We start from the raw sequence: 215,477 nt of genomic DNA on the forward strand, positions 1-215,477 counted from the left end.
TCGCTGCGGCGTTCCGGGACGAGTGGGGCCAGGTGGTTGCGACCCTGATCGGGATGACGGGAGATTGGGATCTGGCCGAGGACTGCGCGCAGGACGCGTTCGCCGCCGCGTTGACGAGCTGGGAACGCGATGGCGTTCCCCGGAGCCCCGGTGCGTGGCTCACCGCGACCGCCCGCAACCGTGCGATCGATCGGCTGCGCCGCGACGCCGTGGGTGCGGGCAAGGTGCGCCAGCTCGCCGTGCCGGCCCGCGACCGGGACGAGCTGCCGCACGACGAGATTCCTGACGAGCGGCTGCGGCTGATCTTCACCTGCTGCCATCCGGCGCTGCCGTTCCCGGCCCGGGTCGCCCTCACCCTGCGGACGCTGGCCGGTTTGAGCACCGCCGAGATCGCCCGGGCCTTCCTCACCGCCGAGGCCACGATGGCGCAGCGTCTCGTCCGCGCGAAGCGGAAGATCCGCGAGGCCGGGATCCCGTACCGGGTGCCGCCCGTCGAATTGCTGCCACCGCGACTGGCCGCCGTCCTCGCGGTGCTCTACCTGATCTTCAACCAGGGCTACGACGAGGAGAACGGAGAACGGGCCCTGACCGCCGAGGCGATCCGCCTGGCCCGGCTCCTCGTCCGGCTGATGCCCGGGGAACCCGAGCCGCGCGGCCTGCTCGCGCTGATGCTGCTGCACGAGTCCCGGCGCGCGACGCGCACCGACGCCGGCGTGCTCGTCACCCTGGAGAATCAGGACCGGTCTCGGTGGAACCGGACGCTGATCGCCGAAGGAGTGGCAACACTCGACCAGGCGCTGGCGATGCGACGAACCGGTGCCTACCAGGTGCAGGCCGCCATCGCCGCCTGCCACGTCACCGCACCCGACGCGGCGAACACGGACTGGCAGCAGATCGCGGCTCTGTACACCGAGTTGGCGCGGCTGGCGCCGTCCCCGGTCGTGGATCTCAACCACGCCGTCGCGGTCGCGATGGCCGACGGCATCCCGGCCGGTCTGGCCCTGGTCGACGAGATCGCGGCGTCCGGCCGGCTCGACCACTACCACCTCCTCCCGGCGACCCGCGCCGATCTGCTCCGCCGGGACGGCCGCGCCGCCGAGGCCAGGTCGGCGTACGAGCAGGCCCTGCAGCTGGCACCGACCGACGCCGAGCGTCGCTACCTGACCGGCCGCCTACGCGAACTCTGAGGATTCTCGAGATCTTCTCGCGATTGTTGTCGATCCCGGACGGCACCCTTCGTCGGTTGGTTGAAAGCCCACCTGGAGGAAAAGGAGACTGTCGTGAACACCGAAACGACCCCACCGGCGCCGTCCGTCGTCGACCACGCGACCTACCTGGCCGAACTGGACGCGTTGCGGGTGCGGGAGAAGGCGCACACCCATGAAGGCGACGCGATCGCGGCGGCCCGCCGGCGACTGCCGATGGTCGAGGTAGACCCCGCCATCACCCTCGTCGGCGCGAACGGCCCGGTCCCACTGCTGGACGTGTTCGAGGGCCGCAGCCAATTGATCGCGTACTTTCACATGTGGCACACCGACCAGCCTGTGGCCGACCAATGCGAGGGCTGCACGTTCTTCAACGGCCAGGTGCGGGAGCTGTCGTACCTGCATTCCCGCGACGTCACGTACGCCACGCTGTGCCAGGGCCCGTACGACGTGAGCATCCGCTACCGCGACTTCATGCGCTGGGACGTGCCCTGGTACTCCGCGCAGGACGCGGCGGACGCGCTGCTCGGCGACCGCCAACGGTCCCCGGCGCCGCTGGTCTGCTATCTGCGCCAGGACGACCGGGTGTTCGAGACGTTCTGGACCAGTGGCCGAGGCCTGGAACCGATGGCTCCGACGTACGGGCTCCTCGACATGACCACGTACGGCCGTCAGGAATCGTGGGAGGATTCGCCCGCCGGGTGGCCGCAGCGGTGGGAGCGTCGCACGAGGGACATCATGCGCACCGACGGACGGCCCACCGCGCAATGGTCCCGGTTGCGTAGCCACCCGTGAGTACTTGTTAACCGCCCGACGTTGATAAGTACTCACGGGGTGAAGGTTCTTGCACGCCATAGATGTTCATGTCGGTCCTGAGTTTCACCTCGCCCGCCGGGGCGGCGAGAGTATCGGGTGGCTCCCGGTTGGTCGGTGTATTCCAAGAGGTTGCCGACCTGGGCGGCGAAGACGTCGCGGACTTGGGCTGATGTCGCGAAGAAGAATTCGCGGCGCAGTTCATGGGTGCCGACCTCTTGGGTGACGCGGAACTTCGGCGCGGAATATGGTGGTGTGGCAGTAACTGAGTTGCCACCGCGCCCGACGGACGGAATGATCACGGCCGTCGGGACGCGTGGCGCCGGGTCAGTGCTGTGCGGGAACGTCGCCGCGGGCCTTGGCGATCTGCGCCATGACGGCGATCTCGTCGTACACCCGCCATTCGCGGATGATCCGACCACCTCGCAGCAGGAATTGGGACGATCCCATGATTTCGACGTGGGAGTGGGTGACTGGACCGTAGAGCGGTGCGCCCGAGTAGGTTCCGGTCAGGCGCCACAGGACTCCGATTCGGGTTCCCTGTTCGGGGGCGGTGCTGACTGCGATGTCGCGGGTTTCGATCACGGCGTCAGGGAACGGTGCGAGCATCTGGGTCAAGTCGATCTGATAGTTCACTGCCCGGGTGCGGATGCGTGCGCGGGTGGTCTCGAGAAACAGGTCCCGTTGGGTGAACTCGGGTACGCGCTCGAGACGGCGGTTGTTCCACACATCGGTGACGAATTCGCGGATGAACTCCGCCTCTGTGTGATGGGTGTCCGGCCTCGGGCCGGACTCGCCGGTCAGCACCGCGTCCGCGGGGGCCGCGGTCCCGAACAGGCCGGCAGCCTCGTCGGTGAATGCGACCTGCCGCGCGACGGCTTCGGGATCGAGTCCCAGCGTCGTCACCACACGGTATTCGTCGCGCACCACCCATTCCTCGACCACCAGGCCGTCTCGAACGAGGCAAATCGCCATGTTCCGCGATTCGGAGTTGTTCAGTGTCGCCGGACCGTACACGCCGAGACCGGCCTGCGGTCCGGAATGGAACACGCGGTGGTGGCTGATGAAGGCCCGGTCTCCACGGGGCTCGCAGATCACGTCCTCCGCGGTCCCGACACGGGTGGGGAAGGCGCTCTTCTTGACGAGGGAGCCGGCGATCACGTCGTCGACGCCACGGATCGGCCCGTACGCGCCGTGCACCACCACGTCCTTCGCGTAGTGCTCGGGCAGGCGGCCGAGGCCGAAATCGTCCCAGATCAGGTCCGTCCAGCCGAGGATGTAGTCCTCGGGAGTGTCGAACGGGGCGTAGACATCCGCTGCGAGTGGCATTGCGGGGTGTGTCCTTTCACTTGGGTTCACCCACCGGACGTTCCGGTGGGTCCTCAGATAGCTGCCGGTGCCGGCTGGGGCCGGCAGCGACGGAGGTGTGTATCGGTGACCGCCCGGGTCGCCTCGACGAGCCGGGCGGCGGGCGTGAGCAGATTCCAGCCGCGGACCTCGTCGGACGTGACGTTTCGGGCGGCGCGCAGGTACGCCTGACGCAGCTCGGTGTTGACGTTGACCTTTCGGATGCCGTTGGCGATGGCGCGGCGGACCTGATCGTCGGGAACCCCGGAGGTGCCGTGGAGTGTCAGGGGCACCGGCACGGCGGCATGCAGTTCCGCCAGCACGGCCATGTCGAGCTCCGGTGGGCTCGCGTAGGTGCCGTGCACGTTGCCGATGGCGACGGCCAACAGATCGGTGCCGGTGTCGCGAACGAACTCGACCGCCCGGGAAACGTCGGTAACTGTCTGCACGTCGACCGCGCCGGCGGCGTCCTCGTCGCCGGGAACGTGCGCGAGTTCCGCCTCGATCGAGGACCCGCAGGGCTCGGCGAGGGTGCGTGCGCGGACGACGAGATCGACGTTCGCGGCGTAGGGGAGTGCGGAACCGTCCGCCATGATCGCGGTGACACCGAGGTCGAGTGCGCGCGCCGCCAACTTCAGGTCCTGGGTGTGATCGAGCTGCACGGCAACGGGAATGGAAGCGTCGTCGGCTGCGGCGACCAGCAGGCGAGCCAATAGGGGTCCGCTGTCGCGACGCAGGGCCGCCTCTGCGAGAAGGAGACACACCGACTGCCGGGCGCTCTCCGCGGCGAGCATCACGCCGGTGAGCTGTTCGAGGTTGTAGCAGGTGAAGGCTGCGACACTTCCTCCTGTTCGGGATGCGTGGGCGACCAGATCGGTCAGGGGGGCGCGGGGCATGGCAGGTTCCTGGTCTTCTCTTCGTGTGGGGTGGGTGTGGTGATCAGTTCAGTTCGCGCAGGACCGTGACGACGTCACGCAGAGCTTCTGGGCCGCCGACGTTTCCGGGGAACACCACACACAGGGGGCCCGAGGAAGATTCGGGTACCCACACGGGTACGATGCCGTCGAGGATCGGTCCGAGTACCGTGGCCCGGCGCAGGCACAAGACTTTCGTGATCACGTCGGCGGAGGTGATGCCGCCCTTCGCGACGACCCAGCGCGGCGGGGCGGCTGCGACAACGGCCGACGCGGCCGTGCTCAACGCGTGTGCCACAGCGGCGGCGATGGACAGGCTGTCTTCTTCGTCGGAGCCGACGACCACGTCGCGGCTGGTGCGCAGCACCACATCCGACAGGGCGAGAGCGGACACACATTCCGTCACGGCCCGGTCGATCGCGGCCACGCGGGTGGCGCGGTCGACGACGTCGGTCGTCGAGAGTTCGACGGTTGACACACGGTCCAGTTGGTCGAGGTACCGGAGCTGGGTGGTCGTGAGATCGACATGGGATCCTGCGACGACGAGACCGTGTGGACCGGTGGTCGGATCGAGGGCGGCCCGAAGGTGCTCGGTTGAGATCCGGTCGCTGTGGGGCAGCCCGCCGCGGGCGCGGGCCAGGGACGGACCGCATCGCACGATGGTCCGAATGCCGTTGTCCTCGCACTGTTCGAGGGCTGCTGCGACGACGTCGAGGTCGGATTCGGTTTCCGCGTCGACGCATACCGGATTGGGGTCGAGCGCGGCGGTGGCGCCGATCAACCGGCTGACGTGGTCGGGGCCGAGACGAATGTCGGTCCCGGACACGACGGTGACGTCGGCGGCCGCCCACCGGCCGCGCGACCGCTCGTGTACCCAGTGGGGCAGCGTCGAGGCCGAGAAACCGAATGTCGCGTCGCGCGCATAGGCAGTTTCTCCCACGGGCACCCACTCCGGTCCGGATCGGACCAGATGCCGGCCCTCACGGGTGATGCGTCCGGCGGCGGGGTAGGCGGGGCACAGAACGAGGACGTGCGGTGTACCCGCGGCACTGACCTCGGTGAGCACATCCACGTCGACGGGAAAATGACCGCGCAGCGTCGAGTCGGAGCGGCTGACGATGGAAAGCGCCAGACCCAGCCGCTCGGCCACGGTTGTCGCCGTCCGCGCGATCGACCGGGTGAGTTCGCGCGTGGTGTTCTCGTCCAGCGCCCGCGCATTGGTCAGCACGAATGCCGTGGGGGCGGCTTCTCGCAGGGCCCATTCGATCGATTCCGCTGAGAAGTCCGTGGCGATGGGTACCCCGGCCGCGGTCTGCGACCCGGTGGGATCGTCGTCGAGGACCAGTATTCGGCGGTGGGACCGCATCATGCGATCGGTCAATGAAAGATGTTCCACCAATTGATGTCCCATGTCGTCCTGCCTCCTGGGCGCAGATCGGGATTCGTGGCTGCGGGCCACGGTGATGCGGACCACAATAACGCATTGGTCGAGCGGTTGACCAATTTGGGTTGTCCGCGATACTGTGTCGACCATCACAAGAGCATCTGGTTGGAACGGAGCATCATGATCGAGCTGAAGCCGTCGGCGTACGCGCCCTACAACGATCCCGAGGACTACATCCTCTCGTGGACGGATCGCATCTGGGAGCCGCGCGGGATGGGCCAGATCCGCGAGCACTACCTACCTGACATCAAGGTGCACGGCGCGTACGGCACCATCGTCGGAAACGAACCGATCATCAAGGCATGCCTGCAGAAGAACGCCGCCTATCCGCACCGGCTGTTCACCGGCGAGGACGTCATCTGGGAGGTACGCGACGAGAACACCTGGCTGAGCTCTCACCGGATAGTCAATTGCGGTAAGCAAGAGGGTTTCTGGCAGTACGGGCCACCGACGTTCAAGCACACCTCCTCCCGCAACATCGCCGTCTGCCTGGTGCGCGATGCGATGATCGCCGAGGAATGGGTGGTCCGCGACGAGTGGGCGGTGGTCGAGCAATCCGGCCACGACATCGACGCCATCGCCCGCCAGATCGCGTTCTCGCCGAGCGCCGGGCTGCTCGGCGAGAAGGGCGGAAAGCTCCTCGGTGACGCACCCGCCAATCCACTGCTGGAGGGGGTGTCCGGCAAGCGTCCGCAACACGGACGCGAGGAAGATCATCGCATCGTCGCGATGATCGACGAGGTGTGGAATCAGCACCTACGCAATCTGGTGCCCGCATACTTCAGCCGCGACATCGTCATCGAGACGACCCGGCACCGCACCCACGCCCGCGACGACGGCTACAAGAGCGAACTCGATCACCTCTTCGGTCCCTTCCCGGACGCTCAGATCGAGATCTACGACATCGCCTTCAACGAAGACTCCTTCCATGGCACCCGGGTGTCGATCCTGTGGGTGTTGAACGGCACCTACAGCGGCGTTCCGCAATACGGGCCGGTCACGGACAGTCCCGTCGAGATCTTCGGGGTCTCCCACTTCCAGTTCCGCGACGACAAGATCTACAGGGAATGGCGAATCTACGACGAACTCGCCGTTCTCGCCCAGATCAAGCGCGCCCGAGGCGACGAACCCAGTTCCCACTGAGAACTCGGAGTCGGTGCGCCGGTCGAGCGGACATCTACCGTTGGGCCGGCGCAGATGCTCTTGCTCGAATCAAGTGGTCGACCGGACGACCAATTCAATCCTTCAGGCGTGAACCACAGGAGGTCGTGATGCGCCCCAATCTACTTCGAGCAGCGATGACGGACGGAAACGTTGCCGCCAACGCCTGGATCTCGAGCGGCGGCGCCTACGCGGCCGAAGCTCTCTCCCATGCCGGGTTCGACAGCGTCACCATCGACCTGCAGCACGGCATGTTCGGGGTCGACACCGCCATCGCGCTGTTGCAGGCCGTGTCGTCGGGGCCGGCCGTCCCGATGGTGCGGTGCTCCCGCTCGGACCCGGCCGAGATCGGCAAGCTGCTCGACGCGGGTGCATATGGAATCATCTGCCCGTCCATCGACGACGCGGCGGCCTGCGCCGACTTCGTCGCCGCGTGCCGCTATCCCGGCACCGGTGTCCGCAGCTTCGGCCCGTCCCGCGGGTTGCTGTACGGCGGCGACGACTACGTCGCGCACGCGGACACCACCGTCCTGACCTGGGCGATGATCGAATCCGCCGCAGCGCTGACCCAACTAGACGAGATCGTCGCGGTCGGTGGCCTCGACGGGGTCTACATCGGACCAAACGACCTCGCACTGTCTCTCGGCGAGCGGCCGGGCGGTCCATTTTCCGAACCGGTGCTCGCGGCGATCGTCCGGGTGGTGAGCGCGGCCCGGCGCCGCGGAATCTACGTCGGCGCCTTCTGTGGCGGCGAGGACGCCGCCCGCCAACTCGTCGATCTCGGTCTGGACCTGGTCACGCCGGGCAACGACATCTCCCTGCTCCGCGACGCGGCCACCCGCCGGATCGCCGCGATTCGCGGCCACCGCGCACTCGCCACCGCGGACGCCGGTGGCTACTGAACTGCACTTTCCGACCAACGACATTCCTCGTTAGACTGCCCAGACCATTTTCGGAGGCCCGTATGTCCGTCCAGAGCGACACCACACCAGCACCCGCGACCGCCGATCCGCAACCGCCCGGCGGGAAGAAGGTATCGCTGCGCAAGCCCATTCTCGCAGGCACGGTCGGCAACTTCATCGAGCAGTTCGACTACGGAATCTACGGCTTCCTGGCTCCGTACATGGCGGCGACATTCTTCCCCGGGGAGAACCAGACCGCGGCGATGCTCGGCGTATACGCCGGGTTCGCGATCTCCTTCCTCGCCCGCCCCTTCGGTGGCATGATCTTCGGACGCTTCGGCGACAGACTGGGACGGCGCAACGCCCTCGCGGTGGCGATCATCTCGATGGGTGTGCTCACCACCATCATCGGTCTCCTGCCGTCCTATGCCGCCGTCGGCTTCGCCGCCACGATGTTCCTTCTGGTGGTCCGACTGTTGCAGGGACTCGTCCAGGGCGGCGAGTACGCCGGAGCGGTGGCATTCATCGTCGAATACGCGGACGAGAAGCGGCGCGGGTTCTACACCAGCTTCCTGTCGGTCAGTGTGTTCTTCGGTCTCCTCTGCGGCGCCGGACTGTCGGCACTGGTGGCGAGCCTGGTCAGCGACGGGCAGATGGAGACCTGGGGGTGGCGGATTCCGTTCCTGGTCGCCATGCCGTTGACCCTGTTCGGTCTGTTCCTCCGGCTGCGTATCCCCGAGACACCCGAGTTTCGCCGGCTCCAGGAGGACCAGCAACGTGCGATCGAGGAGGGGCGGCACGAGGACGTCATCACCAAGAGCCCGGTGCTCGACGCGCTGCGCACCCAGTGGAAGCCGATCCTGGTGTTCGCCGGTTTCGCCATCACCAACGCCGTCCTCTCCTACACCTGGGTGACCTTTCTGCCGGGATACCTGCAGGGCGACCCGGTGAACATGCCCAAAGAGCAGGCCCTGGCGTCGAACTTCATCGCCCTCGGCGTACTGATTCCTCTGCTGGTTCTGTCCGGACTGCTCGTGGACAAGATCGGGCGCAAACCGATGTTGATCGCTGCCTGCGTCTCCACCTTCGTCTGCATTCCGTTGGCCTTCAAGGTCGTTCTAGCCCACACCTTCGCCGCGGCATTGGTTGCCCAGCTGATCTACCTTGTGCCGATCATGTTGATCTCGGTCGCCCTGACGGTGAGCATGGCCGAGATGTTCCCGACGAAGGTTCGCTACAGCGCCAGCGCCATGGCCTACAACCTCGGCTTCGGCATCTTCGGTGGCACCGCCCCTCTCGTCGCCACCTTCCTGACCTCGGTAACCGGGACCATCTGGTCCGTTCCGATCTACGTCTGCGCGATCGCGCTCATCTCTCTGCTGTGCGTGACCCTCGGCTTCCGCGAGACCAAGGGCACCCGGCTCGTGGACAGCAAGTACGACAGCTGATGTGAGCGCAACGCCGATTGGGCATCGAGGCACAACGCCTCGATGCCCACTTTCGTAGTATGGTCGACCGGTCGGACACATGTGGTCAAGAGTTCGATACATTGAGGGTGAAAGGGTGGGCTGGGTATGTCTCAGCAGGTCGAATCGCTTCTGACGAAGGTTGAGCGCCGCCAGCCGGCGAGCGTAGAGCTGGCGCATCGACTGATCGAGTACCTGTTGTCCGGGGAAATCCCGCCGGGCGGCAAAATTCCTTCCGAGCGCGCCCTGTCGGAGTCCCTCGATGTCGGCCGGTCCGCTGTCCGGGAGGCGCTCAAGTCGCTGACCCTGCTCGGGCTGCTCGATGTGCGCCAGGGGGACGGAACCTACCTTGCAGGGTCGAGTTCGGATCTGTTGCCGCGCATCATCGAATGGGGACTCCTGCTGGGCGAGCGTCGCGTGCAGGACCTGACCGAAGCCCGCGCGGAGGTAGAGGTGATTCTCGCGGGCCTGGCCGCGAAACGACGCTCACCCGCGGGTCTCGAGGAACTTCGCGCAATCGTCGACGAGATGAAAGCGGCCGACGCCGACCTCGCCCGCTACATCGCCGCCGACGTCCGGTTCCATCTCAAGATCGCCGAGCTCAGCGGCAACACGGTGCTAGCGGGCGTGCTTTCGAGCATCCGCTCGCTCCTGCAGGTCTGGACCAACCGGGTAATCACCGCGATGGGGGAGACCCGGTCCTCACTCGCAGTGCACCTGCCGATCTTCGAAGCAATTGAAGAGGGCGACGCCGAGGCCGCACGGGCGGCCATGTTCGCGCACATGAGAAGCGCAAATCGCAACCTGGCCAACACAATAGGCGACTGACGGCTTGGGGCCCGGCTCGCGTCCTTGCATGATGGAAAAATTGGTCGACCGGTTGACCTTGGGTAGTTTTCGCAGTACGGTCTCCAGGTATGGACAGATCACCCGTAATCGGTTTCATCGGACTGGGACGCATGGGCGGTCCGATGGCCGGAAATCTCCTGACAGCCGGCCACCCCTTCGTCGTATACGACATCGATCGGTCCAAGTGCGAACCGCTTGCCGCACGAGGGGCACAGATCGCCGAATCGCCCGCTGCGGTGGCTGCAGCGTCCGATGTCAGCCTCTCCATCATCATGAACGACGCAGTGCTGCGGCAGGTGGCGCTTGGGGAGTCCGGGATCGTGCACGGCGCCCGGCCCGGCCACCTGTACTGCGACCTGAGCACGGTGTCTCCCGCCGCATCGGCAGAGGTCGGAGCGGCGCTGTCGGCGTCGGGCATCGACTACCTCCGAGGGCGAGTCGCCGGGAGCATCGGGTTGGCCGAGGCGGGGGAGCTCACCATCTTCGCCTCCGGATCCCCCGCCGATTTCGACCGCGCCGAGCCCGTCCTGGCAGCACTGGGCAAGCGCATCCTCTACGTCGGCCGCGACGAGGTCGCCGCCTACCTGAAGCTGGTGCACAGCACCATCGTCGGCGTGTACGCGGCCCTGATGGGAGAGGCGCTGACGCTGGGCGAAAAGGGCGGCGTCGATTTCGAGCAAATGCTCGACATCCTCAACGACGGACCCCTCGGATCCGTCCAACTCGCCCTCAAGACGCCGATGCTCAAGAAGCGAGATTTCGACAGTCCGCCGTCCGATATCGACACCGCCGCCAAAGACCTCGACATCGTCCTGTCCGCCGCGCGCGACCAACGAATCCCCATGCCGCTGACATCGGCGGTGCGACAGCTGATGACCCAGCGTCAGGCAGGGGGATCCGGCAAACAGGACATTTGGTCGATTCTGGAAACCTTCGAAGACATGGCGGCGCTCGCCGAAGCACCGACCACCGGTGCGCAACGATGACCACCGCGGCGAACAGCCTCCTGGTCTTGCCCGGTACCGATCTGCAGGTGTCACGACTGTGCCTGGGCGGCAACCGGTTCGGCTCGACTCTTGACGAGGACGAGTCCTTCGCCCTCCTGGACACGTTTGCCGAGCTCGGGGGAAACTTCGTCGACACGGCGCTGGTCTATGCCGACTGGGTGCCGGGTGTCGAACGCAGCTGCAGCGAGCGCACACTGGGGCGATGGTTGACCACCCGGAACATTCGGAACGAGATGGTGGTGGCCACCAAGGGCGGACACCCGGACCTGACCCACCCCGCGGGCCCCCGGCTCGATCGCACCTCGCTGCGGGCCGACGCCTACGCCAGCGTCGAGAACCTCGGCGGCGCGCCGATAGATTTGTACTACCTCCACCGCGACGACCCCTCCCGCCCGATCGAGGACATCCTCGACACGATGGAATTGCTCGTAGGCGAGGGCGTCATCCGGTACTACGCGGCCAGCAACTTCTCCGCCGGCCGCCTCGCAGCGGCCGCGCAGTTCGCGAACGCGTCCGGGGCGCGCGGCTTCGTCGCCAACCAGCTCGAATGGAGCCTCGCCGCGCCCATGGCGAACCGGGTGGCACCCGACCTGACATACATGGACCCGAGCCTGCTCGAATTCCACCGCACCCACCGCCTCCCCGTCGTGCCCTACTCGGCGCAAGCCAAGGGCTACTTCGAGAAGATCCGGGGCACAGGACCGATGCCCGAATCGGTGGAACGCTACGACACCCCAGGCAATGCCCGCACCGCCGAGATGCTGAATCGCCTCGCCGACTCCTATGGAACCGACCCGACAGCCCTGGCCCTGCGCGCACTGGTCGACTGCGACATCGACACCGTGCCGGTGATCGGATGCCGCACCGTCGAACAACTCCGCCGCAGCTGGTCCTGCCTCGACGTCACGCTGAACGCGAAAGATTCCGAACTGCTTGCATCCCTGACCCTTTCCCACTGAACCGAACACCCGAGGAGTGGACATTTCCGTGAACACCATCGTGACCCAAGACGAGTTGGACCGCCGAACCATCCGCCGGGCGGACCTGGTCAGTTGCAACCAGGCCTTCATCGACTGCAAGACCCCCGGGTCGGACAAGAAGGAAAACTACGCACTCATCGGATCCGGAGTCTCGCAAAACTCCGATCAGGTGATCAACCTCCGTGAACCACACGGATTCAACGTTGGTGCCGCGGCCATGCCGCACGGCATCACCAACAATCTGCACATGCACTTCACCGCCGAAGTCTTCCTCAACTTCAGCGGCGAGTGGCTGTTCCGCTGGGGCGTCGACGGCACCGCCGGCGAATACCACTCCACCGCCGGGGACATCGTGACCGTACCGACGTGGATCTACCGCGGTTTTACCAACACCGGTCCCGACGACGGTTGGCTCTTCACCGTCCTCGGGATGGACGACACTGGTGGGATCCTCTGGGGCCCGTCGGTGCTGCGTGAAGCCGCGAACTACGGGCTCTACCTGACCCGGGACAACGAACTCGTCGAACACGCGGACGGGGAACCCGCCGATGTCGACCTGATCCGGCCGATGCCTCAGCAGGAGATCGACGCCTTGCGCCACTACACCCCGGAACAGATGCGTAGCCGTGTCACCACCGAAGACGACCGCGAGTGGTCGGACCGCGCCTTCCTATGCAGCACCCTGCCTGGCGGACACGCCGAACTCGCACTCGTCATCGGCTTCGGCATGACCGAAGACCGAAACCAGGAACCGAGGGTCTACAACCCGCACGGATTCAACCTCGCGTGGCTACGCGCCCACACCGGTGAGGGGCTACTGCAACATCGGCACGACGCCCCGCAGGCGCTCATCGCCCGCAGCGGGCGATGGAAAATTACTCTCAACAGCGGTGCCGACGAACGGTCCGTCGTCCTCGAGCCCCGTGACACCCTCTCCATTCCGGCGGGGGTGTGGCGTCGCTTCGAACAACTCGACGACGGTGACGGCGAAATGGTGGTCGTCAACGGCGGCGACGGACGCGTCCGAATTCAATGGGACCTCGAAGTGATCGAAGGCGCCCGCGACAAGGACGTGACCTTCGACGCCAACGGGTACATCGCACCCTGGTCGGTGCTGTCCCGGAGCACCGACGATGACTGATCATGTCATCCTGATCCCAGGGATGATGTGCAGTCGGCAACTGTGGACCAAAGTCGAGGAGCCGCTTCGCCGTCACGCACGCATCCATCACGCCGTCCTGGAACGGAATTCGGTAGCTTCGATCGCGAATAACATCCTGGCCAGCGCACCGCCCAAGTTCAGTGTGGTCGGCCTCTCCTTGGGCGGAATCGTCGCGATACACCTGGCCATGCTTGCCCCACACCGCATCACCGGCATTGCCCTGCTCTCGACGAACGCCCGCGCCCCACGCCCAGATCAGCGCCGTGCGTGGTGTGAATCCGCAACCCGACTCGACCACGGGGGTTCGGCAGTCTCCGAACAACGGCGACTGCTGGAGGATTTGACGTCGGCGCGCTCCCGGGCGGCGGACCCGACCTTGGCGGCGCGGGTACTTGCGATGGCCGAACACGTCGGCAGCGGAGGACTCCGGGCCCAATTGGCGGCGCAGGCCTCGCGCATCGACTATCGCGACGCATTACGCGGGATCACCTGTCCGAGTATGGTTTTGGCCGGCGAGGATGATCCATTGTGTGGGGTGCCTGCGATGCGCGAGATCGCCACGCACCTTCCCGACTCGACGTTCGAGGTCATCCCCAACAGCGGGCACCTGACACCGATGGAACGACCGACCGACATCGGAAGGACATTGACGCGATGGCTCGCCGACATCAAGAACTCGCTTCCACCCGAATCAGCGGGGACCATGCCGTCGAAACCTCTGTCCTACTCGACACCCTGAGCACATCAGCGAATGGTCGGCGTGGGGGTCTTCGGGGCGTGTGGGCATGGGGCAACGGTATGGGCAGGCGCAGCCCGGCACCGTTAGATATGCTTCGCCGCAGCTTCGAGTGACGCACGGCACCCTCTGACCAGGCGCTCACCACCTCGGCGGCCGGCCGGTCCTTCGCGACTTGTAGGGCCTGCCCGGCCCAGGGATTCACCGCTTCGCCGTCTCCGCTCTCACGCGCGGCCTGGTGCAGCGGCGACGACGCATCGTGGATCTCGGGATAGGCCGCGGGTGCGGTGGCGGCTGGGCTCTCACAGTATGGGTCCGTTCCCGTGTGCGTCGGACGGTCGCGGCGAGCCGATGGCGGTGTCATTCAGGTGGATCACCTGGTGGACGTGCCGGCCGGCGATCTCCGGCAGTCGTATCCCAGCAGGGTCGCGAACGTCTGATTGATGTCGAGCAGGCGCGCCTGGTCGTGCACGAGAATCGGAATAGGGCTGCGCACCAACAGGTGCCGGACTCCTCGCCGCTCAGTGCATCGCCGTGCGCCGGTGGCGGTGTGTGCGGATGTTCGGGTTCCAAATCGCTGTGGTCCGCGGGATCGGTCGGGGTGCGCTCGGTGCCCGGGCGGAACCACACCGGGCGAGAACGGGTTCGCCCTTCGGGCTGCCGTACGGACTCGAGCGACGGGCAGCCCAGCGCGCGGGCGGACGCCGCGCGTCCCGCGCGCCGACCCAATCTGCGGGGCGGTATCGTTCCTGGTCCCGCTGGTCGTGGTCGGCCGCGCAAGTCAAGTCGGCTCGGCGGTGGCCCCGCCGGTGATCGGTGCCGCCTGCGGGTCTGGACGGTCCATCCGCTCGAGATGGGCCTTGATCCACTCGGTGGTGTGTCCGTGCGGAACCTGGGGGCGTGTACTCGGCCGGTCCGTCGGTCATGGCGTCCATTCGTGTGGAGTAGTAGCGGAGGGCGTTCGGGTGGCGTGCGTCATCGGTGGTCGGTGCCCGAGCGGCAATTGGGTTCCCGGCCGTTTCGACGTCGCGGTGTCGTTCTCGTCGGTGGACGGCCCTCCGGGGGCGGCTGATGGCGAATACTTATGGAAGAGAGCGTGCCCGCACGGATTGAACACGCGGTAATCACCGTCGTCGGTGTGAGCCTTTCGAGCGACTCCCGCTGATCGAGAACTTGCTCGCCCGGCGCTCTTACGCTGGGAGAACCACGACACCAGCGGGAGAGGGATCATGAGTTACGAAGCGATCTACGACGGGGTCCGTTATCCGCTCGCCGATGCCGCCGCCGCCCACGGCCTCGAGGACGCCATCAGGGTCATCTTCGAAGACCATGGCAGCGGCGGATTCGTCGGTTTCGTCAACCAGACTCGACGGTTCGCCTCCTGATCACACCGGCGACTCCGGTCGCGATTCGGGGCAGCGACGAGCCGAACCCGAGCGCCGTCTCTCGCTGGTAGCGCCCCGTCCGCACGACGCTGATGCCCACTTATCGGAATTGTTGGGGCACAACAGGAACGCTGAACGGTGGACATGGCCGACGGAAAACGCGGGCTCCGCCGAGCACATCATCTCGGCAGAGCCCGACGCCTCGTCGTTTCGGTCGTGCTATTCGCGGGAGAGCATGGCGGCGGCTGCGCGTTCGAGGTCGACGTAGGGTTCGCCGCTGACGTCGACGACGACCCGGTTCAGGGTGCCGCCGGTGAACGCCCAGGGTGTGGTTCCGGGGTAGTCGTCGGTGACGGCTTCGGCGCCCCCGCGGCCGGCGGTGAGGCCTGCGCCGCCGAGACCGAACGGACCGGGTTGGGTCCGGATTCGGCCCTCGCCGACCTTGCGGTCGCCGTAGTACAGGCTCAGCACGCCCCGGGCGGTGCCGGGTGGATCTTCACCGTCCTTGTCGAAGGAGGCGGCCAGGATCACGTTGTGATCGGTCGGCACGTCTTCGGTGGCGTCGATGGTCTGCTGTTCGCTGCCGAGGAAGTTGTAGACGTAGTGCAGCCGGTTGTCCCTGACGTACAGGGTGTGGCCGCCGAACCGGCCGCCGTGGGCGAACAGCACCCCGGACGCGCCCGGATCGGGGATGTCGACGAGCGCCCCGATCGAGTAGGAGCGGTTGCGCACACTGACCGCGACCGACTCGGGCACCGGGGCGCCGCCCGGACGGTAGACGTAGCGGTTGCGTGGGGCCACCGGCTGCGGGCGCGGGGTGGTGAGGATCTCGACGGGCTGACGATCGTCGAGCGGCAACGCCTGGTTGGCGCCGGCCTCGTGGAACCACAACCCGACCAACTCGGCCAGTCGGCCGGGCTCCTCGGCGGCGAGGTCGCGGAGCTCGGCGCGGTCCACGTCGGTGTTGTAGAGCTCCCAGGTGTCGTCCGGGAAGTGGCTCCAGCCGCTGATCGTGGGGTGGGTGGTGACGGCCTTCCAGCCGTCGTGCCAGATCCCCCGGCTACCGAGCATCGAGTAGAACTGGGTGTGCTTGGCGGTGGGGATGGAGCCGGTGTCGAAGCTGTACCGCATGCTCACCCCTTGCAGCGGGTGCTGGGCGTACCCCTTGATCGTGTCCGGGAGTTCGAGGCCGAGGCAGTCGAGCAGGGTCGGGACAAGGTCGATGGCGTGGTGGTACTGGTCGCGGGTCTCGCCGCGGGCGGTGATCCCGGCGGGCCAGGAGATCAGGCACGGGTCGCAGGTGCCGCCGTTGAAGGTGTAGCGCTTCCACATCTTGAACGGGGCGTTGAAGGCCATCGCCCACCCGTTGGGGTAGTGGTTGTACGTGTTGGTGCTGCCGAGTTCGTCGAGCATCGTCAGATTCTCGGCCAAGTCGTCCGGCACGCCGTTGAACATCTTGTTCTCGTTGACCGAGCCGTTGGGTCCGCCCTCGCCGCTGGCGCCGTTGTCGGAGACCAGCGCGATGATGGTGTTGTCGAGTTGCCCGATGTCCTCGAGGTAGGCCAGCAGGCGGCCGATCTGGTCGTCGCAATGCGACAGGAATCCCGCGTACACCTCGGCCATCCGGGCGAACAGGCGCTTCTCGTCGTCGGACAGGGTGTCCCAGGGGCGGGTGAAGTCCAGCGGCGGGAACGGCTGACCGTCGAGGCCGGTGCGGTTCTCGGGAGTGCCGACCGGGTTGAGCGGTGGCAGCTCGGTGTTCTGCGGGACCAGGCCCATCTGCTTCTGCCGGGCCAGGATCTGCTCGCGCATCGCCTCGTACCCGGTATCGAACTTCCCGCGGTAGCGATCGGCCCATTCGCGGGGCACGTGGTGCGGGGCGTGCGCGCAGCCGGGCGCGTAGTACAGGAACACCGGGCGGTCCGGAGCGATCGCCTTCACGTCGTCGAGGTACTCGATGGCCCGGCCGGTGATGTCGACACCGAGGTGGTACCCCTGCTCCGGGGTGGTGGGAGCCTGAACCGGGTGGTTGTCGTGCACCAGGTCCGGGTACCACTGGTTGGTCTCCCCGCCGAGGAAGCCGTAGAAGCGTTCGAAGCCACGGCCGATCGGCCAGTTCCGTTTGGTGGACGCCGCGTTCATCTCGTCCTGGGCGCACAGGTGCCACTTGCCGACCATCGCGGTGGAATAGCCGTGCTCGACCAGGATCTCGGCGAGGGTGGCGCATTCGGGTGGGATGTGCCCGTTCGCACCGGGGAAACCGCTGGCGGCCTCGCTGATGCAGCCCATCCCGTTGGTGGTGTGGTTACGTCCGGTGAGCAGGCAAGAGCGGGTCGGGGAGCACAGCGCAGTGGTGTGCCACTGCCCGTACCGCAGCCCGTTCGCGGCGATCTTGTCGATGTTCGGGGTCTCGATCGGCCCGCCGTAGCAGCCCAGGGCACCGTAGCCGACGTCGTCGAGCACGATGTAGAGGACGTTCGGCGAACCGGGCGGCGCCTTCGGTTGCTCGTACGGACCCCAGTCCGGGATCGAATCACGAATATCGAGATTGACGACACCTCTGAACGGCTTGGCCATGACCGGCTCCTCGATCGATCGGGTCTGCCCCCCTTCATTCACGAAAGCACTACCCACCCGGTCATCGCCAGAGGCTAATGGGGTAACAGTTGGACGGGACGACCGGCGGCCCGCGCCCTCTGGGTACTGCCGCGCTCGCCTTCGTGGCCACGGCCGCCTCGGCGGTGACCACGTCCGAGGTCTCGCTGACCCTGGTCAGCACTGCCGCGACAGCGATGGCTCCGATGAGACAGGTGAAAATACGCCGGTTCACCGATTCGGATCCTGGACGAATCTGATCAGCGGAGCCCGTGACCATATCTTGCCGGCCGCACACTTTAAAGGTCTGTGGGTGAGGTATGAGGTGCCGTTCTCGGATATTCAGAACAAGGGGAAGGCGACACTGTCGGAATGGCAGCGGTCGGGAGCGCGGCCGCTGCGGGTGACGCGCCGCGACGATGAGCATCTGGTGTTGATGACGGCGGCGCGGGCGGATCAGGAACGCGAGGTGCTCGCGGCGGCGGCGATGGCTGACGCCCTGCTGCACTCGGATGACCGTGATCTGGTCCGCAAGGTCGTCGCGGCGGCGTTCCCGTGGGTGAGCTACCTCTCGGGTGAGGAGGTCGCCGACTTCGTCGACGAGCTGATCGCCTCGCTTCGGGCAGGCTCATCGCTGGATAATCCGGCTCCGCCGGCCCGCACGATCGCAACGCGGCGCCACACGGCGGAGGTGTATGCCGATCCGGAGCTGGCCCGGATCGTGTCGGCGTCGACTGAGGGTGACTTCGGGGCCGTACCGGTGCCGGAGCTGTGAGCCCGAAGCGGGGCGAGCGAGTCGCGCCGCCGGCGGCCGGAGAGTTGTGGGACCTGCGGTTCGCAACGAGCGATGCGGCAAAGGGGTGGGACGAGTTGTGCCGGCACGCGCCGGCGAACACGCTGGTGGCGTACGAGGAGATGCGACGCCGCGCGGTCGCGCAGGAGTCGACCACACGCCATCACCAGTTGAAGGGCAAGCTCGCGACCGGGGTGCACAACGGTGTTGAGATGGAGCAGTGGCAGTACGAGGTCACCTCCGGTGGTCGCGTCTGGTACGTCGTGGACATCGAGCACCGCACCTTGTGGCTGAAGCACGCGGGCATTGGGCAACCCAAGCAGACTGAATAGTGTTGCCGAGCAACTGAATGGGGCGAATCGACGCCATCGACTTCGGGGTGGCGGAAGAGCTCGGCTTGCGCGAAGTCCACGACTGAGAATGGCCGAGCATGATGTCGATCCAGCCGGCCTGTCGGTGCCCGGGCTCCCTCGGAATCGTTCTTCACTCCCGACCGAACCTATTCGGGCTATTGGCCTTTGGCCTCCGGGCTGGTTGGTGTAATGGTTGCCCACCGCGCCTGTCGGGTGGTCCCATTAGCGGGTGCGTTCGTGTGAGCGCCCGTTGGCTGTTCGATGCCTGGTGGATGGGCTGCGGTGGTGCAGTGGCCGGTGGGCGCGCAGGACCACGTCGTGGGTGTGGTGTGCGCCCGCGCCACCGGTGATCGAGCGTTCCCGCACTTCGTTGACGTCGGTGTGCCAGCTGTCATCGAGTAGCGCTGCCACGTCACCGGGTGTGACCCAGTCGTCGGGTTCGAAGCCGTGCTCGCGTGCCGCGGCTGCGTCGCGGATGTCGTGGTGCACGACCAGCAGGGTGCCGCCCGGTGCGACGGCGGAGATCAGCGCGCGTTCGGCGGCACGGTCGGCGGTTCTGCGCAGGGCGGGGTACTGGGCTGAGACCAGGTCGAAACCACCGGCGGGTAACTCGGCATCGAGCAGTCCGCTCAGCACCCAGGTGATGTCCACGTCTTCCCTGTCTGCGTGGGCCCGTGCCCGGTCGAGGGCGATGCGCGAAACGTCCAGCGCGGTGACGGCCCATCCCTGGCGGGCGAGCCAGAGTGCGTCGGCGCCTTCACCGCAGCCGACGTCGAGGGCGCGTCCCGGGCGTGCGCCGGTCATCTCGTCGACGAGTGCGCCGTTGGGTTCTCCGCTCCACACGCGATCGCGCTCGCTGTAGCGCGCATCCCATTCGTCCGCCTCGCTTGATGTCGTCGTGACCTCGGTGGCCTCGCCTGCTTCGTCCATGCCAACACAGTGCAACAACACCGACGGTTTCGGCGAGATTTCTTGCCGTATCGGCAAGAAGTGCCGCTGGCGCGGTACCGCCCGTGAGTACTTGTTAACCGCCCGACGTTAACAAGTACTCACGGGCCGAAGGCGCACCGGAAGCTCTTGCACGCCATAGATGTTCATGTCGGTCCTGAGTTTCACCTCGCCCGCCGGGACGGCGAGTTCGTGGCCCGCGAGCTGCAGCAGGATCGCGGTGCCCGGACCCGGAACGAGGTCGGACTGGGGTGTCAGACGCGGATGAGAGTTCCTTCGCGTTCGAGGAATTCCTCGTCGATGGTGAACCCGAGGCCAGGTTCTCGCGGGAGATCCAGCCATCCCCCGGTGTGTTCCAACGGGCTTGTCACGAGGGATGTGCGGAAGGGGTGCGACGACGTGTCGTATTCGAAGAGCGGCTGGTCCGCGAAGAGTGAATAGTGTGTGGTGGGAGTCGCCGCGATCATGTGCAACGATGCGTACTGTCCCACCGCGGTTCCCCACACGTGAGGGTTCACCTGGACGCCGCCGGTCTGCGCGAGCACGTTGATGTGGCGCAGTGCGGTGAATCCGCCGGCGAGGCAGATGTCGGGTTGCGCGATGTCGACGGCTTCGTGTGCGATGAGGTCCTTGAATCCGTACATCGTGAATTCGGCTTCGCCGCCGGCAATGGGGACATCGAGAGCCTGCCGGACGCGCCGGTAGGCGGCGTAGTCCTCAGGGACGACGGGTTCCTCGAACCAGGCCAGGTTGTAGTCGGCGAGCCCGCGGCCGAGCCGGATCGCGTCACTGGATCCATAACCGTGGTTGGCATCGATCATGAAGCCACTGCGGTCGCCGACCGCGGCCCGGATCTGGCTCATCACGTCGAGATCGTCGTCGAGTCCGAAGCCGAGTTTGACCTTCATCAGGGAGAAGCCGGCGTCGGCGTGGCGACACGCCTCCTCGGCCATCTCCGCTGCTTGTCCCTGCCCTTTGGTCCGGAAGAAGCCGGTGGCGTAACACTGGATCCGGTTCCGGAAGGCGCCGCCCAGGAGTTGGTACACCGGGCGGCCGACGCTCTTGCCGATAATGTCCCACAGTGCGATGTCGATCGCGCTGATCGCGCCGACGACGACGCCCTTGCGTCCGAAGTCCCTTGTACGCAGGTACATCTCATTCCACAGCACCTCGACGTCGAACGGGTCCCGGTCGAGGATGAGGGGCGCGAGGGCCGACTCTACGACGGCGGCGGCGATCTCCGGTGGCTGAAGTCCGACGCTGAAGGTTTCACCCCATCCTTCGACGCCGTCGTCGGTACGGATCCGGACCAGGGTGGTCGATCGGGCGGTAACCCAGCCTTGGGAGTAGGCAAAAGGTTGCGGCAGCGGGCTTTTGAGAACATACGTGTTGATGCTTGCGATCTTCATGCGGCTTCCTGGTGACTGGTTGCGGTGATGATCGGTCGGCGGACGCCGAAGTGGTAGAAGGCGAGGGAGAGGACGCCGACGATTCCTGCGGAGAAGAAGACGAGGTTGAAGCTGTCGGTGGCGTCGATGATGATTCCCGCGACGAGGGGGGAAACGGTGGCCCCGAGGAAGCCGCCGAAATTTTGCAGGGATGCGACGGAGGCGACGGTTTCGGTGGTCGTGACTTCGGCGGCCATCGACCAGGCGTGTGCGACGACGGCGCCGTTGAATCCGAGTGCGAACGCCATCAGCGTGATGGTGAATGCCAGGCCGGTCGAATTCGACATGCCGGCTCCGTGGAGTGGAATGAGTGCGACGAGGCCGGCCTGGAAGGCCAGGGAGACGGTGATGACCCGCATCTTTGCCTTCTTCGTCGTCCAGCCGGCACGCTCGCTGAGGCGCTTGGACAGCACGCCGCTGGTCAGGTCGCCGATGATCGCCCCGATCCAGGGAACGCTGACAATCAGCCCCATGGATTTGAATTCGATTCCGAATTCGTTGATCACGAACAGTGGGATGAAGGTCAAGAAGATCTGGTACACCCACATGTTGCAGAAGTAGCCGGCCATCATGCCCCACATGGTCGGGCGGGTGAAGAGTGCGCCCCACGGCACGTGGTCGGTCTTCGGGCTGTTGCTGTCGCGGTCTTGCCGGATGTAGTCACGCTCTTCGGTGGTGAGCCTTGGGTGATCATCCGGGTTTCGGTAGCTGAGGAGAAACAGCACGGCGAAGACGATTCCGGCGATACCGGCGATGAAGAACAGTGTGCGCCAGCCGAAGGCTGCCACGATCCACACCAGGATTCCGGTGAAGAACGCGGGTCCCGCCTTGAGGGCGGCGTCCCAACTGGCGTTGGCGATGCCCTGTTCCTTCTTCGGGAACCAGTGGGTGACGATCTTGTTCGTCGCGAGGAGGGACGGGGCCTCGGCGAGCCCGAGCCACGCCCGAGCCAGGACGAACCATCCCATCTTGTTGAACATGCCCATGGCGGCGGTCGCCAAACTCCAGAGCACCACCGCGCCACCGAGCAGGCGAGTGCCGTAGCGGTCGATCAGCCAGCCGGACGGCAGCTGGCCGATCGCATAGAACAGCGCGAAGGCGCTGCCGAGCAGTCCGATGTCGGTGGCGGTGAGACCGAGGTCGGCCTGCATGGCCGGGGCCGCGACCGACAGGGCCAGTCGGTCGATGTTGTTGATCAGGGCGAGCAGGCACAGCAGTCCGAGAACGATCCAGCGTATCCGGCCCTTCGGCTTGGTCACGGGTGCCGCGTTCGTTGCTTTCGTCATGTCGACGTCGTCGGATTTGGTGATATCCATCGCGATTCTCTCTGCGTCTCGTGGAGAATTTCAGATTCGCCCGAATTTGTCGAGCAGGTCCTGGAAGGTTGCACCCTCGAGAATCAGCTCACGCATGCGCTCCTCGTTGCGGGCGATTTCCTGTGCGCGGGCGTAGACCTCGGCCATGTCGGCGCGCGGAACGACGGCGACCCCGATTTCGTCGGCGACAATCAGATCGCCGGGGTTGACGAGGACGCCGCCGCAGCTGATCGGCACGTTGATCTGGAGTGGTTCGCGTCGCCCGCTGATGGCGGTGTGAGCCTGGCGGGGTCCACTGGCCTTGGCGGTAACCGGAAAGTCGAGGAACCTCGCCTCGTCGGTATCGCGGCAGCTCCCGTCGATGACGGCGCCGACAACTCCGGCATTCTTGGCCAGCCCGGTCATCAGGCCGCCCCAGATCGAGGTCTCGGTCTCGCCGAAGGCGTCGATGACGATGACGTCGCCGGGCCGTGCCACGTCGAGGGCGTCGAGGCAGTCGACGATGTCGCCGGCGGTCAGCTGGACGGTGAGTGCGGTTCCGATGATTTTCTTGTCCGCACCTTTGGGCTTCATGTCGTGGCGCATGGTGTTCGAGCGCACGAGAGCGTCGGAGACGACGCACGAGAGCGACATCACCGAGCCCATGGCCTGAAACTGGGTGACGAGTTCGGAGTCGGTGTGGGGGCGCGGGTGAACGATAGCGGTCATCGAATTGGGTTCCTTTGCTGAACAGCTCTTGTTGTCAGTGGGCGAGGGCGAGTGCCGGGACGGCGACAGGGTTGGGCGGTCGTTCGCCGAGTAGAACGGCCCGGACGTTGTGTGCGGCGGTCAGCCGGCACTCGTCCAGCGCCTCCTGGGAGATGTACGCGACATGGGGAGTGATGACGCAGTTGTCGAGGCCGAACAGGGGGTTCTGATCCGGCGACCACGAGTCCTGCTTGGCGGGTTCCTCTTCGGTGTCGTCGAGCGCAGCGCCGGCCAGATGACCGGAGATCAGGGCCTTGTATAGAGCGTTGTTGTCGACGACCTTGCCTCGTGCGCAGTTGACGAGCAACGCTCCGGGCTTCATCGACAGCATTGCGGCCTCGTCGATGAGATGGTGGGTTGCGGGAGTCCAAGGACACATGACGTCGACGACGTCGGCGACCTCGAGGAGTTCGGCGAGTTCGGTCTTTCGGACTCCGTGGGTACGCATCAGGCTCTCGGAGACGAACGGGTCGTACGCGACGAGGTCGAGGCCGAAGGCCGCGAGTTTGTGGGCCATGTTCTGGGCGATGCGTCCGAATCCGACGAACCCGAAGACGCTGCCGCGCATCCGCCGCACCGGCCGATTCCAGCTCGCCCAGTGCCACGTGCCGGCCTTGGTGGCGCGGTCATAGGCCGGGATGGATCGGATCAGGGTGAACGCCATGCTGATCGAGTGGTCGGCGACCTCTTCGATGCAGTAGTCGGGGACATTGGTGACCATGATGCCCGCGCTTGTCGCGGCCTCGACGTCGAGGATGTCGACTCCGATGCCGTAGCGGGCGATGACCTTGCAGTGCTCGAGCGCGCCGATGGTGGTGGCATCGATCTTGGCGTACTGCTGGATGATCGCGTCCGCGTCGCGGGCGAGTTCACCTAGTCCGTGCCCGCTTCGGCACTGCAGACCGACGACCTCCGCTCCGATCGGTTCGAGCACGGACCGCTCGATGTCCAGATCGGGATAGTCGTAGTCGCTGACGTAGACCTTGAACGTCATTCGAGTTTCCTTTCTTCGCTGACCAGCGGCGACACGCCGCTGAAGAAGTGTGTTGCAGAGGGTGCAACTGTGGTGTGCATTACGCTACACTCATTCGGCGGGGTTTCGCTAGAGCGCCCTGAACCGTCGAAAGGATCTGATTTGCCGTGAACGCTCACATTCCGGTCGAACACCTCGACCCCGAGGTCCGTTCGAGCCTCAACGGCGACGAAGTGGAAAATCCCCCCGAGATTGTGTGTATCGGGGAGACGATGGCGCAGTTGAGTCCCGTTCCTCCCGCCCGCCTGCGCGATGCGCCCGAGGTACGCCTGGCGGTTGCCGGCGCAGAATCGACGGTCGCGCTGTACCTGGCGCAATTCGGACACCGAAGCGCCTGGGTATCCCGGATCGGGGACGACCCGCTCGGATTGCGGATCCGAGATCAGCTCGAGCGGTACGGCGTGGACACCCGGTGGCTCGAGACCGATCCGGCCCGGCCGACCGGGGCGTACCTCAAGGACCCCACCCCCTCGGGGACGACGGTGTACTACTACCGGAAGGGTTCGGCGGCCTCCGCGATGACGCCGGCCCTGATCACCGCACCGCTGATATCTTCGGCGCGGTTGGTGCACGTCACCGGCATCACCCCCGCGCTCTCCGAATCCTGCAACGCCACCGTGGCCGAACTGCTTCGCAGCGCCGCTGCGCAGGGCTGCACGATCTCGTTCGATGTGAACTACCGGCGACAGGTCTGGTCCGATCGCAACGCCGCGGTCGAGCTGCGAGAATTCGCCAACCTCGCCGACATCGTCTTCGTCGGATTGGACGAGGCGGAGGAGGTCTGGGGCACCACCACTCCGGCTGCAGTGCGCGCTCTGCTGCCCGGTCCGCGCGAGCTCGTCGTCAAGGACGGCGCACGGGGTGTCACCCTCTTCGACGGTGCCACCGAAGTGTTCGAACCAGCCTTATCGGTGGAGGTCATCGAGCCGGTTGGTGCGGGTGATTCTTTTGCTGCCGGATACCTGCACGAATGGCTCGGCGGCCACAATGGCAGGTGCAGGCTGCGTACCGGACACGCGCTCGCCGCCGCAGCGCTACGAACGACCGCAGATTTCGTCGAGTTGGAGGAGACCAATGTCGCAGAGCATCGAGCGAGCCATGCGGGTGCTGAACTTGTTGGCCGAAGAACCGCAGACCCCCTCGGAGATCTCGCGGCGACTGGATACCCACCGGTCGACTGCGTTGCGCATCATGGAAGTACTCGCTGAGCAGCGGCTGATTCGCCGGCTCCCGGACGGCCGGTACGGCATCGGGCCGGGACTGATCACGCTCGCGCAGCGGGCCCTCGACCAGTTCACCGTCGTCCAACTGGCACGCCCGCACCTGGTGCAACTCAGCGAGCTGCACGACCAGACCGTTCATCTCGCCGAACGGCACGACGATCACATCGTCTACACCGACAAGATCGAACCGAAGCGATCCATCCGGCTCGTCTCCCGGGTCGGTGAGAACGTCCGACTCCACACCGCCGCCGTTGCCAAGGCGATCCTGGCGTTCCTTCCTCCCGAGACGCGCACGCTGCTCCTCGCCAACGCCGACTTCACCCGCTACACCGACACGACCATCACCTCCGCGGAAGATTTTCTCGGCGTGCTCGCCGAGGTCGTCGCGCGGGGATGGGCGATCGACAACGGCGAATACGAGGACTACATCACCTCCCTCGCCGCCCCCATCCGCGACGCCACCGGCAACGTCGTCGCGGCCATCTCGGTGATCGAACTCAAGGCCGTCAGCACCGCGGACGAACTGAAGAAGAACATGCTCCAGCCGCTGCTCGACACGGCCGCAACAATTTCCACCGAACTCGGATGGACGCCGGCAAAAAGCGGACCCCCCTCTCCCGAGCACCCACCAGTGCACGCTCCCACCCCCGGTTAGGAAGCCCATGTCGATCGACAACTCCTGGTTCGATACCGCCTTCGGCCCCACCCCTCTGATGGCCATCCTTCGCGGCCTCGGCCGCGCCCGCACGATCAGAACCGCACAGACCGCCTGGGAGCTGGGCATTCAGCTCGTCGAAGTTCCCCTTCAATCGCCCGGGGATATCGACACACTGGCGGAGCTCGCCGACCTCGCTCGTGCAGAAGGGTTCGCCGTGGGCGCCGGAACGGTCACGACCCGCGAGCATGTCGATCAGGCACGCCGCGCCGGCGCCCGCTTCGTCGTCAGCCCAGGCTGGGACCTGGACATCAGCGCGTACGCCGCCGACCACGGGCTACACCCGTTGCCGGGCGTCGGTTCCGCCACCGACGTGCAAACGGCCACCGCCCAGGGCCTGACCTGGCTCAAAGCGTTTCCCGCCGCCGCCCTGGGCAGGAACTGGATCACCCTCATGAAAGGCCCCTTCCCGCACACACGCTTCGTTGCCACCGGTGGTATCAGCGCCACAAACGCCGACACATTCCTCGAAGCCGGCGCGCAGGCGGTGGCGGTGGGGTCCTCCCTCGGTGATCCCGATCAACTTCCGCTTCTCGCGAAAATCGCCGCGCGCGTCTGATCTCAGCGGCGCAATTTCGGGCATGTCTACCTAGGCGGGTGTCTCCACGAGCCGTATCGCTCATCGATACGAAATGCGAAATTCTGAAACCGATTTTGTGGCCCGGGTTACACAAAATGAGGTACTGTCTCTGTCATCAGTGACAATCGTATCGTTCACCGATACGGGCGAGAGGTGCGGAATGCGCAGTAACCGAAGCCGAACAGGTGTAAAGCGGTGCCACGACCGAGTGGGGCGAGCGAGCGATGTCTGATCCCGAGCCCGGTCGAGTTCAGACATCACCCCCGGTCTCCCCGGCGGCCAGTGGGGTCCCCCTCGAGAACCAACCCCCGCCCATGCTTCTGTCGCTCCTGATTCTGGAGAAGGTGCTGGATCGGCAGGGCTCCTCCGGTGTGACCGCGCTGGCCGATGCGCTCGGCCTGCCGAAAGCACGGATCCATCGGCACCTCGGCAGCCTGAAGAACAGTGGATTCCTCTCGCAGGACGCGGTAACCCGCTCCTACGAGCCGGGCTGGCGTCTCCTGTTGCTGGGGCAACGTATCGAGTCCCGGACCGGTGTGGTCGCCCTTGCACGCCCCATCATGGCGCGACTGCGCGACGAGGTCGGACAGTCCGTGGTGCTGTCTCAGCTCACAGAGCAGGGCGTCACCGTTACCGAGGTCCTTCCGGGAGGCTCGCCTATCGATGTCGTGTTGAGTGCAGGCACTCAACTCGGTTACAACAGTTCGGCGCAGGGCAAGGTGGCGCTGGCGTTCGGTATCGAAGAGCAGGTAAGGGCGTGGTCGGCCCTTCCCCACGAGCGGCGGACCGCACACACGATCACCGATCCGCAACGGCTTCACGTCGAACTCGGCAAGGTACACGATCAGGGATGGGCGTCGGGTCCGGAGGAAACCTTCCTCGGAGTGAACACCATTGCAGCACCGGTGTTCTCGCATGGCGGTGCGCTCGCGTGCACACTGGGTGTGGTCGCGTCGATCCACTATCTGCCCGACCCGCCCGACCCGCACCTGGTGTCTGCGCTCACGACCGCCGCCGCTTCACTGTCGGGGGATCTCGGCTACCGCGCCGACCACGCCGAGACCACACCGGTCGACGTTCGTGCGAGTCGCTCCGGCGCCGCCACGTAGAGCGGGTGTCCCTCTCGAGGGAGCCCGACGCTCTGAGCGTTCTCATCCACCCCATGACCGAACGGGGAGATTTCATGAAACAAGACTTCCCCTCCCAGCTTCTCCAGCGGACGCTTGCCATCCTCTCCGCTTTTCGTCACGGCGACCGGGAACTCACCGTTGCCGAGATCAGCGAGCGCGCCGGCGTACCGAAGTCCACGACGTACCGGCTGATCTCGGAACTCGTCGAACTGGGGTTACTCGAACGCACTGAACGCGCGGTGTCGCTGGGCGTCAGTCTGTTCGAACTGGGGCAACTCGCAGCCTCGCATCGACACAGTATTCGTGAGATCGCGCTTCCGCACCTCGCGGACCTGAGAGAAGCGACGCATCAGACGATCCATCTCGCCGTCCTCCGGGAAACCGAGGTCGTCTACGTGGAGATCCTGCCCGCTCGCAACAGTCCGCCCCTGCCGAGCCGGGTCGGCGGGCGGCTTCCGGCGCACGCCACCGCATTGGGGAAGGCGCTGTTGGCGCACGCGCCTGGCGGGGTCACCGAACGCATTCTCGCCGGAGGGCTGACGCCGGTCGGCCCCGACACGGTGTGCGACGAGACCGACCTGCGCCGGCAAATCGCGAGAATTCGCTCGACGAATGTGTCCTATGACAATCAGGAGTCGTATTCGGGGATCGTCTGCGTCGCCAGTGCCATCACCGTTGCATCCGATGCTCCCGTCGCCGCTGTGTCGGTTTCCGGGTGGTACGACCGGGTGGATCCGCAACGGCTCGGTCCCCTTGTCCGGGCAACGGCCACGGCGATCACTCGCAGTGCACGTCAGGGATGCGTCCGTTCGTTGGACTCGCGACATTCACACGCGGTGCTCCAGAACATCTGAAAGACGATCACGCGCAGAGATATTCGGGGATACCCGGCCGCGCAGTCGGTCTGGATGCCTCGGCTGCCAGGGGAGTGGTCACTCCCGCAATCAGGCCAATGTGTCGCGTCCCGGGTAGTGAGGGCGCGGCGCATTTCGTTGTGTGCGAGTCGCTTCCCGTGCGGGTCGGATAATCCAAAGCCGACCCCGTTTATCGTATCGTGAGAATCTGTTTGCGCTGGTCGGAAGTGCCTGCCTACCATGTGATCACGCCACAAGGGCACGGATCGAGGTGCGGTGGCGGTTCGATACCACACAGGTCTGGTGTGAGGGACAAGTGCGCCGATGTCTCGAAATCGACGCGGAAGCAGTAAAAGTCGAGTCTCTGCCTCGGAAGCATTGCACCAGGCCGCTCACCACGGATGTCGCGGAGTCGGCATCCGACTTCGAGGGAAGGATCAGCACATGGAGATCGAGGGCAAGCTCGGTTCGGTGATTCTGGCTCGTCTGGAGCCGCACGCAGATCTACTGGAGTCGATTCTGGAGATCGCGAAGCGCCACAAGATGAAGGCGGGTGTCATCCTGTCGATCACCGGTTCGCTCGACCGTGCGGTGTTCCAGCGCTTCCAGCCCGGTCGCGACTCGACTCAGGTGATCGGTGTCGAGGAGATGGAAGGCCCAATCGAGTCGAGTGGTCACGGCATCATCGGCATCGTGGACGCTCCCGATCGGGGCGACGTGCCGTTCGGTGTCGGCAAGTACACACACGGTGATTCGTACGCCCATGTCCATCTCACGGTGACGAACGCGACCGAGACGGTGTGCGGTCACGTGATGCCGGGGTGCATCGTCCGCTCCAACCACGCCGTATCCCACTTCACGATCATGATTGCGCCGATCGAGGAAGCAGCGTTGAAGTTGCGAATCGACGGAACACCCGAGGCCGGCTCTCGCGGCGTGTATCACCTGCTGGAGACCGTCTCCGCATAGTCGCCATTCACACTTCCACTACCCGCTAGGACCAACAATGACGAAACCGTCTCTGAAGGAACGCCTTCACACCCAGCCTTTGTCCCTCGGAATGCAGTCCTTCTCGGCCAACCCGGGGATCGTCGAGATCCTCGGACTGACCGGCTTCGACTGGGTATCGCTGGACATGGAGCACTCACCCACCGGCTTCGAAACCGTGGAACACCTTGCACGGGCGGCAAAAGCGGCGGGGACGTCCGCACTCGTGCGGGTGGCCGAGAACGATCCGATTCAGATCATGAAGGCACTCGACCGCGGCGTCGACGGGGTCATCGTGCCGCACATCAAGTCGGCGGCGGATCTCGAGGCTGCCGTAGCGGCCACACGCTACAGCCCGGACGGCATCCGGGGAGCGTGCACGAGTGTCCGATCCAGCGGCTACGGAACCGAGCCGTGGGACTCCTATCTCGAGCGGGTCGCGAGTGAGACCGTCGTCGTCGCGTTGGTCGAGGACGAGGAGGCGATCACTTCTTTCGATGAGTTGCTGAAGGTGGACGGGGTGGATGCGTTCTGGCTCGGCACCCGAGATCTCGCTCAGGCGATGGGAATTCCGGGCAGTGACCTGCACAACCCGCTGTTCACGAAGATGGCGAAGGACCTCTGCGCGCGGGCCAAGGACCAGGGGAAACTGATGATGGCCACGGTGGGGCCGCTGCTCACCGTCGAGTACGCCCAGTTCATCCACAGTCTCGGCTTCACCTGCATCAGTTACGGAACCGACCTGAAGAACTTCGGCAGGTTTGCCCAGTCGGTGGTCACCGGCCTGCGTGGCGAGTGACCCGCACCGCCACCATATTCAACCCACGCGAAAGGTCAGTGATTGCGTTGACGACACCCCGGCGGAACAGACTGGTCGAGTTGGCATCCCAGCAGAAGCCTGCATTCGGAGGTTCGCTGCACAGCGGTGACATCAGCCGGGCGCGGGCGCTCGCCGACTCCACTTTCGATTTCGTGATGGTCGACCTCGAACACGAGGGCTTCGACCTGCCGCGGCTGGGCGACACGCTGCAGTGGCTCATCAGCCGGCGGCAAATGGCCAAGGCAGGGTCGCTGTTCCCGTCGCCGACCCCGATCGTGCGTTTGCCACACACACTCGGTGAGCGCACGATGTGGATTGCCAGTCAGGCGCTCGACTACGGTGCCCTCGGCCTCATCCTGCCCTACACAGAGCATGCCGAGGACGTCGAGATGATGGTTCGCGCGCTGCGATACCCGCGGCGTGAAGCCGACGGTGGCGTCGTCGGAGAGCGCCGGGTCTGGCCGAAGTTGGCGTCACGGTACTGGGGTTGCGCCGACTACGACGAGTACTTCGACATGGCCGACTTCTGGCCGTTGTCGGAACAGGGCGAGATAGTTCTGATCGCCATGGTTGCGACCCCGACCGCGCTGGAGAACATCGAGGAAATCGCGTCGGTGCCCGGGCTGAGCGGCATACTCTTCGGGGCGAAGCACGCGTGGTCCGCGCTCGGCCGCCGCGGTAAGACCGACCTCGACGATCCGGACCTGGTGCACTTCCGGTCGAGCGTCCTCGCGGCATGTCAGAAGAACGACATCGTGGCGGGAACGTCGCTCAGCGGTTCGGCACCCGTACTCGGTGGCGGAACGGTGAATGTGCCGTATCTGGAACGCCGCATCGACGAGGGATTCGGTTTCTTCCTCACTCAGGGAAACGGGCGCCCCGAACTGACACGGTGAGGTGCGGTGAACATGGGAGTACGACAAGCCACTCGCGTCGGCACGACATTCGTGTCGATGCGAAACCGCAACTACCGCTTGTATTTCGTCGGACAACTCGCATCGCAGGCGGGCAACTGGATGCAAACCGTGGCCCAGTCCTTCCTCGTTCTGGAACTCACCGACTCCAGTACTCAGCTGGGATTGACGGTCGCGGCCCGCTACCTCCCGATCTTCCTGATCGGTCCCTGGGGCGGGCTGGCGGCCGACCGCTTCGACAAGCGTGCGATCCTCACCGCCACCCAATCCGCTGCGTCGATCCTCGCGCTGATCTTCGCGCTCCTGGTCGTCACCCACAGCACCCCGCTCTGGGCGATCTACCTGCTGGCGACGGCGCTCGGTCTGCTCAACGTGGTCGACGTCCCGGCACGCCAATCGTTCATCTCGGAATTGGTCCCTCCGGGCGAGCTCGGCAACGCGGTCACGCTCAACTCGATCACGATCAACGCCGCACGCCTGTTCGGTGCCGCGCTGGGCGGCCTCGTCGCCTCCGTGCTGGGGCTGGCGGTCTGTTTCGGCCTCAACTCGGTGTCGTACCTGGTGGTGCTGGTGACGCTGCTCTGGATGGACAGATCGCAGATCACGGTATCGCGGCGAGCTCCACGCGAACGCGGCCAGATCAGATCGGGCTTCCGCTACGTGCGCGAGACGCAGGAACTGCTCGTTCCGCTGATCATGGTGGCGGCCGTCGGAGCGTTGGCCTGGGAGTTCCAGGTGACCCTTCCCCTGGTTGCGAAGGAAACGTTCGGCGGCGGTGCGGGGCTCTACGGGACGATGATGGCGGTGATGAGCGCCGGAGCCGTCGTGGGCGGTCTCGTCACGGCGTCCCGGCCCACCGGACGGGCCCGGTCGCTCGCCGTCGCAGCGGTCGGCTGGGGCATCGCACTCACGGCGGCGGCGCTGGCCCCGAACCTGGCGGTCGAATTCGTCGCCCTGCTGTTCGTCGGATACGGCAGCATCACCTTCAACGCGCTCGGTCGCACCGCGCTCCAATTGGGCGCGCGAGCGGACATGCGTGGGCGGGTGATGGCCCTGTGGATGACGGCATGGGCAGGCACAACGCCGATCGGTGGGCCTGTCGTCGGGTGGATCGGCGAAGTGGCCGGCGCACGATTCAGCCTTCTCGCGGGTGGTGTCCCGACGATCGCCGTGGGTCTGCTGTGCTATCCCGCGCTGACGCGGATCGATGCGCGGCGCCACGGATCGATCGACTCCGATCGACATCCGCGCTTGAATTTGTCACTACGGCGACGAAGTGAGGAAGAATGAAGATCAACAAAGGCACACTGTCGATTTCCAGTTCGGCGTTCGAACACGGCGAACGGATGCCCGACGCCCATTCCAAGAACGGCCGGGGCGTCTCGCCACTCCTGTCGTGGACGGGTGTTCCGGAGGGGACGAAGTCGTTCGCCCTCGTCGTCCACGACCCGGACGCACCGCTGATCGACGGCTTCACCCACTGGGTGCTGTACGGCATTCCCGCACAAACCGATTCGGTGCCGGAAGGTGGCGGAACCGATTACGTCCAGGGGGTCAACAGTACGGGCGCGCCGGGCTGGACACCGGCTGCCCCGCCGGCCGGGCACGGCACCCACTTCTACTACTTCCACCTCTACGCCCTCGACGCCGAACTCGACCTCCCGCCGGGGCTGTCGATGGCCGAACTGCTCCGCGAGATCGACCCGCACGTGATCAACCAGGCGCGCGTCGTCGGCACCTACTCCAACGAATGACGAGAAAGGTCACCAGAATGAGCCTGCAGACCAACGACTACGACGTCGTGGTGATCGGATATGGCGGCGCGGGTGCCTCGGCGGCGATCGAGGCGCACGAGGCGGGGGCACGGGTGCTCGTGCTGGAGAAGGCCCCCGAAGGCGGCGGAACCACGGCCATGGCTGGTGGCAACATCAGAACTGTTCGCGACGCCGACAAGATGATCAAGCACTTCCACACGCTGTGCGAGGGGACGACCGACCTGGCGTCCGTGGAGGCTCATGTGCGTGGTCTGATCGACCTGCCTGCATGGATCGAGAAGGGTGGCGGGGTCATCGCCCCCGACAAGAAAAAGGTCGCCGGTCCGCCCGTTATCGGCCCTCCTTATCCGCGGGAGACACCGGGTACCCTGTTTCCCCGGGTCGAGGGCGCCGACGGCGTGGGTGTCCGCTATCGCTGGCCACAACAGAACGGGCACGATCGCGGTGCGGCGGGCTACGCGATGCTGGCCCGGAACGTCGCGCAGCGGGGCATCGACGTGGTCACCGGAGCGAGGGTCACCTCACTCGTTCGCGACGGGGTCACGGGACGAGTGTCGCGAGTTCACGCCGAGCACGACGGCCAGGAGATCCATATCGATGCGAAAAGTGGAGTCGTACTCGCCAGCGGCGGCTACTCATGGGACGCAGATCTGTTGCGCGACACGATAGGTGCCGTCCTCCCGTCCGCGTCGCCGCCACATCGAAACACCGGCGACGGGGTGCGGATCGCGCAAGCGGTAGGCGCCGGACTGTGGCACATGGGAGCCGCTGTGTTGCAGTTGGGTGTCGTTGTTCCCGACTACGAGGCGTCATTCGGGTTGAAGGTCCGCGAACGCGGGTTCGTTCTGGTCGATCGCCTCGGGCAAAGGTTCTGCGACGAGACCAACCTCGCAGGCCACGACGGTGGGGTACTGCTGGACGACCGCGACCTGCGGGGTGCGGTGCGCAAGCGCCTGCCCAGCTACCTCGTCTTCGACGAGGCCACCAGGATCGCCGGCCCGGTCGTCACGCCCGATCGCGGTTTCAATCGCGACAGCGGGTGGTCCGACGACAACTCCATGCCGGTGGAGCGGGGATGGATCGCATCGGCCCCCACCGTTCGAGGGCTGGCAGGCAAACTCGGCCTGGACGCGGACGAACTGACACGCACGATCGACACCTACAACCGCGGTGCTGCGGCAGGCCACGATGCGTACGGTCGCGCAGCGGCGGAGTGCACACCTCTCGAGGACGGGCCGTTCTACGGAATCGCTGTCTGGCCATGCATTCTCAACACCCAAGGCGGTCCGCGCCGCTCGCCGGCCGGCCACATCCTCGATCCCTGGGGAACGCCGATCCCGGGTCTGTTCGGTGCCGGCGAACTGGGCTCCATCTGGAACACGCTCTACCCCGGCGGCGTGAACTACGGCGAGGCGCTGGTCTCGGGGCGCGTCGCCGGCGCGTCCGCGGTCGGAGTGGTACCTGCCTGAGGATTGCCGGCACCTTCTCGGCACGGCAAAGGGGTTGGGCGAAAAGTGGTTTCGCCCAACCCCTGTGTGCGTTCTCAACGAGCGGCGGCGTCGACTTCCCCCATCCTCTGGGTGGCCTTCCACTGCCGGAACTGTTCCTCTGTGCGTCCCCGCCGCCAATATCCGGAAATCGAGGTGCGGGCGGTACTCACCGAACGTTCCTGCAGAATATAGCGGCGGAGGTTCTGCATCACTGCGGCCGCCTCGCCGTGGATGAAGACGTGTGGTTCGCCGTCGAGCCACTCGGCGCCACGGACGGCCGCAATCAGGGGCGAATTGTCCCCGGCACGGTCGTCACCGACCTCGTGGGAACTCGCGCCGCGGTGTATCCAGGTGATGCGTGTGTCGGCGGGCGCCTGTAGTGCGATTTCATCGGCCGGTCCTGTGACCTCGATGTATGCCCGAACTGTTGCTGTTGCCGGCATCGCTTCGAGCGCCGCGGCGAGTGCCGGGAGACCGGTCTCGTCTGCTGCGAGGAGATGCCAGGGCGCCGCGGGGTCGGGGCGGTAGCCGCCGCCGGGGCCGAGGAACCGGAGTGTGTCTCCGGGCGCGGTCCGGGCCGCCCAGGGGGCGGCGATCCCCGTCTCGCCGTGTACGACGAAGTCGATGGCGATCTGGCGCCGTACCGTGTCCACGCGGCGCACGGTGTACGTGCGCAATACGGGATGCGACTCCTCTGACATTTCTCGTCGGATTCGTTCCAGGTCAAACGGTTCCGCGTAGTCGACGCCAGGTCTCGGGAAGATGATCTTGATGTAACTGTCGGTTTCGTCCCGGCTTCGGTAGTCGGCGAAACCCGGCCCGCCCAGAAACACCCTGACCACATTCGGGGTCAGCCATTCGGTGTGTTGCACGATCATCGAGTTCATTCGTTTTGCCATCTCGGCTCCTGCATTTCGTGGGGATGCGGCGGCATCTCGTTGCCGCTCGCTCAGGACTTTCACGGGTAATTCGGAGGATTCTCGGAAGAGGCATCTCTCACAGCCGCGATGATGCGGCGCAGGCGAATCGGACGCAGCAGAGTGCTGGATCGAACGCCGTTTATCGTATCGTGAGAATCTGTTTGCGCTGGTCGGAAGAGCCTGCCTAGCATGTGTATCACGTCACCAACTCGTCCGAAAGAGCCCCGCATCACACCGCTACAGACACGGTCGAGTTTCGATTCCCCCCCTCGTTCCCCTGGAGGATCCATTGCCTTCGCAGCGCCACCACGACAGTGAGGTCGGGGCGGCCACCTGGGCGCCGGATCTTTACGGGATACAAAACTTTTCAGGTAGGTGCACCGAATTGTCCGTATAGCGAACAGTGGAATCGAATTCCGGTTCTCGACCCCCTCACGAATCGCGCAGCACAAGGAGAAGAAATGTCAGAAGGTAGCTTCCGCGCTTACCTCGCGCACGGATCGAGGAAGATCTCGGTCCTGTCCTTCTCGCCCACGTCGGGCAAGATGGTTCAACTTCAGGACGTCGTCGTCAACGGTGACGACATTCCGGAGGATGTGCGGGCGGGGCGATTCATGGCGTTGGCGGTGAGCCCGGACCGCCGCTTCCTGTATGCAACCAATCGGACGGCTCCGTATTCTTTCCGGAGCTTCGCGATCGACGGAACGGACGGCACGCTCACCTACCTCGGAGACGCGCCTGCGGTCGAGAGCTCGCCGTACATCACCACCGACCGGACAGGACGGTTTCTCCTCGCGGCCTACAATCCGCCCGATCGCCGTCGTCGCACCGGATTCGTCAGCGTCAGCGCGATCAACGACGGTTTCATCCAGCCGCCGCATCAGGTGATCCACACCCCTCCGAAAACGCACGGGATCCTGCCGGACGCATCGAACCGATTCGTGCTCGCGCCCGCTTGCGACGGAGATGTTCTGGTGCGGTTCATATTCGATGAAGCAACGGGCCTGCTGAATCCCAACGAGCTCGCGCCGATCGTGGTGCGCCCCGAGTCAGGTCCCCGGCACTTCGTGTTCCATGCGAGCAACCGGTATCTCTACATGCTCAACGAGTACGACGGCTCGATCTATGCCTACAGTTTCGATCCTCGTGACGGGGCCATGTCGGAGATTCAGATCGCCAGTGTGCGGCCCGCCGACGTGGACAAGGACGTGAATCCGCGCGCGGGGGACCTCCGGATCACCCCGGACGGCAAGTGGCTGTACGCGGCAGTGCGGGTGAATTGCACCATCGCCGCCTTCGCGGTCGACCAGATCACGGGCCGGCTGACCCCGGCAGGGCACTTCCCCGTCGACAAGGAGCCGCGCGGTTTCAACATCGATCCGTTCGGCCGCTATCTGATTGCGAATGGGTTGATGACGAACACCGCGGTCACCTACGAGATCGATCAGAGCACCGGTGCGCTCACGCGGGTCGCGGAGACCCCGACGATGGAAGACCCGAACTGGATCGAGTTCGTGCGTTTGCCGTGACGAGAAGACACGACAACTTTCGCGTTGTCGACTGACCCGGAATGTGCGGAAACGCGTCGTCGTCTGCCCACGGCAGACGAAGCCGGCGCGGGGATGTGGGAAGGACTTATCGAATGAAGGTTTACGAAGCGCTGGCACGGGCGTTTCAGGCAGAAGGTGTGACGGACGTCTTCGGTCTGATGGGCAACGCCAACATGTACTGGTGGTATGCCATGGACCAGGCGGGTGTCAACGTTCACCCGACCCGGCACGAAGGCACCGCGCTGTCGATGGCCGAGGGCTGGGCGCGGGCGACCGGACAGGTCGGCTGCTGCACGGTCACCCAGGGGCCCGGTGTCACTCAACTCGGCAGCGCGTTGACGGTCGCGAGCCGGGCGAGGATCCCGCTCGTGGTTTACGGCGGCGACAGTGTGATGGGTGCTCTGAACGGATTGCAGTACATCGACCAGCGGCGGTTCGTGGAAGCGACGGAGACCGCCTTCGTTCCCTTGTTCAAGGCCGAGCAGGTCAATGAGGTTGTGCGCGAGGCCTTCTTCATTGCCCGTTCGCAGTCGCGTCCTGTCTTCCTGAACGTCCCCAGGGACCTGCAGGAAGCGGAATACGACGAGTCCCTGCCCGCGTACGAGCCGTCGATCGCCATGCATCCCGAGCCGCAGAAGACGCTCCCGAACCCGGATCGGCTGCGCGACGCGGCCAGGCTTCTCGGCGGCAGCAAGAAGCCGGTGATCGTTGTCGGGCGCGGCGTGGGCGCCGAGGCGGAGGCGGGGGTCAAGGAGCTGGCGGAACGCGTGGGCGCACTGATCGCGACCACGCTGCCGATGAAGGGCTGGGGTAACGACTCACCGTATTACGTCGGTGTCGCCGGTGGATTCTCGAACCGGACGGCGGTCGACCTGTTCGCGGAGGCCGACTGTGTCCTGGGCGTGGGGGCCAGCCTGAACCGGCACACGCTGCAGGACGGCGACCTCTTCGAGCGTGCCCGATATGTCCAGATAGACCTGCGGCCCACCCTGATCATGGGCAACCACCGCGCCGCCGACGTCTATCTGCAGGGCGACTCGCTCCTCACGGTCGATGCACTGAACGAACTGCTCGAGACCGACGGGGTCGCCTCACGGACAGGCTTCCGCACACCCGAGGTCAAAACTCTGCTGAAGGAATCCGAGCCGGACCCCCGCGAGTTCGAGCTCGAACCGGACACGGTGGATCCCCGCCGCGCCGCTGCCCTGGTCGACAAGGCGCTGCCCGCAGAAGTCGGGACCGTGATGGGTAACGGCCACACGTCCGGAATCGCCACGATCAACATGACCAAGCGTCGTGACCTGCAGTGGTACATCTCAGCGTTCGGATGCATCGGCCAGAGCCTGCCGACCGCGATCGGCGGCGCCGCCGCGTCCCCGCACCCCGTGGCAGTGATCGACGGCGACGCCAGCGTGCTCATGCACATCAACGAGCTCGAGACCGCCGCCCGGATGGGACTGAAGCTGCTCGTCGTCACCCTCAACGACCAGGCGTGGGGAGCCGAGTACCAGAAGTTTTCACCCAAGAACATGGATACACGGACGGCGGTCATCCCGACGCCCGACCTCGGCGCAGTCGCCCGCGCCTTCGGCTGCCGGGGCACGCTGATCACCGAGTTGGATCAGATCGAGCCGGCCGTCGACGAGTTCCTGCGCGGAGACGGGCCGATGCTGCTGGATATCCGAGTGTCGAAGACGGTCGCGAGCGTGCCGTATCGACGTGTTCGCTTCGGCGAGCACATCTGACCGAGTTGTTGTAGCAGGGAACCCACGACAGGGAAGTGCACTGTGAGTACTCAATTGCCCGATCTGTACGAGTCCGCGACCACCGACGGTCCGGCGTCCGCGGACGTCGCGCCGCGCATCAGCGTCCGTAATCTGTGCAAGACCTACAACACGCGTCGCGGTCCCGTCGCGGCACTCCGGAACGTCTCCATGGACGTGGCCCCGGGCGAGATCATGGTGCTGCTCGGTCCAAGTGGCTGCGGCAAGACCACCCTCCTCCGGTGCGTGGCCGGACTCGAATACCCGGACTCGGGCGAGATCACCGTGCAGGGGAAGACGGTGTACTCCTCATCTCGGAGCATCGTCGTGGCTCCCGAGAACCGCAATCTGAGTATGGTTTTCCAGTCGTATGCGCTGTGGCCGCACATGACGGTGTTCGCCAACGTCGCCTTCCCGTTGACGACGGCCAAGGTGAAGAAGGCCGACGTCCGGGAACGCGTACACGCGGTGCTGCAGATGGTGGGCCTGGACCACCTGGCTCGCAGCCACCCCGGCCAGCTCAGCGGTGGTCAGCAGCAGCGCGTGTCACTGGCCCGCGCCCTCGTGGCGGACCCCGGCGTGATCCTGTTCGACGAGCCGCTGTCCAACCTCGACGCGAAAGTTCGTGAACGACTGCGCGATCAGCTGCTCTCCCTGCAGGACAGCATCGGATTCACGGCACTGTACGTGACACACGACCAGACCGAGGCCACCGGGCTGGGCGACAACATCGCGGTCATGGAAGTGGGTTCCGTTGCACAACTCGGGACTCCGACCGACATCTACTACCGGCCGAGCTCGCGGTACGTCGCCGACTTCGTCGGCAGCGCCAACGAACTGAAGGGCACCGTGGTCGGGTTCGCGGGCGAGTACGCCCGGGTGGACACTCCGGTCGGTCCGCTCCTCGGATCCGCCGGCTCCGAACGGCTGGTCCAAGGGCAGTCCGTGACCATGATGTTCCGACCCGAGCACTGCCACATCACGGACGGGGGCGCCGGCCGCGAAAACCATGTCCGGTGTGTCGTGGACCGATCCATGTTCCTCGGTTCGCACGTGGAGTACGTCGTCGATGCCGGCGGCCAGCGTCTGGCTCTCAAGACGATGGACGGGGATCTGCGGAAAGCGGGCGCGGATGTCACCGTGCGGCTGGATCCGGCCATGGTCCGGGTGTTCCCGGCGGAGTGACGTGATCCGCCCGCCGTCCTCAGAAGAACCGCACCCCAATTCAACCTACTCGAGGCCTTCACGCGTAGCGCGTCGGGGCATGTCCGGGGGACAGAGGAGATGTTCGATGACAAGCAATGATCTCGTGAGAGGACCCGTCGTGTCGCGGCGCACGGCACTCGGACTGGGTCTGGGCGGCGCGGTAGGTCTGTTCCTCGCCGCGTGTGGTGCTCGTCCCGGCGGCGGGACAGCGGCGCCGACGGTCGACGTGTCGAGTTTGAATTCGACCGACCAAGCGCTTCTGGCGGAGGCGCAGAAGGAGGGTACGGTCACCCTGTACACGTCGAGCGTCCCCGGGACGGTCGATCAGATCGTGGCGGCGCTCGACCAGCTGAAGATCACCGTCATACCTCAGCGACTCAACTCCGCTCAACTGTCCCAGCGGTTCTCGGCCGAGTCGACGGCGGGGCAGAGCAACGCCGATGTCGTCATGATCAGCGATCCCGTCGTCCTCCCGGACTGGACGGCGAAGGGATGGCTCTCGCCGGTGGATTCCCAACCCGCGTGGGCGGGATGGCCTGCACAGTTCAAGGACACCTACTACAGCATCGTCGGGATCAACCCGCAGGGCATTGCGATCAACACGAACAAGGTCGACGCAACGGACGCCGCGGACTGGAACTTCCTGCTCGACCCGGAGTTTCAGGGTGAGATCCTCTCGCTCGATCTCAACAACGTCGGGGGCGTCGCATTCCAATTCTGGGACATGATCCGGCTGAACTGCGGAGACGACTTTCTGACCCGCTTCGCCGCACAGCAGGCACGTCTCATCGACAGCGGTGCCGCCGGCGCCCAGCAACTCGCCGCGGGCGGTGCATCGCTATTCGTGCCGTGCAGCCTGACGAACGCGATGGATCAGACGAATCAGGGTGCACCCGTGAAAGATCTGGTGCCGGCGAATGCCCCGGTTACGGGAGCCGAGTTCGCGGCCACCATCTGTTCACGTGCGCCGCATCCGGCTGCGGCCAAGTTCCTGTTCAACTTCCTCATGAGTGAGCAAGGCCAGAAGGTGCTCAACTCCGACACGACGGCGACGTCGTCACCCAACAACACGCCCGGATGCCCAGCGCTGCCCGCCCGGTATGTCCGGCCCCGGTATGCAGAGGCGGCCACACCGGCAGTCCAACAGGAGCTGATCCGGCTCCTCGGCATGGGGATGTAGCAATCCGATGCCTGATCAGGAGGTTATGTCGAGATGGTAAATCTCATGCCGGCTCCCGCCGCCGACACAGACGCCGACGGCGTGCGCCGCCGGACCCCGCGTTTCCGGGTCACCGTGGTCGGTGCCCTCGCCGCGTCGCTCCTGGCGTTTCTCGCGGCACTGGTGATCTACCCGATCGTCAAGGCCGTCATCAGCGTGGTCGACGGTTCTGCGGCCGCCCCGGGCCAGTCCGCGCTCAGCGGTCTCTCATCCGATCTGGGCTCGGTGCTGTTCAACACGCTCATCGTGGTGGGAGGCGGCAGCCTGATCGCGGTGGTCGTCGGCACGGGTCTGGCGTGGATCAACGAACGCACCGACGGCGGATTCGGTGGCCTCGGCCAGTTCATGCCGATCGCGCCGTTGTTGCTGCCCGGGATCACCGGTGTGCTGGGCTGGGTCGTGCTGCTCGATCCGCGAATCGGTTTGCTGAACACGTTGATTCGATCGGCACTGGGTATGGTGGGTATCACGGTCCCGGGCGACGAGGGGCCGATCAACATCTTCTCGATGACGGGTCTGGTACTTCTGACCGCGCTGCATCTCGTACCGTTCGTGTACCTGATCGTTGCGCCCACCCTGAAGAATCTGGATCCGTCGATCGAGGAAGCGGCGCGCATCAACGGGGCCGGGCCACTGCGTACCGCGTTGCGGGTGACTCTGCCCGCGATTGCCCCGTCCATCGGTGCAGCGTGGACGTTGGCGATCATCAACGGGATCGGCCTGTTCTCCGTTCCGGTGGTCATCGGCACGACGGCCCGGATCGACGTGGTCTCGGTGCGGGTGTGGCGGCTGCTCACCAACTACCCGACCAGCACTGCGTCGGCGATGGTGCTGGCCGGTGGAATGCTGCTGGTGGTCCTCGTGTTCCGCTTCGCTCAGTCGTATTTCTTCCCCGCCGGCCGGCAGGCCACGATCGGTGGCAGGGGAGCTCGTGCCGGACGAATCAGACTGGGACCGTGGAGGATCCTGACGAAGCTGGTGGTGATCGTCTACATCCTCAGCGCCGTCGTCCTGCCTGTCGCCGGGCTGCTGATCGTCTCCTTCCAGCGGTTCTGGACTGCCACCGCACCGTGGAAGAATCTCACGCTCTCCCACTACGAGGACGTGCTGTTGTACAACCCGGTCACGTACCAGGCGCTTCTCCACAGTGTGGCGCTCGCAGCACTCGTCGGCACGATCGCCATGGCCGTCTGCGCTTTCCTCATGCTGTACGCCCACCAGCACCGGGGCGGCGCCGGCCGACGGACCGGGGGAAAGAAGCTCCATCACCGCTTCTCCAGCCGGAAGGGCTGGATCGACCTCGTCACGTCCCTGCCGGCGACGATCCCACCGAGCCTGATCGGCGTGAGCTTCATCCTCGCCTTCAGTCAGCCGCCCCTGAGCCTGTACGGTACGTTCGCGATCCTGCTGCTCGCATTCCTGGTCATGCAGTTGCCGTACGCGGCGAGCGCGGCCGGCACCGCGACGAGCGTGGTCGGCAACGACTTGGCTGAAGCGGCGCGAATCTTCGGGGCATCCGAACGGCGCACGATGACGAAGATCCTGCTTCCCCTTGCATTTCCCGGTCTCGCCGCGGGGTGGGTGCTGGTCTTCATCCACGTGCTCGGCGAGGTCACCGCTGCTTCGCTGCTGTCGAGCACCAGCAATCCGGTGGTCGGCAGTGTGCTGCTCGATCTGTACACCCAGGGCGACTTCAGCACTATGGCGACGTTCGCGATTGTGGTCTGGGCCATCTCCTCGGTCCTGGTGTTCGCGTCCCTACTGGTGAGCAACCGCCGATTCGCGGACTCCAAGGGCTGACCGCCCGACAGCTCAACTTTCACACAACCTGTGCCGGCGTACGCCGGACCTGATCAAGGAGGCACACAGAGTGGCACAAATCGTTTTGGGTATCGGTACGTCCCACACCGCGATGACGAAGGTACCGCCCGAATTGTGGGACCGGTACGCCACGCTCGATCGGAAGCGGTCCGACTACGTGTACCCGCCGGACGCGCGTGTGCTCGACTTCGACAACGGCGCGAAGTATGTGGCACAGGACATGGCGGGCAGGTCGCGAGAGCTCGAGACCTTCCAGAATCAGAGTGCGGCCGCCAACCAGGCGCTCGACACACTCGCCGAAACCCTGAAGGCTGCTCAGCCGGACGTCACGATCATCATCAGCGATGACCAGGACGAGTGGTTCTACGAGAGCAACATGCCGCGTTTCCTGCTCTACTGGGGTGATTCGCTCACGCTGATCCCGCGCACCACCGTCGCTGCGAGCGGTCAGGACGCCGACCTCGCCAAGTACCAGGCGGCGGCCTACGGCGAGACGCGGCTCGACGTGCCGGTGGCGAGCAGGTTCGGCCGTTTCGTGCTCGATCACCTGCTCGAGCACGACTTCGACATCGCGCACAGCACGTACGCCGAGCCCAGCTACGGCGGGGAAGTCGCACGCCGGTACGGACCGTCGGACGACGAGGTCGCCAGTGTGAAGAAGACCCCGCAGCACGAGCAGGGTATGCCGCACGGATTCGCCTTCGTCGTCCATCGCCTCATGAACGATCAACCCAGCCCCATCCTGCCGATCTTCCAGAACACCTGCTACCCGCCGAACATGCCGACGCCCCGCCGGTCCTACCAACTCGGTCGTGCCCTCGCCGACGCCATCGCGGCGTGGCCCGAGGACATCAAGGTCGCGGTCGTCGCGTCGGGTGGGCTCAGTCACTTCGTCACCGACGAGGAGAGCGACCGGATGGTCCTCGACGCGCTGCAGCGTGGCGACTCGACCGCACTGCAGAACCTTCCGCGGGAACGCATGGTCTCCGCCGGCGGTGAGTCACTCAACTGGGTCGCGCTCGGAGCCGTGATGGAGGGCACGGGTCTGTCGATGGAGTTGCTCGATTACGTCCCGATCTATCGCAGTGAGGCGGCGACCGGAATCGGTCTGGCCTACGCCCGCTGGCAGTGACGAGAGGTTGAGAAAATGGATGTGAACTATTCACTGCCCGAGGCGGCATTCGAACTGCCGCCCGAGTTGGTCGAACTGAAGAATCTGGTTCGCGACGTCGTCGACAAGGAATGCATTCCGCTGGAGCAGGACTTCCTCACCGGCCGCCCCCCTGCCGGTGAAGAGCACGGATCCGGCGACGTCCGCGGCGAATCCTTCACCGACGGCTGGCTGCCACGAGAAGCCTACGACCGGCTCACGACAGTATCGAAACAGACCGGCCTCTACAACATCAACCTGCCGGTGGAACACGGCGGACCCGGACTCGGTGTTCTGGGAGCATTCGTCGTCGCCGAGGAACTCAACCGCTGCCTGGTCAAGCTGCCGATCTGCTACGTCCCGAACATCCTGTACTCGTGCAACGAGGCGCAACGACCGAAGTACCTGGACCCGGTCATCGCCGGCGAGGCGTTCCCTGCGTTCGCCCAGTCCGAGCCCGGAGCCGGATCGGATCCGGGAAACAGTATGTCGACCACGGCCATTCGCAAGGGCGACGGCTGGGTGATCAACGGAACGAAGACCTGGATCTCGTACGCCAACCGCGCCTCGTTCTTCATGCTGCAGGCCGTCACAGACCCGGTGAAACGGCAGCGCGGCGGGATCACGATGTTCCTCGTGGACGCCGATACGCCGGGACTGACCATGTCGCCCGTCGATGTGTGGCTCACGAACTCACCGCACACTTTCACGCTGTACCTGGACGACGTCTTCGTCCCGGACAGCAACGTACTCGGCGAGGTCGGGGGCGGCTTCGCGCTCGGCCAGTCGTGGCTTGCGGTATTCGACCGACTCTCCCGCGGGTCGCTGGCCACCGGTGCCCTGAGCCGTGGTCTGGAGATCGCGACCGACTGGGCGAAGAACCGGGTGACGTTCGGTCAGCCGCTCAGTGAGCGGCAGGCGATCCAGTGGATGCTGACGGACATCTACGTCGACCTGAAGGCGATTCGAGCACTCTGCTACGACTGCGCCGCGCGCGCCGATCGCGGCGAGGACATCCGGTCGTACGCCGCGATGTGCAAGTTCGTCGGGGCGAATTGGGGTCACCGCTCGATGGACAACATCATGCAGATTCTCGGCGGCATAGGCGAGACGACGGAGACCCCGATTCCGCACTGGTATCGCCAACTTCGGCACGGCCGCATCGGGGGCGGGACCGACGAGATCCAGCGCATCCTGATGTCGAGGGCGATCCTGAAACAGGGCAAATCGCTATGGCAGGCGTAGAGCAGTTCCAGGACGCGGGCCGATTTGCCCAGCTGTTGGACACGTGGAGCGAGACACGCACCGCGCCCTGTGCCGTCTCGCTCGATTCCATCCGGCGGTTCGTGCAGGGGGCCATGATCACGGACGACGTCTACGGGAACACCGATGCCGCCGTCGTCGCACGCTTCGGTGGTGTCGTGGCCCCACCGCTCTATCCCCTGAACGTCTTCGTCCGTGCACTCGGGACGCCGGATCCGTTGGACCGCCTGCACGACGACCCGAACTGGGATGCGGCGGGGGGAGTGGCCGCGTACGACCTGCCGCCGATCGACACGCCGCTGATCAAGACCTTGAACGGGGGGACGGAGGCGCGCGTGGTCGCGCTGGCGAAGGTCGGCGACCGGATCAGCACGCAGGCCCGCTATCTCGACATCACCCCGCGCGACGGAAAGTCGGGTCCCTTGCTGATCGTGCGCGTGGAGGTCCGGTACTTCGAGCAGGACGGCAACGATCTGCTACGGACTGTTCGCACGCTGATACGGAGGTGATGTGATGACGATTTCGACTTCGGCTTCGGCACGGCCGGCATTCGAGGATCTGCAGGTGGGTCAGGAGCTTCCGCCGCTCGCGCGGGGGCCGCTGTCCTCCGCCCACCTCATGCGGTGGTCGGCGGCCACCGAGAACTGGCATCGAATCCATTACGATGCACCGTATTCCGCCGACCAGGAGCAACTTCCCGGCCTGTTGATCAGCGGGAGTTGGAAGCAGCAACTGCTCACCGACCTGGTCTCCTCGTGGCTGCGCCCCGACGGCTGGCTGGCCGGCATCACGTTCGAGTTCCGCCGGATGAATATCGCCGGGGAGGCGTTGACGGCCCGGGGGACGATCTCCGATCTTCGGGTGCAGGACGACTACGGGTTGGTGACCTGCGACATCGGGATCATCAACGACGACGGCCAGGAGAGCACTCCCGGGCGCGCCCTGGGAATCGTTCCGCTCGCCGGTGGTCCCGCCGTTCCGTATCCCTGCACTCTCGACTGGGATTGGGGGCGAAACGGATGAGCGGGAGTCACGAATCGACGACGAGCACCGAACTCGCCGATCTCGTCGTCGTCGAGATCGGCAGCGGACTCAGCGGCGCCTTCGCGGCACGCATTCTCGGCGACTACGGTGCCGAGGTCACGAAAGTCGAGCCGCCCGAGGGTGATCCGCTCCGCGATCCCGCGGCGCCGGGCGGTGTCGACGGGTACCTGTTCGAGTACCTCAACTGGAACAAGCACAGTGTCGTGCTCGACCTCACGGCGGCACCCGATCTCCACCGTCTGCGGGAGCGGATCGGAACAGCGGACGTCGTGGTCACCAGCCTCGCCCCCCCGCAAGCGCGGTCACTGGGCCTGACGCCCGCGATCCTCCACTCGTGGACGAGCGGCGTCGTCGTGTCCGTCACCGCCTTCGGCAGCGACGGACCGTACGCCGATCTGCCCGCGTCCGAGCTCGTCGTCCAGGCGCTCGGTGGCGTCATGTCGATCAGCGGCGCAACGGAGCGCGAACCGGTCAAACGCGGTCTGCGGCAGAGCACGTACTACGCCGGGCTCAACGCCGCCTACGCGGCCATGGCCGGTGTGTACGCCTCCCGCTCGTCGGGTGAGTCCACACTGATCGACCTCGCTGTCCGAGACTGTGTGGCAGCAGAATTGGTGATGAACCAGTCGCTGTACGCATTCCTGGGCGTGCTGCAGTCACGGCCGCCGGCGACGGCGGATCCGTTCGGTGGGTATCCGCTGCCCTGCGCGGACGGGTACGTCACCGTCCAGGCGAGTACGGCCGCGCCGATGTCGCGTCTGGCCGACTTGTTCGGGGAACCGTCGCTGGCTCTGCCCCGCTATGCGAGCAAGGAGAACCGGACGGCCCTGGCCGGGGAATTGCGGGAGATCCTGACCCCACACCTGAAGGCTGTCGCTGCGCGTGACCTGTTCGTCGACGCCTCCCAGGACGGTTTCCTGGTCGGTGTCGTCCAGGACGCAGCCCAGATGCTCGGCTGCAACCAACTGGAGGCACGCGGGGCGTTCCAGAGCTTCTTTGACATCACCGGCCCGACGGGCGACCCGATGAAATTCCCGGCGAGTCTGGGGAGATTCAGCGGCTGGCGCGAGACGGTCCCGACGCGCCGGGCGCCTCGGCTCGGCGAAGAATCGCCATCGAGAACCGGCGGAGACGCGTCGGGGACGGCGCGTCCCGGGGAGCCCTCACTCGACCACATGCGGGTTCTCGACCTCAGCCAGGTCTTCGCAGGGCCCTACCTCGGAGGGCTGCTCGCAGACTTCGGGGCGGACGTCGTGAAAATCGAGTCACCGTATCGACTCGACCAAGCCCGCACCGACTACGGCGGATACTTCGACAACGATCCGGGTGAGGACCCGTGGAACCGTACGTCGACGTTCCAGGTGATCAACCGGGGGAAGCGGGCCATCTCGCTGGATCTCAAGAGCGAGCGCGGCAAGGACATCTTCCGTCGCCTCGTCGCCCGGGCAGACATCGTCATCGAGAACTTCACACCCGGTGTGCTGCCCCGCCTGGGATTGGGCTACGAGGCACTTCGGGCAATCAATCCACGCCTGATCATGCTGTCCAACAGTGGTTTCGGATCAACCGGACCCTGGTCGGGGTTCAAGGCGCAGGGCACCACACTCGAGGCCACGATGGGCATTTCCCGCTACACCGGCTACTACGGCGGCCCGCCGATGAAGGCAGGACAGTCCTACCCCGACTTCCTGGCGACCTGGACCGGCCTGGTCGGCGTCTTCGCTGCCCTGCTCGGCCGTCAACGCACCGGTCGCGGCCAGTGGATCGACCTGGGGATGTACGAACTCGGTGTTTCGGTCATGCCGGAGGCGATCCTGCGCCGCCAAGTGGACGGCAGCGAGTACGAACGCGTCGGCAACGACGAGATCGACGCACTCGCTAGCGGCGTCGTCGCCTGCGCCGGCGACGAGCAGTGGCTGGCCTTCAGCGCGACGACCGACGACCAAGTACGACGACTGCTTCGGATCGTCTCGGGGGCCGCCGAACCACCCAGGCGTGACGTAAGAGCGGCGGTCGCCGAGTGGGCCGCGGGACTGGAGGCCTCGAAGGCGGCCCACGCGCTGCAGGAATCGGGGATCGCGGCCGGGAAGGTACACGGCGCACGCGATCTTCTCGCCGATCCCCAACTCGTTCACCGCGGTTTCTACGAGGTCGTCGACGGCTTCCGCGACCTGGGCCCCCGCCCGATCATCGGCCGCCCGTTCACCTGGTCCGGCGGCGGCGTCGAGGTGCGCACACGCGGGCGCGCGCCGCGATTCGCCGAACACACCACCGCGGTGTTGTGTGACGACGCCGGCTACGACCCCGGTGAGGTCGCGGCCGACTGCCGAACGGGAGCTGTCGCACGTGCGCCGAGGAATCCGCTGCCCGCGTCGGCGAACGACTACTCCGAGATGCTGGGCAACCGATCGATCCTGTCCGTCGGCGGTGGGTACAGCGACGTGGTAGCCGAGGCTGTTGCGTCCCTGCGCGCGAATGTCACCACAAGCGAGAACGGTACTGGTGCCGTCGCGACGGCAGATGAGCACGGAGGTGCACAATGAGTGGCCTGCCCACGATCGCGATCACCGAAGAAGTGATGCGAGAAGGTATGCAGATCGAGTCGGCCGACATCCCGGTCACAGACAAGATCCGTCTCCTGAACTCGCTGTCACGCACGGGATTGCGGCGCATCGTCGTCGGGTCGTTCGTGAGCCCGCGATACACGCCGCAGATGGCGGAGATGGAGCGGATCCTGGACGGACTGGAGCCGCAGGCGGGAGTCCACTACATCGCACGGGCTTTCAACGCCAAGGGCAGGGAACGCGCCGCGCAGTACACCCCGCCGCTCAGCCAGGACGTCCAGATCCCGCGGTTGCACTGCCACCTCAGCGACATCTTCGTCCGCCGCAACTACAACCGTTCGCAGGCAGACGAGATCGCCGGGTGGCCCGACATCGTCGCCCGAGCCGCGGCGAGCTCCGCCGACTCGGTGGGCATCGGCATCGGGGCCGCATTCGGATCCAACTTCGGAGACTTTCCCGGCGATGACGCGGCCTTCGCGGTGCTCGAGCGGCAGGCCAAGTGGTGGGACGACGCCGAAATTCCGATCACCAGCGTGTTTCTCAGTGACCCGATGGGCTGGGTGATGCCCCACGTCCTCGAGACCCAGTTGCGGCGGATCCTCGAGCGGTGGCCCGGCATCACGAATGTCCGTTTGCACCTGCACGACTCGCGCGGTCTCGCACTCACCTCCACCTACGTCGCCATCCGCACGCTGGACGAGCGGCACACCCTCGAGCTGGATACGACCGTCGGCGGCATCGGCGGTTGCCCTTACGGAGGTAACGGCCGGGCAACGGGCATGGCGCCCACCGAGGACCTTGTCAATCTTCTCGAGATGATGGGGGTCGACACAGGCGTCGACATGGAAGCGCTGATCGACTTCGCATGGCAACTCGAGGACGTCATCGGCCGCCCGTTGGGTGGCCAGGTGTCCAAGGCCGGCCCGCATCCGATCGGCGTTCGCGCGTACTCGCCCGATCTTCCGGTGGTCGAGACGCTCGACGAGGCGCGGCACTTCCGGCTCGGGGCGGGCGTGATCAAGGAGCCGCGATGGCCGTGGCTCGCGACAGCGAGGAGGACATCCGCGTCATGACCGACACAATGCGCGAGCACACGCAACTCAATCGTCTCCGGGCCCGGCTCGACGCAGGCACCGTCTGCACATCGATGGTGGTGAGGTACAGCCGTAGCGCCGAGATCGCCGTCATGGCTCGGGCGGCCGGTTTCGACTCCCTCTACGTCGACCTGGAACATGCACCGCTCACGCTCGGTGAGACGAGTCAGATCTGCATCGCAGCTCAGGCGAGCGGCGTCACTCCACTCGTCCGTATCCCCCCTGGCCGATTGGACGTGATCGGCCGAGTTCTCGATGGCGGCGCGCTCGGCGTCATCGTCCCGCACGTGACGACGGCGGCCGAGGCGCGCGCCGCAGTGGCTGCCGCGTCCTTCCCTCCGCGTGGTGTGCGCTCCGCCGCGGGCGCCACCGTCCAACTGGGCTATTCGTCGATGCCGACCGCACGTGCGAACAGCGTGCTCAACGACGCCACCCTCGTCGCCGTCATGATCGAGGCCGAGGCGGCCGTCGAGCACGTCGACGAGATCGCGGCGGTAGACGGTGTCGATCTGCTGCTGGTGGGGACCAACGATCTTCTCGGTGACCTCGGTATCGCCGGTCAGTACGACCACGAGGAGCTTGCCCGCGCCTACGAACGTGTCGGCGCAGCGTGCCGGAAGCACGGGAAACACCTCGGCGTCGGCGGGCTGTCGAGTCGGCTCGATCTGGCTCGGCGGTACGTCGACAGTGGGGCGTGCTACGTATCCGTCGGGACCGACACCGCGTTCCAATTGCGGGGAGCTCGTGCGGCGATCGCAGACCTCGGACCTTTCACCGAACCTAGCGAGGAACTATGACAGTGACCGGCATCGACCTGTTGATCACCGGCTATCCCGGGGTGTCCCCGTCCAACGGGGGAATGGGCTGGAGTTCCGTCGGACTCGTACGGTCCGGCGAACGGATCGTTCTGATCGACACCGGACCGTTCGGCGCGCGAGACCTACTGCGCAGACGCCTGGCCGAGCGGGGCGTCGCCCCGGACGAGGTGACCGACATCGTCCTCACCCACTGCCACCACGATCACAGCGTGAACTGGACGATGTTCTCCCGCGCACGTGTCCACGTTTCTCGGCGCGAGATGGAATGGGCACTGCAGGTACCCCACGGGGTCGGGCCGGTCCCGGAACTGTATGTGCGCGAATTGGCATCGAGTCCGGCGACCGTGCTGCTCGACGACGAGAGCGAGGTGCTTCCGGGCATCCGCACCGAAATTGTTCCCGGCCACACGCCGGGCAGCCTCATCGTGACGGTCGACCACGACGGGACTCGGACAATCTTCCTCGGAGACGCCGCGAAGAACCGTGCCGAACTCGTCTGCCATCGCGTGGACGCCACGCTCGACGCCCCGCTGAGCAAGGACTCGATCGCCCGCATCTGGACACGCTGGGAAGAGGTTCCGGGCACCACGGTGGTCCCAGGGCATGATCTCCCGATGGTGTTGCGTGACGGTGGGTGCAGCTACCTGGATACCCGGCAGACCAGCGTGCAGGCCCGGCTGTCCGCCGACTTCGACGACGTCACCACTTTCGACCTCGCGGAAGAATGAGGGCCACCATGGCATCCACTGCTCGCGACATCGCGACGGAGGCAGAAGGCGTCACCCTCGCACCCTCGGCGACCCACGAGCATGCTCGGCAGCCGGAAGGGGGCGTGCAGAGCGTCGCCCGGGTGTTCGCATTGCTGGAGACGCTGGCCGACGCAGGGGGCGTCGCCGGCGTCTCCGAACTGGCGGAGAGGTCGGACGTTCCGTTACCGACGATCCACCGCTTCCTGCGCACTCTGGTCTCCCTGGGGTACGTCCGCCAGGAGCCGTCCCGTGCGTATGCGCTGGGCCCCCGGCTCGTCCGGTTGGGAGAAGCAGCGAGCCGGCTACTCGAGGTGTGGGCCAACCCGCATCTTCGCCGACTGGCAGACACCGTCGGGGAGAGCGCCAATTTCGCCCTGTTGGACGGAACGCATGTCGTGTACGTCGCGCAGGCTCCCGGACGGCATTCGATGCGCATGTTCACCGAGGTCGGTCAACGGGTCAGCGTGCACTGCACGGCTGTCGGCAAAGCGATCCTCGCGACCTACCCGGAGGCCAGGGCCGCGCACGTGATCGGCAGCGCCGACATGCACGCCCACACCGACCGAACGATCACGACGCCGGGCCAGATGATGAAGGAATTGCGTGCCATCCGAGCGCGTGGGTACGGGCTCGATCTCGGCGAGCAGGAGATAGGGGTCTCCTGCGTCGCTGTCGCCCTTCCCGGCTCGCCCGCACGAGGTGCAGTCTCCATCTCCGGCCCCCAGGCACGCATGACCGACGAGGTCATCGCCGAGGCGGTACCGATTCTCACACAGGCAGCGGAAGAGTTGTCCCGTGAGCTCGAACTCCTGACCGCCGACGACAGGGCTCCCATCCCGAGCCGACGCTAGCGAACAAACAGAACTGCTTCGAGAGGTGAGAACCATGACAGCACGCATCCGGGGGGTTCAGCAGGAGGAGACGAGCAACCGGCGAACGGATCTGCGACCATACGCATCTCGTGACGTCGAGGTCGACATCAGACGGTACCGCCGTTGGCGAGACCGCCGCCCGGACGTCACATGGCATGCGGAACCTCGACCCGCCCTGAGTCGAGAAATGGAAGAGATCCTCGACTTCGCCCGTGCCTGGGAACCATTCGGTGGAGTGCCGGAGGACGAGACATTCGTGCAATTCGGAATGTCACCGCGCCGATTCACCCAACGCCTCCACATCATCCTCGACACGATCGAAGGGCGACAGAACTTCGCGTCGTTCGATTGAGCGATGTTCGAGCCGATCACCGCCATATCCGAGGCTCATCCGAGTCAGTTCAGCAAGCCGGCAATCGTCGGCCGACAGGAGCAATGCATGACCATTCCGTTGGAGACCGCAAAGCAGATCGTGACCGAAGCCCGATTCGTCGCGAGGAACCGGGGCTTCAAGCCGCTGACCATCGTCGTGCTCGATGCCGGCGGAAACGTGGTCGCGGCCGAGCGTGAGGACGATTCGTCGACCAAGAGGTTCGAGATCGCTTTCGCGAAAGCTCACGGGGCCCTCGCCCTGGGTATGGGTACTCGTGCCCTCATGTCCCGTGCCGAGCAGCAGCCGTACTTCATCTCCGCCGCGGCGTCGGCCATCGGGGGTTCCCTGATTCCGGTGCCCGGAGGAGTCCTGGTGCGTAACGCCGACAAGGCACTCGTCGGTGCTGTCGGGGTTTCGGGCGAGACCTCGGACAACGATGAAGCAGCAGCGATTGCCGGTATAGAAGCAGTCGAACTCGTTGCTCAGCCCGACTAGGACTCGAAGAGTAGAGATCACGGAAGCCTCACGTGCAGAGTGGTTTCGAGTGTTCTCGTGAATCGAGAAGACGATTGACTTCGGTACGACCCGAATGGTGTGCTTCATGCCACACGAATCCAGAATTTTGAAACTCGTTGGGAGACAATCTTGTCGAAAGAACTCGTTCTGCGGACGGTGTTCGAGTCCCGTGGTTACACAAGAACCGTCGCGGACGGCACCCTCGAGATCCCGGGAGTATCGATCGACTTCGTCGACGCCGTTCCGATCAGCAGAGCCATGAACGCGGTCGCCGACGGTCTTCAGTTCGATGTCGGAGAGATCACCCTGGTCGACTACATGATCGCTCGGGAACTCGGACGTCCGCTCGTCGCGCTGCCGATCTTCCCGAACCGCAACTTCCCCCACGATCGCATCCTGTACCGAGTCGACTCGGGCATAGAGGTCCCGAAGGACCTCGAAGGGAAACGGATCGGCGTCAAGTCGTACCCACAGACCGCCCCTGTATGGGGTCGTGGAATCCTCCACGACCAGTACGGCGTCGACCTGAACCGCGTGACGTGGGTGGCGCTCGAAGGTGCTCACCTCGACGACTTTCGTAATCCCCCCAACGTCGAAATGGCGCCGGAGGGATCCAGCCTGGCCGAACTACTGGCCAGCGGCGCGATCGATGCCGCCGACGACCCCGGCCGACCGTGGCGTGACCGCGGCGAAAGGTGGTACTACGACAGCACCGGCATCAAACCCCTCATCCCGAACCCCGCTCAGGACGCTGCCGACTGGTACCGGAAAACCGGCGTCTACCCACTTCTGCACGTCATCGTCATCAAGCAAGACGTCCTCACCGCCCGACCCGACATCGCCCGCACCCTGTTCGACGCATTCACAACCGCCAAGCAGGCGTACCTCGACGTTCTCGACGATCCCACGGAGATGAAGGCGCGCGGCCGTGCCATTGTCGGATCCGACTTCCTCCCGTACGGCATCAGCCCGAACCGAGCCGCGATCGATACTCTCTGCGAGTTCGCCTACCACCAGAAGATCACAACGACGCGTTTCCAGGTCGAGGACCTCTTCGGACCCCACGCCCTCTTCGACGAATAACCCTGCATCACCGAACTTCACCCGTCCAACCTCTCAGGAGCAGCACTGATGCCGAACAAGATTCGTCTGGGACTGGTGGGCGCCAGCCTCTCGTCACGCTGGGCGTCGGAATCGCACTTCCCCGCGCTGGCGGCCAGCCCGGATGTCGAGCTGACCGCAGTCTGCACGAGCAGGCGCGAGAGCGCCGAAGCAGCGCGCGTCGCCCTCGGAACGCGCCTGGCCTTCCACGACTATCGCGAAATGGTGAACTCCCCGGAAATCGACGCCGTTGGGGTGGTGCTGCGAGTGCCCCAGCATTACGAACCGACAAAGGCGGCGCTGGAGGCCGGAAAGCATGTGTACACCGAGTGGCCGTTGGCGCGGAACACTGCCGAGGCGGAGGAACTTGCCGCGCTCGCGCGCTCGGCGGGAGTCCAGACCGTGGTGGGGTTGCAATCTCGGCTGAGCCCCACCCTCATGTACGTCAAGGAACTTCTCGAATCCGGATACCTCGGCGAGGTGCTGTCGTACAACGTCAGCGGCTTCCGATACGGAGGTCCGTCAGAGCGGCCGTCGAGCAGATCCTGGCTCGCCGACGTAGCCAACGGAGCGAACACGCTGACGATCGCGTTCGGGCACGTGATCGACACCCTGCGCTTCGTCGCCGGCGACTTCGCACAGATGCGCAGCCTGCTCAGCGTGCAGACCCCGAAGTGGCACGAGACCGACACCGGCCGAACCGTCGACGTCACTGCGCCCGACGATGTCCAGGTCAGCGCCCGGCTGATCAGTGGAGCGGTCGCGTCGGTGCACGTGGCTGCGACACCCTGGGCGGGCACCGGCTTCCGCATGGAGATCTACGGCCGAGACGGAACGATGGTGGTGAGCAACAGCATCTCACCCCAGCGTGGAGAGGCGCTCCGCCTACAGGCCGCGCGGGGCACCGACGAACTTGCGGACCTCGAGATCCCGGACCGATTCGTTCTCCTTCCGGCCGACTTTCCGCGCGGCAATCCGTTCAACGTGGGTCAGCTCTACAGCGTGTTCGCCGAAGCGATACGCACCGGGAACAATGCCGCTCCCACGTTCGAGACCGCGGTCGACTTGCACCGCGTACTCGATGACGTCACCAGGTCGTCGGAACTTGGACAAGTCGACTGCGTCTGAAAGTTCGTTTCAGCCCTACTCACCCGCATGTGCAGGCACGAAGGAGAGTACACATGACAGAGCACGACCTTCACCAGCGACTCGTGGTGTCCCGGCGTACCGCACTCGGATGGGGACTGGGCGGCGCTCTCGGCCTGCTTGTCGCAGCGTGCAGTCCGCGAGGGAACAGCGACGCATCGGTACCCGATATCGATGTGGGAGGACTGAATTCGACAGACCAAGAGTTGCTGGCCAAGGCGCAACAAGAAGGCACCGTCACGCTCTACACGTCCACCCCGCCCGGCATTCTCGACCAAGTGGTCGCCGCTCTTGCCCAACTGAACATTGCCGTCGTCCCGCAACGACTCAACTCGTCTCAGCTGTCCCAACGCTTCTCGGCGGAGGCCGCAGTCGGCAAGGCGAACGCCGACGTCGTCATGATCAGCGATCCCGCGCTCGTACCCGGGTGGAGCGAGAAGGGATGGTTGGCCAAGGTGGAATCCCAACCAGCCATGGCTCAATGGCCGACCGACTTCAAGGACCCCTACTACAGCATCGTCGCCATCAACCCGGAAGGCATCGGTGTCAACACCAACATGGTCGACGCTACGTCTGCGGAAGACTGGACGTTCCTGCTGGACCCGCAATTCAACGGCAACGCTCTCACACTCGACCTGAAGAACGTGGGCGGCGTCGCGTTCTATTTCTGGCACATGATTCGCGAAACCTACGGTGACGGCTTCCTTCAGAAGTTCGCCGCTCAACGGCCGAGACTGATCGACAGTGGTCCGTCCGGCGCCCAGCAACTCGCGGCGGGGGGATCGTCGCTATTCCTGCCGTGCAGCCAGACCAACGTGAACGATCAGACGAGCCAGGGAGCACCCGTTCGTGGTCTACTCCCGACGAACGCTCCGATCATGGGAGCCGAGTCGGCGGCAGCCATCTCGTCGACGGCCCCGCACCCGAATGCCGCCAGGTTCCTCTTCAGCTTTCTCATGAGCACGCAGGGTCAACAGATTCTCAATACCGCGGCGACAGGAACGTCCTCACCCAACGCCACCACGGGGTGCCCGCCGCTTCCGGCGAACTACGTGCGGCCCGCTTACGCGGTGGCATCCACGCCCAGTGTTCAGAGGGAACTGATTTCGCTACTCGGGATGTAGCGGTACCGCCCGTGAGTACTTCTTAACCGCCCGACGTTAATAAGTACTCACGGGCCGAAGGCGCACCGGAAGTTCATGCACGCCATAGATGTTCATGTCGGTCCTGAGCTTCACCTCGCCCGCCGGGACGGCGAGCTGGAGGGCCGGGAAGCGGCGCAGCAGTCCCGCGAAGCCGGCGCGCATCTCGAGGCGGGCCAGTTGCTGGCCCAGGCACAGGTGGACGCCGTGGCCGAAGGACAGCTGACCGCGGGCTTTGCGGTGGATGTCCAAGTTGTCGGGGTTGTCGAAACGCAGGGGGTCGCGGTTGGCGGCCAGCAAGGAGACGACGACGGTCGATCCCTGCCCGATCGTTTCGCCGCCGAGTTCGATGTCCTCCGTGGCGTAGCGGTAGAAGATGTCGGCGACGGCAAGGTAGCGCATGAGTTCCTCGACGGCATCGGGCATCAGGTCCGGATCGGCGCGGAGTTCGGCCAGCTGCTCGGGGTGCTCGAGGAGCGCGAAGGCGCCCAGCGCCAGCATGTTGGCGGTCGTCTCGTGGCCCGCGAGCAGCAGCAGGAACGCGATGCCGATCAACTCCTCGACGGTGAGGTCGTCGTCGCGGGCCAGGTCGGACAGGATGTCCTCGCCGGGCGCGGCGCGTTTGACCGCGACCAGTTCGGCCAGGTACGCCGTCAGCGCGCCGTACGCGGCCATCTTCTCGTCGAGCCCCTGGTCCTTGATCAGGAACTTGGCCGTGTTGACCTGGAAGGTCTCCCGGTCCTCGTAGGGGACGCCGAGCAATTCGCAGATCACCAGTGACGGCACCGGCAGTGCGAATTCCTTGACCAGGTCGACCGGCTGGGTCAGGTGCTCCATCTCGTCCAGTTGCCGCTCCACGACGTCGACGATGTGCTCCTCGAGCTGCTTCATGCGTCGCACCGTGAAGGCACCGGTGAGCTTGCGACGCAACCGGGTGTGGTCCGGCGGGTCCATCGCGATGAACAACCCCGGCACCTGCGGGGACGGCTCGGTGGCGACGGGCATGCCGGGCGTCTCGTACGGCACGTGCAGGATGCCGATGTCCGGGCGGGAGCTGAACCGGGTGTCGGCCAGAAGCCGGCGGACCGCGTCGTAGCCGGTGACGAGCCAGCCCTCGTGACCGTCGGGGAAGATCAGCGGGCTGACGGGTCGCGCGTCGCGCAGCCGGGTGATTGCGCTGGGCGGATCGAACGGGCCGGCGTCGCGATCCATGGGGAGGCCGTGCGGGACGGGAACGGCTCGGCTCATCGGAAGTCCTTCGCATGCCGGGTGAGTGTGCCTGACGGTCATGGGTTTTCTCTCTCCAGGGCTGGAAATGGATCAGGAACGGTGAATCGTGATGCCGCCGAACGAGGTGTGCGCACGCACCTCGGCGGTCCTGTCGGACGCGGCGGGCCGGGTGATGTCGTCCAGCGCGTTGTGCACCCGCCCGAACTTGGACTTCACGTCCAGCCGTGCGGCGGTACCCTCGGCGATGCCGATCTCCAGATCGCCCATCGCGGTCCCGACCTCGACCGAGCCGTGGGCGACCTCGGCGATGCGAATGTTGCCGTTGGCCGTCTTCGCCTCGACACTCGCGCCTGCCCGGTCGACGGAGATGGCGCCGTTCGCCGAGCGCACCCGGACGTCCCCGGTGACGGCGTCGATGGTGGTGTCGCCGTTGGAGTTCTTCACGACCACGGAGCCCGCGGTCTCGCCGATGCGGATCTTCCCGGAGCCGGTGCGGATCTCGGCGTCGCCCGCGACGCCGGCCGCGGTGACGTCACCGGCCGCGGTGTTCACGCGCAGGGAACCGGTGTGCTCGAGCCGGACGTTGCCGGCGGAGGTCTTGATCGTGCACTCCCCGAGGCGGCCCGTGCCGCTGAGGTTTCCCACCTGTAGCGAACCGGATACCTTTGAACCGCTGGGCAATTCGATGGACACGTTCACCGACCTGGTCTTGCGGGAGAAGTCGAGGGCGCGCGCCTTCGGTCCCGTGACCTGAAGAACACCGTCCGTGTAGTCGACGCGGACCTGCTGGGCGGCCCGGACGTCCGACTCGTCGGATTCGTCGCTCGGAAGCACGTCGACGACGGTGTCGGTCCGGTCGCTCGCGGTGATCCATACATTGCCGACGCCGAGGCCGAGCGTTACGGAAATCGGTTCAGGTGTCTCGAAATTGGGCATGGTTGTCCCCTTCGTCGTGGGTGGGTGTACGTCCCGCAGGTCGGGGACGTGATGTAGCGGATGCACTGACCGCATCCTCGATCGGCTCAGCAGCCCGTGCGGTCGCGATGTCTCTCATACGAGATCAAGTGCATGGCACCACTATGGCACCACGATGGCATCAATGCAAGGGCCTAGTTGGCTCATGGAGGGCGTAGGGCGGCACCACACAGTGGTTGTCGACTGAAAAACTGCTGTTCAGGTAGCTGGTGCGTGGATCGGCGACGACTGCGGAGAATGTCCTCGGAAGGCCCGGCGGCTACTGTCCGGGATCGGGTCGTGCCTGCAGAGTCGGCGCCGCGGCGGCCAGCAGTGCGTCGCGGTCGCGGTTCAACGGGGGATAGATGCGCTGGGTGTTGATGGTGACCTTCGTGGCTTTGGCCTGCGCGCCGCGCGTCACCACCTGGCGATCCCACCCCTCGGTGTACACCGCGCCGGCCGGTCCGAGGTCGAGAATCGTGGCGTACCAGGGGATACGGAGCGGCAACATCGGCTCCCCGAGCAGATCGCCGACGACGTTGTAGCCCGCGTAGCGGCCCATCGGGCGCCCGTGCTGGCACGACATCACCGACAGGTGGCCTTCGTCCACCCGCGCCGCGGCGACGTCACCGGCGGCGAACACGCCGGGCGAGCCGATCACGCGCAGATAGTCGTCGACCGGCAGGCGGCCGAGCCGGTCGCGCTCGGCATCGAATTGTGCGGTCAGCGGGTTCGCGCGCATGCCCGCACACCAGACGACGGTCGCGGCGGCCAGCACCTCGCCGGAGGAGAGTGTCACGCCGTGCTCGTCGACGGCTGCGACGCCGACACCGGTCATCGTCTCGACGCCGTTCTCGGACAACCCCGCTTCGATCACCGGTCGCGCCGAGTCCCCCATGTCGGAACCGACGTGGGGGTTGTGGTCGATCAGCACCACCCGCGGTTCGGCGCGGCAGGCCTTCGCGAGCATTCCGGGCAACTCGGACGCCGTTTCGATGCCGGTGAGTCCGGCGCCGACCACCACCGCGGTCGCCGCGCCCACGCCCGCTCGGCCGTTGGACAGCGTGGCCAGGTGGCGCTGAAGCTTCATCGCGCCGTCGTACGTGTCCACGTCGAAGCCGAACTCCCGCAGGCCGGGGATGTCGGGCTTCGCCACCCGACTGCCCAGCGCCAGGACCAGGCGGTCGTACCGCTGCGTGCCCCCTGCCCCGTCGCCCGAGACGGTGACGGTGCGCGCCGCGGTGTCGATCGCCGTCACCTCGGCGGCGATGTGCCCGACGCCGACGGGGTCGAGCAGGTCGCTCAGCGGGATGCGGCACGCGCTCAGGTCCGCCTCGTAGTTGCGGACCCGGATGTCGTGGAAGGGCTTCGCGCTGATCACCGTGACATCGACGGTGCCTGCTGCGCCGAGTTCGTCGAGCCGCCGCGCGGCTCCCAGCGCGGCCCATACACCGGCGAACCCCGAGCCGAGGACGAGGACGCGATCGGAATCGGTCACCCCGCCATCGTGCCAGGTCTACGCCGCGACGACTGCCGGATCGCGATCATGCGCGATCATTCGCCGAACAACGCCCGCTCGTCGGCGACGTCGTATTCGGCCACCGACGCCGTGAGCATCGCCGCGCCCTGCTCGTCGCTGGGGCCGCTGCTGCGGAAGGCGTCGACCGCCGCCTGCGACTCCCACCGCTCGAAGATGTTGATGCGGCCGGGGTCGATCAGGTCGGCGGAGATGGCGAAGTCGAGGCAGCCGGCCGCGCCGCGGGCCTGTTCGACGACGCTCACGCAGCCTGCGAGGTACGCCTCGCGCTGGTCCGGTTCGACGGTGATGTGCCCTGCGACGATGACCATGGGTTCGCTCCCGGTTCGGGACAGTCGGACGCTTGGTCCGTGATCGGGGTGGTTCCGGGGGCGCGGAATATCTCCGAGGACGGTACTGTTGAACCCGTCGACGGTGTCGGACATACCCCGGGTACCACATTAAAATTGTCGCCGAGAGCGACCACTTGCCGAGAGGCGATATGACGGCACCGTCGCAGAAGCCGCCGGCACCTTCGGGTGCCGGCGGTTTTCGTTGTGCGGTGGACCTTACTGCTCCTTCTTGTCCTTCCCGAGGCGGGCGGCGAGCATGGCCTTGCCCAGATCGCCGCCCTTCCGGCTCACGGCCTGGGCGCGGCGGAAGAAGTCGGCCAACTCTGCGTCGCCGTCCATGTCGGCGTCGGAGATGTAGCCCTCGAGACGCAGCGCGTTGCTCAGCGACGCTTCGACGAACCAGATCAGGTTGTAGTCCTTGTCGCGTAGACCCGTCACCGAACCAACTTCTTGTTCGCTCATCAGTGCGTCCTTCCCGAGAAACGGCCGACTGTCTTGTGGTTCCTGCCTACCCGTGTGGTTGCATCGTAGAACGTGAGGCGCGCCGGGCTCAGGCGAATGCCCAGTTCATCAGGACGACGTACAGACCGGTTCCGACGACGATGGAGAGCACCGCGTTCTTGCGCCACAGGTGCACCGCGGCCGTCGCCCCCACCGCGATCAGTTCGGGGATCCCGTGAGACGGGGCGGCGACGGAGACGTTCTTCAGCGAGTACGCCACCAGGATCAGCATGATCCCGGCGGGCATGTAGACACCCAGGTAGCCGACGAGCGCGGATGACCGCAACGGCATGACGATCGCGAACGGGACCGCCCGCAGGGCGAACGTGACCACCGCCATGATCGCGACGGCCGCGAGGATGTAACCGGCGTCAGGCATCGGCAGGCACCTTTCGGCGTGTGAGGAAGTACCGGACGACGAGCAGGCTCACGAATGCGCCCATCGCGATCGGCAGCATGTGTTCGGCGTCGACGAGTCGCGCGGTCAGGGCGCAGGCCACGGCGATCGTGGGAACCGCGAAACCGCTCTGGGCTCGGATCGCCTCGATGGACAGCACGACGAACAGTGCGGTCAGCGCGAAGTCGAGTCCGACGATGTTTTCCGGGATCCACTGCGCTGCAGTCGCTCCGAGGATCGCCCCACCGATCCAGTAGGCGTGGAGATACAGCTGCGAGTACACCATGACCCGACCGGTCATCGACCTCCGGTCGCCGGTGACCGACATGGCGTACGCCTCGTCGGTCAGCGCGAACATGCTGTAGAAGCGGGCGAGCCGGCCTTTGACCCGGTCGAGGGGAAAGCTCAACGCGTAGAACACGTGCCGGAAGTTCACCAGCAGCGCGGTCAGCGCGATGTAGGGGAGCGGCGTCAGGGTGGCCACCATGCCGACCGCGATGAATTCGAGGGAACCGGCGTAGATCAGCGAGGTGAAGACCATCGCCCACCAGGGGTTGAATCCCTGCTGGACCACGAGCACCCCGAGGGCGATCCCCAGCGGAACCAGCCCGATCCCGACGGGGAGGGACGCCTGCAGGGCTCGACGCCATTCGGGCGTGTGCCGGGGGTCGGGGTCGACGACTGCGGTCGCGGAAAGGGGGGCTGGATCGATCACCACGCAAATCTATAGCAATTATCCCGGTGCACGATTGCGAGCAAATGCCCATAATCGGCCTCGTGCGCAATAATAGTGCGATGGACGACATCGATCACGCAATTCTCGACCACCTGCGCAACGACTCCAGTCTGACCAACACCGAATTGGCGGATCTCGTGGGTCTGACTCCCTCCCCGTGCCTGCGCAGGGTCAAGAAGCTCGAGGCGGACGGCGTCATCACCGGCTACCGCGCCATCGTCAGCCAGGAGGCGCTCGATCGGGGATTCCAGGTGATCGTCACCGCCGAGATCGGCGTGAACGACCAGGCGACCATCGAGCAGTTCGAGTCCCGGGTCGCCGCCTTCGACGAGGTGATCGAATGCCGGAGGCTGTTCGGGATCCCCGACTACTTCATCCGGGTCGCGGTCCGCGACCTCGCGACGTACGAGAACTTCATGGCCACCAAGCTCAGCGGACTCCCGGCGGTGTCGCGGGTGACGTCGCTGATCACGATGAAGACCATCAAGAGCGCTGACTGACCTCTATTCTGGCGATATGCCCGACGACCTGCTGATCGCGCGGAATCCGGAAGCCGGCTCGACGCTTCCCTATCTGGTACGGGTTCCGCTGGGGCCGGGCGGCATCGTCGTCAAGGCGAAGCAGCCGTGGCCACGCGAATCCAAGGTCTACTGCCACCGGGCCGACGAGTGGCCCGCCGACGCCGAGATTCTGGAGCGGCTCGAGGTTCGTTCGTGCACCCGGCGAGGCCCCGCGATCGACCTGGTGCTCACCCGTGCCCGGGAGAACCGCTCCCAGTTGGTCATGACCCGGGCGCGGGGCCGGGAGATGATCTTCTGGCAGTCGCCGCGCACCGCGAAGCAGGCGAGGCCCGCCGTCACGGTGCCGACGGCGCGTGCCCACGGCCGCGTCCTCGACATCGTCGTCGACACCGCCGAGAAGTATCCGTACACGTTCGGGAAGCAGCAGGCGACCACGGTCCGGCGGCGGCTGTCCGCGGGCGACTACGCGGTCGAGGTCGGCGACGAGATCGTGGCGGTGGTGGAACGCAAGACGCTCGAGGACCTTGCGGCGAGCCTGCTGTCCGGGCGGATGACATACGCGGCGGCTGAGTTGAGCGCACTGCCCCGGGCCGCCGTGGTGGTCGAGGACCGGTACAGCCGGCTGTTCAAGCTCGAACACGTCAGCGGCGCCAAGGTCGCCGAGGCGCTGGCCGAATTGCAGGCCCGGTTTCCGGCGCTGCCGGTGACGTTCTGCGAGACGCGGCAACTGGGACAGGAGTGGACCTATCGCTGGCTGGGTGCCTGCCTGCACGAGTGGGAATCGGCCCGGGCGACGAGCGATCTCGAGACGACGTTCGCGACGGCGCCTCCCGTCGCGCCCGCGAAAGTGGACGTGCAGCGCCCCGCGGTCGTCCGTGCCTGGGCTCGGACTCAGGGCATCGAGGTGTCGGAGAAGGGGCGGATCCCGGCGGCGGTGATGCGCGCGTTCTCGGCGGCTCACGCCGATTGATGCCGGTGACCCTGCGCACCCCTCACGCTAAAAGGTAAAGAGTCCTTTACTATGGGTGGCTCGTACCCCGATTACAGAGAGAGCCATGAGCAGCGCTTCGCGCCCCCGAAGACCCAGCCCGCCCCGGAGTGATCACCGTAGTCCCGGACGCAGGACGCGGGTGACACCGTGGTGACCGTCCTGAGCATCGGCTTCGGCGTCGTCGTCGTATTACTGATCACCGCCCTGACCGGCTATTTCGTCGCGCAGGAATTCGCGTACATGTCGGTCGACCGTTCGCGGCTGAAGGCCAGAGCCGAGGCGGGAGATGCGGGCGCCGCACGCGCGCTGGCCGTCACGCGCCGCACCTCGTTCATGCTGTCCGGCGCCCAGTTGGGCATCACGGTCACCGGTCTGCTCGTCGGTTATGTCGCCGAACCCCTCATCGGACGCGGTCTCAGCGAGCTCCTCGGCGGCGTCGGCATCCCGACGGCGGTCGGGGTCGGTGTCGGTGCCGTCCTCGCGGTCCTGTTCTCCACGTTCGTCCAGATGCTGTTCGGTGAGCTGTTCCCGAAGAACCTGGCGATCGCCCGTCCCGAGCCGGTGGCGCGATGGCTCGCGCTGTCGACCACCGTCTACCTGAAGCTTTTCGGCTGGCTGATCTGGTTGTTCGACCAGTCGTCGAACCTGCTGCTGCGCGCGCTGCGGATCGAGCCGGTGCACGACGTCGAGCACTCGGCGACCGCGCGGGACCTCGAGCACATCGTCGCCGAGTCCCGCGACGCCGGTGAGCTGCCGCGGGAACTGTCGACCCTGCTCGACCGGATCCTGGACTTTCCCACCCGCACCGCCGGGCACGCCATGATTCCCCGCGCCCACGTCGACACCGTCCGGGCCGACGAACCCCTGAGCAGTGTGCTCGAGAAGATGGGCGCCGGCCACACCCGCTATCCCGTCGTCGGGACCTCCTCCGACGACCTGCGCGGCGTCATCCACCTGCACGACCTCCTCGGCGACCAGCCCGGCGGGGTGGCCGCGTCCCGGACCCGCGCCGCCGTCGTCGTGCCGACGTCGCTGCCGCTGCCCGACGTGCTGGAACAGCTGACGGCCGCCCGCGACGAGATGGCCCTCGTCGTCGACGAGTACGGCGGTTTCGCCGGCGTCATCACGATCGAGGATCTCGCGGAGGAACTCGTCGGTGAGATCGCCGACGAACACGATCCCGACGGTGACGCGTCGGTGACGGGCTCCGAGTCCGAGGGCTGGACGATGCCCGGAGACCTGCACATCGACGAGGTGGAGCGCGTCCTCGGACACGACCTGCCGGCGGGTGACTTCGAGACGCTCGCCGGCGCCGTCATCGCGGAGTTCGGTGGTCTCCCCGTCGTCGGGGATGTCGTCGCGATCCGCTTGAACCCGGATCCGGCCGACCTGATCGCCGACGCCGACCCACCCGTCCGCAGCCTCGTCGCCGAGGTGCGGGCGGTCGACAAGCACGTTCCGTCCTCGCTGTTCGTGAGGCTCCGCGTCCTGGAAAGCGAGACGACCGATGAGTAATCCCTGGGTCGTCGTGGTGGTCACCGTCGGTTTGATCGCGGCGAGCGCGTTCTTCGTGGCGATCGAGTTCGCGTTGATCGCCGCCCGCCGACACCGGCTCGAGGACGCCGCCCCCACCAGTCGGGCGGCGCGGGCCGCCCTGCGGAGCGCATCCGAACTGTCGGTGTTGCTGGCCGGATCCCAGCTGGGCATCACCGTGTGCACCCTCGCACTCGGTGCCGTCACGAAGCCGGCCGTGCATCACTGGCTCACCCCGGCGTTCGCGGGGTGGGGTGCCCCGCTGTGGCTGGCGGACGTCCTCGGATTCGTCCTCGCCCTGATCATCGTCACGTTCCTGCACCTCGTCGTCGGCGAGATGGCACCGAAGTCGTGGGCGATCGCGCACCCGGAGAAGTCGGCGACCCTGCTGGCGATCCCGATGCGCGGGTTCATGTGGGCCACCCGCCCGCTGCTGCTGGTGCTGAACCGGATGGCGAACCGGTGCCTGCGACTGTTCGGCGTGGAACCGGTCGACCAGGTCGGGGCGGGTCAGGATCCCGACGCGCTGCGTCACCTCGTCGAGCACTCCGCGACCGTCGGCACGCTCGACGAGCGGTACCACGGCCAGCTGACCAGCGCCCTGGAACTGCAATCGCTCGCCGTGCGGGACGTGGTGCGGCCGAACACCTCCCCGAGCAGCGTGGCGCCGGACGCCACCGCGGCGGCGATCAAGGCGGCCGCCGACCGAAGCGGTCACCTCCGGCTGCTCGTGCGCGACGACGACGGGATCAGGGGCGTGGTGCATGCGCGGGACAGCCTGCAGGCAGGCGCCGCGATGACGGCCGCCGACCTGATGCGTCCCGTGCTGACCCTCGACGCGGACGCCGCCGTGTACGAGGCATTGCACACGATGCGCGAGACCCGCAGCCATCTCGCGATCGTCACCGACGCCGGGCAACTGATCGGCGTCGTCACGCTGACGGATGTCCTCGCGCGTCTGCGTCCGGCCGCGGGGGCGACCGCCTGACCCGTTTCGCATACCGCGGCCGATGCTGGGATCGCGGGGGCGGTACCCTCGCGGGGTGAATTCACGGCTGGATGTGGTCGCGCGGGTGCGCGGCTCCGTCGTGGGTTCAGTGTCCGGCGCGGTCAGCATCGCCGCGCACGGTATCGCCGGAGGCGGGATGCCCCCGAGTGACGGCGCGGTGGTGTTGCTTCTCGCCGCGTGCGCCGCGGTCGGCGCGTCGGTCGCCGCCATCCGGGTGGCCAGCCGCGAATGGTTGTACGTGCTGTCGGTGCTCGCAGCGGGCCAGTTGATCGGCCACACGACGCTGGCGTTGACGGCCCATCATGCGCACGGCCTGGGACTGTCCACCCCGATGATCGCCGCGCACCTCGCCGCCATTGCGGTGGCCGCGGTGCTGGTTCGCGCCGCCGAACGTGCCTGTCTGAGGGCCCTGGCGGCGCTGACACGCATCGTTCTCGCCATCCTGGCCCCGTTGCAGGTCGATACCGGCACCTGGTCGGCGACCCCGGTCTACCGTGCGAAGCTGTCGTTGTGGCTGCTGGTCGCCGCGGGCGCCGGCACCCGCGGACCACCCGCACTCGTCTAGTCGAACCTCTCACCGCCCTCCCGGCGCACACGGAAAAGACGTGTCGCTCGCCGGTCGGGGGCGGCGTGTTCTCACACGGCACCAGCAGACTCCCGGCGAGTCCCGGTGCCGATCCCTTCCCGAGGCGGAACATCCTCACCTCGAGTTGCCCAGCGCACCCCCGACGTGCGCGGCCTCGACGGCGCAGGCTGCCCGCCTCACCCGAACTCGAATCGAGACCGTCATGTCCATTCCCGAACTCGAACGCGACAAACCCGTCGCGCCCGCCCCGTCCTCGCCGCCGCGCAGTGTCCGGCCACTGATCCTGCGCCTGCACTTCTACGCGGGGATTCTGGTGGCACCGTTCCTGATAATCGCTGCCGTCAGCGGCGGCCTCTACGCCCTCGCGCCGTCCGTCGAGCAACTCGTCTACCGCGACTACCTGCATGTCGACTCGGCCGGCCCCGACCTGCCGATGTCCGAGCAGGTGCGGGCCGCGCAGCAGGTTCGCCCGGACCTCGCCGTGGCGGCGGTGCGCCCGGCGACCGAACCGGGTGAGACGACGCAGGTGATGTTCACCGACCCCGGGCTGGGCGAATCCGAACGACTCGCGGTCTTCGTCGATCCCGCCACCGCGCAGTCGAAGGGCGAACTGGTGGTGTACGGCAGCAGTGGGGCGCTGCCGATGCGGACCTGGATTTCGCAGTTGCACCGGCACCTGCACCTCGGTGAGCCCGGCCGCATCTACAGTGAGCTCGCCGCGTCGTGGCTGTGGGTCATCGCGCTCGGCGGCGTGTACCTGTGGGTGCAGCGGTACCGCACGACCCGGGCCCGGAACGCGGACGCCGCCCGGCTGTGGACGCTCGACCGGTCGAGCCGCGGACGCAATCGCACCCTCAGCTGGCACGGGGTGGCCGGCATCTGGATCGCGGTCGGTCTGGTGTTCCTCTCGGCCACCGGTCTGACGTGGTCGCGGTACGCGGGCGAGAACGTCGGCGAACTCCGGACCGCCCTGAGCTGGACCACCCCCAAGATCGACAAGAAACTGGACTCGGCTCCGACTACCGGTGGCGCCGACTCGGGCGGTCACGACGGTCACGGCGCCGGGCACACTCCCGCGTCGGATCCGGGAATCCTCGACACGAACGTGGGCGAACTCGACACCGTCCTCGACGTGGCCCGGCGCAGCGGTGTCACCGGTGCCGTCGAGGCGACCGTTCCCGCGGACACGGGCACGGCGTTCACGGTCACCCAGACCCGCGAACCGTGGCAGTTCTCGACCGATTCGATCGCCGTCGACGGGGCCACGGGAACGGTGACGGACGTGTCGCGGTTCGCCGACTGGCCGCTGGCCGCGAAGCTGACGTCCTGGGGCATCGCCCTGCACATGGGGTTGCTGTTCGGTCTGCTCAACCAGCTGATCCTGGCCGCTCTCGCGGTGGCGTTGCTCGCCGTGATCGTCCGCGGCTACGTCCTCTGGTGGCGACGCAGGCCCACCCGCGGCACTGCCCGGGCGGTGGGCAGGCCGCCGGCGCGCGGCACGTGGCGTCGCATCCACCCGGTCGCGGCCGTGACCGGAGTCGCCTGCGTCGTCCTCGTCGGCTGGTTCGTCCCGCTGCTGGGACTGAGCCTCGTCGCGTTCCTGCTCGTCGACGTCTCGGTCGGTGCCCTCGGCCGTACCCGGGCCGGGTGATCGACAGGGGCACCCGCGCGGTCACGCCTTGGGAACCGGGTGCCCCTCCGACGCCTGCACGACGACGACGCCGCTTCCGGTGAGGCACAGCTGGTACGCCTCACCGGACCCGCGGCCGATCGCGGCGGCCATCTTCGCGGTCTTGCGGATCGTCGAGTGCAGGCCGGTCGACCACAGCACCGCACTCTGCATGTCGACGTAGGTGGGGGTGTCGACGTTGAGGACGACGGGGGTGCCGTAGACGGTGACGGCGAGGACACCGCTCCCGGTGAACGTGGTGTTGAACAGTCCGCCGCTGAGCATCGACGCGCCCTCGACGCGGTGGATGTCCCATCTCAGGGAACTGTCGAACGCGAGGACGTTGGAACCGTTGACGGTCACCGACTCGTCCTCGAGTTCGAGCAGGAAGATCTCGTCGGCGTCGCGGGCGAGGAACACGTCACCGCTACCGGACACCTTCATCAGCGACATGCCCTCACCGGTGAGCGCCTTCTTGAAGAATTTCCCGACGCCGCCGCTGCCCTCGTACGAGAAGTCGACGTCACCCTGGTACGCGACCATCGCGCCCTGCCGGGCGAAGAAGTGGCCACCGGTTCCGGTCAAGTCCACCTTGAGCATTCGGGGATTCTGGAGCACGAAGGTGCCCGGTTCTCCATTGCGTTCCGCGTTCTTCATCAGGTCGCTGCGCATGCTCCGATCGTATCCGCCGCGTCAACGAACCCATTCCGGTCCGGGCCCGCTGGCTTCCTCGAAAATCAGCCACGTCTTGGTCGCCTGCACACCTTCGAGGCTCTGCAATCGTTCGAGGACGACGTGACGCAGTGCGCTGTTGTCCGGTGCGCGGACGAGGACGAGAACGTCGAAATCGCCGCCCAGTAACGAGAAGTGCTCGACGAACGGCAATGTCCGCAGTTGGGTGGAGATTCCCCGCCACGAGTCCTGCCTGATCGACAGGGCGATGAACGCGGACGAGCCCAGCCCCGCCTTGGAGTGCGAGATGCGGGTGGTGAAGCCCTCGATGATCCCGGCTTCCTGCAACCGTTCGATGCGGACGTACGCGTGGGCGCGGGAGATGTGGGCCTTCTCCGCCAGCGCGCGCATCGAGATGCGGCTGTCGGCGACGAGTTCCTTGATGATGCGTCGGTCGATCGCGTCGAGTTCGTACGTGTCCGCTGTGCCCTCGGCCATCTGTCCATCCCTGCTGTGGTCGCTCACGCTCCGGTGAGACGTTCTGCCCCCGATTGGCCGATTCTAGGCCATTCGTCTCTGATTCTGCCCAGTCGTTGTCGATAGGTCGTTCAGTTGCGAGCATTGACGAACACAATGCATCTGGAGGTAGTCGTGACGCTCGTAGAGCCGCCCCTGGCGAGGCCGTATCGGAAGTTCCTTCCCGCCGACACTGCGGTGCAGTATCTGGATTCGGCCGGCGCGCTCACGGAGAGCGAGGCCCGGTACCCGAGGCCGGGCGACGACCGTCTGGTGGAGATGCACCGGAACATGGTGCTGGGCAAGCGCTTCGATCAGCAGGCGACGGCCCTGACCAAGCAAGGCCGGCTCGCGGTGTATCCGTCTTCGCGGGGTCAAGAGGCCTGCCAGATCGCGGCGGCGATGAGCCTGCGACCGACCGATTGGATGTTCCCCACCTACCGCGACTCGGTGGCGCTCGCCGCCCGCGGCATCGACCCGGTCGAAATTCTCAGCATGCTCGCCGGCGACTGGCACTGCGGCTACGACCCCGCCGCCCATCGCAGTGCACCCCAGTGCACCCCGCTGGCCACCCAGTTGCTGCACGCCACCGGTGTGGCGTACGGCGAACACCGCAAGGGAAACGACACCGTCGCGCTCGCGTTCTGCGGCGACGGCGCGACCAGTGAGGGCGACTTCCACGAGGCCCTCAACTTCGCGGCCGTGTTCCAGGCCCCGGTGGTGTTCCTGGTGCAGAACAACGGATTCGCGATCAGTGTGCCGCTCGCCCGGCAGAGCGCGGCGCCCACGCTGGCGCACAAGGGCGTCGGCTACGGAATCGGCAGCGAGCAGGTCGACGGCAACGACCCGGTCGCGATGCTGGCCGTGATGGACGAGGCAGCGAACTTCGTCCGGGCCGGCAACGGACCGGTGATCGTCGAGGCCCACACCTACCGGATCGACGCGCACACCAATGCCGACGACGCCACCCGCTACCGCGATTCGTCCGAGGTGGAGCAGTGGCTCGGACGCGACCCGCTGACCCGGCTGGAGACGTACCTGCGCAGCCGGAACCTGCTCGACGACAAATCCGTCGAGGCCGTGACCGCCGAGGCCGACACCGCCGCCGCGGCCCTGCGCGCCGGAATGAACGTCGACCGTCCCCACGACCCGCTCGATCTGTTCCGGCACGTCTTCGCCGAACCCACCCCACAGTTGCGCGAACAGCAGGCCCAGGTGCAGGCCGAACTGGCCGCCGAATCCGAGGAGCACTGAATCATGCCCACACTCACCATGGCTCAGGCCCTGAACACCGCGCTGCGTGACGCGCTCACCGCGGACGAGAGCGTCGTCGTCTTCGGTGAGGACGTCGGCACCCTCGGCGGCGTCTTCCGCGTCACCGACGGGCTGACCCGCGACTTCGGCGACGACCGCTGCTTCGACACCCCGCTCGCCGAATCCGGCATCATCGGCTTCGCCATCGGCATGGCGATGGCCGGGTTCAAGCCGGTCGTCGAGATGCAGTTCGACGCGTTCGCGTACCCGGCGTTCGAGCAGATCGTCTCGCACGTCGCGAAGATCCGGAACCGCACGAAGGGCGCGCTGTCGGCGCCGATCGTCATCCGCATCCCGTTCGCCGGCGGAATCGGCGGCGTCGAGCACCACTGCGATTCCAGCGAGGGCTACTACGCGCACACCCCCGGACTGAAGGTGGTGGCCCCTTCCACCGTCGAGGACGCCTACACCCTGCTGCGGGCGGCGATCGACGACCCGGACCCGGTGATCTTCCTCGAGCCGAAACGGCTGTACTTCTCCCGCGCCGACGTCGATCTCGCGGTGGGCGCGCCGATCGGGAAGGCCGCCGTCCGACGTCCGGGACGGGACGCGACCCTCGTCGCCTACGGTCCGTCGGTGACCGTCGCACTCGACACCGCCGAGGCCGCCGAGGCGGAAGGGCACGACCTCGAGGTGATCGACCTGCGGTCGATCGTGCCGTTCGACGACGAGACGGTGATGGCGTCGGTCCGGAAGACCGGGCGGTGCATCGTCATTCAGGAGGCACAGGGTTTCGCCGGTGTCGGCGCCGAGATCGCCGCCCGCGTCCAGGAACGCTGCTTCCATCACCTGCATGCCCCGGTGTTGCGGGTCAGCGGATTCGACATCCCGTACCCGGCGCCGAAACTCGAACGCCTGCACCTGCCGAACGTCGACCGCGTCCTCGACAGCGTCGACCGCTTGCAGTGGAACGATTCCGCCGACACCCGATGGGCGGTGACAGCATGAGCGGCCAGGTCTTCCTGCTCCCCGACCTCGGGGAGGGACTCACCGAGGCCGACATCGCCGAATGGCGAGTCCGGGTCGGCGACACCGTCACCGTCGACCAGGTGGTCGTCGAGGTCGAGACCGCCAAAGCCGCGGTCGAGGTACCGATTCCGTTCGAGGGCACGGTGATCTCCCTGCACGGCGACGAAGGCTCGACACTGAAGGTCGGCACCCCGCTGATCACCGTGAGCAAAACGCCTGCCGCGCACGAGCAGTACCGCGAGGAAGAAAGGGCCGGCTCGGGCAACGTGCTGATCGGGTACGGCACCAGTGAGGACACCGGTCGGCGCCGGCGTCGTGTCGCCGCGAACCGCGAAGTCGCGCAGGCCCCCACGGCTTCTGCGACGCGGGTCATCTCGCCGGTCGTCCGCAACCTCGCGCGGCGGAACGACCTCGACCTGTCGCGGCTGCCGGGCAGTGGTCCCGGTGGCGTGATCAACCGCGCCGACGTCGAGCGGGCGCTCGCCACGACACCCGACGTCGGCGACGCGCAGCGGATCCCGATCAAGGGCCTGCGCAAGGCCGTCGCCGACAAACTGTCGACGAGCCGCCGCGAAATTCCGGACGCGACGACGTGGGTGGACGTGGATGCCACCGAGCTCGTGCAGGCGCGCCGCACGATCAACGCCGCACTGCCCGAAGACGACAAGGTCGGTCTGATGGCCCTGCTCGCGCGCCTGGCCCTCGCGGCGCTGGCGAGCTACCCGGAACTGAACTCGACCGTCGACACCGACCGGGGCGAGATCGTCCAATACGGTCACGTCCATCTCGGCATCGCGGCGCAAACCCCGCGCGGTCTCGTCGTCCCGGTGATCGAGCGGGCCGACTCGCTCACCACCGTCGACCTCGCCCGGCACCTGCGGGACACCACGGCGCTGGCCCGCGAGGGGACGCTCCCGCCGTCGCGGCTGACCGGGGGCACGTTCACCCTCAACAACTACGGCGTGTTCGGTGTGGACGGTTCCACCCCGATCATCAACCATCCCGAGGCCGCGATCCTCGGCGTCGGTCGTATCGTCGACAAACCGTGGGTCGTGGACGGGCAGTTGGCCGTCCGGAAGGTGATGCAGGTGTCGCTGAGTTTCGATCACCGGGTGTGTGACGGCGGTGTCGCCGGCGGATTCCTGCGATCGTTCGCCGACTTCATCGAGAATCCGATCACCGTGCTGGGGAGGGTGTAAGTGACCGCGAACCACAGCGACGTCCTGATCCTCGGTGGCGGTTCCGGCGGCTACGCGTGCGCCTTCCGCGCCGCGCAGCTCGGGCTGTCGGTCACGTTGATCGAGGCGGACAAGATCGGCGGAACCTGCCTGCACCGCGGCTGCATCCCGACCAAGGCGCTGCTCCATTCCGCCGAGATCGCCGACACCGCGCGGACCGGTGCGGAGTTCGGCGTGCGAACGACGTTCGACGGCATCGACATCGACGCGGTGCACCGGTACAAGAACGGCACGATCGACCGGTTGCACAAGGGGCTGCAGGGCCTGGTCGCCCACCACCGAGTGTCCGTCGTGCACGGGCACGGAAAGTATCTCGGAGACAGGACGATCGAGGTGGACGGCACCCGGTACACCGGGACGTCGGTGGTGCTCGCCACCGGCTCCTACGCCCGGACCGTTCCGTCCATCGAGCTCGGTGAGCGCATCGTCACCAGCGATCAGGCACTGAATCTCGGGTTCGTCCCGGAGACGGCCATCGTCCTCGGCGGCGGCGTGATCGGTGTCGAGTTTGCCAGTGTCTGGGCGTCGTTCGGCACGGGCGTAACCATCGTCGAGGCACTGCCGTGCCTGGTCGCGGCGGAGGATCCGTGGTGCTCGACGCAACTCGAACGCGCGTTCCGCAAGCGCGGGATCTCCACTCGTACGGGCGTCACGGTCGCCGCGGCGAAGGAAACGGCGGACGGCGTCCTCGTGGAACTCGCGGGTGGCGACACCCTGGAGGCGGACATAATGCTCGTCGCGGTGGGGCGGGGGCCGCGCACCGGAGACTGCGGATTCGCCGAACACGGCATCACCTTGGACCGCGGGTTCGTCGTCACCGACGACCGGCTGCGCACCCCCGTCGACGGCGTGTATGCCGTCGGGGACATCGTGGCCGGACTTCAGTTGGCGCACCGCGGTTTCCAGCAGGGTATCTTCGTCGCCGAAGAGATCGCCGGGCTCGCCCCGGTTCCCGTGGCCGAGGATCTCGTTCCGCGGGTGACGTACTCACATCCGGAGGTCGCGTCCGTCGGCCTCACCGAGGACGCCGCCCGCGAACGGCACGGCGACGCGACGTCAGTGGTGTACGACCTCGCAGGCAACGGCAAGAGCCAGATCCTGCGAACGTCGGGCGGGATCAAGGTCGTCCGGTCCGGCGACACCGGACCGGTGGTGGGCGTGCACATGGTCGGCGACCGCGTCGGCGAACTCATCGGCGAGGCCCAGCTGACCGTCGCCTGGGAGGCTCTGCCCACCGACGTGGCGCCGTTCGTCCACGCGCACCCCACACAGAACGAGGCGCTGGGGGAGGCGATGCTCGCGTTGTCGGGGAAGCCGCTCCACACGCACGGCTGAGCGCGGCGTCGTCGATGCGCCACCACGCGAAGCGGAACGGTGCCACTATCTGATGCGGAGCAGTTTCGCTCCCAGGTACACCACCCAGCTACGGAGGAATTCGCATCATGGACTGGACTCTCGAAGTGGTCGTTCTGCCCGTCGGTGACATCGATCGTTCCGTCGCGTTCTACCGCGACAAGCTCGGTTTTCATCTCGATCACGACACCACCAACGAGGACATGCACGTCGTTCAGCTGACGCCTCCCGGTTCGGGGTGTTCGATCGTGATCGGCGACCTCCCGTCGCACACGGAGATGGCACCGGGGTCGATGAGAGGATTGCAGTTGGTGGTGGCCGACGCGACCGCGGCGCGGCAGGAGTTGCTCGACCGGGGTGTCGAGGTCAGTGAGATCACCGTGTTCGACGAGCGCGACGGGGGAACGTTCTTCGGATTCGCCGATCCCGACGGCAATACGTGGGCGGTCCAGCAGATCAGGGCGCGGGCGGAGAAGCCGCTGATTCCGGTCGAGGCCCGCGGGCGGTTCGGGGAGGACGGCTGACGGTGCGGTCGGATTCCGCCGTGAATTCCACACCCGCATCGTCCACCCCGGCCCGGCGCAGCGGATAGGTTGGGATCATGCTCATCTTGGGAACGACCGTGATCGGGGCACGCGACGTCGACCGCGCAGTCCGGTTCTGGACCGAGGCACTCGGATTGACCGCGAGCCCTCCGGTCGGCGACAACGACTTCACCAACCTGACGCGGCCCGACGGCCGACCGGTACTCGCGATCCAGCAGAGCGAACACGACGCGGAACCCGAGCCACGGCTGCACCTCGACCTGCACGCCCGCGACAGCGAAGATCAGGCCGCCGAGATCGAACGTCTCGTCGGTCTCGGCGCGCAGCGGGTGCCGTGGGACCGGTACCCGGAGGACTCGGACTTCGTGGTGCTGGCGGACAGCGAGGGCAACCGGTTCTGCGTCATCGACAACTCCCGCGCGCCTGAGGAGTGCCGGCTCGACCTGTCCTGAGCTGCCGGGCTACGCGGCTCCCGCGTACTGGGCGGGGCGGGGCAGCATCGGCCGGCAGACGGCGCGCGGGATGCCGCACACCTCGAAGAAGTCGATCACGATCGATCGGACCTGCGCGGACACGACCGCTGCGGAGAACCCGGCCGAGATCTCCTGCTGCGGCAGTGAGCGCGCGAACCGTTCGAGTTCGTCGCTGAGCTGGATTTCGTTGGGCTTCGTCGCGGGAGTCGCGAGAATCATCAGCCGCATCCGGTCGGCGAGGTGCGCCAGTTCGGCGACGGCGGCCGCCAACTGCGGATCCACCCGCTCGCCGTCGTACGTGGCGATCAGGGCCCGCCGCACCAGAACCCGGGTGTTGCGTGCGGCGTTGTCGATCGGGTCCGCGATCGACGCGAGCCGGCCGATGCGGCGACGTCCCCGCCAGTGAATCGGCGAGATCCGTGCCACCTCGGATCCGGAGCGCAGTTCGACGCGCATGCTGTCGATGGTCGACTGCGTCGAACGGGCAAGTGCGAGAGCGTCCTCCAGCGCGGAGACATCACCGTCGGCCAGCCCCTTCGACGTCTGCCGGAGGGCCGCGGACACGCTGTCCAGCACCGCGGCGGCACACCGGCGCGTCCGTCGCACGGGGTCGGTGGGCAACACGGACAACGCCACCAGACTGAGCGCACCGCCGATCAACGCATCGACGACCCGATCGAACGGGTGCGCTGCGGTCGCGGACGCCATCGCCGCGACCAACGCCGCCGACGAACCCGACTGCAGCACGATCACCGAACCACCGTCGAGGAGCACCGCGAAAGACATGGCCACCGCCACCACGAGGCAGATCTGCCACGGGCCGTTGCCGATGTACCGCACGACGACGTCCGACACGATCGTTCCGATGGTGACACCGGCGATGAGTTCACCGGCGCGGCGGCTGCGGGCGCCACGCGCGACGGAAAGGCACACGACGGCGGCCAGCGGGGCCAGCAACGGCTGCTCGTGACCGGCCACCTCGACCGACACCCACCACGCCGCCCCCGCGGTCACCGCCGTCTGTGCAATCGGCACCAGGTACCCCGCGAAGCGAAGCAACGCGGTGCGCAGCGACGGCCACGCGGTGGAGCCGGCACGTCGGAGGAGGCCGAGAATCGAGATGAGCTGGAGCACAGTGGTACAGCTTTCTGGACGATCACACGCGGGCAGGAGCACGTTCACCGCAAATCCTGTCCTGAAATTCTTACGCGCGTGTAAAAGTGGCCCCTTTCATTGCGCAGATCACGTTCTGCCCCCGGTTTCGGGCGATGCAGGTCACAACGGGTGAACGCGGTTTGGAATCTTCGTGATTCAAACCACTCGCCGGGGTCGGGAGCGACCGTACGATTCCCCCACATGCGAGGGGAATTCCTTCTCCGTGAGCGAAGTGGATGGTGCGCGTGCCCGAGGTGGGAAGTAACGGAACCAGCGGTGTCGACGGTCGGCAGCAGATCCCGTCGGGCGCGCGAGGGTACGACGGATTCGGCGGACACATCGGGCGGACGAGCGCGGAGTCGACGCCGTGGTGGAAGCCGGAGACGAAGGCCCCGGCCGGCGCGCCGAACATCGTGGTGATCCTCATCGACGACATGGGCTATGCGGACATCGGGCCGTTCGGTTCCGAGATCGACACTCCCAACCTCAACCGGCTCGCCGACAGCGGCTACCGGCTGTCGAACTACCACACCACCTCGGTCTGCTCTCCGGCCCGCGCTGCGCTGATCACCGGGCTGAACCCGCATCGCGCCGGATACGGCAGCGTCGCGAACTTCGATCCCGGCTTCCCCGGGCTGCGGATGGAACTGGCCGACGACGCGCTCAGCCTCGCCGAGATCCTCCGCGCGAACGGGTACGCCACCCACGCGGTGGGGAAGTGGCATCTCGCGCGCGACACCAACCTCGCACCGGGGCGCACCCGCGACTCCTGGCCGCTGCAACGCGGATTCGACAGCTACTACGGCTCCCTCGAAGGACTGAATTCCTTCTACTATCCGAACGAGTTGATCTCCGACAATTCGGTGGTCGACGTCGAGGAGTACCCGTCGGACTACTACGTCACCGACGACATCACCGACAAGGCCGTCGCCCGCATCAAGAGCCTGCGCGCACACGACGCCGACAAGCCGTTCTTCCTGTACTTCTCGCACATCGCCATGCACGGGCCCCACCAGGCCAAGCCCGAAGATCTCGCGAAGTACCGCGGCCGATACACCGAGGGCTGGGACACCGTGCGACGCAACCGGTTCGATGCCCAGGTCGAGGCCGGGTTCTTCCCTCCCGGAACGCCGATCGCCGAGCGGAACACCGAACCCGGCTACGACGCCCCGCGGTGGGACGAGCTCACCGAAGAGGAGCAGTTGCGGTTCGCCCGGTACCAGGAGGTCTACGCCGCCATGGTCGACAGCATCGACCAGAGCGTGGGCCGGGTCCTCGACACCCTCGACGAACTCGGCGAAACCGACAACACCATCATCGTGTTCACCTCCGACAACGGCGGCACCGCCGAAGGCGGCGCCGTGGGAACTCGTTCGTACTTCAGTCAATTCGTGCACGGACCGGTGCCGTCCGACTGGGTGCGCGACGTCCCGCACGACGAGGAACTGATCGGCTCGGAGAAGATCGGCGTCCACTATCCGCGTGGCTGGGGTCAGGCCTCGAACACGCCGTTCCGGTTCTACAAGGGGCAGACGTTCGCCGGCGGTGTCCGGGTGCCGTTCCTGTTGTCCTGGCCTGCCGGGCTCCGGCGCGCCGACGGCGACACCGGGCTGCGCAAGCACTACTCGTACGTCACCGACATCACCCCGACCCTCCTGGATCTCGCCGGGCTCGAGACGCCGACCCATCGGAACGGGCTTCCCGCGCAGGAGCGGGACGGCGTCAGCATCGCCGACGTCCTGCGGGACGCGACGCAGCCCACCCCGCACACGGAGCAGTACGCCGAGTTCGGCGGTCACCGCGGGTTCTATCGGGACGGCTGGAAACTGCTGTCGCTGCACACGGATCCGACCCGGGTCGACGATCCGCAGTGGCAACTGTTCGACGTCGAATCCGACCCCGCCGAGACGGCCGACGTCGCACACCTCTTCCCCGAGAAGGTGCGCGAACTGGCCGAGGCATGGGATCGCGCGGCCTGGCACAACACCGTGTTCCCGATCCTCAACGACCGCAAGGCCGTGCAGCGCCGGCCCGACGAGCGCCGGCTCGCGGAACCGGTGAAGATCCTCGCGGGCACACCCACGCTGGAACGGTATCGGTCCAGTGTGCTGATCCAGTACCGCGACTTCACCATCGACGTCGCCACCCACGAGATCGCAGCAGGCGAGGAGGGAGTGCTCGTCGCGCACGGCGATCCACACGGCGGCTACGTGCTCTACGTCGAGGACGGCCGGATCGTGTTCTCGGTCAACAGCTACGGCCGCGTCGCACACACGTCGGCGCCCCTGGGCGAGGGTGTGGTGGCTGTGCAGGTGCGGGCCGAGGCGACCGAATCCGTTCGGTGGAACTTCACCGTCGCGCTCACCGATGCGGCCGGGGTGACCACCGACGTCGCCACCCTCGACGACCAGTTCCAGCTCGTCGGCATGGCGCCGTGGACCGGGATCTCGGTGGGCGTCGACGCCCGCGGACCGGTGGTGTGGGATCTGCGGGAACGGCGCGGGACGTTCCGGTTCACCGGCCGACTGCGGTCGGTCACCTACACCCCCGGACCGGTGCGGGTGCCCGAACCGGTCATCCGGGAGGTCGAGGAGCTGGCCGAGGCAATGGCCGACTGACGGTCAGCTGTCGCCGCCGGAATCCTTCTTGCCGTCGGAGTTCCGGCGCCAGTGGGTGAAGCGTTCCTTGATATCGGTCGCGACGTCGCCGACACCGTTACCGACGGCGTCGACCGTCGAGCCCAGTCCGCTGCCGATCTCACGAAGCATGCGGATCAGCGGGTCGTGGGAGGCGTCGAAATTCTGCTTGTACGTCTTCGCGGCCTTGCGGAACTCTTCGCTGATCTTCGCGTCGTCGTCCTCGTGCCGGCGCGGATATTCCCCGCGCAGGATCGCGGCGTAGGCGCCGCTGTCGACCCATTTCTTCAACTCGGCGGCCCGCAGCACCGAGAACGGGTGGGCGAGCAGTTCGATGTTGAGGAGCTTGAGGACGCCGTCGCGGAGGTCCCCGCTGGCGGCGTACTCCGCGGCCTGGGCCAGGAAGGCGTCGGTGTCGATCTCACTCACCCGGGAACCGCCTGCCAGCTTCAGTTGCACGCGGAGGGCGGTGTGGACGTCCTGCCCGCACAACAATCCGGCACGGTCGCCGGACAGTTCGGACTTGCGCTGCCATTCCATGAGCGCGGCGATGATCGCGCGCAGCGCCCACCCGCCGATGGGCATCCAGCCGATGGTCCCGGCCAGCCGCATCAGATGCATGAGGATCGTGCGGTACACCGCGTGCCCGGACAGCGCATGCCCGAGTTCGTGACCGATGACTCTTCGTAATTCATCACGTCGAGCAACCCGGTGGTGACCACGATGAACGGCCGGTCCATGCCGATGGTGAAGGCATTCACCACCGGGGTCTGCAGCACGAACAGCTCGGGGGTCTCGTCGGCGCCGAGGATCCGCACGCAGTCGCTGCGGAGGTCGTGGAGATCGCTGAACTGTCGTTCGTCGACGCGCACCGACGTGGCCAGGTACATCAGCCGGTGCTGACGCTCCTGCAGCAGACCCGAGATGGTCCTGAAGACGGTGTCGAACCCCTTCAGCGTGCGCAGGGTGACGAGCGCCGCCCGGTCCGCGGGGTGCTCCCACGCCCGCGAACTGATGTCTGGGAACGCCGTGCGAACGCGGTCTGGTGTGGTGGTCAAGTCGATCCCCCTGAGTTGGTGTGCGCGGTGAACAGCCCTCCCGGTCAGGGTAGCGCCGGGCGGTCGCGACGACGGTCGTGCTGGGCACTTTGCCAACCGCCGACCGCGGCGTCCGCTCCGTGAATGCGCAGGATGCTCGAGTTTGGTCACCGGTATTGCTCAAAGTGCGTTCCGATGGTCGACTGATGTGAGAGATCTGCACTCGAGACCTCGACGATGCGGTGAGGACGGTTCCCACAGGTCCGCCTGCCCGTCACCGCCGATCCGCCTCGCTCACGAACTGGGCCGAGGAGGATCGGATTCGGTGCCCGGAACTCACAGGCAAGGACGACACCATGAACGACGCCCGTACGATCGATGCCCACACGAACCAACTCGCCCCGCGCACGAGCACTCCGGAAGCACTCGTGGAGATCGAGCAGCGGGTGTTGTGGTTGGCGACGTCGATGATCCATCACGCCAACCGGGTTCGGCCGAATCCGTCGGGGTTGAAGGTGGGTGGGCATCAGGCGTCGTGTGCGTCGATGGTGTCGATCATGACGTCGTTGTGGTTCGAGCAGTTGCGGCCCGGTGACCGGGTGTCGGTGAAACCGCATGCGTCGCCGGTGTTGCATGGCATCAACTACCTGCTGGGGGAGTTGGACGAGAAGTATCTGACGACGTTGCGGGAGTTCGGTGGCCTGCAGTCGTATCCGTCGCGGGCGAAAGATCCGGATCCGGTGGACTATTCGACCGGGTCGGTGGGGATCGGTGCGACCGCCCCGATCTGGGGTGCGATCGCCCGCCGGTATGTGAACACTCAGATCGGTTCGGCGGGGACGGGCCGGCAGTACTCGCTGGTCGGGGATGCGGAGTTGGACGAGGGCGCGGTGTGGGAGGCGATCCTGGACACCTCGGTCGCCGAACTCGGGGAGATCGTGTGGATCGTCGATCTGAATCGGCAGTCCCTGGACCGGGTGGTGCCGAACATCGCCGCCGGCCGGCTCGAATCCATGTTTGCGGCGGCGGGGTGGCAGGTGATCACCGTGAAGTTCGGGACCCTGCTCGAGTCGCTGTTCACCCGGCCGGGTGGTCCGGCGCTGCGGTCGCGGATCCTGGACATGCCCAACCCGGAATACCAGCGGCTGCTGCGCTGCACGGCGGAGCAGGTGCGGGTGCGGCTGCCCGGCGACGGCCCCGACGCCGCGGCGATCGCCTCGCTGATCGCGGAGTTGGAGGACGACACCCTGCTGGCGGCGATCCGGAATCTGGGTGGGCACGATCTCGACGCGCTGCGGGCGGCGTATGCGCGGATCGACGACACCCGGCCGACGGTGATCATCGCGTACACGATCAAGGGCCGCGGCCTGCCGACGCAGGGCCATCCGCAGAATCATTCGTCGTTGCTGACGGTCGAGCAGTACGAGCAACTGGCCGCCGAACTGGGCATGGACCCGGCCAACCCGTGGTCCCGGTTCGACACCGACAGCACCTCCGGTCGGGTTTGCGCCGCCGTCGCCCAGTGGCTCAAGCGTGACCCGATCGACCTGGCAACCCCGCCTGCGGTGCCCGCCGACATCGGCCGCACTCCCTCTGGGACGTCCACCACCCAGGCGGCGTTGGGCCGGGCGTTGCTGGATCTGTCGCGTCAGGCCCCGGACGCGGCGAAGCGGGTGGTGACGGTCAGCCCGGACGTGTCGTCGACGACGAATCTGGCGGGCTGGTTGAACAAGGTGGGGGTGTGGTCGCCGAACGAGCGCCGGAACTGGTTCGACGACGACGCCGAGACGATCATGCACTGGCGGGAAAAGCCCACCGGTCAGCACATGGAGCTCGGCATCGCGGAAACGAATCTGGTCGGGTTGATGGGGGAGTTGGGGGCGACGTGGAGTCGGTGGGGTCAGCCGTTGTTCCCGATCGGGGTGATGTACGACCCGTTCGTCGAACGGGCGCTCGAGCCCTGGTCGTATGGGATTTATGCGGGTGGGCAGTCGATCCTGGTCGGCACCCCGTCCGGGGTGACCCTGGCCGCGGAGGGTGGGGCGCATCAGTCGATCAAGACGCCGTCGATCGGGCTGGAGCAGCCCGGGTGTGTGAGTTTCGAGCCGGCGTTCGCGATCGACGTGGAGTGGACTTTGCTCGACAGTATTTCCCGGTTGGGACGGCCGGAGGGGTCGTCGTCGTATCTGCGGCTGTCGACGCGGCCGGTCGATCAAACCCTCGCCGCGGTGCCGTCGGATCCGGCGGCGCGGGAGCGTCGCCGTCGGCAGGTGGTCGCCGGCGCCTACACGCTGCGGCGCGCCGAGCGGCCGGTGGTGACGTTGGTGGGGATGGGTGCGGTGATCACCGAAACCCTCGCCGCGGCAGACCGGTTGGCCGAGCAGGGCATCGCCGCCGACGTCGTGTGCGTCACCAGCCCGGGACGGGTGTTCGAGGCGGTCCAAGCCCGCCGCGGCCTCGCCGACGGTCCGTCGTGGATCCTCGATCAGGTGTTCCCCGCCGACCGGGCGGCCCCGATGGTGACCGTGCTGGACGGGCACCCGCACACCCTCGCGTTCCTGACCGGCATCAACCAGGTGGCCGGGGCGGCGCTGGGGGTCAGCAGGTTCGGGCAGGTCGGGTCCCTCGACGACGTCTACCGCTACCACGGCATCGACACCGACAGCATCGTCCGCGCCGCCCTCGACCTCACCGACTGAAAGCTGCCGTGTCCGTGGTGGATTCACGATGCGCGTGGGACGACGACCCGGTCGTGGCGGCATGGGCCGGGTTGCCCCGGTTGGAATCACGCGTGACCGCGGATGCGTGCGTCGTCGGACTCGGCGGTTCCGGTCTCGCCGCCGTCGAGGAACTGACGGCCCGCGGACTCACGGTCGTCGGCCTCGATTCCGGCCGCGTTGCCTCGGGCGCGGCGGGACGGAACGGTGGGTTTCTGCTCGGTGGTCCGGCGGCGTTCCTGCATTCGGCGCTCGCAGCGTGGGGTGCGGCGTCGGCGGACCTGTACCGGGCGACGCTCGCCGAACTCGACCACCTCGCCGACGTGCTGGGTCCCGACGTGATCGCGCGGACCGGGTCGATCCGGCTGGCCGGACTTCCCGGCGATCCCGTCGACGACGCCGAAGCCGCCGAGCGGGCAGCCGAACTGGAGGATTGCGCCAACCTCGCACAGGCACTGCGGGACAATGCCATCGCCGTCGAATCCTACGACGGGGAGCTGGGCCAGGGCATACTCCTGCCCGATGACGCGGCGACGAATCCGTCGCGCCGAGCATTGAGCCTCGCGTCGATACTGCGGAATTCGGCTAGCTTGTATGAAAATTCGCCGGTCACCTCGATCGAGACCGGAGTCGTGCACACCGGGCACGGCACGGTGAGCGCACCGGTGATTCTGGTGGCCGTGGACGGAAAGCTCGAGCAGGTACTTCCGGAGCTGGCCGGCCGAGTCCGCACCGCGCGACTGCAGATGCTCGGCACCGCGCCCGGACTGCCGCCGCGGCTGCCGTGCCCGGTGTACGGGCGGTGGGGATACGACTACGCCCAGCAATCCACCGACGGCCGATTGCTGGTCGGCGGTGGCCGCGACCTGTTCGCCGACGCCGAGTGGACGTCCGACGCGGAGCCGACCCGACCGGTGCAGTCCCACATCGAGCGGGTCGCCGAACGAATTGCCCGGCGGCCGGTGTCGGTGACACGAAGGTGGGCGGCGTCCGTCGGCTTCACTCCCGACGGTCGCCCCCTGTGCTGCGAGGTGCGGCCCGGCGTCTTCGCGGTCGGAGGGTACAACGGGACCGGCAATCTGGTGGGGCCCGTCGCCGCCCGGGCCGCGGTCGCACTGGCGCTGGACGGAATCGCGCCGCCGGGCTATCTGGTTGCGTCGGTAGCCGACTGAATTCGACGCTCCCGACTCTGCCGTGCAAAACCGGCAACGGTGACGGCGATGTTGCTCGCGGCTATGAGGCCGATTCCGGTCAACTGGTGGGCAGACAGCATCTGATGCAGGATCAGCCAGCCGGACAGCGCGGCCCACACCGGGTTCAGGCTGGTGAGGGTTCCGAACAGGCCCGCGGGCAGTCGTCGCAGTGTGATGAGGTCGGCGGCGAAAGGTATGGCGGAAGCCAGGATCCCGCACGCCACCGCGAAGACCAGCGATTCGCCGGTCGGCGGGTGGTGGACGAACCAGACAGCCGTCAACGGAATCCACGCTACGGCGGACAGTGCGCTGGCGGCAGCGGTTCCCTGAACGCCGGGAAGTCGTTGGCCCAGAGTCCGATTGAGCAGAATGTACCCGGCCCACGCCGCCGCGGCCGTCAGGGCCGATCCGATCCCGAGGTAATCGGTGGTCGGGCCGGGATCGGTGAGCACCAGGACGCCGGCGCCCGCCACGATCGCGCACGCGACGTCGACGACACGTCGCGAGGTGAGCACTGCCACGGCCAGCGGGCCGAGGAACTCCAGCGTCACCGCCAGTCCGAGACCGATGCGCTCGACGGCGATGTACAGACTGGCGTTCATGACGCTGAAGACCACCGCAAGCCCGAGGACCGGCCGGAACTGCGCACCGGTCATCGACCGGAACCGAGGCCGCACGGCGGCGCCGAGGACCACTGCGGTGACGAGTTGGCGCACCGCGACCACCCCGACCGGCCCGATGACCGGGAACGCCAGTGCGCCGATCGCGGCCCCGGCCTGGTTGCTGACGGAACTTCCGACCATCGTCGCGACACCCATCTGGACGTTCGATCGTGGCTGTGTCACGACAGATACGGTAGGTCGGCTGCTCGGATACGTAAAATGCATTCTGTGGGGGAGGTATACGCTTTGGTTATGGATTGGACCTTGCGGGAACTGCGATACTTCGTCACCGCCTGCGATCTCGGATCGTTCACCGACGCCGCGGCCGAACTCGACGTGTCCCAGGCCGCTGTCTCGCGCACCATCGCGAGCCTGGAGAACCGGCTGGGTGAGCGTCTCGTCCGGCGGACGCCGCGTGGCTGCGAACCCGCAGCGCTCGGGCAGCATGTGATGCCGCAGGTCCGGCGGGTGCTCGCGGAAGTCGCCAAGCTCGACGAGGTGATCCGCACCCGGCAGGCCATCCTTCGGGTGGGTTACGCGTGGGCCGCCGTCGGCCGTCACACCACACCGTTGCTGCGCACGTGGCCGAAGGCGCATCCCGACATCGACCTGCAATTGGTTCGGCACAACTCCCACACCGCGGGGCTGGCCGAAGGCGTCTGTGACGCGGCGATCGTGCGCACGCCCGTCGACTCGCGCCGATTCGATTCCGTCGTCATCGGCCTCGAACGCCGCATGGTTGCGTTCGCGTCGGACGACCCGGAGTGGCGCCGTCGACGGCAGGTGACGATGTCGGAGATCGCCACGCGCACAATCGTGATCGATCCCCGGACCGGCACGACCTCCAGCGAGTTGTGGACCGCGGGAACGGGTCCGGAGCGCTTCGTCGAATCCACCGATGTGGAGGAGTGGCTCGACACCATCGCCGCGGGCCGGGGTGTCGGAACCACCGCGGAAGCGACGGCGTCGCACCATCCTCGCGACGGCGTCACCTACCGCCCCATCAGCGATGGCCCGCGGGTTCCGGTGCACCTGGCCTGGTGGCGTCACGACCCACCGACCGGACTCGCCGCGCTGATCGACACCCTCACCGCGACCTACACCGACGCGCCCCGCTAGCGGCGTGAGACGGCGACCGTCGTTGCTCCGGGTGAAATGCCGGCGCGGATTCCGATCGCACCGGCCTCGCCGCGGTTGGTGACGTCGAGTTTCTGCAGCACGCTGGCGACGTGGAACTTGACCGTGCTCTCGCTGATGCCCAGTTCGGAGGCTATGGCCTTGTTGCGTTTGCCGACCGTCAGATGCGCGAGGACCTCGAGTTCCCGGGGATTGAGGGTGGACAACAGGTGCTCGTCCGGGCGTGCGGCCGGGGGATCCAGCGGAATCACGAGCGACACCCGACTACCCCACCCGGCGATGCTTTCGATGTCGACGCGTCCGCGCAGCGTGTGCAGCCGCCCGGCCAGTTGCCGGGTGAGGGCGCTGCCGTCGATCGCCCCGGAGCCCTGATCTCGGACCTCGAGCAGCACGTTGTCGCCGTCGCAGTCCCACGCGACCCGCAGCCGGGCCAGCACGGGTTGCGCCCCGAACGCCAGGACGATGGTGCGGACCATCGCCCTGGCCGCATGCGCGATCTCGCCCGGAAGCGGTCGCCCGTCCGCCGGGGGATCGACGTAGTCGATCTCGACCTCGCAATGCCGCAGCAGCGGACGTAGTTCTCCCTGGAGCCGGGCGAACGCGGTGGTGACCGCCTCCTCGGAGAGGGCGCGGTCGGCATCGCCCGCCGATCGCAGCGCGATCAACGCCGCCGACGCCGTCTCGCTGGCGGTGATGCGGGAGCGGCGATCGTCGAGATCGTTCGATCGCAGTGTCCCCAGGATCGAGGACAGGGTGGCGTCGTGAATTTCGGTGAGTTCGGCGATGGTGCGGGCCCGTTCACTGGACGCGGCGCGGGACTCGGCGAGGTAGTCGGGGCTGGCCTGCGCGACCTGCTGACGGATCGAGGTGGCGACGATCCCGAACAGCGCCACGATCAGGTCCGGGTCGGGCGGTTCGGGTTGCACCCGCTTGGGCACGACGACCAGCAGGGTGTCGGTGGCATCGCGCACCACCCAGAGCGGACGCCGCGCCCCTCCGAGAATGTGGACCCCGTCGAAAACCGTGCCGAGGTCGGCCGACTTCTTCAGTGCGTCGAGTTCGTCGATGGTGACGCGGTCGACGATCTCCCGGTTCCCGGCGACCTTCCGTGGTCGCCCGGTGCATTCACACGTGAAGATCACCAGCGAGTCATGCGACCACAGTGAGGTCAGATACCGGGAGAAGCGCGCCGCGATGTCCGGCAGCGGGCCCGCGATCACGGAGCGCATGTCCACCCATGACTGCGCTTGCTTCCGATCGGTGTCCTCGACGCTTGCCACGGCATCCACCGTAGAGCGGATCGGTGTGCCGGGGCACTGGCCATCCGGCCAGCGCGCACTCGTCGAGCGACCGGGTGCCGACCGGGTGCGGGCTCGGCAATCTTGTCTCCACGACCGGACCCGCTATACCGAGGAGGATCATGACCGTCACCGTCGAAGACACTCGAACACGGTTCGACGATGGGCGTCGCATCGTGCTGGACGAGAACGAACGGCTGCTCAATTCCGTTGCCGCCGAACAGTGGGACCGTGCCGGCGGGTTGATCACCTCCGCCCGCGCGGTGTTCGTGATCGGCAACGGACGCAGCGGCCTGGCCGTGCAGATGGCCGCGATGCGGCTGATGCACCTCGGCCTGCGCGTCCATGTGGCCGGTGAGGTCACCGCCCCCGCCGTCGGCGCCGGGGACGTCCTGATCGCGGTATCGGGATCCGGGACCACCGCCTCGGTGATCGGCGCCGCCGATACCGCCAGGAAGGTCGGCGCCTCCGTCGTCGCGGTCACCACCGCCGCCGAGTCGCCGCTCGCGCAGCGGGCCGACGAGATCCTCGTGCTCCCGGCGGCCGACAAGCAGGACCACAGCGCCGCCATCACCGCGCAGTACGCGGGCAGCCTGTTCGAGCAGTCCGTCCTCCTCGCCTTCGACGCGCTGTTCCAGGCGCTGTGGCACAGCGTCGATCAGACCGCCGAGCGGCTGTGGGAACGCCACGCCAACATCGGCTGAACCAGCACCACCCCTGAACCCCCAAGAAAGAAACAGGAGAAATACATGACGAAGCTGCAGGTAGCAGTCGACCTTCTCACCACCGCGGACGCACTGGCACTGACCAACAAGGTGGCCCCGTACGTCGACATCATCGAGTTGGGCACGCCGCTCATCAAGAGCGCCGGCCTCGGTGTGATCAGCGCCGTGAAGGCAGCGCACCCCGACAAGGAGGTCTTCGCGGACCTCAAGACCGCCGACGCCGGTTTCCTCGAGGCCGACCTCGCGTTCGAAGCCGGTGCCGACCTGGTCACCGTCCTCGGTGCCGCCGGTGACGCCACCATCAAGGGTGCCGTCGAGGCCGGTGAGAAGCACGGCAAGAAGGTCGTCGCCGACCTGATCGGTGTCGAGAACCGTGTCGAGCGGGCCCGCGAGATCGCCAAGCTCGGTGTCGCGTTCGTCGAGATCCACGCCGGACTCGACGAGCAGGCCCAGCCCGGGTACTCGATCCAGACCCTGCTCGACGACGGCAAGATCGCCGGCGTGCCGTTCTCGATCGCCGGTGGCGTGAAGGTCGACACCATCAAGGCCGTCCGTGATTCCGGTGCGGACGTCGCCGTCGCCGGTGGCGCCATCTACAGCGCCGCCGACCCGGCCGCCGCGGCGAAGGCCCTCAAGGACGCACTCGCCAAGTAGTCTTCCGGAACCCGAAATACCCTGAGCAGAATCGCTGCTCAGGGTATTTCGCGTGCCTGGGAACTACGGGAGACAGGTGAGTGCCAAAGCGTGCCGGGGCACACTTTGGCACTCACGTGGGGCGACTACCGCGCTGAAAACTAGAGCGTGCGCCACACCCGGCCGGAGCGGCTCAGGATGTCGTCGGCGGACGCGGGGCCCGAGGTGCCTGCCGGGTAGGTGTCCGGCCGGCCGGCCGCGGCCCAGTGCTGCAGGAGGGGGTCGATGATCCGCCAGGAGTGCTCGACTTCCGCGCGACGGGGAAACAGTGTTCCGTCCCCACGGAGGACGTCACCGATCAGCCGCTCGTACGCCTCCGGCGCCGGATCGAACACCGATCGGAAGTCCATGCCCAAGCTCACCGGCTGGATCTGCATGCCCCCGCCCGGGCGCTTGGCGCCGATGTGCAATTCGATCCCGTCGTCGGGTTGGACGCGGAACACGAGGACGTTCGAGACGCCGGCGGCGCGGGCCGCGGGCGACCCGTGAGCGGGTGGCGTGAACGTGACCGCGATCTCGGTGGTCCTGCGCGCCAGCCGTTTTCCGGTGCGGATGTAGAACGGCACTCCCGCCCAGCGGCGGGTGGTGATCCCGATGGTCAGGGCGGCGAAGGTCTCGGTCGACGAGTCGGCAGGGAACCCGTCCTCCTCCGTCAGGCCGGGCAGCCGAACGTCGTCGTCGATGCCGGGCCCGTACTGGCCGCGGGCCGACGTCTGATCCAGAGGTCCGAGTAGTTCGGTGGCGGAAAGGATCTTGACCTTCTCGGCGGCGATGCTGTCGGCGTCGAAGCCGACGGGTTCCTCCATCGCGATCAGCGCCAGCAACTGGAGCAGGTGGTTCTGGATGACGTCGCGGGCGGCGCCGACGCCGTCGTAATAGCCGGCCCGCCCGGTCACCCCGACACTCTCGGCCATCGTGATCTGCACGTGGTCGATGTGCCGGTTGTTCCACAGCGGTTCGAACATCCCGTTCGCGAACCGCAGCGCGAGGATGTTCTGTACCGTTTCCTTGCCCAGATAGTGGTCGATCCGGTAGATCGACGACGGTGGAAAGTATTGGGCCAGTACGACCTCGAGTGCCCGGGAGCTCGGCAGGTCGTGACCGAACGGCTTCTCGACCACCACCCGTCGCCACCCGCGCGCGGGCCGATTCAACCCGACGACCGCGAGCCGGCTGCACACGGTGGCGAAAGCGGACGGCGGGACCGACAGGTAGAAGACGTAATTGTCCGGCTTGCCGCGGCGCTGATCGAGGACGGCCAACAGCGAAGCCAGCTGCCTGAATCCGCCCGGATCGTCGAACGACCCCTCGACCAGGTGGATGCGCTGTGTCAGGGACTGCCAGACTGCGGGGTCGAACGGCCGCCGGGCGTGAGCTTTCACCGATTCCCGCAACACCGGTTCGCTGTTCGCGGCGTCGCGGGCGAATCCGACGAGATCGAATCCCGCGGGTAGCTGACCACAATGCGCGAGATCGTAGATGGCGGGAACCAGTTTCTTGCGGGCCAGATCCCCGGTGATGCCGAAGATCACCAGCGAAGACAAGTCGGCCACCGGGCCGAGGTCACCGATCACCAGTTCCCCGCCGACGCGGCCACCGACCTCGCTCGAGAGCGGGACGCTCTGCTGCACTTCAGACACGGTCACTTCTGCTGCACTCCGTACATTCGCTCCTCGACAGGCGCATTCGGACAATGCGTCGGCTATCAGTGTCGGAGTGGCGAACGGCGAAAGCACTTGGCCGGGCGGCCAGTAGCGGCTCCCCATCCGGTCAGGTGAACCGCGCGTCGCGCGGCACTACACATAGAGCAGGTACTCGACGGATCGACGGCGAAAGTGAAACGGTGACGATGAAACTCGGTGTGGTAGGGCTCGGTCGGATGGGATCGAACATGCGCGAACGTCTGCGTGAGAAGGGGCACGACGTCCTCGGCTACGATCCGAATCCCGACGTCAGCGACGTCCGCAGCCTGGAGGCCCTCGTCGAGGCCCTTCCCGCACCCCGGGCGGTGTGGGTGATGGTGCCCGCCGGTGCGCCCACCCGCCAGGTGATCGAGTAACTCTCCCGGCTCCTCGCCCCCGGCGACGTGGTCGTCGACGGCGGCAACTCCCGGTTCACCGACGACAAGGTGAACGCAGCCCTGCTCGCCGAACACGACGTCCGCTACGTCGACTGCGGAGTCTCCGGCGGCGTCTGGGGACGTCGGAACGGGTACGCGCTCATGGCCGGTGGCCACGAGGGCGACATCGCAAGGCTGTTACCGATTTTCGACGCACTCCGCCCCGAAGGGGACCGTGCGGACTCGTTCGTCCATGCCGGCGGCATCGGAGCCGGGCACTACGCGAAGATGGTGCACAACGGGATCGAATACGGGCTCATGCAGGCGTACGCCGAGGGCTACGAACTCCTCGCGGCCGAGGAATCCATCGCGGACGTCCCGGCGGTGCTGCGGGCCTGGTCGCAGGGCACCGTGGTGCGTTCCTGGCTGCTCGACCTTCTGGTGCGGGCCCTCTCCGACGACCCGGACCTGGCCGCGATCTCCGGCTACACCGAGGACTCCGGAGAAGGCCGCTGGACGGTCGAGGAAGCAATCGCCCACGCCGTCCCCGCCCCCGTGATCTCCGCGGCACTGTTCGCCCGGTTCGCGTCCCGTCAGGACGACTCCCCGGCGATGAAGGCGGTCTCCGCGCTGCGCCGGCAGTTCGGTGGACACGCCGTCCGCAGCGCCGAGCCGATCGAGGTCGCGTAACCCGTGACCGCGACGTCCGTATCACCGAGCATCACAGCATTTCTCGAATGGCAGCGCCTGCAGGATCACTACAGCGACATCGGCTCGGTGCATCTGAGGGAATTGTTCGGCGCCGACCCACGGCGGGGCCGGGATCTGACGGTCACCGCCGGTGATCTGTTCATCGACTACAGCATGAGCCGCATCGACCGCGACACGCTGCCGCTGCTCGTCGCGCTGGCCCGTGCCGCCGGCCTCGAGGACCACCGCGACTGCATGCTCCGCGGGAACCCGGTCAACACCACGGAGAACCGGCCCGCCCTGCACACCGCGTTGCGGCTGCCCCCATCTGCGGAACTGTCCGTGGATGGGCGCGACGTCGTCGCCGACGTGCATCGCGTGCTCGACCGGATGGCCACTTTCACCGACCGGGTGCGCAGCGGCCGGTGGCGAGGGGCCACCGGCCGGCGCATCACCACCGTCGTCAACATCGGAATCGGCGGCTCCGACCTCGGTCCGCGGATGGTGTGCCAGGCGCTGCGCCCCTACTCCCACCCCGATCTGTCGATGCGGTTCGTCTCCAACGTCGATCCGGCCGACCTGCTGGCCGCCCTCGACGGCCTCGACCCGGCGACCACCCTGTTCGTCGTCGCGTCGAAGACCTTCACGACGATCGAGACCCTCACCAACGCCACCGCGGCCCGGTCCTGGGTCACCGGGGCGCTCGGGGAGGACGCGGTCGACCGGCATTTCGTCGCCGTGTCCACCAACGCGACGAAGGTGGCCGAGTTCGGCATCGACCCGGCCAACATGTTCGAGTTCTGGGACTGGGTCGGTGGCCGCTACTCGATCGGCTCGGCGATCGGCCTGCCGGTGATGCTCGCGATCGGACGAGGTGCGTTCGGCGACTTCCTCGCCGGCATGCACACCGTGGACCGGCACTTCGCGACGGAGCCGCTCGAGTCGAACGCACCGGTCCTGCTCGGTCTGTTGGGTTTCTGGTATGCGAACTTCTTCGGTGCCGAGACCCGGGCGGTCCTGCCCTACGCCAACGACCTCGCCGCCCTGCCCGCGTACCTGCAGCAACTCGCGATGGAATCGAACGGCAAGTCTGTGCAGCTGAACGGGATGCCGACCGACGTCCCCACCGAGGCGATCTGGTGGGGTGAGCCCGGCACCAACGGGCAGCACGCCTTCTACCAGCTCCTGCACCAGGGCACCCGCATGGTTCCCGTCGACTTCCTCGGATTCGCCGAACCGGCCGCCGATCTGCCGCTGAGCGACGGCAGCGGCAGCATGCACGACGTTCTGGTCAGCAACTTGCTCGCCCAGCGCAGAGTGCTCGCATTCGGCCGCACCGCCGCGGATCTCGCCGCCGAGGGGATCCGGGAAGACCTCATTCCCCACCAGGTGATGGCGGGGAATCGTCCGTCGACCACGATTCTCGCCCCCGAGCTGAGCCCCGGCGTGCTCGGGCAGCTGATCGCGCTCTACGAGCACCAGGTCTTCACCGAAGGTGTGCTGTCGAACATCAACTCGTTCGACCAGTGGGGTGTCGAACTCGGCAAGGATCAAGCCCTGCAACTACACCGGGCAGTCGGTGGGAACGGGGTCGCCGAGGGAGTGGACAGTTCCACCGAAGCGATCGTGCAGTGGTACCGGGCAATCCGGGACGGTTCCGGGTGAACGTGAGCACCGCCGCTCAATGAGCGTCATCGCATCATCTCGCTCCGGATGGCGTCCTGGACCTTCTCCCGGGTTCCGGCGATGTGGCCCGCCATCTCGGCGAGATCTGCGGTTCGGTTGAACGACTCGGTGTGTTGCGAGAGCTCCTCGAGTTGTCGCAACACGTCCGGGCCGGCGACGACCTTTGCCTGGCTGAGCAGGCCGTCCAATTCTTCGATGCCGATAGTCTCCGTCTCGGCAGCGGAATTCGGCGCCCCCGCGTGTGCTTGTGCTGCGAGGCGGGCCGTCGCTCCCAGTAACTCGGCATAGATGGCGAGCCGCAGCTTCATGAGCTGGTCTTTCCGCGCATTCTTGCTGCGCAGGCGTTCCGCGATCCACGGTGAGACGGCCGTGCCGATGATCCCGGCGATGCCCATCCACATGATCGGATTCACGATCCATCCCTCCAGTGCCTCCGTCGTGCCGAATTCGGAACGCTCCCAGCTCAGTTCTCGTTGTCGCCGAAGATGGCCTTCGCTTCGAGGTATTCGGCGAGACCGAATCTGCCGAACTCGCGGCCGTTGCCTGATTGTTTGTAGCCGCCGAAGGGCGCGTCGAACGCCAGCGGCGCCCCGTTGACGTGGACCATTCCCGTCCGCATTTTCCGGGCGACGTTCCGTGCGCGCTGCGTGTCGCTCGAGGAGACCATTCCGGAGAGCCCGTACGTGGTGTCGTTCGCGATGCGGATCGCGTCGGCCTCGTCCTCGTAGCCGATCAACATCATGACGGGGCCGAAGATCTCCTCCCGCGCGATGGTCATGTCGTTCGTGACATTCGCGAACACGGTGGGCCGGACGAAGTATCCGGCGGAGAGCCCGGGCGGGCGGCCGACACCGCCGGCGACGAGTGTGCCGCCCTCGTTGATGCCGGTCTGGATCAGACGCTGAACCTTGTCGAACTGTGCCTGCGAGACGAGGGGACCCACGGTCGTTCCGTCGGCGTCCGGAGGCCCGACCACGATCGTCTCGGCGGCCGCCTTCGCGATCGCGCAGGCCTCGTCCATGCGATCCGACGGAACGAGGATGCGAGAGCCCGCGTTACAGGACTGGCCCGCATTGACGACCACGCCCGTCACGTCCCGGGTGATGACTTCGTCGAAGTCCGCGTCGACCAGCACGATGTTCGCCGACTTGCCGCCGAGTTCCTGCGCGACGCGTTTCACGGTCGGCGCGGCATTCCGCGCGACCTCGACACCGGCACGGGTCGATCCGGTGAACGACACCATGTCGACGTCCGGATGCGTCGACAGGGCGGCTCCGACGGTAGGTCCGTCACCGTGAACAAGGTTGAAGACGCCGGCCGGGACCCCCGCTTCGTGGAGTATCTCTGCGAAGATGATCGCATTGAGGGGCGCGATCTCGGACGGCTTCAGCACCATCGTGCATCCGGCGGCCAGTGCGGGCGCAACTTTCGCGGCGATCTGATTGACGGGCCAATTCCACGGTGTGATGAACGCGCACACGCCGACCGGCTCGTGCACGACCGTCGTGGTGCCGATCTTCTCCTCGAATTCGAACCTGCGGAGCGCATCGAGGGCGGCGGCAAGGTGCGCCATGCCGCACGGTGCCTGAGCGGTCGCGGCGAGCCCCGCAGGTGCGCCCATCTCCTGGGTGATGGTCGTGGCGAGGTCGTTCATCCGCCGCCCGTAGACCTCGATGACCCTGCTCAGCAACTCGATTCGGTCGGCACGGGTCGTCGCCGCGTAACTGTCGAACGCTGTTCGCGCCGCGGTGACGGCTCGGTCGACGTCCTTCTCGTCCCCCAGCGCGATCGTGGCGATGGCCATCTCCGTCGCAGGGTTGACGACGTCGAGCGTGTCGGTGCCGATCGGCTCGACCCACTCGCCGTCGATGTAGAACTTCCGGGTGTTCTGCATGGTGCTCCCTCGTTGTCTGCCGTCCGGTGTGTGCGGCATGTGACAACGATGACGTCTCGCCGTCCCGACGTCTGTCCGCCGACGGGGCCTTCCTCGGGGTGAATGCTTTGTCCTCCGATCGGGGGATGGCCCCGATGGTCGATACCGTTTCGGTTCGGCAACTGGTCCCGGACGAACGGGACGGTCGTTGCGTCAGATCGAACGGGCGTCCCGTTCGTGCGGTGACGGGCGTGCTCGGCGGCTATCATCACCAGCACGTCAGGAGGTGGATCGATGGCCGAACAGATCGACGACTACTTCACCTCTGTGGTGTCGGGGCTTGTCCGCGGGAAAAGCAGCACCGGGGTCCGTCCGGAGGATCCGATCCGGCCCCCGTCGCCGTTGTCGGTGCAGTCCGCTCTGGATCTCTTCGACGCCCAACTGGGCAGCAGGCATCTCGATCTGGCGGCCCGGTGGTTGCGGTCGCAGGGTAAGGGTTTCTACACGATCGGTTCCTCCGGGCACGAGGGCAATGCTGCCGTCGCCGCCGCGCTGCGTCCCACCGATCCCGCTCTGCTGCACTATCGTTCCGGTGGATTCTTCCTCGCACGGGCGCGGCAGGTGGGCGGCAGTGATCCGCTCCGCGACGTCCTCCTCGGCGTCGTGGCGGCGACGGAGGAGCCGATCTCGGGTGGACGGCACAAGGTGTTCGGCCGCCACGATCTCGGCATCATTCCCCAGACCTCTACCGTCGCTTCGCATCTGCCGCGTGCGGTCGGTGTCGCGTTCTCGATCGCCCGGGCACTCAAACTCCACCTGCCCTCGCCGTGGCCCGCCGACGCGGTGGCGGTGTGCAGTTTCGGGGATGCGTCGGCGAACCACTCGACCGCGGTCGGCGCGATCAACACCGCCGTCCACTCGGCCTATCAGGGGTTGCCGCTCCCGTTGCTGTTCGTCTGCGAGGACAACGGGATCGGGATCAGTACCAGGACGCCGACGGGGTGGATCGCCGCGAATTTCGGTGAGCGGGCGGGTCTGGAGTACTTCGAGGCGGACGGTTCCGACCTGCCGGCGGTGTATGCCACCGCGAAGCGTGCCGCCGACTGGGTGCGCGTGCACCGCAAGCCGGCGTTCCTGCACCTGCGGACCGTCCGGTTGATGGGTCACGCCGGATCCGATCTCGAGTCCGCATACCGGACGTCCGCCGAGATCACCGCCGACTTCGACCGGGACCCGGTGCTGTGCACCGCAAGATTTCTGATCGAAGGCGGACACCTCGGCCCCACCGAGATCCTCGCGCGCTACGAGGACACGCGCGCGGAGGTCCTCGGACTCGCCCGGGAGGTCGCCGAACTACCCCAACTGGACAGTCCCGCGGCGGTGATGAGGCCCCTCACCGACACCGCCGAGCAGGCGACCGCGGCGGTGCCGGAGCGCGTCGACCCGGCCGAGCGCGCGGAGTTCGTCGGATCGCCGCTGCCGGAGGAGGAAGGCAGGCTGACCCTCGCCCTGTCGATCAACCGTGCCCTGCTCGACGTGCTCGCCCGCTGCCCCGAGGCGCTGGTGTTCGGTGAGGACGTGGCCCGCAAGGGCGGCGTCTACGGGGTGACCCGGGGTCTGATGAAGAAGGCCGGATCGGCGCGCGTATTCGACACCCTGCTCGACGAGCAGGCGATCCTGGGCCTCGCGCTGGGTGCGGGGGTGTCCGGGTTGCTGCCCATCCCGGAGATCCAGTACCTGGCGTATCTGCACAATGCGGCCGACCAGATCCGCGGGGAGGGTGCGACGCTGCAGTTCTTCTCCGACCGGCAGTACCGCAATCCGATGGTGGTGCGCGTTGCAGGGTACGGGTATCAGAAGGGCTTCGGCGGGCACTTCCACAACGACAACGCCGTCGCCGCACTCCGCGACATCCCCGGTGTGGTGGTGGCGTCGCCGTCCCGCCCCGAGGACGCCGCGGCGATGATGCACAGCTGTGTGGCGGCGGCGCGTACCGCCGGCGCGGTGTGTGTGTTCCTGGAACCGATTGCGCTGTACCACATCAGGGATCTGTACGACGACGGCGATGGGCTGTGGCTGGCACCGTACCCGGACCCCGCGACGCAGGCCGAGAACCACGTCTCGATCGGCTCGGCCCGCACCTACGGTGACGGCACCGACCTGACGATCGTCACCTACGGCAACGGTCTGCGGATGAGCCTGCGAGTCGCGCGAAAGCTCGAGCGTGCGCACATCGCCGCCCGGGTGGTGGACCTGCGCTGGCTCGCACCGCTGCCGGTGCAGGACGTCGTCCGGGAGGCGCACGCCACCGGCCGGGTGCTCGTGGTCGACGAGACCCGCACGTCGGGGGGTGTGTCCGAGGGCGTGGTCGCAGCACTGGTCGACGAGGGCTTCACCGGGCCGCTCGCGCGGGTGACCAGCGAGAACAGCTTCATCCCCCTCGGCGACGCCGCGCTCGAGGTGCTGCTGTCCGAGGACACCATCGAGGCCGCGGCGATCACACTCGTGAGCCGCTAGCACCGGCATCCCTCGCGCTTCGGTATGACGGCAACGTCAACCGGTATCCCCTCCGCCATTGCCAAGCCGTCGTGCGGTCGGGCATGTTCGAACTGCATCTCTCCACACCGGCGGACAGGAACTTTTCATGAGTGGCGATCAGCTACCCCACATCGTGGTGATGGGGGTGACCGGCTGCGGGAAGACGACAGTCGCGCAGCAACTTTCCGCACTGACGGGCCACCGGTTCCTCGACGCCGACGACCTGCACCCGCAGTCGAACGTCGCGAAGATGGCCGCCGGCATCCCGCTGACCGACGACGACCGGGCCCCGTGGCTGGGCGTCGTCCGGGACCGGCTGCAGGAGCTGTCCGGGCAGGGGCGCCGCGGTGTGGTGGCGTGCTCGGCGCTGCGCCGCAGCTATCGGACGATCCTCGGCGACGTCTCCGACCCGGTGCTGTTCGTGCACCTCACGGGAGATCAGCAGGTGATCCGCGGGCGGATGCAGGCACGGAGCGGGCACTTCATGCCGCCTGCACTGCTCGATTCCCAGTTCGCGCTCCTCGAACCGCTCGACGCCGACGAATTCGGTGTCGCCCTGGACGTCGCACCCGCACCGGACCTGATCGCCCGGGCCGCCGTCGAATACCTGCACGAAGAACGAAAGGTCGCCACACAGTGAGTTCGCATCGGAGCTTCGACGTCGAGGGCAGGATCGCGCTCGTCACGGGGTCGAGCCGGGGAATCGGTTTCGCACTGGCCAACGGACTCGCCGAGGCGGGCGCGGAGGTCGTGCTCAACGGACGCGACGCGGCAGCCCTGGCGCGCAGCCGCGACGAGATCGTCAAATACACCGGCGCGACGGTCCACACCTGCGCCTTCGACGTGACCGCCCCCGAGGAGGTCGCCGCCGCCGCGAAGCGGGTCGAGAACGAGATCGGCCCCGTCGAGATCGTCGTCAACAACACCGGCGTCCAGCACCGCAGCCCCCTGCTCGAGTTCGGCGACGACGACTTCCGTCGTGTTCTCGACACCAATCTCAGCAGCGCCTTCTTCGTCGGCCGCGAGTTCGCGCGGGCGATGGTCGAACGCGGGCACGGCAAGATCGTCAACATCTGCTCCGTGCAGAGCGAACTCGGCCGGGCGGGCATCGCCCCGTACGCCGCCAGCAAGGGTGGGCTGAAGATGCTCACCCGCGGAATGTGCGCCGACTGGGCGCCATTGGGACTGCAGGCCAACGCCATCGCACCCGGCTACTTCGACACCCAGCTCACCGAGGCGCTCGTGAACGACGCCGAGTTCAGTGCGTGGCTCACGAGACGCACGCCCGCCGGACGGTGGGGGCGCACGGACGAACTCGTGGGTGCGCTGCTCTTCCTCTCCTCGCCGGCGTCGGATTTCGTGAACGGCCAGATCCTGTATGTCGACGGCGGACTGACCGCCGTAGTCTGATCCCCACCCGACCGACTCGAAAGACGAAGATGCCGAACACCGCAACGCCCCGCATCCACCTCGGACCACACCCCGACGCAGCCCTGATACGCGGGATCGAGAGGGGCGGCGGCGTACTCACCCCGCTCGACGACGCCGAGGCCGTCGTCTGGGCGCAGGGCCCCGACACGTTTCCGGCGGAACTGCCGGACTCCGTGCGCTGGGTGCAGCTGCCCTCGGCGGGGGTGGAGCCCTGGATCTCCGCGGGCATCGTCGACACCGACCGGGCCTGGACGTCCGCGGCCGGCGCCTACGCCGGCAACGTCGCGGAACACGGCGTCCTGCTGCTCCTGGCCGGGGTTCGGGCCCTCACCGAGCAGGTGCGCGCGACGTCGTGGCGCAAGGCCGAGTTCGACCCCCAGGTGGGCACGCTGCGCGGTGCGACGGTCGCCATCGTCGGCTGCGGTGGCATCGGTCGTGCGATGATCCCGCTGCTCGCCGCGTTCGGCGCGGACGTGCTGGCGGTCACTCGCTCGGGCACCCCGGTTCCGGGTGCGTGCGAGACGCTGCCGGCCGACCGGACCTCGGAAATCTGGTCCAGGGCAGACCATTTCGTCATCGCCGCACCGGCGACGTCGGCCACCGCCCACCTCGTCGACGAGGCCGCGCTCGCACAGATGAAATCGACGGCGTGGATCGTCAACGTGGCGCGCGGTTCCCTCATCGACACCGAGGGTCTGGTCCGCGCGCTGCGCGCCGGGTCGATCGGCGGCGCCGCACTCGACGTCACCGACCCCGAACCGCTGCCCGACGGGCATCCGCTCTGGACCCTGCCGAATGCGATCATCACCCCGCACGTCGCGAATCCCGCGACCGGACTGACCGGGTTGCTCGCCGATCACGTCGCGACCAACGTCGAACGCTTCGCCGCGGGCGCGCCCCTGCTGGCGCCGATCGATCCGGCCCGGGGTTACTGAGGGCCGCGTTCGGCTTCCGAACTGGTCCTGATGTAGTCGGACACGACACTGCGCAGCACCTCGCGCACGGCCTCCGCCGGTCCGGACAGCGGCTGGTTGGCGGGTGTCCCGAGGGAGACCTGGACTTCGATCGACGGTTCGATGCGGCGGAGTTCCAGGTTCTCCACGTTCATGATCCGGCGTGCCACCGAGAACGGTAATACCGTCGCGCCCAGACCGTTTCGGACGGCCTGCGCCATCAGCGTCACCGATTCCACCTCGCCGACCACCCGCGCGTGCTCGAAGGCGTGCTCGTACGCCTGCTCCACCACCTTGCGGATCGTGTGCATCGGGCCCGGCAACAGCAGCGGGAGATCGACGAGGTCCTTGATGGCGACGGCCGTCCCGGTGTCGCCGGGCAGTCCGGTGCCCGCCGGGGCGACCACCATCAGTTCCTCGGTGAGAAGACGCTCGAAGTTGACGCCCTTGATCGGCCCGGCGTCGTACAACAGGGCCATGTCCATCCGGCCGGTCATCATGGCCTCGCTCAGCACTCCGCCGAAATTCTCGTTGATGTGCAGAAGGATGCTGGGGTAGCGCGACCGCACCGCGGTGAGCAGCGGCAGCGCGATGGAGCTGACGGTGCTGTACGGCGCGAGTCCCACGGAGACGCCGCCCGCCAGTTCCCGGCCGACGACGCTCACCTCGGCCTGAGCGCTCTCCACCTGCCGCAGGATCACCTGTGCGTGCCGGTACAGCGCGCGCCCCGCGTCGGTGGGTTCCACTCCCTGCTTGCTGCGGATCAGCAGTTGCTGACCGAAGTGCGTCTCCAACGCCGTCATCTGCTGGCTGAGCGCCGGCTGCGCGATGTGCAGAATGTCCGCCGCCCGCGTGATGGATCCGGCGTCGACGATGCGGACGAATGAGAACAAGCGTCGGGTATCCACGAGCGATCTGCCTTTCTGACGATGCGGCGACGCGAGCACGCCGCGGTTTCGAGAAGGTTGCCGGGCGGAAACACCGCTGTAGCCAAGTGCGGGGCCCGATTCTTCCGTCTGTGCATCGTCGCTGTTCAAACACCATAGACGTTCGTTATCGCCTCACGTAAAACAGGTATTAACCGCCTGAACCGGAACCTGCGTAGCGTCCGTTTACATCGAAAGTTCACTGGAACGGCACCCGCGGTTCCACTGCAGGCTCCCCTTGGAGGCACCGTGACTGTCACGATCGATCTCGTCGCCGACCTCGGCGAGAGCTTCGGCGCTTGGACGATGGGCGACGACGACGCATTGCTCGACGTGCTGACGTCCGCCAACGTCGCGTGCGGCTTTCATGCCGGCGACCCCAGGACCATGGATGCGACGGTCCGAGGGTGCGTTGCCCGCGGAATCGGCATCGGCGCACACCCCAGCTTCCCGGATCTCGCCGGGTTCGGCCGGCGCGCGATGGACCTCACCGCCGACGAGGTCCGCACCGACGTCCTGTACCAACTCGGCGCACTGCACGCCTTCGCGACGGCCCACGGCACAGCGCTCTCGCACCTCGCACCGCACGGTCGGCTGGGAAATCTCGTCGCGACCCGCGCCGACTACGCGGGCGCCGTCGTCGATGCGGTGGAGGCGTTCGACCCGCGGCTCATCGTGCTCGCCCAGGACGGGGAACTCGCCGACCACGCCCGTGCGCGGGGGCTCCGGGTGGCCATCGTCGGCATCGTCGACCGCGCGTACCGGGCGGACGGCACCCTGGTGCCGCGGTCCGAGGCCGGCGCCGTGATCCACGACCGGGACGCTCTGGTGTCGCGCGCTAAGCAGATGGTGACCGAGGGCGTCGTCGAAGCCGTCGACGGCACGCGCATCCCGATCGAGGCAGACACGGTGCTGCTGCACGGCGACGGCGCCGACGCGGTGGGCAACGCGCGGGCGATCCGAGAGGCCCTGCTGCGCGCGGGCGTCGTCATCGCCCCCGTCACCGAGGTCCTCGAGGCCAAGGCCGAGAAGGAGTCCGCATCGTGTCCGGCGTGACGTGCATCCGGCCGCACCGCGACTTCGTCCTCGCGGACTGCGGGGACTCCGCGGTCCGCCTGACGTCGCTGTCCCCCGACGCGGAGGAGCGCTGGCAGGCCGTCCACACGGTCGCCGCCGCGCTCGACGCCCGCGGCGACGACGTCGCGGTCACCGGCATCATCCCCACCTACGACTCGCTGCTGGTCGAATTCGACTGTGCTGCAACGACACATGGCGCCATCCGCGCGCTGGTCGAACGGCTGATCGAGCTGCCGGCGCAACCCGCGACGCGCGGTCCGCGGCAGTTCGACATCCCGGTCGTCTACGGGGGCGAATTCGGACCCGACCTCGACGACGTGGCAGATCACCTCGCACTCTCCCCGGCCGAGGTGATCCGACTGCACAGCGCCCGCCCCCTCACCATGCGCTGCTACGGGTCCCCGGGCGGCGCCCCCATGCTCGACGGCCCCGCATTCCCGCAGCCCGTTCCCCGCCGCACCATTCCGCGGCCGCACGTTCCGGCAGGCGCGGTGGCGGTCGCGGGCAGGCAGGCCGTCATCTCGGCGCGCCCGGCGCCCGGCGGCTGGCCGGTGATCGGCCGCACGCCCCTGACCATCGTCGATCCGGCGACGGAACCGCTGTCCGACTTCCGGCCCGGCGACACGTTCCGCTTCGTGCCGATCACCGCGGCCGAGTGGCCGGCGTACGAGGGGGTCCGGCATGGCTGAGACGATCACCGTCACGACACCCGGTCTCACCTCGATCCAGGATCTCGGACGACTCCGGGGCTCCCGGTTCGGGCAGATGACCGGGGGAGCCTCCGACCAGTACAGCGCCGACGTGGCGAACGCGCTGGTCGGCAGTCACCGCACCGCGCCGCTGCTCGAAATGGTGGCGATGGACTTCGGCGCCGTCGCGAGCGTCGACCTGCTCGTCGCGGTGACCGGCGCACCGGCGGAGGTCCAGGTCGGAGGTGTCACCCGGCCCCAGTGGGAGCCGTTCGTGTGGACCGCGGGCGAAGAACTCACCGTCCGCGGAATCCACGACGGGCTCCGCGTCTACCTCGCCGTGCACGGCGCGATCGCCGCGCCGTCCCTGCTCGGCAGCTGCGCCCCCGACTCGGTTCTCGGTTTCGGCCGGCAACTGACGGTCGGCGAATCCGTCGCCATCGACGTCGACGGACCGCCGATCGACCACCCGTACTTCCGGGTACCGCTGTTCCGGCTCGGCGCCGAGCCCGCATCCTTCACCGGCCGCTGGACCATCGACGTCACCGACGGTCCCGACGTGCACGAGTTCGGCGCGTCCGCCGCCCGGTTGTTCGACACCCCCTTCGTCATCGGTGCCGATACGAACCACATCGGTCTTCGCCTGACGCCGACCGATCCGGGGAGCGACGTTCCCCGGCGGGACCGGTCGACGGAAGTGCTCTCCCGCGGGGTACCGATCGGCGCCGTCGAGGTTCCCGCGGGCAACGAGATCCTCGTCCTGCATCGGGGCCGGGGAGTGACGGCCGGATATCCGGTGCTCGCGGTCGTGACCGCCACCGCACTGTCCCAGCTCGGCCAGGCGCGCCCCGGCCAGGAGGTGCGGTTCCGCAAGGTGAGCGTCCCCGACGCCGTGGACGGCTACCGGAGCCAACGACGCTCGATCGCGCTGCTGCGGTCCCGCGTGGCGAACGCCTTCGCCAGTCTTCGGATCCCCACCCACACAGAAACGACATCCGCCCAGCACCACTCTGTAGCCCAGATGGAGTCAGCATGACCAACGCGATCTCACCCGACACGGCCGGGCACACGCCCGAACACGAGGTGCAACCCCGCCAGCTACGCAAGGTCGTTCTCGCAGGGTGCGTGGGCATCTTCGTCGAGCTCTACGACAACGGCATCTTCGCCTTCATGGCGACCGCCCTGGCCATCGTCTTCTTCGACGTCTCCAAGTCGAGCGACGCACTGATGCTCGTCTTCGCCGGTTACGCGATCTCGTTCTTCGTGCGACCGCTCGGCGCGGTCGTCTGCGGCATCCTGGGCGACAGGATCGGCAGGCAGAAGATGCTCGTCTTCGTGATCATGCTGATCAGCGTCGCCACCGCGGGCATCGGTGTTCTCCCGACATACGCCGCGATCGGCGTCGCCGCGCCCGCGCTGTTGATTCTCCTGCGCATCCTGCAGGGATTCTCGGTGGGCGGTGAGGCGGCGGGCGCCATGACCTTCCTCGCCGAGCACGCACCGGAGGGCAAGCGCGGACTGATCACCAGCTACGCACAGATCGCGTCGTTCCTGGCCCTGCTCACCGGCACACTGGTCGCGTTCGCGATGTCGCCGTGGCTCAACGAGGCCGCGATCGAGGGCGGCGGACCGGCGAGCTGGGCGTGGCGCGTCCCGTTCCTGGTCGCGATCCCGATGGGCATCATCGGCTGGTACATCCGGCGGGCCATCAGCGACACCCCGAACTTCGAGAAGCTCAAGTCCGAAGGCGGACTGTCCCGCAACCCGCTGAAGGAAGCGTTCGCGACTCCCGAACACCGCAAGGCGATGCTGCTCGCGCTGTTCATCCCGTTGATGAACGGCTCCGGCTACTACGTGCTCTTCTCCTACATGCCGACGTTCCTCAAGGGCGAGAACATCGGCTTCTCCACCGGCACCGCCCTGCTGGTGACCGCGGCGAGCCTGGTGGCGATCTGCTTCGCCATTCCCTTCATGGGCGCGCTCTCCGACCGTGTCGGCCGCAAGAAGGTCATCGCCGGTGCGGCGATCGCCATGGCCGTCGGCGCCATTCCCTGCTACGCCCTGATCGCGACCGGCAACTTCGCGCTCGCGGTGCTCGGAGCGTGCCTCATGGCCGTGATCTTCGCCGGCCACACCGCCGTCATCCACATCCTCATCGTCGAACTCTTCCCCACCCGGGTGCGGTACTCGGCGTACGGGCTGGGCTACAACATCTCCTCGGCGGTGTTCGGCGGCACCGCGCCCCTGCTGATGACCTGGCTGATTCCGCAGTTCGGGATCTACGTCCCCGCGGTCTACGCCGTCGTCACCGCACTGGGAACCCTCATCGCCGTCAGCACCGTCACCGACCGGGCGCACGTGCCGCTCCGTGACACGCTCTGACGGATCCAGACTCGGCCCGGTGGTCTCCTGGCCACTCGAAGACCACCGGGCTGCACCAACTTTCACCACCAGCAAGGCAAGGGAGCGTCATGCCATTCAACGACTACCGGACCGCACTCGTCACCGGCGCCAACACCGGAATGGGCGCCGCGGTCACCGAGATCCTCACCAAGCGGGGTCTCACCGTCTACGGCGTCGCCCGCAACAAGGAACGGCTCGACGAGGTGGCGGAGAAGACGGGCATGATCCCGCTCGCCGTCGACATCACCGACATCGACGCCCTCAGCGCCGCCGTCGAGGGGCTCGAGATCGACGTGCTGATCAACAACGCGGGGGTCTCGGCCACCGGCAACATCCTGGACGCGTCCGCCGACTCGGTCGACGCCATGGTCGATGTCAACCTCCGCGCGGTGCTACACCTGTGCCGGCTGCTGATGCCGGGGATGGTCGAGCGGGACCTCGGCCACATCGTCAACATCAGTTCCATCGCCGGGCTGTACAACTTCTACGGCCACACCGCCTACCACGCCACGAAGGCGGCGGTGCACCAGATCTCGCGGCAACTGCGCAACGACACCATCGGCAAGCGCATCCGCGTGACCGAGATCTGCCCGGGCCGGGTCGAAACCGAGATCTTCGGACGCAACCTCGGCGGCTCCCCGGAGGCGATGAAGGAGGCGTGGGAGACGTACTACGAAGGCTTCGAATCCATCACGACGAAGGACATCGCCGACACGATCGAGTTCGCGATCGACGCCCCGCGCCACGTCAACCTCGGCCTGATCGAGATCATGCCCACCTTCCAGGTCCCGGGCGGTCTCGACTTCGTCCGGCGCAACGACTGAGGCCGGCCGTGACCACGACGCCGCACGAATCCTCCGCCCCGCTGCCCACCGAGACGCTCGGGGTGGTGGCGCACGCCGCAGGCGACCTGCGTATCGAATCGGTTCCCCTCCGGCGGCCCGAACCGTCCGAGGCGGTCGTCGAGATCGCCTACGGTGGGATCTGCGGATCCGACCTGCACTATTGGACGCACGGCGCCGCCGGCGAGTCGATCCTGAAGGCGCCCATGCTGCTCGGACACGAAGTGGTGGGAACGGTCGTGCAGGCCGCCGCAGACGGGACCGGCCCGGCCCCGGGTGACCCGGTGGCCGTGCACCCCGCGACCCCCGGCGGTCGCGGCGCCAGGTTCCCCGAGGACCGCCCGAACCTCTCGCCGGGATGCACCTATCTCGGCAGCGCGGCGCAATTCCCGCACACCGAGGGGGCATTCGCGAAGTACGCGGTGCTGCCGTCGCGGATGCTGCGGCGACTGCCGGCGAACCTGCCGCTGCGCACCGCTGCCGTCGCGGAACCCGCCGCCGTGGCGTGGCACGCCGTGGCCCGCGCAGGCGACGTGGCCGGGAAGAGCGCGCTCGTCGTGGGGTGCGGTCCTATCGGCGCCCTCGTCGTGGCCGTCCTCCGCCGGGCCGGGGCGAGCGAGATCACCGCGGTCGACGTGCACGACTATCCCCGCACGGTCGCGAAGGCGCTCGGTGCGGACACGACGCTGGACGCCACCGACGCCGTGAGCATCGCGGCCGTCGACGCCGACGTCGTCGTCGAGTGCTCCGGCAACCGCTTCGGACTCGAATCGGCCATTCGCGGCGCGACGCGCGGCGGCAGGATCGTCATGCTCGGACTGCTCCCCACAGGGCTTCAGCCCGCGCCGCTGTCGCTCGTCATCACACGGGAACTCGAACTCGTCGGCTCCTTCCGCTTCAACGACGAGATCGATGCCGTGCTCGAGGCCCTGGCGGACGGCAGCCTGAACGTCGAACCGGTGATCAGCCACGAGTTCGGCATCGAGGACGGCCTCGAGGCGTTCGCCGTCGCGAAGGACGCGTCCGCGTCCGCGAAGGTGCTGCTGGCGTTCTGATCTCAGCCATGCCGAACGGCTATCACCCGACACACAATCGGTCTTGTACAGGTGTGGTCCCCACCCGATAGCGTGGGTGTGGAGATACCGCCCCGACTTCCCGGCTCCTTTCGTCCCCACGCCCTCTACCAGGAGGAACCATGTCCACCTTCGTTCCAGCAGCGCGAGTCGACCAGATGCGTGAATCGCCGAGTGTGGCAGCCGCGCAACGGGTTCGCGAACTCCGGGCGTCGGGGCGGGAGATCCTCGACCTGACGGTCGGAGAGCCCGATTTCGACACCCCGGAGCACATCAAGGCCGCGGCCGTGGCGGCGATGGAGTCCGGTCTCACCAAGTACACCCCCGTCAACGGCATTCCCGCACTCCGGGAGGCGATCTCGAAGAAGATGCTGGCCCGCACCGGAGTGGAGTTCGCGGACAACGAGATCACCGTCGGCGGAGGCGCCAAGCAGGTCATCTTCCTCGCGCTGATGGCGACGGTGGAGGAGGGCACCGAGGTGATCGTGCCCGCCCCGTACTGGGTGTCGTACCCCGACATGGTGACCGTGCACGGCGGGACACCCGTCGTCGTCGACTGCCCGGAATCCGACCGGTTCCTGCTCACCGCAGAGAAGCTCGAGGCCGCCATCACCCCGGCGACGAAGTGGGTCATCCTCAACGCGCCATCGAACCCGACAGGCGCCGTGTACAGCGAGCACGAACTGGCGGAACTCGCGAAGGTCCTCGACCGGAACCCGCACGTCAACGTGCTCTGCGACGAGATCTACGACGAGATCGTGTTCACCGACTCACCCGTACCGAACCTGCTGTCGTCCGCGCCGCACCTGCGCGATCGGATCCTGGTCACCAACGGTGTGTCGAAGGCCTACGCGATGACCGGCTGGCGCCTGGGGTACGGCGTCGGGAACAGGGGCCTGATCGGCGCGATCAACAAGCTGCAGTCGCAGAGTTCGTCCTGCCCGTCGTCGATCAGTCAGGCCGCCGCCGCCGAAGCCCTCACCGGGGATCAGAGTTTCGTCACCGCGTCCGTCGCGAGCTATCGCGCCCGGCGTGACGTCACGTTCGAATTGTTCTCCGGCATCGACGGTCTCGAACCCGTACTGCCGCAGGGCGCCTTCTACCTGTTCGTCGGATGCGCCGGCCTCGTGGGCAAGCGGACACCCGACGGCACGCTGCTCGAAAACGATCAGGACGTGGTGCTGTTCCTCCTCGACCACGCGTCGGTGGCCACCATCCAGGGCTCTGCGTACGGGGCCGAATCCTATTTCCGGGTCTCCTTCGCCACGTCCGAGGACGTGCTCAGGAATGCGGCAGCCGCGGTCGAGAAGGCCGTCGCTTCGCTCAGCTGACCCACCCGCCATCACAGAAGTACGGAGACATCATGGTTCACGTCACCACCAAGATCGATCGCGCCGACAGGGCCGCCATCGACAGCCTGGGCGCCTTCTCGGCCGCCACCATCCACGAGGCGCAGGGCCGCAAGGGCGCACTGGATTCGGGGATCAAGCCCATCGACCGCGACATGTCGTTCTGCGGATCCGCCTTCACCGTCGTGTGCCATCCCCGCGACAACATCATGCTCCAGGTCGCCATCAGCTACGCGCAGCCCGGTGACGTGCTCATCGTGTCCTCCGGCGACCAGCCGGCGGGACAGTTCGGCGACGTGCTGGCCAATGCGTGTGTGGCGCGGGGCATCAGCGCCCTCGTCACGGACGGTGGCGTGCGGGACAGCAGGGAGATCTGCGAACTCGGGTTCCCCGTCTTCTCCAAGCACGTGTGCATCGAGGGAACGGTGAAGGAGTCCCTCGGCCCCGTCAACCAGCCGCTGGTGTTCGGCGGCCAGATCATCTACCCCGGCGACGTCATCAAGGGCGACTGCGACGGTGTGGTCGTGGTCCGGCGCGACGAGGTCCAGTTCGCCATCGACGCCTCCCGCGAGCGGGACGCTGCCGAGGCCGCCTACATCGAGCGGTACAAGAAGGGCGAAACCCCGATCCAGGTCAGCAACCTCGCCCAGGTGCTCGAGGCGAAGGGTCTCACCGTCGACCAGTGAGCCGGCGGTGTCAGTGCTCTGAGGTCGGTGTCAATTCCCTCAGGGCGGTGTCAGGGGGACGTCACGGCGTGGACACCTGCTCCCGACGCGGCTTCGTGGAGGCGATGTTCGTCCTCGCCGGGTGTGTCCGACCCTCCGGTCAGTTCGTCGAGGAGGATGTATCCGCCGTAGCCGAGGCCGGCGACGGCGAGGACAGCGGCGTACAGCCGGTCGAGCATCAGTTTCTCCGTATCGTTTTCGGAAACCCCCGAGCCGGGCAAGTATGCCGTAGCGCGGACGGTCGGGGACCTACCCGATCGGGTAGGTTTACGGGCAGGATTCGACTGACCGTACGGTAGGAAACCCGGCGGGTGCCCTACTTGACAGCGACCACGTCGACCGGTCGGATGTCGGGGTCCTTCGCGAGCAGGTCGGGGCCGACGGTGGCCAGGGCGGCGGGAATCGCTCCGGTCAGGTGTGCCTGCCGACCTTCCTCGTCCTGGAATGTGTCGAAGATGCCGTACGTGGTGTCGCCGACCTTGAACGCGTACCAGGTGACGGTGCCTTCCTCCTCCGCCGCCAGGGCGCGTCCCTGCTCCAGAAACGCAGCCAGTTCCTCGCCCTTGCCCGGCTTGGCCTCGAGCAGTGCCAGAATTCCTCTGTCGATCGTCACGATGTCTCCTCCTCGTTCGTTCCGACTCGCGTACACCCACCTACGACGCTACGAGCGTCGAGCGGCTGACCACCACCCCTCTGACACAAGTTGCGACCGGACTGTTCGTTACCTGGTGGTGACTGCCTTCGGTCTCAGGGCTGTCAGCATCGACGTCTCGAAGAATCGGTCGAGTCGTGCGGCGGTACTCGCGTTCGAGGTCTGCAGGTAACGGTCGATGGCGCGCGCCAGACGCACGCGATATTCGGCCGGTTCGACGCCGAAGTCGCGCTTGATCTTGTCGGCCGGTGGATCCCCGATGGGAAGCCACATGACGGCGAGATCGAGAATCTCGTCGTCCAGAGACAAGCGTGGTGGTGTCATCGAGCAGAACTCATCACGGCCGGCGGGGTGGGGAAGCCGCCGACGGCCTGTTCATAGGTGTGTGCCACGCGCAGGACCCTGGCGTCGTCGAACGAGTTGCCGACGATCATCAGCCCCGTCGGCAGGCCGTCGACGAGCCCCGCGGGAACCGAGCAGGCCGGGTGACCGGTGACATCGAACGGGGCGGTGTTGCCGACCATCGACAACGCGACGTCGAGGTAGTCGCCCAATGCCACATCGGCAGGCGGGATCTTCTTCGCGGTGTAGGGGACCGTGGGCATCACCAGCACGTCGTAGTCGGTGAGGGCGGCGTCGTAGGCCGCGCGCAGTTCGGGGACGAGTTGGCGGGCCATCGCGTAGTACTTTCCGCCGCCGACCTCGAACGTGTACCGTCCCGACAGCCCCACCAGCTTGACCGTCTTGGACAACTCGTGACCGCGCTCGAGGCGCTGAGCGGCGAAATGCGCGATCAGTTCCGGGTCGTAGAATCCGTCGGTGTTCATGCCGTAGGCGTTGCCGTCGAGCATCTGGTACGCGGCGCCCTCGGTCGCGATCACGTTCCAGACGTGCATCGCGTCGAGGTGCCACGGAATCGACACCTGCTCCGCCGCGAGTCCGGCGCTGCGCAGCACGTCGACCGCGGCGTGGACGGCGGCGTCGACCGCCGGATCGGACACTGCGGTGCCGAAGCCCTCGGTCACGACGCCGATCCGCAGCCCGGAGGTGGGTTCGGTGAGCGCAGCCAGGTAGTCGACCGGCTCGACCTGGCGTGATTGTCGCGGATCGGCCCCGTCCGTACCGGCGAGCACACTGAGCATGGTGGCGGCGTCGGCGACGGTCCGGGTCATCGGGCCGAGATGGTCGATGGTCCTCTCGATCGGAAATGCACCGGTGTAGGGGACCAGTCCGTGCGTCGGTTTGTGACCCACGATCCCGCAGAATGCGGCAGGAATGCGGATGGAGCCGCCCTGATCTCCGCCGACGGCCAGGTCGACCTCACCGCCGGCGACCAAAGCCCCGGAGCCACTGGAAGATCCACCCGAATTGCGGGTCGTATCCCACGGATTGCGTACCGGTCCCGGCTGCGAGGTGAAACTCCCGCCCGAGAAACACAGATCCTCACATACCGATTTTCCTGCGATCGTGGCGCCGGCATCGAGCAGCCTGCGGACGACCGTGGCGTCCTGCCGCGGGACGAACCCCTCCAGGGTGCGCGATCCGTTCATCATCGGCACTCCCGCGACCGCGACGTTGTCCTTGACCGCCACGGTGCGGCCGGCCAGCGGACCCTCGGCGGAGCCGTCGATCGAGGTGGTGACGTACCACGCTCCGAGACGATTGGCCTCCGGTGCAGGCGGAGCCCACGACCGCTCGGGGGCCGGTGACGCCGCACGCGCATAGAGCTGCTCGACGGCGATCGGCGCCGAGAGGGTGGCCTCGACGGCAGGGGCGAACTCGTCGAGGTCGGCGGCGGACAACCCGAATCGGAAATGCTCGTTCAACGCCGCCAATCGAGCGGAATCGGGTGCAGGCAACGAAGTCATGAAGGTGCGCTCCTCAGCTGTACGGTGGCGCCCGAGGGCACCTGGTCGAGGGCCGGCGGTCGGGCCGGATGCGACGCGGGACCCGCCGGCATTTTCCCGGTGTTCTACGAACCGTAGAAGCAGCCGAACCGCAGCGTTTGTCTCACAGCGACAGCCCGCTTGGCGCTCAGCGCCAACCTCGCCGCTGAGGCGTGTTTCCCTGCGGAAACAGTGGTCAACTGGCATTGACAGTGACGCCGGATTGCTCATAGCGTGACGTGCAGGCGAGGGAAAGGGGCTGCTCATGCCGTTGTCGCTCGCACCGGGTGGCGAGCACCGCCGCACGGAGGTGATCCGGACAGCTGCCCTCCGAGACTGGGTCGAGGTGATCAGCGAGACCTTCGTGGCGTTGAAGATCAGCCCGGGCGAATCCGAGCGCTTCGCGGGTGCGGTCCACACCCGTCGCTTCGCGCATCTCCTGGCCGCCGACGTCCTGGCCACACCTCAGACCTTTCACAGGACGCCGCAGCTGACCGACCGGCATCCGCTCGACCTCATGCAGATCGGCATGGTCGTCGCCGGCGAGGGGCAACTCGTCCAAGACGGGCGAACCTGCACGCTGCGGCCGGGCGACTTCGCCATCTACGAATCCGCCCGCCCGTTCACCTGGAACCTGCGACCGGAATGGCACCTCCAGGTCTTCACGTGGCCGCGCGGTGCCGTCTCGCTGTCCGAGGGTGAGTCGCAGAAACTGACGGCACGGACCGTGCGATCCAATTCGGCAGTGGGGCAGCTACTGTCGCCGATGCTCGCCGGACTCCTCGCAGCCGAGAAGGAACCGTCGCCAAGCGGTGCGATGCGGCTGGCGGACGGAATCGCAGACCTGGCAATCACGGCGGCACTGGAAGAGGGTGAGCCGGACGATCCCGACGTCACCGCACGCGATCTGTACGCGAACATGCTGCGGTACATCGAGCGGAATCTCGACGACCCGGACCTGTCCCCGCAGCGCATCGCCCACGCGTTCTTCATCTCCACGAGAACCGTGCACCGAGTGTTCGCCCGATTCGGAAACACCGTGGCCGCCACGATCCGGGCGCACCGACTCGAGGTCTGCCGTGACGCGATGCTGTCCCCGCGCAACGCCTCCCGTTCGCTGACCGAGATCGCCGCGCAGTTCGGATTCATCGATCTGTCGGTGTTCAGCCGAGCGTTCGCCGCCCGATACGGCGTCAGCCCGAGCCGGTACCGGGAATTGCACCGGTAGCCCGGAAGTTCTCGGGGGAGAATTGCGCAATCAGACCGAAGAGAGGTTTCGATGCTTGTCAGGTCCGGGTTTGCATTACCCGTGCGGACGACACGGGCCTCCGACTGGGAGGACATGCTGCGCCAGCACTTCGTCGCCCTCAGCGTCTCGGACATCGAAGACGGCCCCCGGTTCACCGGTGCAGTGCGGTCCTCCGAACTCGCTCATCTCAAGGTGTCCACAGTCCAATCGACCGAGCAACGGATCGCCCGCAGCAGCAGCCTGGCCAGAGCCGACCGTGCCGACTACCTCCAGATCGGGCGGATCCGTCGTGGGCGTGCCGTGGTCACCCAGGATGGCCGGGAGTGCGTACTCGACCACGACGACTTCGTCCTGTACGACACGTCTCGCCCGTTCGAGTGGCGGATCGACGGGCATCCGGATGACGGCTCCTGGGTGCTCGAGGTCTTCACGTGGCCGAGGAGCGCACTCTCGTTCACCGAAGCGGAGATTCACGACCTCACCGCGATAGCCTTCGACGGTCGCGCCGGCGCCAGCGGGCTATTGGGCCGGTTCCTGCACGACATCGTGACGAGCCGGATCGCATCCGATGCCGGAGCGGGGAACGCGATCGTGGACGAGGTCGGCGACCTGGTCGGTGCCGTCCTGCGGGCCGTCGGCCGGCCGGTCGGTGCGCCACGTTCGAGCACCTACCGCGCAGCGACGACGATGATCGACGAGAGCCTCGGAGATCCAGCGCTCTCGCCGTCCGTGATCGCTTCGGCCCTCGGCATTTCCACCCGGCACCTGCACCGGGTATTCGCCGAGCAGGACACGACGGTGTCGCGCGTCATCCGCGTGCGGCGACTCGAACAGTGTCGCCGCGACCTGGCGCAGAGCGCGACCACGGATCGCTCGCTGGGGCAGATCTCCCGCCGTTGGGGTTTCGCCGACCCCTCGCTGTTCAGCCGCACGTTCAAGAGCGAGTACGGGATGAGCCCACGCCAGTACCGGGCGACGACGGCCACACCCTGACGTCGGGACGCAACTCGGGTTGTCCCTCTCGTCCAAATACCTGTCCCTCTCCGTCAGATTCGCCGTCGATCGGGGAGGTAATTTCTGCGTTGCAGGGATTTTCAGCCGCCGACGCGGCGGCCCGCACGCGATGAACCGGAACCAGGAGCCCTCATGGAATCTGCAATCAGCGATCACCTCACCTGCCCTCGCACGTTGACCCGACGCGTCCCGGACGGCTACCAGCCACCCTTTCCGATGTGGGTGGGACGTGCCGGCGAAGAAGTGCAGCAGGTGGTGATGGGATACCTCGGTGTGCAGTTCCGCGGTGACGCGCAACGCCCGGCCGCGCTGCGCGCCGTGCGCGACATGGTGGCCGGTTTCGATCTGCCCGACGGCCCGTTGCACTATGACCTGACCCACCACGTCGACAATCAGAACCATGAGAATCTGATGATCGTGGGCTATTGGAAAGATAGTGCTGCCCATGATCGTTGGCTCCAGTTGCCGGAGGTGGCCGGCTGGTGGGCATCGGACGCGAGGCTGTCGGAGGGGCTGGGGTACTTCCGTGAGATAGTCGCCCCGCGCGCCGAACAGTTCGAGACGTTGTACGCGTTCCAGGACGCCCTTCCGGGTGTCGGTGCCGTCATGGGCGGTATCAGCGGCGAGATCAACGAGCACGGCTATTGGGGCTCGATGCGCGAACGCTTCCCTGTTTCCCAGACCGACTGGATCCAGCCGTCGGGTGAATTGCGTGTACTCGGTGGTGATCCCGCCGCAGGTGGCCGCGTGGTGGTTCAGGGCCACGACAACATCGCACTGATCCGCTCCGGGCAGGACTGGGCCGACGCCGAAACGGCGGAACGCAACCTGTATCTCGACGAAATCCTGCCCACTCTGCAGGACGGCATGGACTTTCTGCGCGACAACGGACAATCGGTGGGCTGCTACAGCAACAGGTTTGTGCGCAACATCGATCTGGACGGAAACTTTCTCGACCAGAGTTACAACATCGGCCACTGGGGTTCGCTGGACAAGCTCGAACGCTGGGCGGAATCTCATCCCACCCACCTGCGAATCTTCACTACGTTCTTCCGCGTCGCCGCCAGCCTGTCGAAACTTCGTCTTTACCATGAAGTCTCGGTATTCGACGCGCGCGACCAGCGATACGAGTACATCAATTGCCATCCGCAGACCGGCATGCTGCGTGACGCGCAGCCGCCGCAGTAGAGCTATTCGCAATTTCAGCCCCTACAGAGAAGGTGAAGAATGTCGGTAACGATCGAACACACACCGGAGAACGGGACTCCCGCACAGGCACCGGCCGCCGACCGTGCCTGGGCGCTGTTCCGGGCGCTGGACGGAAAGGGATTGGTTCCCGAGGGATACGTCGAAGGCTGGAAGAAGACATTCGAAGAGGAGTTCAGCCCCCACCGCGGGGCTGAACTGGTCGCGCGGGCATGGACCGACGACGAATTCCGGCAACTTCTGCTCACTGACGGTACCGAGGCAGTCGGCAGGTACGGGTACCTGGGACCGCAGGGTGAATACATCGTGGCGCTGGAGGACACGCCGACACTGAAGAACGTGATCGTGTGCTCGCTGTGCTCGTGCACCGCCTGGCCGATCCTCGGCCTGCCGCCGACGTGGTACAAGAGCTTCGAGTACCGCGCCCGCGTGGTTCGTGAACCGAGAAAAGTGCTGTCCGAGATGGGTACCGACATTCCGAAGGGCGTCGAGATCCGGGTGTACGACACTACAGCGGAAACACGCTACATCGTGCTGCCCGAGCGGCCGGCAGGCACCGAGGGATGGACCCGGGAGCAACTCCAGCAGATCGTCACCAAAGATTGCCTGATCGGGGTCGCGATCCCGCAGGTTCCGAGCGCCTGAGCACCCGAAGAGAAGGAACAGATCCATGGATGGAGTACACGATCTCGCCGGTGTCCAGGGGTTCGGTAAGGTCCCGCACACCGTCAACGCCGACATCGGCGGACCCTTTCACGCAGAGTGGGAGCACCTTCCCTACAGTCTGCTGTTCCTCGGCGCCGCAGACCTGGGGGCGTTCAGCGTCGACGAAGTCAGGCACGTCGTCGAACGAATGGAACCACGCCACTACATGATGACGCCGTACTACGAGCGGTACGTCATCGGCGTCGCAACCCTGATGGTGGAGAAGGGAATCCTGACCCACGACGAGCTCGAGGCGCTCGCGGGCGGCCCGTTCCCGCTGTCCCTCCCTGCGGAGTCGGAAGGCCGGCCGGCGCGGACGGATGACATCACGTTCGAGGTCGGTCAGCGCGTTCGGGTCCGCGACGAGCACGTGCCCGGGCACATCCGGATGCCGGCGTACTGCCGCGGCCGGGTCGGAACGATCACCCACCGCACCACCGAGAAATGGCCGTTCCCCGACGCGATCGGCCACGGGCGCGACGACGCCGGTGCAGAACCCACCTATCACGTCCAGTTCGCGGCGGAGGACCTCTTCGGCGCGGACACCGACGCCGGCAGCGTCGTGGTCGACCTCTTCGAGGGATACCTCGAAAAGGTAGCCGCCTGAACGCATCCGACACGATGAACACCGACCGGCGGTGGAGGGCCCGCCCGTAACTCCGCGCCTCCGCCGCCGGTCTGTTCGCGAGTACAACCAGGTTCGCCGGAAGGAACTGACCAATGAATGACACGCGCCTCCCCGTCACCGTGCTGTCCGGATTTCTCGGTGCAGGAAAAACGACACTCCTGAACCAGATCCTGCGCAACCGCGAAGGCAGGCGCGTCGCGGTGATCGTCAACGACATGAGCGAGATCAACATCGACAGTGCCGAGGTCGAACGAGAGATCTCGCTGAGCCGATCGCAGGAAAAGCTCGTCGAGATGACCAACGGTTGCATCTGCTGCACGTTGCGGGAGGATCTCCTCGACGAGATCAGAACCCTGGCCGCCGACGGACGATTCGACTACCTCCTGATCGAATCGTCCGGCATCTCCGAGCCCCTGCCCGTCGCCGAGACCTTCACGTTCATCGACACCGACGGGCACGCGCTGGCCGACATCGCGCGGTTGGACACCATGGTGACCGTCGTCGACGGCCACAGTTTTCTCCGGGACTACCGGTCCGGCGGTCCCGTCGAGGCCGACGCTCCCGAGGACGAACGCGACATCTCCGATCTTCTGGTCGATCAGATCGAGTTCGCCGACGTGGTCCTGATCAGCAAGGCCGACCTCGTCTCCGCCGAGCACCTCACCGAACTGACCGCGCTGATTCGATCGCTGAACAAGACCGCGGACATCCACGCGATATCTCACGGACAGGTCCCACTCGACGCCATCATGGATACCGGCCTGTTCTCGTTCGACAGGGCAGCCCAGGCACCCGGCTGGCTGCAGGAACTCCAGGGAGAGCACACTCCTGAGACCGAGGAATACGGAATCGGTTCGGTCGTCTACCGCGAACGCGCCCCCTTCCACCCGGGGCGATTACACGAGTTCCTCACCGGTGAATGGACGAACGGCAGACTTCTCCGCGCCAAGGGCTACTACTGGAATGCCGGCCGGTTCACCGAGATCGGCAGCATCTCCCAAGCCGGTCACGTGATCCGGCACGGGTACGTCGGCCGGTGGTGGAAGTTCCTCCCCGACAGCTACTGGCCGGAAGACGACTACCGCCGCCAGGGAATTCTCGACAAATGGGAAGAACCGGTCGGTGACTGCCGACAGGAACTCGTCTTCATCGGCCAGGGCATCGACGCCGACACACTTCGGAACGAGCTCGACACGTGTCTTCTCACCACCGAGGAAATCGACGCCGGCCCCGACACGTGGTCGGGGTGGCCCGACCCCCTCGGCGCCGGTCACTCCGATCACGTGACCAGCCAGGTAGCCCAGACGAGCACCATCTGATCCTGTGACCTGCGGCACTGGTCAACTCTGCCCAATGTGAGTTCTGGTTTGGGCAAACTTTGCCAATGTCCGAACGTGATCGCCCTCATAGCGTGGGCTGCGTTGGAGTTCCGATCGCCACAAGCTGATCTCGACTACCCCGCAAGCCACGTATAGAGGAGATGTCAATGCCCGAAGCAATCGAGGTCCGCAAGGTTCCCCTGCACAGTGTGTCCGACGCCGGCGAGCTGGCCAAGCTCATCGACGACGGTGTGCTCGAAGCGGACCGCGTCGTTGCAGTCATCGGCAAGACCGAGGGCAACGGCGGCGTCAACGACTACACGCGCATCATCGCGGATCGGGCTTTCCGTGAGGTCCTCTCTGCCAAGGGCAGCCGAAGCGCGGACGAGGTGGCGGGGGTGCCCATCGTCTGGTCCGGCGGCACCGACGGTGTGATCAGCCCGCACGCAACGATCTTCGCAACGGTGCCTGCGGAGAAGGCGGTGAAGTCCGACGAGCCGCGACTGACCGTCGGTGTCGCGATGAGTGAGCAGCTTCTCCCCGAAGACATCGGTCGCACGGCGATGATCACCAAGGTGGCAGCGGCGGTGAAGATGGCGATGGACAATGCCGGCATCACCGACCCCGCCGACGTGCACTACGTGCAGACGAAGACGCCGTTGCTGACGATCCACACCATCCGGGACGCCAAGAGCCGCGGCGAGACGGTGTGGACCGAGCACACGCACGAGTCGATGGACCTGTCGAACGGTGTTACGGCACTGGGGATCGCCGTCGCTCTCGGCGAGATCGACATGCCCGACGATGCGGACGTCATGCACAGCCGGGACCTCTACTCGTCGGTCGCATCCTGCTCCTCGGGTGTCGAGTTGGACCGGGCTCAGATCGTGGTGGTGGGCAATGCGCGCGGTGTCGGCGGCCGCTACCGCATCGGGCACAGCGTGATGACGGATCCGCTCGATCAGGACGGCATCTGGTCGGCGATCCGGGACGCGGGACTCGAACTGCCCGAGCGGCCCCACACGAGCGACCTGGACGGCCGGCTCGTCAATGTCTTCCTCAAGTGTGAGGCGAGTCAGGACGGGACGGTGCGCGGCCGCCGCAACGCGATGCTCGACGACTCGGACGTCCACTGGCACCGCCAGATCAAGTCGTGCGTAGGCGGTGTCGCGGCGTCGGTCACCGGTGACCCGGCGGTGTTCGTGTCCGTGTCGGCCGCGCACCAGGGCCCGGAGGGTGGCGGACCCGTCGCCGCCATCGTCGACCTCGGTCAATAGTTCCTGGTCGCACCGTGAACGAGGGTGCGTGGCCGCCACCGGGCCGCCGCGCACCCTCGATCGCCGGCAATCGCATCCGAAACCGTGGAGAGCTTCACAAGTGTCACACGTCATCGATCCCGTCGACGCAGGTGATTCGCCCCTGACTGACGTCGAACCCTTCGGCGGGCCAGAAGGATACGACAATCTCGTCATGTGTGACGCGCTCACGCTCAGCGGTTTGATCAAGAGCCGCGAGGTGTCGTGCGCCGACGTCATGACCGCCTATCTCGACCACATCGAACGGCACAATCGAAGTGTCAACGCCATCGTTGCCCTGCGGGGCCGGGACGAGTTGCTGGCCGAGGCGCGCGAACGGGACCATCAGCTCGCCGACGGGCACTACCTCGGCTGGATGCACGGATTCCCGCACGCCGTCAAGGATCTCTCCGCGGCCGAGGGGCTTCCGTTCACGTCCGGATCACCCATCTTCGCCGACCGGATCGCCGACGCGGACGACCTGTTCGTCGCGCGGATCAAGGCAGCGGGTGCCATTGTCATCGGCAAGACGAACACGCCCGAATTCGGACTCGGGTCCCAGACGTACAACCCGGTGTACGGTACGACGGCGACACCGTACGACACGTCACGCACCGCAGGTGGAAGCAGCGGCGGTGCCGCCGCGGCCCTGGCATTGCGGATGGTCCCGGTTGCCGACGGCAGCGACTACATGGGTTCACTGCGAAATCCGCCGGCCTTCAACAATGTCGTGGGATTTCGTCCCTCCTGGGGACGCATCCCGGAGGCAGGCTTCATCGCTCAGGGCGCGGTGGTCGGCCCGATGGGACGGTCGGTGGCCGATGTGGCGCAGCTCCTGTCGACGATGGCAGGGCCCGACGCCGGTGCCCCGCTCGGCATCGGCGAGGACCCCGAGGTCTTCACGCGGAACCTCGAGCGGGACTTCCGCGGAACGCGGATCGCATGGGTGGGCGACTGGGGCGGGTACCTGGCGACCGAACCCGGGGTTCTCGAGCTGTGCGAGTCCTCGTTCGGCGCATTCCGGAACATCGGCTGCCACGTCGAGGCGGCGTTCCCCGACTACAAGCCCGAAGACATCTGGCAGCTCTTTCTGAGATGGCGCTGGTGGGCCCAGCTCGGCCTGGTCGACCTCTACGACGACCCGCAGACACGCGAGCAGATGAAGCCCGAATTCGTGTGGGAGATGGAACACGGAATCGCGCTGTCCGCGCTCGACGTCACCAAGGCCGCGGCGGCCCGCAACGAGTGGCAGGCCGCCCTCACGAAGATGTTCGAAACGTACGACTACATCCTCGCGCCCAGTGCTCAGGTGTTCCCGTTCGACAAGTCCACACACTGGCCCACCGAGATCGCCGGCCGGCCCATGGACACCTACCACCGGTGGATGGAGACCGTCGCACCGTGGACGATGACGAGCCTCCCGGTCGCCGCGATGCCGGTCGGTTTCGACGGCCGTGGGCTCCCGATGGGAATTCAGATAATCGGCCGACACGGCGCCGACCGAGCCGTCCTCCAACTCGCCCACGCGTACGAGCAGAAGACGAAGTGGACGCAGCGCGTGCTTCCGCCGGCACTCCTCCCGAGCTGAGCTGCACCCGTGGACGCGGTCGATCTGCCGTCACCAGCCGGATACGCGTTGACGATTCGGGAGGCGTTGACCCTCCCCAGCTTGGCCGGCTCCACGCTCCTCGCGGGGGCGGGCGGACTGGACCAGACCGTTCTGCGAGTCAACGTCATCGAGGTACCGGACATCCTGCCGTGGGTGAAACCCAACGAACTGCTGATCACCACGGGGTTCCCTCTGCGACATGCAGATTCGGGTGAGCCGTTCGACCCCCGCGCGCTGGTCGAACTCGTCGAGGGCCTCGCCCGGTGCCGCGCAGCCGCGCTCGGTGTCAAGGAGGGCCGGTACCTCGGCGATCTCCCTGCCGCGATGCTCGAGGCATCGGACCGTCTCGACATTCCGCTGTTTCTCATCCCGCACGACATCGGTTTCGACGAGGTGATGTCCGAGGTGTTCACACACCTCGTCGATCGGCAGGCGTTCGCCCTCGACGTGGCCGATCGCATGCACCGTGCCTTGACGAAGATCGTCCTCGAAGGTGGCGACCTGCCGCAGATCGCGGACGAGGTCGCCACGCTGTTCGACGCTGCGGTGCTGATCTGCACACCGGACGGGCGGGTCAACGCGTCAGCGGGTTCGCCGGTCAATCTGCAGGCGTTGGAGGACTTGCCGCTGTTCGACCCGTCCGGCCGGCTTCGCACCGAGCGCCTGCACCACGGCCTGCAGGCGGCGCCGGGCACGGAGGCCGGCCAGATCGCCGTTGCGCGGGTTCATGCCGGCGGGACCGATCACGGCGTCATCCTCGCCTTCGTGGGAGACGGCGCATTGGGTCCCGTCACCGTGCAAGCGCTGGAGCGAGCCGCAACCGTGGTCGCGCTGGCGGTGACCAAGCAACTCGCCGTGTCGGCGGTCGAATCAAAGTTTCACGGCGACTTCCTGCGCGACGTACTCAACGGGAATGCCGGTACGGTTGACCAGATTACGGAGCACTGCGCGCAGCTCGAATGGGACGTGAACCGCGCCATGGTGGTCGTTGTCGCGGAGCTCGACCCGGACCCCGCTCGCTCGACCGCCGGCCCCGCGATACGGCCGCCGGGTGCCGGACGGATGCCGCAACAGAGACTCACTGCTGCCTGGAAACAGGTGGTCCGGCGCAGGGACCGGTACGCACCGGTGGTCGGGTTCAGCCACGAGGTGGTGGTGTTGATGCCGGTCGGTGACGACGACGCGAGAATTGTCGTGAACGATCTGATTGCGGCCGTCACCGGTGACCGAGGAGGCGGCAGGCATTCGTTCTGCACCGGCGTGAGCCGGGTCATCGGTTCGGCTGCCGACCTTCCGCAGGCGTACGACCAGGCGCGTAAGGCCGTAACGGTGGGGCGGCGCATGCGCGGGAACGGTTCTGTCGCACACTTCGACAGCCTGGGCGTCCACAGACTGCTCTCCCTGGTCGACGACAGCGCCGAGCTCCGGTCGTTCGCCACCGAGATCCTCGGGTCGCTGGCCGGCGACGCAGACGAGGCGATCGATCTCCGACAGACGATGCAGGCACTCCTGGACACCAACTGCAACGTCGCCGAGACGGCACGCGTCCTGCATTTCCACTACAACACACTGCGTTACCGGATCGGCAAGCTGGAGAGCATCGTCGGCCCGTTCACGACGGATCCCATTCTGCGCCTGGATGTTGCGCTCGCACTGAGGGTAGTGGAGATGGAAGGCTTGTGACCGATCAGGACACCCGGGCATCGGTGGAAAGCTGAGCGCAGCGTGCAGAAACAGCGCCGAGGCAAAGTCCCGCGGATGAAATCGAGGTGCTGGACATCCTGCGGTGGGTGAAGCCCGACGAGCTGTTGATCTCCACGGGGTTCCTTCTGCGGCACGCAGATTCGGTCGAGCCCCTCAATCCCCTTGCGCTGGTCGAACTCGTCGAGGGCCCGCCCGGTGCGGCGCAGCGAAGCGGCCCGGTCGGAGCGTTGTCGGCTCCGGCCGGACCTCGCCGGGACATGCAACAGGTACCCGCTGCGTGAGCCTCGACCGCGCTCGCCACGCAGTGCGCGTCCCGGAAGGACGTGTACTCCGGTCGGGCGGTGCGGTTCCGCGTTGGTGTACTGGGTGATTGGCGTCGCTGATGGCTCCTCGGGCGTATGTCGTATGTGTAATTTTCGACCGAATCGGCGGATTCGGCGATGCGAGGAAATAGTAGATCCGCTGCCCACCCCGATCGCCCGTATGTGACCCACGCCACATACCTTTCTGGGTTGGCCGTACCTGCGGCTCACGGCCGTCGGTCCGTGCTCGCCGATTCACGCGACCCGCATTCGAGTGCGGGCCTTGATTCTGCCGGGGGCGGGCTCGGCGCCTGACCGATCAACTTGATTGACAACGATCTTGGTGTGGGCCCGTGGGCTGGATTGCCGATTGGCGAGTCTGCTTTCGCCTGGGGATCGGTGGGGGAGCCGACCTGGCAGTACGGCCGCGACCACCGATAGCGGCAGGTGGGGGCGCGACGCCCGGCGGTCTCACCGAAAAAGCGCCCCGGTGGTCTGTTTTCGTGTGAGCCGGTGTCGATGCCCGCACAAGTGGGTGCCGGTCCTTTCCGGGGGCGAGGCGCACCGGTGTCGGTGGTAGCGTCGCGCAGGCTGCGTCGGTGCGATCGAAAGATACCGCGCTGCAGCCGCGAACGGCACGGAAGGTGCGACACATGGTTCAACAGCAACGGGCGGCGGTGACCCGGGCACAGATCGTCCGCGGAGCAGCCGAAATGTTCGACAAATCCGGGTTCGAGGGCGCCAGTCTCGTCGAGATACTCGAGGCGGCGGGCATGACGAAGGGGGCGTTGTACTTTCACTTCCGGTCCAAGGAAGATTTGGCCCGGCACATCATCGCCGAGCAGCACCGGATCTCCATCTCCGCGGTGCAGGCGATCGCCGCACAGGAGGCGTCGGCGATCGAGCAGATCGTGATGCTGTGCCACGAGATGGCCAGGCAGATCGTGCACGATCCGATCGTGCGGGCGGGGATCCGCATCACCCTCGAGCTCAGTGCCGACGACCGTGGCCCCGCGGGCCCCTATCTGGATTGGATCAGCGCCTGCCAAGGGTTGGCGGCTCGTGCGGTCGCCGAGGGCGATCTCGTGCACATCATCGATCCGCCGGCGTTCGCGCGGTTCGTCATCGGCGCGTTCACCGGAGTCCAGACCGTGTCCCAGGTCCTGACCTGCCGCGTAGATCTCGAGCAGCGGGTCGACGAGATGTGGGGGTTCCTGTTGCCGGGGATCATGCCGACCACCCGGCAATGCGGGATGATGCGGATCCGGGCGGCCCGCGCCGACGTTCCCGTCACCGGGCCGCCCGACCGTGAGAGTTAGTGCGCTCGGCGTGCCGGGTGCTCCGCAGGAGCGCCGCTGCCGATCTCATCGGGAGATCCGAGTTTGCACCACCCCACCGCGGACCGGACCGCGATGTGGCGTCGTCTCGGTGTGGTCCGGATTCACTCGTTGTGGGTTGACCGCAAACTTCCCGTTGCGGAATTGTTATCTGACCGGTATAAATACACGCATCGTGTGCTGTGTATCACGATTCTCTGAACAATCGAACTGGAGTTACAAAGATGGACCTCGCTTTCTTGGCCGACTTTTTCTCGAACGTCTCCACCCTTCTCGGCGTCCTCGACTTCTTCTCGGGTTCTGCTGGGTCACTCAGCGGCTAGTAGCGCTGGTCAGTAACTGAACTGGCACTGTGGCGGTAGAAGGGGGCTCGCACTTCGCCTGCGTGCCCCCTTCGCTGTACTGGATCTTCCCTCGTGTCTCCGCCGCGTCGGTCCTCGCTGGAAGTCCGGTGAATGTCATTTTCCGCGCGGGTGGTCCAACCGTTCAAGATCATTTTCTGATCTGGACGCTGACCTATCTCGATTCGGTAACTCGAAACTCGCGATCCGAATTGTGTGTGTCGCCGAGTTGGGGGAACACGGGGCTGCCCTGAGCCTGGATGCACCGATCCGGAACGCAGAAGAAGGCCCACTCGCGTCTTCGGCCCGGCGGTTGACGCGGCACCTGCCCGCCCTCGATGCGAAAGAGCAAGTGGAACAGCCCGACACGAGCGTTCGGATGCTCAACCATGCCCACATGCCGACCGTTGCTGCACACCGAAACTCACCCCGACTGGTCAGCGAATCGGTGTATTCGGGCTCGGACCGGGGGAGCAGACACGTCCCGGGACGATGTGAACGAGGTGACATCAGCGGGGTCGGTGAGGGGTTGACGGATTTCGCTGGGGGTGTGCGTGGATCTGCTGTGACCGGACCACCCCCGCGTTCCGCGTCGCCGGGCACACAGGCAACCCGGCGGTTCGTCAGCGGTGTCATCACGAACTGTTACCTTGTCGCGTCGGCTTTGCGAACTGGGTTGGCGCACAACATCGGTCGGTGATCGACTGCGGTGGGGTCGACGGACGTCGAATGGCGGGTTATGACGACGCAGCCGCTCCGGCCGCGCCCGAGGGATGTGGAGGGTGTGGGCGCATGGTTTCGAGCATGTAGTCGAGTTCGGCGATGGTGCGGTGGGGTGGGAGGGTGAGGATCGGCATCTCGGCGCCTGCGGTGTACCAGTGCTGGAGGTGGTCGTGGGCGGTGTCGGGTGTCCCCCAGACGGTGAGCTCGTCGAGCAGAACATGGGCTGCGGCCGGCACGTCGGTGGTGTCGTGGGTCGGGTTGGCGGCGAGCACGGCCTCGACCTGGTGGTGGTACCCCCGTTCGCTCAGCGAGCGGCGGTAGAGCGAGCCCATGCTGGTGATGTAGAAGGTGATCCACCAGGACGCGATCTCGCGGGCCGTTGCCTGATCGGCCGCGACGGCGGTGGGGACGGCCGGACCCACCACGGGGCGTGTGGTGCGGCCGGATCGGGCGCCCGCCTTCTCGAGCACGTCGATTCCGCAGGGCAGCCACGACCGCGGCACCAGGAAGGGCGTCCAGCCGTCCGCCAGTTCGCCGGCGAGTTGGATGGATTTGTCGCCGAGTCCGGCGAGGTGGATCGGCAGGCCGGTGCGCGCGGCGACACCCAGCCGTAGGGGCCGGTGGTCGTGGGTTGCCGTCGGGCGGACCCGCTCGCCGTCGAGCAGTCGACGAACCTGTGCGGTGACCGCGCGCAGCTTGGCCACCGGCGCGGTGAACGATTGGTCGTGCAGGCCTTCGACGAGCTGTGGACTGCTTGCACCCAAGCCGAGGACGAAACGGCCGTGTGAGACCTCATCGAGGCTGGCGGCGAGCATCGCGAGGGTGCCGGCGGTGCGGCCCCAGACGCTGAGCACACCGGTACCGATGGTGATTCGTTCGGTCTTGGTGGCGATTTCGGTGAGCAGGACGGCGGCATCCTGGCTCCACCCTTCCGCGAGGAAGAACCCGTCATAGCCGAGATCTTCGGTGCGGCGAGCGACGTGCAGTATCACCTCACGGCGCGTTTCGAGTGGCGTCAGGCAGATGCCGAGGCCGCGCCGGGTAGCGCTGACGCCGGAGGCGACGGTGTCGGTGGTGTGGGTACTCATGGGCGGGTTGCCGTCCGTTCTGGTGTCGGTTCTCGCCTGGACAGGCGCGTGCGCACCGCGAGGCGGGCGCGGTCGAGACAGCGTGTGTCGGCGAAGAGGTGGAAATATGAGTTGGCTGCCAGCAGTGCGCCTTCCAGCTCGAACGCGAGCTGTTCCGGATCGGTGTCGGTGCCCAACTCGCCGGATTGCTGCGCCTCGCGTGCCGCCTGCACGAGGGTTCCCATCCACTGGCGCTGGCACTCGATGACGGCGTCACGGACCGGGCCGGGCGTCTTGCCGTCGAACTCGGCCATCGCGGCGGCGAAGAAGCATCCGCCCGGAAAGACGCCCCGTTCGACATACGACAGGAACGACTCACAGAGGGCGGTGAGGCGGTGCATGCCCGGACCGGACCCGAGCGCCGGCGTGATGACCTCACGCACGTACCGCTGCCGCGCGACCTCGATGGTGGCCAACTGGAGGTCTTGCTTGGACCCGAAGTGGGCGAACAGCCCACTCTTGCTCATCCCGGTCAGGCTCGCGAGGTGCCCGATGGTGAGTCCGTCCAGACCGTTGATCGATGCGACGTCGGCGGCCGCGTCCAGCACGGTCTCTCGCGTCTTGGCCCCTGGGGTCGTGTTCCGTTTCTGTGCCACGCACTCACCCTAGTACAGCACGAACGATCGTGCTATCTTTGATTTGGGTTCGGCATTCGAAACCGGCCCGAAGGAGAAGGCCCGATGTTCGACGTGATCGTGGTGGGCGCCCGGTGCGCGGGCGCGTCGTTGGCGATGCTTCTGGCACGCGGCGGGCACCGTGTCGCGGTCCTCGATCGAGCGTCGTTTCCCAGCGACACCATGTCCACCCATTTCCTGTGGCAACGCGGCGCGTCCCGACTGCGGGAGTGGGGGTTGCTCGACCGGTTGCACGCCCGCGGCTGCGCGCCGATCGAGCAGATCACCTTCGACGTCGGCCCGGTCCAGATGTCGGGTATCGGGCCGGGCGTCGAAGGACAGACCGCCGTGTACTGCCCGCGGCGGACCGTTCTCGACACGGTGCTGGTCGAGTCGGCCGTCGAGGCGGGCGCCGAACTGATCGACGGCGTCGTCGTCGACGACGTGGTGTGGACGGAGGGTCGGGTATCGGGGGTGCGCGGCCGTCGCAGGGGTGGCGGCGGCTCGGTGTCGTTGCGGGCACCTCTGGTCGTCGGGGCCGACGGTCTGCACTCGACCGTCGCGCGGCGAGTCGCTGCTCGTGTCTACAACCACCATCCGCCGCTGACGTGCGTGTACTACTCCTATTGGAGTGGCCTCGGCGATCTGCGCGCGTCGTTCCACGCCCGCACCGGCCAGCTGATCCTGGTCTGGCCCACCAACGACGGACTGACCTGCATCTACGTCGGGTGGCCCCGCCGGGAATTTGCGCGCGTCCGCACAGACCTCGACCGCAGCTTTCACACCGCTCTCGATCTGGTGCCGGGACTGCGTGACGCGGTCGCCTCCGGCCATCGCGAACACCGTTTCGTCGGCACCGCCGACCTACCCAACCAGTACCGAACATCGGCCGGACCGGGCTGGGCGCTGCTCGGCGATGCCGGCCACCACAAGGACCCGTCCACGGGGATGGGCATCTCCGATGCATTTCTCAGCGCCGAGCTGCTCGCTCAGGCCATCGACAGCGCGCGCGCCGGCCGTCGCGTCGACGACGCACTCGGCGACTACCAACGTCAGCGCGACCAGCTCACCGCCAACGGCTTCGAACTAGCCCTCAGCACGGCCCGCCTCGCCCCGCTCTCGAACGGACTGCAGGCGTTCTACCGAGCAGCCGCGTCCCGACCAGAGGTAGTCGAGCGGATCTTCGGTGTCCTCGGCGGATCGGTGCCCATCCGAGACGTCTACTCTGCGCCGCGCATCGCGTCGGTACTCGCACACGCTGACGCGTAGACGCCCATCTATTTCTCGCGTCGTCGACGGCCCAGCGCCGACGGACGAGATGGCGACACGGAAAGCAAGGCACACGGAGCCGCCGAGGTCGATACCCGCGATAACACGTTGGACTGGCAAACCTGACCGGGTTGGTCCAGATAACGGTGGTCGCCTTCCTCTCGGTGCAACGTGCGCTCGTGACGGCCGGCTCACCGCGGGACACAGCGGCGGCCATGTCGTCCAGTCGCAGTGAGCCATCGGCTTCCGGACGGTGCCGACCGCTGCCGTCCTATTGCGCCGGGTGTCGATCTCGTCCCGGTGAGTGGTTCGTTTTTGGGATGGTTCGTGTTGCGCGATTGTGTCTCGTTGTCGGTTGTCGTCCCGCTTGAATGGATCGCATGGCACATCTTCAGGGCTTAGGAGATGCTCCGCACAGCATGCTGCTGGATGCCTGTGATACGACCAGACGCCCTCACCATCTCTGAGCCACCCGGGGTCGTCGGGATCCGGCCGGAGCCGAGGGCAAAAGGAGCGTGGAAAACATGAGCGACACGAAGCCGAACATCGTGTTCTTCTTCTGGGACAACTTCGGGTGGGGTGAGCTCGGCTGCTACGGGGGCGGGATTCTCCGCGGTGCGCCGACACCGCGGATCGACCAACTCGCGGCCGAAGGTCAGCGCCTGCTCAACTTCAACGTCGAGGCGCAGTGCACGCCGAGCCGTTCGGCGCTGCTGACCGGCCGTCACCCGCTGCGCTCGGGCACGCAGACGGTACCCATCACCGGCGGCCCGGATGGATTGACTCAATGGGAGACGACGATCGCGCAGGCGCTCTCCGATGTCGGGTATGCAACCGGCATGTGGGGTAAGTGGCACCTGGGCAGCGATCCCGAATCGCGTGGCCCGATCAACTTCGGGTTCGACGAGGCCGTGTGGAGCCCGCGCACCGCCGACGAGGTTCTGTGGACGATGCAGTCGTACTTCCCCGATGGACCGGTGACCGCCACCCCGTACGCCGGCGACACGCCGATCCGCCTCGAGCCCGAGCTGATCTACTCCCGGAAGAAGGGCGAGCAGCCCGAGGCGATCGCCATCTACGACGCCGGCTTCCGTGCCCGGTTCGACCGCAAGATCACCGAGTGGGCGATCGATTTCATGAGCAGATCCAAGAATGAAGGCAAGCCGTTCTACCTGTACCTGCCGTATACGCAGGTCCACATCCCGACGATTCCCGATCCCGAGTACGCCGGGACGAGCAAACACGGAAATTGGGCCGACCTGCTCACGCAGATGGACGACTTCACCGGCATGATCCTGGACAAGCTCGACGAGTTGGGGCTCATGGAAGACACGATCGTGGTGTGGGCGTCCGACAACGGTGCCGATCCCAACTACCGGATGCCCGCGATCGACCCCGACCCGGTGGGTGGGCAATGGAAGGGCTGCTCCGGACCGTGGCGGGGTGGGTATTTCACCTCGCTCGAAGGCTCCAACCGAACGCCGTGCATCGTCCGGTGGCCGGGAAGGATCCCCGCCGGGAAGGTCAGCAACGAGCTGGTCCATCAGGTGGATTGGTTCACCACTCTGCTGCTGGCGGCCGGCGCGGCGGTCCCCGACGACCGCCAGATCGACGGGATGGACATGCGGGAGTTCCTCCTCGGAGACTCCGGGGTGTCCGGCCGGGACACCGTCCTGTGCATCCAGGGCAACCGGCTGCAGGCCGTGAAGTGGCGGCAGTGGAAGGCGCACCTGTTCCAACAGGACGAGTTCCTGTCCACCTGGACGCCGTACAACATGCCGCACCTCCACAACCTCGAATGGGATCCGCGAGAGGAGAACGAGGTCGACTTCCCGCACGGCTGGGTCCTGCACCCGATGGCTGCCGCGGTGGGCGCGTTCCTCGGGACGCTCGCGGTGGAGCCTCCGATCAAGCCGGGAACACCCGATCCGTATGTGCCGCCCCGGCCGGGCGAGATGCGACCCGAGGAGCACCTCCAGCTCGGCGTCATCACCCAGTTCGTGACCACCCTCGTGCGGTCGCACGAGGAGTTGCCGCAACCACACAGCGGGCTCGATCACCAGAGCGGGTGATCGACGGATCCAACACCGGATCGGTGCGGCCACGGCGGCTGGTGCCGGCTCCTCCCGACGCAATGCACCGCCCACAGGATCCCCGCTTCCCCCTTCCTTCGATTGCGCGACGGACTCCGACACGGTGTTTCTCGCGCGTTGCACCGTGAGCGCCGGGACAGGCTCACCCGGGGTGCTTATGCTCGATCTCGGGAGTTCCGCCGAGCGAAGAGGTGCATCAGCATGGCCCGAAACAGCGGCAACCGGCCGGTCGATGGCCCAGCGTTGACGGTCGGTGTCCGGGTGCTGGTCCGCAGAAGTGCCGGGGCCGACCTCACCGGTGAAGTGGTCGAGGACTACGCGGCGGTGACCGACCCGGGCGGCGGTGGGCACGCCTGGGCGCCGGTGCATCGGTGGGCGGTCGCGCTCGACGACGGGCGGCTGGTCTTCGTCGACACCGAAGACCTGACCATCGATCCGGGCTTCCCCCGCCCCGCCCCGAATTCGAACCCGGATTCGGCCGCGCGGACACCAGGTCGGCACCGGGCAGAGTAACGGGCACATCGCGCCCGCGGACCCCCGGGGATGTGGGGGGGTGGGGACCCGATGCTGTCAGCAAGCATCGACGCGTCGAAGTGCCCGGGGTAAGTGGCGGGGCCCGAGTGGTCGGTCAGCTGCAGTCCCGGCAGATCAGCTGCCCCGAGTCGGCGAGGCGGCTGCGGTGGTGGACGAGGATGCAACTGGTGCAGGTGAATTCGTTCGCCTGGAGTAGCAGTCGATGGGCAGGGCTGCTGCGTCCTCATGCTCTGGGTGTTCGGATCCGCCATGCCAAGGCCTTCGCCGTTCCCACCCCCGTGCGGGCCGGGCGGCGAAAGCATCGGCGATAGTTGCTCAACCGGTGGGAGATCTTGGTGAATGGCTACTGTCGCCGCACCCGGGCACCGGTGGAAAGCTGAGCGCAGCGTGCAGAAACAGCGCCGATGCAAAGTCCCGCGGATGAACTCGTCCTCTCCGTCCACCGCTCTGTGATAGGACAGCAATGAACGCTCTGCTCTACCCAGGCATTGTGCTTCTCATTGTCTCCCACGTGCTGATCCCCCCGTCCCTTCTGCGTGTCCACACCGGAACCAGTCACCTTCTGAGCTGGAATGTCACCCTGTCGGTGGCGGGTGCGGCGACGATGCTGGCGAGCGCGCTGACTTCCACGGATGCATCGATGGGGCAGCGTTGGGCCACAGCGCTTGCCGGAGTTCTGTGCGGCGGCGTCCTGGCTGTGACAATCGCGGTGTTGCTCAAACCTCGATCCGCCTGATCGGGCCGCGGCTCCGCTATTCGGCGCGCTCCGCGACGAGTGCGGCGAGGCCGTCGAAGATCCGGGCCAGGCCGAACTCGAGCGCGTCGTCCTGCCCGGAAGACGAACTGGCCGAGGCGAAGGCCGCCGCCGCCTCGGGGTAACGTTCGGCGTTGTCGGTGAGGATTCCCGTCATGATCGCGTTCAGGGCCTTCTCGGGTGTGCCGGTTTCGGCGCCGGGGGCCGTCGACTGCTGAGCGAGGCTGCGGACGTGGCCGGTGATCAGGACGACCGAATCCAGTCGTTCCCCGCCGGTGAGCCCGGTGCCGCTCAGCGCCGAGAGGCCGGTTTCGAGCCAGCCCAGTTCGTTCGGGCCCATCACGCGGGGGCCGACGGCGACGTCGACGACCCACGGATGCCGGCGCAGACCCGCCCACATGCGCAGTGCCCACTCGTGGAGCGCTGCGCGCCAGCCGCCGTCGATCTCGGACAGGTCGGGTGCGGGTCCGAGAGCCGCGTCGAGCATGAGGGCGGTCAGCTCGGCCTTCCCGGGGGTGTAGCGGTACAGCGACATCTTGGTGAACCCGAGGTCCTCCGCGAGGCGCTGCATCGACAGTGTGGCGAGGCCCTCCGCGTCGGCCATGGCGATGGCGGTGGCGACGATCTGCTCGAGGCTCAGCGCCGGCTTCGGACCGCGCTTCGGTCTGTCCGCTGATCCCCAGAGCAGCTCGGCGGTACGGGGCTGGGTGACCATCGTGCGCTCCTCCGGCCGACTCTTGATCCGGAATTGTGTCTACCATACACTGAATTGTATCCGTCAGACGCAATTCATTCTCGGAGGCTCTCATGCCGAACGACACCGTCCTGATCTCGGGTGCCAGTATCGCCGGGCCCGCCCTGGCGTTCTGGCTCGCTCGCAGTGGATACGCCGTCACCGTCATCGAGAAGGCGCCGGCCGTCCGGCTCGGTGGCCAGGCCGTCGACTTCAAGGGCGAGGTGCATCGGCGGGTGCTGGAGAGGATGGGGATTCTCGACGAGGTGCGCCGCAGGCAGACCGGAAAGACCGACCTCCGGATCGTCGACGAACACGACAGGCACCTGGCGACCATGCCCGGTGAATTCATCGGCGGCGACGTCGAGATCCTGCGGGGCGATCTGACCGAGATCCTGTACGAGCGGACCGCGGATTCGTGCGAGTACCTGTTCGGTGACTCCGTCGCCGCGGTCACCGACACGGCGTCCGGTGTCGAGGTTACGTTCGAGAAGTCGCCCGCACGCCGCTTCGATCTGGTGTTCGGCGCGGACGGCATCCATTCGGCCGTGCGCAAACACCGGTTCGGGCCGGAGCAGGACTTCGTCCGATTCCTCGGGTACTACTACGCCGTCGTCGGCACCACGGACGCGGTGACTGCGGCGTCGCCCGACCGGGACCGTGCGACGGGATGGATGTACAACGAACCGGGAAGGATGGCCGTCGTCGGTGGACCGAAGGCTCCCGAATTGTTCGTCTTCGCCTCCGACCCGATCGACTACGACCGCGGCGACATCACCGAGCAGAAGCGACTGCTGGCCGCCGCGTACGCAGGTGCAGGCTGGCGCGTGCCCGGGTTGCTCGCGCACCTGGACGACGCGCCCGACTTCTATCTCGACTCGATCGCGAGGGTCGAGACCGATACCTACACCGCCGGACGCGTCGCCCTACTCGGCGATGCCGCGTACGGAAATACGCTGGGCGGCTTCGGAACCGGACTCGCCCTCGTCGGTGCGTATGTGCTGGCAGGCGAACTCGCCGCCGCGGGTGGCGACCACCGCGTGGCATTCGGGCGCTACAACGAGCAGATGCACCGGTACGCGAAGGTCGCCCGCAAGGCCGGCGCTGGACCGTTTCTCGCGCCGAAGTCGCAGACTCGCATCGGGCTGCGGAATTGGACGTTCAAGTCCAAGGCCCTGTTCGGCCTGATGATGAAGCTGACCGACTCCTTCGCCACCGACATCGACCTGCAGGACTACCCGGCGCTGCGATCAGCTGGGCGTCCCGGCAATGTTGACCATCCATGAGATGCCGAATTGGTCGGTACAGGCGCCGAATTCGTCTCCCCACATCTGCTTTTCGAGGGGAACCGAGACGGAGCCGGCGTCCGAGAGCTTGGCCCAGTACCCACGGAGCAGGTCACCGTCGTCGCCGCTCAGGCTCACCGCGATGTTTGTGCCCGGGTTGTGTTCCATGCCGGGCGGTGTGTCTGAGCCCATGAGCGTGAACCCGTTGTCGGATTCGAGCATGGCGTGCATGATCTTGTCGGCTCCCTCGGCGTCCGGGGAGCCGAACTCACCGAACGTGCTCACCGCCAGGGTGCCACCGAAGACGTCCTTGTAGAACTCCATTGCCTGCCGCGCGTTGCCGTCGAAGCTGATGTAGGGGTTGAGACGAGAGGTCATGGGGCATGCTCCTTCCAGGTGCCGGAACCGACAGGAACGACGGTACAACGACCGACCGACACGATGTGGGGAACGGAAACCTCCGCTCCGCAGCCGATGTTTCAGTGCACCGCGACGGTCGCGAACGCCGCCCACAGGACCGGCGACTGCTCGATCGTCCGTTCGTCCCGCCAGGCGGCGACCCGGTCGCGTTGCCACGCGCAGAGCGCGCCGACCGCGTCGGGCAGTTCGTGCGCCGCGTCGATCGAGCAGATGGCGTCCTGCAGCGGGCGGGCGTGCGGTGCGGCGCCGGCGATGCGCTGGAACGCGAGGTCCGTCGGAAGGGCCCAGCGGCTCGCGGTGACGAGTTCCGCCCCACCGGCGATCATCGCGGAAACCAGTCCGAGGGCCTCGCTGAACCGCAGGTCGCCGCCGCTCTCGCAGGCGATGAGCGCAACCCGGCTCGGGATCGGCCACAGGTCGGCGCCGCGGATCGGTTCGTCGGTGAGCGTGTGCGTTCCCAGCAGGAGGTCCTTCGCGGACAACGGCCGGTGCGCGCGCGTCGGCTCCGCGAACCCGACGGCGTCGGCGGGGCAGGCGAGGTGCAGTTCGGCGTGCTCGCTCTGACCGGATTCGGGTGCCGCCGCGGTGACGTGCCCGACGTACACCAGCCGGCCTGCGCCCTCGCGCAACGCCGCGCCGAGCCACTCCCGGTCGACGTCTTCGCGGCGGAACACGTCCAGCGGTCCGTCCACGGCGGGAAGCAACCGGCCGTCGCCGGCGTACGTTGCGACCCGCTGCGTCAGCGGGCTGTCCGTGGCCATCCGCCCCAGGACGGAACCGAGAACCGAATCGGCGCGGAAGCCCGGCACCCGGGGGTCGAGGACCGCGACGACGGGAAGCCGGCGGCCGTCCGTCCAGGTGCGGACCGGGCGGCCGGGTGAGTGCACGATGCTCAGCGGGGCCAGCAGGCTGACGTCCGCGATGTCGACGAGACGCAGCCCGGCGTCGGGGGCGATCAGTTCCCACGGCACCTGCGCGACCCGGGGTGACGGCTGGATCCGGAGATGGGGGCGCACGCCGCGGGTGAACAGCTCGTGCAACTGCCGGGCGAGGCCGAACGGGAGAAATGTGCGCGAGAGAAGTTGAGCCAGATCGTGTTCGGACTCGTACCGGGAGAATGCGCCCGTCGTCAGTGAACGGTGCAGCCCCTCCGTGTCCGTGAGGTCGGGCAGGGCCCGGGCCAGCGCGGCGACGGCCTCGTCCACCTGCGCGGCGGGGGCGACGCCGACACCGCCGGGGTGGGAGTCGTGGGTCCACCGCCACGACGTGTACAGGTCGCCGGCGTCGGCCATCCGCACGATCGCGGTGGGCTGCTCGGGCGAGGTCGGCGGGTGGGGCAGGTGGGTCGGCACCGCCCCAGCATTCCCTACCCGCCTGGCATCTTCACCGGCAAATGGCTCGGCTCCCCGAGCAACCTCCGACTTCCGGTCGCCTGAACCTCGACGTGGAATATCTGAACTAGTTCTGATGTAATGGTGTGTATGGGTAAGTCGACCGCTACCACCACGTTCTCCGACTTCTTGAGGTCACCGAAGGATGTGCTCGGCGTCCTCGAGGACAACGGTGAGGTGGTGTTGACACGTCGAAACGCGCCGGCTCTGCGGCTGACCCAGGAATCGGCGAGCCGCGCGGAATGGAGCACTCTCGGCGTCGTGGGACAGCTATTCGCCGCCTCTCTCGACGAGGCGGCACTCGATCGTGTCGCTACCCGGCTCGCGGTGGCACTGCCGTGGATCGGGTTGCTGCCGGCGTCGTTGCACGCGGAGTTCATCGCGGAGTTCCAGGACACGGCCCGGGCCTGCATCGCGGTCGCCCGCTTCGACCGGCTCGCGATTCTGCTCGAAGCGTGGAGGGCCACCGCGGAGGCGTATGCCGACCCGCGCCTGACTGCGGACGGTTCCGATCTGGAGCATCTTGACGTCGCCGAGGTGGTCGCGGCGCCGGGCCGCGACGCGTGAGCAAGAAGGGCGGATCGGTCCCTCGTCCGATCAAACGTGCCGAGTGGCAGCTGGTGTTCGTTACACGTGACGCGGAGAAGGGCTGGACGGATCTGTTGGCGACCGCTCGCAATGCGACGGTCGATGCGTGGGACACCCTTACCCGTGAACCTGCAGTGGAGACACCGCGGCTGTATCAGCTCAAAGGTGACTATGCCTACGGCACGCACAACGGGCGGAACTACGCCCGCTACCAGTACAAAGTGACCAATGGTGGGCGTATCTGGTTCTTTCTCGACCCGGCTCCGAAGGGCGGCAAGGTCGCCGGCCGGGTCCTGCTCGAGCGATGCGAGCCCGGCCATCCGAAGGAAACCGAGTAAGCACGACCGCATGTGATTCTGCGGCCGCTGCGGGTCGGCGCTGTGGCTGGTTTCAGCGCCTCGAGTACTCCCCGCGAAGCGACTTACCCACACCGTGCCCGGCACGGTGTGGGTAAGTCGCGTCTGGGGGACCGGAGTCGTGCTTCGTGAGTGCCTCTGACGCAGGGGCGACCGAACTAGCCGACGGTTGCGGCGGCGGAATCCTCGGCAGGCACGCCCGTTCGGATGAGCCGATCGAATGCGCTCAGCGCTGCCGTGGCGCCGGCACCGGCGGCGATGACGATCTGCTTGTACGGCACTGTGGTGCAGTCGCCGGCTGCGAACACGCCGGGGACCGACGTCTGGCCGCGGTCGTCGATCGCGATCTCGCCGCGATCGGACAATTCGACGCTGCCGGCCAGCCACTCGGTGTTGGGCAGGAGACCGATCTGGACGAAGACACCCTCGACGTCGAGCGTGTGCGCGGTATCGGTCGTGCGGTCCTGGTACGCCAGACCGGTGACCTTGTTGCCGTCCCCGACGACCTCCGTCGTGAGCGTGCTCAGGAGGATGTCCGCGTTGGGGAGGCTGCGCAGTTTGCGCTGCAGCACCTCGTCGGCGCGGAGCACCGAGTCGAACTCGATGAGCGTGACGTGCTCGACGAGTCCGGCGAGATCGATCGCGGCCTCCACTCCGGAGTTGCCGCCACCGATCACGGCGACGCGCTTGCCCTTGAACAGCGGTCCGTCGCAGTGCGGGCAGTAGGTAACGCCCTTGTTCCGGTACTGGTCCTCGCCGGGCACGTTCATCGAGCGCCACCGCGCACCCGTCGACAGGATCACGGTCCGCGCGAGAAGGGAAGCACCGCTTTCCAGTTCGATCTCGACGAGACCGTTCTCGGTGGCGGCGGGCACGAGCTTCGCGGCCTTCTGGGTGTTCATGATGTCGACGCCGTACTGGCGGACGTGATTCTCGAGCGCGGACCCGAACTGGGGGCCCTCCGTGTAGGGGACGGAGATGAAGTTCTCGATCGCCATGGTGTCGAGCACCTGACCGCCGAAGCGCTCGGCGGCGATGCCGGTGCGAATTCCCTTGCGCGCGGCGTACACCGCGGCCGCGGCGCCGGACGGGCCGCCACCGACGACGAGCACGTCGAACGGGTCCTTCTGCGCGATCGCGGTGGCGGCGCGGTCGGCGGCACCGACGTCGAGCTTGCCGATGATCTCCTCGAGGCTCATCCGGCCGGAGCCGAAGAGTTCGCCGTTGACGAAGACCGTCGGCACGGCCATGATCTGGCGGCCGTCGACCTCGTCCTGGAACAGGGCGCCGTCGATCGCGACGTGGCTGATGCGCGGATTGAGCACGGACATCAGGTTCAGGGCCTGCACCACGTCGGGGCAGTTCTGGCAGGACAGCGAGAAGTACGTCTCGAAGTGGAAGTCGCCGTCGAGGTTGCGGACCTGCTCGAGCAGTTCGGGGGACTCCTTCGACGGGTAACCGCCGACCTGAAGCAAAGCGAGTGCGAGCGAGGTGAATTCGTGGCCGAGCGGGATCCCGGCGAAGCGGACCTCGGTGTCGGTGCCACTGCGGCGGACGGCGAAGGACGGGCGTCGTGCGTCGTCGTCGCGGCGTTCGTAGGTGACCTTGTCCGACATCGCCGCGATCTCGGTGAGCAGTTCGGCGAGTTCGGTGGACTTGGGACCGTCATCGAGTGAGGAGATGAGCTCGATCGGCAGGGTCAGCCGTTCGAGCAGGGACTTCAGTTGGCCGGCGAGCGAGGCTTCGAGCATGCGGATCTACTCCATCGATCGGGGAGGAAAAGGGATCGGAAACCGGAAACCAGCTGGGCGGTCCGGAAAGTGTTGGTGCGACACCGATTGCCCCTCACGGGAGCGGAGCACCGGGAACCGCGCGCACGGGCTCAGAAGTTCTGAGCCCGTGCCTACGGTCGACTGGGCTACGTCAGATCTTGCCCACGAGATCGAGCGACGGAGCGAGGGTCTCTTCGCCCTCTTCCCACTTGGCGGGGCAGACCTCGCCCGGGTGCGACCGGACGTACTGAGCGGCCTTGACCTTGCGGACCAGCTCGGCGGCGTTGCGGCCGATGCCTTCCGCGGTGACCTCGGTGAACTGGATGACGCCGTCGGGGTCGACGAGGAAGGTGCCGCGATCGGCCAGTCCCTCGTTCTCACGCAGAACCTCGAAGTTCTTGCTGATCTCCTGCGTCGGGTCACCGATCATGGCGTACTTGATCTTGCCGATGGTGTCGGACGATCCGTGCCATGCCTTGTGCGTGAAGTGGGTGTCGGTGGACACCGAGAAGACCTCGACGCCGAGACGCTGCAGTTCCTCGTGGTGATCGGCGAGGTCGCCGAGCTCGGTCGGGCAGACGAAGGTGAAGTCGGCCGGGTAGAAGTAGAAGACAGCCCACTTGTCCTTGATGTCGTCCGCGGAGACGGTGATGAACGCGCCGTCCTTGAAAGCGGACGCCGCGAAGGGCTTGATCTGCGTGTTGATCAGGGCCATTGGAACCTCTATTCGTAAGACTGGAAGCCGACAGCGACGAGGCTATCCAGCAGATTGGAATAGGTCCAATCTATGAGACCTATTCCATAGATTGGATGGGGCTATCAATGGCGGTCGAATCGGACACTTCGCAGGTCAGCGCGGACATTCACCCACGGGGCCCGTGGTGGTCGCCGGTCGTGCGGTGTGACCACCATGACACCCTTCGGCCCTGAATCTCCGCGCAGGGAACGGAAAGCGGGGTCACCAGGCCGGCACCACCCGGCTGTCGCGGACCGCGCGCCCGTAGCGTTCCTCGGCGGCCGCGATCGAGGAGCCCAGCACGATCCGTCCGTCCGACGTCACGGCGAGCCGCGAGGGGAGGGGCACCGGCAGGCCGGCGCCGGCCGCGACTCCGGCCAGCGCGGCGCCGAGCAGGAAGGAGCCGTCGGTGTCTGCGGCGCCGGCCGGGGGAGGGTCGGGCAACTGCAGGGGCAGCCGCGACGCGGTGCCGTGCCCGGCGCGGCCGATGTCCACCGTCGTCCCCGCGCACTGAGCCTCGACGAGATCGGCCACCAACCGGGCGTCGCCGGAGGCGTAGGCGAGACGGAACGCCAATTGCATCGCCGGATCGGCGATCTCGCGGTTCCACTGCTCGCGCTGTCGGCCGTTCGGAAGTGTGTATCGCACGGCGTCGATGGCGATCGCCGCGGGCACGGCGAGCGCGGTGGCCCGTGCCTGCGCCGCATCGTCCGGTGAGCCGGCGGCGGTCGACGCGGATTCGAGGAGGGTCGCGTGCCAGAAGTCGACCTGCGCGCAGTGCAGTCCGAGCCCCAGTCCGCGGTACGTGGCGAACGCGGCGGCGAGCAGTCTCTCGCCCTCGCCCGGTCGGCCTTCGGCGAAGGCGACGGTGGCGAGGCGCGTCTCGACGTCCGCGACGTCGAGCACAGCTCCGGACCCCCGGAAGTAGTCGAGGCTGCGCCGGTAGAGCGCCGACGCGCGTGCGGTGTCGCCGCGGCCCTCGGCGAGAAATGCCAGCACCTTCGATCCGATTCCCGCTCGGTGGCCGATCCCGGCCCGTTCGAAATACGACTGACTCGACAGCAGCAGCGGTTCCGCATCGTCGAGGCGATCCGTGCGAACACGCATGATGCCCAGGTTCTGCTGCGTCTCGGCGACCGCGTTGACGTCGCCCGCCGTCTCGAATGCGGCGAGCGCCTGCCCGGCGAAGTCGTCGGAGAGATCGAAACGCCCGGTCTCGAGATGGATGGCAGCGAGATTCATCAACGGATGGCCCGCGAGTCCCGGCGCGAAACGGACTGCCGCGTCGAGGGACTCGGTGGCCACGTCGGCCGCGTGCGCCCACTGCTGCCGATGCATCGCGACCGCGGTGAGCGACAACAGACACGCGACCCGCAGGTCACCCTGGTCTTCGACGCCGGCCGCGAGCAGTTCCCGCGCCTGCTCGAGCGCGTCCTGCGCGCCGTCGAGATCGCCAACGTGCTGCAGTGCCTGCGACAAGTTGACCAGCGCCGCCGGACGCATCCGGATCGCGTCGGCAGGCATCACCGCGAGGGCCTCCCGGTACAGGTCGACGGCCTTCGCGTGCTCGCCCAGTTCGTCGGACATGCTGGCCGCATTGATGATCGCGCTCGTCCGGAGATCGCCGGTGGCCCCGGCGGCGACCTGCTCGAACGTCCGGAGCGCCTCGGCGACGTCGCCCCGTGAGTAGGCCGCGGCTCCCGCGGCAAGAAGGTCACGGCCCGTCTGGTCGTCCACGTCAGAAGTCCGAATCCGAGGCGGCCGCGTCTATCTCGGCGAGTAGCGGCGCGTCAGGTGCGTCGTCCGGAGTCGGCTCCGCGGCCCGCCGCAGCCGCAGACGGGCCAGGGCCCGAACCCGCTCCCGGACGTCTGGACCTCCGACGTCCGCGGAACCGTTCACACCGAACCCGGGCAGGTACACGTCCACGGACACCCCCGCTTCCGCACCGGGTGGCGCGGCCGACTCACCGAACCAGACATCACCCGACAGTTGCAGCACGACGTCGACGGAACCCGATGCGGTTCCGACGAGGGCGCGGGGGCGGAGGTGCTCCGCCATGGGTTCGGAGACGTCAGGTGCCGCAACGACGCTCACGCGCACCGCGGTGATCCCGGAGGTGCGCACCACCTCCCACGACACCGCGCGCTCCGAGCAGTCGACGAGACCGGGAGGGTACCGGCGCCAGTCGGATCCCGTGATGCCCCGCGCCAGCACGAGGGTGCCCGGCAGCGTCGCGGCCGCGGCGCCCGCAGCGAGCGCATAGTCGTCGGCCCGCCCGGGACGGCCGGCGAGCGCGGGTCCGGTCGGTGCGAGCGCGTCGTCCCCGTCGACGAGCAGATCGCAGTCCTCGACGAGTGTCGCGATCTCGCGGTTCAGCAGTCCCGCGTCGAGCGCTGCGATACCGTCGACCGTCGACGTCGGCCACCACCGCGCCGCCCAGTGCGCGAACGCGAGGCGTCGGGCGGCCGCGGCCACCCGCGGCCGAGCCGGTTCGACCGCGGCCTCGCTCCCGGTCTCGCCCTCGGCCACGGCGAGTGCCACCTCCTCGCCGAACACCGCCCACACCCAGTTCTGCGCCGAGTCGACGTCGTCGATCACCGCGACCGGGACGGTGTGTTCGGCGAACACACTCCACGACAGGTGCCCGCCGAGCACCTCCAGCACGGTCACGTCGATGCCCGGGGCGTCGTCGAGGACGCTCGGTGCGTTCTCTGGGGCGATGATCCAGACCCCGGCGGGGGCGCGGTCGATCCGCACGGTGATGGTGGTCAACTCGCCCTCGATTCGGGGGCATCCGCCGCATCCACGAGCGGAATTGCGCTGAGCGCCTGCTTGACTCGCATCCGGTGGTCGAGGATCACCGACCGCGCCACCCCGTCCAGGAGATCCCACAGTTCGCCCGGTTCGTGGACGGAGAACTCGCGGACGTCCCGGCCGTGCAGGCGGACCCACAGGCGGCGGAGGTAAGGCCGCCACGGCTCGCGGAGTTCGGCGGCGATGACCGCCAGCGGATTCGTGTCGGGCAGCCTCCCCGCTGCGTCGGCGGTCACGGTGAGGCGCCGCGCCTGCAGGACGTACGCCTCGCGTTGCCAGCGACCGTTGATCACCCGGACGGCGGTCGTGTCCGTGGCCGCGGGAGCCGGTACCGTCCCGATCGGGCGGAGACCGGTCGCGAGTGCCGCACCCGTCGTCGCCGCGACCCGCAACGACTCGTCGAGAAGAGCCCAGGGCGAGCAACTTCGGGCGATCTCGGTGGTGACCAGTTCGTGGATCGGCGGTAGCTCCGCACGGTCGGTCGACGCGCGGAGCACCGTGAAGACGCGTTCGTGGACGGAACGGTCGAAGGGCAGCCCGAGCGCCGAGGTGGACGCCGACGTTCCGAGGCGTGGCGGTCCGGGGACGGGATGCACCGTCAGGCCGAACCGGTGAGCCGAGACCTCCGTCGTCCACAACACGATCCCGTGGTGGGTTCCCGCGTGGCCGGCGATCAGGTCGTCGAGGGCGTGCTGTCCGTCGTCACCCTCCTCCTCGAAACGCGCGCCGGGACAGGCGTCGAGAACCGCGGACACATTGTCGGCGTGGTCGCCCGTCGCGGCGCCCGACAGCGGTCGCCGCCCCCACGCGACGTCGATGAGGGCGCTCAGTTCCCGTGCCCGGGCCGGGTCGGTGACGTGGGCCTTCAACGCCTGTGTGGTGCGGCCGGCGGCGACCTCGTGCACGTCGCGCAGCGTGTCCTCGGCGACGGACTCGTCGCGGAGCGGATCGGGTGCGCCCGAACAGGTCGCGAGTTCGAAACACCGCTGGAAGTACAGGTCCTGCGGGTTGCCGTCCGTGATGCGCAGCGCCCGGCGGACCCGTTTGAGCAGGGTGAACCAGGCGGCGGTGGCCCGCAGTACGTCGGCGGAGGCGTGCACCCGGGTGGCGAGCAGCTGCGCCCCGTCGGCCGTGACGATCGGACCGGCGCACAGCGGGTTCTGCACAGGGCGGATGACCAAGGGATCGAGGATCAGTTTCACCGTGCGGCTCAGGGGTCCGCCGTCGGGCCCGCTGAGCGGTTCGACGCCGTCCAGTTCGCGCCACACCTCGTCGAGGACCATCGCCCGCGGTCGCCGAGCAGCCGATGAGCCCCTCGGTCCCGTCCGCATTCGAGCAGGTTACCGCAGGCGCCGCCCGCCGACGCAGCGAGAAATCTGGGATCGGTAGGGCGCGAGAGGTTCCTACCTTTCTCACATCGGCTCCAGTCCGCGAGCCGAAGGAATCGACGACGGGCGCCGAGCGCCCCTCACGAAACGTGAAGGACGGATCATGAACAAGATCGTTCGGACTCAGAAGCGCGTCTACACCGCAGGCATCGTTGCGGCGGCCGCCGTCGCCCTGCTCGTCTCGGGCTGCAGCGACACCGGCGACGGAAGCTCGGAACAGACCGTGGCGAGCCCGGCGGGTGCGTCGGGTGCGTCGGCGGCCGCGGTCGACGGCAAGGCGCTGGACGCGAACTTCGACGCGACCTGCGCCAAGCAGGGCGACACCCTGGCCCTGGCGCTGGCGGACACCGGCAACGCGACGTACGGCGACCTGGCGGTCTCCGCGACGATCACCGGTACCGACACCGTGCAGGCGGTCGGGATCGCCGGCAGCAAGGGCGGGTCGAACGGCCTCCCGTACGCACTCGGCTTCGGGCAGGGCATGCCCGGCGGCTCCGCGAAGGTCGTCAAGGACGGCGACACCTACACCGTCACCGGCGAAGGCGTCGGGGCACCCGACATGAGCAACCCGACCGCGCCGAGTTCGGCGAAATTCGACATCACGTTCGCATGCTCGACCGTCGTGGGCGGCTGAGCCCCCGCCCACCCCGGGACGCGCGCGGAGCCACCTCGAGATCGACCGCTCGGGAGACGTGACGTCCTACGCACATTCCCCGCACGTGAGTGGCGCCGCGCTCCCCGGCACACTGCGCCGCTCACGTACGAAGCGCGTTCGGCCCAGGACGCGGTGAACCGATCCATGATCCGGCAGGGAGAGTGACGGTTCACTGTGTGCCCCGCGGCCGGGTCAGTCCTCGTCCCGGGGCGGAAGTCCCAGCGACCGGACGAGGAGGAGGAGTTGCTCGCGCAGCGGCCCCACGTCGCCGACCGCGGCGGTGAGGGCCGCGTCCTCCTTCTCCAGGGTCAGCAGGTGCCGGTAGATCGCGCGTCCCGACTCGGTAATCGCGACCCGTTTGCGGCGCTCGTCGTTCGGATCGGTCTCCCGGGTGACGTACCCGCCCCGTTCGAGGCGGTCGATGGTGCGGCTGATCGTCTGGTCCGTCACCCGCGACGCCTTCGCGATGTCGCGTTGCGAGGCCGGCCGGCCGGCGATCGTGTGCAGGCAGATCAGTCCCGCGTGGGTCATGTTCTGCGACCGGAGAATGTCCTCCCACGAGTGCTCGACCAGGCGCGCAGCCGTGGACAACAGCCGTCCGGTAGGCCACTGGTCCATGCCGTCGCTCGTCATTTCTTCGCCTCCATTTGCAATTTGCTCAGCATGCTGAACAAAATAGGAACGTCGCAATCCGGACATCCGGTCGTCGAATCGTCCCGCATTGGAGTGCACGTGACCACAACCGCCCGCCCACGCCCGGTTCGTCGACTGCGATGGATTCTGCCAGCCCTGCTGGTGATCGTCTGGCTGGCCGTCGGCGGTTTCGGCGGCCCGTTCGCCGGCAAACTGTCCACCGTCCAGCAGAACGACAGCACCTCCTTCCTGCCCGCGTCGGCCGAGGCCACCGAGGTGTCGGCGCTGCAGAAGGGTTTCACCGACACCCGCTTCGTGCCCGCGATCGTCGTCGCCGAACGGACGTCGGGGATCACCGCCGCCGACACCGAATTCCTCTCGGGCACCGCGGCCTCCTTCGCCGGGTCGGAGGGATTCGGCGACGAGGTGTCACCGCCGATCCCGTCCGCCGACGGGCAGGCGCTGCAGATGTTCGTGCCCGTCGACAGCACCGGGGAGGTCGGCGACAGCGTCACCGAACTGCGCGACGCGCTCGCTGCCGCGCCGGACGGACTCACCGTTCTCGTCACCGGACCCGCCGGTCAGGTCGCGGATCTGTCGGCGGCGTTCGCCGGCATCGACGGACTACTGCTCCTGGTGGCCGGCGTCGTGGTGATCCTCATCCTCATCGTCGTCTACCGCAGCCCGATCCTCCCGTTCGCCGTGATCACGTCCGCCGTCTTCGCGCTGGGACTGTCGAGTCTGCTCGTGTACGTCCTCGCCGATGCCGGCGTGATCGCGCTGAACGGCCAGAGCCAGGGGATCCTCTTCATCCTCGTGTTCGGCGCCGCCACCGACTACGCCCTGCTGCTCGTGTCCCGCTACCGCGAGGAACTGCGGATCGAGCAGGACAAGTACCGCGCCATGCGAACCGCCTGGCGGGCGACACTCGAACCGGTCGCGGCGTCCGCGGGCACCGTCATCGCCGGCGTGCTCTGTCTGCTGCTGTCCGATCTCAACTCCAATCGCGGTCTCGGACCGGTCGCGGCCATCGGCATCGCGGCGTCGTTCGTCGCCTCCATGACGTACCTCCCCGCGGTGCTCGTGCTCTTCGGCCGGGCGGCGTACTGGCCGAGCAGGCCCGCCTTCGACGCACGGCACGCCGAGAAGGACGAGGCCGCCGACCACAAGTTCTGGGCCGCGCTCGCCGCGCGGATCGGCGCACATCCGCGCCGATTCTGGGTCGCGTCCAGCCTGGTGCTGGTGCTCTTCGCGCTCCTGCTTCCTCAGTTCAAGGCCAGCGGCGTCGCGGAGTCCGAAACGTTCCTGCTCGACGTCGATTCCGTTGCGGGCCAGCAGGTCCTCGGCGACCACTTCGACGCCGGCTCCGGTTCGCCGGCGGTGATCATCGCGAACGAGGGCGCCCGCGACGCGGTGGTCGCCGCCGCCCGGGTCGACGGTGTCGGCGACATCACCGTGCTGACCGCCCCCGGCACCCGGGATCCGCTGGTGGTGGACGGCCGGGTGGCGATCGACGCGACCCTGACCGATCCCGCCGACTCCCGCGAGGCCGAAGACACCATCGTCGCGCTCCGCGACGCCGTCCACCCGATCGACGGCGCCGACGCCCTCGTCGGGGGCACCACCGCCACCGATCTCGACACGAAGACGACGTCGACGCGGGACCGCACGCTGATCATCCCCGTCGTCATCCTCGTGGTGTTCGCGATCCTGTGCCTGCTGCTGCGTTCACTGCTCGCGCCGCTGCTGCTGATGGGGACGGTCGTGCTGTCCTTCGCTGCGACCCTGGGTATCTCGTCCCTCGTCTTCGAGCACGTCTTCGGGTTCCCGGGCGCCGACCCCGTCGTCCCGCTGTTCGCGTTCGTGTTCCTCGTCGCCCTCGGAATCGACTACAACATCTTCCTCATGACCCGGGTCCGGGAAGAAGCCCAGCGCATCGGCACCCGCCGCGGCGTGCTGCGCGGTCTGACCGTCACCGGTGGGGTGATCACCTCGGCGGGAGTGGTTCTGGCGGCGACGTTCTCGGCGCTCGCCGTCATTCCGCTGATCTTCCTCGCGCAGATCGCGTTCATCGTCGCCTTTGGTGTTCTCCTCGACGCACTCCTCGTGCGGTCACTCCTGGTGCCCGCCCTCACCGTCGACATCGGGCAGAAGATCTGGTGGCCGAGCACGCTCGCATCGGCACCGGAGCCGGACGAGACCGTCCAGAGGCATGCCGAACGGGCCCGCCTGGGGTCATAGTGGAACGTGATGTGCACACGACGAAAGGAAGATCGTGGACCATAGCGCGCTGTTGACCGACGCCTTCGATCGTATTCAGGAGACCGTGCATTCGACGCTGGCCGATCTGCCCGCGGACGCCCTCACGTTCCGGGTGGACGCGGACGCGAACACCATCGCCTGGCTGATCTGGCATCTCACGCGGGTGCAGGACGATCACGTCGCCGGAGTCGCGGGCACCGAGCAGGTGTGGACGTCCGGCGGGTGGGTGGAGCGCTTCGATCTGCCGTTCCGGGTCGCCGACATCGGCTATGGGCAGTCGTCGGACGAGGTGGCGAAGGTGCGCACCGGGGCGGAACTGCTGCGGGAGTACCACGACGCCGTGCACGATCGCACCGTCGATTACGTCCAGACGATCGGCACGGACGACCTCGACCGGATCGTCGACGAGAATTGGGATCCGCCGGTCACTCTCGGTGTCCGCTTGGTCAGCGTCGTCTCTGACGATCTTCAGCACGCCGGACAGGCGGCATACGTGCGCGGTATCTACGAGCGTCGCTGAGTTGCGGCACCCTCGTTCGCGGCGAGCCACGCCTCCACGCGCCGCCGGGAGCGGCGGCCGACGCGGTCCCGGACGGCCGGACTCACCCGCGCCGCACCGTGCATCGTCCCGTTCCCGGCGAGGGCGAGCGGAACGAACCAGGCAGGCACGACCGGCAGTCCGAGTTCCTGCATGCCCCGCTTGCCGGAGAACATCCGCTGGATGCTGAGCAGGCGCTGGCGGTTGAGTCGGCGTCGCAGGGCCTCCGCGTGCGGGTAGTGGAACGTGGCCCACGACTTCTGCAGTGAGTCGGCCAGCACCCGGGAGTTGTCGTCGGGGCCGGGAGCGAACATCCCGATCTGGCACATGGTGCGGCGCCCGGTGTTCTCGTCGTCGACCAGCCAGTGGTCGTCGATGCCCATCAGCCAGCCGATGTACCGCCACAGGTGCATGACGTCCGCGCCCTCGTCGGCGGAGACCCACACCCCCAGCGAGCGGAGGCCGACGAGGAACGTCGTCGAGAAGAGCGCGAGCGTCCCCGCCTGATCCGACTGGTTGATCGGCATGCCCCAGTCGGACACGTCCCAGTCCTCGTCCTGCAGCAGCGTCAGATTGACGAACGCGTGCATCAACCGGACGTGGACCGACAGTTGCCAGCCGCGGCGGTCACGCTCCAGGCCACCCGGGAGGACGCACTCGTACCACCACCGCACCGTCTCGGCGACCCGCTGACCGGCGCCGTCCCCGACGAGCCTGCCGGTGGCCACGAGTTGGCGGGAGGTGGCGGCGCTGCGGTAGCCGTTCATCAGCGAACCGGTCGCGAGGAGGTCGAGTCCGGTCATCCCGCTGCGCAGGCAGACGGCGGCCCCGCGTTCGAGGCGACGGTCGTCGACCCACGACGGCCGGTGGTCCACCGCGTCGAAGAAGGCGACCAGCGCCGGCGCGGGGTCGGGCACGCTGCCGATGCCGTCGGCGAGTGCCCGGGAGAACTGGGCCATCGTCACGGTCTTGTCGACGAGCACCGCCCGCGCCAGCGCGGCACCGATCTCGTCCTGGCTGACGACCGCCCGGGCGTGGAGTTCCCGCTCCGCCGCGGTGGGCGTCGGATCGCCGTGCACGAACCGCGACAGCGTCCGCATCGAGCGGCGACCCCACTCCGAGTCCATGTCGAAGCGTCGCGGCGGCGTGAAATCGGTGAAGCCGGGGGCGGATTCCCGAGACTGGGTTTCTGTCATGTTCGAGGTACTCGATTCGGTCGTCGAGAGGGGCGTCCTGGTGCCTCAGCCCCGCTCGAGTTGCTGTGAGTTACAGTTCACTCCACCGGATTGGACGGGTACAAGTCGCATTGTGTGACAGGTCGGGAAGGCTGCGCGAATGGGCACTGGCCAGCGGAAAGACCCCTCCCAGCAGCGTTCGCAGGCGACGGTCGCACGCATCCTGTCGGCAACAGGTCAGGTTTTGCGGGCGAAGGGGTACACCGGCTGCAGCACGAACGCCATCGCGGACGCGGCGGGCATCTCGAAGGGATCGGTGTATCAGTACTTCGCGAACAAGGACGAGATCATCGAGGTCCTGATGGACCGGATCATGGAGGAAACCACGGCCGCGTTCGGGGCGCAGCTCGAGCAGTCGGTCGCGGAGGGCACGTTCCTGAAGGACGCCGCCCTGCAGTCCCAGTTCCTCGCCGTCCTGGACGAGTACCGCGACATTCTCGGTTCGCTGCTCAACGATGCCCCGCACCTGGCCCTGGCGGCTCACCGTTCGGTCCGCATCGAGGAACGGTGCCGCGACCTGTTGCGTACGTATGTGACGGTGAATCCGTCCGCGATCGGTCCCGGTGTCGACCTCGACGCGCTGCTGCTGGTGCTCACCGTCAGCTACCGCGAGGTGGGGCTCGAGTACCTTCGCCGGGACCTGCGCGACCGGCGAAACCAGCTGGCCACGGCCCTGTACGACATGACGATGGGCGGCCTTGCCGGGACCGCGGCACGCGGGGTGTAACGAAAAGGGGGCTTCGGGAGAATTACCTGTTGAGCCCATGGTGCTGTCGGACCCCGACCCGGCAGCACCAGGGGCCTTCTTTTTCACCCGGCCGCTCCTACCGACGCCGGCGGGTCGGAGATCCCGGCACCTCCAGCGACACCACCCGCGCGAGTGCGCGCAGATCGCTCTCGATCCTTCGGAACAGCTGGTACACGGCGATGAAGGCGAAGATGCCGCCCAGGCACAGCGCGCGGACCGTCGCGTTCACGGCATCGCCGGTGCTCCCGCCGACGAAGCTGAGCCCGGCGACCCCGATCAGCGGGACGGCAGCGGCGACGGCGAGGTACCGCGGCATGCCCCGGCCGAGGGCCCGGATGTTGCGGCCGTCGCTTCCGCGCAACTCGCCGTGCGACAGCAGGATCGGGCAGAGGCACCGCACCGCGTAGAAGGTGAGGATGAAGAACGGGTAGGCGAGGGCGACCGCCCCGCACACGGCGAGGGACGCGAGGAGTTGCGTGTACGCGCGCAGCGGGATGCCGCCGGCCGTGAGTTCCAGGGCGATCGGGTAGGCGACCCCGGCGACGACCCACAGCCCGAAGCTGACCACCACCGCCCGATGTCCGAGCCCCAGCGTCGTGGCCCGTGCCTTCTCCAGCACCTCGGAACTGTAGGTTCGGCCGTTGCGGAGACCACGTGGCACCGTCAGCGACAGCCGACACCAGTAGACGATGAGAACCGCGCCCAGCGGAAACGCGATACCGCCGATCACCAGGTGCACGAATTCGAGATCCTGCTGCGCCTCGGCGGGCAGCGTCGCGATGATGAGGACCTTGTTGTAGTAGTAGTTGTATCCCGCAGCCAGCAGATTCGGGATGCCGACCGCGGCGAGCACGATGGGCAGCGCCCACCGCCACATCGTCGACCGGACGCTGCCCGGCGCCGGGTCGACCAGGTCGCGGGCGTGCGGGTCGAGGCAGAGCGCGAACTGACGCGTCAGCTTCCGGCCACTCGACCACCGGTCGTCCCGGTCGGGCGCGAGGGACTTCACCAGGATGCGCCGCATCGCTGCCGGACAGTCCTCGGGGAGCGCGGACCGCTCGGGGTCGACGCCCCGGCGCCGCGACTCGAGAAGTACGTGCGGCGACGCGGTTCCGTCGTCGTCCGGGAACGGCCGCGCCCCGGTCAGCAGTTCCCACAGCATGACCCCCAGCGCGAAGATGTCGCTGCGGGTGTCGAGGTCGGAGGCGGTCCGGCGGGTGTCCGGGTCGATCACCTCCAACTGTTCGGGCGACATGTACGCGACGGAGCCGCCGATGAATCCGCCGGCGCCGCGATTCTCGACGCTGTCGCTCGAACTGACGTTGAAATCGGCCAGCTTCGGGATTCCTTCCAGGCCCAGCAGCACGTTCGCGGGTTTGATGTCGCGGTGCAGGACGCCGTGCGCCCGCGCGTAGTCGAGTGCGTCGGCGAGCCGCAGACCGATCCAGGCGACGGTCTCCGGCCACGACAGCGCGGCGATCTCGTCCCGCACACTCGAGTACTCGGGCCGGATCTCGCCCCGCGCCTCGAGGACGCGGTCCACCGAATCGAGCAGCAACTGTCCGGAGCGCTGCTCGGGTGGGGTCTTGCGGACCAGCCGCACCACGTCGAGGAGTGTGCCACCGGGGACGTACTCCATGAACAGCACCCGCAGGCGGCGATCCTCCAGCACCCGCTGGTCGTAGACGCGGACGATGTACGGGTGGTCGAGCTGCGCGAGAGTCTGCGGCTCGTTGCCGATGTTCCGGGAAATCTTCAGCGCCACCCACCGCTGCATCGACCGCTGCCGGGCGAGGAACACCCGCGCGAACGCGCCGTGGCCCAGTTCCATCATCAGATCGAAATCGTCGAGGCGGCCGCCGACGTCGAAGTCGTCGTCCGGGCCGAGTGCCGCGCTCGCCGAGCGCCGGTCCATGCGCCGGTCGTCCTCGAGCAGCGTCTCGAACCGGTCCGCCTGCTGCGGGTACTCGGCGACGTACTCCTCGGGATCGACGTCGGCGCCGCTCCGACTGCGGACCCGGTACTCCAGGTAGACCAGTTCCGGCGGCAGCGGTTCGGCCAGTAGCTCTGGGAATTCGAGGCAGTACTCCGGGATGCGTTTCGGGCAGCCCGACCGCAGCCACCGGTACTCGAGATCCACCTTGATCAACTCGATCAGCGCCGCCCGCCGGATCGCGGCGGTGTCGGGCAGGTACTCGGTGAGTTCGGCCGGCGAACCCGACGACTCCCAATCCGCGACGAGGCGTTCGACGCCACTGTCGACGACGAACACCGGTTCGGCGCCCGACGTCGTCGACGGCGGCAGCTGGGTTTCCTCGCCCAGTTCGGTGGGCGGCCCAGTCGCGACCGTCGAATCACTCGGCGGGCGCTCGGTCATGGCGGTTCGATTCCGGGGGTGCAGAGTCCAGGCGGTGCACGGTGCGTGCACTTGCCAGGGTATTCCGGACGGTGCGTCGAGGGGTGCGGAAAGGCGGTGCCGTCACGCGCTTCGCAGCGACATCTCCGGCGGTTCCGGTGCCTGCGGGTACGTCACGACCGAGGTGAGGATCGGCCGATGCCGGGTGCGCCGGGTGACCATCCGGATCGCCGACGCGAGGACCGGGACGTACACGAGCACGTAGATGTTCTGCAGCAGAAACGCGACCGGCCACGACGGAGGGAACAGGAACAGTCCGACGACGGCGAAGTCCGGGCTCCACCAGTACGGCCACGCGGATGTCGACGCGAACAGCGCGGCGAACGCGAACCACCACCGCCCGGTGTCCGTGACCGCGCGGTGCATCAGGTAGACCATCAGCGGCACCAGCCACACCCAGTGGTGGCTCCACGAAAACGGCGACACCACGGCGGCGGTGAGCCCGCCGAGCACCACCGACAGCAACCGCTCGCCGCGTTCGTACAGGCGAACCGACACGACGAGGCCGACGACGGCGACGGCTCCCGCGAGGATCAGCCACAGCCACGGCGGTACCTGCCCGTCCGTGAGCCGGGTCAGTGTTCCCCGCAACGATTGATTGGAAGGGTGCGCGTCGTCGGCGATGCGGGTGGAGTCGAAGAACGTGCTGGTCCAGTACCGGCGGGAGTCGTCCGGCACGATCACCCAGGCGAACGCCACCGTGCCCGCGAAGACGGACGTCGCGGCCGCGGCCGCCCGCCACTGGCGCAGGGCGAGGAGCTGGACGACGAAGAAGCCGGGGGTCAGTTTGACGGCCGCGCCCAGCCCGATACCCACCCCGCGCAGCACGCTGCGCTCCGGCCGGGAGAAGTCCCAGAGCACCCACATCATCAGCACCAGATTGACCTGGCCGTAGAACAGCGTCGTCCGCACCGGTTCGACGAAGGTGCAGGTCACCGTCGTCAGCGCGGTGACCAGCAGCAGGTGCGGGGTGATCCGGTACCCGAGGATGCGCCAGCACAGGAGGATGCACCCCGCCAGCACACCCAGGTTGAACGCCATCCACAGGTTGTCGACGTACGCGCCGGGTATGCGTTCGAGCGGCACGAACGCGATCGCGGAGAACGGGGTGTAGGTGTAGAGCAACCCCAGCGCGACGGGTCCGATGTACAGCGGCAGGCCGTGCAGCACCCGCCAGCCACCGTCGCGATAGACGTGCAGATCGGCGCCGCCGGCGAACAGCCCGACCTTCGGCGTCCACGGGTCGACGGTGCCGAGCACCGCGACGACGGCCAACGTCGCGCACACCGCGAGCGCCACCACGATCGCCGGGCGGCGAGGAAAGACGCGTGATTCCATCTGCGCCCCCTCGGTGTGCGGACGTGTGCCGACGGCTCCGACGCTAACGGCGCGCGCGAGTTGCCCACCGCGGCGACAGGCGGGTCGTCCGGATTCGTTACCGATCCGTACCGGCGCCGAGACACCGCGAAAACCGTTGACGGAGTGCCACGCACGTGCAACACTGAACCCGATGGTTCAGTATTCGGCTCTTGACGCTACGTTCGCCGCACTCGCAGACCCCACGCGACGTGGGATCCTCCGCCGGCTCGGCGACGGCGCGTGCTCGATCAGCGACCTCGCCGAACTCTTCGAGATGACGCTCACCGGCATCAAGAAGCACGTGCGACTACTCGAAGACGCGGGGATGGTCGTCACTGAGAAACGTGGCCGGGTGCGGTACTGCATGCTGGGGACCAATGCCCTCGAGCGTGAGGTGGCCTGGATCCGCGACTACCAACTGTCGCTCGAAGGGCGCCTGGACCGTCTGGACGAATTTCTCAATCGAACGGAAGGCACGTCATGAGCACCTCGCAGACTCCCACGACCTCCACCGTCTCGACGCCGACGGACCGGGAGATCCACGTCGAACGCGTCTTCAACGCCCCACGCGACCGCGTGTGGGCCGCGTTCACGAAACCCGAACTGCTCGCCCAGTGGTGGGGTCGCGGAAACGAACTCGACGTCGAACGCTGGGAATTCGAGCGCGGCGGACACTGGCGCTTCGTCGAACACGCGGACGGCGAGACCCACGGATTCGAGGGCCGGTTCCGGGAGATCGCCCCGGAGGAGCGCCTGGTGTACACATTCGAATGGGACGGCATGCCGGGCCACGTCATCGTCGAGAACAACACCTACACCGACCTCGGTGACGGGCGCACCAAGCTGTCCGTCGTCAGCCAGTTCCACACCCCCGAAGAACGCGACGGCATGTTGCAGACCGGCATGGAAAGCGGAATGAACGAGAGCTACGCGGCTCTGGATGCGGTTCTGGCGCAGACGAGCTGGTGATCGGTGCCCTCGGGCAATCATCGTTGCGTTTATTTCGTTTGTTCCGTATATTGCGTTTAGGAGGTGCGGTGGTGTCAGGAGCGCATGAGCAGCCCAGCGTTGTCGAGCAGGAGCAGGCCCGACAGGCGCTCAAGTTGCTTCGTGACGTCGATCCCACGGGGGAGACCGTTGATATCACCGTCGCCGGAACCTCGGAGTCGGTTCACCTTCCTCGTGCCGCCCTCGACCTGATTCGCGACGTGCTGGCGAACATGGCCGCAGGGCGGGGTGTAACGGTCGTCCCGGCGCACGCGGAGCTGACCACGCAGCAGGCTGCGCAGATGCTCAACGTCTCGCGCCCGCATGTGATCAAGCTTCTCGACGAGGGGCGCATCGAGTATCGGATGGTCGGACGACATCGGCGGATCCGCGCTACGTCTCTGCTCGCCTATCAGCGGTCGCAGTTGGGAAGTTCCCGCACCGCGGCGGACGAGTTGGCGGCTCTGTCGGAAGACCTCGGACTGTACTGACGTGACGTTCACCGTGTTGTACGACGCGAATGTGCTGTACCCGAATGTGTTGCGTGATGTTCTCATCCGGCTTGCGCAGACCGGCCTGGTGCATGCCCGGTGGACAGACCGGATCCTGGACGAGATGTTCGAGAACTTGGGTGAGGATCGCCCGGATATCCCGGCAGCGGCGTTGGCGAAGCTGCGGGAATTGATGAACAGAGCGGTACCGGACTGCCTGGTCACCGGGTACGAGAGGCTCATTCCTGCCCTCACTCTGCCGGACGAGGATGACCGGCATGTGCTGGCTGCGGCCATCAGATCGGGCGCTCAGGTCATAGTCACAGCAAACCTGCGCGACTTCCCCGACTCCGAGTTGGCGCAGTTCGGCATCGAAGCCAAGCATCCGGACGAGTTCGTGATGGATCTGTTCCACCTCGACGGGGTGCGGGTCCATCAGGCTGTCAGCGCGACAGCAGCGGCGTGGCGCAATCCGCCGGGAACTCCCGCTGATGTGTGTGACCGCCTCGTGGCGGCGGGGCTTCCCATCTCGGCTGCAGCCCTCCGGCGCTGACGCTGAATAATTGGGATCAACGTCGATCACGCTGCGTGTGCAGCCCGCGCAGAGTTCGCCGACTATTCGACGAGCACGCAGCGTGCTCCGCTGAAGATGGTGGGCATGCACTTGTTGCAATGGATGCACAACGATGGAGTGCGCGACTCGGCGCGGATACGGTTCACCAGATCGGGTTCGCGCAGCAACGCGCGGGCCATGGCGACGAATTCGAAGCCCTCGGCCATGGCAGTGTCCATTCCCGCCCGGTCGGTGACTCCGCCGAGCAGGACGAGCGGCAACGCCACGGCCGCGCGGATCTGGCGGGCGTGCTCGAGCATGAACAGGTCGCGGTAGGGGTAGGCGTGGATCAGCGACTTGCCTACCAGTTGCACGCCGAGGCGGACGGGCTGCGGCATGGCGGCGGCGAACTCGCGGACCGGAGCGTCACCCTTGAACAGGTACATCGGATTGAGAAGTGAACTGCCCATAGTGAGTTCGAGGGCGTCGACACTGCCGTCGTGCTCCAGCAGTCGGGCGACCTGGATGGCCTCGTCGAGCCAGAATCCGCCGGGGACGCCGTCGTCCATGTTCAGCTTGGCGAGGATTGCGATCCGCCCGCCGACGGCGTCGCGCACGGTCCGGGCGACGTCCCGCACCACCCGGGCCCGGTTCTCGAGTGATCCGCCGTAGGAATCTGTGCGCCGGTTCAGCTTCGGGCTGAGGAAGGAACTGGCGAAATAGTTGTGGCCGAAGTGGATCTCGACGGCGTCGAAACCGGACTCGACGGCGAGCTGCGCCGCGGTGCCGTGGGCGGCGGTGATCCTGGCGATGTCGGCGGTGGTGGCGCTGCGGATCATCCGCATGCTCAGCGGATTGAACGACCGCGACGGTGCGAGCGCAGGCAGTCCGGTGGACTTCTCGTTCGCGACGGGTCCGGCGTGCCCGAGTTGCGCGGATGCGGCCGCACCCTCGGCGTGGATGGCGTCGGTGAGTCGGCGCAGCCCGGGCACGGCGTCCGGGCGCATCCACAACTGCCCGCGCTCGGTGCGGCCCTCCGGTGCCACGGCGCAGTAGGCCACCGTCGACATCCCGACCCCACCCGCGGCGGGGCGGCGATGGAAATCGATCAGTTCGTCGGTGACCAGGGCGTCGGGGGTGCGGCCCTCGAACGTGGCCGACTTGATGATGCGGTTGCGTATCGTGATGGGGCCCAGCGTGGCTGGAGCGAAAACGTCTGGAGGTGTGGTCATTCCCGGCCCTTCGTCGCGTGCAGCCGACGGTAGGCCGCGGGGACGTTCGGCGACCGGGAGGTGTCCGCTGAGCGGGACACCACCGCACTCTCGCGGACGACCCCTCGACGTCCGTGAGCGTGCGGCGGTGGCCTCTCAGCCGACGGTCTCGGGCAGCTTCTCCGGCGCTTCACCGCTGGTCGTGCCGCGTTGCCGGCGCCCGAGCGCCCAGCAGGCCATTGTGATCGCACACGTGAACGTGAGCGTCGCGAACAGCTGGTTGCGTGCCGCGTCGTCGAACAACGCCAGCACCGCGACCGCGGCCAGCAGCGCGAGTGCGACATACGACAGATACGGGAAGCACCACATCTTCAGCGGCAGATCCGTCCGGCCCGACTTCTCGGCGCGCCGCCGCAGCACGATCTGCGAGACGGTCACGAACGTCCACAACACCAGGATCGTCGAGCCGACCGCGTTGAGCAGCAGCGGGAGAACACGATCCGGTGCCAGGTAGTTGAGGACGACGGTGACGAAACCGAATGCCACCGACGCCAGCACCGCCACGCGGGGAACGCCGTTGCCCGACACCCGGCCGAACACCTTCGCGGCCGCCCCGCGCTCGGACAGCGAGTAGATCATCCGGGAACCGCTGAACAGCATGGCGTTCAGCGACGACAGCAGCGCGATGACCACGACGACGGTCATGACGGCGCCGGCGCCCGGCACGTGCGCGGCGTTCAGGACCGCGACGAACGGACCCGTCGCGAGTTCGCCCGCGGTCCACGGCAGCACCGTCACCATGATCAGGACGGAACCGACGTAGAACACCAGGATCCGCCACACGATCGACCGCACCGCGCGGCTCACGTTGCGCCGGGGCTCCGACGTCTCGGCGGCCGCGATGGCCATCACCTCGGTGCCGCCGAACGCGAAGACCACGATCAGCAGGCCGGCCGCGATGCCGGTGACTCCGGTGGGGGCGAAACCGCCGTGGCCGGTGAGGTTCGACAAACCGGGCGCGTCGAAGCTCGGGATCCAGCCGAGGATCATCGCGCAGCCGACCGCGAGGAACGCGACGATCGCCACGATCTTCAGTGCGGCGAACCAGAATTCGAACTCACCGAAGCGGGAAACGCCCGCCAGGTTCACCGCGGTCAGCACACTCATGTACGCCAGGGCGGCCACCCACTGCGGCACCGCAGGCAGGGAGGCGGCGGTGATCGCCGCCGCCGCGGTCGCTTCCGCGGCGACCACGATGACGACCTGCACCCAGTAGAGCCAGCCGATGGTCCGGCCGGCGATCGGGCCCATCGCCTTCTCGGCGTGCACGGAGAACGCGCCGCTGTCCGGGTCGGCGGCCACCATCTCGCCCATCATCCGCATGACGAGGACGACGAGGAACCCGGCGATGAGGAAGGAGACGAGGACGGCGGGCCCGGCGACGGCGATGCCCGCGCCGGAGCCGACGAACAGTCCGGCACCGATCGCGCCGCCCAGACTCATCATCACCAGCTGCCGCGGTTTCATCACCTGCTGCAGGCGCGTGGTGGATGCCGGTGGGTCGTGAACTGTGTTCATGGGGTCTCCCGTGCCGTCAGACGAGCTGATCGAGTGCGATCTCGAACGCGGTACCGGCGATTCCGGTCGGCTGCGACGAACGCGCGAAGCAACGCTCGAGCGCCGTCGCGACGGTGGCGGAGACGTCGCCGAAGATCGCCTCATCGGACACCTCGATGTCGCCCTCCATCAGCAACGCGAACGCGCGGGCCATGCCGCAGTTGGCGATGAAGTCGGGGACGACGGCGACGCTCTTGTCGGCGTATTCGTAGGTAGGGCCGTAGAAGATCTCGTCGTCCGCGAACGGCACGTTGGCGCCGCTCGCCACCACCTCGAGACCGCCCGCGATCAACCGGTCCACCTGCTCGCGGGTCACGAGGCGCGATGCGGCACAGGGGAGGAAGATCTCGGCGCCGGAACTCCAGATCGTCTCGTTGATCTCCTCGAACGCCGCCATGCCGGCCGCGCGCAGCTCGTTGCCCTCCTTGGCCAGGAACAGCGCGCGGATCTGCTCGAAGTCGTAGCCGTCGGTGTTCGTCAGCCCACCGTTGCGGTCGAGGATGCCGACGATCCGCGCCCCGGACTGCGCCAGGTAGTACGCAGCCGCGGCGCCGACGTTGCCCCAGCCCTGCATGATCACCCGCTTGCCGGCCAGTTCGCCGCCGTAGACCCGGTAATAGTGCCGCACCGATTCGGCGACACCCCAGCCGGTGATCAGATCCGACACCGTGTACTTGGCCTGCGGATCGGGCGTGAACCGCGCATCCTCGACGACCTTCGCGACACCCAGGCGCAGCTGTCCGACCCGCTGCACCCGCTCCCGATCGCTGGCCGCGAAGTGCCCGTTGACGACGCCCTCCTGCGGATGCCACAGCCCGTAGCTCTCGGTGATCGGCACGACCTCGGCCATCTCGTCGACGTTCAGGTCGCCGCCGGTGCCGTAGTACGACTTCAGCAGCGGGGTCACGGCCTTGAACCAGCGGCGCAGCACCTCGTCCTTGCGCGGGTCGGTCGGGTCGAAGTCGATGCCCGACTTCGCGCCGCCGATGGCCGGACCCGAGACGGTGAACTTGACCTCCATCGTCTTCGCGAGCGACTCCACCTCGCGCCGATCGAGACCGCGGCGCATCCGGGTTCCGCCGCCGGCAGCACCGCCGCGCAGGGAGTTGATCACCGTCCACCCGCGGGCGGAGGTCTCCGTGTCGTGCCACTCGAAGACGATCTCGGGGGCCTTCTCTTCGAATCGGGTGAGCAGATTCTTCATGGCTTCTCTCGGTTTCTGGACGGCCGGGGGTCGGGGCGATCCGGCCGGTGTTCCCGGCCGTGCCCGCGCTGTTACGGCGATCACTGTGGTGGGCACCACTCGTGCGCCGCAACCGGCTGCGCAGCAGATAGCCACGATGAACATCACCGAGAAAGAAGTTCGTCGATTTTCTATTCAGTTTGTGCAGCAGAAGCGGTGATCGCGTTGCTAATCCGCGTCTGCGGGCGCGGTGCGGTAGGCCGGTGCCTTCGCCGGACGCGGTCGGTCGAGCGTCCGCAGGAGAGGCATCGACCGGTACGGGACGATCACCGACAACACCATCACGCTGGTGGACCGGGCGACGACGCTCGACTTGTTCAGATCGATCAGCGTCTGCTGCAGCCCGAGGTGGGAGCCGGCGGCGATGCGGCACAGGATGTCGCCGGAACCGGTGGTCGCGAAGGCCTCGAGCACCCCGGGGATCGATTCGAGTTCCGACGTCACCGAGTCGAGTGCGCCCTGCGCCGTCTCCAGCGTGACGAACGCCTGCACGTCGAACCCCGCGGCGGCGATGTCGAGGCGCGGCTCGTACCCGGCGATCACGCCCGACTCCTCGAGTTTGCGCACCCGCGCCTGCACGGTGGCCCGCGCGACCTTGATCCGGCGCGACAGCTCCAGCACGCCGGCCTTCGGGTCGTCGTGCATGGCGTCGAGGAGGGCGAAGTCGAGCTCGTCCAACTGCACTGCGTCCTTCATGGCCAGACCTCTCCGAACGAATTCAACTAGTCCGACTGTATAAGAAATCCGTCCTCGAGGCGCCCGAAGGTGGCACCGCGGCTAGATTCTGCTGGCTCGGTTGCCTATGTGGCCGGTCTGGGTTTTCGTAGTGACCCACACAACAGGCCAAGCCCTCCGTCCCCGAAACAGGAAGACAGCGATGACGATCGAGCAGACTCTCACCGACAAGGAACGCCTGGCAGGTCTCGACCTCGGCCAGCTCGAACAGCTGGTCGGGCTCGTCGAATACGACGGCACCCGCGACCCGTTCCCGGTCAGCGGCTGGGACGCCGTCGTCTGGGTGGTCGGCAACGCCACCCAGACCGCCCACTACTTCCAGTCCGCGTTCGGGATGACCCTCGTCGCCTACTCCGGACCGACCACCGGCAACCGCGACCACCACAGCTTCGTCCTCGAATCCGGCGCCGTCCGCTTCGTGATCAACGGCGCCGTCGACCCGGGCAGCCCGCTGATCGAGCACCACCGCACCCACGGCGACGGCGTCGTCGACATCGCCCTCGCCGTCCCCGACGTCGACAAGTGCATCGCCCACGCCCGCACCCAGGGCGCCACCGTCCTGGACGAGCCCCACGACGTCACCGACGAGCACGGCACCGTCCGGATCGCCGCGATCGCCACCTACGGCGACACCCGCCACACCCTCGTCGACCGCAGCAACTACACCGGCCCCTACCTGCCCGGCTACCAGCCGCGCACCTCCACCCACACCAAACGGGACGGCGCCCCCAAGCGCCTGTTCCAGGCCCTCGACCACGTCGTCGGCAACGTCGAACTCGGCAGGATGGACCACTGGGTCGACTTCTACAACCGGGTCATGGGCTTTACGAACATGGCCGAATTCGTCGGCGAGGACATCGCCACCGACTACTCCGCCCTGATGAGCAAGGTCGTCTCCAACGGCAACCACCGGGTGAAGTTCCCCCTCAACGAACCCGCCATCGCCAAGAAACGCTCCCAGATCGACGAGTACCTCGACTTCTACCGCGGCCCCGGCGCCCAGCACCTGGCCCTGGCCACGAACGACATCCTCACCGCGGTGGACCGGTTGACCGCCGAGGGTGTGGAGTTCCTGGCCACCCCGGACTCCTACTACGAGGATCCCGAACTGCGGGCCCGGATCGGCAACGTCCGCGCCCCGATCGAGGAGTTGCAGAAACGCGGCATCCTCGTCGACCGGGACGAGGACGGCTACCTGCTGCAGATCTTCACCAAACCCCTCGTCGACCGGCCCACCGTGTTCTTCGAACTCATCGAACGCCACGGCTCCCTCGGCTTCGGCATCGGCAACTTCAAAGCCCTCTTCGAGGCCATCGAACGCGAACAAGCCGCCCGCGGAAACTTCTGAGCGAGAGCCGATGAGCGGGTGCGGCGACTTTCCCGCGGGATCGGTGCCGTCGCGAATACGATGACGCCATGAGCCCTACCGAGGCAGTGGTGGCCGGGGCCGGGCCGACCGGTCTCACGCTCGCTCTGGAACTGGCGCGGCGTGGCGTCGAAGTGCGGATCCTCGACAAGTCTCCCGAGCCGTTCCCGGGTTCGCGCGGAAAGGGATTGACCGCGCGCAGTCAGGAAGTGATGGACGATCTCGGTATCGTCGACGAGGTCGTCGAGGCCGGGTTCCGGCACCTCCCCAACCGGGTCGCGGTGCGCGGCCGGGTGGTGGGCGACAGCGACCCGCACGCAGACCTGAGCCCCACACCCGACCGGCCCTACGAGAGCGGGTTGATGATCCCGCAGTGGCGGACCGAGCAGATCCTGCGAGAGCGGCTCTCCGAGTTCGGTATCGACGTGGAGCGCGGCGTCGAGGTGGTGGGTTTCGAGCAGACCACCGACAAGGTGACCGTCCGGCTCGCCGGCGGCGGGACCGTCATGGCGCGTTACCTCGTCGGCTGCGACGGCGGACGCAGCACGGTGCGCAAGGCGCTCGGGGTGTCGTTCGAGGGGACGGGCGGTATCGAGGGCATGCTCCTCGGTGACGTGTCCGTCGACGGCCTGACCCCCGATCACTGGTACCAGTGGTCGCACCCCGAGAAGGGATTCGTCGCGCTGTGCCCGTTCCGTGGAATCAACTCCTGGCAGTTCCAGGGAGTGCCGTTCGCGGACTTCGACGAGGACGGGAACCTGCCAGCGCCGTCGCTCGAGTACTTCCAGCGAGTGCTCGACGACATCGCCTGCGATCCCGGCGTGCGACTGTCCGCGCCGACGTGGCTGTCCACCTGGCACGTGAACGTGCGCATGGTGGACCGCTTCCGAGACGGCCGGGTGTTCCTCGCCGGCGACGCCGCGCACGTTCATCCGCCCGCCGGTGGGCTCGGGATGAACACCGGGATCCAGGACGCCTACAACCTCGGCTGGAAACTCGCGCTCGTCCTGGCCGGGTCCGCGGATCCGTCGCTCCTCGACACGTATCAGGAGGAGCGGTTGCCGCTCGCCCGCTGGACGCTCGGGGTGAGCAGCGCGGGGCTGCAGAAGGTCACCGACAACCTCGGACGCGAGGACTCATCGGGGTTCGCCGGCGCGGCAACCGAGGACGGCCAGCAACTCGGGCTGGGCTACCCGTGGAGTTCGCTGTCCCGGGACGGGGACGTGACGACGGGCGTCCGCGCCGGTGACCGCGCACCCGACGCGCCGTGCCTGAGCCCGGACGGCTCCCCGCTGCGACTGTTCGACGTCCTCCGCGGCACGCACTTCACAGTTCTCGGGTTCGACGGCGGGCCCCGGCACAGCCTGCAGACCCTGGCCGAAGACGCACCCGACGACGTGAAATACGTGGTGGTGGCAGATTCCCGCGGCCCCGGCGTGGACGTCGTCGACGACCGCGGTTTCGCGCGTAGCGCCTACGGGGCACACGGTGGCACGCTGGTGGTGGTGCGCCCCGACGGTTACGTCGCGCTCACCGCCCCGGCCACCGCGACCGACGACGTCATCGACTACCTCGGCTGCTTGGTGGGGAGATCGTGACGGAAGGCTGAACGATGCGTCACAAGGACGAGGAACTCGACTACGACGAGGCCGACCTCGAGGTCGGGCACCCGAAGGATCATGCGGCCGGGCCGACCGCTGTCGCGGTGTCGATGAAACGCGCGCTCGAACAGATGGGTGTGGTCCGCACCGCCGAGACGTTGCTCCGGCTGAACCAGGCCGAGGGCTTCGACTGCATGAGTTGCGCCTGGCCCGACCCCGACCCGGGGCACCGCCACGCCGCCGAGTTCTGCGAGAACGGCGCCAAGGCGGTGGCGGAGGAGGCGACGCGGGACCGGGCGACCCCCGAATTCTTCGCCCGCCACAGTATCGCCGAACTCGACTGCCACAGCGAGCACTGGCTGGGGCAGCAGGGCCGGATCACGCATCCGATGGTGAAGCGGCCCGGCGGAACCCACTACGAGCCCATCGACTGGGACGAGGCCTTCGCGCTGATCGGTGAGCAGTTGAACGCCCTGGACAGCCCGGACGAGGCGATCTTCTACACGTCCGGCCGGGCGTCGAACGAGGCCGCGTTCGCGTACCAGCTGTTCGTCCGCGCGTTCGGGACGAACAATCTGCCCGACTGTTCCAACATGTGCCACGAATCGACCAGCATCGCGCTGCAGGAGTCGATCGGCATCGGTAAGGCGAGCGTCACGATGGACGACGTGTATCAGGCGAAACTCATTGTCTTGCAGGGGCAGAATCCGGGAACCAACCATCCGCGGATGCTGTCGGCGCTGGAGAAGGCCAAGCAGAACGGCGCGAAGATCCTGTCGATCAACCCGCTGCGCGAGGCGGGGCTCGTCAACTTCAAGAATCCGCAGACGCCCCGCGGCATGGTGGGTCCGGGCACCGACCTGTCCGACCTGCATCTGCCCATCGCGCTGAACGGCGACCTCGCGCTGCTCCAGGCGTTCGGCTCGCTGCTGGTCGAATGGGACGCCCTCGACCACGACTTCATCGACCGGTACACGATCGGATTCGAGCTGTGGAAGCAGCAGGTCACCGACCTCGACTGGGGCGTCGTCACCCGGACGACCGGGCTGTCGCGGGAACAGATCACCGACGCGGCCCGGATGCTGCGCGATTCCGACGCCACCGTGTTCTGCTGGGCGATGGGGCTCACCCAGCACCACAACGCGGTGGCGACCATCAAGGAAGTCGCGAATCTCGCTTTCGCGCAGGGCAACATCGGAAGGCCAGGCGCCGGGCTGCTGCCGGTGCGCGGACACTCGAACGTGCAGGGTGACCGCACGATGGGGATCTGGGAGCGTCCGCCGCGGCATTTCCTGGACGCGCTCGCGAAGGAGTTCGACTTCGACCCGCCCCGCGAGAACGGCTACGACACCGTCGATTCGATCCGGGCCATGCGTGACGGCAAGGCTCATTTCTTTCTCGGACTGGGCGGCAACTTCGTCCAGGCCGCCCCGGACACCGACGTCACCGCCGCCGCCCTGCGCAACACCCGGATGACGGTGCACGTCTCGACGAAGATCAACCGGTCGCATCTCGTGTGCGGCGACACGGCCCTGATCCTGCCGACGCGGGGACGCACCGAGCAGGACGTCCAGGCCGGTGGGCCGCAGTTCATCTCCGTCGAAGACTCGGTGTGCTCGGTCCACGCCTCCCGCGGTCCACTGAAACCCGCAAGCCCCCACCTCGATTCGGAGGTGGGGATCGTCACGCGCATCGCCGAGGCGACGATCGGCGACCGCTACGGCATCGAGTGGAAGAAGATGCGGGACGAGTACGCGAACATCCGCCTGCACATCTCGCGGGTGGTGCCGGGATGCGAAGGGTACGAGGTGAACGTCCGCAAGCCGGGCGGGTTCGTCCTGCCGCACCCGCCGCGCGACTCCCGGACGTTCCCCACCCACTCGGGGCGCGCCGAATTCGCGGTGTCCCCGATCGACGTGCTGCAGGTGCCCCCGCGGCACGTGATCCTGCAGACCATCCGCAGCCACGACCAGTTCAACACCACGATCTACGGGTTCAGCGATCGGTACCGCGGCATCGAGGGCGGGCGCCGCGTGATCTTCCTGCACCGCGACGACATCGCGGCCCTCGGCTTCGACGACGGCGACATGGTCGACCTCTTCACCCACTGGGACGGCGACGACCGCGTCCGCTGCGCCCACGACTTCCGGATCGTCGAGTACGACACACCCCGGGGGTCGGCCGCCGCCTACTATCCGGAGACCAATCCGCTGGTGCCGCTCGATTCCACGGCGACCGGCAGCAACTGTCCCACGTCGAAGTCCGTCGTCGTCTCGCTGGAACACGCGGGCAAGTACAGCGCCGAATGCCCACCTGGTGCGACCCAGGACGCGGTCGGATCGGACCAGGTCCACAAGTCGCACCCCCAACCGAAGCACCTCTCCTGACGTGAGCGGCAAAGTGTGCCCCGGTACGCTTTCCCACTCACCTGCGCAGGTGAGTGGGAAAGCGTGCCCGGGTACGCCTTGCCACTCACGTGCGGGGGAGGCTCAGCCCCTGTCCCGGTCACGGAGGTAGGCGGCCAACGGCGCGTGGCGTTGTATGCGTGACAGGGCGATTCGCCGCGCCACCACCCACATCAGCGCGGAGATGACGACCGCGAGGACGACGCACAGCGCGAAGTCCGCGGTACCCATCCGCGTGTGTACGTCATCCGGACGGACGAGGTTCCACAGCACGACCGGGACGACGGCGATCGCCGCCGAGAACGCGGGGAACACCCCGTACGGCACCACCAGCAGGATCAGCCACCGGACGACGACGGTGCGCCACCGGGCACGGTGTTCCCACCGCCACCGCAGCGACCGCTGGTGGTACGGAAAGTAGACCCCGACCAGGCTCGACGCGGCAAGCGCACCGAACGGGCACAGGGCCACCGCGACCACCACCACCGCGGTGAACAGCCAGTCCTGCTCGGCGAAACCCACGACGATCGCGATGGTCGCGCAGATCGGGGCGATCAGCATCCACAACGCCACCGCCTTGGCACCGAGCATCGCACCCAGCGCGTCTCGGTCGTCGAGTGCGGCGAGAACACGCTCACTGTCCGGTGCCAGGACGTTGGTGGCGGTGACGTCGGCGTACATCCAGCCGGCCAGGGCGAGCGCGAAACCCGACGGCCCGGTCCACTCGAACAACCAGCTCCGGGGCAGCAGGAACCAGGCCCCGATCATCAGGACGGCATTGAACGCAACGGTGGCGAGGGTGTCTGCCGGGTTGCGCCAGATTCTGATCCACTCCGCGCGAAGAGCGGCCATGACATTGAGCGTAAAGCGTCGGGAGGGCCGTCGTAGCCGGTCGGCAGGATCCCGGACGATCGGGACGCCGGTCCCTTCCGCCCGGGACACCGGGTCGGCGACAGTGGTCCGATCCGAGAGAAAGGCCTGTCGTGACCATCGACGACGAGGAGGCAACCCGGTCCGCGACGCTGATGGACACCCTCCCCGACCGCCACCGGACGGTGCTGCGACTCCGGCTCGCGCACCGACTCCCGGCCGTCGAAGTGGCGCGCATCCTCGAGACGAACGTCGAGGCCGTCCTCCTCCTCCAGCACGCGGCGCTCAACCTCCTCCGGCGGCAACTCGCGGCGGGGGCGAGGTGGGACGTCGCCGATCGGGCCGGCGAGGTCTAACCCGGTGGCCCGCTGTCGAGTTCCCGGGCGAGGGTGTGCAGCCGGACCGCGAGTTGCAGCGGCAATGCGTTGTCGGGTTGTTGCCAATCGTCGCCGATCAGGGCCGCGATCCGGTCCAGGCGTTTGACCAGGGTATTCATGTGCACGTGCAGCGCCTTGGAGGCGCGGGTGAGGTTGGCGGAGTTGTCGAAGTATGCCGCGAGGGTGATCACCAGGTCGGTGTTGCGGCGGCGGTCGTAGTCGAGGACGGCGCCGAGGGTGTCGGTGATGAACACCCGCAGATCGTCGCCGCGATCCGGATCGAAAACAGTTGCGTAGACGCCGAGATGTGTTGTCGAGGTTGCCTTGTCGTTCACACCGATGTTGCGGAGAATCTTGCTGCAGCGGGCGGCGAGGGTGAACGGACGCCGCAGGTTCTCCGCGGTTGCCGCAACGGGGGCGGCGCACACCAGGATCGGGGCGCGCACGAGTGCACGCAGACGCCGATGGATGGCGGCGGCCACGGTGTCGCGGTCGTCGGCGCGCAGCAGCATCGTCGGAGTACCGAGGTGGATGCCGGCCAGCGCGGACCATTCGTCGGCCACCCCGTGCAGGCGTCGGGTCAGGTCCGCGGGACGCAGCGACGGGCAGTCGAGGACGAGGAGGGTGTCGAAGTCGCCGATGCCCAGATGCCGAGACTCGGCACGGGCCGCAAGTTCGGCGCTGTAGGGCCGCGGTGAGGTAATCACCTCGGTGAGCAGTTCGCCGCGCACCCGATCCTCGGCTTCGACGACGGCGTTCTGTTTGAGGGTCATCAGCGCCAGGATCTGGGACGCCCGCTCGAGGGTGCGGGCCTCGGCCTCGGCCGGGGTGTCGGTGTGGGAGAGCACCACCGCCCCGAGGTAGCTGTCGCCGGCGAGAATCGCGACGAGGCTGTGGCACTGACCTGCACTGTCGGCGACGGTCACACATCGACCACTACGCCGGCTCTCGGCCAACGACGTCTGTAGCCCGTCTGCGGGGGAGTCGGCCTCGCCGCGCACATTCGCGGTTGTCACGAGCAGGTGTTCATCGCGGTCGTAGATCGCGACTCGCCCATCGAGCACGGTGACCAGCAGATCGGCGATCTCCCGGGCCCCGCCGCCGGTGAGCACCACCTGGGTCAGGGCCTCGTGCACCTGCCCGGACCGTTCGATCGTCGAGTAGGCCTGCCGCAGATCCGCCAACGCCTGGCGGCTCTCCTGGTAGAGGCGGGCGTTCTGTAGCGCGACCGCGGCGTGGTCGGCGAAGGCGCTCAACAGGGCCACCTCGTCGATGTGGAAACGGCGCTCTATACGGTCCGCGGCGAAGAGGATGCCGAACACTCGCCCGCTGTCGCACAACGGAACCCCCAGCAGCGCGACGATGCCCTCGTCGACCAGCATCCGGTCGAAGTCCGGGTCGTGCACCAGCGTGGTGTCGGTGAGGTAGTTGCCGACCCAGAAGGCCGCCTGCGTCTGCACGACTCGCCCGCCCACACCGGTGTCGGCGGGCACGTGCGCTGACCGGAAGGCGGGGGAGAGCGACCCTTCGACGGCGCGCAACGTCAGTTCCGAGTGGGGGTCAAAGACGGACAGGTATGTGACGTCCGTGCCCATCAGCTCGTGCGCATGCCGCACGATCGACGCCAGCACCGTGTCGACCTCCCCGAGCGCGGTGAGTGACCGCGCCGTGGCGTAGAGGCTGCTCAGTTCACGTTCGCGGCGTCGGCGGCGATCCGCCGGTTCTGCGGTCTCGGGGTCGGTGGAGTCCACACCGGGCACCGTACTCTCGGGTGGCGAATCTTCATACCTCAGTGGTGATCAGGTATGAGAGTTTCACATCGACTGACGCTGTGGGTGGAGCTAGCGTGATCCGTGACATCAGACGCGATGCGATGCGGCGAAGGCCGGTCGTGCCTGCGCCGCACTCAGAGAAGCGGAGACCGCCATGACCCCGTCGGGAATCTACGATCGCCCTGGCACTGTCGGCGAACTGAACGTCCTGGTCATCGGCGCAGGTCTGATGGGCCATTCGATCGCCGGAGTCTTCGCCGCTGCCGGCGCCGCGGTGACGGTCCACGACGCCGACACGACCGTGCTGGCGCAGGTTCCGGGCCGCATCCGCGACCAACTCGATACCCTGGGCCGCGACCGTGCGGCGGTCGAGCGGGTCCGGCTCGCCGAGACCCTCGAAGCCGCCGCCACCGACGCCCACCTGGTGGTCGAAGCGGTGCCGGAAATTCTCGGTCTCAAGCAGAAACTCTTCGGCGAGCTGAGCGTGCTGCTTCCGCACGCGGTGCTCGCGACCAACACCTCCGTGTTCACGATCGGCGACGTCGCCCGCGACGCCGTCGATCCGCAGCGTGTCGTCGGCGCCCACTGGTGGAATCCCCCGCATCTCGTTCCCCTCGTCGAGGTCGTCCAGGGCGAGAGCACCGCAACCGGCACCGTCGACTGGATGCTGTCGATCCTGGCCGGCGCCGGGAAGGTGCCTGTGCACGTGCGCAAGGACATCCCCGGATTCATCGGCAACCGCCTCCAACACGCCATGTGGCGAGAGGCGATCTCCCTCGTCGAGTCCGGCGTGTGCGACGCCGAAACCGTGGATCTGGTGGTCTGCAACAGTTTCGGGCTGCGCCTGCCGGTGATGGGGCCGATCGAGAACGCCGACTACGTCGGCCTCGACCTCGCCGCTGCCGTTCACAACTACCTGTTCCCCAGCCTCGACAACGACGACCATGTCTCACCGCTGCTGACCAGGCTCATCGACGCGGGCCGTCTCGGTGCCAAGACCGGAGCCGGACTGCTTGCCTGGGACCGCGACAAGCGGGCCGCTGCGACCGCGCGCCTCGAACAGCATCTCGTCGACGCCACCCGCGACACCACCCCCTGAAATATCGCAGGCACCGACCGGCCCGGGGTGACCGCCACCGGACCGGGGAGACCGCCCTGCCCGATCCGAAAGGCGACCAGTACTTATGGTCCACTCTGCACCGGAATCCGTTAGCCCCGAGCCGATCTGGACACCTGATCCCGATCGCGCCGGACTGTCCACCCTCGCCTCCTTCACCGATTACGTTCGTGGGCAGTACCGCACAGGCATCGACGACAACCTCGACTACACCGCACTGTGGCAGTGGTCCACCGACCGGATCGACCAGTTCTGGGAGGCGGTCTGGACGTTCTTCGGCGTCGACTCCGCGACCCCGTACGACTCGGTGCTGACCGCCGAGACGATGCCGGGCGTGCAGTGGTTTCCCGGCGCCACCGTCAATTACGCCGAACACCTGCTGAGCAACGAGCTGCGCGAGCAGAATGCGTTGGTCTGCCTCCGGGAGGACGGGCGGACGGAGACGGTCAGCTGGGATCAGCTGCGCCGTCGTGTCGGCGCACTCGCGGCCACCCTGCGCGCGGTCGGCGTCGGGCGCGGCGACCGCGTCGTCGGCTACCTGCCGCCCGGCCAGCACGCCGTCATCGGCCTGCTCGCCGCCGCCGCACTCGGCGCGATCTGGTCCCAGTGTGCCCAGGACTTCGCCGCTGGTGCGGTCATCGACCGGTTCGGCCAACTCGAACCCACGGTGCTCATCGCCGCCGACGGCTACTCTTACAACGGTCGCTGCTACGACCGGCGGTCGGAGGTGGACAAGGTCCGCGCGGGACTGCCCACCCTGACCCACACCATCGTCGTCGACCACCACACGGCCGGGGCCTTCGCCGACCTCACCGCCGACCATGCAGTGCTGTTCTGGAACGACGCCGTCAGTGCAGAGGCGCCCCTGCAATTCGACAAGGTCCCGTTTGATCATCCGCTGTGGGTGCTGTTCTCGTCCGGCACCACCGGACTGCCCAAGGGCATCGTGCACGGGCACGGCGGAATCCTGCTCGCCCTGCTCTCCCTGACCGGCCTGCACATGGATCTGCGCGAGGGCGACACACTGCTCTGGTACACCAGCACGAACTGGATGATGTGGAACGTCGTCGTCTCTTCGCTGCTGACCGGGGCAACGGCCGTCATCTACGACGGCAGCCCGACCTACCCGGACACCACCACGCTCTGGCGCATCGCAGACGAGCAGAAGGTGACCTTCCTCGGCACCAGTCCCGGTCACCTGCAGGCCTGCGCCGACGCCGGTATCACCCCCGCTGAGCAATTCGATCTGAGCGTTCTGCGGATCGTCGGCTCGACCGGGTCTCCGCTGCCGCCGAGCGGCTACCACTGGGTGCACGACAACGTCGGCGCCCATATCCAGCTGTCCTCGCCGACGGGCGGCACCGACGTGGTCACCGCCTTCGCGTGCAGTGCCCCGACCATCCCGGTCCGGCCGGGTGAGATCAGCGCACGAGGCCTCGGAATGGCTCTGCAGGCATGGGACAGCAGTGGCAACGAAATCGTCGGTGGTGTCGGGGAACTCGTCATCACCAAGCCGATCCCGTCGATGCCGGTGTTCTTCTGGAACGATGCCACGGGCGGCCGGTACCGGGATGCGTACTTCTCCACCTTCCCCGGAGTGTGGCGCCACGGCGACTGGGTCACCGTCACCGACGAGGGCAGCGTGGTCATGCACGGGCGCTCGGATTCGACGCTCAACCGGCACGGCGTCCGGCTGGGCAGCGCAGAAATTTACCAGGCCGTCGAAAAGCTGCCCCAGATCGAGGATTCCCTGATCGTCGGAGTCGACGAGCCGGACGGCGGCTACTGGATGCCGCTGTTCGTCGTCCTGGCGCCGGGTTCCGAACTGAACGCCGAACTGCGCGAGCGCATCAATGCGGGCATCCGGTCGCAGGCCTCCCCTCGGCACGTCCCCGACGAGATCATCGAAGTTCGTTCCCTGCCACACACCCGCACCGGCAAGAAGATCGAGGTCCCGATCAAGCGAATCCTCCAGGGCGCAGACCGGGAGGCCGTGCTGAGCGTCGACGCACTCGACGACCCGGCCTCCGTCGGCCAGTTCGTCACGCTCGGCGAGGCCCGTCGCGCCGAGCGGACTGCCGCCCGGTCACTCGAACGCTGACCTCACGCGCCGTCCCGCTCGGCGGCACCGCCGAGCGGGAAGCCGGACCTGGTGGGGTTCAGACGCACAGCGCAGATCCGACGCAGCTCGGCCTTTTCCTCGGGCGTCAGGATCCTCGAGGCGGGCGTGCTCAGAAGCTTTCGTACACGGAGGAAGAACAAGGGCGCGTCCACCCCGAAATGCACGAAGATGTCTTCCGCCTCGCCGCCGCCCCACCGCATCCATTTCAGCGCATATGCGACTACTTCACGCGCATCGGACGAGGGCCGTTCACTGCGCTCCATCGCACCGGCACTGCGCTCGTATGGCCGATTACCCTGTCGTCGAGCAGTTTCCGGCTCCATGGTCCTCAGCCCAATCTCAGGCTCGTTCGTCGCGAAGGCGATGTCGGGGTGGCGGGCCGTCTGTGGCCGGCTCGCTCCAGGCGTGCCGGCCACAGACGATCGGGTTGATCTAGGGTGTCAGCGAGTGTGATGCGAAGGCTGAAGTCCGTATACTTTCGTGTCGAGTCCTTCCATGCGGGCCTTGATCTGCAGCGCCAGATACTTCGAGAACTGACGGCCCTGCGAGAAATTTCCGCCGTGAATCCACAGATTCTCGACGTTGGTGGGCTTCCACATGTTGCGGAGTTCGCCTTCCCAGGGGCCGGGATCCTTCGTCGTGTCGGAACCGTATCCCCAGCACTTTCCGACCTGGTCGGCCACCTCCGGGCTGATGAGATCGGCAAGCCACGCGTTCATCGATCCATAGCCCGTTGCGTACACGATCACATCGGCTTCGACCTCCGTCCCGTCGTCCAGGATGATCGCACTCTCGGTGATCTTGGAGACCTGACCCTGCCGGAGCTTCACGTGACCGTCGATGATCAGTTGAGAGGCACCGACGTCGATGTAATAGCCGGAACCACGCCGGAGGTACTTCATGTGCAGCCCGGAGTCGTCGTCACCGAAGTCGAGCGCGAAACCGGCCTCCCGCAGCTGTGCGTAGAACTCCGCGTCGTGGTCCGCGATCTTCTCGTAGATGGGCTTCTGGACGTCCGGGGCCACCCGCAGCGGGATCGAGGAAGCAAGCATGTCAGCCTTCTCCACGCTGATCCCGTTCTTTACCGCATCCTCGGTGTAGAGGGGTGCGAACGCGTACTCGACCAGACTCCCGCTCCGGGCGATCATGGTCGACGATCGCTGGAGCATTGTGACGTCGGCGCCGTGTTCCCACAGGTCTGCGGCGATATCGTGCGCCGAGTTGTTCGAGCCGATGACGACCGCACGCTTGCCCGACCAGTCTCCGCCTCCGGAGTGCTGGGACGAGTGATGCTGAGCGCCGGCGAAGTCTTCGGCGCCGTCGAATACCGGAATGTGCGGGTAGCCGGACACACCGAGAGCGATCACCAGTTGCCGGGGCCGGAGGGTGAGGCGCTCGCCATCTCGGACGACGTCGACCGACCAGGAATCGGACTCCGCGTCGTACCGCGCCTTCACGCATTCGGTGTTCGCCCAGTAGTTGATCTCCATGATGGTGGTGTACGCCTCGAGCCAATCACCGACCTTGTCCTTACTGGGGAACACGGGCCAGCTGTCCGGGTAGCTCATGTACGGCATGTGGTTGAACCACACGGGATCGTGGAGATGGAGTGACTTGTAGCGGGACCGCCAGTTGTCGCCCGGCCGCGCCTTCTTGTCGACGACGATCGTCGGCACTCCCAGTCGCCCGAGTCTGGCCGCGAGATTGATCCCGTTCTGCCCGCCTCCCACGATCAGGGTGTAGGGCTGCTCGTCTCGGCCGAGGAGCTCCTCCCGGTCGACCTTCTGCTCGAGCCACGAGCGCCGTCCTTTCACGACCTCGTGACGGACACCCAGGTCACGATGCGCGCCGGTGTGCTCCTCATGACCCCGGATTTCCTCCATCGTCGTGAGGAGGGTCCATGCCTTGCCGTCGCGGAGCCGCAGATGGGCCTTGCCTCGCGCCTGAGCGGTGTCGAACCCGACCCAGGCGTCGACCTCGTGCTCGTCACCCTCGGCGGCTTCCAGCAACGTCCACCCCGACGGCTGCACCCGATCGAGCGTGCTGTCCAGCATCGCCTCGATCTCCGCGCTTCCCTCGAACGTCTTGATGTTCCATGTGAACGCGACGAAATCGCGCCAGAACCCATGCTCCTGGAACAGCTTCGCAGCACCGTTGACGTCGCGGGACCGGAGCCGCTCGTCGAATGTGTGGAGCCAAGACTCGGCGATCTCGGAAGGTGTGTGGGACATTGAACTCCTTCTAACTTCTACTTGCTCGATCAGAGAGATCTCGGGTGACGCGCCGTCCGGTGGACCGGTCGTGTCGTCGGGAATGTCGTTGTCTGGGGTCGGCTCAGACGAGGCCCGCGTCGAGCGAGAGGGCCGACAGTACGTCGCGGAGACCGTCGACGAGCTCGTCGAATTCAGGGCTGTCTGCGATCAGCGGCGGCGCGATGCACAGCACCGGGTCGCCGCCGTCGAGGGAGAGGCGAAGGAGGATGCCACGGTCGACCAGACGGTCGGACAGGAGTTCGTCCCCGTAGAGCCTGGCCAGGTCCGCATCCGAGAAACGCTGCCCTCGTGCGTCGGTGGACGTCAGTTCGATCGCGTAGAAGAATCCGGAGCCGCGAACGTCCTCCACGATGGGGAGCGCTCGGAGAGACTCGAGTTTGCTCCGGAGTTCGTCCTCCTTCGCGGCGACGTGACGCGGGATGTCGAGTTCCTGCATGATTTCGATGTTGCGCAGTGCTACGGCTGCCATCACGGGGTGCCCGCCGAAGGTGTTGCCGTGGGTGAATTTCCGTCCAGCCACGTAGAACGTCGAATACACCTCGTCCGTCGTGATCACCGCACCGATCACCGCATGCGCCGAGGACAGCCCCTTCGCGGTCGTGATGATGTCCGGTTTCATTTCGTATCGTTCCGAGGCGAACCAGGCGCCGCACCGTCCGAAGGCGGTGATCGTCTCGTCGGCGACGAGCAGGATTCCGTACCGGTCGCACAGCGCGCGCACCCCGGCGGAGTAGCCGGCCGGTGGTACCAGCATGCCGCCGTGGTTCTGTACCGGCTCCATGATGATCATCGCGACCGTGGCGGGGTCTTCGGCGAGGATTCGCTGTTCGAGGTCGTCGAGGAGGAACTGGGTGAATTCTTCCTCGGTTTCCTTCCCGGGTCGGCCGAGGCGCTTGGTGTTGCGAACATGGGAGGCTCCGGGCAGGAGCGGCTCGAACATGCTCCGGATCTCGGGAATTCCGTTGATCGACAGGGCGCCCATGGTGGTTCCGTGATAGGCCATGCTCCGGCCGATCGCCTTCCAGCGCTTCTCGCCGCGCAGATGATGGTACTCGCGTGCGATCTTCCAGGCGGCCTCGACCGACTCGCCGCCACTGGGGGTGAAGAAGACGTGATCGAGGCCCTCGGGGGCGAGGTCCGCAAGGGTGCGTGCCAGTTCGATGGCCTTCGGATGGGTTGAGCCCCAGTTGGAGTGGTAGCCCAGTTCGCGGTACTGAGCCAGCGCGGCCTGCCCGAGATCTTCGCCGTAGCTGTAGCCGATGTTGACGCAGAACAGGTTGGACAGTGCGTCGAGGAATCGATTTCCTTCGGAGTCGATGAGGTAGCACCCCTCACCCTTCACCATCACGCGAAGTGGCTGCTTCTCGGTGGTGGTCATGTCGGAGAAATGCCGCCACAGATGGGCGCCGGCCGAATCGCGGAGGGCCGGTGTGTCGAGGTGCTGAATCTCGGTTTCGGTCGTGGTCACGTGACACTCCCTGTCGTGGTTTTCGTGGTCGCACCATCGTCGGCATCTCGTCGAGATAGCTCCAGAAAGGTTGCGAGTTGTTCGAAGAATGTCTGGATTGACGTGAATCTTTCGGCGAAGCTACGTTGAGTGGAACTGGAAACGAAGAATCTTCTGCACACCCTGGTCGCCGAAACGGATGCGCAGAGTGCTGAAGGGATCCGATAGATGGCCCAATACGAAGGCGAGCAACAGATCAAGCTCGACGACATCGATGAGATTCTGATCTGGGAGCTGGCGGCCGACGGTCGCAAGTCGAACAACGAGCTCGCACGGAAGGCAGGAATCGCGCCGTCGACCTGTCATGTGCGGATCAAGAGGCTCGAGAACCTGGGGGTCATCCAGTCCGTTCATGCCGCCCTGAACTATGAGTCCATCGGCTTCCCCGTGCAGGCCATCGTCGCGGTGCGACTGCAGGCGAACGCCCGCGACCAGGTGAAGAGCTACGCGAACCGCATTATCAAGATCCCGCAGGTGCTGAATGTGTTCTTCGTCGGTGGAGCGGATGACTTCCTGGTGCACGTGGCGTGCACGTCGAGCGCTCAACTACGCGACCTCGTGGCCCTGAAGCTGAGTGCGAGTCCGGTAGCGTCGACGAACACCAGCATCCTGTTCGACCATCTCATCGGGGTCCAATTCATGCAGCATGTCAGTGGATTGGACGAGATGCGGAGGCCGATCCGCATCGATCCGCACGCGAAACGCGACGGCGGATCCTAGCGCGGCCCGTCCCGGACCTGATCAGGGTCGGCGGACTGTGTCGGCCGCCAATTCGGCGTACCTGTCCGGTCGTTGACGCTTCATGACTTCTGCACCCGCCAGTCCGACCGCGAAAGCGACCGCGATCAGTCCACCGACGACGGCGGCCGTCGTCTTGTCGCCGACGAGTAGTGAGAAGTTCGCGATGACCAACGCGAGAATGATGGTCAGGCTGATCAGGGACATCGCGGGAGCAAGGAGTGAGTGCCACACCGTGGGGGCGGACGCCTTCGTGCGGAAGTAGAAGATCACCGCGAGATTCGTCAGGACCATCAAGCCGATCAGACCGAGCGTGGCTGCACCCGAAAGCCACGTGTAGATCGAGGTGATGGGGTCCCATCCGAGCGCGGTGACGAGTGCCATTGCGGCGAGCGAGATTGCCGATGCAATCAGCGAGGATGTCGACGGTGCAAGGTGCTTTTCGCTGACATCTGCCAGTCTCTTCGGCAGCATGCCCTTTCCTGCGAGTGTGAACTGATACCTGGTGATGACGTTGTGGAACGATAGAACACAGGCGAAGGTGCTGGTTACCAACAGCACTTGCATGACGTCCTTCAGAATCGGCGCGCCGTAGGAGGCTGCAAGGTCGAGAACCAGATTCTCCGGATCGGCTTTCGCCTTCTCCACGACGCTGTCGGAGCCTGCTCCCTCCATCACCGCCCACGAGGAAATCGCATAGAAAATTCCGATCGACAGAACCGCGATATACGTTGCGCGGGGAACGGTGCGGTCGGGGTCCTTCGCTTCGTTTCGGAACACTGCAGTCGCTTCGAATCCGAAGAAGCAGAAGAAGGCGAACATCAGTCCGAGCGTCGGTGTTCCGGAGGTGAAGGTGGAAAAGGAGAGCGGTTCGACACCGAGGCCCGACTCACCGCCCTTGACGACGATGGCAATGTCGAGGACCACCACGACAGCTATCTCTACGACGAGGAGAACGCCGAGCACTTTCGAGCTGAGCTCGATGTCTCGATATCCGAGGACACCGATAATCAACAGCCAGGCAAATGAATAGATCCACCACTGGATATCCACGTGGAAATGAGCTGAGACGACATTCGATGTCGCCACTCCGAGGTAGCCGTTGACGCCGATCAGCAGCACCCCGTAGGAGACGAGCGCGAGCGCCGCGGCGCCCGAGCCCACGTGACGCCCGAGTCCGGCCTGGATATACGAGTAGAAGGCCCCGGCGTTGGGTACGAATTTGCTCATCGCAGTGAATCCGACCGAGAAGAAGACGAGAACCACGGTCGCGATCAGGAAGAACAGAGGGGCCCCGGCGCTCCCGCTGATCCCGGTGATGATGGGCGTGTTCGCGACCATCACGCCCAGGGGGGCCGCCGCTGCAACCACCATGAAGACGATCGATCCGACGCCCAGCCCGCGGTGGAGAAGTGCATGGGAGCCTTCATCGGGTGCAGGAGGTGCTGCGACGGCAGGTGGGGAGAATTCTGGGGAATTGGTCATTGGATGCTTCCTATGGAGATTCTCGTGGTGGACGGTCGGGGAGGACCGTGTCGGGGGAGAGGTTGGCCGGCCTGCCACCGTGCTGCTGCGGATAGGATTCCACCGCGGGGTGTGACGTGGCGCACATGAAGAAGAATTGTGCGAGTTTGATCCGATTTCCCACAGATTCTTCGTTCACTGCCGCCGTCAGCAAGGCGGAAACCGCAGAATCTTCGGTCCGTGCCGTGTGGAACGGATCGGTCCGGTCGTGCAACCTCGGTGCCGGTGAGTCGGGACACCGGCACCGAACGACAGCCCTACGCCTTCGAGATGTTCACGACCTGGATGTCGGTGTACGCCCGGAGACCGTCGACTCCGAATTCGACGCCGAGCCCGGAATCCTTGCGACCGCCGAACGGAACGTCGGGAGTAACGGTGAAATGCTGATTCACCCAGGCCGTGCCGCTGTCGAGGCGGCCGGCGACCTGTGCGGCGCGTTCGACATCGCTACCCCACACCGAATTGCCGAGGCCGTAGTGGGTGCTGTTGACGCGTGATACCGCGTCGTCGATGTCGGTGTATTGGAGAATCGCGCGAATCGGGGCGAAGGTTTCTTCGGATACCAGTTCGCTGTCGTCGTCGAGATCGGCCACCAGTGTCGGTTCGATGAAATAGCCGGTGCGGTCGGAGACCTTTCCCCCTGCCAGGATTTCTCCCTCTTTGTTCGCGATGTCGAGCCATTTCTTCGCGGCCTCGTACTGTTGTGCGTTCTGAACCGGACCCATCTGCGTTTCGGGATCCAGGCCGTCACCGACAATGGTTCCGCGTACGCGCTCGGCGAGTTTCTCGCAGAGTTCGTCGTAGAGCGAGGCTGGAGCGAAAATTCGCTTGATCGCGATGCAGATCTGACCGGCATTCGAGTACGCCCAGGTGTAGATTCCATCGACCACCTTGTCGACGTCCGCATCGTCGAGCACGATCGCCCCGTCATTGCCACCCAGCTCGAGCGTGATGCGCTTCAACGTGTCGGCACCGCTGCGCATGACCGCCTTGCCGACAGCGGTGGATCCCGTGAAGGAAACTTTCGCGACAGCGGGGTGCGACGTGAGAAGAGGACCTATGGTTCCGTCGTCGCCGATGATGTTGACGACGCCGGCCGGAAACACCTCTCTCGCGATCTCCGCGAGCAACATGGTGTTCAGAGGCGTCGTCGGTGCCGGCTTCGCGACGACGGTGTTGCCCACGATCACCGCTGGGGCGATCTTGTACACCGCCTGGAGGAATGGGAAATTCCAGGGCAGAATCGCCGCGACAACGCCCAACGGGCGCCGGTGAATTTCTATCCGAGCCTCGTCGTCGTCTCGAACGACCTCAGGTTCCAGCCGTGTCTGGGCAAAGTATCGAGCGAAGGCGACCGCGGCATCGACATCACCCTCCGCGAGTGCGAGCGGCTTTCCCTGTTCGAGAGTGACGATGCGGGCAATCTCGTCACGCCGGCCCTCGATCGCGTCGGCGAGGCGGTCGAGGCACTCGGCGCGCTCCTCGACTGCCAAACCACTCCAACGGGGAAAGGCATGTGCTGCTGCCCCGACCGCTTCGTCGACGAGGTCCGAATTCGCGACGGGACTGGTGGCGATGACTCGCGTTGTCGCGGGATTGACCACTTCGATGGTGGATGCACCCGCGACCAACTCGCCGTTGACGAGCATGCGAAAAGGATACGTTTCCGGGCTACGAACCGAACCGGAAACATCGGTGGTGAGTTGTGATGTCATCGTGGGTGTCCTCCATAGTGAGTCGACTACATCGAGGTGGTGACGGTGTCGCCGTGTGTGTTCTGCGGTACTGACGCACCGATCATGGAGAACACGTCGAAGCAATGGCATCGCCTTCGACGATTATTCGACGCCAGGCGACCATTGCTGTTCATTTTTCACAGCGGTGCGATGTGCGGCTGGAGCCTGCCGAAGCATCTTCGTCGTGAACGGCTTTGTCTTCCAACGAATGGCAGCATCGCTGACGCTGGAACCCCGACCTCGAACACCGAACTCGCTGGAGCATCCCTTGGGAATCATCCTTACCGTGGCCCCGACCGGTCCCATCGCCACCACCGCGGACAATCCACACTTGCCGACCCAACCGCACGAGATCGCCGATGCCGTCGCCGCGGCGTACACGGCGGGCGCCTCGGTCGCCCATCTGCATTTCCGGGACGGCGACGGCCGTCCAACCGCAGACCTCGGAATAGCCCGCGAAACAATAGGACTCATTTCCGACCGATGCCCGATCCTGATCCAGCTGTCGACCGGAGTCGGTCTGTCCGTGCCGTTCGACGAGCGAGCCGCGCTCGTCGAACTCCGACCACGTATGGCCACCCTCAATCCGTGCAACATGAGCTTCGGCGACGGCGAGTTCCGGAACCCTCCGCAGGAAGTCCGGCGGCTCGCGGCCAGGATGCGCGACCTGGGCATCAAACCCGAACTCGAGATCTACGACACCGGACATCTCGATGCATGTCTCCGCCTGCGAGACGAGGGACTACTCGACGACGAACGGATGCAGTTCTCCATCGTGCTCGGTGTCCGCGGCGGAATGGCCGCGACAGCGGACAACCTGCTCACCATGGTTCGACGCCTCCCCGCCGACTGCGTATGGCAGGTCGTCGCCGTCGGAAGAATGAACCTGAACCTGACAGCCATCGCGCTGGCGTTGGGCGGCAACGCCCGCGCCGGCCTGGAAGACACGCTCTATCTCCGCCGTGGGGAACTCTCGGCGGGCAATCAACCGCTGATCGAGAGGACCACCGAGCTCGTCTGCAACCTCGACCTCACCCTGGCCAACGTCGAGGAAGCAGAGCGACTGCTCAACCTCCCGGCACGCGCGACGGTCAGCGCGCCGGACGTGTCGACTACTCGCGAAGTCGGTCACGCCGGCTGAGTGGCCCGACTCTCATTCGGTGACGTTCGTGACCCCCGCCACTTGATTTTAAAGATTATACATAATAGTTTTGCGCGACAGGTGGCGGAAGGGACGTGACTGTGGCGCAGAAACGTGAGGTACCCGTTCGGCAGGGGGCCAACAAGAGTGCGAGGAAGGTCGGAGCGGCGGTCGTCGTCGGAACCTCGCTGGAGTGGTTCGACTTCTACCTGTACGCGTCGATGGCGGCGCTCGTGTTCGGCAAGGTGTTCTTTCCTTCGGCGAGTTCGTCGGCCAGCACGCTCGCGGCGTTCTCCACGTTCGCGGTCGGTTTCCTGGCCCGGCCGTTGGGCGGGGTCCTGTTCGGGATTCTGGGTGACCGCATCGGTCGCAAGGCGGTGCTGTCGATCAGCCTGCTGATCATGGGTATCGCGTCGGGGCTCATCGGACTCGTGCCCTCGTACGCGGCGATCGGTGTGGCGGCTCCGGCGCTGCTGATCATTCTGCGGATCCTGCAGGGCTTCGGTGCGAGCGCCGAACTGGGCAGCGCGATCACCGCGGTGTACGAGCACGCCGACGAGAAGACCAAGGGCAGGTACGCCGCGTACCCGGTGATGGGCGCACAGATCGGACTGCTCGCGGCATCGCTCTCGGTCGCGGCGATCACGAGCCTCGACGACGAAGCCTTGTACACCTGGGCATGGCGGGTGCCGTTCGTCGCGAGCTTCTCGATCGTGATCGTGGGTTACTGGATTCGCCGCACCATGCCCGAGTCGGAGGAATTCGAGCGGGTGGCAACCGAGGCGCGGCAGCGCAAGGGCCGCGACGTCCTGCGAGATCTGTTGCGCGGCAACTGGCGTGGCCTTGCGGTGGTTGCGGCCGTGTACGGCGGATACTCCGCCCTCTCGTACACCTTCAAGACGTTCTCGCTGTCCTACCTCGCGGAATTTCAGGGGGTGGCGAAGAACGTCGGCGCCCTCGGGGTGACGTTCGCTAGCATCGCAGCGATCGCCGCGTGTCCGCTCATCGGGCGGCTGTCCGACCGCGTGGACACCCGCAGGGTGATGATCGGCGGCGCGATCGGGGTCGCACTGATGGCCTTCCCGGCGTTCTGGCTGTTCGACACGGGCCGCTCCCCGCTCATCTGGGGTGTCATGGTCGTGACCACGGGTGTCCTTGCGCCGACGATCATGGTGGCGGCGAGCCCGTACATGGCCCGGCAGTTCCCCACCGAGCTGCGCGCGTCGGGCATCGGCACGGGCCGGGAGGTCAGCGGCGCCGCCGCGGGTGGTCTGGCCCCGATCCTCGCGCTGACCATGGTCACCGTGTCGCCCACGCACTCGACGTGGGGTGTGTCGCTGCTGATCATCGGGTGCGCGGTGCTGGTGATCGGCGGCGGGCTGTTCGATCAGTCCCGTCGGCTGCCACGTGACGCGCACGTACGGGCGGAGCCCCTCGACATGGCTCACCAGGAATAGGCCACCGAGGGAGTAGAAAATGCGCAACTCGTCGACCCCGCAGGACGGCGTCGCGGTGCAGGATGCGGTTGCCGAGATCACCCATGACGTGGGCGTGCTGCTGGACCGCGGTCTCGGCGGTCCGGAGCTGACGGGCGCACACTCGGACCGGCGGTGCTGGGTCGGCTGTGGGACCTCGTGACCGCGGAGATGCTGCGCGTGATCGGTGATCGCGGCTCGTCGCCGGACATTCTGACATCCCTGACGGAGATGCTCGGCCGCATACGCGAGGCGGAGGCGGCGGTGGCGCGGCGGGGGAGGGCCGGCCCCGCAGAAGTACTTGCCAGGGTGCAGTCGGCGCTGGCGGGGGTCGGCGACGCGCAGACCGTCGACGCGCTGCTGGCCCGCGCGCCCGAGGCGGTGTGCAGCCTCGGCTTCGACCGTGCGCTGCTGTCGACGGTGGACGGGTCGTGGCGGTTGCATTCGATGCATGTCGTCCGGGACCCGCGCTGGGCGGAGGAGATTGTGGCGGTGGGAAGGGAAAACCCGCCGGTGCTCGACCGCACGCTCGTCGAGAACGACACGGTGACCGGCGCCCGCGCGACGCTCGTTCACGAGGTGCAGGACAACCCGCGCGTCAACCGCCCACTCGCCGAGATCACCAGATCCTCGTCGTACGGCATCGCGCCGCTGGTGATCGACGGCGACGTCGTCGGCCTGGTCCACGGGGACTGCTACCACCAGCACCGCAATCTCACGGCCGTCGATCAGGCGCTGTTGTCGACGTTCGCCGAGGGGATGAGCCAGAACCTGGCGAGAGTCACTGTGCTCGAAGGGCTTACGGCCGTGCGCACGCAGTTGGACGGGCTCGGACGCTGGAACAAGGCCACCGGACCGGGGGTGGCGAAGTCCGTGGCGCTCGGACGCGACGACGATTCCGTCCTCACTCGTCGTGAGGTGCAGATCGTCCGACTCATGGCGGACGGTGACTCCAACGGCAGGATCGCCCGCAGACTCGTCATCTCCGAGGGAACCGTCAAGACCCACATCACTCGGATCCTGCGCAAACTGGGCGCATCCAATCGGGCCGAGGCTGTGTCGATCTGGCTGCGCAACGTCGACGTCACGCGCCCTACGACGCACGGCTGACGTCGACCGAAGGTCGTACGAAACTACGACCTCCGTCAGATGTTCCCGCACCCTCCGTGCGGAAGAGTGACTCACGACACACACGAGTGACGCGGACGCACTGCGCACGTCACCGAAGCACACAGCACGGAGGCCGAGATATGACGCAGAGTGAGCGGGCAGCCGACTGGATAGTCGGCATCGACGTCGGGGGCACCTTCACCGATATCATTGCGCTCAACCGCAAGACGGGTGAGACCCGCGACGGCAAGGTGCTGTCGACCCTCCAGCAGGAGGAGGGGGTGCTGCTGAGCATCGAGGCGATCGGCGTCGAGATCCCGGACGTCGCCGAGATCGTGCACGGGCACACGGTGGGTATCAACGCCCTGCTCAGCCGGACCGGCGAGCGCACCGGCCTGATCGCGACCCGCGGTCACCGGGATCTGCTCGACATCGGCCGCATGCACCGCGAGTTCGGTGACCGGTTCTACGACCCCACCTGGCTGCGGCCGCACCAGGAACGCCCGATCGTGCAGCGCGAGTCCCGCTTCGGGATCCCGGAGCGACTGCGGTACGACGGTTCCGAGTTGTTGCCGTTGGACGAGAACGCCGTTCGCGAGGCCGCACGTGCGCTCGCGGGCCAGGGCGCGAAGTCGGTGGCCGTGTGCCTGATGAATTCGTACACCAATCCGGAGCACGAGCGGCGAGCGGCCGAGATCGTCGCAGAAGAGTTGCCGGACGCCTACATTCAGACGTCCGCGCTCTACCCGGTGACCAAGGAACACGAACGCACCACCACCGTGGCCCTCGACGCCTACGTGGGCCCGGCGGTGGTCGGCTACCTCGACCGTCTGATGAACGAGCTGTCCGAGCGCAATTACGCCGGGACGCTGTGGATCATGATGATGAACGGCGGCGTCGCGACGTTCGCCGACGCGGGCAGGGCCCCGGTGTTCCAGTTGGTCTCCGGTCCGGTCGGCGGCGTGAGCGGCAGCGTCAAGCTCGCCAACGAGAGCGGCTCACCGAACCTGCTCACCATCGACGTCGGCGGCACGAGCACCGACGTGGCGGCGATCGTGCACGGCATGACACCGCTCACCGACCTGTGGACGCTGGAAACCGGTCTCACACTGACGATGCCGCTCGTCGACGTCGAGAGTGTCGGCTCGGGCGCCGGTAGCCTGATCCGGCCCAACACGCTCGGCAACGTGGCGGTCGGTCCGGCGTCGGCCGGGTCGAACCCGGGTCCGGTGTGTTACCAGCGCGGCGGTGTCGAACCCACCCTCACCGACGCGTGCGCGGCGCTCGGGGTCCTGCAGCCGGACCTGTTCGCCAACGGCTCCATCCGGCTCGACGTCGACGCGTCGCTCGACGCGCTCCGCAAGACCGGGGAGCAGTGGGGCATGACGGCCCTCGAACTCGCGTCGGCCGCCTACGAGGTGGCCTGCGAGGACATCGCCGCGAAGGTTCGCACGATCTCGGTCTACCGGGGTCTCGACGTCCGCGAGTTCGCCCTGCAGCCCTCCGGTTCGGCCGGCCCGATGCTCGCCGACCGCGTCGGGCAGATCCTCGGCCTGGACAAGGTGATCGTGCCGCGCAACCCGGGCCAGTTCTCGGCCCTGGGACTGCTGCGCAGCGACCTGATGGTCACCCGGGCGCAGTCGATCATGACTCCGCTCGCACCGGAGAGTGCCGAGGCGATAGAGGCCGCGTTCGTCGCGTTGCAGGACCGGATCCGCGGCGAACTCGCCGGCCAGGGCGCCGACGTGGATCGAATCCGCTTCGAGCGGGCCGTTTTCGCGATGTACCGCGGCCAGACGTGGGACAACCGCATGCCCATCCACGCAGATGCGCTCACCGCCGCCACCGTGACCGGTCTGGTGCCGCAGTTCCACGACTTCTACCGGGAATCATACGGTTTCGCGGCGACGGAGATCCCTGTGGTGATCTCGACGGTGGAGGTGACGGCGATCATCCCACGCGAGCAGCACAAGTCCGATCTCACCCCGGACGACGGGGACGCGTTCCTCCGCACGGCGGAGATCACGTTGCCGGGAACGACCGAGCAGGTCGAGGTCGCGATCCACGTCCGGGAGCGCCTCGAACCGTTCGAGCGGGTGCAGGGCCCGGCCCTCGTCGCCGAGAAATTCGCGACCACCCTCGTCCTTCCGGGCCGGGCGGCCTACGTGGACGGCGACCTGAATCTCATCATCGAGCCGCAGAGCTGAGGAGCAGACCATGACGATCACCACCCCCGACGCCGGCCCCGCCGTCGACGTCGAACTCGACATCCTCCGGTACGGCCTCACCGAGGTCGCCCGGGAGATGCTCGACTCGCTGATGCGCAGCGCCTTCTCCCCGGTCTGCCGCGACATCCTGGACTGCACCAGCGCCATTCACATGCGCACCGACGACGGCTGGGAAACCGTCGCGCTGTGGGAGGGCTGCATGCAGCACGCGTTCACCGCCCCGCACATCGCGAATTTCGTGATGGACGACTGGGACGTCGACAGCATGCAGCCCGGAGACGTCATCTTCGTCAACGACCCGTGGCGCGGCACCATCCACCAGTCGGACGTCAATCTGCTCCGGCCCGTCTTCGTCGACGGCCGGGTGGAATTCCTGCTGCACTCGACGTCTCACCTCGTCGATCTCGGCGGTGCGATCCCGGGTGGCTTCTCCAACGGCACGCAGACACATTTCGAGGAGCAGCTGAAGCTGCCGCCGACGCTGCTGTACGCCAACGACGTCCCGGTGCGGCCGCTGTTCAACTTCATCCTGGAGAACAACCGGGTGCCGCAACTCGTGCTCGGGGACCTGCGGGCCCTGCACGGCTGCCTGGTGGTCGGTGAGCGCCAACTGCAGGCCCTGATCGCCCGCGGCGGGCTGGACAAGGTGCGCGCGGCCGGTCGTTACGCCATCGACGCGACCGAGGCCAGCATGCGGCGCGGCATCGCGAGCATCCCGGACGGCGACTACACCGCCGAGGACTTCCTCGACGAGGACGGCGTCACCGACGAGCCGATTCCGGTCAACGTGACCGTGAAGGTGCGCGGCGATTCCATGGAGATCGACTTCTCCGGTTCGGGCCGGCAGCCCCTGGGCAACTGCGGCACCGCCTGGTGCGAGGCCTCACGCTGCATCGAGGCGGTCAAGCTGATGGTCGACCCGTCGACCCCGGTCAACAGCGGCACGCTGCGGCCGATCGAGACCCTGCTGCCGTCGGGCAGCGTGGTGCAGGTGCTGCCGCCGTCGAGTTGCTCCAACCACGCCGACATCGGCGCGCGCGGCATCAACGTGGTGACGCAGGCGCTGAGCCAGGCCATGGACGAGGCATTCGCTTGTGATACAGGCACTGCCGTCGTCGTGAGCCTCGGCGGCATCGACACCCGGCCCGGCCACGAAGGCACGCCGTGGGGCGCGTTCGCGCTCGCGGGCGGCGGCTGGGGCGGCACCTGGAAGGACGACGGGGTCTCCTTCTGCGTGATCCCGATCGGCAAGTGCCGAACGTCGGTGCAGGAGCATGTCGAGATCGAGAGCCCGCTCGTCATCGTCCAGCACGAGATGGTGATCGACACCGCCGGAGCCGGCGAGTTCCGCGGCGGTCTGGGCTCGGTCTACTCGATCCTCGCCGAGTCCGACACGATGGTCACCATCACCGCGGACCGAGTTCGCCTCGGGGCACCGGGCTCGAACGGAGGTGGCGCCGGCTCGCCCGCCTTCGGCTGGTACATCGAGAACTTCGACCTCGCCGAGCACGGCGACCCCCTCGACCTGCGTGGTGCCGAACCGCTGTTCGGCATGTTCGACGAAGAAGGCAGGCCGGACCCGAACAACGGTGAGTTCGGGCGCGGTGCCCGCTATCAGACCGGCAAGTTCTCCGGGCTGATCCTGAAGGCAGGCGACGCACTGCGCTTCGTCATCGGCGGTGGCGGCGGGTGGGGTGATCCCCTGGACCGCGTCCCGACGAAGGTGCTGCAGGACGTCCGCAGCGGACTCGTCAGCCCCGAGTTCGCGGCCGACGCGCACGGTGTCGTCATCGCGAACGGTGGCATCGACGACACCGCCACCACCGCACGACGCGCACAGCTGGCCGCCGAGCGCGACCAGGGGCGCTGGAGCGTGCCGGTGGCCAACCCCCGTAACTGGAAACTGTGAGAAAGGAAACCCCATGGCTGTCGACCGGCTACTGTTCCCCCGCCCCGAGACCGACCGTGTCTACGTCGAACGCACCGCCGTCGACGGTGTCTGCCCGGCTTGCGGCGCAACGAGTCTCGCCCGCTATCCCGTGGCGAACCACCTCGGCCCCCGCATGGTCGTCAAGTGTCAGGAGTGCTTTCACCACGTGTCGGTGACACGTCCGGAGCCGGAGGACAACTGGCCCGCGTGGCGTTCGCCGGCACGCGACTGGCCGGCATCCCGCGTCGGATAGATCGCCACCACAACATCGGCTCGGAAGAAGGACGGAAATGTCAGGATTACTCGACGGGAAAGTAGTGCTCGTCACCGGCGCTGCGGGTGGGATCGGGCGCGCGACGTCCCTGCTGGCCGCGAAGGAGGGCGCCCGGGTGGCGGCGACCGACGTGTCCGAGGAGGGAGTCGGGGCGACGGCGGAACTCGTGCGCGCGGCGGGCGGCGAGGCCGTTGCGCTTCCCGCCGACCTCACGGTCGGAGCCTCGGTGGACGCGATGGTCGCCGCGGCCGTGGACCACTACGGCCGCCTGGACGGCGCGTTCAACAACGCGGGTGTGAGCGGCGGGCAGATCGGGCAGGGAGGCAGATCCGTTGGCGACTGGGACGAGGAGGCATTCGACCGTGCGGTCGCGGTGAACCTCAAGGGCGTGTGGCTCTGTATGCGCGCCCAGTTGAAACAGATGGTGGCGCAGGGCGCCGGCGCCATCGTGAACACGGCGTCGCTCGCGGGTCTCACCGGATTCAAGACCACGGCCGGGTATGCGGCGGCCAAACACGGCGTCGTCGGCTTGACCAAAACCGCGGCAATCGAATACGCGCCGGCGATCCGGATCAATGCGGTGTGCCCGGGCTACACCGACACCGATCTGATGAAGGATGCCAAGCGCCGCAGCGGAGCCACCATCATGGCCCGAATTCCCTTCGGCGCCCTCGCCCAGCCCGACGACATCGCCGAGATGGCGTGCTGGCTCCTCTCCGATCGCGCCGGTTACGCGACCGGCGGTTCGTTCGTCGTCGACGGCGGATACATGGCGGGTTAACAGCATTCGCTGCCACGGATTCTCGGCGGAGGCACCGCTCCGACCATCTGATCGGGCGCATACATCGACTGGAAAGGGAATTGTCATGACCGCAGCGTTAATCGAGGCCGAGTGCCACATCGGTGGGCGGTGGCTCACGGGCGCGGGAGAGCCGTTCACGTCGATCGACCCGACGACCGGTCGGCAGCTGGCGCTGACCCCGGCGTCGAGCCGGGGACAGGTCGCGGCGGCGGTGTCCGCGGCGAGGGACGCGTTCGACGGCGGCGCGTGGAGTCGCCTCACACCGGGTGAACGTGGTGTGCTGTTGCACCGGTTGGCAGATCTGCTGGAGCGGGACCGGGACCGGATCGTCGATCTCGCCGCCACCGAGATCGGCACCCCGGTCAGCAGCGCCGCGACGTTGCACGTGGACCTGCCGGTGCGGTTCTTCCGGTGGTTCGCCGACGCCGCGGCCCGCGGGCCGCGGGACGGGTACGAGCAGCCGCTGCCGCTGCACCACGACCCCATCACCTCGAGCAGCATGCTGGTGCGCGAAGCGGCCGGGGTGGTCGCCGCGATCGTCGCCTACAACGTCCCGGTGATGATGTGCGCGTACAAACTCGGACCGGCGCTGGCGTCGGGGTGCTCGACGGTGCTGGTCACCTCACCGAAAGCGGTGTTGCTGACCGCGGCGATCGTGCGGCTGATCGAGGAGGCGGGATTCCCACCGGGTGCGGTCAACCTGGTGTTCGGGCCGCCGGAGGTGACGGCGCAGGTGGTCGCCGCCCCGGAGGTCGACATGGTGACGTTCACCGGTTCCGCTGCCGTCGGCGCCAAGATCCTCACGCTGGCGGCACCGACGCTGAAGAAGGTCGTTCTCGAACTCGGCGGAAAGTCCCCGAACATCGTGCTGCCGGGCACCGACCTCGCGGCGGCGGTGCCCGCGTCTGCGTTGCGGTTCACCCGCAACAGTGGTCAGGCGTGTGGGGCGACGACCCGCACCCTGGTGCACCGGGCGGTGTTCGACGAGTACGTCGAGCGGTCGGCGGAGTTCCTGCAGAGCCTGACGGTCGGTGATCCGCACCTGCCGGGCACGGTGCTGGGGCCGCTGATCACCGACGAGCATCGGGTGAACGTGGAGGGCTTCGTGGCGCGGGCGGTGGAGGGCGGTGCCCGGGTGTCGGTCGGTGGCGGCAGACCCGCCGGTCTCGACGACGGGTTCTTCCTGGAGCCGACCCTGGTGACCGGGGTGACGAATGATGCGGAGATCGCGCAGGAGGAACTGTTCGCCCCGGTGGCGGTGGTGATGCCGTACACCGATCTGGACGAGGCGGTGCGGATGGCCAACGGTGTCCGGTACGCCCTCAACGCCAACGTGTGGGGACCGACCGCGGAGGCGTTGGCGTTCGCCCGACGTCTGCGGTCGGGGACCGTCACCATCAACGGTGGCGGCGGAATGCGGGCCGACGCCCCGTGGGGCGGTCCCGGGCACAGCGGCATCGGCCGCGAGGGCGGCGAGGAAGGCCTCCGCGAGTTCTTCGAGGTCAAACACCTCCAGTGGCCCCTGTAACCCATCACAGAAAAGAAGAGGACGAACCTGATGCCAACAATTGTCGAACACCTCGCGGATTTCGCCGCCGGCGCCGACGGGCGATCACTTCCGGAGGACGTGGTGTCCGAGTCCAAGCGCATTCTGCTGGACACCCTCGGCTGCGCGGTGGCGTCGCTCGGTGACGCGGGTGCGCAACGAGGGGTCGAGTACGGCCGGATCCTGGGCGGTTCGGATGGCTCGGCGTCGATCCTCGGTACTGGCACGACGACGTCGGTGCCGGGTGCGGCGTTCGCCAACGCCGAACTGGTCAACGCGCTCGACCAGGACGCGGTGCTGCCTCCCGGTCACGTGACGCCGTACGTCGTCCCCGGTGCGCTGGCGACCGCGGAGGCGCTGCACTCCTCGGGCGAGCGGCTGCTCGCGGCCATCGCGGTGGCGCACGAGATGTCGTACCGCATCGGCAAGGCCACCGACTATCTGCGCGACATCAAGGACGGCGTGGTCACGATCCCCAAGGTCATCGGGTACAGCAGCACGCTGTTCGGTGCGGCGGCCGCGATCGGCGTCGTCAAGGGATTCTCCGGTGAGACGCTGGCCGATGCGCTCGGCATCATGGGCTCGACGATGCCCACCAACACCCAGCGCGCGTGGATGATGCACGCACCGGCGACCACCATCAAATACCAGCTCGCCGGGGGTATGGCCCTGTCCGCGGTGACGGCCGCGAACCTGGCCGAACTCGGACACACCGGCGACCGCGAAATGCTCGACGACCGCGAGTACGGCTTCCCCCGGTTCATCGGGACCTCGCGTTGGGAGCCGGCGCCGATCACGGCAGGCTTGGGAACGGAGTGGACGTTCACCCCGTTCCAGTCGTTCAAGCCCTATCCCCACTGCCGGGTGATGCACGCGCTGTTCGACGCCCTCACCGAGATCGTCGAGGCCAACGACCTCACGCCCGGCGAGATCGACGCCATCGACGCCTGGGGCGAGAGCTTCGTGATGCAGCCCGTGTGGGTCAACGAGACCATCCGCAATCCGCGCGACGCCCAGTTCAGCATGACCCACGGCCTTGCCCTCGCCGCCCACCGAATTCCACCCGGGAAAGATTGGCAGACAACGAAAGCGGTCCTCGATCCGTCCGTCCTCGCACTCACCACGAAGACGACGTTCCAGGAACACCCCGATTACACCGCGGCGCTGGCGAGCAACCCGGCCGCACGCCGCTCGCGCGTCGAGGTCCACGCGCGCGGCACCACATTCTCCGGTGAACGCGGCTATCCCAAAGGCAGTCCGTCCCCCGACCCGGTCACGTACATGACCGACGACGAACTGATCGCGAAATTCCGGCACAACGTCGACGGCGTCGTCAGCGACGCAGACGCGGCCGCCGTCGTCGAGGCCGTGTACGACCTCGAGAACGTCGACGACATCTCGACACTGCTGAGCCGGTTGGCGCCCAACCCCACTGCCTGATCGGAAAAATTACAACGCCGCCCCCGCCGTCGAAACGGCGAGGGCGGCGCTGGTGTGTGGACGCTCGTTGGTGCAGACCCGGTGGGCTATTTCTGCCAGCGGCTCCATTTTCGGGCGGCGCCGAGTTCCCTCGGCGTCAGTCCGCCCCACACACCGTGTTGTTCGCCGAAATGGATGGCGTACTGGCGGCATTCGCTGATCACGGGGCAGCGGCGGCAGATGTCTTTCGCGATGCGTTCGCGCTGAGGCTGGGATTTTCTTCCGTCCTCGTCGAGGTAGAAGACGGCGATGTCCATACCGCGGCAGCGCGCGCGCAACCGCCATTCTTCCGGGGTGACTTCCGGTGCGGCGTGCGGTGCACTCACGGAACACGCTCCGATCGTTCGACGATGGTTTAAAACATAATATATCGTAAGCCGTGAATGGGGCAACCAGGCGCGGCGATTGCGTCGGCACACGTGTGTGCCCAGTGCTTCCGTCGATTGTCGGAAGCACTGGGCACAATTCGGAGCGGTTCGGGCCCTACCGGGCTGTCACCGGGAGACGCGGAGGCGGTCGCGCGCCGGGTCGGCGAGGACGAGCGCCGCGATCGCGACGACGGCGCCCAGGATGCCCAGACATTGGAACGCCGCCTGGTATCCGTCGATCTTGGTCGCCGAGGCGTCGACGACGATTCCCATCGACCACGGTCCGACGATGCCGCCGATTGCCTGGATCGCGAAGAAGGCGCCGATGACGCCGGCCGTCTGCCGCGGCGGGCACGTCGCGATCACCGCGGCGTTGAGTAGCGGGAACACCGCGACCACCAGTCCGTACGCCACCGATACCGCGCACACCGCGAGGAGCGGGGATCCGAGGGCGGGCAGGCCCAGCAGCAACACCCCGGCGACGATCACGCCGACGCAGGGCACGACGACGCGGACCAGGCGGATGGACAGTCCGCGGCTGATCCCGCGGTCGCTCAGCCAGGAGCCGCCGACGAGCGTCGCGAGTCCGACGAAGCTCGGCGCGGCGAACAGTGTGCCCGATTCGAGGCGCGAGTACCCGAGTCCCTGCTCGAAGTAGGAGGGCAGCCAGGTGAGCACGACGGTCATCAGCGCGTAGGCGCTCATCGCGACGAGGACGGCGGACACGAAGGTCTTCGAGGTGAGCAGGCGCTTCCAGCTGACTGCCGGTTCGCTGTCGGCGTCGTCGACTGCGGACGTGTGCTTGCCGCCGACGGTGTAGGGGCCGGGCCGCCAGGTCAGCAGCCACGGGATGCACCACAGCGTGGTCGCGCACGCGAGCACGATGATGGCGGCCCGCCATCCGTACTCGGCCACCACGAGCGCGAGGATCGGGACGACGGCCATCTTGGCCAGCATGCTTCCGCTGATGATGAGCGCGCTCGGCAGGCCCCGCTTCGCGGGCGCATGCCACGAGTAGGCGGCGGTGTGCAGCAATGCGGACGTCGGCCCCTCCGTGAGGCCGAGCAGCATGCGGCTCGCGAGCAGCACCGCGAACGTCGACCACACGACGAGCGGGAGCATGACGACGCCCCACAGCACGGCGATGATCGCGATGGACCACCGGAGCGCGAGGACCTTGTTGATCGGCCCGGCGAAGAAGCCTCCGAAGCTGAAGGCGAGGAAGAACATGCTGCCGGTGAAGCCGATCTGGGAGGCGCTGAGCCCGAGGTCCTCGCTGAGCGGTTGGGCGATGAGCCCGAACACCGCCTTGTCGGACGCGTTCATGAGGTACAGCACCACCAGCATTCCGGTGATGCCCCAGGCGGTGAGCTTGCGAGGTTCTGTTTCCGGGCCGGACCGAGAGACCGGCGTTGACGCGAGGTCGATGCGCTGTTCGTCTGTCTTGTTCACGTAAGGGGTCCTTCGGTCTTGTCCGTGAGATCACACCGTCAACACAGTGTGGCATGCATCATATACTATCTTTTTACTGAGTCTACGGGTGAAGAAATACATCAGACATCAAACGCGATCCCTTGCATGCATAATATATTTCTTCTAGAGTGGAGCTCACTTACTGCAGCGGCCGAGCATCGGACTCGTCGTCGCTCGAGAGAAAGGACGTCACATGCCGGGTCTGTACTTCGAGGAATTCGTACCGGGAATGGTCATCGATCACGAGGTCCGACGGACCGTGACCGAGACCGACAACGTCCTGTTCAGCACGATGACCCTGAACATGGCGCCGCTCCACCTGGACGCGGAATACAGCAAGGACTCCATTCACGGGCAGCGCCTGGTCAACAGCCTGTTCCTCCTGGGCCTCGTCTCTGGTATCTCGATGCACGACACCACGTACGGCACCACTCTCGGCAACCTGGGCTTCGACTCGATCAAGTTCCCGAAGCCGGTGTTCCACGGTGACACCATCCACGTGCGCACCGAGATCGTGTCGGCCCGGGAGTCCAACAGCCGCAACGACTCCGGCATCGTCACGTTCCGTCACTACGGTCTCAACCAGCGTGACGAGATCGTCTGCGACGCAACCCGCGTCGGCCTGATGCTCAAGAAGTCGGCCGGCGAGCAGGCCTGACCGCTCACCCCGACCCGACGACCGACTGCCCCAGACGAGGAGAACACGGAAAATGGGCATCAGTAGCCAGCCCGAGGAGATGGCCTGGGTTCCCGGCCCCGCGGTGCGCGAGCGTGCGAGGCTGCTCGCGGCGATGAAGAGCTGGGGCTTCGGCGACGATGCTGCCGCTGTCGCCGAGCTGGGCCGTCGCGCCGTCGCCGACCCCGAGTGGTTCTGGCGCGAGGCGCTCGCCGACCTGGACGTCGCCTTCTCGGCGCCGTTCGACCGGGTTCTCGACGAGTCCGAGGGGCGGGAGTTCCCGAAATGGTTCCCGGGTGGCCGGATCAACGTCGCCGAACTGGCGGCCATCCGGCACGCCCGCGGTGACCTCGCAGGCAAGACCGCGGTGGTCTATGAAGGCGACGGAGGGCAGCGGCGCACGCTGACCTTCGCGGAACTCGCGGCGGAGGTGAGCCGGTTCGCGGCGCACCTCGCGGGGCTGGGCGTGCGCCGCGGCGATCGCGTGGTGCTGTTCATGCCGGTCGTGCCCGAGGCAGCCGTGGCCTTCCTCTCCATCGCCATGATCGGCGCGGTCGCGGTGCCCACGTTCAGTGGATACGCGCCCGACGCCCTGGCCACGCGACTGCAGGATTCGGACGCCGTGCTTCTGGTGACCGCCGACGGCACGACCCGTCGCGGCAAGGTCGTCGAGATGAAGGCGACCGCGGACGCCGCACTGGCCCAGGCGCCGTCGGTCCGCTCCGTCGTGGTGATCCGGCATCTGGGCACCGACGTGCCGATGCAGTCCGGCCGCGACGTGTACTACGACGAACTGCCCGCCGATCCGGACCCCGTCGACGTGGCGGACACCGAGTCGAACGACCCGCTGACGATCGTCTACACGTCCGGCACCACGGGCAGGCCGAAGGGAATCGTGCACTCGCACGGCGGTTTCGCGGCCAAGACTGCAGTCGACTTCGCCTACGGCTTCGATGTGCACGCCGACGACGTGGTCTCCTGGATCACCGACCTCGGGTGGCTGGTCGGCCCGATGCTCATGACCGGTCCGCTGCAGCTCGGCGCGACCATCGTGATGATCGAGGGTCTTCCCACCCATCCCACCCCGAATCGTATGTGGGAGATCGTGAACCGCAACGGCGTCACCGTCCAGGGCATCGCGCCTACGGCGGCACGCGCGCTGAAGGCGGCGGGCGACGGCACCGCCCCGGAGATGCCGACCCTGAAGACGTTCGTCTCCACCGGCGAAGCCTGGGACGAGCCGACGTGGTTCTGGCTGTTCGAGGAGGTCGGCCGGCGAGAGCGCGCGATCGTCAACTACAGCGGCGGCACCGAGGTCGGGGGCGGCATCCTCGTCGGCTACCCGTTCCTGCCCGCCGCGCCTGCCGCGTTCACCGGACCGCTGCCCGGTGTCGACGCCGCGGTGCTCGACGACGACGGCAAGCCCGTGGTCGGTCAGATCGGTGAGCTGGCGGTGCTCAACACGTTCCCCGGGATGACGCACGCCTTCTGGCAGGACCGGGACCGTTACCTCGACACCTACTGGAGTCGTTGGGACGGTATCTGGGTACACGGCGACCTGGCGAGCATCGACACCGCAGGCATGTGGCGGATCCACGGCCGCTCGGACGACACCATCAAGCTGTCCGGACGCCGCGTCGGGCCGGCCGAGATCGAGGCCGCCCTGTTGCGGGACAACCGGATCACGGAGGTCGCGGTGATCGGCGTGCCGGACGAGATGCGCGGTCAGCGGGCGGTGGCGTTCGCGGTACTGGGCGCCGACGGCGTCGACAACGACGACCTGCAGGCGACGGCGTTGGCGAACGCGGGCAAGTCCTTCGCGCCCGAGGTGTATGCCGTACCGACGCTGCCGAAGACGAAGAACGGAAAGATCATGCGCCGCGCCATCCGGTCGCGGTTCATCGGTGCCCCGATCGGCGACATGTCGTCGCTCGATCCGGCGACGCCGCTCGAGGACATCCCCGTGTACGCGGGCGAAGACTAGGAGAGTTGAGATGGCAGACTTCGATACCGAGAGCAACATCGAGATCGTCCGCAAGGCGACTCGCGAGCTGGCGCGGAAGTTCGACAACGACTACTGGCTGGACAAGGACCGCAAGCACGAATACCCCTGGGATTTCATCAAGGCGTTCGCGGACGGCGGCTGGCTCGGCGCGATGATCCCGGAGGAGTACGGCGGAATCGGCCTGGGCCTCCAGGAGGCCGCGGTGATGATGGGCGAGATCGCGTCCTCCGGCGGCGGTATGAGCGGCGGCTCGGCGATCCACTTCTACGTGTTCCCGCCGGCGCCGATCGTCCGGTACGGCTCGGAGGAGATGAAGAAGAAGTATCTCCCCAAGCTGGCCTCGGGTGAGATGCTCACCGCGTTCGGCATCACCGAACCGACTGCCGGTGTGGACACGTCGCGCATCAAGACCAAGGCGACCAAGGTCGACGGCGGCTGGGTCATCAACGGCCAGAAGGTGTTCATCACCAACGCCCAGAACGCGCACCGCATCCTGCTGCTGGCCCGCACGTCGCCGCGGCGTGACGACAAGCCGCTGCACGGGATGACGATCTTCTTCGCCGAACTCGACCGCAAGCACGTCACCATCCGCGAGATCGACAAGCTGGGACGCGCGGCCATCGACACGAACGAGTTGTTCATCGACAACCTGTTCGTGTCCGACGAGGACGTCGTCGGCGAGGTCGACAAGGGCTTCTACTACATCATCGACGGGCTCAACCCGGAACGCATCGTGGTCGCCATGGAGGGCATCGGCCTCGGCCGCGCTGCCCTCGAGATCGGCACCGAGTACGCGAAGAACCGCGTGGTCTTCGATCGGCCGATCGGCCAGAACCAGGCCGTCGCCCATCCGCTCGCGGACTCGTGGATCCGTCTCGAGGCGGCCGAGCGCATGGCGATGCACGCCGCGAAACTGTTCGACGACAAGCAGGAGTGCGGGCACGAGGCCGCCGCGGCGAAATACCTCGGCGCCGAGGCCGGATTCGAAGCGTGCGACCGCGTGTTCTCGACCCTGGGTGGGTACGCGTACGCGAAGGAGTACCACATCGAGCGGCTGTGGCGTGAGGTGCGACTGCTGCGCAACGCGCCGTTCTCGCAGGAGATGGTGCGCAACTACGTCTCGCAGCAGGTCCTCGGCCTGCCGCGGTCGTACTGAGCCCACCGACGAAGGAGTGTGACGATGACCGGTCCGCTGGCTGGAGTCCGGGCCCTGGTGCTCGCGGGAATGGGCCCGGTGCCGTACGTCTCGATGCTGCTCGCCGACATGGGAGCCGACGTGGTGCGGGTGGTGCGGCCGCCCAACCGGTCGGCGCGTGCGCTCAGCCAGACGGACGGTCTGACCGAGGAGGTCGACGTCGTCAACCGCGGCGTCGACGCGGTGGCCGTCGACCTGAAGGACCCGGCCGGGCGTGAGAGTGTGCTGCGCCTGGCCGAAGCCGCGGACGTCTTCATCGAGGGATACCGCCCCGGCGTGACCGAGCGGCTCGGTCTCGGACCGGACGACGTGATGGCCCGCAACGAGCGTCTCGTCTACGTGCGGCTGACCGGCTACGGACAGACCGGTCCGCGGTCACGGGACGCCGGACACGACATCAACTACGTGGCGCAGTCCGGCGCGTTGCACGCCATGGCACGGTCGGACAGCGCGCCGCGCCCGCCGATCAACCTGCTCGGCGATTACGCGGCAGGCGGCGCCATGGGGGCGTACGGCATCGCGTGCGCCCTCGTCTCCGCCGCCCGCACAGGCCGTGGCCAGGTGATCGACGCCGCCATGGTCGACGGCGTCGCGGCACTGACCGCCAAGCTGCAGGGCCTGCGTGCGGCCGGCCTCTACTCGGACGATCCGGGGACGAACTTCCTCGACTCCGGGGCACCGTTCTACGACACCTACCGGTGCGCCGACGGCGGGTACATCGCCGTCGGAGCGCTCGAACCTGATTTCTATCGGGAATTCACCTCGCGCCTCGGCCCCGACACCGACGACTGGCCGGACCAGAACGATCGCGAATCCTGGCCGCACCTGCGCAAGCTCATCGGCGACGCCGTCGAGCGCCGCACCCGCGACGAATGGGAAAAGGTGTACGCCGGTACCGATGCCTGCGTCACCCCGGTGCTCACGTTCGACGAGGCCGCGGTGGACCCCCACAACACCCAGCGGGGCGTGTACCGGACCGTCGGCGGCGTCCTGCATCCGATGCCCGCGCCGCGTTTCAGCGGCACCCCCGCGCGCGAACCCGCGACGCCGCGGGTCGGCACCGTCGCTCCCGCGGACGTCGCGTCTCGGTGGGGCGTCGGCGACTGACACGGCCGCCGTCGCACCGCTCGCCCCGAGAAATTTCAGGAAGGAAGTAATGGTGACCAGGTACGAGGCCTTCACCTCGCTGAAGGTCGACCGCCCCGAAGACGGCATCCTCCGCATCGTGCTGGACGGGCCGAACCTCAACGCGGTGGGACCGGACGCGCACCGCGAACTGGCCGACATCTGGCCGGTGATCGGACTCGACGAGTCGGTCCGCGCCGTGGTGATTCGCGGGGCGGGCGATCGCGCGTTCTCGGCGGGCGGCAGTTTCGACCTCGTCGAGAACATGATCGGCGACTACGCGTCGCGGTCGCGGGTGATGCGTGAGGCCCGCGACCTGGTGCGCAACATCATCGAGGTTCCGCAGCCGATCATCTCCGCGATCAACGGGCCTGCTGCGGGCGCCGGTCTGGTGGCCGCGCTGCTGGCCGACATCTCGGTCGCGGGCCGCCGCGCCAAGATCGTCGACGGTCACGTCCGGTTGGGTGTCGCCGCCGGCGACCACGCGGCGATCTGCTGGCCGCTGCTGACGAGCATGGCGAAGGCCAAGTACCACCTGCTGACCAACGAGGTGCTCACCGGCGAGGAGGCCGAGCGGATCGGCATGGTGTCGCTGTGCGTCGACGACGACGAGGTGCAGGACCGGGCGATGGAGATCGCACGGAAGCTGGCCGCCGGCTCCCGGGCCGGGATCCAGGGCACCAAGATGGCGCTCAACGGCTGGTACCGGCAGGCCATGCCGATCTTCGACGCCTCGCTGGGCCTGGAGTTCTTCGGCTTCGGTGGTCCGGACGTGGTCGAGGGCGTGTCCTCGTTCCGCGAGAAGAGGGAGCCGAAGTTCTCGTGACCGCAACCGAACAACGAACGCAGGGCCCGCTCGCCGGCATCACCGTGGTCGGGCTGGAGCAGGCGATCTCGGCGCCGCTGTGCACGCGCCACCTCGCGGACCTCGGGGCCCGGGTGATCAAGGTGGAGGCCCCAGGCTACGGCGACTCGACGCGCGCCTACGACTCCGTCGTCGGCGGGATGTCGGCACACTTCACGTGGCTGAACCACGGCAAGGAATCGGCGGCGCTGGACCTCAAGTCCACATCGGACATGGGGATCTTCCGGAACATCCTCGCCACCGCCGACGTCGTCGTCAGCAACCTCGCGCCCGGCGCACTCGATCGGCTCGGGATCGGCACCCGGGACCTCTCGCGTGACTTCCCGCGCCTGATCGTCGTCGACATCTCCGGTTACGGGAAGGGCGGTCCCCTCGACCACAAGCGGGCCTACGACCTGCTCATCCAGTCGGAGGGCGGTTCCTGCAGCATCACCGGCGCACCGGGACAGCCGGCCAAGCCGGGCATCCCCGTGGCCGATGTCGGCACGGCACTGTACGCGTACTCCGCGGTGCTCGCCGCGCTCTACGACCGGGAACGGACCGGCAGGGGAGCGGTCATCCCGATCGCCATGCTCGACACCGTCGCCGAGATGATGGGGTTCGCCCTCAACCAGGTGATCCACGCCGGCACCGAGCCGGTACCCGTCGGTATGGGTTCGCCGATGATCGCACCCTACGGCGCGTATCCCACCTCCGACGGCCAGACCGCGGTGCTCGGGACGACCAACGACCGTGAATGGCGGCGCCTGGCCGAGATGATCGGCCGGCCGGAACTGGCCGATGAACCGCGGTTCGCGCACAACGACACTCGCGTCGAGGCGCGTGACGAACTGGACGCGGTCGTGGGCGCCTGGTGCGCCGAGCACACGCTGGCGGAGATCCAGAAGACGGCGGATGCCGCGGGGATCGGCAACGCGCGGCTCAACAGCGTGCGAGATCTGGCCGAGCACCCCCAGCTCGTCGAGCGCGGACGGTGGCGCGACGTGGGCACCCCGTCCGGCCCGGTGCCTGCGCTGCTGCCGCCCGCGGTGGCCGACGGGTGGCCGGTGCGCAGCGGCTCGGTGCCCGCACTGGGCGCGCACACCGACGCCATCCGCGCCGAATTCGAGTAGAAGGACGGTGAGTGCTGTGGCTGTTCCCCATTCGGCACGGCATTGGAGCGAGGTCGAGTCGCTGGCACCCGGCGACGCTGCGGCGCTGCAGAACACCCGCCTGCGTGAGCAACTCGACTATCTCGCGGCCCGCAGCGACTTCTACCGGCAGAAGTTCGCCGAGCATGACGTGGACGTCACCCGGGTCCGGACGGTCGTGGACCTCGCCGGGCTGCCGTTCACCGAGAAGCAGGAACTGCGGGACAGTCTCGCGGCGACGCCACCGCTCGGCAGCCATGCCGCCGCCGATCGCGCCGACATCGTGCAGATCCAGGCGTCGTCGGGCACCACCGGCAGCCCGTCCTACGTCGGACTGACCCGGAGTGACATCGACGTCTGGTCCGAGCTCGGATCGCGGGCCTTGTACGCCAACGGTTTCCGGCCCGGAGACCGGCTGCTGCACGGATTCGGGATGAGCAAGGGCTTCGTCGGCGGAATCCCCGTCGTGCAGATGGCGCAGTACATGGGCATCGTGGACATCCCGATCGGCGCCGAGGCGGGCGCGGAGCGACTCCTGCGGGTGCAGGCCGATCAGCGACCCGACGCTTTGATCGGCACACCGAACTTCCTGGCGTACCTGGCCGAACAGGCACCGGCGATCCTCGGCGTGGCCGCCCGCGATCTGGGTGTGCGCGCGATCAGCGTCGGCGGCGAGCCCGGCGGTGGCCTCCCGGCGGTCCGCGGCAAGCTCGAGTCGTTGTGGGGCGCCACATCACGGGAGATGCTGGGCGGCACCGATATCGCCTGCATCTACTGGGGGGAGTGCGAGGCGGGCGACGGCATGCACTTCCTCTCCCCGGATCTGATGGTGGCCGAGCTGATCGATCCGGAGACCGACGAGATCGTCGCGCCCGTGGCCGGCGCGCAGGGTGAGTTGGTGTACACGGCGCTCCGCAGGCAGGCGTCGCCGCTGCTCAGGTTCCGTACCCGTGACCACGTGGTCGTCACCGGCACCGACTGCGTGTGCGGCCGCACCGGGTACAAGGTGCGGTGCGTCGGCCGGACCGACGACATGCTGATCGTGCGCGGCATCAACCTCTTCCCCTCCGCCGTCAAACAATTGGTGTCGGAGCTGGCACCGGCCACCACCGGCGAAATGCGCATCCGCGTCGACTTCGAGGGGCATTCCACCCAGAAGCCGCTCGTGCTCGTCGTGGAATACGCCGACGGACTCCGCGTCGAGCAGCAGGACGAACTGCGGTCGTCGATCGAGCAGCGGGTCCGGTCGGCGCTGGGCGTCAAGGCGATGGTCGAACTCGTGCCCGACGGCACCCTCGCGCGACCGGACCACGTCAAGGTGAACCTGATCGAACGGGTGTAGCGGCGAATCTCAGCTCGCCGAGAACTGGGTCAAAGCATTCACGGTCACGCGATATTCAGGACGCGGAGCCGGTTGTACAGGGTGGACCGGCTCACGCCGAGTGACTGCGCGGCCTTGAGCTTGTTTCCGCCCGCAGCCTCGATCGCCGCGACGATGACTTCCCGTTCGGCGTGGCGAATGGGTGACAGCGGGGCGCCGACTGCCCGGTAGGGCGCGGGAAGGTCGGTCGGAATGATGTCTCCGGCCGAACGCGCCAGGGCGACGCTCCGGATCACGCGTCGAAGCTCGGCGAGGTTGCCCGGCCACTCGTGTGCCGCAAGGAGTTGCAGCGTCGCGGTGGTGAGTCGCACGCCGGACGTCGCGGCCTCCTCGGTCAGCATGTGACGCGCCAACCGTGGAATCTCGTGGCGGCGCCGGCGAAGCGGAACCAGGTCACGTCGTGCGGCGCACACGCCGAGCAGAGACGGGTGAATCCCCGGAACGCCGGTCGAACTCGTTGACGTCAGGACGATCTTTCGTCGAGAACCCCGGACGAGCCGCGCGACGAGGGTGGCCATCGAATCGGTCAGCAGATGCACGTTCTCGATGACTATCACCGCGCCGTCGCCTTCGAGTTCCCGGCCGAGCGCGATCGCCCACGCCTGCTCGCCGCTCTGCACGACATCCGCCGTGTCGACAATCGTCGATTCCGCCCGGGACGCACGCACCGCCTCGGTGGTCCGGCCGGTGCCGGTCTCTCCGACGATGAGAAGCGGCCAGTCCTCGACCATGGGGGATTCGAGTTTCCGATCCGTTCTCGCCGTGACGAATTCGACCAGCACACTGTTGCCGCCGTCGACGGGCGTGCAGGTGACGTCGACGTCGCGCCCGGATTCGAGCGTCAGGCGATGGGTGGCGGCCGACGTGCGGGCTGCGTCGGCGGCAGCGCGGACCGTGGCATGATCGGCGGGGTCGAGGAGCGCCAGCGCAGCAGGCGTGGCAAGGACCATGCCCCCGCCCACGACCATCACCGAGCGGTCCTTCCGCCGAGTCGCGGCATGAAACTCGGCCAGCAGTTTCCGTTGCGTAACAGGAGTATCGAGCGCCATGCGCTCCTCGATGTCCCGGACCACCCGGCGGGCGATCGGGGCGAAGTACCGGTGGTCCTCGCCTGCCCCGCCTCCGACATCGAGGACACCTGCGAGTTTTCGCGTGATCGGATGCATGATCGGGTGACCGAAGCAGCTGAATTCGTGGAACGCGGACATGAAGTGCTCGGCGCCGTGAACGAGTAGTGGTTGCCGGGACTCCAGGACGGTCCCGACCGCGTTGGTTCCCACCTTGTCCTCGGCCAGCCGGATGCCGCGCTCGATGCCCATCCAGTCGAGTGCATGTCGAGCAGTCGGATGGGTGTGCCGGACAGCCAGGATCCGGGCGTCGTGGTCGGCGAGGACGAATGCCAGTGGTGCACCGTCGAACTCGAGGCAGGCGCGATCCAGCACGGGCGTTGCGGCGCGTTCGAGACACCCGTCCGATGCGACGTCGATTCTCTCCAGCTTCGGCGCCGCATCGCTGTCGAGGCCCCACAATTGCGAACGCATCCATGACGACGCGATCTCCGGTCGAGCGTCGACCGTGGAACGTGCTGACGTACCGGGCACTCCGACATCACCTTTCGGCCAGCTGTGATGGCGGGGACCCGCATCACATGTGAGCGAGAACACAATATAATATATGCCAGCTTGGAGGCAAGGGTCGGGCGAGGCGAGATGCACAGACGCCGGGCCCCGACCGTGTGCAGTCGGGGCCCGGTGTCGTCAGGCCGTCACAGATCGTCGGGCGACTGGGCCGGTGAACGGTAGCGGTCGGCTTCCGGCCCCTCGGTCTGCGGCGCGAAGTTCACGCCGGGGAGCAGGAGGTGCCCCGCGTCGACCGGCAGGGCGACACCGGTGATGTGCTCGGCGTAGTCGGACAGCAGCCAGCATGCGGCATTGCTGGTGGCGTTCGGCGGAAGCGCGGGCCTGCCGGCCAGCGGCGCATAACCGTACGTGGCGGCTATCGCCACATCGCGATTCGCCGTCTCGCCGGGGGCGACGAACAGCTGGTGGCCCATCGGGTTGTCCCAGATCTTCGCGTCCACCGCACCGGGGCAGACGGCATTGCATCGCACGTTGTAGTCCGCGATTTCCAGGGCGGTGTTCTTCATCAGGCCCAGGACGCCGTGCTTGGCGGTGATGTAGTGGGTGTAGCCGGCGGTAGCCTCGAGGCCGCCCACCGACGCGATACAGACGATCGCACCGCCACGTTGCTCGACGAGATGCGGCGCGGTGGCCTTGATGGTCCGGAACGTTCCGCCGAGCACCACATCGGTGACCGTCGTCCACATCTGTTCGGTGATCTCCCAGGACTTCGGCCCGAGGTCCCACAGTCCGGCGTTGGCGATGACCGCGTCGAGCCGGCCGAAGGTGTCGAGCCCGAGCGCGACTGCCGCATCGAGCGCGGCCTGATCACGGACGTCGGCAATGGCGCTGACCGCACGCCGGCCGGTCTGTTCGACGAGCGCCTGCGTCTTGGCCAGATCGTCCTTGCTCGCCAGTTCGTAGCGTATTCCGTCGACGGGCGAGCAGATGTCGGTGATGATGACATCGGCGCCCTCCTTCGCTGCGGTCACCGCGTGCGCTCGACCCTGCCCGCGTGCGGCGCCGGTGATGAAGACGACTTTGCCGTCCAGTAGACCCATGTCGATGTCCTTTCCACATTTCATTCGGTAGTGCGGGGTAGGGGGGAGTCATGCAGGACCGACGGATGCGAACACTCCGGTGACTGCACCCGGTAGGTGAACACCTTCGCGTTGCCGGTCGTCGCCGGGCACGGGAGTCAGGGCGCCGTCGGGTGTGCGATCGCGGAATTCCTGGAGCGTTGCCGAGACAATCTGCGCGACATACGCGAACCGGCCATTCGGCCGCATATCCCTGCGGGAACGCCGACCGTCATGACGGTCGTACGTATTTGCGCTCGCAGCCAATTCCTCGAGTCGTCAATGCAGCCTCCGTGGTTTCTCGATTTCGGCGAGTTCGTCACTCCGAACGTAGGCCGGGAAGCCGGGGTGACAGTGTCCAACTATCTGGACACTGCGCCAGACGGACAACTGAACGAGGGTCGCACCGTGCTGAAGAAAGTTTCGGCACAGGATAATTACGGACTGATGCTCGAGATGATTTCGAGCCTGGGGCGGGGAGATGCTGCTGACCGTGTTGTGGAAGCTGGCCGCGCCCCGGCCAGCCGCGGACGGCGGGCCGAGGCGCGGCCAGCGTAGCGTCCCGTCCGGTGGCGCCCGTCCCGCCTCGGCGGCTGATCGGGCGGCAGTGCTAAGCGATGTGCTTGTCGAACCAGTTGATCGGCAGCTCCGGGTGGACGCCGAAGAAGTTGTACCCGTCGAACCGACGGTCCGTGCCCTCGATCCAGTACAGCTCCTTGTCCTCCACCGGCAGTCGGTCGTAGATCGACTGGACGTCCTCGGGGCGTGTCATGACGTCGTTGTGGACCTGCGCGACGAGCGTGGGCACCGTGACGGCCTCGACGTGCTCGAGCGGTGACTGCTCAGCGAGGTGGAAGCCGGTTCGCTCGTGTACAGCCTTGTCGAACTTCTCGTAGCCGTCGGCCATGCCGATGCCCTTGACGAACTCTTCGACGACGTACCGGGCGGATACCGGTTGCAGCATGACCATCGCCTGAATCTCGGAGAACTCTTCCGGGTGTTTGGACCAGGCCACCGCGGTGGAGTCTGCGCCGAGGCAGACCGACAGCAGAACTTTCTTCATGTTCTTCGTGTCCGGCCGTGCCGCCGCGTAGCGCAGTGATCCGATGACATCGCGGTACTCCAGCAAGCCGATGCCGACGATGCCGCCGTTGCCCTGTCCGCTCATGCCGTGGTTGCGGATGTCGTAAGCCAGGATGTTGTAGCCGGCGTCGTGCAGCGCCTTGTACTCGGGCAGGAAATTGATTTCGAACCCTCCGAAACCACCGAACTCCGGCAAATGGCCGGGGTATCCGTACCGGTTGCCCGGCAGGAAGTGGTTGTGAATGACGAGCTTGTCGGAGTCGGCGGGAATGAACCATCCCTCGAGTGGAACGCCGTCCGTGGACGGGAAAGTCACGTCCTCGTACTGCAGCCCGACCTCGTCGGGGCGCCGCAGAAGCGGGGCGCGCCGTCCGGCGGTCGTGCCGGTGGTCCACAGGGACACGAAGTTGTCGAACGCGGCCTCGGCCTCGTCTGAATCAGCCATTGGGTGCCTTCCTTTCCGGCGCCGGGGGCGCCTTACCGGGGTGCTTCCCCACCGCGGCACGATGTGGCTGTCCCGCGTCGGTGCCGCGTGAAGAAGCTGAAGCCACAGTCGAGTGTTCTCCCACCCCGTCGGCGGATCCAGGTACTGCCAGCCCTCCCCTCCCGCCACCCGACCTGGCAGGGCTCGTGGCTTATCGAGTTATCAACGAGAAGGGCGAGATTGCCGCGGTGATGACGCCGGCCGCCTGTGGCGCTGGGAACTCGACCGCATCGACGATGCGCACGTTCGTCTCACCCATACGTATGACTGGTCACAACTGGCCGAACTGAAGTGTCTCGACCCGTGCCGAATACGTTTCGGCACAAACGAATTACTGGAAAGCACTTGACTCGAACTGGTGTTCGAACTAGTCTTGATGCATGGGGGACGGGGAGAGAACTCAGGGGGCGTTGCCGGACGGTGATCCGGCGGACGTCGACACGCTGCGGTTGACCGAGGCGCAGTTGCTCGAGACGGTGCTGGCGGTGTCCGCGGAGATCACCCGCCTCGAGGCGGTGCGGGTGAGACTGATGGACGCGGTGGATTCACGCTGCCGAGTCGACGTGCTGGGCCATCCCCACGCGAAGGCGTGGCTGGCGGCGCACACGATGCTCGAACCGGGGGCGGCGGGTCGGATCGTGAACCTGGCGCGGGGGCTGCGGGCGCAGCCTGAGGTCGCCGGAAAGTTCTACGGCTGCAGTATCTCCGCGGATCACGCGGGGCTGATTCTGCGGTTCTGCGAACGACCGCCGAAAGGAATGCCGCTGAGCGCGCTGGGTCCCGTGCTGGACGCGTTGCTGACCGCGGCGGACGGACCGCAGGCTCGCACCGACCTGATCCGGGAAGGTATCGCGAAGGTGGAACGAATCTTCGAAAGCGACGAGCACCCCGCGAGCGAAGACCTCGACCGCAACGAACTGCACGCATCGAAAACCCTGAACGGACGGGTGTCGGTCAAAGGCGATCTGGATGCGGTGACCGGCGAGATGCTGCTGACCGCGTTGTCGAAGCTCGCCGCACCCCGACCGGCCACGGATGGGGCCAGAGACGAACGCACCCCGGGACGGCGGCGGGCCGACGCGTTCACCGAACTGCTGCGCCGCTATCTCGCAGCAGGATTGAACGGCACCGAAGCCGGCGAACGCCCCCACATCAGTGTGCAGGTGCGGGCGCGAGACCTCGCCTACGCCCGCGGCACCGACCGCAGCGGCGCCAGCGGGATGGGCGGCACCAGCGGCACCAGTGGGATGGGCGGCACGGACCGCTCTGGTGGCACCGACCGTGTAGGCGACCCGGGCGGGCACGCTTTCGGCACCGGCCCGGCCGGCCCAACCTTTGGTGACCGGCCGACCTCGGCGGAGGACTGGGCGGCGGTGCTGGCGGAAACGGGGGTGGCGTGGGCTGCCTGGATGGGACCGCTGACGATCACCGCTGCCCGGCATCTGGCGTGTGATGCGCAGGTGAGCACGGTGATCCTCGACGATCACGGCGCACCCCTCGATGTCGGGGTGACCAGCAGGACGGCCACCCGAAAGCAGCGTCGGGCGTTGGCCGTGCGCGACGGTGGATGCGCATTCCCGGGGTGCGGAGCGCCGGCATCGTGGTGCGAGGGGCACCACATCGTCCACTGGGCCGACGGTGGCCTCACCGACATGGACAACCTCGTCCTGCTGTGCGGTTTCCACCACCGGCTGATCCACCACGACGGGTGGGAGGTGCAGATCGGCGACGACCGGCACCCGTGGTTCATTCCACCACCCGGCGTCGACCCCTTCCGGGAACCACTGCCGTCGCACAATCGGCGGGCCGGCCCGGCCGCGGCCTGACCGGCATAGCGCCGCAACACAACTCCATCCCACCGCAGACGCCCCGCATGCGAGCCCCCACTCGGATGCGGGGCACCCGCCGTGCCAAAACAGCCGGCCTGAGAAACACCGCTGTGACAGAAGACCGCAGCGTCAGAACTCGATGACGGCCTTGCCGCGGACCTGCTGGTCGAACTCCTTGTACGCGGTTTCGGCGTCCTCGATCTTCCAGCGGTCGGTGAACAGCGCGTCGACGTCGATGCCGTGCTGCGCGACGAAACGCGCGCATTCGCCCATTCCGACGTTGGAGAACGTGTAGGAGCCGATGATCGAGATCTGCTTGATCACGATGTCGGGCGAGACGTCGAGTTCGAGGTTTCCGCCGAGACCGACCAGGGCGATGCGGCCCCACGGGCCGAGGCACCGGGTGCCCGCGACGCGTGCGGAGGGGGCGCCGGAACTCTCGATCGACACGGTCGCACCGCGACCGCCGGTGATCTCCCGGATCGCCTCCACCGCGTCGGTGGTGCTCGAGTCCACGATGTGGTGCGCACCGAGTTCCCCGGCCCGCGCGAGGCGGTCCGCGGCGATGTCGACGGCGATCACCTCGGCGCCGAGAGCGGAGGCGAACTGGATGGCGGATTGTCCGATGGGGCCGAGCCCGAACACGGCGACGGTGTCCCGCCCGGTGACGTCCGCCCGCCGGAGCGCGCCGAAGGCAGTGCCCGTGCCGCAGGCGATGGCGGCGCCCGCCGAGAAGCTGATCTCTTCGGGCATCGGCACCAGGGTTTCCGCCGGAACCACCATGTAGGTGGCGTGACCGCCGTGCGCGGTGGCGCCGAAGATCGTGGCGCCGTGGGTGCACATCTGCGTCCAGCCGGTGCGGCAGAGGTCGCAGAATCCGCAGCCCTTGTAGTGGAACACCATGACGCGGTCACCGACCGTGAACGCACGCGGGTCCACGTTCGGCCCGATCTCGGCGACGACGCCGCACGGTTCGTGACCGGCGATGATCGCCGGATTCTCGCCGAGACCACGTGACGCGAAATCCTTGAAACCGAGCGCTTTGAGAGCCGCCTCCGGTGGGTCACGGTAAAACTTCAGGTCGCTGCCGCACAGGCCCGACGCCTTGATCTCGACGACCACCTCGCCCGGTCCCGGTGTGGGATCGGGGAAGTCGAGGACTTCGAGTTCGCGATTGCCGCGAAAAACTACACCACGCATCAGGAGGTCTCCGTCCGGTACGTGAGGGGCGCGGCGCTCATCGGGTGCCCGCCATCATGGTGGCGATGATCAAGACCGGTTCGCTGGTCCGGTTGCTCCAGATGTGCTTGATGCCGCGATTGACGACCGTGTCGCCCGGCTTCAGCAGGGTCTCACCGGTCTCGGTGACGGCCCACAGTTCGCCGGTGAGGACGGTGACGACGTCGATCGTGTCAGTCAGATGCCAGACTCCGCCGTCGGCGCTGGCGTCGCCGTCGTGCGAGTCTGCGCCGTGGAACGCGTCCAGCGACTCCTTGTAGCCCTCGGCGTCGAACTCGGAGTCCGGCGGGAAGCTGGCGAGGCGGACCACGAGGCCGTTCTTCGGCGGGTCGATGACCGGGTCGGCGCCCAGGGTCGACGGGGCCAGCACGTCCACGGGCAGGCTGTCGAACTGCCAGACGTCCATGACGGTGAAGCCCGGCTGGGCGGTGCGGGTGGTGGTGTTGCCGTCCGAGATGAAGGTCGACTTACCGTCGGCGTCGAGGCCGGTCAGCACGACGCGGGCCTGGGCGTTGAGGTGTTCTCCACTCATCGTTCACTCCTTGTTCTGGGGCTGGTGTGGGTGTCGTTCGAGGGTCAGACGTGCAGCAGGGCCGCGAAGTCGGACGCGGGCTGGTCGAGATCGCCGCGCTGGATGGCCTGCAGCAGGGTTTCGCTGGACTCGGTGCCCATCGCGGTCACCGTCAGGTCGCGGAACTTCGCGTCCAGGTCTTCCTGCGACATCGGGTTCTCGGCGGTGCCGGTGGGGTTGTCGACGAACAGGCTCTCGCTGGTGCCGTCCGTGTAGTTGACGGTGATGTCGCCGACCCATCGGCCGGGGTAGGCGGTGTCGAGTTCGGGCTTGACCTCGATCTTCACCTTCTGGGCGAGGGCGGCGACGTCGCTGCCTGCGCCGAGGTCGAGTTGGCCGGCCATGTACTCGTTGTGGGTGCGGAACCCGTTGCCCTTGCCGAGCAGCGACAGCGAGAACTGGAACGGCAGGCTGTACTGCAGGTGCTCGATGATCTTGGGTGCGTAGGCGTTGGCGTTCTTGTTGCCGATCACCACGTCGCCGCCGGTCTGGATGCCGAGCAGCACCGAGTCGACGTCCGCGGCGCGGGCCGCGAGTTGACGAGCGCCGTCGATGTAGGCGTGGTTGATGCCGCAGCAGCAATAGGGCTTGACCCATACGCGGGTGATCTCGAACGTCTTGTCGAGGCCGAACGTGGCCGCCGCATCGTCGCCGACGGGGCGTCCGACGAACGTGCGGTAGAAGCCCTTCCCGCCGGTGAGGAACGACGTCGGCCCGGTGATGCCCGCGGCGGCCATCTCGGCGGCGCGGATCCCGTTGCGGGTGCCGATGCCGGAGTGGATGCGTTTGATCGAGCCACCGGACGACGTGTACTCGGTGGTGCCCGACGCGTGGCTGAGGGCGATGGCGAGGGCATGCACGGTCGTTTCGACGTCGAAGCCGCGCATCTTCGCGACGACGGCGGCCGCGCCGAAGTTCGACAGCAACCCGTGCGGGTGGAAGCCGCGCTCGAGCAGTTGGGGTGCCGCCAAATTGCCGATGCGGGTGTAGACCTCGTAGCCGGCGACGATACCGGTGATCACCTCGCGCATCGTGGCGCCGAGTTCTTCGCCGACGGCGAGTGCGGCGGACACGACGCAGCTGCCCGGGTGCGAGGAGCTGGCCCGGTGGGCGTCGTCGTATTCGAAGCCGTGGCCGAAGGAGGCGTTGACGAATGCCGCGTCCGCAGCGCTCATCTCGTCGCCTGTCGCGGCGATGTGCGACTTGCCCGGTACGTGGGCCGCGCGCGTCAGCTCGAGCAGCGCCTTGCTCCAGGGCAGCGAGGCGCTTCCGACCTGGAGGGCGAGCTGGTCCTGCATCAGGCGGCGCGCACCGGCGAGCGCGTCGGCGGGGATGGAGTCGAAGGTCAGATCCGTGACGAGCCGGGCGGCAGCTTCTTCGACGGGGGGAATGGTGCCCATGTGTGGTGCCTTTCGGTAGATCTGGGTCAGGAGAGCGAACCGAGCAGGCCGCCCGGGATGCCGTAGGACTTGAGCTCGACGTAGGCGTCGAAGCCCTCGAGTCCCGCCTCGCGGCCGATGCCGCTGTTCTTGAAACCGCCCATCGGGGCGCTGAATCCCGCCGGGTTTCCGTTGACTTCGATTGTGCCGGTGCGGATGTGGCGTGCCACCGCCAGCGCGTGCTCGGGGTCGGCGGCGAACACCGATCCGTTGAGTCCGTACTCCGAGTTGTTGGCGATGTCGATCGCCTCGGCCTCGGTGTCGAACGTGTGCACCGTGAGAACCGGGCCGAAGATCTCTTCCTGCGCGATCTTCGCGGCAGGGTCGACGTCCGTGAAGATCGTGGGCTCGACGTACCAGCCGCGGTCGAGGCCGTCGGGACGTCCGCCGCCCACCAGCAGGGAGGCCCCGGATCCCTTGGCGTCGTCGATGTAGCCCTCGACGCGGGACCGCTGGTTGGCGCTGACCATCGGGCCGATCTCGGTGGCGGGGTCGAAGGGGTCACCGACGGGCATCGACTGGATCAGGTCCACGAGCCGGTCGTGGAGTTCGTCGCGCCGCGAGCGTGCCACCACGATCCGGGTCTTGTTGCTGCACACCTGGCCGCTGTTGCGCAGCGAGACCGCGCGGATGGCGGCGACTGCGGCGTCGAGGTCGGCGTCGTCGAGCAGGACCGCGGCGGACTTGCCGCCCAGTTCCAGGGTCACGCGGCGCAGGTCCTGGCCGCAGAGGGAGGCGATCCGACGGCCCGCGGCCGTCGATCCGGTGAAGGAGACCTTGTCGATGCCGCGGTGGCGCACGAGGTATTCGCTGGCCTCGCGCTGCGCGGGGACGATGTTCACGACGCCGGCGGGGAGACCGATCTGGTCCAGGATGTCGGCGAGCAGGTAGGCGTCGAGCGGGGTCTCGGGGGAGGGCTTGATGACCATGGTGCAGCCCGCCAGCAGCGCTGGGGCGAGCTTGATCATCGTGATGAGCAGTGGGGCGTTCCACGGCACGATGCCGGCGACGACCCCGACGGGTTCGCGGGTCACCAGCGCGCTGCCCGTTGCGGACGACCGGGTGTCGGTCCACGGGTAGGCGGGGGCGAGATCCAGGAAGGAGTCCAGGAGCAGGCGCGGTCCGATGGACTGCATCTTCGTGGACAGGGTGATCGGGCAGCCCATCTCGGCGCTGACGAGCCGGGCGGCGTCGGCCTCGCGCGCGGCGAGTTCGGCGCTGAGCTTCCGGAGGACCGCGATCCGCTCTTCGAGTGCCATCCGGGGCCAGGGCCCCTTGTCGAATGCCTCGCGTGCCGCGTTCACCGCCGCGTCGATGTCTTCTTCGACGCCCTCCGGAACGCGCGCGACGAGCTCTTCGGTGGCCGGCGAGATCACGTCGAAGGTGCGCTCGGTGGCGGGCTGCACCCACCGTCCGCCGATGAACAGCTTGTCGTACTGTCCCTGCCAAATTTCTGTCTGCACACTCACGGTGCTGCTCCTTCTTTGGTCGATGAGGGGTGGAAGTGGTCCGGATCGCAGGCGGGACCGAAGTGTCCGGCCTGGTGGGCGGAGCCTTCTGCTCGATATGTGAGCTGCACCATGCAAAGTATATAATGTTGCATAGCTCCATGGAAGTGCCTTGTCGTGATCCACCCGACTGGGAGTCGCCTCGGTGGGGTACCCCGATCTGGTGGGGCTTGACCCCGCCGTGAACTATATATAATGTTTTGTTGAAACGAAGGCGAGGCAACATGCAGCACAAGCCGCTCGACGGTATTCGGATCCTCGAGATCGGGGGATACATCGCGCTCCCGTTCGGGACGTCGATGCTGTGCGCCCTCGGCGCCGAGGTGGTCAAAGTCGAGCGCCCGGTGGTCGGAGAAGATTTCCGGCGTCATCAGAACGACGCCAGCCCCTACTTCCGGCAGTACAACACCGGCAAGCGCAGCCTCTCGGTCGACCTGAAGTCGGAGGAGGGCGTCGCGCTGGTCAAGGCGCTGGTGCCGCACTTCGACGTGGTGCTCGAGAACCTGCGCCCGGGCAAGGTGGCCGCCATGGGGCTCGGCCCCGAGGACTGCCGCGCGCTGCGACCCGACATCGTGTACGGGTCCGTCACCGGATTCGGCGCCGGTGGTCCGCTGGCCAACCGTCCCGCCTACGACACGATCGGCCACGCCTTCGGCGGCCTGTACTCGCTGTTCAGCGACGGCGACCACCCGCAGCTGGCCGGCGGCCTGAGCGCGGACCTCGTCACCGGTCTGAGCACCGCAACCGGCGTCCTCGCGGCCCTCGTCGGGCGGCTGAAGACGGGTCAGCCGCAGCGGATGGAAACGTCGATCATGGAGGCCGTCAGCGCACTGACCATCGACGGCATCACGCAGTCCTTCGAGCTCGGCAGCAACCCCGCCCGCACGAGCCGGCATCCGCAGGCGCAGAACTTCTGCGTCCCGACGTCGACCGGCGAGTACCTGGCCGTCCACCTGTCGTCCTCGCAGAAGTTCTGGCGGTCGCTGTGCCGCGCGATGGACCGCATGGACCTGGCCGAGGACCCCCGGTTCTCCGAGTACCGCCCGCGGGAGTCGAACTACTTCGAGCTGGTGCCGATCGTCGAGGCGGAGTTCGCCACGAAGTCGAAGGACCACTGGGAGAAGGTCCTCACCGAGGCCGACGTGCCGTTCGCGCCGGTCCTGTCGATGACCGGCTACCTCGAACACGAGCAGGTCGAACACCTGGACCTGGTCGAGTGGCAACCCGACGGCCTGGCCCTGATCCGGCCGCCGTGGACGTTCGATGGCGAGCGCCCGGACCGCGGTGACCGCGCTCCCAAGGTCGGCGCCGACACCCGTTCGGTGGCGGGCGAGGTGCTCCCCGCCGAGAAGATCGACGAGCTGCTCGCGTCCGGCGTCCTCTACGCCGACGAGTCCTGACCCGCTACTTCCCATACCCGCTGTTTCCCCACACCCGCTACTTCCCGTACTCATAACTGAGGAGAGTTCATGAATCCGTACCGTTCCATGCTGTTCGTGCCCGGTCACAAGCCTTCCTGGGCCGACAAGGGGCTGGCCTCCGGCGCCGACGCCCTGATCCTCGACCTGGAGGACTCCGTTCCCGCCGCGGACAAGGACGAGGCGCGTGGCGTCACCGCCGCCACCATCGACCGTTTGCACGCCGAGGGCGTTCGCGCCGACGTGTGGGTGCGGCCCAACGCGTTCGTGACCGGGATCCAGGGCAGTGACCTCGAGGCGGTGATCCGGCCGGGGCTGACCGGTCTGTTCCTGCCCAAGGTCTTCGACGCCGAGGAACTCGTGCGGATCGACGCCGTGGTGTCGCACATCGAGGCCCGGCAGGGGCTCGAGGCGGGCAGCGTGGGACTCATCGTGAGCTACGAAACCGCGGTCTCCATGGCGCATTGCGAAGAAATCGCCGCCGCCACCCCCCGCATCTCCAGCCTGCTGGGCGCCACCGGCCCGAGCGCGGACGTGGGACGCGAACTGGGCTTCGAATTCACCCCGGCCGGCCTGGAGACGCTGTACCTGCGGAGTCGCCTCGTCCTCGCCGCCCGCGCGGCGGGCCTGCACCATCCCGTCGCCGGCGTGTGGCAGGACATCAAGGACCTCGACGGTGCCCGTCAGTTCTGCCTGGACAACAAGCAGCTCGGCTACCGCGGCATGGTGTGCATCCACCCGTCGCACATCGCCATCGCCAACGACGTGTTCACGCCGTCCCCCGAGCAGGTCGACTTCTACCGCCGCATGATCGAGGCGTTCAAGGTGGCCGAGGCCGCCGGTAGCGCGGCCGTCGACTTCGAGGGCCAGCACATCGACATCGCCCACGTGAAGACCGCCGAGGGCATCATCGCGCAGGCCGAAGCCATCATGGCCCACGCCTGACCCGTAACGCACCGATGGCGGGGGGAAACCCCACCCCTAGGGGGGGTGGGTGTTCGCTTAGGGAGTGCCCCACACCA

At 67.0% G+C, this 215,477-nt stretch carries 194 protein-coding genes and 3 pseudogenes (1 of these 197 only partly in view); 130 read left to right on the forward strand and 67 right to left on the reverse strand.

Annotated elements, in window-relative coordinates; all coding sequences use genetic code 11:
- A protein-coding gene (locus tag ACFU5V_RS06500) for an RNA polymerase sigma factor (protein ID WP_378697758.1) crosses the window boundary here: on the forward strand, positions 1-1,187 show its 3' portion. 34 nt of this gene lie to the left of the window's left edge; the window shows 1,187 of its 1,221 coding nt (coding positions 35-1,221); its start codon lies beyond the left edge, outside the window; its stop codon occupies positions 1,185-1,187.
- 93 nt (positions 1,188-1,280) lie between these two features.
- Positions 1,281-2,000: a DUF899 family protein gene (locus tag ACFU5V_RS06505; protein ID WP_378697760.1), complete on the forward strand. Its 720-nt coding sequence runs from the start codon at positions 1,281-1,283 to the stop codon at positions 1,998-2,000.
- 345 nt (positions 2,001-2,345) lie between these two features.
- Here the strand turns inward: ACFU5V_RS06505 and ACFU5V_RS06510 are convergent, their stop codons facing one another.
- The 3 genes from ACFU5V_RS06510 to ACFU5V_RS06520 are packed head-to-tail and all read right to left on the reverse strand — an operon-like array spanning position 2,346 to position 5,660.
- Entirely contained in the window at positions 2,346-3,347 is a 1,002-nt protein-coding gene (locus ACFU5V_RS06510; protein WP_378432652.1) for an ester cyclase, read from the reverse strand.
- A gap of 53 nt (positions 3,348-3,400) precedes the next feature.
- On the reverse strand, positions 3,401-4,261 hold the full coding sequence (locus ACFU5V_RS06515; protein ID WP_378697762.1) for a class II fructose-bisphosphate aldolase: 861 nt from the start codon (positions 4,259-4,261) through the stop codon (positions 3,401-3,403).
- A gap of 43 nt (positions 4,262-4,304) precedes the next feature.
- Positions 4,305-5,660, reverse strand: coding sequence for a four-carbon acid sugar kinase family protein (locus ACFU5V_RS06520; protein WP_378697764.1), 1,356 nt, complete (start codon positions 5,658-5,660; stop codon positions 4,305-4,307).
- Positions 5,661-5,843: 183 nt separating this feature from the next.
- On the opposite strand from ACFU5V_RS06520, the gene ACFU5V_RS06525 reads away from it, so the two are divergent.
- The 8 genes from ACFU5V_RS06525 (at position 5,844) to ACFU5V_RS06560 (ending at position 13,989) form a co-directional block, all read left to right on the forward strand.
- On the forward strand, positions 5,844-6,866 hold the full coding sequence (locus ACFU5V_RS06525; protein ID WP_378697766.1) for an ester cyclase: 1,023 nt from the start codon (positions 5,844-5,846) through the stop codon (positions 6,864-6,866).
- A 128-nt stretch (positions 6,867-6,994) separates the two neighbouring features.
- A complete protein-coding gene (locus ACFU5V_RS06530) occupies positions 6,995-7,786 on the forward strand; it encodes an HpcH/HpaI aldolase/citrate lyase family protein (protein WP_378697768.1) in 792 nt (263 codons plus the stop codon).
- A 62-nt stretch (positions 7,787-7,848) separates the two neighbouring features.
- Positions 7,849-9,234: an MFS transporter gene (locus tag ACFU5V_RS06535; RefSeq protein WP_378437500.1), complete on the forward strand. Its 1,386-nt coding sequence runs from the start codon at positions 7,849-7,851 to the stop codon at positions 9,232-9,234.
- Between the two features lie 126 nt (positions 9,235-9,360).
- Positions 9,361-10,080 (forward strand): FadR/GntR family transcriptional regulator, encoded by a 720-nt coding sequence (locus tag ACFU5V_RS06540; RefSeq protein ID WP_378437502.1) that lies wholly within the window; start codon positions 9,361-9,363, stop codon positions 10,078-10,080.
- An 89-nt stretch (positions 10,081-10,169) separates the two neighbouring features.
- Positions 10,170-11,087, forward strand: a complete 918-nt coding sequence (locus tag ACFU5V_RS06545) for an NAD(P)-dependent oxidoreductase (protein ID WP_378697770.1) — start codon at positions 10,170-10,172, stop codon at positions 11,085-11,087.
- A complete protein-coding gene (locus tag ACFU5V_RS06550; protein WP_378437507.1) occupies positions 11,084-12,067 on the forward strand; it encodes an aldo/keto reductase in 984 nt (327 codons plus the stop codon). The genes ACFU5V_RS06545 and ACFU5V_RS06550 overlap by 4 nt, the downstream gene beginning before the upstream one ends.
- A 28-nt stretch (positions 12,068-12,095) precedes the next feature.
- Entirely contained in the window at positions 12,096-13,229 is a 1,134-nt protein-coding gene (locus tag ACFU5V_RS06555; protein ID WP_378437509.1) for a hypothetical protein, read from the forward strand.
- Positions 13,222-13,989, forward strand: a complete 768-nt coding sequence (locus ACFU5V_RS06560) for an alpha/beta fold hydrolase (RefSeq protein ID WP_378437511.1) — start codon at positions 13,222-13,224, stop codon at positions 13,987-13,989. Before ACFU5V_RS06555 ends, ACFU5V_RS06560 begins: the two co-directional genes overlap by 8 nt.
- A 370-nt stretch (positions 13,990-14,359) precedes the next feature.
- On the opposite strand, the gene ACFU5V_RS06565 is transcribed toward ACFU5V_RS06560, so the two are convergent.
- On the reverse strand, positions 14,360-14,482 hold the full coding sequence (locus ACFU5V_RS06565; protein ID WP_378437524.1) for a PAS domain-containing protein: 123 nt from the start codon (positions 14,480-14,482) through the stop codon (positions 14,360-14,362).
- A 733-nt stretch (positions 14,483-15,215) separates the two neighbouring features.
- Here ACFU5V_RS06565 and ACFU5V_RS06570 point away from each other — a divergent pair.
- Positions 15,216-15,371, forward strand: coding sequence for a hypothetical protein (locus ACFU5V_RS06570; RefSeq protein ID WP_378697772.1), 156 nt, complete (start codon positions 15,216-15,218; stop codon positions 15,369-15,371).
- A 219-nt stretch (positions 15,372-15,590) separates the two neighbouring features.
- Here ACFU5V_RS06570 and ACFU5V_RS06575 read toward each other — a convergent pair whose 3' ends face one another.
- Positions 15,591-17,948 carry an arylsulfatase gene (locus ACFU5V_RS06575; protein ID WP_378697774.1) on the reverse strand — a complete coding sequence of 786 codons (2,358 nt, stop codon included), beginning with the start codon at positions 17,946-17,948 and terminating at the stop codon, positions 15,591-15,593.
- A 343-nt stretch (positions 17,949-18,291) separates the two neighbouring features.
- Between ACFU5V_RS06575 and ACFU5V_RS06580 the strand changes: the two genes are divergently transcribed.
- Both ACFU5V_RS06580 and ACFU5V_RS06585 read left to right on the forward strand, forming a co-directional pair.
- The gene (locus tag ACFU5V_RS06580) at positions 18,292-18,741 is read left to right on the forward strand and encodes a hypothetical protein (RefSeq protein ID WP_378697776.1); all 450 of its coding nucleotides are present in this window, start codon (positions 18,292-18,294) and stop codon (positions 18,739-18,741) included.
- On the forward strand, positions 18,738-19,091 hold the full coding sequence (locus tag ACFU5V_RS06585) for a hypothetical protein (protein WP_378697778.1): 354 nt from the start codon (positions 18,738-18,740) through the stop codon (positions 19,089-19,091). Before ACFU5V_RS06580 ends, ACFU5V_RS06585 begins: the two co-directional genes overlap by 4 nt.
- Positions 19,092-19,334: 243 nt before the next feature.
- Here ACFU5V_RS06585 and ACFU5V_RS06590 read toward each other — a convergent pair whose 3' ends face one another.
- The 5 genes from ACFU5V_RS06590 to ACFU5V_RS06610 all read right to left on the reverse strand — a co-directional run bounded on the left by ACFU5V_RS06590 (position 19,335) and on the right by ACFU5V_RS06610 (position 24,565).
- On the reverse strand, positions 19,335-20,042 hold the full coding sequence (locus ACFU5V_RS06590; RefSeq protein ID WP_378697780.1) for a class I SAM-dependent methyltransferase: 708 nt from the start codon (positions 20,040-20,042) through the stop codon (positions 19,335-19,337).
- Between the two features lie 272 nt (positions 20,043-20,314).
- Complete coding sequence (locus tag ACFU5V_RS06595; RefSeq protein ID WP_378697782.1) at positions 20,315-21,469, reverse strand: mandelate racemase/muconate lactonizing enzyme family protein; 1,155 nt, start codon at positions 21,467-21,469, stop codon at positions 20,315-20,317.
- Positions 21,466-22,824, reverse strand: coding sequence for an MFS transporter (locus ACFU5V_RS06600; protein ID WP_378697784.1), 1,359 nt, complete (start codon positions 22,822-22,824; stop codon positions 21,466-21,468). Before ACFU5V_RS06600 ends, ACFU5V_RS06595 begins: the two co-directional genes overlap by 4 nt.
- Before the next feature lie 30 nt (positions 22,825-22,854).
- Complete coding sequence (locus ACFU5V_RS06605) at positions 22,855-23,532, reverse strand: RraA family protein (protein ID WP_378697786.1); 678 nt, start codon at positions 23,530-23,532, stop codon at positions 22,855-22,857.
- Between the two features lie 34 nt (positions 23,533-23,566).
- Entirely contained in the window at positions 23,567-24,565 is a 999-nt protein-coding gene (locus tag ACFU5V_RS06610; protein ID WP_378697789.1) for a C-terminal binding protein, read from the reverse strand.
- A gap of 146 nt (positions 24,566-24,711) precedes the next feature.
- Between ACFU5V_RS06610 and ACFU5V_RS06615 the strand changes: the two genes are divergently transcribed.
- The 11 genes from ACFU5V_RS06615 to ACFU5V_RS06665 all read left to right on the forward strand — a co-directional run bounded on the left by ACFU5V_RS06615 (position 24,712) and on the right by ACFU5V_RS06665 (position 35,071).
- The gene (locus ACFU5V_RS06615) at positions 24,712-25,812 is read left to right on the forward strand and encodes a sugar kinase (RefSeq protein ID WP_378697791.1); all 1,101 of its coding nucleotides are present in this window, start codon (positions 24,712-24,714) and stop codon (positions 25,810-25,812) included.
- Positions 25,703-26,482, forward strand: coding sequence for an IclR family transcriptional regulator (locus tag ACFU5V_RS06620; protein ID WP_378697793.1), 780 nt, complete (start codon positions 25,703-25,705; stop codon positions 26,480-26,482). The genes ACFU5V_RS06615 and ACFU5V_RS06620 overlap by 110 nt, the downstream gene beginning before the upstream one ends.
- 7 nt (positions 26,483-26,489) lie before the next feature.
- The gene (locus ACFU5V_RS06625) at positions 26,490-27,101 is read left to right on the forward strand and encodes a bifunctional 4-hydroxy-2-oxoglutarate aldolase/2-dehydro-3-deoxy-phosphogluconate aldolase (protein WP_378697795.1); all 612 of its coding nucleotides are present in this window, start codon (positions 26,490-26,492) and stop codon (positions 27,099-27,101) included.
- A gap of 335 nt (positions 27,102-27,436) precedes the next feature.
- Complete coding sequence (locus ACFU5V_RS06630; RefSeq protein WP_378697797.1) at positions 27,437-28,231, forward strand: IclR family transcriptional regulator; 795 nt, start codon at positions 27,437-27,439, stop codon at positions 28,229-28,231.
- A 74-nt stretch (positions 28,232-28,305) separates the two neighbouring features.
- On the forward strand, positions 28,306-29,106 hold the full coding sequence (locus ACFU5V_RS06635; RefSeq protein ID WP_378697799.1) for an IclR family transcriptional regulator: 801 nt from the start codon (positions 28,306-28,308) through the stop codon (positions 29,104-29,106).
- A gap of 444 nt (positions 29,107-29,550) precedes the next feature.
- Positions 29,551-30,075 (forward strand): PPC domain-containing DNA-binding protein, encoded by a 525-nt coding sequence (locus ACFU5V_RS06640; protein WP_378697801.1) that lies wholly within the window; start codon positions 29,551-29,553, stop codon positions 30,073-30,075.
- A 37-nt stretch (positions 30,076-30,112) separates the two neighbouring features.
- The gene (locus ACFU5V_RS06645) at positions 30,113-30,892 is read left to right on the forward strand and encodes an HpcH/HpaI aldolase/citrate lyase family protein (RefSeq protein ID WP_378697803.1); all 780 of its coding nucleotides are present in this window, start codon (positions 30,113-30,115) and stop codon (positions 30,890-30,892) included.
- 80 nt (positions 30,893-30,972) lie between these two features.
- Positions 30,973-31,809 (forward strand): aldolase/citrate lyase family protein, encoded by an 837-nt coding sequence (locus tag ACFU5V_RS06650; protein ID WP_378697805.1) that lies wholly within the window; start codon positions 30,973-30,975, stop codon positions 31,807-31,809.
- Between the two features lie 12 nt (positions 31,810-31,821).
- Complete coding sequence (locus tag ACFU5V_RS06655; protein ID WP_378697806.1) at positions 31,822-33,117, forward strand: MFS transporter; 1,296 nt, start codon at positions 31,822-31,824, stop codon at positions 33,115-33,117.
- Complete coding sequence (locus ACFU5V_RS06660) at positions 33,114-33,581, forward strand: YbhB/YbcL family Raf kinase inhibitor-like protein (protein ID WP_378697808.1); 468 nt, start codon at positions 33,114-33,116, stop codon at positions 33,579-33,581. Before ACFU5V_RS06655 ends, ACFU5V_RS06660 begins: the two co-directional genes overlap by 4 nt.
- A 17-nt stretch (positions 33,582-33,598) precedes the next feature.
- On the forward strand, positions 33,599-35,071 hold the full coding sequence (locus ACFU5V_RS06665) for an FAD-dependent oxidoreductase (RefSeq protein WP_378697810.1): 1,473 nt from the start codon (positions 33,599-33,601) through the stop codon (positions 35,069-35,071).
- A gap of 74 nt (positions 35,072-35,145) precedes the next feature.
- Here ACFU5V_RS06665 and ACFU5V_RS06670 read toward each other — a convergent pair whose 3' ends face one another.
- The gene (locus ACFU5V_RS06670) at positions 35,146-35,991 is read right to left on the reverse strand and encodes a siderophore-interacting protein (protein WP_378697811.1); all 846 of its coding nucleotides are present in this window, start codon (positions 35,989-35,991) and stop codon (positions 35,146-35,148) included.
- Positions 35,992-36,203: 212 nt separating this feature from the next.
- Between ACFU5V_RS06670 and ACFU5V_RS06675 the strand changes: the two genes are divergently transcribed.
- From ACFU5V_RS06675 to ACFU5V_RS06765, 19 genes are all read left to right on the forward strand, one after another.
- The gene (locus ACFU5V_RS06675; protein WP_378697813.1) at positions 36,204-37,541 is read left to right on the forward strand and encodes a lactonase family protein; all 1,338 of its coding nucleotides are present in this window, start codon (positions 36,204-36,206) and stop codon (positions 37,539-37,541) included.
- Between the two features lie 113 nt (positions 37,542-37,654).
- Positions 37,655-39,307 carry a thiamine pyrophosphate-binding protein gene (locus ACFU5V_RS06680; RefSeq protein ID WP_378697815.1) on the forward strand — a complete coding sequence of 551 codons (1,653 nt, stop codon included), beginning with the start codon at positions 37,655-37,657 and terminating at the stop codon, positions 39,305-39,307.
- Between the two features lie 42 nt (positions 39,308-39,349).
- On the forward strand, positions 39,350-40,510 hold the full coding sequence (locus tag ACFU5V_RS06685; RefSeq protein WP_378697817.1) for an ABC transporter ATP-binding protein: 1,161 nt from the start codon (positions 39,350-39,352) through the stop codon (positions 40,508-40,510).
- Positions 40,511-40,616: 106 nt separating this feature from the next.
- Positions 40,617-41,711 (forward strand): ABC transporter substrate-binding protein, encoded by a 1,095-nt coding sequence (locus ACFU5V_RS06690; RefSeq protein ID WP_378697819.1) that lies wholly within the window; start codon positions 40,617-40,619, stop codon positions 41,709-41,711.
- Between the two features lie 45 nt (positions 41,712-41,756).
- Positions 41,757-43,550, forward strand: a complete 1,794-nt coding sequence (locus ACFU5V_RS06695) for an ABC transporter permease (protein ID WP_378697821.1) — start codon at positions 41,757-41,759, stop codon at positions 43,548-43,550.
- 70 nt (positions 43,551-43,620) lie between these two features.
- Entirely contained in the window at positions 43,621-44,703 is a 1,083-nt protein-coding gene (locus ACFU5V_RS06700; protein ID WP_378697823.1) for a hypothetical protein, read from the forward strand.
- A 15-nt stretch (positions 44,704-44,718) separates the two neighbouring features.
- The gene (locus ACFU5V_RS06705) at positions 44,719-45,966 is read left to right on the forward strand and encodes an acyl-CoA dehydrogenase family protein (protein WP_378697825.1); all 1,248 of its coding nucleotides are present in this window, start codon (positions 44,719-44,721) and stop codon (positions 45,964-45,966) included.
- Positions 45,954-46,493 (forward strand): MaoC family dehydratase N-terminal domain-containing protein, encoded by a 540-nt coding sequence (locus ACFU5V_RS06710; protein ID WP_378697827.1) that lies wholly within the window; start codon positions 45,954-45,956, stop codon positions 46,491-46,493. Before ACFU5V_RS06705 ends, ACFU5V_RS06710 begins: the two co-directional genes overlap by 13 nt.
- 4 nt (positions 46,494-46,497) lie before the next feature.
- Entirely contained in the window at positions 46,498-47,007 is a 510-nt protein-coding gene (locus ACFU5V_RS06715) for a MaoC family dehydratase (RefSeq protein WP_378697829.1), read from the forward strand.
- Positions 47,004-49,571 carry a CaiB/BaiF CoA transferase family protein gene (locus ACFU5V_RS06720; protein ID WP_378697831.1) on the forward strand — a complete coding sequence of 856 codons (2,568 nt, stop codon included), beginning with the start codon at positions 47,004-47,006 and terminating at the stop codon, positions 49,569-49,571. The genes ACFU5V_RS06715 and ACFU5V_RS06720 overlap by 4 nt, the downstream gene beginning before the upstream one ends.
- Entirely contained in the window at positions 49,568-50,665 is a 1,098-nt protein-coding gene (locus ACFU5V_RS06725; RefSeq protein ID WP_378697833.1) for a citramalate synthase, read from the forward strand. Before ACFU5V_RS06720 ends, ACFU5V_RS06725 begins: the two co-directional genes overlap by 4 nt.
- Positions 50,623-51,483, forward strand: a complete 861-nt coding sequence (locus tag ACFU5V_RS06730) for an HpcH/HpaI aldolase/citrate lyase family protein (protein WP_378697835.1) — start codon at positions 50,623-50,625, stop codon at positions 51,481-51,483. Before ACFU5V_RS06725 ends, ACFU5V_RS06730 begins: the two co-directional genes overlap by 43 nt.
- A 2-nt stretch (positions 51,484-51,485) precedes the next feature.
- Complete coding sequence (locus ACFU5V_RS06735) at positions 51,486-52,232, forward strand: MBL fold metallo-hydrolase (protein WP_378697837.1); 747 nt, start codon at positions 51,486-51,488, stop codon at positions 52,230-52,232.
- Between the two features lie 8 nt (positions 52,233-52,240).
- Complete coding sequence (locus tag ACFU5V_RS06740) at positions 52,241-53,104, forward strand: IclR family transcriptional regulator (protein WP_378697839.1); 864 nt, start codon at positions 52,241-52,243, stop codon at positions 53,102-53,104.
- 208 nt (positions 53,105-53,312) lie between these two features.
- Positions 53,313-53,477: a DUF3263 domain-containing protein gene (locus ACFU5V_RS06745; RefSeq protein WP_378697841.1), complete on the forward strand. Its 165-nt coding sequence runs from the start codon at positions 53,313-53,315 to the stop codon at positions 53,475-53,477.
- A 3-nt stretch (positions 53,478-53,480) separates the two neighbouring features.
- The gene (locus ACFU5V_RS06750; RefSeq protein WP_378697843.1) at positions 53,481-53,993 is read left to right on the forward strand and encodes a heme-binding protein; all 513 of its coding nucleotides are present in this window, start codon (positions 53,481-53,483) and stop codon (positions 53,991-53,993) included.
- Positions 53,994-54,143: 150 nt separating this feature from the next.
- On the forward strand, positions 54,144-55,097 hold the full coding sequence (locus ACFU5V_RS06755; RefSeq protein ID WP_378697846.1) for an ABC transporter substrate-binding protein: 954 nt from the start codon (positions 54,144-54,146) through the stop codon (positions 55,095-55,097).
- Between the two features lie 48 nt (positions 55,098-55,145).
- The gene (locus ACFU5V_RS06760) at positions 55,146-56,243 is read left to right on the forward strand and encodes a Gfo/Idh/MocA family protein (protein WP_378697849.1); all 1,098 of its coding nucleotides are present in this window, start codon (positions 55,146-55,148) and stop codon (positions 56,241-56,243) included.
- Positions 56,244-56,296: 53 nt separating this feature from the next.
- A complete protein-coding gene (locus ACFU5V_RS06765; RefSeq protein WP_378697851.1) occupies positions 56,297-57,385 on the forward strand; it encodes an extracellular solute-binding protein in 1,089 nt (362 codons plus the stop codon).
- A 36-nt stretch (positions 57,386-57,421) separates the two neighbouring features.
- Here ACFU5V_RS06765 and ACFU5V_RS06770 read toward each other — a convergent pair whose 3' ends face one another.
- From ACFU5V_RS06770 to ACFU5V_RS06800, 7 genes are all read right to left on the reverse strand, one after another.
- Complete coding sequence (locus ACFU5V_RS06770; RefSeq protein WP_378697853.1) at positions 57,422-58,651, reverse strand: cytochrome P450; 1,230 nt, start codon at positions 58,649-58,651, stop codon at positions 57,422-57,424.
- 72 nt (positions 58,652-58,723) lie between these two features.
- Complete coding sequence (locus ACFU5V_RS06775) at positions 58,724-59,569, reverse strand: DUF4097 domain-containing protein (protein ID WP_378697855.1); 846 nt, start codon at positions 59,567-59,569, stop codon at positions 58,724-58,726.
- 298 nt (positions 59,570-59,867) lie between these two features.
- Positions 59,868-61,085 (reverse strand): NAD(P)/FAD-dependent oxidoreductase, encoded by a 1,218-nt coding sequence (locus ACFU5V_RS06780; protein WP_378697857.1) that lies wholly within the window; start codon positions 61,083-61,085, stop codon positions 59,868-59,870.
- 56 nt (positions 61,086-61,141) lie between these two features.
- Positions 61,142-61,435: a putative quinol monooxygenase gene (locus tag ACFU5V_RS06785; protein ID WP_378697859.1), complete on the reverse strand. Its 294-nt coding sequence runs from the start codon at positions 61,433-61,435 to the stop codon at positions 61,142-61,144.
- A gap of 237 nt (positions 61,436-61,672) precedes the next feature.
- Complete coding sequence (locus tag ACFU5V_RS06790; protein WP_095861655.1) at positions 61,673-61,918, reverse strand: hypothetical protein; 246 nt, start codon at positions 61,916-61,918, stop codon at positions 61,673-61,675.
- Positions 61,919-62,006: 88 nt separating this feature from the next.
- Complete coding sequence (locus ACFU5V_RS06795; RefSeq protein ID WP_378697861.1) at positions 62,007-62,336, reverse strand: branched-chain amino acid transporter permease; 330 nt, start codon at positions 62,334-62,336, stop codon at positions 62,007-62,009.
- Complete coding sequence (locus tag ACFU5V_RS06800; RefSeq protein WP_378697863.1) at positions 62,329-63,072, reverse strand: AzlC family ABC transporter permease; 744 nt, start codon at positions 63,070-63,072, stop codon at positions 62,329-62,331. Before ACFU5V_RS06800 ends, ACFU5V_RS06795 begins: the two co-directional genes overlap by 8 nt.
- Positions 63,073-63,149: 77 nt before the next feature.
- On the opposite strand from ACFU5V_RS06800, the gene ACFU5V_RS06805 reads away from it, so the two are divergent.
- From ACFU5V_RS06805 to ACFU5V_RS06830, 6 genes are all read left to right on the forward strand, one after another.
- A complete protein-coding gene (locus ACFU5V_RS06805) occupies positions 63,150-63,590 on the forward strand; it encodes an Lrp/AsnC family transcriptional regulator (protein ID WP_005254660.1) in 441 nt (146 codons plus the stop codon).
- A 16-nt stretch (positions 63,591-63,606) separates the two neighbouring features.
- Positions 63,607-64,581: a histone-like nucleoid-structuring protein Lsr2 gene (locus ACFU5V_RS06810; protein WP_378697865.1), complete on the forward strand. Its 975-nt coding sequence runs from the start codon at positions 63,607-63,609 to the stop codon at positions 64,579-64,581.
- Between the two features lie 168 nt (positions 64,582-64,749).
- Positions 64,750-66,117, forward strand: coding sequence for a hemolysin family protein (locus tag ACFU5V_RS06815; RefSeq protein WP_378697867.1), 1,368 nt, complete (start codon positions 64,750-64,752; stop codon positions 66,115-66,117).
- Positions 66,110-67,123, forward strand: a complete 1,014-nt coding sequence (locus tag ACFU5V_RS06820) for a hemolysin family protein (protein ID WP_378697869.1) — start codon at positions 66,110-66,112, stop codon at positions 67,121-67,123. Before ACFU5V_RS06815 ends, ACFU5V_RS06820 begins: the two co-directional genes overlap by 8 nt.
- Positions 67,124-67,178: 55 nt before the next feature.
- A complete protein-coding gene (locus tag ACFU5V_RS06825) occupies positions 67,179-67,709 on the forward strand; it encodes a hypothetical protein (protein ID WP_378697871.1) in 531 nt (176 codons plus the stop codon).
- 223 nt (positions 67,710-67,932) lie between these two features.
- Positions 67,933-69,381 carry a PepSY-associated TM helix domain-containing protein gene (locus ACFU5V_RS06830; RefSeq protein WP_378697873.1) on the forward strand — a complete coding sequence of 483 codons (1,449 nt, stop codon included), beginning with the start codon at positions 67,933-67,935 and terminating at the stop codon, positions 69,379-69,381.
- Positions 69,382-69,402: 21 nt separating this feature from the next.
- Here the strand turns inward: ACFU5V_RS06830 and ACFU5V_RS06835 are convergent, their stop codons facing one another.
- The gene (locus ACFU5V_RS06835) at positions 69,403-70,071 is read right to left on the reverse strand and encodes an AIM24 family protein (protein WP_378697875.1); all 669 of its coding nucleotides are present in this window, start codon (positions 70,069-70,071) and stop codon (positions 69,403-69,405) included.
- Between the two features lie 21 nt (positions 70,072-70,092).
- The gene (locus ACFU5V_RS06840; RefSeq protein ID WP_087556093.1) at positions 70,093-70,569 is read right to left on the reverse strand and encodes an Lrp/AsnC family transcriptional regulator; all 477 of its coding nucleotides are present in this window, start codon (positions 70,567-70,569) and stop codon (positions 70,093-70,095) included.
- A 135-nt stretch (positions 70,570-70,704) separates the two neighbouring features.
- On the opposite strand from ACFU5V_RS06840, the gene pdhA reads away from it, so the two are divergent.
- The 6 genes from pdhA (at position 70,705) to ACFU5V_RS06870 (ending at position 76,458) form a co-directional block, all read left to right on the forward strand.
- Entirely contained in the window at positions 70,705-71,841 is a 1,137-nt protein-coding gene (gene pdhA / locus ACFU5V_RS06845; protein WP_378697877.1) for a pyruvate dehydrogenase (acetyl-transferring) E1 component subunit alpha, read from the forward strand.
- Between the two features lie 3 nt (positions 71,842-71,844).
- Entirely contained in the window at positions 71,845-72,849 is a 1,005-nt protein-coding gene (locus ACFU5V_RS06850) for an alpha-ketoacid dehydrogenase subunit beta (protein WP_378697879.1), read from the forward strand.
- The gene (locus ACFU5V_RS06855) at positions 72,846-74,069 is read left to right on the forward strand and encodes a dihydrolipoamide acetyltransferase family protein (protein WP_378697881.1); all 1,224 of its coding nucleotides are present in this window, start codon (positions 72,846-72,848) and stop codon (positions 74,067-74,069) included. The genes ACFU5V_RS06850 and ACFU5V_RS06855 overlap by 4 nt, the downstream gene beginning before the upstream one ends.
- Positions 74,070-75,443 (forward strand): dihydrolipoyl dehydrogenase, encoded by a 1,374-nt coding sequence (lpdA, locus tag ACFU5V_RS06860; protein ID WP_378697883.1) that lies wholly within the window; start codon positions 74,070-74,072, stop codon positions 75,441-75,443.
- Between the two features lie 107 nt (positions 75,444-75,550).
- Positions 75,551-75,985, forward strand: coding sequence for a VOC family protein (locus ACFU5V_RS06865; protein WP_378697885.1), 435 nt, complete (start codon positions 75,551-75,553; stop codon positions 75,983-75,985).
- Positions 75,986-76,062: 77 nt separating this feature from the next.
- The gene (locus tag ACFU5V_RS06870) at positions 76,063-76,458 is read left to right on the forward strand and encodes a VOC family protein (protein WP_378697887.1); all 396 of its coding nucleotides are present in this window, start codon (positions 76,063-76,065) and stop codon (positions 76,456-76,458) included.
- Positions 76,459-76,467: 9 nt separating this feature from the next.
- Here ACFU5V_RS06870 and ACFU5V_RS06875 read toward each other — a convergent pair whose 3' ends face one another.
- Positions 76,468-77,613 (reverse strand): aromatic acid exporter family protein, encoded by a 1,146-nt coding sequence (locus ACFU5V_RS06875; protein ID WP_378697889.1) that lies wholly within the window; start codon positions 77,611-77,613, stop codon positions 76,468-76,470.
- A 275-nt stretch (positions 77,614-77,888) separates the two neighbouring features.
- Here ACFU5V_RS06875 and ACFU5V_RS06880 point away from each other — a divergent pair, with 275 nt between their 5' ends.
- Positions 77,889-80,252, forward strand: coding sequence for an arylsulfatase (locus tag ACFU5V_RS06880; RefSeq protein WP_378698415.1), 2,364 nt, complete (start codon positions 77,889-77,891; stop codon positions 80,250-80,252).
- A 3-nt stretch (positions 80,253-80,255) separates the two neighbouring features.
- On the opposite strand, the pseudogene ACFU5V_RS06885 reads toward ACFU5V_RS06880, so the two are convergent.
- Positions 80,256-81,328: pseudogene (locus tag ACFU5V_RS06885) on the reverse strand (M48 family metallopeptidase).
- Between the two features lie 335 nt (positions 81,329-81,663).
- Between ACFU5V_RS06885 and ACFU5V_RS06890 the strand changes: the two are divergent.
- On the forward strand, positions 81,664-84,006 hold the full coding sequence (locus ACFU5V_RS06890; RefSeq protein ID WP_378697891.1) for a pyruvate dehydrogenase: 2,343 nt from the start codon (positions 81,664-81,666) through the stop codon (positions 84,004-84,006).
- Between the two features lie 17 nt (positions 84,007-84,023).
- The gene (locus ACFU5V_RS06895; protein ID WP_378698417.1) at positions 84,024-85,196 is read left to right on the forward strand and encodes an NAD(P)/FAD-dependent oxidoreductase; all 1,173 of its coding nucleotides are present in this window, start codon (positions 84,024-84,026) and stop codon (positions 85,194-85,196) included.
- On the opposite strand, the gene ACFU5V_RS06900 is transcribed toward ACFU5V_RS06895, so the two are convergent.
- Positions 85,169-86,062, reverse strand: a complete 894-nt coding sequence (locus ACFU5V_RS06900) for a DMT family transporter (RefSeq protein WP_378697893.1) — start codon at positions 86,060-86,062, stop codon at positions 85,169-85,171. The two genes, ACFU5V_RS06895 and ACFU5V_RS06900, sit on opposite strands and share 28 nt — an antisense overlap.
- A gap of 69 nt (positions 86,063-86,131) precedes the next feature.
- On the opposite strand from ACFU5V_RS06900, the gene ACFU5V_RS06905 reads away from it, so the two are divergent.
- Positions 86,132-86,998 (forward strand): LysR family transcriptional regulator, encoded by an 867-nt coding sequence (locus tag ACFU5V_RS06905; RefSeq protein WP_378429889.1) that lies wholly within the window; start codon positions 86,132-86,134, stop codon positions 86,996-86,998.
- On the opposite strand, the gene ACFU5V_RS06910 is transcribed toward ACFU5V_RS06905, so the two are convergent.
- Entirely contained in the window at positions 86,995-88,245 is a 1,251-nt protein-coding gene (locus ACFU5V_RS06910) for a LuxR C-terminal-related transcriptional regulator (protein ID WP_378698419.1), read from the reverse strand. The two genes, ACFU5V_RS06905 and ACFU5V_RS06910, sit on opposite strands and share 4 nt — an antisense overlap.
- A 191-nt stretch (positions 88,246-88,436) precedes the next feature.
- Between ACFU5V_RS06910 and hxlB the strand changes: the two genes are divergently transcribed.
- A complete protein-coding gene (gene hxlB, locus ACFU5V_RS06915; protein ID WP_378697895.1) occupies positions 88,437-89,018 on the forward strand; it encodes a 6-phospho-3-hexuloisomerase in 582 nt (193 codons plus the stop codon).
- A 45-nt stretch (positions 89,019-89,063) separates the two neighbouring features.
- Positions 89,064-89,693, forward strand: coding sequence for a 3-hexulose-6-phosphate synthase (gene hxlA, locus ACFU5V_RS06920; protein WP_378697897.1), 630 nt, complete (start codon positions 89,064-89,066; stop codon positions 89,691-89,693).
- 140 nt (positions 89,694-89,833) lie between these two features.
- Here the strand turns inward: hxlA and zwf are convergent, their stop codons facing one another.
- A complete protein-coding gene (gene zwf, locus ACFU5V_RS06925; protein ID WP_378697899.1) occupies positions 89,834-91,378 on the reverse strand; it encodes a glucose-6-phosphate dehydrogenase in 1,545 nt (514 codons plus the stop codon).
- Between the two features lie 47 nt (positions 91,379-91,425).
- On the opposite strand from zwf, the pseudogene gnd reads away from it, so the two are divergent.
- Both gnd and pgi read left to right on the forward strand, forming a co-directional pair.
- Positions 91,426-92,481: pseudogene (gnd, locus tag ACFU5V_RS06930) on the forward strand (phosphogluconate dehydrogenase (NAD(+)-dependent, decarboxylating)).
- Positions 92,482-92,484: 3 nt separating this feature from the next.
- Positions 92,485-94,146 carry a glucose-6-phosphate isomerase gene (gene pgi / locus ACFU5V_RS06935; protein WP_378697901.1) on the forward strand — a complete coding sequence of 554 codons (1,662 nt, stop codon included), beginning with the start codon at positions 92,485-92,487 and terminating at the stop codon, positions 94,144-94,146.
- Between the two features lie 26 nt (positions 94,147-94,172).
- Here pgi and ACFU5V_RS06940 read toward each other — a convergent pair whose 3' ends face one another.
- Together ACFU5V_RS06940 and ACFU5V_RS06945 are read right to left on the reverse strand one after the other, a co-directional pair.
- Positions 94,173-94,580, reverse strand: coding sequence for a hypothetical protein (locus ACFU5V_RS06940; protein ID WP_378697904.1), 408 nt, complete (start codon positions 94,578-94,580; stop codon positions 94,173-94,175).
- A gap of 50 nt (positions 94,581-94,630) precedes the next feature.
- Complete coding sequence (locus ACFU5V_RS06945; protein WP_378697906.1) at positions 94,631-96,061, reverse strand: aldehyde dehydrogenase family protein; 1,431 nt, start codon at positions 96,059-96,061, stop codon at positions 94,631-94,633.
- A 273-nt stretch (positions 96,062-96,334) separates the two neighbouring features.
- Here ACFU5V_RS06945 and ACFU5V_RS06950 point away from each other — a divergent pair, with 273 nt between their 5' ends.
- The 4 genes from ACFU5V_RS06950 to ACFU5V_RS06965 all read left to right on the forward strand — a co-directional run bounded on the left by ACFU5V_RS06950 (position 96,335) and on the right by ACFU5V_RS06965 (position 100,944).
- Positions 96,335-98,557 carry a dehydrogenase E1 component subunit alpha/beta gene (locus tag ACFU5V_RS06950; RefSeq protein WP_378697908.1) on the forward strand — a complete coding sequence of 741 codons (2,223 nt, stop codon included), beginning with the start codon at positions 96,335-96,337 and terminating at the stop codon, positions 98,555-98,557.
- 127 nt (positions 98,558-98,684) lie between these two features.
- Positions 98,685-99,218 carry a gluconokinase gene (locus ACFU5V_RS06955; protein ID WP_072944336.1) on the forward strand — a complete coding sequence of 178 codons (534 nt, stop codon included), beginning with the start codon at positions 98,685-98,687 and terminating at the stop codon, positions 99,216-99,218.
- Entirely contained in the window at positions 99,215-99,988 is a 774-nt protein-coding gene (locus tag ACFU5V_RS06960) for an SDR family oxidoreductase (protein ID WP_378697910.1), read from the forward strand. Before ACFU5V_RS06955 ends, ACFU5V_RS06960 begins: the two co-directional genes overlap by 4 nt.
- A 29-nt stretch (positions 99,989-100,017) precedes the next feature.
- Complete coding sequence (locus ACFU5V_RS06965) at positions 100,018-100,944, forward strand: D-isomer specific 2-hydroxyacid dehydrogenase family protein (RefSeq protein WP_378697912.1); 927 nt, start codon at positions 100,018-100,020, stop codon at positions 100,942-100,944.
- Here ACFU5V_RS06965 and nac read toward each other — a convergent pair.
- Positions 100,938-101,855 carry a nitrogen assimilation transcriptional regulator NAC gene (nac, locus tag ACFU5V_RS06970; RefSeq protein WP_378697914.1) on the reverse strand — a complete coding sequence of 306 codons (918 nt, stop codon included), beginning with the start codon at positions 101,853-101,855 and terminating at the stop codon, positions 100,938-100,940. The genes ACFU5V_RS06965 and nac overlap by 7 nt on opposite strands.
- A gap of 282 nt (positions 101,856-102,137) precedes the next feature.
- Between nac and ACFU5V_RS06975 the strand changes: the two genes are divergently transcribed.
- From ACFU5V_RS06975 to ACFU5V_RS07010, 8 genes are all read left to right on the forward strand, one after another.
- Positions 102,138-102,944 carry a LamB/YcsF family protein gene (locus tag ACFU5V_RS06975; protein ID WP_378697916.1) on the forward strand — a complete coding sequence of 269 codons (807 nt, stop codon included), beginning with the start codon at positions 102,138-102,140 and terminating at the stop codon, positions 102,942-102,944.
- Positions 102,932-103,654: an allophanate hydrolase subunit 1 gene (locus tag ACFU5V_RS06980; RefSeq protein WP_378429902.1), complete on the forward strand. Its 723-nt coding sequence runs from the start codon at positions 102,932-102,934 to the stop codon at positions 103,652-103,654. The genes ACFU5V_RS06975 and ACFU5V_RS06980 overlap by 13 nt, the downstream gene beginning before the upstream one ends.
- A complete protein-coding gene (locus ACFU5V_RS06985) occupies positions 103,647-104,690 on the forward strand; it encodes a biotin-dependent carboxyltransferase family protein (RefSeq protein ID WP_378697918.1) in 1,044 nt (347 codons plus the stop codon). Before ACFU5V_RS06980 ends, ACFU5V_RS06985 begins: the two co-directional genes overlap by 8 nt.
- Positions 104,687-106,036: an MFS transporter gene (locus ACFU5V_RS06990; RefSeq protein ID WP_378697920.1), complete on the forward strand. Its 1,350-nt coding sequence runs from the start codon at positions 104,687-104,689 to the stop codon at positions 106,034-106,036. The genes ACFU5V_RS06985 and ACFU5V_RS06990 overlap by 4 nt, the downstream gene beginning before the upstream one ends.
- An 89-nt stretch (positions 106,037-106,125) precedes the next feature.
- Entirely contained in the window at positions 106,126-106,881 is a 756-nt protein-coding gene (locus ACFU5V_RS06995) for an SDR family oxidoreductase (RefSeq protein WP_276138011.1), read from the forward strand.
- Positions 106,882-106,889: 8 nt separating this feature from the next.
- Positions 106,890-107,954, forward strand: coding sequence for an L-idonate 5-dehydrogenase (locus ACFU5V_RS07000; RefSeq protein ID WP_378697922.1), 1,065 nt, complete (start codon positions 106,890-106,892; stop codon positions 107,952-107,954).
- A 140-nt stretch (positions 107,955-108,094) separates the two neighbouring features.
- On the forward strand, positions 108,095-109,303 hold the full coding sequence (locus ACFU5V_RS07005) for an aspartate transaminase (RefSeq protein ID WP_378697924.1): 1,209 nt from the start codon (positions 108,095-108,097) through the stop codon (positions 109,301-109,303).
- A 32-nt stretch (positions 109,304-109,335) separates the two neighbouring features.
- Positions 109,336-110,007, forward strand: coding sequence for a 4-carboxy-4-hydroxy-2-oxoadipate aldolase/oxaloacetate decarboxylase (locus ACFU5V_RS07010; RefSeq protein WP_378697926.1), 672 nt, complete (start codon positions 109,336-109,338; stop codon positions 110,005-110,007).
- Positions 110,008-110,057: 50 nt separating this feature from the next.
- Here the strand turns inward: ACFU5V_RS07010 and ACFU5V_RS07015 are convergent, their stop codons facing one another.
- From ACFU5V_RS07015 to ACFU5V_RS07030, 4 genes are all read right to left on the reverse strand, one after another.
- Positions 110,058-110,225 carry a hypothetical protein gene (locus tag ACFU5V_RS07015; RefSeq protein WP_378697927.1) on the reverse strand — a complete coding sequence of 56 codons (168 nt, stop codon included), beginning with the start codon at positions 110,223-110,225 and terminating at the stop codon, positions 110,058-110,060.
- Between the two features lie 137 nt (positions 110,226-110,362).
- A complete protein-coding gene (locus ACFU5V_RS07020) occupies positions 110,363-110,659 on the reverse strand; it encodes a putative quinol monooxygenase (RefSeq protein WP_378697930.1) in 297 nt (98 codons plus the stop codon).
- A 108-nt stretch (positions 110,660-110,767) separates the two neighbouring features.
- Positions 110,768-111,022 carry a hypothetical protein gene (locus ACFU5V_RS07025; protein ID WP_378429910.1) on the reverse strand — a complete coding sequence of 85 codons (255 nt, stop codon included), beginning with the start codon at positions 111,020-111,022 and terminating at the stop codon, positions 110,768-110,770.
- Positions 111,019-112,566: an amidase gene (locus tag ACFU5V_RS07030; protein WP_378697932.1), complete on the reverse strand. Its 1,548-nt coding sequence runs from the start codon at positions 112,564-112,566 to the stop codon at positions 111,019-111,021. The genes ACFU5V_RS07025 and ACFU5V_RS07030 overlap by 4 nt, the downstream gene beginning before the upstream one ends.
- A 283-nt stretch (positions 112,567-112,849) precedes the next feature.
- On the opposite strand from ACFU5V_RS07030, the gene ACFU5V_RS07035 reads away from it, so the two are divergent.
- The 11 genes from ACFU5V_RS07035 to ACFU5V_RS07085 all read left to right on the forward strand — a co-directional run bounded on the left by ACFU5V_RS07035 (position 112,850) and on the right by ACFU5V_RS07085 (position 124,934).
- Positions 112,850-113,812 carry a helix-turn-helix domain-containing protein gene (locus ACFU5V_RS07035; RefSeq protein WP_378697934.1) on the forward strand — a complete coding sequence of 321 codons (963 nt, stop codon included), beginning with the start codon at positions 112,850-112,852 and terminating at the stop codon, positions 113,810-113,812.
- A gap of 114 nt (positions 113,813-113,926) precedes the next feature.
- Positions 113,927-114,826, forward strand: coding sequence for a helix-turn-helix domain-containing protein (locus ACFU5V_RS07040; RefSeq protein WP_378698421.1), 900 nt, complete (start codon positions 113,927-113,929; stop codon positions 114,824-114,826).
- A 153-nt stretch (positions 114,827-114,979) separates the two neighbouring features.
- Entirely contained in the window at positions 114,980-116,035 is a 1,056-nt protein-coding gene (locus tag ACFU5V_RS07045) for a phenylacetaldoxime dehydratase family protein (RefSeq protein WP_378697936.1), read from the forward strand.
- A gap of 39 nt (positions 116,036-116,074) precedes the next feature.
- Complete coding sequence (gene nthA, locus ACFU5V_RS07050) at positions 116,075-116,698, forward strand: nitrile hydratase subunit alpha (RefSeq protein WP_378697938.1); 624 nt, start codon at positions 116,075-116,077, stop codon at positions 116,696-116,698.
- Between the two features lie 25 nt (positions 116,699-116,723).
- Positions 116,724-117,365 (forward strand): nitrile hydratase subunit beta, encoded by a 642-nt coding sequence (gene nthB, locus ACFU5V_RS07055; protein WP_378429916.1) that lies wholly within the window; start codon positions 116,724-116,726, stop codon positions 117,363-117,365.
- A gap of 113 nt (positions 117,366-117,478) precedes the next feature.
- Positions 117,479-118,705 carry a GTP-binding protein gene (locus ACFU5V_RS07060; RefSeq protein ID WP_378697940.1) on the forward strand — a complete coding sequence of 409 codons (1,227 nt, stop codon included), beginning with the start codon at positions 117,479-117,481 and terminating at the stop codon, positions 118,703-118,705.
- 167 nt (positions 118,706-118,872) lie between these two features.
- A complete protein-coding gene (locus tag ACFU5V_RS07065; protein ID WP_378697942.1) occupies positions 118,873-119,982 on the forward strand; it encodes a ring-opening amidohydrolase in 1,110 nt (369 codons plus the stop codon).
- A 100-nt stretch (positions 119,983-120,082) separates the two neighbouring features.
- Positions 120,083-121,588, forward strand: a complete 1,506-nt coding sequence (locus ACFU5V_RS07070; protein WP_378697944.1) for an amidase — start codon at positions 120,083-120,085, stop codon at positions 121,586-121,588.
- A 9-nt stretch (positions 121,589-121,597) separates the two neighbouring features.
- Positions 121,598-123,292: a PucR family transcriptional regulator gene (locus ACFU5V_RS07075; RefSeq protein WP_378697946.1), complete on the forward strand. Its 1,695-nt coding sequence runs from the start codon at positions 121,598-121,600 to the stop codon at positions 123,290-123,292.
- A gap of 86 nt (positions 123,293-123,378) precedes the next feature.
- Positions 123,379-123,594, forward strand: a complete 216-nt coding sequence (locus ACFU5V_RS07080) for a hypothetical protein (protein WP_378697948.1) — start codon at positions 123,379-123,381, stop codon at positions 123,592-123,594.
- A 674-nt stretch (positions 123,595-124,268) separates the two neighbouring features.
- The gene (locus ACFU5V_RS07085; RefSeq protein ID WP_378429922.1) at positions 124,269-124,934 is read left to right on the forward strand and encodes a ScbR family autoregulator-binding transcription factor; all 666 of its coding nucleotides are present in this window, start codon (positions 124,269-124,271) and stop codon (positions 124,932-124,934) included.
- Positions 124,935-126,030: 1,096 nt separating this feature from the next.
- Here ACFU5V_RS07085 and ACFU5V_RS07090 read toward each other — a convergent pair.
- Complete coding sequence (locus tag ACFU5V_RS07090) at positions 126,031-127,104, reverse strand: LLM class flavin-dependent oxidoreductase (RefSeq protein ID WP_378429923.1); 1,074 nt, start codon at positions 127,102-127,104, stop codon at positions 126,031-126,033.
- Positions 127,101-127,739 (reverse strand): TetR/AcrR family transcriptional regulator, encoded by a 639-nt coding sequence (locus tag ACFU5V_RS07095; protein WP_378697951.1) that lies wholly within the window; start codon positions 127,737-127,739, stop codon positions 127,101-127,103. The genes ACFU5V_RS07090 and ACFU5V_RS07095 overlap by 4 nt, the downstream gene beginning before the upstream one ends.
- Before the next feature lie 84 nt (positions 127,740-127,823).
- On the opposite strand from ACFU5V_RS07095, the gene ACFU5V_RS07100 reads away from it, so the two are divergent.
- The 3 genes from ACFU5V_RS07100 to ACFU5V_RS07110 all read left to right on the forward strand — a co-directional run bounded on the left by ACFU5V_RS07100 (position 127,824) and on the right by ACFU5V_RS07110 (position 131,632).
- A complete protein-coding gene (locus ACFU5V_RS07100) occupies positions 127,824-129,026 on the forward strand; it encodes an NAD(P)/FAD-dependent oxidoreductase (protein WP_378697953.1) in 1,203 nt (400 codons plus the stop codon).
- Between the two features lie 524 nt (positions 129,027-129,550).
- Positions 129,551-131,098: a sulfatase-like hydrolase/transferase gene (locus ACFU5V_RS07105; protein WP_378697956.1), complete on the forward strand. Its 1,548-nt coding sequence runs from the start codon at positions 129,551-129,553 to the stop codon at positions 131,096-131,098.
- A 222-nt stretch (positions 131,099-131,320) separates the two neighbouring features.
- On the forward strand, positions 131,321-131,632 hold the full coding sequence (locus ACFU5V_RS07110) for a hypothetical protein (RefSeq protein WP_378697958.1): 312 nt from the start codon (positions 131,321-131,323) through the stop codon (positions 131,630-131,632).
- Positions 131,633-131,747: 115 nt separating this feature from the next.
- Here the strand turns inward: ACFU5V_RS07110 and ACFU5V_RS07115 are convergent.
- Positions 131,748-131,843: pseudogene (locus tag ACFU5V_RS07115) on the reverse strand (DUF4193 family protein); the annotation flags it as partial.
- A 273-nt stretch (positions 131,844-132,116) separates the two neighbouring features.
- Here ACFU5V_RS07115 and ACFU5V_RS07120 point away from each other — a divergent pair.
- Positions 132,117-132,389, forward strand: a complete 273-nt coding sequence (locus ACFU5V_RS07120) for a hypothetical protein (RefSeq protein WP_378697960.1) — start codon at positions 132,117-132,119, stop codon at positions 132,387-132,389.
- 16 nt (positions 132,390-132,405) lie between these two features.
- On the opposite strand, the gene ACFU5V_RS07125 is transcribed toward ACFU5V_RS07120, so the two are convergent.
- Positions 132,406-133,122 (reverse strand): TetR/AcrR family transcriptional regulator, encoded by a 717-nt coding sequence (locus tag ACFU5V_RS07125; protein WP_378697962.1) that lies wholly within the window; start codon positions 133,120-133,122, stop codon positions 132,406-132,408.
- Between the two features lie 92 nt (positions 133,123-133,214).
- Here ACFU5V_RS07125 and ACFU5V_RS07130 point away from each other — a divergent pair, with 92 nt between their 5' ends.
- On the forward strand, positions 133,215-134,426 hold the full coding sequence (locus tag ACFU5V_RS07130; RefSeq protein WP_378697965.1) for an FAD-dependent monooxygenase: 1,212 nt from the start codon (positions 133,215-133,217) through the stop codon (positions 134,424-134,426).
- On the opposite strand, the gene ACFU5V_RS07135 is transcribed toward ACFU5V_RS07130, so the two are convergent.
- Positions 134,391-134,804 (reverse strand): VOC family protein, encoded by a 414-nt coding sequence (locus ACFU5V_RS07135; RefSeq protein ID WP_378697967.1) that lies wholly within the window; start codon positions 134,802-134,804, stop codon positions 134,391-134,393. The genes ACFU5V_RS07130 and ACFU5V_RS07135 overlap by 36 nt on opposite strands.
- A gap of 101 nt (positions 134,805-134,905) precedes the next feature.
- The gene (locus ACFU5V_RS07140; RefSeq protein ID WP_378697969.1) at positions 134,906-136,198 is read right to left on the reverse strand and encodes a CHAT domain-containing protein; all 1,293 of its coding nucleotides are present in this window, start codon (positions 136,196-136,198) and stop codon (positions 134,906-134,908) included.
- A 129-nt stretch (positions 136,199-136,327) separates the two neighbouring features.
- On the opposite strand from ACFU5V_RS07140, the gene ACFU5V_RS07145 reads away from it, so the two are divergent.
- Both ACFU5V_RS07145 and ACFU5V_RS07150 read left to right on the forward strand, forming a co-directional pair.
- The gene (locus tag ACFU5V_RS07145; protein WP_378697971.1) at positions 136,328-136,804 is read left to right on the forward strand and encodes a hypothetical protein; all 477 of its coding nucleotides are present in this window, start codon (positions 136,328-136,330) and stop codon (positions 136,802-136,804) included.
- Positions 136,801-137,163, forward strand: a complete 363-nt coding sequence (locus tag ACFU5V_RS07150) for a hypothetical protein (protein WP_378697973.1) — start codon at positions 136,801-136,803, stop codon at positions 137,161-137,163. The genes ACFU5V_RS07145 and ACFU5V_RS07150 overlap by 4 nt, the downstream gene beginning before the upstream one ends.
- Positions 137,164-137,339: 176 nt before the next feature.
- Here the strand turns inward: ACFU5V_RS07150 and ahpF are convergent, their stop codons facing one another.
- From ahpF to ACFU5V_RS07175, 5 genes are all read right to left on the reverse strand, one after another.
- Positions 137,340-138,932, reverse strand: coding sequence for an alkyl hydroperoxide reductase subunit F (ahpF, locus tag ACFU5V_RS07155; RefSeq protein ID WP_378697975.1), 1,593 nt, complete (start codon positions 138,930-138,932; stop codon positions 137,340-137,342).
- 172 nt (positions 138,933-139,104) lie between these two features.
- Complete coding sequence (ahpC, locus tag ACFU5V_RS07160; protein WP_072944388.1) at positions 139,105-139,668, reverse strand: alkyl hydroperoxide reductase subunit C; 564 nt, start codon at positions 139,666-139,668, stop codon at positions 139,105-139,107.
- Positions 139,669-139,911: 243 nt separating this feature from the next.
- The gene (locus ACFU5V_RS07165) at positions 139,912-141,426 is read right to left on the reverse strand and encodes a tetratricopeptide repeat protein (protein ID WP_378697977.1); all 1,515 of its coding nucleotides are present in this window, start codon (positions 141,424-141,426) and stop codon (positions 139,912-139,914) included.
- A gap of 1 nt (position 141,427) precedes the next feature.
- Positions 141,428-142,462, reverse strand: a complete 1,035-nt coding sequence (locus ACFU5V_RS07170; protein ID WP_378429934.1) for a hypothetical protein — start codon at positions 142,460-142,462, stop codon at positions 141,428-141,430.
- On the reverse strand, positions 142,459-143,787 hold the full coding sequence (locus tag ACFU5V_RS07175; RefSeq protein WP_378698423.1) for a hypothetical protein: 1,329 nt from the start codon (positions 143,785-143,787) through the stop codon (positions 142,459-142,461). The genes ACFU5V_RS07170 and ACFU5V_RS07175 overlap by 4 nt, the downstream gene beginning before the upstream one ends.
- 208 nt (positions 143,788-143,995) lie before the next feature.
- Here ACFU5V_RS07175 and ACFU5V_RS07180 point away from each other — a divergent pair, with 208 nt between their 5' ends.
- The gene (locus ACFU5V_RS07180) at positions 143,996-144,526 is read left to right on the forward strand and encodes a lipoprotein LpqH (protein ID WP_378429935.1); all 531 of its coding nucleotides are present in this window, start codon (positions 143,996-143,998) and stop codon (positions 144,524-144,526) included.
- 213 nt (positions 144,527-144,739) lie between these two features.
- On the opposite strand, the gene ACFU5V_RS07185 is transcribed toward ACFU5V_RS07180, so the two are convergent.
- Positions 144,740-145,180: a MarR family winged helix-turn-helix transcriptional regulator gene (locus tag ACFU5V_RS07185; protein ID WP_378697979.1), complete on the reverse strand. Its 441-nt coding sequence runs from the start codon at positions 145,178-145,180 to the stop codon at positions 144,740-144,742.
- 99 nt (positions 145,181-145,279) lie between these two features.
- On the opposite strand from ACFU5V_RS07185, the gene ACFU5V_RS07190 reads away from it, so the two are divergent.
- A complete protein-coding gene (locus tag ACFU5V_RS07190) occupies positions 145,280-147,421 on the forward strand; it encodes an MMPL family transporter (RefSeq protein ID WP_378697981.1) in 2,142 nt (713 codons plus the stop codon).
- A gap of 34 nt (positions 147,422-147,455) precedes the next feature.
- Positions 147,456-147,962, forward strand: a complete 507-nt coding sequence (locus ACFU5V_RS07195; RefSeq protein ID WP_378429938.1) for a DUF664 domain-containing protein — start codon at positions 147,456-147,458, stop codon at positions 147,960-147,962.
- Here ACFU5V_RS07195 and ACFU5V_RS07200 read toward each other — a convergent pair.
- Positions 147,947-149,176, reverse strand: a complete 1,230-nt coding sequence (locus ACFU5V_RS07200; protein WP_378697983.1) for an oxygenase MpaB family protein — start codon at positions 149,174-149,176, stop codon at positions 147,947-147,949. The two genes, ACFU5V_RS07195 and ACFU5V_RS07200, sit on opposite strands and share 16 nt — an antisense overlap.
- A gap of 139 nt (positions 149,177-149,315) precedes the next feature.
- Between ACFU5V_RS07200 and ACFU5V_RS07205 the strand changes: the two genes are divergently transcribed.
- Positions 149,316-149,942, forward strand: coding sequence for a TetR/AcrR family transcriptional regulator (locus ACFU5V_RS07205; RefSeq protein ID WP_378697985.1), 627 nt, complete (start codon positions 149,316-149,318; stop codon positions 149,940-149,942).
- Between the two features lie 97 nt (positions 149,943-150,039).
- Here the strand turns inward: ACFU5V_RS07205 and ACFU5V_RS07210 are convergent, their stop codons facing one another.
- The gene (locus ACFU5V_RS07210) at positions 150,040-152,340 is read right to left on the reverse strand and encodes a serine/threonine-protein kinase (protein WP_378697988.1); all 2,301 of its coding nucleotides are present in this window, start codon (positions 152,338-152,340) and stop codon (positions 150,040-150,042) included.
- Positions 152,341-152,442: 102 nt separating this feature from the next.
- Positions 152,443-153,717: a glycosyltransferase 87 family protein gene (locus ACFU5V_RS07215; RefSeq protein WP_378697990.1), complete on the reverse strand. Its 1,275-nt coding sequence runs from the start codon at positions 153,715-153,717 to the stop codon at positions 152,443-152,445.
- A gap of 172 nt (positions 153,718-153,889) precedes the next feature.
- Here ACFU5V_RS07215 and ACFU5V_RS07220 point away from each other — a divergent pair, with 172 nt between their 5' ends.
- The 4 genes from ACFU5V_RS07220 to ACFU5V_RS07235 all read left to right on the forward strand — a co-directional run bounded on the left by ACFU5V_RS07220 (position 153,890) and on the right by ACFU5V_RS07235 (position 155,769).
- Positions 153,890-154,222, forward strand: coding sequence for an ArsR/SmtB family transcription factor (locus ACFU5V_RS07220; RefSeq protein WP_378697992.1), 333 nt, complete (start codon positions 153,890-153,892; stop codon positions 154,220-154,222).
- On the forward strand, positions 154,219-154,707 hold the full coding sequence (locus ACFU5V_RS07225) for an SRPBCC family protein (protein ID WP_378697994.1): 489 nt from the start codon (positions 154,219-154,221) through the stop codon (positions 154,705-154,707). Before ACFU5V_RS07220 ends, ACFU5V_RS07225 begins: the two co-directional genes overlap by 4 nt.
- A gap of 71 nt (positions 154,708-154,778) precedes the next feature.
- Positions 154,779-155,216 (forward strand): helix-turn-helix domain-containing protein, encoded by a 438-nt coding sequence (locus ACFU5V_RS07230; protein ID WP_124391397.1) that lies wholly within the window; start codon positions 154,779-154,781, stop codon positions 155,214-155,216.
- A 1-nt stretch (position 155,217) separates the two neighbouring features.
- Positions 155,218-155,769: a PIN domain-containing protein gene (locus tag ACFU5V_RS07235; RefSeq protein WP_378697996.1), complete on the forward strand. Its 552-nt coding sequence runs from the start codon at positions 155,218-155,220 to the stop codon at positions 155,767-155,769.
- 62 nt (positions 155,770-155,831) lie between these two features.
- Here the strand turns inward: ACFU5V_RS07235 and ACFU5V_RS07240 are convergent, their stop codons facing one another.
- From ACFU5V_RS07240 to ACFU5V_RS07250, 3 genes are all read right to left on the reverse strand, one after another.
- Complete coding sequence (locus tag ACFU5V_RS07240; RefSeq protein WP_378697998.1) at positions 155,832-157,001, reverse strand: NADH:flavin oxidoreductase; 1,170 nt, start codon at positions 156,999-157,001, stop codon at positions 155,832-155,834.
- Positions 157,002-157,136: 135 nt separating this feature from the next.
- Entirely contained in the window at positions 157,137-158,558 is a 1,422-nt protein-coding gene (locus tag ACFU5V_RS07245) for an amino acid permease (protein ID WP_378698000.1), read from the reverse strand.
- A 16-nt stretch (positions 158,559-158,574) separates the two neighbouring features.
- Positions 158,575-159,801 (reverse strand): Glu/Leu/Phe/Val dehydrogenase dimerization domain-containing protein, encoded by a 1,227-nt coding sequence (locus tag ACFU5V_RS07250; RefSeq protein ID WP_378429949.1) that lies wholly within the window; start codon positions 159,799-159,801, stop codon positions 158,575-158,577.
- Here ACFU5V_RS07250 and ACFU5V_RS07255 point away from each other — a divergent pair.
- Positions 159,800-160,000, forward strand: a complete 201-nt coding sequence (locus ACFU5V_RS07255) for a hypothetical protein (protein WP_378429950.1) — start codon at positions 159,800-159,802, stop codon at positions 159,998-160,000. The two genes, ACFU5V_RS07250 and ACFU5V_RS07255, sit on opposite strands and share 2 nt — an antisense overlap.
- Positions 160,001-160,008: 8 nt before the next feature.
- Here ACFU5V_RS07255 and ACFU5V_RS07260 read toward each other — a convergent pair whose 3' ends face one another.
- Complete coding sequence (locus tag ACFU5V_RS07260) at positions 160,009-160,536, reverse strand: Lrp/AsnC family transcriptional regulator (protein WP_072944431.1); 528 nt, start codon at positions 160,534-160,536, stop codon at positions 160,009-160,011.
- Positions 160,537-160,717: 181 nt separating this feature from the next.
- Here ACFU5V_RS07260 and hppD point away from each other — a divergent pair, with 181 nt between their 5' ends.
- The 3 genes from hppD (at position 160,718) to ACFU5V_RS07275 (ending at position 165,929) form a co-directional block, all read left to right on the forward strand.
- Positions 160,718-161,923: a 4-hydroxyphenylpyruvate dioxygenase gene (gene hppD / locus ACFU5V_RS07265; RefSeq protein WP_378698002.1), complete on the forward strand. Its 1,206-nt coding sequence runs from the start codon at positions 160,718-160,720 to the stop codon at positions 161,921-161,923.
- Positions 161,924-161,991: 68 nt separating this feature from the next.
- Entirely contained in the window at positions 161,992-163,539 is a 1,548-nt protein-coding gene (locus ACFU5V_RS07270) for an FAD-dependent oxidoreductase (RefSeq protein ID WP_378698004.1), read from the forward strand.
- Between the two features lie 14 nt (positions 163,540-163,553).
- The gene (locus tag ACFU5V_RS07275) at positions 163,554-165,929 is read left to right on the forward strand and encodes an FdhF/YdeP family oxidoreductase (protein ID WP_378698006.1); all 2,376 of its coding nucleotides are present in this window, start codon (positions 163,554-163,556) and stop codon (positions 165,927-165,929) included.
- Between the two features lie 102 nt (positions 165,930-166,031).
- On the opposite strand, the gene ACFU5V_RS07280 is transcribed toward ACFU5V_RS07275, so the two are convergent.
- Positions 166,032-166,799, reverse strand: a complete 768-nt coding sequence (locus ACFU5V_RS07280) for a hypothetical protein (protein ID WP_378698008.1) — start codon at positions 166,797-166,799, stop codon at positions 166,032-166,034.
- Positions 166,800-166,930: 131 nt separating this feature from the next.
- Here ACFU5V_RS07280 and ACFU5V_RS07285 point away from each other — a divergent pair, with 131 nt between their 5' ends.
- Positions 166,931-167,173 carry a sigma factor-like helix-turn-helix DNA-binding protein gene (locus tag ACFU5V_RS07285; protein ID WP_378436824.1) on the forward strand — a complete coding sequence of 81 codons (243 nt, stop codon included), beginning with the start codon at positions 166,931-166,933 and terminating at the stop codon, positions 167,171-167,173.
- On the opposite strand, the gene ACFU5V_RS07290 is transcribed toward ACFU5V_RS07285, so the two are convergent.
- The gene (locus ACFU5V_RS07290) at positions 167,170-168,945 is read right to left on the reverse strand and encodes a helix-turn-helix domain-containing protein (RefSeq protein WP_378436826.1); all 1,776 of its coding nucleotides are present in this window, start codon (positions 168,943-168,945) and stop codon (positions 167,170-167,172) included. The genes ACFU5V_RS07285 and ACFU5V_RS07290 overlap by 4 nt on opposite strands.
- Positions 168,946-169,120: 175 nt before the next feature.
- On the opposite strand from ACFU5V_RS07290, the gene ACFU5V_RS07295 reads away from it, so the two are divergent.
- Together ACFU5V_RS07295 and ACFU5V_RS07300 are read left to right on the forward strand one after the other, a co-directional pair.
- Positions 169,121-170,065 carry a 3-hydroxyacyl-CoA dehydrogenase family protein gene (locus ACFU5V_RS07295; protein ID WP_378436828.1) on the forward strand — a complete coding sequence of 315 codons (945 nt, stop codon included), beginning with the start codon at positions 169,121-169,123 and terminating at the stop codon, positions 170,063-170,065.
- Between the two features lie 85 nt (positions 170,066-170,150).
- The gene (locus ACFU5V_RS07300) at positions 170,151-172,184 is read left to right on the forward strand and encodes an acetoacetate--CoA ligase (protein ID WP_378698010.1); all 2,034 of its coding nucleotides are present in this window, start codon (positions 170,151-170,153) and stop codon (positions 172,182-172,184) included.
- A 2-nt stretch (positions 172,185-172,186) separates the two neighbouring features.
- Here the strand turns inward: ACFU5V_RS07300 and ACFU5V_RS07305 are convergent, their stop codons facing one another.
- The 3 genes from ACFU5V_RS07305 to ACFU5V_RS07315 form a co-directional block, all read right to left on the reverse strand.
- Positions 172,187-172,621 (reverse strand): hypothetical protein, encoded by a 435-nt coding sequence (locus tag ACFU5V_RS07305; RefSeq protein WP_378698012.1) that lies wholly within the window; start codon positions 172,619-172,621, stop codon positions 172,187-172,189.
- 24 nt (positions 172,622-172,645) lie between these two features.
- Positions 172,646-174,436 (reverse strand): flavin-containing monooxygenase, encoded by a 1,791-nt coding sequence (locus ACFU5V_RS07310; RefSeq protein WP_378698014.1) that lies wholly within the window; start codon positions 174,434-174,436, stop codon positions 172,646-172,648.
- Between the two features lie 103 nt (positions 174,437-174,539).
- Positions 174,540-175,946 (reverse strand): aminotransferase class III-fold pyridoxal phosphate-dependent enzyme, encoded by a 1,407-nt coding sequence (locus tag ACFU5V_RS07315; RefSeq protein WP_378698016.1) that lies wholly within the window; start codon positions 175,944-175,946, stop codon positions 174,540-174,542.
- Positions 175,947-176,153: 207 nt separating this feature from the next.
- On the opposite strand from ACFU5V_RS07315, the gene ACFU5V_RS07320 reads away from it, so the two are divergent.
- The gene (locus ACFU5V_RS07320; protein WP_276142511.1) at positions 176,154-176,705 is read left to right on the forward strand and encodes an Lrp/AsnC family transcriptional regulator; all 552 of its coding nucleotides are present in this window, start codon (positions 176,154-176,156) and stop codon (positions 176,703-176,705) included.
- 21 nt (positions 176,706-176,726) lie between these two features.
- Here ACFU5V_RS07320 and ACFU5V_RS07325 read toward each other — a convergent pair whose 3' ends face one another.
- Positions 176,727-178,208 (reverse strand): APC family permease, encoded by a 1,482-nt coding sequence (locus tag ACFU5V_RS07325; protein ID WP_378698018.1) that lies wholly within the window; start codon positions 178,206-178,208, stop codon positions 176,727-176,729.
- A gap of 296 nt (positions 178,209-178,504) precedes the next feature.
- A complete protein-coding gene (locus ACFU5V_RS07330; RefSeq protein ID WP_378698020.1) occupies positions 178,505-179,896 on the reverse strand; it encodes an aldehyde dehydrogenase family protein in 1,392 nt (463 codons plus the stop codon).
- A gap of 355 nt (positions 179,897-180,251) precedes the next feature.
- Here ACFU5V_RS07330 and ACFU5V_RS07335 point away from each other — a divergent pair, with 355 nt between their 5' ends.
- From ACFU5V_RS07335 to ACFU5V_RS07380, 10 genes are all read left to right on the forward strand, one after another.
- Positions 180,252-181,124, forward strand: coding sequence for a 3-keto-5-aminohexanoate cleavage protein (locus ACFU5V_RS07335; RefSeq protein ID WP_378698022.1), 873 nt, complete (start codon positions 180,252-180,254; stop codon positions 181,122-181,124).
- Positions 181,125-181,225: 101 nt separating this feature from the next.
- Positions 181,226-182,581, forward strand: coding sequence for an MFS transporter (locus tag ACFU5V_RS07340; protein ID WP_378698425.1), 1,356 nt, complete (start codon positions 181,226-181,228; stop codon positions 182,579-182,581).
- Positions 182,582-182,600: 19 nt separating this feature from the next.
- Complete coding sequence (locus ACFU5V_RS07345; protein WP_378698024.1) at positions 182,601-182,762, forward strand: hypothetical protein; 162 nt, start codon at positions 182,601-182,603, stop codon at positions 182,760-182,762.
- Entirely contained in the window at positions 182,735-183,709 is a 975-nt protein-coding gene (locus ACFU5V_RS07350) for a LuxR C-terminal-related transcriptional regulator (protein WP_378698026.1), read from the forward strand. The genes ACFU5V_RS07345 and ACFU5V_RS07350 overlap by 28 nt, the downstream gene beginning before the upstream one ends.
- 140 nt (positions 183,710-183,849) lie before the next feature.
- The gene (locus ACFU5V_RS07355) at positions 183,850-185,916 is read left to right on the forward strand and encodes a hydantoinase/oxoprolinase family protein (protein ID WP_378698028.1); all 2,067 of its coding nucleotides are present in this window, start codon (positions 183,850-183,852) and stop codon (positions 185,914-185,916) included.
- Between the two features lie 10 nt (positions 185,917-185,926).
- The gene (locus ACFU5V_RS07360; RefSeq protein WP_378698030.1) at positions 185,927-187,846 is read left to right on the forward strand and encodes a hydantoinase B/oxoprolinase family protein; all 1,920 of its coding nucleotides are present in this window, start codon (positions 185,927-185,929) and stop codon (positions 187,844-187,846) included.
- Positions 187,847-187,859: 13 nt separating this feature from the next.
- Complete coding sequence (locus ACFU5V_RS07365; RefSeq protein WP_378698032.1) at positions 187,860-188,120, forward strand: hypothetical protein; 261 nt, start codon at positions 187,860-187,862, stop codon at positions 188,118-188,120.
- A gap of 37 nt (positions 188,121-188,157) precedes the next feature.
- The gene (locus ACFU5V_RS07370; RefSeq protein ID WP_378698034.1) at positions 188,158-188,922 is read left to right on the forward strand and encodes an SDR family NAD(P)-dependent oxidoreductase; all 765 of its coding nucleotides are present in this window, start codon (positions 188,158-188,160) and stop codon (positions 188,920-188,922) included.
- An 85-nt stretch (positions 188,923-189,007) separates the two neighbouring features.
- A complete protein-coding gene (locus ACFU5V_RS07375) occupies positions 189,008-190,471 on the forward strand; it encodes an aldehyde dehydrogenase family protein (protein WP_378698036.1) in 1,464 nt (487 codons plus the stop codon).
- A 30-nt stretch (positions 190,472-190,501) separates the two neighbouring features.
- Positions 190,502-191,929 (forward strand): MmgE/PrpD family protein, encoded by a 1,428-nt coding sequence (locus ACFU5V_RS07380; RefSeq protein ID WP_378698038.1) that lies wholly within the window; start codon positions 190,502-190,504, stop codon positions 191,927-191,929.
- Positions 191,930-192,015: 86 nt separating this feature from the next.
- Here the strand turns inward: ACFU5V_RS07380 and ACFU5V_RS07385 are convergent, their stop codons facing one another.
- Together ACFU5V_RS07385 and ACFU5V_RS07390 are read right to left on the reverse strand one after the other, a co-directional pair.
- On the reverse strand, positions 192,016-192,294 hold the full coding sequence (locus tag ACFU5V_RS07385) for a WhiB family transcriptional regulator (RefSeq protein WP_378698040.1): 279 nt from the start codon (positions 192,292-192,294) through the stop codon (positions 192,016-192,018).
- Between the two features lie 168 nt (positions 192,295-192,462).
- Positions 192,463-193,788, reverse strand: a complete 1,326-nt coding sequence (locus ACFU5V_RS07390; protein ID WP_378698042.1) for an MFS transporter — start codon at positions 193,786-193,788, stop codon at positions 192,463-192,465.
- A 214-nt stretch (positions 193,789-194,002) separates the two neighbouring features.
- On the opposite strand from ACFU5V_RS07390, the gene ACFU5V_RS07395 reads away from it, so the two are divergent.
- Genes ACFU5V_RS07395 through ACFU5V_RS07425 form a run of 7 tightly spaced genes read left to right on the forward strand, consistent with a single transcriptional unit; the run spans position 194,003 to position 202,147 of the window.
- The gene (locus ACFU5V_RS07395) at positions 194,003-194,467 is read left to right on the forward strand and encodes a MaoC family dehydratase (RefSeq protein ID WP_378698044.1); all 465 of its coding nucleotides are present in this window, start codon (positions 194,003-194,005) and stop codon (positions 194,465-194,467) included.
- 52 nt (positions 194,468-194,519) lie between these two features.
- The gene (locus ACFU5V_RS07400; RefSeq protein WP_378698046.1) at positions 194,520-196,469 is read left to right on the forward strand and encodes an AMP-binding protein; all 1,950 of its coding nucleotides are present in this window, start codon (positions 194,520-194,522) and stop codon (positions 196,467-196,469) included.
- A 10-nt stretch (positions 196,470-196,479) separates the two neighbouring features.
- Positions 196,480-197,646, forward strand: coding sequence for an acyl-CoA dehydrogenase family protein (locus tag ACFU5V_RS07405; protein ID WP_087559347.1), 1,167 nt, complete (start codon positions 196,480-196,482; stop codon positions 197,644-197,646).
- Between the two features lie 24 nt (positions 197,647-197,670).
- Positions 197,671-198,792, forward strand: coding sequence for a CaiB/BaiF CoA transferase family protein (locus ACFU5V_RS07410; RefSeq protein ID WP_378698048.1), 1,122 nt, complete (start codon positions 197,671-197,673; stop codon positions 198,790-198,792).
- A 49-nt stretch (positions 198,793-198,841) separates the two neighbouring features.
- The gene (locus tag ACFU5V_RS07415; RefSeq protein ID WP_378438389.1) at positions 198,842-199,636 is read left to right on the forward strand and encodes an enoyl-CoA hydratase/isomerase family protein; all 795 of its coding nucleotides are present in this window, start codon (positions 198,842-198,844) and stop codon (positions 199,634-199,636) included.
- Positions 199,633-200,787, forward strand: coding sequence for a CaiB/BaiF CoA-transferase family protein (locus ACFU5V_RS07420; protein ID WP_219460153.1), 1,155 nt, complete (start codon positions 199,633-199,635; stop codon positions 200,785-200,787). The genes ACFU5V_RS07415 and ACFU5V_RS07420 overlap by 4 nt, the downstream gene beginning before the upstream one ends.
- Positions 200,788-200,803: 16 nt before the next feature.
- On the forward strand, positions 200,804-202,147 hold the full coding sequence (locus ACFU5V_RS07425; protein WP_378698051.1) for a phenylacetate--CoA ligase family protein: 1,344 nt from the start codon (positions 200,804-200,806) through the stop codon (positions 202,145-202,147).
- Positions 202,148-202,191: 44 nt separating this feature from the next.
- Here ACFU5V_RS07425 and ACFU5V_RS07430 read toward each other — a convergent pair whose 3' ends face one another.
- Together ACFU5V_RS07430 and ACFU5V_RS07435 are read right to left on the reverse strand one after the other, a co-directional pair.
- A complete protein-coding gene (locus ACFU5V_RS07430; RefSeq protein ID WP_378698053.1) occupies positions 202,192-203,727 on the reverse strand; it encodes a helix-turn-helix domain-containing protein in 1,536 nt (511 codons plus the stop codon).
- Between the two features lie 224 nt (positions 203,728-203,951).
- Entirely contained in the window at positions 203,952-204,866 is a 915-nt protein-coding gene (locus ACFU5V_RS07435; protein WP_378438381.1) for a mycofactocin-coupled SDR family oxidoreductase, read from the reverse strand.
- A 96-nt stretch (positions 204,867-204,962) separates the two neighbouring features.
- Here ACFU5V_RS07435 and ACFU5V_RS07440 point away from each other — a divergent pair, with 96 nt between their 5' ends.
- Entirely contained in the window at positions 204,963-205,442 is a 480-nt protein-coding gene (locus ACFU5V_RS07440) for a hypothetical protein (RefSeq protein ID WP_378698055.1), read from the forward strand.
- Between the two features lie 52 nt (positions 205,443-205,494).
- Here ACFU5V_RS07440 and ACFU5V_RS07445 read toward each other — a convergent pair whose 3' ends face one another.
- Positions 205,495-206,412, reverse strand: coding sequence for an alpha/beta hydrolase family protein (locus ACFU5V_RS07445; protein WP_378698058.1), 918 nt, complete (start codon positions 206,410-206,412; stop codon positions 205,495-205,497).
- Positions 206,413-206,831: 419 nt separating this feature from the next.
- Between ACFU5V_RS07445 and ACFU5V_RS07450 the strand changes: the two genes are divergently transcribed.
- Positions 206,832-208,277, forward strand: a complete 1,446-nt coding sequence (locus ACFU5V_RS07450; protein ID WP_378698060.1) for a DUF222 domain-containing protein — start codon at positions 206,832-206,834, stop codon at positions 208,275-208,277.
- A gap of 132 nt (positions 208,278-208,409) precedes the next feature.
- Here ACFU5V_RS07450 and ACFU5V_RS07455 read toward each other — a convergent pair whose 3' ends face one another.
- Genes ACFU5V_RS07455 through ACFU5V_RS07470 form a run of 4 tightly spaced genes read right to left on the reverse strand, consistent with a single transcriptional unit; the run spans position 208,410 to position 212,998 of the window.
- Positions 208,410-209,480, reverse strand: a complete 1,071-nt coding sequence (locus ACFU5V_RS07455) for a zinc-binding dehydrogenase (protein WP_378698062.1) — start codon at positions 209,478-209,480, stop codon at positions 208,410-208,412.
- Positions 209,481-209,517: 37 nt separating this feature from the next.
- Complete coding sequence (locus tag ACFU5V_RS07460; protein WP_378698064.1) at positions 209,518-210,051, reverse strand: cupin domain-containing protein; 534 nt, start codon at positions 210,049-210,051, stop codon at positions 209,518-209,520.
- A 44-nt stretch (positions 210,052-210,095) separates the two neighbouring features.
- The gene (locus ACFU5V_RS07465; protein ID WP_378698066.1) at positions 210,096-211,490 is read right to left on the reverse strand and encodes an MmgE/PrpD family protein; all 1,395 of its coding nucleotides are present in this window, start codon (positions 211,488-211,490) and stop codon (positions 210,096-210,098) included.
- A gap of 26 nt (positions 211,491-211,516) precedes the next feature.
- The gene (locus ACFU5V_RS07470) at positions 211,517-212,998 is read right to left on the reverse strand and encodes an aldehyde dehydrogenase (RefSeq protein WP_378698068.1); all 1,482 of its coding nucleotides are present in this window, start codon (positions 212,996-212,998) and stop codon (positions 211,517-211,519) included.
- Positions 212,999-213,261: 263 nt separating this feature from the next.
- Here ACFU5V_RS07470 and ACFU5V_RS07475 point away from each other — a divergent pair, with 263 nt between their 5' ends.
- Together ACFU5V_RS07475 and ACFU5V_RS07480 are read left to right on the forward strand one after the other, a co-directional pair.
- The gene (locus tag ACFU5V_RS07475) at positions 213,262-214,437 is read left to right on the forward strand and encodes a CaiB/BaiF CoA transferase family protein (RefSeq protein ID WP_378698070.1); all 1,176 of its coding nucleotides are present in this window, start codon (positions 213,262-213,264) and stop codon (positions 214,435-214,437) included.
- 69 nt (positions 214,438-214,506) lie between these two features.
- Positions 214,507-215,400: an HpcH/HpaI aldolase/citrate lyase family protein gene (locus ACFU5V_RS07480; RefSeq protein WP_378440619.1), complete on the forward strand. Its 894-nt coding sequence runs from the start codon at positions 214,507-214,509 to the stop codon at positions 215,398-215,400.
- The last annotated feature ends 77 nt before the right edge of the window (positions 215,401-215,477 follow it).

It is taken from the genome of Rhodococcus sp. NPDC057529 (assembly GCF_042802055.1).
Classification (GTDB): domain Bacteria; phylum Actinomycetota; class Actinomycetes; order Mycobacteriales; family Mycobacteriaceae; genus Rhodococcus_F.

Bases quoted from the DNA above. Each gene is read 5' to 3' on its own strand.
- ACFU5V_RS06510 (WP_378432652.1), bottom strand. From the start codon at position 3,347: ATGCCACTCGCAGCGGATGTCTACGCCCCGTTCGACACTCCCGAGGAC.
- ACFU5V_RS06515 (WP_378697762.1), bottom strand. From the start codon at position 4,261: ATGCCCCGCGCCCCCCTGACCGATCTGGTCGCCCACGCATCCCGAACA.
- ACFU5V_RS06525 (WP_378697766.1), top strand. From the start codon at position 5,844: ATGATCGAGCTGAAGCCGTCGGCGTACGCGCCCTACAACGATCCCGAG.
- ACFU5V_RS06530 (WP_378697768.1), top strand. From the start codon at position 6,995: ATGCGCCCCAATCTACTTCGAGCAGCGATGACGGACGGAAACGTTGCC.
- ACFU5V_RS06535 (WP_378437500.1), top strand. From the start codon at position 7,849: ATGTCCGTCCAGAGCGACACCACACCAGCACCCGCGACCGCCGATCCG.
- ACFU5V_RS06540 (WP_378437502.1), top strand. From the start codon at position 9,361: ATGTCTCAGCAGGTCGAATCGCTTCTGACGAAGGTTGAGCGCCGCCAG.
- ACFU5V_RS06545 (WP_378697770.1), top strand. From the start codon at position 10,170: ATGGACAGATCACCCGTAATCGGTTTCATCGGACTGGGACGCATGGGC.
- ACFU5V_RS06550 (WP_378437507.1), top strand. From the start codon at position 11,084: ATGACCACCGCGGCGAACAGCCTCCTGGTCTTGCCCGGTACCGATCTG.
- ACFU5V_RS06560 (WP_378437511.1), top strand. From the start codon at position 13,222: ATGACTGATCATGTCATCCTGATCCCAGGGATGATGTGCAGTCGGCAA.
- ACFU5V_RS06570 (WP_378697772.1), top strand. From the start codon at position 15,216: ATGAGTTACGAAGCGATCTACGACGGGGTCCGTTATCCGCTCGCCGAT.
- ACFU5V_RS06575 (WP_378697774.1), bottom strand. From the start codon at position 17,948: ATGGCCAAGCCGTTCAGAGGTGTCGTCAATCTCGATATTCGTGATTCG.
- ACFU5V_RS06590 (WP_378697780.1), bottom strand. From the start codon at position 20,042: ATGGACGAAGCAGGCGAGGCCACCGAGGTCACGACGACATCAAGCGAG.
- ACFU5V_RS06595 (WP_378697782.1), bottom strand. From the start codon at position 21,469: ATGAAGATCGCAAGCATCAACACGTATGTTCTCAAAAGCCCGCTGCCG.
- ACFU5V_RS06600 (WP_378697784.1), bottom strand. From the start codon at position 22,824: ATGGATATCACCAAATCCGACGACGTCGACATGACGAAAGCAACGAAC.
- ACFU5V_RS06605 (WP_378697786.1), bottom strand. From the start codon at position 23,532: ATGACCGCTATCGTTCACCCGCGCCCCCACACCGACTCCGAACTCGTC.
- ACFU5V_RS06610 (WP_378697789.1), bottom strand. From the start codon at position 24,565: ATGACGTTCAAGGTCTACGTCAGCGACTACGACTATCCCGATCTGGAC.
- ACFU5V_RS06620 (WP_378697793.1), top strand. From the start codon at position 25,703: ATGCGGGTGCTGAACTTGTTGGCCGAAGAACCGCAGACCCCCTCGGAG.
- ACFU5V_RS06625 (WP_378697795.1), top strand. From the start codon at position 26,490: ATGTCGATCGACAACTCCTGGTTCGATACCGCCTTCGGCCCCACCCCT.
- ACFU5V_RS06630 (WP_378697797.1), top strand. From the start codon at position 27,437: ATGCTTCTGTCGCTCCTGATTCTGGAGAAGGTGCTGGATCGGCAGGGC.
- ACFU5V_RS06635 (WP_378697799.1), top strand. From the start codon at position 28,306: ATGAAACAAGACTTCCCCTCCCAGCTTCTCCAGCGGACGCTTGCCATC.
- ACFU5V_RS06640 (WP_378697801.1), top strand. From the start codon at position 29,551: ATGGAGATCGAGGGCAAGCTCGGTTCGGTGATTCTGGCTCGTCTGGAG.
- ACFU5V_RS06645 (WP_378697803.1), top strand. From the start codon at position 30,113: ATGACGAAACCGTCTCTGAAGGAACGCCTTCACACCCAGCCTTTGTCC.
- ACFU5V_RS06655 (WP_378697806.1), top strand. From the start codon at position 31,822: ATGGGAGTACGACAAGCCACTCGCGTCGGCACGACATTCGTGTCGATG.
- ACFU5V_RS06660 (WP_378697808.1), top strand. From the start codon at position 33,114: ATGAAGATCAACAAAGGCACACTGTCGATTTCCAGTTCGGCGTTCGAA.
- ACFU5V_RS06665 (WP_378697810.1), top strand. From the start codon at position 33,599: ATGAGCCTGCAGACCAACGACTACGACGTCGTGGTGATCGGATATGGC.
- ACFU5V_RS06670 (WP_378697811.1), bottom strand. From the start codon at position 35,991: ATGGCAAAACGAATGAACTCGATGATCGTGCAACACACCGAATGGCTG.
- ACFU5V_RS06680 (WP_378697815.1), top strand. From the start codon at position 37,655: ATGAAGGTTTACGAAGCGCTGGCACGGGCGTTTCAGGCAGAAGGTGTG.
- ACFU5V_RS06690 (WP_378697819.1), top strand. From the start codon at position 40,617: ATGACAAGCAATGATCTCGTGAGAGGACCCGTCGTGTCGCGGCGCACG.
- ACFU5V_RS06695 (WP_378697821.1), top strand. From the start codon at position 41,757: ATGCCGGCTCCCGCCGCCGACACAGACGCCGACGGCGTGCGCCGCCGG.
- ACFU5V_RS06705 (WP_378697825.1), top strand. From the start codon at position 44,719: ATGGATGTGAACTATTCACTGCCCGAGGCGGCATTCGAACTGCCGCCC.
- ACFU5V_RS06710 (WP_378697827.1), top strand. From the start codon at position 45,954: ATGGCAGGCGTAGAGCAGTTCCAGGACGCGGGCCGATTTGCCCAGCTG.
- ACFU5V_RS06715 (WP_378697829.1), top strand. From the start codon at position 46,498: ATGACGATTTCGACTTCGGCTTCGGCACGGCCGGCATTCGAGGATCTG.
- ACFU5V_RS06720 (WP_378697831.1), top strand. From the start codon at position 47,004: ATGAGCGGGAGTCACGAATCGACGACGAGCACCGAACTCGCCGATCTC.
- ACFU5V_RS06725 (WP_378697833.1), top strand. From the start codon at position 49,568: ATGAGTGGCCTGCCCACGATCGCGATCACCGAAGAAGTGATGCGAGAA.
- ACFU5V_RS06730 (WP_378697835.1), top strand. From the start codon at position 50,623: ATGGCCGTGGCTCGCGACAGCGAGGAGGACATCCGCGTCATGACCGAC.
- ACFU5V_RS06740 (WP_378697839.1), top strand. From the start codon at position 52,241: ATGGCATCCACTGCTCGCGACATCGCGACGGAGGCAGAAGGCGTCACC.
- ACFU5V_RS06745 (WP_378697841.1), top strand. From the start codon at position 53,313: ATGGAAGAGATCCTCGACTTCGCCCGTGCCTGGGAACCATTCGGTGGA.
- ACFU5V_RS06750 (WP_378697843.1), top strand. From the start codon at position 53,481: ATGTTCGAGCCGATCACCGCCATATCCGAGGCTCATCCGAGTCAGTTC.
- ACFU5V_RS06760 (WP_378697849.1), top strand. From the start codon at position 55,146: ATGCCGAACAAGATTCGTCTGGGACTGGTGGGCGCCAGCCTCTCGTCA.
- ACFU5V_RS06765 (WP_378697851.1), top strand. From the start codon at position 56,297: ATGACAGAGCACGACCTTCACCAGCGACTCGTGGTGTCCCGGCGTACC.
- ACFU5V_RS06770 (WP_378697853.1), bottom strand. From the start codon at position 58,651: ATGAGCCGAGCCGTTCCCGTCCCGCACGGCCTCCCCATGGATCGCGAC.
- ACFU5V_RS06775 (WP_378697855.1), bottom strand. From the start codon at position 59,569: ATGCCCAATTTCGAGACACCTGAACCGATTTCCGTAACGCTCGGCCTC.
- ACFU5V_RS06785 (WP_378697859.1), bottom strand. From the start codon at position 61,435: ATGGTCATCGTCGCAGGGCACATCACCGTCGAACCGGACCAGCGCGAG.
- ACFU5V_RS06790 (WP_095861655.1), bottom strand. From the start codon at position 61,918: ATGAGCGAACAAGAAGTTGGTTCGGTGACGGGTCTACGCGACAAGGAC.
- ACFU5V_RS06795 (WP_378697861.1), bottom strand. From the start codon at position 62,336: ATGCCTGACGCCGGTTACATCCTCGCGGCCGTCGCGATCATGGCGGTG.
- ACFU5V_RS06805 (WP_005254660.1), top strand. From the start codon at position 63,150: ATGGACGACATCGATCACGCAATTCTCGACCACCTGCGCAACGACTCC.
- ACFU5V_RS06810 (WP_378697865.1), top strand. From the start codon at position 63,607: ATGCCCGACGACCTGCTGATCGCGCGGAATCCGGAAGCCGGCTCGACG.
- ACFU5V_RS06820 (WP_378697869.1), top strand. From the start codon at position 66,110: ATGAGTAATCCCTGGGTCGTCGTGGTGGTCACCGTCGGTTTGATCGCG.
- ACFU5V_RS06830 (WP_378697873.1), top strand. From the start codon at position 67,933: ATGTCCATTCCCGAACTCGAACGCGACAAACCCGTCGCGCCCGCCCCG.
- ACFU5V_RS06835 (WP_378697875.1), bottom strand. From the start codon at position 70,071: ATGCGCAGCGACCTGATGAAGAACGCGGAACGCAATGGAGAACCGGGC.
- ACFU5V_RS06840 (WP_087556093.1), bottom strand. From the start codon at position 70,569: ATGGCCGAGGGCACAGCGGACACGTACGAACTCGACGCGATCGACCGA.
- pdhA (WP_378697877.1), top strand. From the start codon at position 70,705: ATGCATCTGGAGGTAGTCGTGACGCTCGTAGAGCCGCCCCTGGCGAGG.
- ACFU5V_RS06850 (WP_378697879.1), top strand. From the start codon at position 71,845: ATGCCCACACTCACCATGGCTCAGGCCCTGAACACCGCGCTGCGTGAC.
- ACFU5V_RS06855 (WP_378697881.1), top strand. From the start codon at position 72,846: ATGAGCGGCCAGGTCTTCCTGCTCCCCGACCTCGGGGAGGGACTCACC.
- ACFU5V_RS06865 (WP_378697885.1), top strand. From the start codon at position 75,551: ATGGACTGGACTCTCGAAGTGGTCGTTCTGCCCGTCGGTGACATCGAT.
- ACFU5V_RS06870 (WP_378697887.1), top strand. From the start codon at position 76,063: ATGCTCATCTTGGGAACGACCGTGATCGGGGCACGCGACGTCGACCGC.
- ACFU5V_RS06890 (WP_378697891.1), top strand. From the start codon at position 81,664: ATGAACGACGCCCGTACGATCGATGCCCACACGAACCAACTCGCCCCG.
- ACFU5V_RS06905 (WP_378429889.1), top strand. From the start codon at position 86,132: ATGGATTGGACCTTGCGGGAACTGCGATACTTCGTCACCGCCTGCGAT.
- ACFU5V_RS06910 (WP_378698419.1), bottom strand. From the start codon at position 88,245: ATGCGCTCCGTGATCGCGGGCCCGCTGCCGGACATCGCGGCGCGCTTC.
- hxlB (WP_378697895.1), top strand. From the start codon at position 88,437: ATGACCGTCACCGTCGAAGACACTCGAACACGGTTCGACGATGGGCGT.
- hxlA (WP_378697897.1), top strand. From the start codon at position 89,064: ATGACGAAGCTGCAGGTAGCAGTCGACCTTCTCACCACCGCGGACGCA.
- ACFU5V_RS06945 (WP_378697906.1), bottom strand. From the start codon at position 96,061: ATGCAGAACACCCGGAAGTTCTACATCGACGGCGAGTGGGTCGAGCCG.
- ACFU5V_RS06950 (WP_378697908.1), top strand. From the start codon at position 96,335: ATGGCCGAACAGATCGACGACTACTTCACCTCTGTGGTGTCGGGGCTT.
- ACFU5V_RS06955 (WP_072944336.1), top strand. From the start codon at position 98,685: ATGAGTGGCGATCAGCTACCCCACATCGTGGTGATGGGGGTGACCGGC.
- ACFU5V_RS06965 (WP_378697912.1), top strand. From the start codon at position 100,018: ATGCCGAACACCGCAACGCCCCGCATCCACCTCGGACCACACCCCGAC.
- ACFU5V_RS06985 (WP_378697918.1), top strand. From the start codon at position 103,647: ATGGCTGAGACGATCACCGTCACGACACCCGGTCTCACCTCGATCCAG.
- ACFU5V_RS06990 (WP_378697920.1), top strand. From the start codon at position 104,687: ATGACCAACGCGATCTCACCCGACACGGCCGGGCACACGCCCGAACAC.
- ACFU5V_RS06995 (WP_276138011.1), top strand. From the start codon at position 106,126: ATGCCATTCAACGACTACCGGACCGCACTCGTCACCGGCGCCAACACC.
- ACFU5V_RS07005 (WP_378697924.1), top strand. From the start codon at position 108,095: ATGTCCACCTTCGTTCCAGCAGCGCGAGTCGACCAGATGCGTGAATCG.
- ACFU5V_RS07010 (WP_378697926.1), top strand. From the start codon at position 109,336: ATGGTTCACGTCACCACCAAGATCGATCGCGCCGACAGGGCCGCCATC.
- ACFU5V_RS07015 (WP_378697927.1), bottom strand. From the start codon at position 110,225: ATGCTCGACCGGCTGTACGCCGCTGTCCTCGCCGTCGCCGGCCTCGGC.
- ACFU5V_RS07025 (WP_378429910.1), bottom strand. From the start codon at position 111,022: ATGACACCACCACGCTTGTCTCTGGACGACGAGATTCTCGATCTCGCC.
- ACFU5V_RS07030 (WP_378697932.1), bottom strand. From the start codon at position 112,566: ATGACTTCGTTGCCTGCACCCGATTCCGCTCGATTGGCGGCGTTGAAC.
- ACFU5V_RS07035 (WP_378697934.1), top strand. From the start codon at position 112,850: ATGCCGTTGTCGCTCGCACCGGGTGGCGAGCACCGCCGCACGGAGGTG.
- ACFU5V_RS07040 (WP_378698421.1), top strand. From the start codon at position 113,927: ATGCTGCGCCAGCACTTCGTCGCCCTCAGCGTCTCGGACATCGAAGAC.
- ACFU5V_RS07045 (WP_378697936.1), top strand. From the start codon at position 114,980: ATGGAATCTGCAATCAGCGATCACCTCACCTGCCCTCGCACGTTGACC.
- nthA (WP_378697938.1), top strand. From the start codon at position 116,075: ATGTCGGTAACGATCGAACACACACCGGAGAACGGGACTCCCGCACAG.
- nthB (WP_378429916.1), top strand. From the start codon at position 116,724: ATGGATGGAGTACACGATCTCGCCGGTGTCCAGGGGTTCGGTAAGGTC.
- ACFU5V_RS07060 (WP_378697940.1), top strand. From the start codon at position 117,479: ATGAATGACACGCGCCTCCCCGTCACCGTGCTGTCCGGATTTCTCGGT.
- ACFU5V_RS07065 (WP_378697942.1), top strand. From the start codon at position 118,873: ATGCCCGAAGCAATCGAGGTCCGCAAGGTTCCCCTGCACAGTGTGTCC.
- ACFU5V_RS07085 (WP_378429922.1), top strand. From the start codon at position 124,269: ATGGTTCAACAGCAACGGGCGGCGGTGACCCGGGCACAGATCGTCCGC.
- ACFU5V_RS07090 (WP_378429923.1), bottom strand. From the start codon at position 127,104: ATGAGTACCCACACCACCGACACCGTCGCCTCCGGCGTCAGCGCTACC.
- ACFU5V_RS07100 (WP_378697953.1), top strand. From the start codon at position 127,824: ATGTTCGACGTGATCGTGGTGGGCGCCCGGTGCGCGGGCGCGTCGTTG.
- ACFU5V_RS07105 (WP_378697956.1), top strand. From the start codon at position 129,551: ATGAGCGACACGAAGCCGAACATCGTGTTCTTCTTCTGGGACAACTTC.
- ACFU5V_RS07110 (WP_378697958.1), top strand. From the start codon at position 131,321: ATGGCCCGAAACAGCGGCAACCGGCCGGTCGATGGCCCAGCGTTGACG.
- ACFU5V_RS07120 (WP_378697960.1), top strand. From the start codon at position 132,117: ATGAACGCTCTGCTCTACCCAGGCATTGTGCTTCTCATTGTCTCCCAC.
- ACFU5V_RS07125 (WP_378697962.1), bottom strand. From the start codon at position 133,122: ATGGTCACCCAGCCCCGTACCGCCGAGCTGCTCTGGGGATCAGCGGAC.
- ACFU5V_RS07130 (WP_378697965.1), top strand. From the start codon at position 133,215: ATGCCGAACGACACCGTCCTGATCTCGGGTGCCAGTATCGCCGGGCCC.
- ACFU5V_RS07135 (WP_378697967.1), bottom strand. From the start codon at position 134,804: ATGACCTCTCGTCTCAACCCCTACATCAGCTTCGACGGCAACGCGCGG.
- ACFU5V_RS07145 (WP_378697971.1), top strand. From the start codon at position 136,328: ATGGGTAAGTCGACCGCTACCACCACGTTCTCCGACTTCTTGAGGTCA.
- ahpF (WP_378697975.1), bottom strand. From the start codon at position 138,932: ATGCTCGAAGCCTCGCTCGCCGGCCAACTGAAGTCCCTGCTCGAACGG.
- ahpC (WP_072944388.1), bottom strand. From the start codon at position 139,668: ATGGCCCTGATCAACACGCAGATCAAGCCCTTCGCGGCGTCCGCTTTC.
- ACFU5V_RS07175 (WP_378698423.1), bottom strand. From the start codon at position 143,787: ATGGTCCTCGACGAGGTGTGGCGCGAACTGGACGGCGTCGAACCGCTC.
- ACFU5V_RS07180 (WP_378429935.1), top strand. From the start codon at position 143,996: ATGAACAAGATCGTTCGGACTCAGAAGCGCGTCTACACCGCAGGCATC.
- ACFU5V_RS07185 (WP_378697979.1), bottom strand. From the start codon at position 145,180: ATGACGAGCGACGGCATGGACCAGTGGCCTACCGGACGGCTGTTGTCC.
- ACFU5V_RS07200 (WP_378697983.1), bottom strand. From the start codon at position 149,176: ATGACAGAAACCCAGTCTCGGGAATCCGCCCCCGGCTTCACCGATTTC.
- ACFU5V_RS07205 (WP_378697985.1), top strand. From the start codon at position 149,316: ATGGGCACTGGCCAGCGGAAAGACCCCTCCCAGCAGCGTTCGCAGGCG.
- ACFU5V_RS07210 (WP_378697988.1), bottom strand. From the start codon at position 152,340: ATGACCGAGCGCCCGCCGAGTGATTCGACGGTCGCGACTGGGCCGCCC.
- ACFU5V_RS07215 (WP_378697990.1), bottom strand. From the start codon at position 153,717: ATGGAATCACGCGTCTTTCCTCGCCGCCCGGCGATCGTGGTGGCGCTC.
- ACFU5V_RS07220 (WP_378697992.1), top strand. From the start codon at position 153,890: ATGGTTCAGTATTCGGCTCTTGACGCTACGTTCGCCGCACTCGCAGAC.
- ACFU5V_RS07225 (WP_378697994.1), top strand. From the start codon at position 154,219: ATGAGCACCTCGCAGACTCCCACGACCTCCACCGTCTCGACGCCGACG.
- ACFU5V_RS07240 (WP_378697998.1), bottom strand. From the start codon at position 157,001: ATGACCACACCTCCAGACGTTTTCGCTCCAGCCACGCTGGGCCCCATC.
- ACFU5V_RS07245 (WP_378698000.1), bottom strand. From the start codon at position 158,558: ATGAACACAGTTCACGACCCACCGGCATCCACCACGCGCCTGCAGCAG.
- ACFU5V_RS07255 (WP_378429950.1), top strand. From the start codon at position 159,800: ATGGCTTCTCTCGGTTTCTGGACGGCCGGGGGTCGGGGCGATCCGGCC.
- ACFU5V_RS07250 (WP_378429949.1), bottom strand. From the start codon at position 159,801: ATGAAGAATCTGCTCACCCGATTCGAAGAGAAGGCCCCCGAGATCGTC.
- ACFU5V_RS07260 (WP_072944431.1), bottom strand. From the start codon at position 160,536: ATGAAGGACGCAGTGCAGTTGGACGAGCTCGACTTCGCCCTCCTCGAC.
- hppD (WP_378698002.1), top strand. From the start codon at position 160,718: ATGACGATCGAGCAGACTCTCACCGACAAGGAACGCCTGGCAGGTCTC.
- ACFU5V_RS07270 (WP_378698004.1), top strand. From the start codon at position 161,992: ATGAGCCCTACCGAGGCAGTGGTGGCCGGGGCCGGGCCGACCGGTCTC.
- ACFU5V_RS07275 (WP_378698006.1), top strand. From the start codon at position 163,554: ATGCGTCACAAGGACGAGGAACTCGACTACGACGAGGCCGACCTCGAG.
- ACFU5V_RS07280 (WP_378698008.1), bottom strand. From the start codon at position 166,799: ATGGCCGCTCTTCGCGCGGAGTGGATCAGAATCTGGCGCAACCCGGCA.
- ACFU5V_RS07295 (WP_378436828.1), top strand. From the start codon at position 169,121: ATGACCCCGTCGGGAATCTACGATCGCCCTGGCACTGTCGGCGAACTG.
- ACFU5V_RS07300 (WP_378698010.1), top strand. From the start codon at position 170,151: ATGGTCCACTCTGCACCGGAATCCGTTAGCCCCGAGCCGATCTGGACA.
- ACFU5V_RS07310 (WP_378698014.1), bottom strand. From the start codon at position 174,436: ATGTCCCACACACCTTCCGAGATCGCCGAGTCTTGGCTCCACACATTC.
- ACFU5V_RS07320 (WP_276142511.1), top strand. From the start codon at position 176,154: ATGGCCCAATACGAAGGCGAGCAACAGATCAAGCTCGACGACATCGAT.
- ACFU5V_RS07325 (WP_378698018.1), bottom strand. From the start codon at position 178,208: ATGACCAATTCCCCAGAATTCTCCCCACCTGCCGTCGCAGCACCTCCT.
- ACFU5V_RS07330 (WP_378698020.1), bottom strand. From the start codon at position 179,896: ATGCTCGTCAACGGCGAGTTGGTCGCGGGTGCATCCACCATCGAAGTG.
- ACFU5V_RS07345 (WP_378698024.1), top strand. From the start codon at position 182,601: ATGCGCAACTCGTCGACCCCGCAGGACGGCGTCGCGGTGCAGGATGCG.
- ACFU5V_RS07355 (WP_378698028.1), top strand. From the start codon at position 183,850: ATGACGCAGAGTGAGCGGGCAGCCGACTGGATAGTCGGCATCGACGTC.
- ACFU5V_RS07360 (WP_378698030.1), top strand. From the start codon at position 185,927: ATGACGATCACCACCCCCGACGCCGGCCCCGCCGTCGACGTCGAACTC.
- ACFU5V_RS07365 (WP_378698032.1), top strand. From the start codon at position 187,860: ATGGCTGTCGACCGGCTACTGTTCCCCCGCCCCGAGACCGACCGTGTC.
- ACFU5V_RS07370 (WP_378698034.1), top strand. From the start codon at position 188,158: ATGTCAGGATTACTCGACGGGAAAGTAGTGCTCGTCACCGGCGCTGCG.
- ACFU5V_RS07375 (WP_378698036.1), top strand. From the start codon at position 189,008: ATGACCGCAGCGTTAATCGAGGCCGAGTGCCACATCGGTGGGCGGTGG.
- ACFU5V_RS07380 (WP_378698038.1), top strand. From the start codon at position 190,502: ATGCCAACAATTGTCGAACACCTCGCGGATTTCGCCGCCGGCGCCGAC.
- ACFU5V_RS07395 (WP_378698044.1), top strand. From the start codon at position 194,003: ATGCCGGGTCTGTACTTCGAGGAATTCGTACCGGGAATGGTCATCGAT.
- ACFU5V_RS07400 (WP_378698046.1), top strand. From the start codon at position 194,520: ATGGGCATCAGTAGCCAGCCCGAGGAGATGGCCTGGGTTCCCGGCCCC.
- ACFU5V_RS07405 (WP_087559347.1), top strand. From the start codon at position 196,480: ATGGCAGACTTCGATACCGAGAGCAACATCGAGATCGTCCGCAAGGCG.
- ACFU5V_RS07410 (WP_378698048.1), top strand. From the start codon at position 197,671: ATGACCGGTCCGCTGGCTGGAGTCCGGGCCCTGGTGCTCGCGGGAATG.
- ACFU5V_RS07415 (WP_378438389.1), top strand. From the start codon at position 198,842: ATGGTGACCAGGTACGAGGCCTTCACCTCGCTGAAGGTCGACCGCCCC.
- ACFU5V_RS07430 (WP_378698053.1), bottom strand. From the start codon at position 203,727: ATGCGTTCGCAATTGTGGGGCCTCGACAGCGATGCGGCGCCGAAGCTG.
- ACFU5V_RS07435 (WP_378438381.1), bottom strand. From the start codon at position 204,866: ATGGGTCTACTGGACGGCAAAGTCGTCTTCATCACCGGCGCCGCACGC.
- ACFU5V_RS07445 (WP_378698058.1), bottom strand. From the start codon at position 206,412: ATGGCTGATTCAGACGAGGCCGAGGCCGCGTTCGACAACTTCGTGTCC.
- ACFU5V_RS07450 (WP_378698060.1), top strand. From the start codon at position 206,832: ATGGGGGACGGGGAGAGAACTCAGGGGGCGTTGCCGGACGGTGATCCG.
- ACFU5V_RS07455 (WP_378698062.1), bottom strand. From the start codon at position 209,480: ATGCGTGGTGTAGTTTTTCGCGGCAATCGCGAACTCGAAGTCCTCGAC.
- ACFU5V_RS07460 (WP_378698064.1), bottom strand. From the start codon at position 210,051: ATGAGTGGAGAACACCTCAACGCCCAGGCCCGCGTCGTGCTGACCGGC.
- ACFU5V_RS07465 (WP_378698066.1), bottom strand. From the start codon at position 211,490: ATGGGCACCATTCCCCCCGTCGAAGAAGCTGCCGCCCGGCTCGTCACG.
- ACFU5V_RS07475 (WP_378698070.1), top strand. From the start codon at position 213,262: ATGCAGCACAAGCCGCTCGACGGTATTCGGATCCTCGAGATCGGGGGA.
- ACFU5V_RS07480 (WP_378440619.1), top strand. From the start codon at position 214,507: ATGAATCCGTACCGTTCCATGCTGTTCGTGCCCGGTCACAAGCCTTCC.